The organism is Halomonas sp. LES1, from assembly GCF_031846005.1.
GTDB lineage: Bacteria > Pseudomonadota > Gammaproteobacteria > Pseudomonadales > Halomonadaceae > Halomonas.
The window spans coordinates 1-165,639 of record NZ_JAVRGC010000008.1; the positions used below are offsets into that span (position 1 = coordinate 1).

137 protein-coding genes, 1 tRNA gene and 2 pseudogenes are annotated in these 165,639 nt (G+C 64.2%); 61 read left to right on the forward strand and 79 right to left on the reverse strand.

Annotation, left to right across the window (positions count from 1 at the left end):
- The 6 genes from RM463_RS14935 to pgi all read right to left on the reverse strand — a co-directional run.
- A partial coding sequence (locus tag RM463_RS14935) for a VCBS domain-containing protein (RefSeq protein WP_311430434.1) occupies window positions 1-6,842 on the reverse strand: 6,842 nt, incomplete at its 3' end.
- 143 nt (window positions 6,843-6,985) lie between these two features.
- The gene (serB, locus tag RM463_RS14940) at window positions 6,986-8,206 is read right to left on the reverse strand and encodes a phosphoserine phosphatase SerB (protein ID WP_311430435.1); all 1,221 of its coding nucleotides are present in this window, start codon (window positions 8,204-8,206) and stop codon (window positions 6,986-6,988) included.
- A gap of 86 nt (window positions 8,207-8,292) precedes the next feature.
- Window positions 8,293-10,545 carry a DNA topoisomerase IV subunit A gene (gene parC / locus RM463_RS14945; RefSeq protein ID WP_311430436.1) on the reverse strand — a complete coding sequence of 751 codons (2,253 nt, stop codon included), beginning with the start codon at window positions 10,543-10,545 and terminating at the stop codon, window positions 8,293-8,295.
- A 372-nt stretch (window positions 10,546-10,917) separates the two neighbouring features.
- Entirely contained in the window at window positions 10,918-12,798 is a 1,881-nt protein-coding gene (gene parE, locus RM463_RS14950) for a DNA topoisomerase IV subunit B (RefSeq protein WP_132045294.1), read from the reverse strand.
- A gap of 21 nt (window positions 12,799-12,819) precedes the next feature.
- Window positions 12,820-13,440: a YqiA/YcfP family alpha/beta fold hydrolase gene (locus RM463_RS14955; protein WP_311430437.1), complete on the reverse strand. Its 621-nt coding sequence runs from the start codon at window positions 13,438-13,440 to the stop codon at window positions 12,820-12,822.
- 28 nt (window positions 13,441-13,468) lie between these two features.
- Window positions 13,469-15,127 (reverse strand): glucose-6-phosphate isomerase, encoded by a 1,659-nt coding sequence (pgi, locus tag RM463_RS14960; RefSeq protein ID WP_311430438.1) that lies wholly within the window; start codon window positions 15,125-15,127, stop codon window positions 13,469-13,471.
- Between the two features lie 83 nt (window positions 15,128-15,210).
- Here pgi and cmoA point away from each other — a divergent pair, with 83 nt between their 5' ends.
- Both cmoA and cmoB read left to right on the forward strand, forming a co-directional pair.
- Complete coding sequence (gene cmoA / locus RM463_RS14965; protein WP_311430439.1) at window positions 15,211-15,993, forward strand: carboxy-S-adenosyl-L-methionine synthase CmoA; 783 nt, start codon at window positions 15,211-15,213, stop codon at window positions 15,991-15,993.
- Between the two features lie 3 nt (window positions 15,994-15,996).
- Window positions 15,997-17,082: pseudogene (gene cmoB / locus RM463_RS14970) on the forward strand (tRNA 5-methoxyuridine(34)/uridine 5-oxyacetic acid(34) synthase CmoB).
- On the opposite strand, the gene RM463_RS14975 reads toward cmoB, so the two are convergent.
- The 3 genes from RM463_RS14975 to RM463_RS14985 are packed head-to-tail and all read right to left on the reverse strand — an operon-like array spanning window position 17,060 to window position 18,752.
- Entirely contained in the window at window positions 17,060-17,794 is a 735-nt protein-coding gene (locus RM463_RS14975; protein ID WP_311430440.1) for an RNA polymerase sigma factor, read from the reverse strand. The pseudogene cmoB and the gene RM463_RS14975 sit on opposite strands and share 23 nt — an antisense overlap.
- Window positions 17,791-18,321 carry a plastocyanin/azurin family copper-binding protein gene (locus RM463_RS14980; protein ID WP_311430441.1) on the reverse strand — a complete coding sequence of 177 codons (531 nt, stop codon included), beginning with the start codon at window positions 18,319-18,321 and terminating at the stop codon, window positions 17,791-17,793. Before RM463_RS14980 ends, RM463_RS14975 begins: the two co-directional genes overlap by 4 nt.
- Entirely contained in the window at window positions 18,318-18,752 is a 435-nt protein-coding gene (locus tag RM463_RS14985; RefSeq protein ID WP_311430442.1) for a hypothetical protein, read from the reverse strand. Before RM463_RS14985 ends, RM463_RS14980 begins: the two co-directional genes overlap by 4 nt.
- A gap of 236 nt (window positions 18,753-18,988) precedes the next feature.
- On the opposite strand from RM463_RS14985, the gene RM463_RS14990 reads away from it, so the two are divergent.
- Entirely contained in the window at window positions 18,989-19,237 is a 249-nt protein-coding gene (locus RM463_RS14990; protein WP_311430443.1) for a GlsB/YeaQ/YmgE family stress response membrane protein, read from the forward strand.
- A gap of 106 nt (window positions 19,238-19,343) precedes the next feature.
- On the opposite strand, the gene RM463_RS14995 is transcribed toward RM463_RS14990, so the two are convergent.
- The 8 genes from RM463_RS14995 to RM463_RS15030 all read right to left on the reverse strand — a co-directional run bounded on the left by RM463_RS14995 (window position 19,344) and on the right by RM463_RS15030 (window position 26,793).
- A complete protein-coding gene (locus RM463_RS14995; protein ID WP_195688325.1) occupies window positions 19,344-20,018 on the reverse strand; it encodes a zinc metallopeptidase in 675 nt (224 codons plus the stop codon).
- A gap of 71 nt (window positions 20,019-20,089) precedes the next feature.
- Window positions 20,090-21,220: a phosphatase domain-containing protein gene (locus RM463_RS15000; RefSeq protein WP_311430444.1), complete on the reverse strand. Its 1,131-nt coding sequence runs from the start codon at window positions 21,218-21,220 to the stop codon at window positions 20,090-20,092.
- A 66-nt stretch (window positions 21,221-21,286) separates the two neighbouring features.
- Window positions 21,287-22,741: a sulfate adenylyltransferase subunit CysN gene (gene cysN / locus RM463_RS15005; RefSeq protein ID WP_311430445.1), complete on the reverse strand. Its 1,455-nt coding sequence runs from the start codon at window positions 22,739-22,741 to the stop codon at window positions 21,287-21,289.
- Window positions 22,742-22,905: 164 nt separating this feature from the next.
- The gene (gene cysD, locus RM463_RS15010) at window positions 22,906-23,868 is read right to left on the reverse strand and encodes a sulfate adenylyltransferase subunit CysD (RefSeq protein WP_311430446.1); all 963 of its coding nucleotides are present in this window, start codon (window positions 23,866-23,868) and stop codon (window positions 22,906-22,908) included.
- Between the two features lie 119 nt (window positions 23,869-23,987).
- Window positions 23,988-24,734 carry a metallophosphoesterase gene (locus RM463_RS15015; RefSeq protein ID WP_311430447.1) on the reverse strand — a complete coding sequence of 249 codons (747 nt, stop codon included), beginning with the start codon at window positions 24,732-24,734 and terminating at the stop codon, window positions 23,988-23,990.
- Window positions 24,735-24,760: 26 nt separating this feature from the next.
- Window positions 24,761-25,210, reverse strand: coding sequence for a DUF1249 domain-containing protein (locus tag RM463_RS15020; protein ID WP_195688321.1), 450 nt, complete (start codon window positions 25,208-25,210; stop codon window positions 24,761-24,763).
- Window position 25,211: 1 nt separating this feature from the next.
- Entirely contained in the window at window positions 25,212-25,850 is a 639-nt protein-coding gene (locus RM463_RS15025; protein ID WP_311430448.1) for an NUDIX domain-containing protein, read from the reverse strand.
- A 295-nt stretch (window positions 25,851-26,145) separates the two neighbouring features.
- Window positions 26,146-26,793 (reverse strand): tetratricopeptide repeat protein, encoded by a 648-nt coding sequence (locus RM463_RS15030; RefSeq protein ID WP_311430449.1) that lies wholly within the window; start codon window positions 26,791-26,793, stop codon window positions 26,146-26,148.
- A 152-nt stretch (window positions 26,794-26,945) separates the two neighbouring features.
- Here RM463_RS15030 and greB point away from each other — a divergent pair, with 152 nt between their 5' ends.
- Window positions 26,946-27,485: a transcription elongation factor GreB gene (gene greB / locus RM463_RS15035; protein ID WP_311430450.1), complete on the forward strand. Its 540-nt coding sequence runs from the start codon at window positions 26,946-26,948 to the stop codon at window positions 27,483-27,485.
- On the opposite strand, the gene RM463_RS15040 is transcribed toward greB, so the two are convergent.
- A complete protein-coding gene (locus RM463_RS15040; RefSeq protein ID WP_311430451.1) occupies window positions 27,486-28,517 on the reverse strand; it encodes a class I SAM-dependent methyltransferase in 1,032 nt (343 codons plus the stop codon).
- Window positions 28,517-29,407 carry a methyltransferase domain-containing protein gene (locus tag RM463_RS15045; protein ID WP_311430452.1) on the reverse strand — a complete coding sequence of 297 codons (891 nt, stop codon included), beginning with the start codon at window positions 29,405-29,407 and terminating at the stop codon, window positions 28,517-28,519. Before RM463_RS15045 ends, RM463_RS15040 begins: the two co-directional genes overlap by 1 nt.
- A 444-nt stretch (window positions 29,408-29,851) precedes the next feature.
- Between RM463_RS15045 and RM463_RS15050 the strand changes: the two genes are divergently transcribed.
- The 3 genes from RM463_RS15050 to RM463_RS15060 all read left to right on the forward strand — a co-directional run bounded on the left by RM463_RS15050 (window position 29,852) and on the right by RM463_RS15060 (window position 33,350).
- Window positions 29,852-29,928: transfer RNA gene (locus RM463_RS15050), tRNA-Arg, on the forward strand.
- Between the two features lie 707 nt (window positions 29,929-30,635).
- Window positions 30,636-31,790, forward strand: a complete 1,155-nt coding sequence (locus tag RM463_RS15055; protein WP_311430453.1) for a DcaP family trimeric outer membrane transporter — start codon at window positions 30,636-30,638, stop codon at window positions 31,788-31,790.
- 387 nt (window positions 31,791-32,177) lie between these two features.
- A complete protein-coding gene (locus RM463_RS15060) occupies window positions 32,178-33,350 on the forward strand; it encodes a hypothetical protein (protein ID WP_311430454.1) in 1,173 nt (390 codons plus the stop codon).
- A gap of 204 nt (window positions 33,351-33,554) precedes the next feature.
- Here the strand turns inward: RM463_RS15060 and RM463_RS15065 are convergent, their stop codons facing one another.
- From RM463_RS15065 to RM463_RS15100, 8 genes are all read right to left on the reverse strand, one after another.
- Complete coding sequence (locus tag RM463_RS15065; protein WP_311430455.1) at window positions 33,555-34,598, reverse strand: hypothetical protein; 1,044 nt, start codon at window positions 34,596-34,598, stop codon at window positions 33,555-33,557.
- Between the two features lie 105 nt (window positions 34,599-34,703).
- Window positions 34,704-35,804 (reverse strand): porin, encoded by a 1,101-nt coding sequence (locus RM463_RS15070; protein ID WP_311430456.1) that lies wholly within the window; start codon window positions 35,802-35,804, stop codon window positions 34,704-34,706.
- A gap of 403 nt (window positions 35,805-36,207) precedes the next feature.
- Window positions 36,208-37,473, reverse strand: coding sequence for a ProQ/FINO family protein (locus tag RM463_RS15075; protein WP_311430457.1), 1,266 nt, complete (start codon window positions 37,471-37,473; stop codon window positions 36,208-36,210).
- 78 nt (window positions 37,474-37,551) lie between these two features.
- Window positions 37,552-38,097, reverse strand: coding sequence for a dihydrofolate reductase (locus RM463_RS15080; RefSeq protein ID WP_311430458.1), 546 nt, complete (start codon window positions 38,095-38,097; stop codon window positions 37,552-37,554).
- A 32-nt stretch (window positions 38,098-38,129) separates the two neighbouring features.
- The gene (locus RM463_RS15085; RefSeq protein WP_409229354.1) at window positions 38,130-38,903 is read right to left on the reverse strand and encodes a thymidylate synthase; all 774 of its coding nucleotides are present in this window, start codon (window positions 38,901-38,903) and stop codon (window positions 38,130-38,132) included.
- Window positions 38,904-39,120: 217 nt separating this feature from the next.
- Window positions 39,121-39,912, reverse strand: a complete 792-nt coding sequence (lgt, locus tag RM463_RS15090) for a prolipoprotein diacylglyceryl transferase (protein WP_195688312.1) — start codon at window positions 39,910-39,912, stop codon at window positions 39,121-39,123.
- Window positions 39,913-40,014: 102 nt separating this feature from the next.
- Entirely contained in the window at window positions 40,015-40,812 is a 798-nt protein-coding gene (locus RM463_RS15095; RefSeq protein WP_311430460.1) for a sulfite exporter TauE/SafE family protein, read from the reverse strand.
- Entirely contained in the window at window positions 40,809-41,816 is a 1,008-nt protein-coding gene (locus RM463_RS15100; RefSeq protein WP_311430461.1) for a response regulator, read from the reverse strand. Before RM463_RS15100 ends, RM463_RS15095 begins: the two co-directional genes overlap by 4 nt.
- 104 nt (window positions 41,817-41,920) lie before the next feature.
- Here RM463_RS15100 and RM463_RS15105 point away from each other — a divergent pair, with 104 nt between their 5' ends.
- A complete protein-coding gene (locus RM463_RS15105) occupies window positions 41,921-42,685 on the forward strand; it encodes an NRDE family protein (RefSeq protein ID WP_311430462.1) in 765 nt (254 codons plus the stop codon).
- A 160-nt stretch (window positions 42,686-42,845) separates the two neighbouring features.
- On the opposite strand, the gene ptsP is transcribed toward RM463_RS15105, so the two are convergent.
- Both ptsP and RM463_RS15115 read right to left on the reverse strand, forming a co-directional pair.
- A complete protein-coding gene (ptsP, locus tag RM463_RS15110) occupies window positions 42,846-45,104 on the reverse strand; it encodes a phosphoenolpyruvate--protein phosphotransferase (RefSeq protein ID WP_195688308.1) in 2,259 nt (752 codons plus the stop codon).
- A gap of 87 nt (window positions 45,105-45,191) precedes the next feature.
- Entirely contained in the window at window positions 45,192-45,683 is a 492-nt protein-coding gene (locus RM463_RS15115) for an RNA pyrophosphohydrolase (protein ID WP_299235954.1), read from the reverse strand.
- A 154-nt stretch (window positions 45,684-45,837) separates the two neighbouring features.
- Between RM463_RS15115 and RM463_RS15120 the strand changes: the two genes are divergently transcribed.
- Window positions 45,838-46,491: an HAD family phosphatase gene (locus RM463_RS15120; RefSeq protein ID WP_299235952.1), complete on the forward strand. Its 654-nt coding sequence runs from the start codon at window positions 45,838-45,840 to the stop codon at window positions 46,489-46,491.
- Between the two features lie 176 nt (window positions 46,492-46,667).
- Here RM463_RS15120 and RM463_RS15125 read toward each other — a convergent pair whose 3' ends face one another.
- Complete coding sequence (locus RM463_RS15125; RefSeq protein ID WP_195687722.1) at window positions 46,668-47,642, reverse strand: malate dehydrogenase; 975 nt, start codon at window positions 47,640-47,642, stop codon at window positions 46,668-46,670.
- A 231-nt stretch (window positions 47,643-47,873) separates the two neighbouring features.
- Between RM463_RS15125 and RM463_RS15130 the strand changes: the two genes are divergently transcribed.
- Window positions 47,874-49,004 (forward strand): efflux RND transporter periplasmic adaptor subunit, encoded by a 1,131-nt coding sequence (locus tag RM463_RS15130; RefSeq protein ID WP_311430463.1) that lies wholly within the window; start codon window positions 47,874-47,876, stop codon window positions 49,002-49,004.
- Window position 49,005: 1 nt separating this feature from the next.
- Window positions 49,006-52,083 carry an efflux RND transporter permease subunit gene (locus RM463_RS15135; RefSeq protein ID WP_311430464.1) on the forward strand — a complete coding sequence of 1,026 codons (3,078 nt, stop codon included), beginning with the start codon at window positions 49,006-49,008 and terminating at the stop codon, window positions 52,081-52,083.
- A gap of 9 nt (window positions 52,084-52,092) precedes the next feature.
- On the opposite strand, the gene rsd is transcribed toward RM463_RS15135, so the two are convergent.
- Window positions 52,093-52,593 carry a sigma D regulator gene (rsd, locus tag RM463_RS15140; RefSeq protein WP_311430465.1) on the reverse strand — a complete coding sequence of 167 codons (501 nt, stop codon included), beginning with the start codon at window positions 52,591-52,593 and terminating at the stop codon, window positions 52,093-52,095.
- A 228-nt stretch (window positions 52,594-52,821) separates the two neighbouring features.
- On the opposite strand from rsd, the gene RM463_RS15145 reads away from it, so the two are divergent.
- The 5 genes from RM463_RS15145 to RM463_RS15165 all read left to right on the forward strand — a co-directional run bounded on the left by RM463_RS15145 (window position 52,822) and on the right by RM463_RS15165 (window position 57,361).
- On the forward strand, window positions 52,822-53,964 hold the full coding sequence (locus RM463_RS15145) for an ABC transporter substrate-binding protein (protein WP_311430466.1): 1,143 nt from the start codon (window positions 52,822-52,824) through the stop codon (window positions 53,962-53,964).
- Between the two features lie 12 nt (window positions 53,965-53,976).
- Window positions 53,977-54,897 carry a branched-chain amino acid ABC transporter permease gene (locus RM463_RS15150; protein ID WP_132041816.1) on the forward strand — a complete coding sequence of 307 codons (921 nt, stop codon included), beginning with the start codon at window positions 53,977-53,979 and terminating at the stop codon, window positions 54,895-54,897.
- Window positions 54,898-54,970: 73 nt separating this feature from the next.
- Window positions 54,971-55,939: a branched-chain amino acid ABC transporter permease gene (locus RM463_RS15155; RefSeq protein ID WP_311430467.1), complete on the forward strand. Its 969-nt coding sequence runs from the start codon at window positions 54,971-54,973 to the stop codon at window positions 55,937-55,939.
- On the forward strand, window positions 55,932-56,675 hold the full coding sequence (locus RM463_RS15160) for an ABC transporter ATP-binding protein (RefSeq protein ID WP_311430468.1): 744 nt from the start codon (window positions 55,932-55,934) through the stop codon (window positions 56,673-56,675). The genes RM463_RS15155 and RM463_RS15160 overlap by 8 nt, the downstream gene beginning before the upstream one ends.
- 5 nt (window positions 56,676-56,680) lie before the next feature.
- Entirely contained in the window at window positions 56,681-57,361 is a 681-nt protein-coding gene (locus tag RM463_RS15165; protein WP_311430469.1) for an ABC transporter ATP-binding protein, read from the forward strand.
- 227 nt (window positions 57,362-57,588) lie between these two features.
- On the opposite strand, the gene RM463_RS15170 is transcribed toward RM463_RS15165, so the two are convergent.
- The 4 genes from RM463_RS15170 to RM463_RS15185 all read right to left on the reverse strand — a co-directional run bounded on the left by RM463_RS15170 (window position 57,589) and on the right by RM463_RS15185 (window position 63,145).
- Entirely contained in the window at window positions 57,589-58,449 is an 861-nt protein-coding gene (locus RM463_RS15170) for an alpha/beta hydrolase (RefSeq protein ID WP_311430470.1), read from the reverse strand.
- Between the two features lie 31 nt (window positions 58,450-58,480).
- Window positions 58,481-58,993 (reverse strand): disulfide bond formation protein B, encoded by a 513-nt coding sequence (locus RM463_RS15175; protein ID WP_311430471.1) that lies wholly within the window; start codon window positions 58,991-58,993, stop codon window positions 58,481-58,483.
- Window positions 58,990-60,600, reverse strand: coding sequence for a glutamate--cysteine ligase (gene gshA / locus RM463_RS15180; protein ID WP_311430472.1), 1,611 nt, complete (start codon window positions 60,598-60,600; stop codon window positions 58,990-58,992). The genes RM463_RS15175 and gshA overlap by 4 nt, the downstream gene beginning before the upstream one ends.
- 175 nt (window positions 60,601-60,775) lie before the next feature.
- Window positions 60,776-63,145, reverse strand: a complete 2,370-nt coding sequence (locus RM463_RS15185; RefSeq protein ID WP_311430473.1) for a Tex family protein — start codon at window positions 63,143-63,145, stop codon at window positions 60,776-60,778.
- Between the two features lie 316 nt (window positions 63,146-63,461).
- Between RM463_RS15185 and RM463_RS15190 the strand changes: the two genes are divergently transcribed.
- Complete coding sequence (locus RM463_RS15190; protein WP_311430474.1) at window positions 63,462-65,171, forward strand: AMP-binding protein; 1,710 nt, start codon at window positions 63,462-63,464, stop codon at window positions 65,169-65,171.
- Window positions 65,172-65,389: 218 nt separating this feature from the next.
- Here the strand turns inward: RM463_RS15190 and RM463_RS15195 are convergent, their stop codons facing one another.
- The 4 genes from RM463_RS15195 to RM463_RS15210 form a co-directional block, all read right to left on the reverse strand.
- Window positions 65,390-66,943 carry a phosphoenolpyruvate carboxykinase gene (locus RM463_RS15195; protein WP_311430475.1) on the reverse strand — a complete coding sequence of 518 codons (1,554 nt, stop codon included), beginning with the start codon at window positions 66,941-66,943 and terminating at the stop codon, window positions 65,390-65,392.
- A gap of 328 nt (window positions 66,944-67,271) precedes the next feature.
- Entirely contained in the window at window positions 67,272-68,147 is an 876-nt protein-coding gene (hslO, locus tag RM463_RS15200) for an Hsp33 family molecular chaperone HslO (RefSeq protein ID WP_311430476.1), read from the reverse strand.
- 251 nt (window positions 68,148-68,398) lie between these two features.
- Window positions 68,399-69,406 carry a glutathione S-transferase family protein gene (locus tag RM463_RS15205; protein WP_311430477.1) on the reverse strand — a complete coding sequence of 336 codons (1,008 nt, stop codon included), beginning with the start codon at window positions 69,404-69,406 and terminating at the stop codon, window positions 68,399-68,401.
- A 134-nt stretch (window positions 69,407-69,540) separates the two neighbouring features.
- Window positions 69,541-70,452, reverse strand: a complete 912-nt coding sequence (locus tag RM463_RS15210; protein WP_311430478.1) for a LysR family transcriptional regulator — start codon at window positions 70,450-70,452, stop codon at window positions 69,541-69,543.
- Between the two features lie 100 nt (window positions 70,453-70,552).
- Between RM463_RS15210 and RM463_RS15215 the strand changes: the two genes are divergently transcribed.
- The 3 genes from RM463_RS15215 to RM463_RS15225 all read left to right on the forward strand — a co-directional run bounded on the left by RM463_RS15215 (window position 70,553) and on the right by RM463_RS15225 (window position 75,379).
- On the forward strand, window positions 70,553-71,422 hold the full coding sequence (locus tag RM463_RS15215) for a pirin family protein (protein ID WP_311430479.1): 870 nt from the start codon (window positions 70,553-70,555) through the stop codon (window positions 71,420-71,422).
- Between the two features lie 227 nt (window positions 71,423-71,649).
- On the forward strand, window positions 71,650-73,449 hold the full coding sequence (locus RM463_RS15220) for a peptidoglycan DD-metalloendopeptidase family protein (RefSeq protein WP_311430480.1): 1,800 nt from the start codon (window positions 71,650-71,652) through the stop codon (window positions 73,447-73,449).
- A gap of 82 nt (window positions 73,450-73,531) precedes the next feature.
- Window positions 73,532-75,379: an ABC transporter ATP-binding protein gene (locus RM463_RS15225; protein ID WP_311430481.1), complete on the forward strand. Its 1,848-nt coding sequence runs from the start codon at window positions 73,532-73,534 to the stop codon at window positions 75,377-75,379.
- A gap of 134 nt (window positions 75,380-75,513) precedes the next feature.
- Here the strand turns inward: RM463_RS15225 and RM463_RS15230 are convergent, their stop codons facing one another.
- Complete coding sequence (locus RM463_RS15230; RefSeq protein ID WP_311430482.1) at window positions 75,514-77,127, reverse strand: L,D-transpeptidase family protein; 1,614 nt, start codon at window positions 77,125-77,127, stop codon at window positions 75,514-75,516.
- Window positions 77,128-77,212: 85 nt separating this feature from the next.
- Here RM463_RS15230 and RM463_RS15235 point away from each other — a divergent pair, with 85 nt between their 5' ends.
- The 3 genes from RM463_RS15235 to RM463_RS15245 all read left to right on the forward strand — a co-directional run bounded on the left by RM463_RS15235 (window position 77,213) and on the right by RM463_RS15245 (window position 80,887).
- The gene (locus RM463_RS15235; protein ID WP_409229048.1) at window positions 77,213-77,944 is read left to right on the forward strand and encodes a murein L,D-transpeptidase catalytic domain family protein; all 732 of its coding nucleotides are present in this window, start codon (window positions 77,213-77,215) and stop codon (window positions 77,942-77,944) included.
- Between the two features lie 453 nt (window positions 77,945-78,397).
- Entirely contained in the window at window positions 78,398-79,768 is a 1,371-nt protein-coding gene (locus RM463_RS15240; RefSeq protein WP_311430483.1) for a sigma-54 dependent transcriptional regulator, read from the forward strand.
- 21 nt (window positions 79,769-79,789) lie between these two features.
- A complete protein-coding gene (locus RM463_RS15245) occupies window positions 79,790-80,887 on the forward strand; it encodes a transporter (protein ID WP_311430484.1) in 1,098 nt (365 codons plus the stop codon).
- Window positions 80,888-81,037: 150 nt separating this feature from the next.
- On the opposite strand, the gene RM463_RS15250 is transcribed toward RM463_RS15245, so the two are convergent.
- The 4 genes from RM463_RS15250 to RM463_RS15265 all read right to left on the reverse strand — a co-directional run bounded on the left by RM463_RS15250 (window position 81,038) and on the right by RM463_RS15265 (window position 84,129).
- Window positions 81,038-81,751, reverse strand: a complete 714-nt coding sequence (locus RM463_RS15250; RefSeq protein WP_311430485.1) for a hypothetical protein — start codon at window positions 81,749-81,751, stop codon at window positions 81,038-81,040.
- Between the two features lie 15 nt (window positions 81,752-81,766).
- On the reverse strand, window positions 81,767-82,471 hold the full coding sequence (locus tag RM463_RS15255) for a C39 family peptidase (RefSeq protein ID WP_311430486.1): 705 nt from the start codon (window positions 82,469-82,471) through the stop codon (window positions 81,767-81,769).
- Window positions 82,472-82,519: 48 nt separating this feature from the next.
- Window positions 82,520-82,996, reverse strand: coding sequence for a hypothetical protein (locus RM463_RS15260; protein WP_311430487.1), 477 nt, complete (start codon window positions 82,994-82,996; stop codon window positions 82,520-82,522).
- 110 nt (window positions 82,997-83,106) lie between these two features.
- Window positions 83,107-84,129, reverse strand: a complete 1,023-nt coding sequence (locus RM463_RS15265) for a hypothetical protein (protein ID WP_195687748.1) — start codon at window positions 84,127-84,129, stop codon at window positions 83,107-83,109.
- Between the two features lie 866 nt (window positions 84,130-84,995).
- Between RM463_RS15265 and RM463_RS15270 the strand changes: the two genes are divergently transcribed.
- Together RM463_RS15270 and RM463_RS15275 are read left to right on the forward strand one after the other, a co-directional pair.
- The gene (locus RM463_RS15270; RefSeq protein ID WP_311430488.1) at window positions 84,996-86,024 is read left to right on the forward strand and encodes a patatin-like phospholipase family protein; all 1,029 of its coding nucleotides are present in this window, start codon (window positions 84,996-84,998) and stop codon (window positions 86,022-86,024) included.
- A 230-nt stretch (window positions 86,025-86,254) separates the two neighbouring features.
- Window positions 86,255-87,649 carry a PhoH family protein gene (locus RM463_RS15275; RefSeq protein ID WP_311430489.1) on the forward strand — a complete coding sequence of 465 codons (1,395 nt, stop codon included), beginning with the start codon at window positions 86,255-86,257 and terminating at the stop codon, window positions 87,647-87,649.
- A gap of 172 nt (window positions 87,650-87,821) precedes the next feature.
- Here the strand turns inward: RM463_RS15275 and RM463_RS15280 are convergent, their stop codons facing one another.
- From RM463_RS15280 to RM463_RS15295, 4 genes are all read right to left on the reverse strand, one after another.
- Window positions 87,822-88,043, reverse strand: coding sequence for a hypothetical protein (locus RM463_RS15280; RefSeq protein ID WP_195687751.1), 222 nt, complete (start codon window positions 88,041-88,043; stop codon window positions 87,822-87,824).
- 83 nt (window positions 88,044-88,126) lie between these two features.
- Window positions 88,127-89,464, reverse strand: coding sequence for a diguanylate cyclase (locus RM463_RS15285; RefSeq protein WP_311430490.1), 1,338 nt, complete (start codon window positions 89,462-89,464; stop codon window positions 88,127-88,129).
- A 287-nt stretch (window positions 89,465-89,751) separates the two neighbouring features.
- A complete protein-coding gene (locus tag RM463_RS15290) occupies window positions 89,752-90,420 on the reverse strand; it encodes an alpha/beta fold hydrolase (RefSeq protein ID WP_311430491.1) in 669 nt (222 codons plus the stop codon).
- 150 nt (window positions 90,421-90,570) lie between these two features.
- Window positions 90,571-90,777, reverse strand: coding sequence for a cold-shock protein (locus tag RM463_RS15295; RefSeq protein ID WP_023005734.1), 207 nt, complete (start codon window positions 90,775-90,777; stop codon window positions 90,571-90,573).
- A gap of 355 nt (window positions 90,778-91,132) precedes the next feature.
- On the opposite strand from RM463_RS15295, the gene RM463_RS15300 reads away from it, so the two are divergent.
- Window positions 91,133-91,702 (forward strand): gamma-glutamylcyclotransferase, encoded by a 570-nt coding sequence (locus RM463_RS15300; protein WP_311430492.1) that lies wholly within the window; start codon window positions 91,133-91,135, stop codon window positions 91,700-91,702.
- Window positions 91,703-91,759: 57 nt separating this feature from the next.
- On the forward strand, window positions 91,760-93,415 hold the full coding sequence (locus RM463_RS15305) for an FMN-binding glutamate synthase family protein (RefSeq protein WP_311430493.1): 1,656 nt from the start codon (window positions 91,760-91,762) through the stop codon (window positions 93,413-93,415).
- Window positions 93,416-93,511: 96 nt separating this feature from the next.
- Here the strand turns inward: RM463_RS15305 and RM463_RS15310 are convergent, their stop codons facing one another.
- From RM463_RS15310 to RM463_RS15320, 3 genes are all read right to left on the reverse strand, one after another.
- A complete protein-coding gene (locus tag RM463_RS15310) occupies window positions 93,512-93,676 on the reverse strand; it encodes a hypothetical protein (RefSeq protein ID WP_311430494.1) in 165 nt (54 codons plus the stop codon).
- Between the two features lie 294 nt (window positions 93,677-93,970).
- A complete protein-coding gene (locus tag RM463_RS15315) occupies window positions 93,971-94,870 on the reverse strand; it encodes a cation diffusion facilitator family transporter (protein ID WP_311430495.1) in 900 nt (299 codons plus the stop codon).
- Window positions 94,871-94,964: 94 nt separating this feature from the next.
- On the reverse strand, window positions 94,965-95,531 hold the full coding sequence (locus RM463_RS15320; protein ID WP_311430496.1) for an NnrU family protein: 567 nt from the start codon (window positions 95,529-95,531) through the stop codon (window positions 94,965-94,967).
- 135 nt (window positions 95,532-95,666) lie between these two features.
- Here RM463_RS15320 and RM463_RS15325 point away from each other — a divergent pair, with 135 nt between their 5' ends.
- Window positions 95,667-97,598 (forward strand): alkaline phosphatase D family protein, encoded by a 1,932-nt coding sequence (locus tag RM463_RS15325; RefSeq protein ID WP_409229040.1) that lies wholly within the window; start codon window positions 95,667-95,669, stop codon window positions 97,596-97,598.
- Here the strand turns inward: RM463_RS15325 and RM463_RS15330 are convergent.
- Together RM463_RS15330 and RM463_RS15335 are read right to left on the reverse strand one after the other, a co-directional pair.
- Window positions 97,583-98,056, reverse strand: coding sequence for a phosphatidylglycerophosphatase A (locus RM463_RS15330; RefSeq protein ID WP_311430498.1), 474 nt, complete (start codon window positions 98,054-98,056; stop codon window positions 97,583-97,585). The genes RM463_RS15325 and RM463_RS15330 overlap by 16 nt on opposite strands.
- Entirely contained in the window at window positions 98,056-98,847 is a 792-nt protein-coding gene (locus tag RM463_RS15335) for a tellurite resistance TerB family protein (protein ID WP_311430499.1), read from the reverse strand. The genes RM463_RS15330 and RM463_RS15335 overlap by 1 nt, the downstream gene beginning before the upstream one ends.
- 119 nt (window positions 98,848-98,966) lie before the next feature.
- Between RM463_RS15335 and RM463_RS15340 the strand changes: the two genes are divergently transcribed.
- From RM463_RS15340 to RM463_RS15375, 8 genes are all read left to right on the forward strand, one after another.
- Complete coding sequence (locus RM463_RS15340) at window positions 98,967-100,274, forward strand: threonine ammonia-lyase (RefSeq protein ID WP_311430500.1); 1,308 nt, start codon at window positions 98,967-98,969, stop codon at window positions 100,272-100,274.
- A 56-nt stretch (window positions 100,275-100,330) separates the two neighbouring features.
- Window positions 100,331-101,635: a cation:proton antiporter gene (locus RM463_RS15345; protein WP_311430501.1), complete on the forward strand. Its 1,305-nt coding sequence runs from the start codon at window positions 100,331-100,333 to the stop codon at window positions 101,633-101,635.
- Window positions 101,636-101,737: 102 nt separating this feature from the next.
- The gene (locus tag RM463_RS15350; RefSeq protein ID WP_311430502.1) at window positions 101,738-103,471 is read left to right on the forward strand and encodes an NADP-dependent isocitrate dehydrogenase; all 1,734 of its coding nucleotides are present in this window, start codon (window positions 101,738-101,740) and stop codon (window positions 103,469-103,471) included.
- Between the two features lie 139 nt (window positions 103,472-103,610).
- Window positions 103,611-103,853, forward strand: a complete 243-nt coding sequence (locus tag RM463_RS15355) for a hypothetical protein (RefSeq protein WP_195687766.1) — start codon at window positions 103,611-103,613, stop codon at window positions 103,851-103,853.
- Between the two features lie 58 nt (window positions 103,854-103,911).
- Window positions 103,912-104,220 (forward strand): monooxygenase, encoded by a 309-nt coding sequence (locus tag RM463_RS15360; protein ID WP_311430503.1) that lies wholly within the window; start codon window positions 103,912-103,914, stop codon window positions 104,218-104,220.
- Between the two features lie 324 nt (window positions 104,221-104,544).
- Window positions 104,545-105,660 (forward strand): glycine cleavage system aminomethyltransferase GcvT, encoded by a 1,116-nt coding sequence (gcvT, locus tag RM463_RS15365; RefSeq protein ID WP_311430504.1) that lies wholly within the window; start codon window positions 104,545-104,547, stop codon window positions 105,658-105,660.
- Window positions 105,661-105,832: 172 nt separating this feature from the next.
- A complete protein-coding gene (sstT, locus tag RM463_RS15370) occupies window positions 105,833-107,056 on the forward strand; it encodes a serine/threonine transporter SstT (protein WP_311430505.1) in 1,224 nt (407 codons plus the stop codon).
- A gap of 64 nt (window positions 107,057-107,120) precedes the next feature.
- On the forward strand, window positions 107,121-108,500 hold the full coding sequence (locus RM463_RS15375; RefSeq protein ID WP_311430506.1) for an L-serine ammonia-lyase: 1,380 nt from the start codon (window positions 107,121-107,123) through the stop codon (window positions 108,498-108,500).
- An 81-nt stretch (window positions 108,501-108,581) separates the two neighbouring features.
- Here RM463_RS15375 and RM463_RS15380 read toward each other — a convergent pair whose 3' ends face one another.
- Genes RM463_RS15380 through RM463_RS15390 form a run of 3 tightly spaced genes read right to left on the reverse strand, consistent with a single transcriptional unit; the run spans window position 108,582 to window position 111,582 of the window.
- Window positions 108,582-109,895: an amidohydrolase gene (locus RM463_RS15380; RefSeq protein WP_311430507.1), complete on the reverse strand. Its 1,314-nt coding sequence runs from the start codon at window positions 109,893-109,895 to the stop codon at window positions 108,582-108,584.
- A gap of 21 nt (window positions 109,896-109,916) precedes the next feature.
- Window positions 109,917-111,377, reverse strand: a complete 1,461-nt coding sequence (locus RM463_RS15385) for a sodium:solute symporter family protein (RefSeq protein WP_311430508.1) — start codon at window positions 111,375-111,377, stop codon at window positions 109,917-109,919.
- On the reverse strand, window positions 111,370-111,582 hold the full coding sequence (locus tag RM463_RS15390; RefSeq protein ID WP_132041861.1) for a DUF3311 domain-containing protein: 213 nt from the start codon (window positions 111,580-111,582) through the stop codon (window positions 111,370-111,372). Before RM463_RS15390 ends, RM463_RS15385 begins: the two co-directional genes overlap by 8 nt.
- A gap of 154 nt (window positions 111,583-111,736) precedes the next feature.
- Between RM463_RS15390 and RM463_RS15395 the strand changes: the two genes are divergently transcribed.
- The 13 genes from RM463_RS15395 to RM463_RS15455 all read left to right on the forward strand — a co-directional run bounded on the left by RM463_RS15395 (window position 111,737) and on the right by RM463_RS15455 (window position 123,835).
- Window positions 111,737-112,660, forward strand: coding sequence for a LysR family transcriptional regulator (locus RM463_RS15395; protein ID WP_311430509.1), 924 nt, complete (start codon window positions 111,737-111,739; stop codon window positions 112,658-112,660).
- Window positions 112,661-112,845: 185 nt separating this feature from the next.
- Window positions 112,846-113,595 (forward strand): GntR family transcriptional regulator, encoded by a 750-nt coding sequence (locus RM463_RS15400; RefSeq protein ID WP_311430510.1) that lies wholly within the window; start codon window positions 112,846-112,848, stop codon window positions 113,593-113,595.
- A 24-nt stretch (window positions 113,596-113,619) separates the two neighbouring features.
- Window positions 113,620-114,576, forward strand: a complete 957-nt coding sequence (locus RM463_RS15405; protein ID WP_311430511.1) for a tripartite tricarboxylate transporter substrate binding protein — start codon at window positions 113,620-113,622, stop codon at window positions 114,574-114,576.
- 70 nt (window positions 114,577-114,646) lie between these two features.
- Window positions 114,647-115,129: a tripartite tricarboxylate transporter TctB family protein gene (locus RM463_RS15410; RefSeq protein WP_311430512.1), complete on the forward strand. Its 483-nt coding sequence runs from the start codon at window positions 114,647-114,649 to the stop codon at window positions 115,127-115,129.
- A 13-nt stretch (window positions 115,130-115,142) separates the two neighbouring features.
- Window positions 115,143-116,642 (forward strand): tripartite tricarboxylate transporter permease, encoded by a 1,500-nt coding sequence (locus tag RM463_RS15415; protein ID WP_311430513.1) that lies wholly within the window; start codon window positions 115,143-115,145, stop codon window positions 116,640-116,642.
- Window positions 116,643-116,659: 17 nt separating this feature from the next.
- Window positions 116,660-117,943, forward strand: a complete 1,284-nt coding sequence (locus RM463_RS15420) for a hypothetical protein (RefSeq protein ID WP_311430514.1) — start codon at window positions 116,660-116,662, stop codon at window positions 117,941-117,943.
- A gap of 471 nt (window positions 117,944-118,414) precedes the next feature.
- On the forward strand, window positions 118,415-118,654 hold the full coding sequence (locus RM463_RS15425; protein ID WP_311430515.1) for a hypothetical protein: 240 nt from the start codon (window positions 118,415-118,417) through the stop codon (window positions 118,652-118,654).
- A gap of 30 nt (window positions 118,655-118,684) precedes the next feature.
- Window positions 118,685-119,401 carry an AzlC family ABC transporter permease gene (locus RM463_RS15430; protein ID WP_195687774.1) on the forward strand — a complete coding sequence of 239 codons (717 nt, stop codon included), beginning with the start codon at window positions 118,685-118,687 and terminating at the stop codon, window positions 119,399-119,401.
- A complete protein-coding gene (locus tag RM463_RS15435; protein WP_195687775.1) occupies window positions 119,391-119,714 on the forward strand; it encodes an AzlD family protein in 324 nt (107 codons plus the stop codon). Before RM463_RS15430 ends, RM463_RS15435 begins: the two co-directional genes overlap by 11 nt.
- A gap of 199 nt (window positions 119,715-119,913) precedes the next feature.
- Window positions 119,914-120,990, forward strand: a complete 1,077-nt coding sequence (locus tag RM463_RS15440; protein WP_311430516.1) for an extracellular solute-binding protein — start codon at window positions 119,914-119,916, stop codon at window positions 120,988-120,990.
- 5 nt (window positions 120,991-120,995) lie between these two features.
- Window positions 120,996-122,096: an ABC transporter ATP-binding protein gene (locus tag RM463_RS15445; RefSeq protein WP_311430517.1), complete on the forward strand. Its 1,101-nt coding sequence runs from the start codon at window positions 120,996-120,998 to the stop codon at window positions 122,094-122,096.
- Complete coding sequence (locus tag RM463_RS15450) at window positions 122,096-122,953, forward strand: ABC transporter permease (RefSeq protein WP_311430518.1); 858 nt, start codon at window positions 122,096-122,098, stop codon at window positions 122,951-122,953. Before RM463_RS15445 ends, RM463_RS15450 begins: the two co-directional genes overlap by 1 nt.
- A gap of 21 nt (window positions 122,954-122,974) precedes the next feature.
- On the forward strand, window positions 122,975-123,835 hold the full coding sequence (locus RM463_RS15455; protein ID WP_311430519.1) for an ABC transporter permease: 861 nt from the start codon (window positions 122,975-122,977) through the stop codon (window positions 123,833-123,835).
- Between the two features lie 278 nt (window positions 123,836-124,113).
- Here the strand turns inward: RM463_RS15455 and RM463_RS15460 are convergent.
- Window positions 124,114-124,903: pseudogene (locus tag RM463_RS15460) on the reverse strand (ZIP family metal transporter).
- A gap of 399 nt (window positions 124,904-125,302) precedes the next feature.
- On the opposite strand from RM463_RS15460, the gene RM463_RS15465 reads away from it, so the two are divergent.
- Window positions 125,303-125,518 (forward strand): hypothetical protein, encoded by a 216-nt coding sequence (locus tag RM463_RS15465; protein WP_195687781.1) that lies wholly within the window; start codon window positions 125,303-125,305, stop codon window positions 125,516-125,518.
- A gap of 214 nt (window positions 125,519-125,732) precedes the next feature.
- Here the strand turns inward: RM463_RS15465 and RM463_RS15470 are convergent, their stop codons facing one another.
- From RM463_RS15470 to RM463_RS15485, 4 genes are all read right to left on the reverse strand, one after another.
- Complete coding sequence (locus RM463_RS15470; protein ID WP_311430521.1) at window positions 125,733-126,770, reverse strand: Ldh family oxidoreductase; 1,038 nt, start codon at window positions 126,768-126,770, stop codon at window positions 125,733-125,735.
- A gap of 31 nt (window positions 126,771-126,801) precedes the next feature.
- Complete coding sequence (locus tag RM463_RS15475; protein ID WP_311430522.1) at window positions 126,802-128,130, reverse strand: TRAP transporter large permease subunit; 1,329 nt, start codon at window positions 128,128-128,130, stop codon at window positions 126,802-126,804.
- Window positions 128,127-128,642, reverse strand: a complete 516-nt coding sequence (locus tag RM463_RS15480; RefSeq protein ID WP_311430523.1) for a TRAP transporter small permease subunit — start codon at window positions 128,640-128,642, stop codon at window positions 128,127-128,129. Before RM463_RS15480 ends, RM463_RS15475 begins: the two co-directional genes overlap by 4 nt.
- A gap of 118 nt (window positions 128,643-128,760) precedes the next feature.
- The gene (locus RM463_RS15485; RefSeq protein ID WP_311430524.1) at window positions 128,761-129,825 is read right to left on the reverse strand and encodes a C4-dicarboxylate ABC transporter substrate-binding protein; all 1,065 of its coding nucleotides are present in this window, start codon (window positions 129,823-129,825) and stop codon (window positions 128,761-128,763) included.
- 222 nt (window positions 129,826-130,047) lie between these two features.
- Here RM463_RS15485 and RM463_RS15490 point away from each other — a divergent pair, with 222 nt between their 5' ends.
- Both RM463_RS15490 and RM463_RS15495 read left to right on the forward strand, forming a co-directional pair.
- A complete protein-coding gene (locus RM463_RS15490) occupies window positions 130,048-130,650 on the forward strand; it encodes an XRE family transcriptional regulator (protein WP_311430525.1) in 603 nt (200 codons plus the stop codon).
- Between the two features lie 257 nt (window positions 130,651-130,907).
- Entirely contained in the window at window positions 130,908-131,681 is a 774-nt protein-coding gene (locus RM463_RS15495; RefSeq protein ID WP_311430526.1) for a glutaredoxin, read from the forward strand.
- 71 nt (window positions 131,682-131,752) lie between these two features.
- On the opposite strand, the gene RM463_RS15500 is transcribed toward RM463_RS15495, so the two are convergent.
- The gene (locus RM463_RS15500; protein WP_311430527.1) at window positions 131,753-132,808 is read right to left on the reverse strand and encodes a GTP-binding protein; all 1,056 of its coding nucleotides are present in this window, start codon (window positions 132,806-132,808) and stop codon (window positions 131,753-131,755) included.
- 176 nt (window positions 132,809-132,984) lie between these two features.
- Window positions 132,985-133,668 (reverse strand): GntR family transcriptional regulator, encoded by a 684-nt coding sequence (locus RM463_RS15505; protein WP_311430528.1) that lies wholly within the window; start codon window positions 133,666-133,668, stop codon window positions 132,985-132,987.
- An 88-nt stretch (window positions 133,669-133,756) separates the two neighbouring features.
- Between RM463_RS15505 and RM463_RS15510 the strand changes: the two genes are divergently transcribed.
- The 4 genes from RM463_RS15510 to RM463_RS15525 all read left to right on the forward strand — a co-directional run bounded on the left by RM463_RS15510 (window position 133,757) and on the right by RM463_RS15525 (window position 138,909).
- Window positions 133,757-135,817, forward strand: coding sequence for a TonB-dependent siderophore receptor (locus RM463_RS15510; RefSeq protein WP_311430529.1), 2,061 nt, complete (start codon window positions 133,757-133,759; stop codon window positions 135,815-135,817).
- Between the two features lie 94 nt (window positions 135,818-135,911).
- Entirely contained in the window at window positions 135,912-137,087 is a 1,176-nt protein-coding gene (locus RM463_RS15515; RefSeq protein WP_311430530.1) for an ABC transporter substrate-binding protein, read from the forward strand.
- The gene (locus RM463_RS15520) at window positions 137,084-138,148 is read left to right on the forward strand and encodes an iron ABC transporter permease (protein WP_311430531.1); all 1,065 of its coding nucleotides are present in this window, start codon (window positions 137,084-137,086) and stop codon (window positions 138,146-138,148) included. Before RM463_RS15515 ends, RM463_RS15520 begins: the two co-directional genes overlap by 4 nt.
- Entirely contained in the window at window positions 138,148-138,909 is a 762-nt protein-coding gene (locus RM463_RS15525; protein WP_311430532.1) for an ABC transporter ATP-binding protein, read from the forward strand. Before RM463_RS15520 ends, RM463_RS15525 begins: the two co-directional genes overlap by 1 nt.
- Window positions 138,910-139,056: 147 nt before the next feature.
- Here RM463_RS15525 and RM463_RS15530 read toward each other — a convergent pair whose 3' ends face one another.
- A complete protein-coding gene (locus tag RM463_RS15530) occupies window positions 139,057-140,247 on the reverse strand; it encodes an RtcB family protein (RefSeq protein WP_311430533.1) in 1,191 nt (396 codons plus the stop codon).
- A 294-nt stretch (window positions 140,248-140,541) separates the two neighbouring features.
- On the opposite strand from RM463_RS15530, the gene RM463_RS15535 reads away from it, so the two are divergent.
- The gene (locus RM463_RS15535; RefSeq protein WP_311430534.1) at window positions 140,542-141,294 is read left to right on the forward strand and encodes a hypothetical protein; all 753 of its coding nucleotides are present in this window, start codon (window positions 140,542-140,544) and stop codon (window positions 141,292-141,294) included.
- Between the two features lie 36 nt (window positions 141,295-141,330).
- Here the strand turns inward: RM463_RS15535 and RM463_RS15540 are convergent, their stop codons facing one another.
- The 7 genes from RM463_RS15540 to RM463_RS15570 all read right to left on the reverse strand — a co-directional run bounded on the left by RM463_RS15540 (window position 141,331) and on the right by RM463_RS15570 (window position 147,313).
- Window positions 141,331-142,122 carry an ABC transporter permease gene (locus RM463_RS15540; protein ID WP_311430535.1) on the reverse strand — a complete coding sequence of 264 codons (792 nt, stop codon included), beginning with the start codon at window positions 142,120-142,122 and terminating at the stop codon, window positions 141,331-141,333.
- Window positions 142,122-142,826 carry an ABC transporter permease gene (locus RM463_RS15545; protein WP_311430536.1) on the reverse strand — a complete coding sequence of 235 codons (705 nt, stop codon included), beginning with the start codon at window positions 142,824-142,826 and terminating at the stop codon, window positions 142,122-142,124. Before RM463_RS15545 ends, RM463_RS15540 begins: the two co-directional genes overlap by 1 nt.
- A 22-nt stretch (window positions 142,827-142,848) precedes the next feature.
- The gene (locus RM463_RS15550) at window positions 142,849-143,619 is read right to left on the reverse strand and encodes an ATP-binding cassette domain-containing protein (RefSeq protein ID WP_311430537.1); all 771 of its coding nucleotides are present in this window, start codon (window positions 143,617-143,619) and stop codon (window positions 142,849-142,851) included.
- Window positions 143,620-143,679: 60 nt separating this feature from the next.
- On the reverse strand, window positions 143,680-144,429 hold the full coding sequence (locus tag RM463_RS15555; protein ID WP_195689121.1) for a transporter substrate-binding domain-containing protein: 750 nt from the start codon (window positions 144,427-144,429) through the stop codon (window positions 143,680-143,682).
- A gap of 103 nt (window positions 144,430-144,532) precedes the next feature.
- Window positions 144,533-145,933, reverse strand: coding sequence for an NAD(P)/FAD-dependent oxidoreductase (locus RM463_RS15560; protein WP_311430538.1), 1,401 nt, complete (start codon window positions 145,931-145,933; stop codon window positions 144,533-144,535).
- Window positions 145,930-146,217: a (2Fe-2S)-binding protein gene (locus tag RM463_RS15565; RefSeq protein WP_195689119.1), complete on the reverse strand. Its 288-nt coding sequence runs from the start codon at window positions 146,215-146,217 to the stop codon at window positions 145,930-145,932. Before RM463_RS15565 ends, RM463_RS15560 begins: the two co-directional genes overlap by 4 nt.
- Window positions 146,198-147,313: an FAD-dependent oxidoreductase gene (locus RM463_RS15570; RefSeq protein WP_311430539.1), complete on the reverse strand. Its 1,116-nt coding sequence runs from the start codon at window positions 147,311-147,313 to the stop codon at window positions 146,198-146,200. Before RM463_RS15570 ends, RM463_RS15565 begins: the two co-directional genes overlap by 20 nt.
- Window positions 147,314-147,405: 92 nt before the next feature.
- Between RM463_RS15570 and RM463_RS15575 the strand changes: the two genes are divergently transcribed.
- The 4 genes from RM463_RS15575 to RM463_RS15590 all read left to right on the forward strand — a co-directional run bounded on the left by RM463_RS15575 (window position 147,406) and on the right by RM463_RS15590 (window position 151,064).
- Window positions 147,406-148,329, forward strand: coding sequence for a LysR family transcriptional regulator (locus RM463_RS15575; RefSeq protein ID WP_311430540.1), 924 nt, complete (start codon window positions 147,406-147,408; stop codon window positions 148,327-148,329).
- A gap of 226 nt (window positions 148,330-148,555) precedes the next feature.
- Window positions 148,556-148,996 carry a translesion error-prone DNA polymerase V autoproteolytic subunit gene (locus RM463_RS15580; RefSeq protein WP_311430541.1) on the forward strand — a complete coding sequence of 147 codons (441 nt, stop codon included), beginning with the start codon at window positions 148,556-148,558 and terminating at the stop codon, window positions 148,994-148,996.
- Between the two features lie 2 nt (window positions 148,997-148,998).
- Window positions 148,999-150,321, forward strand: a complete 1,323-nt coding sequence (locus RM463_RS15585; RefSeq protein ID WP_311430542.1) for a Y-family DNA polymerase — start codon at window positions 148,999-149,001, stop codon at window positions 150,319-150,321.
- A gap of 191 nt (window positions 150,322-150,512) precedes the next feature.
- The gene (locus RM463_RS15590) at window positions 150,513-151,064 is read left to right on the forward strand and encodes a PRC-barrel domain-containing protein (protein WP_311430543.1); all 552 of its coding nucleotides are present in this window, start codon (window positions 150,513-150,515) and stop codon (window positions 151,062-151,064) included.
- Between the two features lie 109 nt (window positions 151,065-151,173).
- On the opposite strand, the gene RM463_RS15595 is transcribed toward RM463_RS15590, so the two are convergent.
- The 8 genes from RM463_RS15595 to RM463_RS15630 form a co-directional block, all read right to left on the reverse strand.
- The gene (locus RM463_RS15595) at window positions 151,174-152,202 is read right to left on the reverse strand and encodes a methionine synthase (RefSeq protein ID WP_311430544.1); all 1,029 of its coding nucleotides are present in this window, start codon (window positions 152,200-152,202) and stop codon (window positions 151,174-151,176) included.
- Window positions 152,203-152,227: 25 nt separating this feature from the next.
- On the reverse strand, window positions 152,228-153,211 hold the full coding sequence (locus tag RM463_RS15600; RefSeq protein ID WP_311430545.1) for a DUF1852 domain-containing protein: 984 nt from the start codon (window positions 153,209-153,211) through the stop codon (window positions 152,228-152,230).
- A gap of 229 nt (window positions 153,212-153,440) precedes the next feature.
- Window positions 153,441-153,572 carry a hypothetical protein gene (locus RM463_RS15605; RefSeq protein WP_311430546.1) on the reverse strand — a complete coding sequence of 44 codons (132 nt, stop codon included), beginning with the start codon at window positions 153,570-153,572 and terminating at the stop codon, window positions 153,441-153,443.
- Window positions 153,573-153,632: 60 nt separating this feature from the next.
- Window positions 153,633-154,661, reverse strand: a complete 1,029-nt coding sequence (mgrA, locus tag RM463_RS15610) for an L-glyceraldehyde 3-phosphate reductase (protein ID WP_311430547.1) — start codon at window positions 154,659-154,661, stop codon at window positions 153,633-153,635.
- A gap of 253 nt (window positions 154,662-154,914) precedes the next feature.
- Window positions 154,915-156,099, reverse strand: a complete 1,185-nt coding sequence (locus RM463_RS15615) for an HlyD family type I secretion periplasmic adaptor subunit (protein WP_311430548.1) — start codon at window positions 156,097-156,099, stop codon at window positions 154,915-154,917.
- Window position 156,100: 1 nt separating this feature from the next.
- Window positions 156,101-158,239 carry a type I secretion system permease/ATPase gene (locus tag RM463_RS15620; RefSeq protein ID WP_311430549.1) on the reverse strand — a complete coding sequence of 713 codons (2,139 nt, stop codon included), beginning with the start codon at window positions 158,237-158,239 and terminating at the stop codon, window positions 156,101-156,103.
- Window positions 158,240-158,242: 3 nt separating this feature from the next.
- A complete protein-coding gene (locus RM463_RS15625) occupies window positions 158,243-159,466 on the reverse strand; it encodes a TolC family protein (RefSeq protein ID WP_311430550.1) in 1,224 nt (407 codons plus the stop codon).
- 89 nt (window positions 159,467-159,555) lie between these two features.
- Window positions 159,556-165,618: an Ig-like domain-containing protein gene (locus RM463_RS15630; RefSeq protein ID WP_311430551.1), complete on the reverse strand. Its 6,063-nt coding sequence runs from the start codon at window positions 165,616-165,618 to the stop codon at window positions 159,556-159,558.
- Window positions 165,619-165,639: the final 21 nt, after the last annotated feature.

Consider the following 165,639-nt stretch of genomic DNA (forward strand, 5'->3'; position numbering starts at 1 on the left):
GTTGCCGTATTACCGGGCGCATTGGTGCTGGTAATCGCGGTCACGTTCGCCCCGTCGGCACCGACGGTATCGTTGGTGACAACATTGCCGCTTACCGAGTTGGGTACGGCATCTTCGGTGATGCTATTGGCGTCATCTACGGCACTGGGCGCGTCGTCAACCACTTTGATGGTCACGTTGCCACTTTGGCTATTGCTATCACCGTTTCGATCGGTCACCGTGATGGCAATGTTGTCCCGGGTATCGGCACCGGCAACTTGCGGCGCACGCTCCAAGGTGTAGTTATAGTCAATGGTGATGGTGCCATCGACGGCTTGCTGGTAGCCGTTGAGCACCAATTCACCGTATTGGGTGTCAATCGTCTGGCTCTGAGTCGCCAGCGCTTCAACCTGCGCCTTGCTCAGTGAGAGCGTGCGCGCCTCGCCGTTCACGTTGATGTACGCCAGCGTCACACCGCCGTCGGCCGCCAGGCCATCCAGCGCCGTGAGGGTAAAGCTGGAGTCGACCTGGGTGTCGGTTGCGCTCGGGTTCGAGCCATCGGCCAAGCCACTTTCGAAGACGACGTGATCCGTGTTGTCGCCATCCGGCGTGGTCGCGGCATCATTGACTGGCACCGTGACCGTCACACCATCATTAGCCCCGTTGATGGTCAGATCCAGGATCGCGTCCGCGGTATCCCCATCGCCATCGGTCAGGGTGTAGGTGAACGTCTCGCTCAGGTTTTCGCCAGCCAGCAGGCCCTGTACGTTCAGATTGGTGTTGTCCAACACATAGTCGTAACTGCCATCAGACTTGATGGTCAGGGTGCCGTACTCGCCGTCAATCACCAGATCGCCATCGGCATTGGTGCTGGGCGTATTGCCGCTAACGTTGTTGCTGGCAATGGCGGTGACGGTAGCGCCATCGGCACCCACGGTATCCGCGGCATCGTTGGCGGAGGCATTCGGACCGCCAATCACGTTGCCGCTAGCCGCCACGGTGCTGTCTTCGGTGATGCTGTTCGCATCATCCTCTGCTACCGGAGCGGTGTCGGTGATCAGAATATCCAGCGCATCGCTGGACGTGACATCTGAATTATCGGTCACCGTGATCGTGAAGCTGTCACTCACGCTGTTATCACCGCCGCGGTGATCTTTGGCCGTGCCGGACTGCTGGTACTCGTAGGTGATCTCGCCCGTGTTGGCGTTATAGCCGATCAGGGTCAACGCGCCCTCTGTACCGTTCACGGTAACAGGGGTGGTCGGTGACAACCCGGCCAGATCCGTCGGTGTCAGGGTTTTGCTACCTACCTGTACGCTCTTGAGACCATCCGGTGCTGACACCGTGAAGCTGCCGGTAACCGGGCTGGTCGCGTCCTCGGCAATGCTGTGATCACCGGCCGCTGCGCCGTTGTTGTCGGCGATGGTCACGCTTGGATCACCATCGGTGTTGCCGTTGATAGTAATCGTAATCGTCGCGGTGGACTGATCTCCGTCTCCGTCGGTCAGGGTGTAGCTGAAGGTATCAGCCAACGTGTCGTTATCTTTCAGGGCGTTGACCGCCGGGTTGCTGTTATCCAACTGATAGGTGTAGCCGCCGTTGGCCTGCAGGATCAGCGTGCCGTACTGGCCGCTGATGGCCGTGGCCAGGTTTCCATCGGCGATCGGGCCTGCAACGCTACCGGCCTGAGCCCCGGTCACGACCGCGCCGTCAGCACCTTGGGTATCCGCTGCATCACCGGCGGCCACGCCACCGATCAACACGTTGCCACTCACCGGATTCGGTGTCGCATCTTCTGTGATGCTGTGGGTGTCGTCCTGCGCCACCGGTACGTCGTCCACAATACTGATGGTCACGGTGTTGGTGACCGTGTTGCCATCGGCATCCTGGGTGGTGTACTCGAAGCTGTCGGTAATGGCATCACCCGAGGTGGTGTCCGTCAGCGTGTAGGTGTAGTTGCCATCTTTGTCGATGCTGAACTCACCGTATCCGGTGCTGACATTGGTCTGAGGCACCGCTTCCACACCGGCCGGCAAGGTCACCGTGCCGGTGGCAATTTGGCTGCTATCACCATCGGTGGAACCACCGCTCAAGCCGCTTTCGTTCACACTTTCCGTGATCGGCGTTTCAGCCAGGCTGACATCCGCCACATTGATGGTCAGCGTGGCAGTGGTTTCGTCGCCGTCACCGTCGCGTACGGTATAGGTGAACACGTCCTGCTCGTCACCGGTAATCGCATCGGCGGTGGAGACGTACTCGTAGCTGCCATCGGCGTTGAGGGTCAGGTAGCCGTACTGGCCATCAATGCGACCCGCCACGCCACCGCTGGATGCGGTGCCGGTATTGCCGGCGGCCACGCCGATCACAGCACCATCCGTATCCCAGCCATCGGCTCCGGCAGTGTCGTTGCTCAGCACGCCATCGGTGGCCGTTACGGTCAGGGTTGCGCCTTCACTGACACTACCGGTATCGACGAACGCCTGCGGCGCGTCGTCTTCCACCTGCACCGTCAGGGTGCCATTGGTAGTCGCGCTGCCCGCGTCGGTCACGCTCAGCGGAATTTTTAGCGTGAGCGGATCATCTTCGGCACCGCTGTGGGTCTGCTCGTCGGTTAAGGTGTAGGTGTAATCGAGAGCGCCTGCCGTCGGCACGCCCCCTACCGAGCTACTGGCGGTAAAGTCGGTCAGTTCCAGAGTGCCGCCATCCACCGCAACCGTTTGCGGTGTTGTCGCCAACGCATTCAGCTGCGCCAGGGTGAAGCTCTGGCCACCCACGGTGATGCTCTGCAAGCCATCCGGGGCGGTAATCGTGATGGTACCGTTAGTCGCTTCACTGTCACTGCTGGCATCGGTGCCATCCGTCAGGCCACTTTCCTTCACGGTAATATCGCCATACACACCGGCGGTGGTGTCGTTGGCCGCGATGCTTGGCGCGCCATCGGTGGTGCCATCGATGGTGATGGTCAGGATGGTGGTGCTCCAGTCGCCATCCGCATCCTTGATGGTGTAGCTGAAGGTTTCGGTCAGCGTCTCACCGTCTTTCAGGGCATTGACCGTAGCGTTATCGTTATCCAGGGTGTAGCTGTAGCTGCCAGCGGCGTTCAGCACCAGGGTGCCGTAATCACCGGTCACACCGGTACCACCGACATTGCCGCTCTGCTCACCCGTGGCGCTGCCTTTGGCCACACCGGTTACAACAGTAGCCGCCGTGGCGTTATCGGCACCCACCACGTCTTTGCCACTGCCCGCGTCGGTGATCACGTTGCCTTCCAGCACAGCGCCGTCTTCGGTCACGGTGCCGGTGTCGGCGTTCGCTACCGGAACATCGTCGAGAATGTTAACCACAAGCTCGCCGCTGTTACTGGCCTCTTTTACATCGGTAACAACGAGATCGATCCTGTCCAGGCCATTATCGGCTTCTGCTGTAGCCGTGTTGTTATAAGGGCTGGACAGCTCATAGTCATAGTGCACCGTGCCTTTTACCGGTACCCCGCCCACAACGGCATCAGCGGTAAACCCGGTCAGGGTCAGCTTACCCAGAGGCGTGATGATGGTAATGTGAGTTGTGGCATCTGCAGGCTGGAGCGCTTCCAGCTGACTCACCAGGATTTTGGTGCCGCCAATGCTGATGCTGGCCAGTCCGTCGGGCGCTGTCAGCGTCAGGGTCCCGTCGGTTTTATGGCTGTTGCTGTTGTCTGCCAGACCGGCCTCACTGACCGTGGCCTGACCAATGGCAGATACACCACTACTGTCGTCGCCGTTGCCATCTACCGGGGCAATGGTCGGTGCGCCATCGGTGTTACCATTAATGGTGATGGTAATAGTGGCGGTACTCCAGTCGCCATCGGCATCCTTGAAGGTGTAACTGAAGATATCGCTGAGGCTTTCACCGTCTTTCAGAGCATTTACTCTGGCATCATCATTATTCAGCACATAGGTGTAAACACCATCGGTGCCCAGCACCAGACTGCCGTAAGAGCCGGCTACTGAGCTGCCCAGGTTACCGATGATCTCGGTATTGACCACACCTGCGGTAACGCCTGCCAGAGTGGCACCGTCCGCTCCCGGAGTATCGGTCACATCGCCTGCCGATACGCCAGTACCTCCCAATACGTTACCGGTAGTGGTTGACGCCCCATCTTCAGTGACGCTGTTGGTGTCGTCACGGGCAACCGGCGCATCGTCAACGATCTTGATGGTCAGATTGTCGCTGTTGGTATCGCCGTCACGGTCGGTGGCGGCGATAGTGAAGCTGTCGTTGGCCGCCTCCACATCCAGGCTAGGGGCCGTGATCAGGGTGTAGTCATAGTCGATGGTCAGGGTGCCATCGGCGCCCTGGCTGACGCCATTGAGCACCAGCTCGCCGTATTCAGTGGTGATGTTCTGACTGGTGGTGCCCAGCGCGTCCACCTGCGCCTTGCTCAGGCTCAGGGTAGCCGGCTGGCCGTTCACATCGATGTAGCTGATGGTTACTGCCCCCGTCTCGGCCAGGCCGTCCAGGGCGGTCAGGGTGAACTGGCTGCTCACCTGGGTGTCCGCCGCGCTGGGCGCAGAGCCGTCCGCCAGCCCGCTTTCAAACACCACCTGATCGGTGCTGTCAGCATCAGGGATGCTGGCCGTGGTGTCATTCGGCACGTCCACGGTCACGCCATCGTTGCTGCCGTTGATGGTGAGGGTCAGGTTGGCGCTGCGGACGTCGGTGTCACCGTCGGTGAGGGCGTAGTTAAACACCTCGTCGAGGCTCTCACCGGCAATCAGCCCCTGTACCTCCAGGTTGCTGTTGTCCAGCACATAGCTATAGCTGCCATCGGCCTCGAGGGTCAGGGTGCCGTACTGGCCCTCGATCACCAGGGTGCCATTGCTTTCGGTGGCGGTGTTGCCGGCCACATTGCTGCTGCTCACCCCGGTCACGGTGGCGCCATCGGCCCCGGTGGTGTCGGCCTGAGTCGGATCGGCATCCTGCGTGCCGGTGCCATCGGTACCGGCAATCACGTTGCCCGCCACCGACACCGCATCCTCGGTGATGCCGTTGGCATCATCCCGGGCTTGCGGCGCGTCATCGACAATCTTGATGGTCAGATCGTCGCTGTGACTGTCGCCGTTACGATCGCTGGCGGTGATGCTGAAGCTGTCGTTGGTGGCATCGCCAGCCACACCCGGCGCACAGGTCAGGGTGTAGTCATAGTCGATGGTCAGGGTGCCATCGGCGCCCTGGCTGACGCCATTGAGTACCAGTTCACCGTACTGGGTGGTGAGGGTCTGATTGGTACCAGACAGTCCTTCCACCTGCGCCTTGCTCAGGCTCAGGGTCTGGGGATCACCGTTCACATCGGTATAGCCGATGGTCACCGCCCCATTCTCGGCCAGGCCGTCCGGCGCTTTCAGGGTGAACTGACTGCTGACCTGAGTATCCAGTGCGTTGGGCGCAGAGCCGTCCGCCAGCCCGCTTTCAAACACCACCTGATCGGTGCGGTCTCCATCGGGGCTGGTGGCCGTGGTGTCGCTCGGCACGGTCACGGTGACGCCGTCGTTGCTGCCACCAATGGTGATGGTCAGGTTGGCACTGGCTTCATCACCGTCGCCGTCGGTCAGGGTGTAGTTGAACACCTCATCGAGGGATTCACCGGGGGTCAGCCCCTGCACATCCAGATTGCTGTTATCCAGCGCATAACTATAACTACCATCGGCCTCGATGGTCAGGGTGCCGTACTGGCCTTCTATCTCCAGCACACCATTAGTATTCGTGGCAGTGTTGCTGGCCATATTAGTGCTGGTAATGCCGGTGACGGTGGCACCATCGGCACCGGCGACATCATTAGTGACAACATTGCCGGCCACCGACGACACATCTTCGGCAATGCCGTTGGCATCATCTTTGGCCACCGGCGTATCATCCACGATCTTGATGCTCAGATCGCCACTCTTGCTGTCGCCATCGCGGTCAGTGACGGTGACGGTGAAGGTGTCGCTGGCATTATCGCCATTAACATCCGGCGCACTGGTCAGGGTGTAGGCATAGTCGATGGTGATAGTGCCATCGGCGCCCTGGCTGACGCCATTGAGCACCAGCTCACCGTACTGGGTGGTGAGGGTCTGGCTGCTGGAGCCCAGCCCCTCCACTTGAGCCTTGCCCAGGCTTAGAGTCTCGGGATCACCGTTCACATCGGTATAGGTGATGGCCACCGCACCGGTCTTGGCCAGGCCATCTATTGCGGTCAGGGTAAACTGGCCGTTCGCCTGAGTGTCGGAGGCATTTGGAGCCGAGCCACCCGTCAGCCCACTCTCGAATACGACTTGATCGGTAACGTTGCTATCCGGCGTGGTAGCTTCGGTGTTGCTCGGTGCCACCACGGAAACGCCATGGTCATCACCATCAAAGGTCCGGCCAGGACTCCCTCCCTCGGGGGTATCCAAGAGATGGCTTCGCTCATACCCATAGTCAAAGGCCAGCGGCTTGAGCGGCAGCTCGATACGCTCCACACGAACGAAGCTAAACCCTGCATCATTAGATAGAGAGACAGCGGAGCTGTGGGTATTCTGTATCTCCACTAACGGCTGTGGAGTCAGCGGCGAAGCGTCATGCTCTGCGGTATCGCTGTGGTCCCCCTGGTCGTCGACTGCCTCGGCATCAACTCGAGAGGCGTCGCTTAGACTCGCCAGCAGCTCGCTCAGCGCTACCTGGGTGCCCCCCGGCACCAGAAGGTTGACGCCGTTCTGCTCCGCCAGCTCCAGGGTGGTACCGACGGCTGTTACGATGACGTCCCCAACCTCAACGGCATCGCCTTCCTGAAGTGCACGAAGCTTGCCATCAACATCACGCACCCACGCCTCACCGGAAAGTGCTACGACCGTCATCGTCTGCATAACGCTATCTACCCTGATTATTTCTTAATATCTCGCGTTATACATTGTATCCAGTCGGTACACCACCGCCATCAGGACCAACCACCAACGCACGTTTGAATTATTGATATAGAACAGCGTTCTACATGCATACCATTTAGCGGCTACTCCTCCAGATCGCCCTGGCGGTAACCGATCAGATAGAGCACGGCATCGAGGCCCAGGGTCGAGAGCGAGTGCCGTGCCTGGGCACGCACCAGCGGCTTGGCGCGAAAGGCGATGCCGAGCCCTGCGGCGGCCAGCATCTTGAGATCGTTGGCGCCATCGCCCACGGCGATGGTCTGCTCCATGGCCAGCCCCTCACGGGCGGCGATATCGCGCAGCAGCTCCGCCTTGCGATCGGCGTCGAGGATCGGCTCACGCACCTCGCCGGTCACCTTGCCATTGTCGATCAGAAGCTCGTTGGCATGGACCTCGTCGAAGCCGAGCCGCCGCTGCAGATGACGGGCAAAGTAGGTGAAGCCGCCAGAGAGAATGGCCGTGCGATAGCCCAGGCGCTTGAGCTGGGTCATCAGGCGCTCGACGCCATCCATCAGTGGCAGCTCCTCGGCGATCTCGGCCAGCACCGCCTCGTCGAGCCCCTTGAGCTTGGCCATGCGCTCGCGAAAACTCTGCTGGAAGTCGAGCTCGCCGCGCATGGCACGCTCGGTGACCTCGGCGACCTCGTCATAGACCCCGTGACGGCACGCCAGCTCGTCGATCACCTCGGCCTGGATCAGGGTGGAGTCCATGTCGAAGCACACCAGCCGACGATGGCGACGCCAGATGGAGTCTTCCTGGATGGCGATATCCACACCATGCATGGCGCCCAGCGCCAGTGCCTTCTCGCGCAGCGCATCGAGGTCGACCTCATCGCCGCGCAGCCAGCACTCCACGCAGGCGCCCTGAATGCTGTCGTGTTCCTGGGGCACGCCGCCATCCAGCGGCTCTCGGCCGGAGAGGCGATGGATCAGCTCCACCGTCAGGCCATGCTCGGCGGTCAGCGCGCCCACCTCGGCCAGGATGCCGGCGGGCAGATGCGGCGCCAGCAGGGTCAGGATCAGCCGTGGCCGGCTGGCCTGACTGCTCCAGCGCTGGTAATCCTCGGCGCTGACCTGGATCGCCTGGACGTCGAGGCCCAGCTCGTCACCCGCCGCCGACAGCGCGGCCTCGAGGTCGCTGTCGCGGTCCAGGCCCACCAGGGCCTCCAGCGACAGCATGCCGAAAGTCACGCTCTGGTTGATATCCAGCAGCCGCGCGCCACTTGCCGCCAGTGCCTTGCCCAGTCCGGCCAGCTGGCCCGGCCGTGCCACGCCGGTGGCGCGGATCAAGATTCGTCTTGTCATGTTAACCCCAGTCTTAAGCCGTAGGAGCCCGATTCATCGGGCGAACCACGGCCAATCGCCGAATACATTCGGCTCCTACCGCCCTATCATTCGGCGACTTCCAAGCGATCGACCTTCTGCAACCCACGAGGCAGCTTGCTGCCGCGCCGGCCGCGCTCGCCAAGATAATAGGCCAGATCGTTGGCCTTGAGCGTCAGATGACGCTTGCCGGCATGCACCACCAGGCTGGCATCGGCCGGCAATACCACCAGGTCGCGGACGAACTCCTCGCGCCGCGCCGCCCGCGGTCCGGGGATATCGATCATCTTGTTGCCCTTGCCCCTGGCCATTTCGGGAAGCTCGCTCAGGGGGAAGAGCAGCAGGCGCCCCTCGTTGGAGACCGCCGCGACCAAAGCCCCCTCCCCCTCGGGCACCGCCACCGGGGGCAGCACATTGCAGCCCTTGGGTACGGCGAGCACCGACTTGCCTGACTTGTTCTTGCCCACCAGCTCCTCGAGACGAGCGACGAAGCCGTAGCCCCCGTCGGAGGCGAGCAGATAGCGGGTCGCCGATGGCGCCAGCATCACCCCGGCGATATGGGCGCCGGCCACCACATTGACCCGACTGGTCACCGGTTCGCCCTGGCCTCGTGCGCTGGGCAGGTTGTGTGCCTGCAGGGTGTAGGCGCGCCCGGTATCGTCGAGCAGCACCAGCGGCTGGTTGGTCTTGCCACGGGCGGCGAGATGGAAGCGGTCGCCGGCCTTGAAGGAGAGCCCCGAAGGGTCGATCTCGTGACCCTTGGCGCTGCGAATCCAGCCCTTCTCGGAGAGCACCACGGTCACCGGGTCGGCCCCCACCAGCTCGACCTCGGAGAGCGCTCGGGCCTCTTCGCGCTCGACGATGGGCGAGCGGCGCTCGTCACCGTGGGCCTCGGCGGCTGCACGCAGTTCCTCTTCGATCAGGTCAGTCAGCTTGGCCTCGTTGCCCAGCAGCTCCTGCAGATGGGCACGCTCGGCCTCGAGCTCCGACTGCTCGCCGCGGATCTTCATCTCCTCGAGCTTGGCCAGGTGGCGCAGGCGCAGCTCCAGGATCGCCTCGGCCTGACGGTCGCTGAGGCCGAAGGCCTCAATCAGGGCGGGCTTTGGCTCATCCTCCTCGCGGATGATGCGGATCACCTCGTCGATATTGAGGTAGGCGATCAGCAGGCCTTCAAGCAGGTGCAGGCGGTCCTCGACCTTGCCCAGACGGTGCTCCAGGCGCCGGCGCACCGTGGAGCGCCGGAAGCGCAGCCATTCGCCGAGCATGTCGGGCAGCGGCATCACCCGTGGCCGGCCGTCCAGGCCGATCACGTTCATATTGATGCGGATGTTCTTCTCGAGGTCGGTGGTGGCGAACAGGTGCGCCATCAGCGACTCGATATCGACACGATTGGAGCGCGGCTCGATCACCAGCCGGGTCGGCTCCTCGTGGGTCGACTCGTCACGCAGGTCGGCCACCATGGGCAGCTTCTTGGCCTGCATCTGGGCGGCGATCTGCTCGAGTACCTTGGAGCCGCTGACCTGGTAGGGCAGCGCGGTGATCACCACACTCCCCTCCTCCCGCACATAGCGGGCGCGCAGTTTCACCGAGCCGCGGCCGTTCTCGTAGACCTTGCGCAGGTCGGCACGCGAGGTGATGATCTCCGCCGCGGTGGGGAAGTCCGGCGCCGGCAGGTGCTGGATCAGATCCGTGGTGGTCGCCTCGGGATGACGCAGCAGGTGACAGGTGGCCTCGACCACCTCGTTCACATTGTGCGGGGGAATATCCGTCGCCATGCCGACGGCGATGCCGGTGCCGCCATTGAGCAGCACATGAGGCAGCCGCGCCGGCAGCACCACGGGTTCGTTCATGGTGCCGTCGAAGTTGGGGGTCCAGTCCACGGTGCCCTGGCCCAGCTCGGCAAGCAGCACCTCGGCGAACTTCGACAGCCGCGCCTCGGTATAGCGCATGGCCGCGAACGACTTGGGGTCATCGGGGCTGCCCCAGTTGCCCTGGCCATCCACCAGCGGGTAGCGATAGCTGAATGGCTGGGCCATCAGGACCATGGCCTCGTAGCAGGCGCTGTCGCCGTGAGGGTGGAACTTGCCCAGCACATCGCCGACGGTACGCGCCGACTTCTTGTACTTGGCGCTGGCGTTGAGGGCCAGCTCGCGCATGGCGTAGATGATGCGGCGCTGCACCGGCTTCATGCCGTCGCCGATATGCGGCAGCGCCCGGTCGAGAATGACGTACATCGAGTAGTCGAGGTACGCCTTCTCGGTATATTCGCGCAACGAAAGGCGCTCGACGTCGCCCTCCGCCACCTGGATATCCATGGTCATAGCACGTTGACCTTATTCGCGATCGTGGAATCGTTTGGGGATCGTCCCACTGAAAACTCATTGGAGTCCGAGGCTTACAATCGCGGCTTATCCGGTGACAGCCCTAGGCGGAGGCGCTGTGAACCCATCCCTGGGCGCTACCGATGCCATCCCTGGCATAGGACCTCCGCCGCGGGCTGCCCCCGGCGCCGCTCGCCTCGGCATTTCTTCCAGCTTCAAGCTTATGGCTTACAGCTCCCGGCGAAGCCGGGTCAGACCTCTTAAAAGCTCCATCGCCGGATAAATCCGGCTCCTACAAGGCGTAGGCGGTTGCCATAATCATCGTAGGAGCGCGATTTATCGCGCGATTGGTGACATTCATAGCGCTGGTAGCTACACCTCTATGTCAGCGAGATTGCCGTAGTCCTCGAGCCAGCTCTTGCGATCGGCGGCCCGCTTCTTGGCCAGCAGCATGTCCATCATCTCCATGGTGCCGTCGTCGGCCTCGCGGGTGAGCTGGACCAGGCGACGTGTCTCGGTGGCCATGGTGGTCTCACGCAGCTGCAGCGGGCTCATCTCGCCCAGGCCCTTGAAGCGCTGGACGTTCACGGTGCCGCGCTTGCCCTCCAGCTTGCGCAGGATCGCCGCCTTCTCGCTCTCGTCCAGGGCGTAGAAGACCTCCTTGCCCAGGTCGATACGGTAGAGCGGCGGCATGGCCACAAACACGTGGCCGGCGTCGACCAGTGCCGGGAAGTGACGCACGAACAGCGCGCACAGCAAGGTGGCGATATGCAGGCCATCGGAGTCGGCGTCGGCAAGAATGCAGATCTTGTTGTAGCGCAGCTTGGAGAGGTTGTCGCTGCCGGGGTCCATGCCCACGGCCACGGCGATATCGTGGACCTCCTGGGAGCCGTAAATCTCGTGGGACTCCACCTCCCAGGTGTTGAGTATCTTGCCGCGCAGCGGCAGGATCGCCTGGGTCTCGCGATCGCGCGCCTGCTTGGCGCTGCCGCCGGCGGAGTCCCCCTCCACCAGAAACAGCTCGCTGGCGGCCGGGTCCTGACCGGAGCAGTCGGCCAGCTTGCCGGGCAGCGCCGGCCCCGAGGTGACCTTCTTGCGCGCCACCTTCTTCGAGCTCTTCTGGCGGCGCTGGGCGGCGCTGATCACAAGCTCCGCCAGGGCCTCGGCCTGGTCGACATGCTGGTTGAGCCACAGCGAGAAGGCATCCTTGACCACGCCGGAAACGAAGCCCGCCACGGTGCGCGAGGAGAGCCTCTCCTTGGTCTGACCGGCGAACTGCGGGTCGAGCATCTTCACCGAGAGCACATAGCTGACCCGCTCCCAGAGGTCCTCGGCGCTGAGCTTCACCCCCCGCGGCAGCAGGCTTCGGTATTCGCAGAACTCGCGCAGCGCCTCGAGCAGGCCGGCGCGCAGCCCGTTGACGTGGGTGCCGCCCTGGGGCGTGGGGATCAGGTTGACGTAGCTCTCCAGTAGCGGCTCGCCCCCTTCGGGAAGCCACTGGATCGCCCAGTCCACGCCCTGCTCGTCATCGGCAAAGTGGCCGATAAAGGGCGAATCGGGGAGCACCTCATAACCATCGGTCGCCTGGGCCAGGTAGTCGCGCAGGCCATCGGCGTACTGCCACTCGCTCTCGGTGCCATCGGGCTCCACCAGGGTGACCTTGAGCCCCGGGCAGAGCACCGCCTTGGCACGCAGCAGGTGCTTGAGCCGCCCGATGGCCAGGCGTGGGCTATCGAAGTAGCTGGTCTCGGGCCAGAAACGCAGCACCGTGCCGGTATTGCGCTTGCCCACGCTGCCGATCACCGCAAGGCCGGAGACCGGCTCGCCGTGTTCGAAGGCGATGGCGTGACGGCTGCCATCGCGCAACACCTCCACCTCCAGGCGCCGGGAGAGGGCGTTGACCACCGATACCCCGACCCCATGCAGGCCGCCGGAGAACTGGTAGCTGGCGTTGGAGAACTTGCCCCCGGCATGCAGCCGGGTCAGGATCAACTCCACCCCGGAGACGCCGTGCTCGGGGTGAATATCGATGGGCATGCCGCGGCCGTCGTCGGAGACCTCGATGCCACCATCCTCGAACAGGCGCACGGCGACGCGGCTGGCGTGGCCGGCCAGCGCCTCATCGACGCTGTTGTCGACCACCTCCTGGATCAGGTGATTGGGGCGGCTGGTATCGGTGTACATGCCCGGGCGCTTGCGCACCGGCTCCAGGCCGGAAAGCACCTCGATCGAGCTGGCACTGTATTGCGTCATGAGTCGTCCGGTTCCTTAGTGTTAGCTGGCCTGCCACTCCCGCGGCAGGGCGTGACCGCCATGCGCCAGCACCGCCGGCAGGTGTCGAGCGAGTACCGTGAAGGCGTGGTCGGCCCCGGGGTGCAGCAGCATTGTTGCGCCACGATAGAGCGCGCAGGCATGGGCGGGGTCGAGCACCTCATCGGCGGTTCCCAGCAGCAGCAGATAGCGTTCGGGGCTCACCGCCTCGGGCGTCAGCGCCGCCAGCTCGGCCAGGTGCCGCTCGCCGATCGTGAACCGCTCGCCGGTATGGTCGTTGACGAACTGCTCGCCCACCCACTCAGCCACCAGATCCGCCGGGCGCACCGCCGGGTTGATCAGCACACCGGCAAGCGCGAAACGCTCGGCCAGGCAGGTTGCCAGAAAGCCCCCCATGGAGCTGCCCGCCACCAGCGGGCGCTCGCCCAGTTCGGACAGATGCGACTCCGCCAATGCCAGGGCCTCACTCGGCTGATGTGGCAGCTGGGGCGTGATGCAGGGCACTCCCACGGCCTCGCAGGCGCGCCGCATCAACACGCCCTTGGGCGAGGCGGCCCCGCTGTTGAAGCCGTGCAGATAGAGCACCCCGGTCGCAGGCGCTGGCTGCCTCGAGCCGCTCAGCATACCGCAACACCTGTATAGGTAGCCAGCTTCATAAGGACTCCTCTGCCGCCCAGGCTGCCTCGATCAGGGCTCGCGTGGAGGCATCCATGGTCGCCAGCCCCTGGTGGCTCTCGAGGATGCGCTGGGTCTCGCCGGCGATCTTCTTGCCCAGTTCGACCCCCCACTGGTCGAAGGGGTTGATCCCCCAGATCGTGGCCTGAACGAATACCTTGTGCTCATACAGGGCGATCAGTGCCCCCAGAGTGGAAGGCGTCAGCTCATCGAGCAGCAGGGTGCTGGAGGGCTGATTGCCGCGGTAGCGCTTGTGGCCGGGGCGCGGGCCGTCATCGTCGATGGCATCATCCCCTAGCATCAGCACCCGGGACTGGGCAAAGCAGTTGGCCAGGGTCAGACGGTGCTGCCCCTTGAGGTGAGCACGGGTCGCGGCATCCTCGACCCCGTCGTAGCGCCGTAGCGGCGCGATGAAATCGCACTCCACCGCCTGGGTGCCCTGGTGAAGCAGCTGATAGAAGGCGTGCTGGGCATTGGGGCCGAGCTGGCCCCACAGCACCGGGCAGGTGGCATAGCCGACCTCGCGCCCTTCATGGGTCACCGACTTGCCGTTGGACTCCATCTCCAGCTGCTCGAGATAGGCGGCGAAGTACTCCAGCCGGCCATCGTAGGGCAGGATGGAGTGGGCGCGAATATCCAGGAAGTTGACGTTCCAGATCCCCGCCAGGGCCAGCAGCACCGGCAGGTTGTCCGCCATCGGGGTCTCGCGGAAGTGGCGGTCCATGGCGTGGGCGCCGGCCAGCAGCGCCCGGAAGTGCGGCATGCCGGTCACCAGGGCGATGGGCAGGCCGATGGCGCCCCAGAGCGAATAGCGCCCCCCTACCCACTCCCAGAACTCCAGCTGATGCGCCGGGGCGATGCCCCACTCGTTCATCTTCTCGGTGCTGGCAGAGACGCCGATAAAGTGCTGACGCATGATCAGCGCGGCATCCACGCCATCGCTCTCCATCAGGCGAGCCATCAGCCAGTCTCGCGCGGTATTGGCATTGGAGAGCGTGTCGATGGTGGTGAAGGACTTCGATGACAGCACGAACAGCGTGGTCTCGGGATTCAGTCGCAGCAGGTAGTCGGCCAGCTGAGAGCCATCCATGGTCGAGGCGAAGTGCACCTCGATGGTGTGCACGTCTTCGGGGCGATAGTCGGTCAGGGCATGGGTCACCATCAGCGGGCCGAGGTCCGAGCCACCGACCCCCAGATTGACCACATCCCGGATCGGCTTGCCGGTGGCGCCTCGCCACTGACCGGCATGAAACAGCTCTACCATCTCCGTCATGCGCTCCAGGGTACGGTGGACCGCGGGTACCAGGTCCTCCCCCTCCACCACCAGCGAAGCCTCGGCGGGCAGCCGCAGCGCCGTATGCAGAGCCGGGCGATCCTCGCTGACGTTGACTCGCTCGCCGGCGAGCAGGCGCTCGATCGCCCCGGGCACCCCGGCCTGCTCGGCCAGTGCCAGCAGATGCGTCAGGGTCTCCCTGGACCAGCGCTGCTTGGAGAGGTCCAGGGTGAGGCCCGCGGCATGGCGGGTAAAGCAGGCCTGACGATCCGGCTCCGCGGCAAACAGCTCACGCAGGTGGCGTTGGCTCACTTCAGCGGCATGCGCCTCGAGCTCACGCCAGGCGGCGCTCTCGTTGATCATCCTTCTCCTCCTTGAAAGCGACGGGTGCGAGGGCGAGGCGGCACGCGTAGAATGGCGCTCGTTTCCGTCTATCTGGCCCGATCATGAGTGACGCATCTTACCGTGACGCGATCTTTTCGACACCCCTCGACCGGGTGGCCCGCTTCTCATTCGACGAGCGAGTCGTCGCCTGCTTTCCCGACATGATTCGCCGCTCGGTGCCGGGCTACGGACAGATACTCGGCATGCTGGGGCTGATCGCCCAGCGCCACCTGCGCCACGGCGCCCGGGTCTATGACCTGGGCAGCTCGCTGGGTGCCGGGGGCCTGGCCCTGGCCGGCCAGCTCGCCCCGGACGCCTTCCGCTACACCGGCGTCGACCTCTCGCCGGCCATGGTCTCCCGCGCCCGGGAGACGCTGGCCGCCGAGTGTCCCGACCACGCCATGGAGGTGCTCGAGGGCGATATCCGTCAGCTGGAGTATCAGCCGGCGGGCATGATCGTGCTCAACTTCACATTGCAGTTCCTGCCTCCGCAGGACCGCGAGGCCGTGGTGGCACGACTGTTTGCCGCCCTGGAGCCCGGCGGTGTGCTGGTGCTCTCGGAGAAGATCCGCGCCGAGGACGAGCAGGAGAACGCCTGGCTGGTAGAGCGCTACCACGACTTCAAGCGCGCCAACGGCTACAGCGATCTGGAGATCAGCCAGAAGCGCACGGCGCTGGAGAACGTGCTGGTACCCGACACCCTGGCCGGGCACCATGCTCGTCTCGACCAGGCCGGCTTCTCGCGTACCCACACCTGGTTCCAGCTGCTCAACTTTGCCTCCCTGATCGCCTTTAAACATGAGGCTTCCAGGGGGGGCGCCACGCCGACGCCAGACGAGGTCTGAACCATGCCGATCGCCGCCGAGCATCGCGAGCTCTATCAGGCCTTTATCGACCAGGGGCTCGACATTTGGCTTGCGCGCCTGCCCGAACAGCTCGCCCGCGGCCTCGACCGCAAGCGATTCGGTGATTTGCCCGCCTGGGAGAAGGCGGTGGCCAAGCTGCCGGCGCTGCCCGACGAGCGCCATGTACAGCTGAATGCCGATACGATCAGCGTCGACCTCGCGCTCGACGAGAGTCGTCGTCGCCAGTGCGAGAACCTGCTGAGAAAGCTCGCCCCCTGGCGCAAGGGTCCCTTCTCACTGGGCGGGATTCATATCGACAGCGAGTGGCGCTCCGACTGGAAGTGGCAGCGCGTCGCTCCACACCTGGCATCGCTGGCGGGTCGGCGCATCCTCGATGTGGGCGGCGGCAGCGGCTACCACGGCTGGCGAATGGCCGGCGCGGGGGCCGCCTTCGTGCTGGTGATCGACCCCTCGCCGCGTTTCTTCTGGCAGTTCCGGGCGGTACGCCACTTCGTCGGCGATGCCGATGGCCTGCGCACCCACTTCCTGCCGGTAGGCATCGAGGAGGTGCCCGAGAATCTCGGCTTCTTCGATACGGTGTTTTCCATGGGCGTGCTCTACCACCGCCCCTCCCCGCTGGAGCATCTGCAGCAGCTCAAGGAGGCGCTCCGGCCCGGTGGCGAGCTGGTGCTGGAGACGCTGGTGGTCGAGGGGGATGCCACCACGGTGCTGCTCCCGGGCGAGCGCTACGCCGCCATGCCCAATGTCTACTTCCTGCCCTCCTCCGCCGCCCTCTGCCACTGGCTCGAGCGCTGCGGCTTCGAGAACATGCGCGTGGTGGACGAGGCGGTGACCACCACCGACGAGCAGCGCGCCACCGACTGGATGACCTTCCAGTCGCTGACGGACTTTCTCGATCCCGACGACCCCACCCGGACCCGCGAGGGCTACCCGGCACCGCGCCGTGCGGTAATCATCGCCAACCGAGCGCGCTGACGCTTCTCGCTCCATCCCGACGATCCGAACCGCACCCGCGAGGGCTACCCGGCACCGCACCGTGCGGCGATCATCGCCAATCGGGCGGGGTGATCTGCCCCGCCGCCACAAGCCGCTCGACGACACGCTCCGCCATGCCGGCACAGCGCGCGCCATCGAAGGGAAAGACCTCGCCGAAGCCTCCCTTCATCTTCGCCTCCAGGCGGGCACGCAGCTTGCGACGCGCCCGAAACAGCCGCGTCTTGATGGTCGCGGGGTTGATGCCCAGGTCCCGAGCGATGGCGAAGACCCCCATGCCCTCGACCTCGTGCATCAAGAAAGGCAGCCGGAACTCCGGCGCCAGCTCGTCGAGGGCTTCCTCCAACAGGGCTCGAAACTCCCGGCGACCAAGCCCCGCCTCGAGGGCGTCGGGACCGATACCGGGAAAGGCCACCACGGTGTCATCGGTATCGCCTTCATCCACGGTGTCGTACTCCTCCAGCGGACGCCGGCGACGCCACTGCATCCTGGCCTGGTTGATCACGATGCGGGTCAGCCAGGTGGAGAAGCGCGCCGTGCCACGAAAGGTATCGAGCCGCGTGAAGGCCGCCACATAGGCCTCCTGCACCGCCTCCTCCGCGGCGGCATCGCTGTCCAGCAGGCCACGCGCGACACGAAACAGCCGCGGATTGAAGCGTCGCACCAGCTCGCGCACCGCCGCCTCGTCGCCACGCCGTGCCCGGGCAACCAGTTCGCTCTCTGCCTCACCGACTAGCGCCGGCACCAACCGCTCGGGCGACTCAAGACCGCGCAGACGATGTGTCATGCAGCCTCCTCCGGCATCACCTGGCCGTGTACAAGAATCCGCTCCACCGACGGCAGCGCCGCCAGTGCCGCGGCGGCGTGATCCGTCTCGACGACCGCCCCCTGCCATCCCGGCGTCTCCGGGGTGCCCACCACGATGCGCCCCACCATGCCCGCCCGCTCATGGGGCAGGCAGTAGTAGTCATAGACCCCCGGGGCATCCAGCACCACCTCGAAGGTGTCACCCGGCAGCAGAAACCCGCTATGAAACGGGACGGCCGCATCGGGAATGCGCTGCGTTCGCTCGAAGTTCGCCGGGTGATAGCTCGTGGCCGTATGGCTGTTGCCGGGGTCTCGATTGACGAAGCGCACGCGCGTCGATGGCGCCACCGCGATTCCCAGTGGCGCAAACCACACCCGCTCGCCGCGCGCCGTGCCGAGCATGGCGATCTCGACCTCGTGTGCCGGCTGGGCGATGGCCAGGGGCAGCGCGGCCAGAGCGGCAATGCCGCCGCTCATGGACAGGAACCGGCGCCGAGTCAGGCTCATGGGGTCAGCCTCGCCTTCGCCTCGCTGTCGTGGAACAAAACGACATGGGCATGGGGCTCATCCACGCCGGGGTGACCGGCGTTATAGTAGATATCCACCGACTCGACAGGATGCAGGCCCACCGCCATATCATTGAAGGCCGCCCCCTCCTTCAGCGCGGCCAGCGGCGTCATGTAGACGGTGGCCGACAGCTGCCCCTCGCGATCATAGGCCAGGAAGGGACCGGCCGGCAGGGTGTCGGGGTCGACGAAGAGCGTACCGAGCCCGGGGATAAACTCCGGCAGCGGCAGCGCATCACTCACCTTTACATAGGGTGATGCAGGCGGCACCTGACGCAGCGCTTCTTCATCATGGGCCACTGCCTGTGAGCAGAGGCCACCCAGCAGCCCGGCCACTCCCAGCCCGATTGTCAGTGTCTTGATGGTATTCATGGTGGTGCCTCCCTCCAGCGGGTTGATGATGCGCGCCAGCGGCGCATCTACCCGTTGGTTGCAGCAGCCCCGCAAAGGGTTTCCACCCCATCACATGAAACCGAGTCGTGGCCTGCTCAGAGAACGAGATTATCGTGCCGAGTGACGAGGAGGGGGGGAAGCCACCGGGACCTTGGAGTCGGATAGGGAGGTATGCCAGACTGAAAATCCCCCTACCAGCAAGCAAGGAGAGCAAGATGGGTGTTCTAGCATGGATTCTGTTCGGCCTGATCGCTGGTGTGCTGGCCAAGTGGATCATGCCCGGCAAGGACCCCGGTAGCATCATCGTCACCATCCTGATCGGCATCGGCGGCGCCTTCGTGGGCGGCTGGCTGGGCTCGATGGTCGGCATGGGCTCCATGGGCGACTTCAGCCTGGGGAGCTTTGTCACCGCCATCCTGGGTGCCCTGGTACTGCTCGGCGCCTACCGCATGATCAGCAAGTGATGCAGCGGCCGGCCCGGCCGGCAGACAACACGAGAGCCGCTCATTGGAGCGGCTCTCGTGTTGTTGGGTGGCCTCGCCCGCCTGCCGTTCATCCCGGGCCCGGCCTTCAGCGCCTGAGGATTACCAACCAGCGCCCCAGGTTGAGAATGCTCGACAGCGACGCCGCCACATAGGTGAAGGCGCAGGCGGTCAGCACATGGCGGGCACCGGCCATGTCGCCGGGCGGGATATACTGCTTGAGCAGTGGCAGGGCACGCTGGAAGCTGGCATCGAACTCCACCGGCAGGGTCACCAGGTGTACCAGCGCGGCGGTGCCGAAGCTGATCACCGCCGCGGCCACCACGATGGCAAGCCCACCGGGCAGACGGGTCAGCACGAACAGGAAGGGCGCGGCCATCATCAGCAGCGCGCCGAGCTTCTCGGCCCTCTGGGCCACCGCGACCAGGCGCGAGCGCGCCAGCAGCGGCGCATAGCCCTGGTGGTGCTGGATGGCATGCCCCACCTCGTGGGCCGCCACGGTGACGGCGGTGAGGGAGCGCCCCCGGTACACCTCGGGGGAGAGCCGCACGCAGCGCGCCTCGGGGTCGTAGTGATCGCCCCGCTCGGTCGCCTCCACTCGAACGCCCTCGATGCCGAGGCGGCGCAGCAGATGCTCGGCCAGCTCCGCCCCGCTGCCGGGATAGTCATCGCGCCCCCGTGCATGACGCTTGAGCACCCACTGGGCCCAGACATTGGGCAGCAGGAAGAGAGCCAACAGCAGAACGATCACCAAGACGATCATCACGGGCACCCGAGCAAACTGGCGATAGAGACCTTCAGGGTATCAGGAGACGCGACTCGCCAGGAGGCTGATCACGCCGGATCGTCTTTACAATCGGCGATATCCCGTCGCACGGCCTCCATGCCATGGGAGGAGATATAGCCATTGGCATACGCATGCTCCGCCATCAGGTTGCTGTCGGGGGCCAGCACCAGCTTGCAGGGAGTATGGCGAATCTGGTCGCGAAGCCGCTGGATGGCGCGCTCACGGCCCGGCTTGTTGTCTACCCGGCGAATGTAGATCGCCTTGATACGGTCGGGGTACGCCTCGACGACCTGGGTATAGATCTCGGGGTCATGCTGGCCACTGTCACCGACCAGGATGCAGGGCATCTCATCGAACAGTGCCAGCATGCGCGCGATCAGGTCGCGCTTGTGATCCTCGGCACGCCTCGGCCAGGGGTGGCGCAGGGAGATGCCCCACTCGCGCATGAACAGGATCGGCCCCACGGGAATATGGTTGAGCTGGAAGAAGGTCTCCAGCACCTCGTAGATTGCCCAGGGGCCGCGGGATACATAGATGATCGGGCGCTGGGCATCTCCCTCTGCGCCACGATGCAGCGCCTGGTAGAGCGAGGCGGCACCGGGAAAGGCGGTGCGCCGGTGGGGCTTTTCGACGAACAGTCGATACAGCATGCGCAGCTTGTCGGCGACGCCCGTGTACATGACCGTGTCATCGATATCGCTGATGACCATCAGATCCGTTTCGGGCAGCGCCACGAAGACATCGACACTCGCCTGGACGGGAGGCTCACTGTCTGCCTTGACCACGAGACCCGCCCGGTGCCAGGCGACCTCCTCGGGGAGTGGATGAGTGATGGGCAGCTGGGCATCGAAATAGCCATCCCTGTCCGTGGTAACGGTGACGCTATTGTCGCCGAGCCGTATCTCCACACGGGCATCGGCGTACCCGCGGCGAGCGATCCGCCGCACGACATCGGCGGTGTCGCGCAGCATGCCGCGGCGCGGGATCAACCGCCCGAGGCGTGCCTGACGGAACACCCGGCCCATCAGAAAGACCTGCGTGCGGGAGCCGTACCCTCGATATGGCTGGACCATCATGCCGCCACGGCCATGATCGCGCTTCATGGGGCTGGCGACGGTACGCACCAGCCGCTTGATGAAGTCCAGCACGTGGCGAACGGTCGCGATAGGGGATTTCATGATGCGCAGCCTCTCCTTGTGCCATCCCGACTGGCTGCGCCGCATACACTCCTCCGCTCCCTCGGATTATGGCTCTCGGCGGAGCAGCTCGCGCAGGTCCCTGGCCTCCCAGTGGGGGAAATAGCGGCGTACCAGGGCATTGAGTTCCAGCTCGAAACCGGCCCAGTCGATATCGCCATCGGCGGGGGTGGCATCCTCGCCTGCATGGATATGGCGAATCATCCCGGCCCCCACGGTGACATTGGTCAGCCGGTCGATGACGATAAAGCTGCCGGTACCGGGGCTGTGAGCATAGTCATCCACCGGCACCTCTCCCGTCAATGTCACCCGGCAGCGGGCGATGGCGTTGAGCTCGAGGCGCTCGGCCGGGTGGCGCTCCAGGGTATTGACGTCCACCTGATGATCGATGGCACTCACCTGCCCCGCCACCGAGCGGCCGGCCAGACGAATATCGACCTGGCGGCCAGGCTCGAGGGGCTGCTCGTGCATCCAGACGATATCCGCCTCGAAGACATTCGTGAGCGCCACCTCGGCATCCTCGGCGACGATCCAGTCACCCCGGGAAATATCCAGCTCATCGGCGAGGGTCACGGTGATCGCCTGGCCGGGGAAGGCCTCCTCCAGATCGCCGTCCCAGGTCACGATGCGCTCGACCGTTGAGCTCACCCCCGAGGGCAGCACCTTGATCGCCTGACCGGGGCGCAGCAGACCGGCCTCCAGGGTGCCGGCATAGCCGCGAAAATCGAGATTGGGGCGGTTGACGATCTGCACCGGCAGGCGCAGGTCGGAGAGATTGCGATCGCGGCTGACCTCTACCGTCTCGAGCAGCTCCAGCAAGGTCGGCCCCGGCTCTCCCTCCACCCTGTACCAGGGCATGGCGGCGCTGGGATTGACCACGTTATCGCCCTTGAGCGCCGAAATCGGCACGAAGCGGATATCCGGGGCATTGAGCTTCTCGGCGATCGTCTGATACTCGGCGACGATCTCCTCGAAGCGCTCGCGGGAGTAGTCCACCAGGTCGAGCTTGTTGACCGCCACCACCAGATGCTGGATGCCCAGCAGGTCGGCGATAAAGCTGTGCCGCCGGGTCTGGGTCTGCACCCCGTGACGCGCATCGATCAGGATGATCGCCAGGCTCGCGTTGGAGGCCCCGGTGGCCATGTTTCGCGTGTACTGCTCGTGGCCCGGGGTGTCGGCGATGATGAACTTGCGACGATCGGTTGAGAAGAAGCGGTAGGCCACATCGATGGTGATGCCCTGCTCGCGCTCCGACTGCAGGCCATCGACCAGCAGCGCCAGATCCACCTCCTCACCGGTGGTACCGCTCTTCTTTGAGGCCTGGGTAATCGCCGCCAGCTGGTCGTCGAAGATCATCTTGGAGTCGTGCAGCAGTCGACCGATCAGGGTCGACTTGCCGTCGTCAACGCTGCCACAGGTGATGAAGCGCAGCAGGTCCTTGTTCTCATGCTCATTCAGATACTGCTCGATATTATCTGCTATGAGGGAAGATTGATGGGCCATGTCGATACCCCGGAAAAATGTATAAAGGCGCTGAGCGAAACGTCAGCGAGCGATGGCCAGACAAGGCGAACAGCGGCGAAAGAGCGGAGTTTACGGTAGTAAATGAGCATCTTGAGCCGATGTTCAACGCCGTATGGCCGAGCGCAGCGAGGTTTCGCCAGCGGCTAGAAATACCCTTCGCGCTTCTTCCTCTCCATGGAGCCGGCCTGGTCGTGGTCGATGGCACGGCCGCTGCGTTCGCTGGTGCGGGTCAGCAGCATCTCCTGGATGATCTCGGGCAGTGTCGCCGCCTTCGACTCCACCGCCCCGGTGAGCGGATAGCAGCCCAGGGTGCGAAAGCGCACCCACTTCTCCTCGGGGACCTCGCCCTGGGCCAGCGGCAGGCGCTCGTCATCGACCATGATCTGCATGCCGTCACGCTCCACGACCGGGCGTGGCGCGGCGAAGTAGAGCGGCACGATGGGGATGCTCTCCAGGTAGATGTATTGCCAGATATCCAGCTCGGTCCAGTTCGAGAGCGGGAAGGCGCGGATCGACTCGCCCTTGTTGACCCGGGCGTTGTAGAGGTTCCACAGCTCGGGGCGCTGATTCTTGGGGTCCCAGCGGTGGAAGCGGTCGCGGAAGGAGAACACTCGCTCCTTGGCGCGGCTCGCCTCCTCGTCCCGGCGTGCGCCACCGAAGGCGGCATCGAAGCCGTAGTGGTCCAGGGCCTGCTTGAGGGCCTGGGTCTTCATCACATCGGTATAGCCGCTGGAGCCGTGATCGAAGGGGTTGATGCCGGCGGCACGCCCCTCCTCGTTGGTGTGCACCAGCAGCTCCATGCCCGCCTGTTCGGCCATGCGATCGCGAAAGGCGATCATCTCGCGGAACTTCCAGGTGGTGTCGACATGCAGCAGCGGAAAGGGCGGCGGCCCGGGGTAGAAGGCCTTGCGGGCCAGATGCAGCATCACCGCCGAATCCTTGCCGATGGAGTAGAGCATCACCGGGTTGGCGAACTCGGCCACTACCTCGCGGATGATATGGATCGACTCCGCCTCGAGCTGCTTGAGGTGGGTGAGCCGCCGTGGATCGGGCACGGCAGTCGCCGCGGGCGCCTCCGTGCGCTTGGGGGCATGAAGCAGGGTCATGGCCGGTTACCTCGCATGACATGGCAAAGAAGACAGGGACGCTGTCGATTGTCGATGTCTAGCAGGGTAACGCCGGGCCAGTAATAACCCAAAAGAATCAATATCTATCTTTTTATAACTTATATCGAGATATCGACCCGTTCGACCCGCGTCGTCAACACCTCCTCCTCCAGGTCGATGACGCGATACCCGGGGCGCGCGACCGGGTCGACGGCAAAGTGCTCGCTGCCCGGTAGAAAGGGGTCGATGGTGGAGGGGCAGCCGTAGACCGTGACCTCGCCCTCCTCCAGCGCATGGCGCCCGACGAAGGCCTGGTGAATATGACCACACAGAATCGCCTGGACGTGCGAATGGGGAGCCAGGGTCTGCCAGAACGTCTCCCTGCGCCGCAGGCCGATGGCATCCAGCCAGGCGGACCCTACCAACAGGGGCGGATGATGCATGGCGATCAGTACCGGCCGCGATGTCTCCGCGACGAGGCGACGCTCCAGCGCCTGCAGGGCCGCCGCATCGAGTTCACCGTGGGGCTGGCCGGGCAGATGGGTATCGAGCAGCAGGAGTCGCCAGTGGCCGAGGGTCAGCTCATCGTTCAGTGGCCGAGTCTCGGCCATAGGGGCGAGCACATCGTGATTGCCGGGCAGCCACTCCCAGGGCGCATCGAGGGTGTCCAGCGTGCGCCGTGCCAGCGCATAAGAGGCGGCGCTATCATCGTTGCTGATGTCACCGGTGACCAGCACCAGGTCCGGACGTTCCTGGTTGACGGCCGCCACCACCGCCTCCAGCTGGCGCAGCGGCACCCCGCGCCGGCCGCGGGCCTTTGGGTCGGCGCATAGATGAAAGTCGCTGATCTGAACCAGGCGGGGCATGGCAGGCTCCGGGGGATGTCAGCCGCTTAGCGCAGCTCTGGCACGTCAAGGGAGTGGCCGTGGGCCAGGCCGTGCTCGAGCCACTCGCCGAGGAAGCGGTTGAGCTGCAGTTTCTCGTCCGGCTGGTGCATCTGGGCATTGGGGTAGCGATAGCGGCCGTGGAAGTGGCGCTGGCGCTGGAAGTCGGTGACCTCGGCCATGCGCGCATCATGATAGAGATGCACACGCATGCGAGGCGTCTCGAGGTAGTCGTCGAGGATGCCGCGCTGAGTGACCCGCACGATGCTGGTATAGGGCGCGCGCTCCTGCAGCTTGAGGCACAGCTGGCCGACACGGTGGCCATGGCTCACCAGCTCCACCTCACGGCTCTCACCGGGCGCAAGCTCACCCATCAGGCGCAGCAGCCTCAGGTAGTTGGCGCTGCACTCGCCTTGCAGGCTCTTCAGATCGGTCACATAGGCGCTTCTCGTCGGCACGCTACCTCCTCGCTCGCAATGAGGCCCGTTCGCCGGCCAGCCAGTGGAAGGCGATCAGGCACATGGCATTGTCGAGTCGTCCAGTCTGCAGGAGTTCCCAGGCCCGCGCAAACGACAGCACATGCACGCGAATGTCCTCGTGCTCCTCGTCCAGGCCGTGCACCCCGCCGAGGCCGCGGCTGTCGACCAGGCCACACAGCAGGGTAACCCGCTCGTTGCAGGCGCCGGGGCTGGGATAGTAGGTGTGCAGCTCGATCAGCTCGCCCACTTCGCACCCCGCCTCCTCCTGGCTTTCACGGCGCGCGACATCGGCAACGCTCTCGCCCCGCTCCACCAGGCCCGCGACGACCTCGAGCTTCCAGGGAGACTCGGGATCATCGATGGCCCCGGCACGGAACTGCTCCACCAGCACCACGGCATCGCGCTCGGGGTCGTAGAGCAGCACCCCCACGGCGTCGTGGCGCTGGTGCACCTCGCGCACCATGGGCTCGCTCCAGCCACCCTGGAACAGGCGGTGGCGCAGATGCAGGGCTTCCAGACGGAAGAAGCCCTGATGGAGGCAACGGCGCTCGACAAGCTCCACATCGGCACGGGTGAAGGGTGCGGCAGCCAGATCCGGGATCTCGCGCGGGTCACGCATGGCGCTCTCCGGTCACAGGAAAGGCCCCATTATCGTGATCGACACCGGGGATGCCAACCTTGAACGTCATACCCCATAGGACTATCGCAGACAGCAACATCGCTCAAGGCTATTCCGGCGACAGGACGTCGAGGGGGCGCTACAAGTACTTCCTTGTAGGCTACCTCGGCCATCCTTGGTCCTCGGACCCCCTCTCCGGTCTGTCCCCGGCGCCTTTCGCTATTACCCTGTCGGTAACTGCGATAGCGCTGACCATAACCGCAAGTTAACTCAGATAGCTTGTGGGCCCTGCACCTCAGAGACTGGTCAGCAGCTCGCGGGCCTTGTCGCGCAGCGCCTCGTCGGAGGCCGTGCGAGACGGCCGAGCCTGCCCTTCCACGGCGCGCCGGGCATGCTCGCGGGCCTCGTCCAGGCGCCCTTCCTCCTTGAGGAAGGCGGCATAGTAGAAATTGACATCGATACCGTCGGGGCGAATCGCCAGGGCCTGCTGGAACATGCGCTCGGCGGTCTCGCTGTCGCCGAAGCCTACCAGGCCACCCGGCACGCGATCGTAGAGCGCACCCAGGGTGACGTAGGCGGAGCCATTGTGCCCCTGGGGGTCGAGCTCGACCGCCCGCTCCAGGGCCGCGCGAGCGCTCTTGGCGCTGGAGAGCGCTCCAAGGCCGCTACGCTCCCGCGCCCAGGAGGCCTCGATGATGCCCTGCCACACCAGCGGCACCGCCGCATCCGGTTGCTCCTCCACCAGCCGCTCGGCCTGGCCGGCCAGGGCCTTGAGGCCATCGGCGCGCTCCCCTTCGGGCTGCTCGGTCACCACCCGCTCCCAGTGGTTCTTCATGCCCTCCACCCGCGCCTCCCAGGCGTGGGCGGCCGCCAGGGGAAGCACCGCCAGGCTCAGGCTGACGCCCAGCCCCATGGCGCTTGCAAGCAGTCGACGTCGTATCATCTCGGCTCTCCTTCGGGTGTTGGTATTGTGACCCCACCCCGAATGTAACGAACGTTTGAATCATTCGCCAGTCGCGTCCATCTTGGCCTTCGCCACTCGCTTGGCGTATGTTCCCGCCAGATACCGACAGGCCATGAATCACGAGGTACCCCATGAAAGGCCGTAACATGACCCGCTGGCGCGACCCGGCCAAGGATCCGCGCCAGGAGCCCAAGAGCGACCTGATCACCGCCGAGGGCGCCGAGCGGCTGCGCGGCATCCTCGACCATCTCTCGCGGGTCAAACGCCCCGCCCTCTCCGCCAAGGTGGGCGAGGCGGCGGCCCTGGGCGACCGCTCGGAGAACGCCGACTATACGTACAACAAGAAGGAGCTGAACCGGGTCATCGCACGCATTCGCTACCTGACCAAGCGGCTCGACGAACTGACGGTGGTGGACCGGCTGCCGGCGGATACCGGCAAGGTCTACTTCGGCGCCTTCGTCACCCTGGAGGATGAAGAAGGCGAGGAGATGCGCATCCGCATCGTCGGCCACGACGAGATCGCCCCCGACAAGCACTGGATCAGCGTCGACTCGCCGCTGGCCAGGGCGCTGCTCGGCAAGCCCCTGGACGAGGAGGTCACGGTGGCCGCCCCCGGTGGCGAGACCACCTATATCATCACCGAGATCGACTACCGCGACCCACAGGACTGATCAGCGCTTGATGGCGCGATAGACCCGATAACGGCGATCGTCGGCGAGGATCTCGAAGCTGCCGAAGGCGCGCTCGAGCCGATCCGGATAGGGCAGGAAGGCGTTGGCCACGATGATCAAGGCACCGCCGGGGCGCAGGTGCGCCGGCGCCTCGCCGATCAGCCGCGCCGCGGGGCCATAATCGATGGCCCGCTCCTGATGAAACGGCGGGTTGCTGATGATGGCATCGAACTGACGCCCCGCCAGCGCCGAGTAGACGTCACTCTCCAGCACCTCGCCGGCCAGCTCGTTGGTCGCCAGGCTGCGCCGGGTCGCCTCCACCGAGAAGGCGTTGACATCCACGGCGCTGGCCCGCGCTCCCCGGCGTGCCAGCCAGGTGGCGAGGATACCGTCACCGCAGCCCATATCCAGAAGCTCGCGGCCCTCGAACGGCAGGGTGCCGGGCAGGGTCTCCAGCAGCAGCCGGGTGCCATCGTCGAGCTTGCCATGGCCGAATACACCCGGGTGGCTGGCCAGGGTCAACGGCTCGCCCTCCAGACCGGCATCGAAGGTGGTCCAGGCCGCCGCCGGATCGATTTCCACGCGGCCGAGACGGCTCTCGAACAGCGAGCAGCGCCGCGCGCTGTCGAGCTTGCGGCAGCCCAACCCGAGGGCGGCCAGCACCTTGAGTACCCGTTTGATGCCGCCCTGGTTCTCGCCCACCAGCTGTAGCGGCGTGCCCTCGGGCAGAGTCGCGCACAACCACAGCAGCCACCACTCGCCCAGGGCATGACTCTTGGGCCAGAACAGCACCACCCCGGCCGGGCCAAGCTCGTCATCAACAAGCTCGGGCGCAAAGGGCGAATGAGCGTCGCCGCCGGCGGCCTGCCACGCCTCGCGCAGGCTCAGATCCGCACTGATCGCCACGCCCTGCCCCGCCTCCAGCCAGGCGTCCCGTGGCGGCGCCACCCACCACCAACCGCGATAGTCGGCGGCCTGGCGCTCCAGCAGCTGGCAGACCGGATTCTCGGCGCGTGGTGTCTCGGCATGCATCACAGGGGCTCCTGGTCTTGTAAAGAGGTTGATGAAGAGGTTGGTGAAGAGACTGATGAAGAGGCGGGTGAAACCGGGGTCTCGCGATGCACCAGGGTATAGAGCAGATAGCGGCCCAGCCGCCAGTGGGGATCGACCCGGCAGTAGCGCCACTCGAGCTCGAGCAGCCGCTCGCGATCGTCGTCAGTCTGCGGTGGGCTGCGCAGATAGTCGTGGAAGACCCGAATGCCCGCCACCTCGCGCACCTCCAGGCCCAGCTCGGCGCTCCAGGCCATGATCTGGGCGTGTGTCAGCGGCGAGATCGGCGTCAGTCGACGACGCAGCCCCTTGCCCTCCAGGCGGTCATCCAGGGCCTTCTGCAGGTTACCCTTGACCACATTGGATAAGCGCAGGGCATCGCGATTGAAGACCATCAACGAGAGCTGCCCGCCGGGGGCCAGCAGGCCGGCCAGGGTGGCCAGTGCCGCCCGCGGATCGCCCAGCCATTCGAGCACCGCATGACAGGCGATCAGCGACCAGGGCCCGGGGGCCTGCTCGGGAAGCGCCTGCAGCGGCGCCGGAAGAAAGGTGACCTCGTGCTCGGCTGATGTTTCCAGGAGCGCCTCGCGTGCACGCTCGAGCATCTCGGCGGAGGGCTCGGCCAGGGTGACCAGATGGCCCCGCTCGGCGAACCAGCCGGCCAGCTGCCCCAGGCCGCCGCCCACGTCGAGCAGCGGTTGGCCGCTCAGATCGAGCATCTCCGGCAGCAGGCGGTCGAGCAGCGCCAGGCGCAGCTCTCCCCGCACGCCGCCATAGAGGCTCGCGGCAAACTTGTCGGCCAGGCCGTCGAAGTGTCGATCACCATGGATGGAGAGCGGAGACGATGGAGGCGGAGACGAGGGGACAGTCATGGGGCGACCTTGTACGAAGATGCCGGCATTCTACCCGCAAGCCGCCTCCGGCTCATATCCATAACACCTCGAATCGCTGCAATCCGAGACGGCATCTATCGACGATGCACCTTGCTGCCGGTTCCCCTCGGCGGCGCATTTCTCTATAATGCGCCGCGTGTTGCCCCCTTAGCTCAGCTGGATAGAGCGTCCCCCTCCTATGTTAAAGCGAAGGGTTCGGGGCATTGACTGGATGACCTGTAAAAACAGTAGGTTAGAAGGGAAATCTACGGATTTCCGGGAGCGCTAGGACTAACCTAGCCTTCAAAATAGTCCAGAATTGGCCATTTTTGGCCTGATTTTAGTCCAACCTGAGCTGCCCGTTCCGGACAGCCATTTTGGACTAGCCCTACGCAAAATCTGAGGCGTCTGGTAAGGTGTCGACCCTCAGATTTCGTCAGACACGTCCCTGTAGCTCAGCTGGATAGAGCAGCCGCCTCCTAAGCGGCAGGTCGCAGGTTCAAATCCTGCCAGGGACGCCATCTCGCAGACATAAGAAAGACGACCCAGTGGTCGCTTTTCCTCCGCTTATCGTCTAACAGGCACTAGAAGGCGTGTGCATTGCTCATCGATGGATGATCACGGCGACTCATTGAAGTATGTAGTGTGATCTTTGTTACCGAACCCAACTTTGACTATAGCCAGATTTTTAGTCCTAAATCCCCCTAAAAACCACCTACAAACGGACGCATTCCCGCTCTTTTGCATTTGCCAAAACCAGAGATAGAGTGAGAAAACTCCATATATAACAATAGGTTACTCTATTTATCTACCTAGCACATGTTGATAGAGCGTCCCCCTCCTAAGGGGAAGGTCTCAGGTTCGAATCCTGAAGGGGGCGCCACTTCCTGCCTGCTTCCTGTAGCGCCTGACTGTTCTGGTCACTCCCCGACTTTTTATTAGCTGCCCAGCGGCTTGACCCATAGGGCACGGCTGACCTTCTCGAACTGCTCCACTCGATCAAGAGACCCGTCGGGCCGCTGTGGTCGATGTCGGGATAGCCGCCGGCAAAGTTCCTACAACTTTAGTCGCCTTAAACCCCTATGGCGTTGTTATCAACGCTGCGTCTCGCTAACTTCGTCCTGACGTTTACGTCAGCTGCATGGCCAATTCGCCATATTGGCGTGCACCGCAGGAACAACACTATAAAGCCGGCCCTCACGGCCAAGTGATTCAAGGAACAATGCACGTGACCCAACACAATAAAGTGAAGCAGGCCTCGATCTTTACCGCCTCTGCCCTGGCACTGGCCGTGGCGAGCGCCTCCCACGCAGTGGATTTTGAAGTCGGCGATACCAAGGCCAGCGTCTACGGCTATGCCAAGCTGGATATCATCTATGACGTGGATACCGACCTCGGCAACTCCATTGGCCACAAGAACATCGCTCTGGATGGTGATGAGAGCCAGGATGGCCACTTCAATATGCACGCCTACCAGAGCCGCATCGGCTTCCAGACCTCAACACCGGTCTCGGGCAGCGACCTGGTCACCCGCATCGAAGGCGACTTCTACGGCAGCGGTGGCGGCTCCTTCCGCCTGCGTCATGCCTACGGCTCCTGGGACGGCATCCTGACCGGCCAGACCTGGACCAACTTCTATGGTTTCGTGGCCGGCACGCCGTCCATCGACTTTACCGGCCCGCCCGGAGTGGGCAACCAGGCGCGTCAGCCGCAGCTGCGCTATACCGCCGGCAACTTCTCGGCCTCCATCGAGGATCCGGATACTTTAGGTGGTTCAGAAAAGACCGAAAATAATGTTGTCCAGACCTCAGATGATGCCGCCAAGAGCGAGCTGCCCGATGTAATCGCCCGCTATACCGATGCCTCCGGCCCCTTCAAGTACTCTGCCTCCGCGGTACTGCGCCAGCTCGAGTATGATGCGGCAGAAGATGCTGGTGCCACAGTAAGCGATGACTCCGCCTTTGGCTGGGGTATCGCCCTGGAAGCCGCCATGAATGTATCCGAGGCCGTCACCCTGCGCGCCGGCGTAACCCACGGCGACGGCATCGGCGGCTATATGAACGTCAGCCCGCAGACGTCTCCGGCCTACCTGGCTGACAACGGAGACCTCGAAACCCTGGAGAGCACCGGGGGTACCATCGGCGCCAGCATCAAGGCAGGCCCGGGCGCCATCAACGCCTCCTATAACGTCGCCACCGTCGACCTCGACGATGAGGGCATCGATGGCACCGACACCCATGAAACCGCTTACCTGAACTATATCTGGTCGCCGGCCGAACGTATCCAATATGGCATCGAAGCCGCCTGGGCGAGCCGTGAGACCAAGGGTGGCGATGACGGTGACGCCACTCGTATCCAGGGCATGGTGATGTACAGCTTCTAACAAGCTGACCGATGGCGGGTCCGGCCCCGCCATGCTGGCAATAACACCCGACAATACAAGCAGAACGCTTCGATCCTTTCGCCCCGGCCACTGGCCGGGGCTTTTTGGTTTATCCGGCCCCTTCCCGCCGTAAGGATGATCCAGAGCAGGACATTAATTCTTTCTTAACCCGCTGTTTAAACGGAATTAACTGCTTATACCGGCAGAATCGTCAGATCCTTCTTCCCCTTGACTCATATCAAGCTTTTTCCGCTCCTTGCCAGTGGGCCCGGCGCGCCGGGGTGGTTAGCATGACAACCATCGGCGGCAAGCGGAATCATCAAGGAAACCCGCCCGCGTCGCCGAGCCATTTCCGCCCACCGGGCGTCCCGCAAGAAGGAAAAGTCAATGACAGGTCCTATCGGCCTCAAACACGCCACGCTGCTCACCGGCGGCACCCTGGCGCTGGCCATCGCCTCGGCCTCCCACGCTGTCGACTTCGAGGTGGGTGACACCACCGCCAGCGTCTACGGCTACGCCAAGCTGGACATGATCTACGACGTCGACAACAAGCTCGGCGATCTGGCCGCACGGCCGCGCATCCTGATCGACGGCCAGGAGGGCAGCGACGGCCATACCACCATGCACGCCTACCAGAGCCGCCTGGGCTTCAAGACCGCTACCCCCATGGGTGGCAGCAAGCTGACCACCATGGTCGAGGTGGACTGGTTCGATAACGCTCCGGAGGGTGGCGATCTGCGCCTGCGCCACGCCTTCGGCAGCTGGAATGGCATCACGGCAGGCAAGACCTGGACCAACTTCGGCAGCCTGCTGGGCAAGACCCCGACCATCGACCTGGCGCCCCAGCCGGGTCAGAGCAAGGTGGGTCGCAAGGCGCAGCTGCGCTACTCCTGGGCCAACTGGCATATCGCCCTGGAGAATCCAGATCCGGAAGACTACCGGGACGGGGTTGCAGCCAACTTCAATCCCAAGCGTGGGGTCTACATCGAACATAAAGATGCCAAGACCGGCCTGCCCGATCTAACCCTGCGCTATCAGAACCAGGCCGCCGGCCTGCACTACTCCGCCGCCGCCATGGTCCGTCAGCTTGAGGTCGATGGTGCAGGCATGGATGACACCGCCGCCGGCTATGGCCTCAACCTGGCGGCCCGCTATCCGGCAAGCGACACCCTGACCCTGCGCGGCGCGCTGACCTGGGGCGACGGCATCGGCGAATATATGCAGAACAACCCTTCGGCGCCGGGCTACTGGAATGGGAGCAATATCGAGACCATCGAGGCCTGGGGTGCCAACATCAGCATGAGCCTGACCGCTGGCCCGGGTGCCATCAACCTGGGATACGGTATCTCCCAGGCGGACCTGGATGATGCCCGCGACGCCGGCATCGCCGGGGTGGAGGGCGCCAACGAGCAGTTCACGGCAGTGCATCTGAACTATATCTGGTCGCCGATCCAACGCGTCAGCTACGGTATCGAGGCGGCCTACCATACCCGCGAGGTGGTCGACGGCCGCGACGGCGACGCGCTGCGCCTGCAGGGCATGGTCAAGTACAGTTTCTAGACCCGCCGATAACGGTACGCTGGCGGCACATGTTAAACAGGCGTCACGACGGAGCCCTGAGGGTGGAATTCAAATCGCCGATATAACGAGCTACAGGTGGGGGAGCATAGGTTAGGTTAGACAGCAACATCCCCGGCCAGTCTGGCCGGGGATGTTGCGTGCACTCACTCGGGAAACAAAGATGAGCGGCAGCTTATGCCGGTCTCAGCGACGATCCAGCTGTCGCACCTCGAGCTCATAGTTGTTGACGCCACTCATCGCCGAGCCGAACTTCTGCCCTTTAACGCGAATAGTGTAGCGACCCGGCTGCAGTTCGGTGCGCAGATCGATGTCGCCATCGAAGCCCTCGCCGGCGTCGCTTGCCACCACGCGGCCCTGCTCATCCACCACCTCGGCCTCGATGCGGTAGGTGCCCTCGTTACCGGGGAAGGTAGAAGTGGCGATAGCCACGGTGCCCGCTTCCAGCACCTCGAAGCTCAGCACCTCGCCGCGGGCGCGGATCTTGACGTCGGTGACGACCCGCTCAAAGCCCTTGGCCGGCTCGGCCGCCGCGGTGGCGCCAGTCGCTGCCTGGCTGTCGGCCGACGCGGCCCCCGGCGTGGTAGGTGCAGAAGACTCAACTGCCGAAGGCTGAGCATCCGTGCGAGCGGGCTGCGACGCCTCGACAGACCCGCTAGCCGCGGGTACAGCAATCGGCGCCACCACATCCGAACGGCGCACGAAGGCGTTGCGGCCTCCTTCACGACTGGTGCCGGTAAAGGCGATCCCCTCGCCAGCCGAGACACCCTCCTCGACGCCCACGCCCGCGACACTCACCGAGAAGCTGTTACCGTCACGGCGCACCGTGCCGAACTTGTTGCCCTGCACCTGCAACACATAGTCGCCGGGCTCCAGGCGCTTCTCGAAGCTCAGCCCGCCATTCTGGCCAAGCGCCTCACTGCGGGCCAGGACGTTACCTTGCTTGTCCAACAGCAGCGCCTCGATGCGGTACTCCTCGGACTCCCCGGCCGGCACCCGGCTTTCGAAACGATAAGTGCCGGCTTCCTTGACGGTGAAGTCGTGCTCCTGCACGCCGCCGTAAAAGAAGCTGCGGCTGCGGGCGTCGTTATCGGCCTGCAGAAAGCCGGTCAGGTCGAGCTGCTTGCCGGATTCGCGGAAGCGCTCCTGCATCTCGCTGGCCAGTGCCTGGGAGCCGGCCAGGGCGAGCCCCAGGCTTAGCAGGCCGGCGGTCACGATAGGCTTGTTCATGGAACCTCGCTTGGTCATGCCGGTAATAAAAAAAGCCGACCCCGGAGGATCGGCTTTCGATGTCGAAACCCATCGGGGCAGGGTCAGGCCCTGCGACCGAATGGATTAGAACAGGTAGACGGCACCAACGGCAACGCCGTCGCTAGCATCTTTCTCACGATCGTACCAGGCACCCTCGACAAAGGTGTACATGGCATCGGAAATGTTGTAAGTGGCCCCAATAACGACTTCGTTAAAGGTCTCGCTGGTTTCGAGATCGCCTGAAATGGCATCGCCAAGCGTGTTGCGGAAGGTATCACCGCCTACATCGATGTACTGGTAAGCACCGTAGATGTCGCCCATGCCGTAGCCATAGCGTGCACCCAGAGCATAGAAGTTGGCGTCTTCGCTGAGATCGTTGTCAGACTCAAAGCGCTCAACCTTGGCAGCAAGTCGCAAGGTATCAATGGTGTACTGGGCAGTAATACCATACTGGTCGCCAGCCTCAACATCTACAGTACCGATAGAGACATCGTTGTTATCGAGGTTGTCGTAGGCAGCCGCGATGGAGAAGGCACCGGCGGTATACTTCAGGCCACCGAAGGCAGAGGCGTTGCTGGAACCGGAAACGTTCTCGGTCTCGGCATCACCCTCGTACTGAGTGCCAACAGCAAACTGGAAACCGCTGAGGGAAGGTGACAGATACTGAAGCTTGTTACCTTCACGGTTTTCAATGCCGACAATGCGAACTGCATCCAGATCACGCGAGAAGCTGGAGTCAGAGACATCGAAGAACTCGTTGTTGGTGATCGGATCCTGGATCCAGTCGTCGATCAGCGGGTCCCAGGAACCCAGGCGCACATCACCGAAGCTGCCTTTCAGACCCATATAGGCCTGGTCGCCGGTGTTAAGGCCGCCGGCGGTCTTGGCTTCATCAACGTCGTGCTCGAACTCGGCCTTGAAGTAACCGGTCAGGCCACGGCTGATCACATGCTCACCGGAGAAACCAATAGTTGAGCCGTTATCAAACAGCTCATCTGCACTCTCCGCACCCACAATCTCGCCAGCGTCATTGCGCTGAGCCACCTCAACAGACTTATAAGCAACCTGCAGGTTGCCGTACAGGTCCAGCTTAGTGCCGTCCTGGTTGTAGATGGTGGCGGCCTGGGCGCCGGTGGCAACCATGGCGCCGGCAATAGCAGTCGCTAACAGTGTCTTCTTCATCATGATGATGTTCCTTTGACTAGCAGTCTGTTTCGATCGTTTGTTGCCGACCGCTCTCGGGCGATTCGGCAGGCCCGGCCGGTCTGCGCCGGCTCGTCTCGGCTGACCTTCTTCGCGAAGGGTGCCGGTGCGAGCCTCACTTCGGCAAAGCCTTAGTTATATTCCAATGCTCGCAGGAGCAACCTTATACCGGGTCATGAGGGAACGCAAGAAGAAAAAAACACTGTTTTCCTATTTTCTGCCCTCACAACACGGAACTTTCCTGCAACTACGTAAACACGCGCCTCACGGCGGTTGCTGCATAATGCCTTGCCGATATGACGAACACAAGTCAACGCCTGCCAGCGCGACATGCCGTTGGCATCTAGAGATACATGAACAACAAAATCAGAGACTTAAGAAGGCTTCAGCGACCATTATGTTTGGCTAACAGGGCCGAGAGTTTCTCTTCCATGGTGGCCGGCGCTGCCGCGGAGCCCGACTCGTGAGACGCCGAATCGGGAACATCGGCACGCCCTTTCGGTGTGCCACCCTGTTCTGGGCCCTTGCTCCCAGCCTTTGGCCTACCCTTCGCCTGAATGGCCCCCTTGGCTGACTTGCCAGGGCCCTGATGCTGCCGATTCTGGTGGTTGCGCCCTTTTCCGCTCCGCTTGTCGCCCTGCAGATGGTCGAGCTTGCGGTGAGCGTAATTGGCGGCCTGGGCATCTACCTTGCCGGCGGGCTGACCGTCGAGATCGATGCGTTCGGCGCCTTCGCGCATCGCCTTGAGATAACGCGGCAGATTGACGTAGCAGGCCAGGGCGCGACGCACCAGCTTTTCGGGCCAGGGCTCACGACTGGCCAGTACCTCGTGGATACCGACCATCAAGGGGCGGGTATGCCCCTTGAAGAAGGCGGCGGGATAGCGCACATACCACTCGCCGAGCAGGGCCTGGGGAGATGGCGGCTCGCTTGCCTCCTGAGGGCTGGAAGCCTCGGAGGGTGATGAGACTTCTTCGTTTCGCTCGATAACTCGGGCTCCGACGGGCCTGGCAGCGTCAGCCACACCCGCCTCGCAGGAACCGGCTGTATCCGCGGCTCGACTCATCGGTGATTGCAGTGTTTCCGATACGGCCGCCTGGTAAGAGCCGGATTTATCCGGCGATTGCGAAGATTGCGGTGTTTCTGATACGTCCGCCTGATAGGAGCCAGACTTATCCGTGGCCCTGCTCACCGGAGATGAAGGAGTGGAGGAGTCGGCTGACGCCGGGCGGTGGCCGATCAATGCGGAGAGGCCCTGGGAGCGGCGCCCGGGGCGAAAGCCACCCTCGGCGGGCTGGCCACTGGTAAGGCGTTCATGGAGATGGCGGTTATGGGCCTCCAGCTCGCTGTTCTGCTCGTCGAGCTCGCGGCACTCCTCTTCCAGCTCACGGCACTGCTCCTCAAGCTTGCGACGGCCTTCCTCCAGCGTGCCCTTCGCCTCCTCCAGTTCACGATGCGCTTCGGCGAGTTCACGGTGGGCGGCTTGTGCCTCTGCCAGGCGACGCTCCAGTTCGCCGAGCCGCTGGGCCAGCTCGCCCTGCACACTTTCGGCGTGGCGGCGCGCCCCGCGCTCATGGGCCAGGCGCTCCAGCAGCGATCGGGTGCGCCCATCCAGGGCGTCCAGCAGCGAATGTACGCGTTGCTCGGCCAAACCGTTCTCCTCCCACAGCTCTGTGATACAGGCAGTGCCATCAAGTCTGTGCCAGATGCGCGCCCATGACAAATGTCGTCAGGCGCCGACGTTTTCCCGGCGCTGCTCTTCGCGACGGCGGTACTCCACGAAGTCGTAGGCGGGCTGGCCCTCGGCGGGGCTGCCGGCCACCCGTTGGACCTCCACCCACTCGGCGGGGTCGATCTCGGGGAAGCGGGCGTCGCCCTCCACCTCGACATTCACCTCGGTGAGGTATAGGCGGCTGGCGTGGGGCAGCGCCTGGGCATAGATCTCGGCGCCCCCCATCACCATGATCTCCTCCACCCCGTCGATGGTCGCCTGCTGGTCGGCCAGGGTCAGCGCCGAGGCGATATCGTGGCAGACCCGGATACCGTCATGCTGAAAGCTCTGGTCGCGGGTCACCACGATATTCAGGCGTCCGGGCAGCGGCCGGCCGATGGAGTCGAAGGTCTTGCGTCCCATCACCAGCGGCTTGGCCTGGGTCATGCGCTTGAAGAACTTGAGGTCCTCGGGCAGGTACCAGGGTAGCGCGTTGTCGACCCCGATCACCCGGTTGCGATCCATGGCGGCGATCATGGCGATGGGCACCAGGGTGTCATCCATAAGAAGCTCATTGCTCACTGGCTCGGCCTGACTCATACGGCGACCTCCGCCTTGATATGCGGGTGAGGGTCGTAGCCCTCGATGGCGATATGCTCGATGCCAAAATCGAAGAGATCATTGACGCCTGGGTCGAGCACCAGACGGGGCGCCGGGCGCGGCGTACGCGACAGCTGCTCCTCGGCCTGCTCCAGATGATTGAGATAGAGGTGAGCGTCGCCCAGGGTGTGGATAAACTCCCCGGGCGCCAGCCCCGCCACCTGGGCGATCATCTGGGTCAGCAGCGCATAGCTGGCGATATTGAAGGGCACGCCCAGGAAGATATCGGCGCTACGCTGGTAGAGCTGGCAGGAGAGCCGCCCCTCGGCCACGTAGAACTGGAACAGGCAGTGGCAAGGGGGCAGCTGCATCTCGTCGACCTGGGCGGGGTTCCAGGCGGAGACGATCAGGCGCCGCGAACGGGGATTGACCCGCAACTGCTCGAGCAGACCCGCGATCTGGTCGACGTGGCCACCACGAGGATCGGGCCAGCTGCGCCATTGATAGCCATAGATCGGCCCCAGGTCGCCGTTGGCATCGGCCCACTCGTCCCAGATGCGAACGCCATGCTCCTTGAGGTAGCCGATATTGGTGTCGCCGGCCAGGAACCACAGCAGCTCGTGAAAGATCGAGCGGGTGTGGAGCTTCTTGGTGGTCAGCAGCGGAAAGCCGCGGGCCAGGTCGAAGCGCATCTGGTGGCCGAAGAGCGAGCGGGTCCCTACCCCGGTGCGATCGTCGCGCTCCACACCATGGTCGAGCACCTGACGCATCAGGTCGAGATAGGGCTGCTCAAGAGCGGGCTGTTCGAAGGCGGGCTGAGTATCGTCGGTCACGGTATCGTCGGGGCGGGTGGCTGGAAGGCAGATTCTACACGTCCAGGGGTGACGATGGCAGGCCCCGCATCGCACGATAAATCGCGCTCCTACGAGATCGGTGGCCCCACATCTCGGCGATGGGAGGCCGGATATCACGCGATAAATCGCACTCCTACGCTACCTTGGCATCCACCGGTTGGCGGCGCGACCAGGCGATCAGTGCCACTCCCGCGGCGATCATCGGCAGCGTCAGCAGCATGCCCATGGTGAACCAGCCGAAGGCCAGGTAGCCGATATGGGCATCCGGCAGGCGGTAGAACTCCACCAGGAAGCGGAAGGCGCCATAGAGCACCAGGAAGAGCCCCGAGGCCAGGCCGCGGCGGCGCGGTGTGGCGGTGACGAGCCACAGCACGATAAACAGGACCGCCCCTTCGAGGGCCGCTTCATAAAGCGACGAAGGGTGGCGCGGCTCGGGCCCGAGGCCAGGGAACGGCATGCCCCAAGGCATCTCGGTCACCCTGCCAGGAAGCTCGCGATTGATGAAGTTGCCGATGCGCCCTGCCCCCAGACCGATGGGCACCAGCGGGGCCACGAAATCGGTAAGGGTGAAGAACGCCAGCCGCTTCTTCCTGGCAAACCACCACATGGCCACCAACACACCGAGCAGGCCGCCATGGAAACTCATGCCGCCATCCCACACCCGCACGATCCACAATGGATCGGCCAGCCACTGGTCGAGGCCGTAGAAGAGCGCATAGCCCAGTCGGCCGCCCAGCACGACCCCCAGGGCGGCGTAGAAGATCAGGTCTCCGATATCGTCCTGGTTCAGGCCGATTCGCGCGGCGCGGTGGCGCCCCAGGAGCCAGGCGGCGACAAAGCCCACCACATACATCAGGCCATACCAGTGCACCTGGAAGGGGCCAAGGGAGATCGCCACGGGATCGATATCAGGGTAGGAAAGCATGGAAATCCTTAAACGCTGGAAGCCGTAAGCCAAGATATAAACACCAAGCCTAGCGGCAAGAGGTTTTCTTAGAGCTTATAGCTTTTAACTTACAGCTTAAAGCTATAACACGAAGGTCAGGCCGACCGAGGCCAGCAGGGCAGCGAAGGCCAGGCGCAGTACACGAGCGGGCAAACGGTGGGCCAGCCGCACACCGAGGCGGGCGCAGGGCACGCTGGCGAGCACGATGCCCAGCAACGCCGGCCACATCACGAAGCCGGTAGCACCGGCGGGAAGCAGGGCATTGCCCCAGCCGAGCACCGCAAAGGTAGCCGCACCAAACAGGGCAATCGGAATGCCGCAGGCGGCCGAGGTGCCCACGGCCTGGGTCAGCGGTGCACCACAGCGCGTCAGCCAGGGCACGCAGAGGGTGCCGCCGCCGATGCCGAACAGCGCCGAGATACCACCGATCACCCCACCGGCGGCGGCCATGATCGCCCGTCCCGGTGCTGCGCTGCCGGGGCGGGGGCCGCGCGAGAGGGCCATGCGCACCGCCATCACCAGCACGAATACCCCGAACAGGGTGCCCAGGCTCCCCGCGGAGAGGCCATCGGCGACGAACACGCCGGCAATGGCTCCCAGCAACAGCCCGGGCAGCAGGGCCAGAAACCACTGCTGGTGGATGCTGCCGCGATGGTAGTGGCTCCAGGCCGAGGAGGCGCCGGTCACCACGATGGTGGCAAGCGAGGTGCCCACCGCCAGGTGCATGGTGACCTCCGGGGCCACCCCCTGAACACCGAACGCCACGACCAGGGCCGGCACGATGATCAGCCCTCCCCCGACCCCGAACAGCCCGGCCAGGGTCCCGGCGACGGCGCCCAGCGCCAGGTAGCCGACGAAGACCAGCAATAATGTGCTCATGCCTCTGGCTCCGCGAGGTGCTCGGGCAGCCAGCGGGTGACCCGCTCGACCAGCTCCTGGGGGCGATAGGGCTTGGCCAGAACGTCATCCAGTCCCGCCTCGATGAAACGCCGGCGATCATCGTCGCTAACGTTGGCGGTCAGCGCGACCAGCACGCTGCCACTTGCCACGTGTCCGGCTCGCTCCTGCTCGCGCCAGCGGCGGCTCGTCTCCATGCCGTCCATGCCCTCCATAAAGATATCCATCAGCACCAGGTCGAAGTGTTCCTGCGCCTGACACGCCAGGGCCTCGCTCCCCGAGGTGACCGCGGTGACCCTGAGCCCTTCGCGCTCCAGCACCTGCTGAGCCAGCATCAGGTTGACCGGGCCGTCGTCGACGATCAACACCCGCCCCTGGCGAGCGGTCGGCCGCGTCGAGGACGAACCGCCCTCCCCGACCAAACCTTCGAGCAGCTCATTCATTCCGGCAAGACGCTCGCGTAGCTCATCGACCATGGAGGCATCGGCATCAGGGTTTGATGCATGCTCGCTGGCGAGTTCGTCGAGCCGCAGGCGCAGACGCCGCAGCTCGCGCCCCATCAGGCTCAGATAGTCGGATTTCAGCCGCGACGACTCGCGAGTTCGCTCACGCCCCGCCATCAGCCGGGAAAGCCTCTGCTTGCGGTGGGCGAGATCATCCTGGAGATCACGTACCTGGCGGCGAAGCCGTGCCTCCGTCGCCGTGGGCTCGGCAACGGTGTCCGGCTTTACGGCGTGTGCATCTGGCCGCTTGGCTAGCGGTTCGTCCGGGGCTTTCAGCTGACCCCGAGCCCAACGACACGGCTGCAGCACCACCAGTAGCAGATTGAAGCTCGACCCCAGCAGCAGGGCCATCAGCCAGGCCGAGGCTCCACCACCGGCATACAGCAGAAGGAGTATACCGACGACCAGCAGGGCCAGCTGGAGCAGTAGCGCCGCCATGATAAGGGGTGAAGGGCGCCAAGCGCCGCGTGCCTCGTCTCGCATGCGTCCTGTTTGCCGTTATCGGGGTGGGAGCTGAGTGTACGCCGGCCCGTGGCCGCTGTCATCGCGGGGTTCCCCGCCCGGTGCCGAGCCGCTAAGCTGGCCGCATGTGCCTGATTGCCTTCGACCATCGCCCGGGCGACGCCTGGCCACTGCGCCTGGTCGCCAACCGCGATGAATTCCACGCCCGCCCCGCCGCCCCGCTGGCCGTCTGGGACGACGCCCCCGATATTGTCGGCGGACGCGACCTGGAAGCCGGCGGCACCTGGCTGGCGGTTCACCGCCGAGGGCGCTTCGCCGCGGTCACCAATGTACGCGACCCGCGCCTGAGAGTGCCCGACGGTGCGCCGAGTCGCGGCGGCCTGGTCCATGACGCCTTGACCCAGCCCGAGCTCGGCGACTGGCTGGCACACCTGGAGCGTGGCGAGGCGCTGCGCTATGCCGGCTTCAATCTGCTGGCCGGCGATGGCAAACGATTGTGGCACCTGCACCGCGGCCTCGAAGGGGCCTGGCTGCGCGAGGTCCCGTCCGGCCTCCACGGACTCTCCAATGCCGCCCTTAACACCCCCTGGCCGAAGTTGATCGAGGCCCGCCGGGGGCTCGGCCACGCCCTTCGGCATGGGCGCTGGCCCGATGATGCCCTGGCGGCGATGGCCGACTCGCGCCCCGCCGATGACCACGCCCTGCCGGATACCGGCGTGGGGCTCGAACTGGAGCGCACCCTCTCCTCGCCCTTTATCATCGGCGACACCTATGGCACCCGCGCCACGACCTGGCTGAACTGGCACGCCAGCGGCCGCATGGAGATCGGTGAGAAACGCTTCGGGCCAGGGGGCAAAGCCCAGGGCGAGACCTTTTTGATCGCGCGATAAATCGCGCTCCTACGAGGCCGGGGGCATACCAACTTGCAGGAGCCCGAATTATCGGGCGATCGGTGGGCCATCACGTGATACATCGCGCGCCTACCAGACAGGAGGCCATACCACGAGGCCGGAGGCATACCACCCTGTAGGAGCCCGACTTATCGGGCGATCAATCCCGCGGCGGCATCAGGTGGGCGAGCTCCCATTCGCCAATGCGTTGATTGAGATGGCGGCGCACCTCGTCGGGGCTATCGAGGCGCAGGGTCTGGTCGACCAGCTCCCGAGCATCTTTGAGCGGTACCCGACGGATGGCGGCGCGTACCCGCGGCAGGCTGGGGGCGTTCATGGAGAGCGCGCCGAAGCCCATGCCCATCAGCAGGATCGCGCCTGCAGGGTCACCGGCCAGTTCACCGCACACCGAGACCGGCATCTCGAGCCGGCGCGACTCGCTGGCCAGCAGGGCCATGGCGGAGAGCACCGCAGGATGGCAGGCGTCATAGAGGTCGGCGACCCGCGGGTTGTTGCGATCCACCGCCAGCAGGTACTGGGTCAGGTCGTTGCTGCCGACCGAGAAGAAATCGGCCCGCGCGGCCAGGGCATCGAGCTGGTAGAGCGTGGCCGGCACCTCGATCATCACCCCCACCCTGGGTTGCGGCACCACCACACCCTCCTCGCTCAACTCGACGATGGCGCGCTTGATCAAACGCTGGGCGGTGTCGACCTCGTCGACGTTGGTGATCATGGGCAGCAGTATCTGCAGGTTGTCGAGCCCCTGGGAGGCACGCAACATGGCGCGCAGCTGGACCATCAGCACCTCGGGGTGATCGAGGGTGACGCGGATTCCCCGCCAGCCGAGGAAGGGGTTGGCCTCCTCGATGGGAAAGTAGGGCAAGTCCTTGTCGCCACCGATATCCAGGGTGCGCATGACCACCGGCAGGGGGGCAAAGCTCTCGAGCTGGTCACGATAGAGGCGGGTCTGCTCCTGCTCGCCGGGGAAGCGTTCGGTGACCATGAAGGGCACCTCGGTGCGGTAGAGCCCCACCCCGCTGATACGCGGCTTGAGCGAGGCCACCGCGTCCACCGCCAGGCCGGTGTTGACCATCAACGGCATGGCGTGGCCATCCGGGGTGCAGCTGGGCAGGTGCTGCTCGTGCTCGAGCACCTCGGCCAGCGCCGCCTCCTCGCTGATCATGCCCTCGTAGTGGGTCAGCAGGTCGGCACCGGGACGCATGTATAACCGCCCACGGTGGCCATCGAGGATCAGCTGCTCGCCGGAGAGCCTCGGCAGCGGCAGGTCGACCATGCCCAGCACCGTGGGAATGCCCATGGCACGCGCCAGAATCGCCACATGCGAGGTGCTCGAACCGCGCACCGAGACCAGGCCGACCAGCTTGTCGCGCGGCACCTCACCGAGCAGCGCCGCGCTCAGCTCGTCACCCACCAGGATGGTGCGCTCGGGGTAGATCCGGGGAGTCTGGGGGGTCTCCTCCTGCAGGTGGGCCAGCACCCGACGCCCCAGGTCGCGCACATCCGCCGAACGCTCGCGCAGATAGTCATCATCGACGCGTTCCAGGTACTGCACATGGCGTTTGACCACATCGGCCAGGGCGCCCGGGGCCCACTGTCCCTCGCGGATGCGCTTCTCCACCTCCTGGGAGAGCGCCGTCTCGCTGAGCATCTGCTGGTAGACCTCGAACAGCGCCAGCTCCTGGGCCGAGATGCGGCTGGCCAGGCGGGCGCCGGCGGCGCGAATCTCCTCGCGCACGCGATCTATCGCCTCATTGAGGCGGGCGATCTCGTATTCGGCGTCGGTCGGGATCAGGTCGGGCACGCTGTCGAGGTCGGCGGGGGCGGCGATCACCACCGCCTCGCCGATCGCCATGCCCGGCGAGGCGGCCACGCCCTTGAACTGCACCTGCCCCTGCAGGCCAGGCCGGGTCAGGTTGCCGGTGACCAGGGCATGGGCCAGCACGCCACCCAGCTGGGCGGCCATGGTCACCAGAAACGCCTCGTCCTCCTCGCCGTAGCGGCGTTTCTCGGCCTGCTGTACCACCAGCACGCCGAGCATGCGGCGCTGGTGGATGATGGGCACGCCGAGGAAACTGGAGTAGCGCTCCTCGCCGGTGGATTCAAAGTAGCGAAATTGTGGATGCGCCTGGGCATCCTCGAGATTGAGCGGCTCCTCCCGCATGGCCACCAGCCCCACCAGGCCCTCGCCGACGGGCAGGCTCACCTGCCCCACCGCCTGGCTGCGCAGGCCGATGGTCTCCATCAGCACCAGGCGATCTATCTCTTCATCGAAGAGATAGAAGGAGCAGACATCGGTCTGCATCGCCTTGCGAATGCGCCGCACCATGGTAGAGAGCGCCGCCTCCAGGCTGCGGGCCCCGTTGACTTCCTGGATGATGCGGCGCAAGACCTCGAGCATGTCGAGTGGGTATCCCTGTTGTTGGTTAGCGCTGTCGTATCGCGCTGTTATCGTGTGTTGCGGTCGGGGCTCAGCCCTCCAGGTGGACTAACCATGGCCCAGCGCCAGGCGCTGGGCCCGCGGCGAAAGCTCCTTCAGGGCACGGCGGTACACCTCTCGCTTGAAGGGCACCACCTGGGCCAGCGGGTGCCAGTAGCTGACCCAGCGCCAGCCGTCGAACTCCGGCTTCTCGGAGAGATCCATGCAGATCTGGCTCTCCTGACAGCGGATCCGAAGCAGGAACCACTTCTGTTTCTGGCCGATACACACCGGCCTGGAATGCGTGCGAATCATGCGTCGCGGCAGGCGATAACGTAGCCAACCCCGGGTGCAGGCAAGAATCTCGACGTCTTCGGCCGTCAGGCCGATCTCCTCGTGGAGCTCTCGAAATAGCGCCTGTTTGGGTGTCTCGTCAGACTTGATGCCTCCCTGGGGGAACTGCCACGCATTCTGCCCTACACGACGCGCCCAAAGCAGCTGCCCCTGGTCGTTGGCGATGATGATGCCAACGTTGGGGCGAAAGCCGTCAGCGTCGATCACGGACTTCACCTTGTTGAAACCAGTATTGCAGCCATTCTTCCACAAGGCCGTGAAGCGCATCAATACGCCTTCCGCCGCAAGATGCAGCGAAACACGGCATCTGCCATAATCGCCGGCTTTCCACCCATCCCGTCAGCAACCCTGGAGAGTCTCTGTGAGTCTGGCCATCTTCGACCTGGACAACACTCTGCTGTCGATCGACAGCGATCATGCCTGGGGCGAGTTCCTGCTCGAGCAGGGCGCCGTCGACCCAGTGGCCTACCGCGAGGCCAACGACCGCTTCATGGCCGATTACGAGGCCGGCACCCTGGATATCCAGGCGTTTCTCGAGGTGGCGCTCAGGCCCCTGGCCGAGAACAGCCCGGAGCAGCTCGCCGCCTGGCATCAGCAGTTCATGGCCAGCAAGATCGAGCCAAACATCCTGCCCAAGGGGGAGGAGCTGCTGGCCCGCCACCGCTCCAAGGGCGACACCCTGCTGATCATCACCGCCACCAACCGCTTTATCACCGGCCCCATCGCCGAGCGCCTGGGGGTCGATGACCTGATCGCGGTGGACCCCGAGATCCTCGACGGGCACTACACCGGCAAGGTGAGGGGCACGCCCAGCTACCGCGAGGGCAAGGTAAAGCGTCTGGATGAGTGGCTGAGCGACAAGGACCTGACCCTCGACGAGGCCTGGTTCTACAGCGACTCTCACAATGACCTGCCGCTGCTGGAGATCGTCGAGTACCCGGTGGCCGTCGACCCCGACGACACCCTGCGTGAAGCCGCCGAGGCCCGTGGCTGGCGGATCATCAGCCTGCGCTGATCCGGCTGCGCCGGACCAGACGTAGGAGCCGGATTTATCCGGCGATTGAAACTATCGCGCTCCTACGGGGAGATGTCAGAAAAACACGAAGCCCCGCCAGGCTAATAGCCTGGCGGGGCTTCTCGCGCGATAAGTCGCGCTCCTACGGCTTACCGCGAAAGGCGTATGGCTGGGGTTCAGCCCAGCAGGTGCTCCACGGCGGCACGCTCTTCACGCAGCTCCTGCTCGGTGGCATTCATCCGCTCGCGGCTGAACTCACCGATCTCCAGGCCCTGCACGATCTCGTACTGACCGTTCTTGCACACCACCGGGTAGGAGTACATGATGCCCGGCTCGACACCGTAGCTGCCGTCGGCGGGGATACCCATGCTGACGATGCCGTCGCTGCCCAGCGCCCAGTCACGCATATGGTCGATGGCAGCGGAGGCCGCGGAGGCCGCGGAGGATGCGCCACGGGCCTTGATGATGGCGGCGCCGCGCTGCTGCACGGTGGGGATGAAGTCGTTCTCGTACCACTCCTGATCGACCAGCTCCAGGGCCGCCTTGCCGTCCACCTTGCAGTGGGCCAGGTCCGGGTACTGGGTGGCGCTGTGGTTGCCCCACACGATCATCGACTCCACGTCGGTGACATGCTTGCCGACCTTCTGGGCCAGCTGGGTCTTGGCGCGGTTGTGGTCCAGGCGCATCATCGCGGTGAACTGGCCCGGGTTCAGGTCCGGCGCGTTGCAGGAGGCGATCAGCGCGTTGGTGTTGGCCGGGTTGCCCACCACCAGCACCCGCACATCACGGCTGGCGTTGTCGTTCAGCGCCTTGCCCTGCACGGAGAAGATCGCGGCGTTGGCTTCCAGCAGGTCCTTGCGCTCCATGCCCGGACCGCGCGGACGTGCACCCACCAGCAAGGCGAAATCGGCGTCCTTGAAGGCGACATTGGGGTCGTCGGTCGCGACGATCTCCTGCACCAGCGGGAAGGCGCAGTCGTTGAGCTCCATGACCACGCCGTTCAGGGCGTCCATGGCCGGGGTGATCTCGAGCAGCTGCAGGATGACCGGCTGGTCCTTGCCCAGCATGTCGCCGGAGGCGATGCGGAAGGCCAGGGAGTAGCTGATCTGGCCGGCGGCGCCGGTAATGGCAATGCGAACGGGTTCTTTCATGGTGGCTCCTTGGGTTGTCAACGCGCGGGTTGTCGCCGTGAGGACGAGCCGGACGGGCAACGAGCCCGCTCTGGCCTGAAAACAAACCGCCAAGATGGTATGCCTGCAGTGCACAAAACTCAATGCAACAAAGGTGAGGAGTGTGCAAGCAGGGTGCGGCAAACCAGTACATGAGAACCCACCGCGAGAATAGTATGCTGGCGGCTTCATGCTCGTTGATGGACCACCCGCATGCCCCGCGACCGCCTTCCCCCGCTACCCGCCCTGCTCGCCATCGGACTGGTCATCATGCTGCTCGCCTGGCTGCTGCTGGGCGAGCTTCAGGGCTTTCGCGATACCGCGCCGGAGACTCCATCGGCCGCCGAGGCCGACATCGCGCCGCCACGGGTGGAGGTAGCACTCCGTGAGGCCGAGACCCATGCCCCCACCCTGGTGCTGCAGGGCGAGCTGGAGGCGCACCACACGCTGGAGCTGCGCGCGCGCCACACCGGGCGCGTGGCAGCCCTGCCGGTGGCGGAGGGCAGTTCGGTCGAGACGGGAGAGCTGCTGCTCGAACAGGCCCAGGAGGAGCTGCCCGCGCGCCTGACCCAGGCCGAGGATGCCTTGACGCTGGCTCAGGCCGAACTGGCCGGTGCCGACTCCCTGCGCCAGCGTGAGTTGATCTCGCGTACCGACTACCTGCGCCTGAAGGCCAATGTCAGCGGTGCCGCCGCGGAGCTGGCCGCCCTGCGGCGCCAGCGCGACGATACCCGTCTCACGGCCCCCTTCTCCGGCACCCTCGACCGTCTCGAGGTGGAGCCCGGCGAACTGCTGCAGACGGGAGAGAGCTGGGGGCGACTGGTGGACGACTCGCGGCTCACCGCGGTGGCCTGGGCGCCGCAACGGGACGCCCTGGCCCTCGAGGCGGGACAGTCGGCCGAGCTGCGGCTGCTGGATGGCTCGCGGTTGAGTGGTGAGGTGAGCATGGTGGCCCGCCGCGCCGAGGAGGCGACACGCAGCTTCCGGGTTGAGGTCAGCGTCGACAACCCCGAGGGCCGTCGCCTGGCCGGTGCCAGCGCCACCCTGGCGATCACCCTGCCCGAGCGCCGCGTGCATCGCCTCTCGCCGGCCCTGCTGGCACTCAACCCCGATGGCGAGCTGGCCATCAAACATCTCGACGCCGATAACCGGGTGGTGCAGACCCCGGTAACGCTGGTGGACGCCGATCTCGAGAGTGCCCGGGTGGCCGGGCTGCCCGACAGCGTGCGGCTGATCACCCTGGGGGCCGGCCTGGTGGAGGTCGGCGAGCGTGTCACCCCGGTCACGTCCGATGCCCCAGAGGGTAACGGCGAAAAACCCGCCAGCGGCACAAGGAATCGCTAAGATGCGCCAGCTGATCGCGGCCGCTCAGGCGCGCGCCCGCACGACCCTGATGCTGCTGACCGCACTGCTGCTGGCGGGCCTGGCCGCCTGGCAGGCGATCCCCAAGGAGGCCAACCCCGACGTCGCCATTCCCATCATCTATGTCGCCATGAGCCTGGAGGGGGTCAGCCCCGAGGATGGCGAACGGCTGCTGGTGCGCCCCATGGAGCAGGAGCTGCGCAGCATCGAGGGGCTGCGCAAGATGACCTCCCAGTCCAGCGAGGGGCACGCCTCCGTGACCCTGGAGTTCGACGCCGGTTTCGATGCCGACCAGGCCCTCACCGATGTGCGGGAAAAGGTCGATATCGCCAAGGCGGAGCTGCCCTCCGAGGCGGAGGAGCCCCGCGTCATGGAGGTCAATGTCAGCCAGTTTCCGGTGCTCTCCATCGGCCTCTCGGGGTCGGTGGACGAGACCCGGCGCGTGGCCATCGCCCGCCGGATCCAGGAGGAGATCGAGGGCATCGCCGAGGTGCTCGAGGTGGATATCGGCGGCGACCGCGAGGAGTTGCTGGAGATCGTGGTCGATCCCCTGGTGCTGGAGAGCTATGGCATCGACTTTGCCACGCTCTTCAACCTGGTCAGCCGCAACAACCGCCTGGTCGCCGCCGGTAGCCTGGATACCGGCGCCGGCCGCCTGGGCATCAAGGTGCCCGGGGTGATCGAGACCCTGGAGGATGTGATGGCCATGCCGGTGAAGGTCGATGGTGACCGGGTGGTGACCTTCGGCGACGTGGCGATCATCCGTCCCACCTTCAAGGATCCCGAGGGCCATGCCCGCATCGATGGTCAGCCGGCGCTGGTGCTCGAGATCTCCAAGCGCGCCGGCGCCAATATCATCGCCACCGTGGAGCAGGTGCAGGCGCTGTTCGCCCAGGCCGAGGGGGTGATCCCCGAGGGCCTCGAGATCACCACCATCACCGACCAGTCCGAGTTCGTCGAGGACATGCTCTCGGAGCTGCTCAACAATGTGGTCACCGCCGTGGTGCTGGTGCTGATCGTGATCCTGGCCGCCATGGGGGCGCGCAGCGCCATGCTGGTCGGCCTGACGATTCCAGGTGCCTTCCTCAGCGGTATCCTGATGATCTGGGCGGTGGGCTACACCCTCAATATCGTGGTGCTGTTCGCGCTGATCCTGGTGGCCGGCATGCTGGTCGACGGTGCCATCGTGGTCAGTGAGCTGGCGGACCGGCACTTGCACCAGGGCATGTCGCCCCGCAAGGCCTGGCTGGAGGCGGCGAGCCGCATGAGCTGGCCGGTGATCGCCTCCACCGCCACCACCCTGGCGGTCTTTATGCCGCTGCTGTTCTGGCCGGGTCTGGTCGGCGAGTTCATGAAATATCTGCCGGCCACGGTGATTCTCTGTCTGCTCGCCTCCCTGGCCATGGCCCTGGTGTTTCTGCCGACGCTGGGCGGCGTGTTCGGCGCCCGCCAGGCCTCGTCTCGTGACGCACCGCTGAAGGCCACCGCCGGCGGTCGCCTCTATCGCCGCGCCCTGTCGCGGCTGCTGGCCCACCCGGCACTGACCCTGTTGTTCACGCTGCTGCTGATGGCGCTGATCTATACCGCCTATGCGCGCTTCAACCATGGTGTGGAGTTCTTTCCCAGCGTGGAGCCCGACTCCGCCCAGGTGGTGGTGCGCACCCGGGGCGACTTCTCCATAGAGGAGAAGGACGCCATGGTGCGGCGAGTGGAGGCCCGCCTGGCCGGCATGAGCGAGGTCGAGGCGCTCTATGCCCGCTCCTTCGCCAACCCCGGCACGCAGCTCGGCGCCGATGTCATCGGCGTGCTGCAGTTCCAGCTGATCGACTGGCACCGCCGCCGCCCACTGACCGAGATCTTCGCCGAGATGCGTGAGCGCACCACCGATCTTCCCGGCCTGGTACTGGAGTTCCGCGAACAGCAGATGGGCCCCGGCGAGGGCAAGCCGATCGTGCTGGAGATTGGCGGCCAGACGCCGGAGCTGGCCGACCAGGCGGTGGAACGTCTGCGCCAGCTGATGAACGAGCTGGGGGGCTTTCGCGATATCGAGGATAACCGCAGCCTGCCCGGAGTGGAGTGGCGGATCATCGTCGACCGCGAGGCGGCGGCCCGCTTCGGCACCGATGTCAGCAGCGTGGGCAGCGCGGTGCAGCTGCTGACCAACGGGGTTCAGGTCGCCAGCTACCGCCCCGAGGGGGTCGACGACGAGGTTGATATCCGGATTCGCCTGCCGGAAGGCGACCGTACCCTCGACCAGCTCGGCCGACTGAGCCTGAACACCTCCCGGGGCCAGGTGCCGCTGTCGCACTTCGTCTCGGTGGAGCCGGCGCCCAAGGTCGGTACCCTGCACCGCATCGATGGGCGTCGCGCCATCACCCTCGAGGCCGATGTGGCCCCCGACGCCAGCGCCGACGGGCGCCTGGGCGCCCTGCTCGAGGCCGCCGGCGAGCCGCCCGAGGGGGTGCAGGTGAATATCGCCGGGGAGCAGGAGGATCAGCAGGAGGCCAGCCGCTTCCTGGCCGGCGCCTTCATGGTCGCCATCGGGCTGATGGCGCTGATCCTGGTGACCCAGTTCAACAGCTTCTATCAGGCGGGGCTGGTGCTCTCGGCGATCATCTTCTCCACCGCGGGGGTGCTGCTGGGACTGCTGGCCAACGCCCAGCCCTTCGGCATCGTGATGGTGGGGATGGGCATCATTGCCCTGGCGGGGATCGTGGTGAACAACAATATCGTGCTGATCGACACCTACAACCAGCTGCGCGACGAGGGGCTGGCGCCCTTCGATGCCGCCCTGGAGGCGGGAAGCCTGCGCCTGCGGCCGGTGCTGCTGACCGCGGTGACCACGGTGCTGGGCCTTCTGCCCATGGTACTGGGGATCAACGTCGACCTGTTCGCCCCCAGCCTGGGGATCGGCGCCCCCTCCACCCAGTGGTGGACCCAGCTCTCCAGCGCCATCGCCGGCGGGCTGACCTTCGCCACCGGGCTGACGCTGCTGCTGACGCCGTGCATGCTGGTGCTTGGGGGGCGCTTCGAGCACCGGACTAAAACTATCACGCGATAAATCGGGCTTCTACGTGCGGGAGGCGGCTTCCGCCCGGGCCGCATCGGGCGCATGGCGGGCGTGAATCCGGCCGATCAGCTCATCCTCCAGGGCGAAGCGTTCGGTCAAGCCATGGGCCAGGCGTTCCAGCCAGGCGGGCAGGCGGCCGAGATGCTGGCGGACACGCCCCGGGCTTGCGTACTCCGCATCGAAGTCGAGCACCAGCCCGGTTGACATCTCCAGGCGCTCCAGCAGGCGGTCGGCCAGTTGCAGCGCCGAGTCATCCTCGAAGGCGCGGGCCTCCTCGCGCAGCTGGGGATAGATCTCGAAATGTCCGGCGCTGATATAGTCCATCAGCAGCTCGCTGAAGGCGTCGATGCGCTCCTTGCTGACCGCCTCGAGCTCGGCATCACACCTCTCCTTGAGCTCGACGAAGTCGACCAGCAGCTCGCAGCGCTGATCCAGCCAGCGATCGATCAACCTGTGTACACCACCCCAGCGCTCCAGAGCGCTCTTGCAGTCTTCCAGCATGGGGGCCTCCGTTCGTTGGGTCGAGCAAGGTACCGAGGGCGTCCAGCGCCCGGCCGGGTCAGCAACAGAGTCGCGCTACCGGGGTGGGCTGTCAATCCTGTCGGAATAAACGCTCAGACCCTTCATCGTCAAGAGGACCATTGCAACCATATTCCACTGCCTGGCGATCCTGTTTCCTTGGTAGGCTATGTCGATGCCAACAACACCACGCCACTCCTGAGGTTCTTCATGAAACAGCTCGCTCGCCTGGGTCTCGGCCTGCTGCTCTCCACCGGTCTTGCCACCGCCCACGCCGAAGAGGTCAAGATCGGCATGATCACCACCCTTTCCGGGGGCGGCTCACATCTGGGCGTCGATGTGCGTGACGCCTTCCTGCTGGCCATCGAGCAGTCCGGTCGCGACGATATCGAGGTGCTGGTACAGGACGATGCCCGCAAGCCCGACCTGGCGCGCAACCTGGCCAACGAGTTCATGCAGCGCGACGAGGTGGATCTGATGACCGGCATCATCTGGTCCAACCTGGCCATGGCCGTGGTGCCCTCCGTGGTGCGCCAGGGGACCTTCTACCTGTCGCCCAATGCCGGCCCCTCGGCCCTCGCCGGTCGAATGTGCCACGCAAACTACTTCAACGTCGCCTATCAGAACGACAACCTGCACGGCGCCATGGGGGCCTGGATGAAGGAGCAGGGCTATGAGCGACCGCTGATCATGGCCCCCAACTATCCGGCTGGCACCGACGCCCTGGCCGGCTTCAAGCACCTCTACGAAGGTGAGGTCGCCGACGAGCTCTACACCCAGATGGGCCAGACCGACTACGCCGCCGAGATCGCCCAGATCCGCGCCAGCGATGCCGACAGCCTGTTCTTCTTCCTGCCCGGCGGCATGGGTATCTCCTTCATGAAGCAGTGGCAGAACGCCGGGGTGGAGCTGCCGGTATTCGGCGCCGCCTTCTCCTTCGACGAGACCCTCATCAAGGCGGTGGGCGAGGCCGCCATCGGCGCCAGGAACACCTCGCTGTGGGCCTACGACCTGGACAATGACACCAGCCGCGCCTTCGTCGAGAGCTTCCAGCAAGCCTACGACCGCATGCCGACCCTGTATGCCGCCCAGGGCTTCGATACCGCCAACCTGATCCTCTCCGCCCTGGGCAAGGCCCACCCCGACGACCAGGATGCCTTCCGCGAGGCGCTGCGCGAGGCGGACTTCGACTCGGTTCGCGGCGAGCTCCGCTTCGGCCCCAACCAGCACCCCATCCAGGATATCTACGTGCGTGAGGTGGTCGCCGGCGAGGATGGCGAGCCGACCAATCGCCTGCTCGGCATCGCCGTCGAGGATATCCAGGATATCTACTACCCCGACTGCAAGATGTGACGGGGCCCTGACGTGTCGGCGACCCTGTTTCTCGAACAACTGATCAACGGCCTGCAGCTGGGCACCATGCTGTTTTTGATGGCCAGCGGCCTGACCCTGGTGTTCGGGGTCATGGGGCTGATCAACCTGGCCCACGGCTCCTTCTACATGGTGGGGGCCTACCTGACCGCCGCGGTCACCGCCGCCAGCGGCTCCTTTATGCTCGGCCTGGGGGCGGGGCTGCTCGGGGCCGCCGCGGTGGGGGCCCTGGTGGAGCTGATCGTGATCCGCCGCCTCTACCACCGCTCGCATCTCGATCAGGTACTCGCCACCTTCGCCCTGATCCTGATCTTCTCCGAGGGCACTCGCTGGCTGTTCGGCGCCTCGCCGCTGTGGCTGAGCACGCCGGAGTGGCTGTCGGGCTATGTCACCCTCCCCGGCGACGCCCGCTATCCGCTCTACCGGCTGGTGATCATCGGCGTGGGCATCACGGTTGCCGTGGGGCTCTATCTGCTGATCTCGCGGACCCGGCTGGGCATGCGCGTGCGTGCCGGGGAGAGCGACCGCGAGATGATCGGCGCCCTGGGCATCGATATCTCGCGCCTTTACACCGCGGTCTTCGCCCTCGGGGCGGGGCTCGCCGGCCTGGCCGGGGCCATGGTCGGCGCGCTGCAGTCGGTGCAGGTGGGCATGGGCGAGCCGGTGCTGATCCTCGCCTTCGTGGTGATCGTGATCGGTGGCATCGGCTCCATCAAGGGCGCACTGCTGGGGGCCCTGCTGGTCGGGGTGGTGGATACCCTGGGCCGGGTCTTCCTGCCACTATTCTTCCGTGGTTTCCTGCCCCCCTCCGAGGCCACCGATGTGGGTGCCGCCCTGGCCTCGATGCTGATCTATATCCTTATGGCCGTCATCCTGGCCTTCAAGCCCAAGGGACTCTTCACCGTCAATGACTGACCCGACACCTTCCGGCACCGCTCTCGAGGACCCGCGGCCCCCCTCGCCCCGCCGCCTCGGCCGACGAGGCGTGGTGCAACTCCTTATGCTCGCCCTGCTGCTGGTACTGCCGGTGGCCGCCGATCTGCTGGGGCACCCCTACTATGTGAGCCTCGCGTCACGCCTGACGCTGATCGCTATGGCCGCCGTGGGCCTCAACCTGGCACTGGGTTATGGCGGCATGATCAGCTTCGGTCACGCCGCCTACTTCGGCCTCGGCGGCTATATCGCCGGCATCGGTGCCTATCATGCCTTCGATGCCAGCGCCTTCATGGGCCTGCTGCCCGGCAGCGACAACCTGCTGGTGCTGTGGCCGCTGGCGATGCTCGCCTGTGGCCTGCTGGCGCTGCTGATCGGTGCCGTCTCGCTGCGCACCACCGGGGTCTACTTCATCATGATCACCCTGGCCTTCGCCCAGATGGTCTACTACTTCGCCAACTCCTGGCCCACCTACGGGGGTCAGGATGGCCTGCCCATCTATCTGCGCAACCAGCTGCCGGGGCTCGATACCCAGGATCCGCTGGCCTTCTTCCTGATCTGCTTCACCGGCCTGGTGCTGGCGATGGCACTCACCTCGCGGCTGATGGGCTCGCGCTTCGGTGCGGCGCTGACCATGGCACGGCTCAACGAGACCCGCCTGGCCACCGCCGGCATCTCCCCCTACCCCATTCGCCTGCTGGCCTTCGTGGTCTCGGCGATGATCACCGGCCTGGCCGGAGCGCTGTATGCCGATCTCAACGGCTTCGTCAGCCCCAGCATGCTCAGCTGGCACATGTCCGGAGAGCTGATGGTGATCGTCATCCTCGGCGGGGTCGGCCGCCTCTACGGCCCCCTGGCCGGGGCCGTGCTGTTTATCGGCATGGAGACCCTGCTCGGAGGACTGACCGAGTACTGGCAGCTGTTTCTCGGCCTGGTGCTGCTCGGCGTGGTGCTGTTCGCCCGTCACGGCGTGATGGGCTGGCTGGCCGGGAGAGAGAACCCTGGGAGAGAGCCCCATGAGTGACGCGGTGCTGGCTCTCGAGGGGCTGCACAAGCGCTTCGGCGCCCTGACGGCCACCGATGATGTCTCGCTCACCCTGCGTCGCGGCGAGATCCACGCCCTGATCGGCCCCAATGGGGCCGGCAAGTCGACGCTGATCGCCCAGATCGCCGGCAACCTGCGCCCCGACGCCGGGCGCGTGCTGCTCGACGGCGAGGAGGTCACCGAGCTGAGCGTCGCCGCCCGCGCCCGACGCGGGCTGGGCCGCAGCTTCCAGGTCTCGTCGCTGGCCGAACCGTTGACGGTGATCCGTAACGTGATGATCGGCGTACAGGCGGTGAGTGGCCATAGCTTCCGGTTCTGGACGCCGGTTCACCGCGACCGCCGCCTACTGGAGCCCGCCATGGCGGCCCTCGCCCGCATGGGGCTGGAGCATCGCGCCTGGACGCCGGTGGCGGCACTCTCCCACGGCGAGCGCCGCGCCCTGGAGGTCGCCTGCGCCCTGGCCCTCGAGCCCCAGGCCCTGCTGCTGGACGAGCCCATGGCCGGCCTTGGCCCCGAGGGCTCGGCCCGGCTCACCGAGCTGCTCGAGTCGCTGAAGCAGGAGGTGCCCATCCTCTTGATCGAGCATGATATGCAGGCGGTATTCCGACTCGCCGAGCGCCTCTCGGTGCTGGTCGCGGGCCGGGTCATCGCCCATGGCGATGTCGACACCATCCGTCGCGACCCGCGGGTCCGCGACGCCTATCTGGGAGAGTGACTCTCATGCTCAAGATGGAGGCCATCGAGACGCGCTACGGCCCCGCCCAGGCCCTGTTCGGCGTGGACCTGGAGGTTGAGGCCGGCCAGATGGTGGCGCTGATGGGGCGCAACGGCATGGGCAAGACCACCACCATCCGCTCGCTGTTCGGCCTGACGCCGGCCCACGCCGGGCGCATCCGGTTCGAGGGGCATGATCTGCGCCGGCTACCGCCCCAGCGGATCGCTCGCCTGGGGCTGGGGCTGGTGCCGGAGGGGCGACGCTGCTTTCCCAACCTGACGGTGCGCGAAAACCTGCTGGTGGCGGCGCGCCCCGGTGAGTGGACCCTGACGAGGGTCGAAGGGCTCTTCCCGCGCCTGGGCGAACGCGACCGCCAGTCCGCCGCGACCCTCTCCGGCGGCGAGCAGCAGATGCTGGCCATTGGCCGAGCGCTGATGACCAATCCACGCCTGCTGGTGCTCGACGAGGCCACCGAGGGGCTCGCCCCGGTGATTCGTCAGGAGATCTGGCACGCCATCCGCCGCCTAAAGGCTCAGGGCCAGGCGATCCTGATCGTCGACAAGACGCTGTCGGAGCTGCTGCCGATGGCCGATCACTGCGTGCTGCTGGAGAAGGGGCGCAGCGCCTGGAGCGGGCCGCCCGAGGCACTCACCGAGTCGCTGCGCGACCGCTATCTGGGGGTATAAGGCGCCTTGTAGAAACCCGATTTATCGGTGGTCCGACATTTCGGCGATTGACCTTTGGGACATCGCGCGATAAATCGCGCTCCTACAAAAACTGCGGTCGTCTACTGCCATCGGCTATCGCGCGATAAATCGCGCTCCTACAAAAAACGCGGTCGTCTCCTGCCACCGGCTATCGCGCGATAGCGCACTTGCAGGAGCCCGGTTTATCGGGCGAAAAGTCCTGCCGTTCAAGCGTGGAATCTCTTGATCGTCGCGGCCAGGCATCCGCCATCGAGATAGTGCTCGAGGATAGAGAAGTGGTCGTCGCCGGGTAGCACGGCGTGTTCCACACCGATGCCCTGCCCCTCCAGGTGGGTGGCATACGCTTCCATCTGGCGGGCGAACTCGGAGGACTCCTCACCACCCGCGACGAGGCTGACTCGTGTGGATACCCGGCAGGGCAGGAAGGAGGGGCTGAATTCCGCCACGTCGCGCCCGTCCAGCTGTAGCTTCGGCTGCAACCACGACCAGGGGAAAGGCCCGAGATCATAGAGCCCGCTGATGCAGAGTGCCCCGCGCAGCGGGCTATCCGGCAGGCCGTACTCCCCTGGCCAGTCGGTGGCCAGCAGCACGGCACTGAGATGGCCACCGGCGGAGTGGCCGGAAACGCTGACCTCGGCGGGGTCACAGTCCAGTTCATCCGCATGACGCCAGGCCCACACAAGCGCGGCCCGTGCCTGGCGCACCAGCTCGCCGAAGCGCACCGTCGGGCAGAGAGCGTAGTTGACCACGCCGACCGTGATGCCGGAAGCCACCAGGTCATCGACGATAAAGCCGAACTCATGGCTGTCGAGCGAGCGCCAGTAGCCACCGTGAAAGAAGAGATGCAGCGGCGCCCTCTCGCCCTGCTCGAGGCCCTCGGCATGGTAGATATCCAGCCGTTCGGCCAGGCTCGGCCCGTAGGGCACATCGAGGGAGACTCGATGGCGACCCCGCGCAGCCTCGCTGCGCGCCCGCCAGTCGGCCACCAGCGCCGCCCCGTCGCGCCCGCGCATGGGGTCATAGGCGGCGTCGATGGCTTCCTGGGTGGCGAAGTCCCGGTAGAGCATGACGGTTCTCGTTGAAGGTTATGGCTGAGGATTATCGCTCGCGGAAGGCCGTGAGCAGCAGGCCGAGTGGCGCCAGCGTCAGCACGACAAAGCCCACCAGCGTCCAGCCTGGCAGGGAGACCCCCAGCAGCAGGAAGTCGATATCGGCACACTCGCCGGAGCCCGAGAGCACCCTGTTGACCACCTGCTGCAGCGGCAGGATATCCAGCATGTAGTCGAGGCCCGGGCCGCAGCTGGGCACCTCATCGGCGGGCAGCGACTGCAGCCACAGATGCCGCCAGGCCACACCGATGCCGGTGCCGACCGCCCCCAGGCTCGGCAGGCCATAGAGCACCGCCCCGAGGCGACCGCCGGGGTTGTGGATGGCCGCCACGGCGAACACCAGTCCTGCGACGATGACCGCCACCCGCTGGAAGATGCACAGGGGACAGGGCTCGAGACCGACAAGATGCTCGAGGCTCAGCGCCACCGCCATCATCAGCACACAGAAGGCTAGGCCGGCGAGACTCCAGTGGCGCACCTCGAGCCGTGAAAGCGCACTCATCGACCGGCCCCATCAGCCACCCGCGACTCCCGGGCATGCTCGAAGTAGTCACACAGGAAGTCGCCGAAGGAGACCTCATCGACGCTCTCGATCTCTGCCTGCTGACGATGGGAGGTCTCCACCAGCTCGGCCATGATCCTCTCGCGGCCAGACTCCATGGGCTCACTCCCCAGGCGCTTGGCCTGATCCCGGGCGATGGCCAGCATGGCATCGGAGAGCTCTTCACCCCCCTCCTCCAGGCGCGCCAACAGCTGGCCGGAGGGAGTCAGCGCTGGATCCGCCAGCCGGGGGGCCATGGCGGCCACGGCATCCGCATGGGGCGTACCCTCCTCCAGCCGATCGAGCAGCCCGGCGACCAGGTGCATCTCGTCGAGGATCTCGCCCCCCCAGTCGGCTACGCTGCGCTGGGCACCCGCATGGTTCAGCCGCAGCGCGGGATCGCGCCCGCGCTCCACCACCAGCTGGCGGTTATCGTCGAGTGTGTCGCACTCGGCATCGGGGATCCAGGGGCTCTCGGAGAGCAGGCACCACATCACGAAGGTATCGATGAAGTGGATCTGGACTTCGTCAATCCCCAGGGTGAGCAGCGGATTGAGGTCGAGACAGCGGACCTCGATATACTCCACACCGCGGGCCTCCAGGGCCTGGCTCGGGGTCTCGTCTTGGCGAGCCACCCGCTTGGGGCGAATATCGCTGTAGTACTCGTTCTCGATCTGCAGGATATTGGCGTTGAGCTGGCGCCACTCGCCGTCTTCCTTGACCCCCAGCGCCTCGTAGGCCGGCCACGGCGTGGAGATGGCATGGCGCAGGGTGTTGACGTAGTTGGAGAGGGAGTTGAAGCAGATCTTGAGCTGCTGCTGCACCTTGTTCTGATAGCCCAGGTCCGACATGCGCAGGCTGGTGGCGTAGCGCGAGACCAGCGTCTCCTGGGCGTGGGCCTCGAGCTTGTCGGGCACCCTGCCCTCGGGCAGGAAGCTGCGGTCGATGGCCGGCGAGGCGCCGAACAGGTAGAGCAGCAGCCAGCTGTGGCGCCGAAAGTTGCGGATCAGGCCGAAGTAGCGCTGGGAGCGGTAGTCGTTGAGCGGGATGTCGCCGACGCCGTCGATATCACGCAGCAGTGTCCAGAGATCGTCAGGCAGCGAGACGTTGTAGTGTACCCCGGCGATCGCCTGCATGATGCGCCCGTAGCGCACATCGAGTCCGCGGCGATAGACCTTCTTCATGGTGCCCCCATTGGAGGTACCGTAATCGGCGATGGGGATGCTGTCATTGCCCTCGAGTCGCGCCGGCATGCTGGCCGGCCAGATCAGCTCATCGCCCAGGTAACGATAGCTGAAGCGGTGCAGGTCGCCGAGAAACGCCATGGCATCGACGGGCCGAGACATGACCGGCGTGATGTACTCCAGCAGCGCCTCGGAGTAATCCGTGGTGATATGCGGATGGGTCAGCTTGGAGCCCAGCGCCTTGGGGTGCTGCGACTGGGCGACGTGCCCCTCGCGGTCCACGCGCAGCCCCTCCTTCTCGAGGCCACGGCGCAGCCGGCTGAACTCACCCTGGCGGGCGTGACCCTCCAGGCGGGAAACGAGACTGGTGAGTGTATCGGACAAGGTAACACCCCTTGTGTTGGAAAGACGCGGTGAAAGGCGCCGAGGCGGCACGCCACGCGGATAGTGAGACGGGCGCCCATGCGGCGCCCGTCGATGTGCTGATTATGGTACCTGAAGGCTGCCATGCAAAGTTAGCCGGCTTCAGAGTCAGGCGTGGTTAACGCCGACCACCGGATCACTGTTTCTGCTTCGCCTTGAGCAGCGCGGCCCCCAGGGCCCCCATCTGCCCCTTGTCGTCGTCCCGGGGGGCTCCTCCCTTGCCGCGCCCACCCTTGCGGGGCGGCTTGTGGCCACCAGGCCTGACATCCTGTCGGGCCCGCTCACCGCCGCGGCGGTCGGCGCCCTGGTCGTCCGGCTGATCGTCGAGGCGCATGGAGAGGCCGATGCGCGCGCGCTCCAGATCGACGTTCATCACCTTGACCCTGACGATATCGCCGGCCTTGACCACCGTGCGGGGGTCCTCGACAAACTTGTCGGAGAGCGCCGAGATATGCACCAGGCCATCCTGGTGGACACCGATATCCACGAAGGCACCGAAGTGGGTCACGTTGGTGACGCTGCCCTCGAGCACCATGCCGGGCTCCAGGTCCTTGAGGGTCTCGACCCCCTCACGGAACTCGGCGGCCTTGAACTCGGGCCGCGGGTCACGGCCCGGCTTGTCGAGCTCGACGAGAATATCGGTGACCGTGGGCACCCCGAAGCGATCGTCGGCGAAGTCGGCGGGTTTTACCGCCTTGAGGGTCGCGCTGTCACCGATCAGGCTGCCGAGCTCGCGGCCACTTCTTTCGGCGATGCGCTCGACCAGCGGATAGGCCTCCGGGTGCACGGCGCTGGCATCCAGCGGGTTGTCGCCATTCATGATGCGCAGGAAGCCGGCGCACTGCTCGAAGGTCTTGGGGCCCAGGCGGCTGACATCGAGCAGCTGCTTGCGGCTGGCGAAGGGGCCCTCGGCATTGCGCCACGCGACGATGGCCTCGGCCAGTGCCGGCGAGAGGCCCGCCACCCGGGAGAGCAGCGCACTGGAGGCGGTGTTGAGATCGACCCCGATGGCGTTGACGCAGTCCTCGATTACCGCCTCCAGGCTGCGCGACAGCTGCACCTGAGAGACATCATGCTGGTACTGTCCCACCCCGATGGACTTGGGCTCGATCTTGACCAGCTCGGCCAGGGGATCCTGCAGGCGCCGGGCGATGGAGACCGCACCGCGGATGGTGACATCCAGGTCGGGCAGCTCCCGGGCGGCATACTCCGAGGCCGAGTAGACCGAGGCACCGGCCTCGCTGACCATCACCTTGGCGAGTGGGCGCCTGCCCGCCAGCTGCTTGACCAGATCACCGGCCAGGCGGTCGGTCTCGCGGCTGGCCGTACCGTTGCCCACGGCAATCAGTGCGACATCATGCCGCTCCACCAGCTGGGCCAGCTCGGCCAGCGAGGCGTCCCAGGCATTACGGGGCGCATGGGGATAGATGGTGGTGTGGGCCAGGAACTGACCGGTGGCATCCACCACCGCCACCTTGCAGCCGGTGCGCAGGCCGGGGTCGATGGCCAGGGTGGCCTTCTGGCCCGCCGGAGCCGCCAGCAACAGGTCCTTGAGGTTGGCCGCGAAGACCTCGATGGCCTCGAGCTCGGCCCGCTCTCTCAGCCGGCCCAGCAGCTCGGTCTCGAGATGGGTATAGAGCTTGACTCGCCAGGTCCAGCGCACCACGTCACGCAGCCACTTGTCGGCGGCACGCCCCTCATCATGGAGGGAAAAGTGTTTGGCAATGGCCACCTGGGCCGGATGGATCGGCGCCTCCTCCTCACCCGGCAGACGAATCGCCAATGTCAGCACGCCCTCGTTGCGGCCGCGGAACATGGCCAGGGCCCGGTGCGACGGCACCTTGGCCAACCGCTCATCATGCTCGAAGTAGTCGGAAAATTTGGCGCCCTCACGCTCCTTTCCCGGGATCACTCGGGCACTGAGCTCGCCTTCGCTCCACAGCCGCTCACGCAGTCGGCCGACCAGTTCGGCATCCTCGGCGAAGCGCTCCATCAGGATCTGGCGGGCGCCGTCCAGTGCTGCCTTGGTGTCCTCTACCGCGGGTATATCGCCCTCCGCGGGACGCAGATAGCCGGCCGCCTCGGCCTCGGGGTCGAGGGTCGGGTCGCCCAGCAGGGCGTCGGCCAGTGGCTCGAGCCCCGCCTCCCGGGCGATCTGGGCCTTGGTACGGCGTTTCTTCTTGTAGGGCAGGTAGAGGTCTTCGAGGCGCTGCTTGGTATCGGCGGCCTCGATCAACCCGGCCAGCTCGTCGGTCAGCTTGCCCTGCTCGTCGATGGTCGCCAGCACCGTGGCCCGGCGCTCCTCCAGCTCGCGCAGATAGCCCAGGCGCTCGTGGAGGTGACGCAGCTGGGTATCGTCGAGACCGCCGGTGACCTCCTTGCGATAGCGGGCAATGAAGGGCACGGTCGCCCCGCCATCGAGCAGCTCCAGCGTGGCGGAGACCTGCTGTGGACGAATGGATAACTCTTCGGCGAGGCGCGCGGTAATGCGTTTGGTGGCGTCCATGTAACCCCTTCACTGATGCTCGATAATCAATCGCGACAAGGTATCACAAACGCCGAAGCGAGCCACGCGCGGGTCGCCCAACGACTTTAGTCCTAGCGTTCGCTTGGTTCTTGGACAGCCGGCATCGAATCCGGCTAGATTCTTGAGACGTCTTAGGAAAGCACCGACTCACCGAGGGGGAGTTACCCCTTCGACGCATCATTATCGATGCACCAGGTCGATGCACCAAAACAACGACAAACACCATCGTCCACACCCACACCACGACAACGCAACCATCACTACAGCTCAACCATCACAATAAAGGAGCCGTGTCATGCCGACCGCCGACAGCGCATCCAACCTTGCCAGCTTTCTTGCCGCCCGCGACTTCCTGATCGAGCACCGAGAGGACTACACCACCGCCTGCAGAGACTTCCGCTGGCCCCGCTTCACCGAATTCAACTGGGCGCTGGACTACTTCGATGTCATGGCCCGCGACAACGACGACCCGGCGCTGTGGATCGTCGAGGAGGATGGCCGCGAGGCACGCCTGAGCTTCGCCGAGCTGGCCAGCCGCTCCAACCAGGTCGCCAACTGGCTGCGTTCGCTTGGAGTGAGGCGCGGCGAGCGAGCGCTGCTGATGCTGGGCAACGAGGTACCGCTATGGGAGGTGATGCTGGCCGCCATCAAGCTGGGCGCCGTGATCATTCCCGCCACTCCCATGCTGACCGCCGAGGATCTCGACGATCGTATCGCCCGCGGCGAGGTCAGGCATCTGGTCATCGGTACGGAGCACCTCGAGAAGTTCGAGGGTCAACATCCGGACCTGACGCGTATCGCGGTGGGAGGCGCCGCCTCGGGCTGGCATGATTTCGCCGACTCACACCAGAGCAGCGACGCCTTCACGCCCGACGGCCCGACGCCGGCCGACGACCCCATGCTGCTCTACTTCACCTCCGGCACCACCTCGCAGCCCAAGCTGGTGACCCATACGCACCAGTCCTATCCGGTAGGACACCTCTCGACCCTCTACTGGATCGGCCTGCAGCCGGGGGATCGCCATCTCAATATCAGCTCCCCCGGCTGGGCCAAGCACGCCTGGAGCTGCTTCTTCGCGCCCTGGAGCGCCGGCGCCTGCGTCTTCCTGTACAACTACAGCCGCTTCGATGCCCCCGCCCTGCTCGATGTACTGGTGCGCTACGAGATCACCACCCTCTGCGCCCCGCCCACCGTCTGGCGCCTGCTGATCCAGCAGGATCTGGCGGCCCACCGGGTCGCCCTGCGCGAGGCGGTCGCCGCCGGCGAGCCGCTCAACCCCGAGGTCATCGAGCAGGTGCGTCGGGCCTGGGGACTGACCATCCGCGATGGCTTCGGCCAGACCGAGACCACCGCCCAGATCGGCAACTCCCCCGGCCAGCCCCTCAAGTCCGGCTCCATGGGCCGCCCGCTGCCCGGTTACCGGGTAGCGATGCTCGACGCCGAGGGCAAGCCGGCCGGCGAAGGGGAGGTCGCCCTGGCGCTGGGCGAGGATCGCCCCGCCGGCCTGATGGTGGGCTATGCCAACGACCCGGAGCGCACCGCCGCCGCCATGCAGGGGGGCTACTATCGCACCGGCGATGTCGCCAGCATCGATGAGCAGGGCTATATCACCTACGTGGGCCGGGCCGACGATGTCTTCAAGGCCTCCGACTACCGCATCAGTCCCTTCGAGCTGGAGAGCGTGCTGATCGAGCATCCGGCGGTGGGGGAAGCGGCCATCGTGCCGAGTCCGGACCCGGTGCGCACCTCGGTACCCAAGGCCTATATCATTCCCGCCGCCGGCCATGAGCCCAGCGCCGAGCTGGCCCGGGATATCTTCGCCTTCACCCGCGAGCGCCTGGCACCCTACAAGCGCATCCGGCGGCTGGAATTCGCCGACCTGCCCAAGACGATCTCGGGCAAGATCCGTCGCGTGGAGCTGCGTCAGGCCGAAGCCGACAAGGCCAGCGACCAGCGCGGTGAAATGGAGTTTCTGGAGGGAGACTTCCCGGATTTGAAGGGCTAGCGGAAGGAGTGAGCCCGCCGTAGGAGCCGGATTTATCCGTGGTCCGACACATCGGCGATAGAAGCCATCGCGCAATAAATTGCGCTCCTACGAGATGGGTGCTATGGCCCGATATATCGGCAATGGGCGCCCACCCATATGAAAAACCCGGCACCGCCTTGGCGGTGCCGGGTTTTCTTGATCGTGACATCGGGCCGGATCAGGCCCTGGCAATGCGATCAGGTCAGGCTGGGGCCAGCCTTGACGATCTCGTCGCTGACGCCCTCGAACTTCTTGAAGTTGTCGACGAACTTGGCGGCCAGCTCCTGGCGCTGACGGTCGTAGGCATCCTTGTCTTCCCAGGTGTCGCGCGGGTTGAGCAGGCTGGAGTCGACACCCGGTACCGCGGTGGGCACATCGAGATTGAGGCCGTCGAGATGCTGGGTCTCGACCTCGCGCAGAATACCGGTCTGGATGGCGCTGATGATGGCGCGGGTCGTCGGGATCGAGAAGCGCGCACCGCCCTCGCCATAGGCACCCCCGGTCCAGCCGGTGTTGACCAGATAGACCTGGGCATCCTTCTCGGCCACACGCTTGATCAGCAGATCGGCATACTCGCGCGCCGGACGCGGGAAGAAGGGTGCGCCGAAGCAGGTAGAGAAGGTGGCGGACAGCCCCTCGGAGGAGCCCATCTCGGTGGAGCCTACCTTGGCGGTGTAGCCGGAGAGAAAGTGATAGGCCGCGGCCTCCTTGGAGAGCACCGAGACCGGGGGCAGCACGCCGGACATGTCGCAGGTCAGGAAGACGATGGCATTGGGCTCGCCGGCGCGGTTCTCGGGTACCCGCTTCTCGACGTGCTCCAGCGGATAGGCGGCACGCGAGTTCTGGGTCAGGCTGTCGTCGGCGTAGTCGGGCTCGCGACGGTCGTTGAGGACCACATTCTCCAGCACGGTACCGAACTTGATGGCGTTCCAGATCACCGGCTCGTTCTTCTCGGAGAGGTCGATGCACTTGGCGTAGCAGCCACCCTCGAGGTTGAAGACGGTGCCCGGCCCCCAGGCGTGCTCGTCATCCCCGATCAGGTAGCGCGCCTGATCGGCGGAGAGCGTGGTCTTGCCGGTGCCGGAGAGGCCGAAGAACAGGCAGGTCTCGCCATCCTCGCCGACGTTGGCGGAGCAGTGCATCGGCAGCACGTCGAAGCCCGGCAGCAGGAAGTTCTGCACGGAGAACATCGCCTTCTTCATCTCGCCGGCATAACGCATGCCGGCGATCAGCACCTTCTTCTCGGCGAAGTTGATGATCACGCAGCCATCGGAGTTGGTACCATCACGAGCCGAATCACACTCGAAGCCAGCGGCATTGAGGATGGTCCACTCCTCCTTGGCGGAGGGGTTGTAGGCCTCGGGGCGAACGAACATGGTGCGGCCAAACAGGTTCTGCCAGGCGGTCTCGGTCTGCACTCGAGCCGGCAGGTAGTAGTCCGGATCACTGCCTACATGCAGCTCGGAGACATAGTGCTCCTTGCCGGTCAGGTACGCCTCGACGCGCTCCCAGAGCGCGGTAAACTTCTCGGCATCGAAGGGACGATTGACACTGCCCCAGTCGATCTTCGCGCTGGTGGTCGGCTCGTCAACGATATAGCGATCCTTGGGCGAGCGACCTGTACGAACGCCGGTGCTCACCACCAGGGCACCATTGGCGGCCAGCCGGCCTTCGCCGCTGGACACCGACCGTTCGATCAGTTCGGCGCTGCTGAGGTTGACGTGAGCGTGAGAAGCTTGAGGTGTGGTCATGTCGTTTCCTGGGCCGTCGGCCGATTCTCTCGTGTGCCTGGCGTCGGCGGTGACGCGAAGAGCAAGGGGGCTGTGACGATCACGCCGTGCGGTTACCCGTCTACTGGTCTTGATCGCCTCTGAAAGGCGGCGCCATTATGGCAAAAAGCATCTCGGCGGGGAACGCCCTTTTTAGGCGAAATTCATGTAGTTTTTCTACAACATGAAGAAATTTCGCTACACGCCGACACTGCATCGCAGCATCGGCATGCCAGGCGCAGCTCGGAGACTTCCAGGTTCGAGCCGCTGCCGGCGTATCCTTGTCGCGAGCAGCGGGCTCATCGGGTGGCTAGTGCACCACCGGGGGCGGCTCGTCGCCTTCGGTCAGCAGCGCCTCGACCTCCTCGATGGAGAAGGCGTAACGGGTATGACAGAAGTGACACTGGGTCTCGATGCCGCCCTGCTCCGCCAGTACCTCGCGCAGCTCCTGGGCGCCCAGGCCCACCAGGGCATCGGCGATACGCTCCCGGGAACAGGTGCAGCCGAAGCGCAGCGCCTTGGGGTCGAATACCCGCACCGTCTCCTCGTGATAGAGACGCTGAAGAATCTCCTCGGGGGCGAGGTGCAACAGCTCTTCATCCTTGACGGTTGCGGCCAGGTGCACGGTACGCTCCCAAGCGTCGACATCCTGGTTCTGCGACTCGTCTGGCATGCGCTGCAGCAGCAGGCCACCGGCACCCCGCTCATCGGCGGCCAGCCACAGCCGAGTGGGCAGCTGCTCTGACTGGGCGAAGTAGTCGGCCAGGCAGTCGGCCAGGCTATCGCGATCCAGGGCGACGATGCCCTGGTAACGGTGCCCTTCGCGGGGGTCCAGGGTGATCATGATCTGCCCCTCTCCCACCAACTCGCGGAACCCGGACTGCTCGTCGACGGCCGTCGCGTCCTCGGCCATGCGGGCAATGGCGCGAAGCTCCCCACCCGGGTTGGACTCGGCCATCAGCAGTGCCAGGGCGCCGTTGCCGCGCACCTCGATGCTCAGGGTACCGTCGAGCTTGACGGTATCGGTCAGCAGGGCCACCGCGGCAAGCAGCTCGCCGAGCAGGCGATTCACTGCGGCGGGGTAGTCGTGGCGGTCGAGAACTTCGGCGTAGGCCTGCTCGATAGTCACGAGCTCGCCGCGCACATTGGTGTTGTCGAACAGGAAGCGCTGGATCTGGTCGGTCATGGGTCTCGTATCGGGTCGGGAAGTTGGGGGCATTCTAGCAAAAAGGCTCGCCGCTTTTCCGACGAGGAGCAAAGCTATCGGAGATAGTTTGTAGCTCGGGGCTTATCTGGCGATAAGCCTTCGAGGAGGCGCTGTGAATACCTCCCTGTACGCTACCGATGCCATCCCTGGCATAGGACCTCCACTTCGGCTTGTCCCCAGCGCCCCTTAATTCCGGTAACTGCGATAGTCCTGCGGCGCATGCCTTCTCCTCAAGAGTGCTTGGTCCGCACACCCTGCCCCGGCAGACGCTCGCGGTCGTGGGGGCGTTCCAGGTCCAGAACGGGGCCATGGGGCACGATTCGGGTGGGGTTGATGGTCTTGTGACTGTAGTAGTAGTGGCGCTTGATATGATCGAAGTTCACCGTCTCCTTCACTCCCGGCCACTGGTAGATCTCGCGCAGGTAGTTGGAGAGATTGGGGTAGTCCTCGATGCGCCGCAGGTTGCACTTGAAGTGTCCATGATAGACGGCATCGAAGCGCACCAGGGTGGTGAACAGGCGAATATCGGCCTCGGTAAGCCACTCTCCGGCCAGATAGCGGTGCTCTGCCAGGCGTGCCTCCATGCGATCCAGCGCTTCGAAGAGAGCCACCACGTGCTTCTCGTAGACCCGCTGATCGGTGGCGAAGCCCGACTTGTAGACGCCGTTGTTGATATGGTCATAGACATCGGCATTGATCGCATCGATGGTCTCGCGCAGATCGGCCGGGTAGAAGTCCAGGCGATTGCCGGTGATCTCATCGAAGGCCGCGTTGAGCATGCGCAGCAGCTCGGCCGACTCGTTGTTGACGATTCGCCCTGCCTGCTTGTCCCACAGTGCCGGCACCGTGACCCGGCCGGTGTAGTGGGGGTCGGTCAGCGTGTAGAGCTCACGGTGATAGGCCACGCCGTTGATCGGGTCGCCACTCGACCCCTCATCCTGATGATAGGTCCAGCCCTGATCGAGCATCAGCGGGCTGACGTGGGAGAGGCCGACAAGATCCTCGAGACCTTTCAGCTTGCGCATGATCATTACCCGATGAGCCCAAGGGCAGGCCAGCGAGACATAGAGGTGGTAGCGCCCCGCCTCGGCAGGCAGTCCCGGCTGCCCATCGGGGCCGTTCTCACCGTCACGGGTGACCCAGTCGCGAAGCTGCGCGGATTCCCGTACGAATTCGCCGCCATGCTTGTCGGTGTCGTACCACTGGTCGTGCCATTTGCCGTCGATTAACAGCCCCATGGAAGTCCTCCTCGATAAGACGGTAGATGCCGTCGGTTGGTGATTTCATCTCCAGCATAGTATCAATCCGTCGATTATCCATCGCATATCATGGGAGCTTTAATTCGATAAAATCGAAAGTTATCTCGACTGAGTCACCCTGCACTTATGCCACCCTGCACTTCTGTCGCCATGACCTCTGTCGCCAGGGCCTCGGCCAGCACCCGGGTCGCCGGTCCGGCACGGTCGCGGTCACGATGGATCAGCTGCACTGGGGTCTCGCGGATGCCGCCGGCGGTAAGCGGAAGCGGGACAAGACGCCCGGCATCGAGTGCCTGACGGATCCGTGTCTCGGGCAGCCAGGCGAAGCCGAGACCGCGCTCCACCATGTCGATGGAGGTCTCCAGATGGCTCAGGGTCCAGCGCTGCTCGGCCTTGAGCCACCCCTCATCCATGGCCTGGCGTAGTGCCGAGTCACGCACCACCAGCTGGCGGTGCTGCACCAGGTCGCGCAGATCCAGCGGCCGCTCCAGCCGATGCAGCGGATGGTCTGGATGGGCAACTGCCACGAAGCGTACGCTGGCCAGTGGCTCGCCCAGGAACCCCTGAGCGGCAACCCCCGAGATCACCAGGTCGGCACTGCCGTCGTAAAGCATCTCGATGCCGCCGTTGAGCACCGTCTCATGAAGCTGCACGCGCACATGGGGGTAGGTCTCGGAGAAGGTTGCCAGGGCGCTGGCCAGGGCGTCGGGGGGAAACACCTGGTCCACCGCCAGCACCACCTCGGCCTCGAGCCCTTCGGCAAGGCTGCCCGCCACCTCCTCCAGGGCTTCGGCACTCTCGATCAGCTGTCGCGCTCGCCGCAACAGCATCGCGCCGGCCTCGGTCAAGCGCACCCGGCGCCCGGCCGGCTCGAGGACCTGGACCCCCAGCTGCTCCTCAAGCTTGTGGACCGCATGATTGAGGGTGGAGGGACTCTTGTGGATGGCGTCGGCGGCACGCGCGAAACCGCCATGATCGACGACTGCCGCCAACATTTGCCACTGGGTCAGGGTGACACGTGACATTTCGATCTCCTCGAATCAATAAGGCGAAAACATGCACTTAATTTTCGATAAAAACGACCTAGAATGCCAGCCATGACACTCACTGCCACGAGGGCATGACATGAATTCTCCGGTAGTTCGCCAGGTTCAACAGCTGCAGTCGAGCCAACCCAGCCAGGACGGCAATGCCGTCAAGATTCGTCGCATCCACGACTTCGGTGGCGGCCTGGATCCGTTCCTGATGCTTGACGAGCTGGGTTCCGAGCGAGCCGACGACTATATCGGCGGCTTTCCCCCTCACCCTCACCGCGGCATGCAGACCCTGACCTATGTGATCCACGGTGGTCTGACTCACGAAGACCACCTCGGCCACACCAGCACCATCCACGCCGGCGATGCCCAGTGGATGCATACCGGTCGCGGTATTATCCACTCCGAGATGCCGCTCACCGACCAGCAGGGGCTGCACGCTTTCCAGCTGTGGATCAACCTGGCCGCCAGCGAAAAGATGAGCGCGCCCACCTACCGCGACGTGCGCAGCCACGAAATGCCACGCCTGAGCAATCCGGGTGACGCCCAGGGCGGCAGCGAGCTGGTGGCCCTAGGGGGGCACTGGCAGCGCAGCGACGGTGGATCCATCACGGGGCCCCTGGACGCCCTGGCCGGGCAATCGAACGTGGCGCATGTCCGCCTGGATGCGAACAGCGAGCTGATACTCGACATCGAGACGCCAACCCTGCTGGTTTATGTATTCGCAGGCGAGCTTGAGGTCGGTGAGACCCGGGTACCGGCGGGCCAGCTAGCGCAACTGGGGGACGGCAACCGCCTGGAACTGACCAGTACAGAGGGCGCCGAGGCACTGCTGCTGGCGGGCACCCCCCATAACGAACCTATCGCTCACTATGGCCCTTTCGTGATGAATCATCAGCACGAACTTGACCGGGCGGTGCAGGATTATCGCGATGGTACCCTTGTCGACGGTACGACCTGAGTACCGTCCGAAAACGGCCGGCCGGGGTTGCAATCCCCCGCCGGCTTGGTTCCAATAGGTAGTTAACAAACAGCGTTCACTTCCTCTTTTCTTCCTCGTGACACTGATAAAAGGTCACTCGGGGCAGCACTGCTGTGTATGCATACAGCCTAGGCAACACCCCGGTCATGCGCTATCGTTCGTAGGACTTTTTTCGCCTTACCTCTCTTTTCACCGGCTATTTACCCATGCTGCGAGTCCTACATTCGCTGCCCCGCGCGCACAAGCTATTGCTGTTACCGGTCGCCACCATGGTCACCGTGCTGGGCACACAGAAGATCCTCACCACCTACCAGGATCTCCAACGCGACTCTCGGTCGCTGGAGACCGTCGTCATTCCCCTCGACGCCGATGCCAACTCCCGACTGCCCTCGCTGAACCTTCAGCGCGGCCCCGTCGGGGACGCCATCGAGATGGCCAACCAGGCGCTGGATGCCACACGACAGCGTGTGCCCATTACCCAGCTGAAGGTCAGCGAGGTGGTTGACCTGGAGCTGGTCGACAAGGCCAATGCCGGCAGCACCGATACGGCACCGCCCCTGTTGGCTCGTCTCAGCGACGGCACGACGCCGCCAGGCGAGCGTCCACCGTTGATGGCCAGCACCCCGGCCAGAAGCTCCTTGAACGAACAGGCAATAATGGCGGCTACGGAGATCACGGCTCCTGACGCCAAGACGCTGGATCGCGGCGCCGTGCATATCGCCACGCTTGTCGGCACCATCGGCAGCGGCATGCTCGATCACGACGGCAGCCTGGTGGCGGATGCCACCTCCTACGAGGATATTCCCGAAAGTGAGCTGACCCTGCTCGACGATGGAGCGGTGCTGCTCGAGCGTGAAATCGCCGCTCGCGAGCCCTATGTCCCGGAGTGGGAAACCTACACCGTGGAGCCCGGCGATGCCTTCACGCGCATGGCCCAGCAACATCTGGGATTGGGCTACAGCGAGGCCCTGGCACTGCTCGAGCAGCTACCCGACCGTGACATGCTCGAGCGCTGGCGGGTCGGCAGCCGGCTCGACTACAAGCTGGACGAGGATGGCAAGCTGATCTCGCTGCGCATGATGCGCGATGCCCGCAGCGGCTTTGTGGCAGAGCGGGACGGGGGAGCCTTCGAGGTCGCCAGCATCGAACACACCGGCGAGGCCGCCCAGCGGCTGTTTGCCGGTACCGTCAGCGGCAGCTTTACCCGTTCGGCTCAGGCCACCGGCCTCTCGAGCGCCGAGGTCTCGCGACTGGTCCATGTCCTCGGCAAGAAACTCGACTTCCGCCGCGACACCCGTCGCGGCGACCGCTTTCAGGTGCTGGTCGAATCCGACGTGATCAATGGGGAAAGCTTCGACCCACGCGTCCTGGCGGTTCAGTATGAGGGGGAGCGCACCAACCTGACGCTGGTTCGCAATAGCGCTGACAACAACTTCTACACCCCGGAAGGGGAAAGCCTCGACCCCGCCTTCAGCCGCTACCCCTTCGAAGGGCGTTACCGGCTGAGCTCCAACTTCAATCCGCGTCGCAAGCATCCGGTGACCGGGCGCATCAGCCCGCACAAGGGCACCGACTTCGCCATGCCGATCGGCACACCGGTCACCGCCCCCTCCGACGGCGTGGTCGAGTCGGTGCGCAGCCACTTCGCGGCCGGCCGTTACATCGTGATCCGCCACGACAATGGCTATCGCACTCGCTACCTGCACCTCTCCAGGCCGCTGGTCCGTAGCGGCGAACGCGTGACCATGGGGCAGCGTATCGCCCTCTCAGGCAACAGCGGCCGCAGCACCGGACCTCACCTGCATTACGAGGTACTGGTCAACGACAATCAGGTCGATGCCATGCAGGTCAAGCTGCCGGAGAACCGAAGCCTCTCGGGCGACCGCCTGGTGGCCTTCCAGCGTGAAGCCGAACCGCTGCTTGCCGCCCTGCAGTCCGGGGAGATCGACCCGGTCGTCGCCAGCACCGGCGAGCGTGATGCCAAGAAGGAGTCCAACGAGGGCTGACCGCGCCTGCTCTGCCCCCGCTGCTCCACAGCGCCCCGCCCTCGTGCGGGGCGCCTTACGTTTCCGCCTTACGGAGAGCCCCGTGTCATCGCGCTCAACCCGCCCCGCTCCGCCTCCTGAAAACCGCCTGGCGGCCTTTCTGGGCGTTTTTCGCTATAGCCGTCGCGCGCTCGTCCTGGTGTGGCAGACCTCCCGGGGCCTCACCGTGGGCCTGGCGATTGCCACCCTGGTGGCCGGCGTGCTGCCGGCGGTGGCGGCCTGGCTCGGTCAGCTGATCGTCGATGCCGTGGTGGCCGCCATGGAGCAGCATGCCGAGACGGGCAGCGTGGCGTGGTGGCCGGTGCTGCGCTACGTGCTCGCCGAAGGCGGGGTGATCGCCGCCATCGCCCTGGCGCAACGAGCGCTCTCCGCTCAGCAGTCACTGCTGCGAGCCCTTCTCGGTCAGAAGGTCAACGTGATGATCCTCGAGAAGGCCGGCACCCTTAGCCTGGCCCAGTTCGAGGACTCTGAGTTCTATGACAAGCTCACCCGAGCCCGTCGTGAGGCCTCGACCCGCCCCCTGGGGCTGGTCAACAAGACCTTCGCCCTGGCCCAGAACGGCATTTCGCTGGTCAGCTTCGGCGTCCTGCTGGTGCAGTTTTCCCCCTGGGCATTGCTGGTGCTGGTGATCGGGGCACTGCCGGTGTTTATCTCCGAGGCCAAGTTCTCCGGCGATGCCTTCCGGCTGTTCCGCTGGCGCTCGCCCCAGACCCGCATGCAGATGTACCTGGAGACCGTGTTGGCCCGCGAGGACAGCATCAAGGAGGTGAAGCTGTTCGGCCTGGAGCCACTGCTGCTGGAGCGCTACCGGAAGATCTTCGACACCCTCTACGCCGAGGACCGTCGCCTCACCCTGCGCCGAGAGAGCTGGGGCTTCGCGCTCGGCCTGCTCGGTACCCTGGCCTTCTACGGCGCCTACGCCTGGGTCGTAGTGGAGACCATCACCGGCTCGCTGAGCCTGGGCCAGATGACCATGTACCTGATGGTCTTCAAGCAGGGACAGGCGGCGCTCTCGGCAAGCCTGACCTCGATCAGCGGCATGTACGAGGACAACCTCTACCTCTCCAACCTCTACGAGTACCTGGAGCAGCCGGTGGCCCCGGAGGCGGGCAGCCTGACCACGGGCTCCCGCCCTGGCGACGGCATTCGCTTCGAGAGCGTGAGCTTTACCTACCCCGGCGCCGAAAAGCCCGCCCTTTCAGGCATTTCGCTGCATCTTCGTCCCAACCAGAGCCTGGCGCTGGTGGGCGCGAATGGCTCGGGCAAGACTACCTTGATCAAGCTGCTGACCCGCCTCTATGAGCCGAGCGCGGGGCGAATTCTGCTCGATGGCAACGACCTGCGCGAATGGGACGTCCAGACGCTACGCCGACGCATCGGGGTCATCTTCCAGGACTTCGTGCGCTACCAGATGAAGGTCGGCGAGAACCTGGGGGCCGGCGATGTGGCCGCCTTCGAGGACGAGACGCGCTGGCAGGAAGCCGCTCGTCGCGGGCTGGCCGACGATTTCATCACCACCATGCCAGATGGCTACCACACCCAGCTGGGACGCTGGTTCAAGGGGGGCCAGGAACTCTCCGGCGGCCAGTGGCAGAAGATCGCCCTGGCGCGGGCCTATATGCGCCAAAGTGCCGATATCCTGGTACTCGACGAGCCCACCGCGGCCATGGACGCCGCCGCCGAAGCGGCCGTATACGCCGACTTTCGCGATCATAGCCAGGGCAAGATGACCATCCTCATCTCCCACCGCTTCTCCACGGTGCGCGCCGCCGACCAGATTCTGGTCATCGACGGCGGCGAGATCCTCGAACAGGGCGACCACGCCAGTCTGATGGCCGCCAACGGCCGCTATGCCAGACTCTTCAGGCTCCAGGCCAAGGGTTACGAATAGTCCTATCGCGCGATAAATTGCGCCCCTAAGAGAACGGGTGCCATCGCCCGCCGTAGGAGCCCGATTTATCGGGCGATCCAGCGATCGGCTGATAGACGATCGGCGGTGGCGCAGCTGGCCATCACCGATGACACCTACAAGGATGCCAGCGGGCGGTCCAGTGCACGCAGCAGGGCGTCGTCACGCGCGTAGATATCGGGCCGGAAGACCATCCGCCCGCCCGCGTCCGGATGCACCGTCCAGTAGTGCAGGATGATCGGTACCGGCTCGGCCAGTGGCACATTGCGGGTACGGCTACTCGCCAGCAGGGCGCGAAGGTCGCGATCGCTACCGGTATCGTCGAACAGCAGCTGAGCGAGCTGCAGCACCCCCTGCACTCGGATACACCCCGAACTGAAGGCACGCCGCTGGCGGGCGAACAGCCCCTTGGCAGGAGTATCGTGCAGATAGACGAGATGGTCGTTGGGAAATCGGACCACCACCTGACCCAGTGCATTGCCCGGTCCCGCGGCCTGACGAATCATCACGCTACCCGGGTTCGACCAGTCGACCTGGCTCGGGCTGAGTCGCCGTCCCGATGGCGTCAGTACCTGCATATTGCGCCGAGCCAGGTAGCTCGGGTCTCGACGCACGCTGGGAATCACGTCCTCGCGCAGGATGGTCGGGGGCACCGTCCAGGTCGGGTTGACGGTCAGATGGGTGATCTCAGAACGCAACGAGGGCGTCCGTCGGTAGGGCTGGCCCACCACGATACGTGACCGCCAGACATCCCCATTGGGACGAAAGTAGCTGACACGATAGCCGGCGATATCCACCAGCACGAACGCATTAGGCAGGCCGTGCATCAGCCAACGCGCACGCTCGAGGTTGAGACGGATCTGGTCGATGCGCCTGCCTACCGGCACATTCAGGGCCTCCCGGGTACGCGGGCCAACGACACCATCCGTTTCCAGCAGGTGACGGTCCTGGAAACGCCTTACCGCCGCCTCCAGCGCGGCATCGAAGCGCTGCGGATCCGGCGCTTCCAGCTTTGCCGCGGGCAGGATCGAGGTGTCTGCCGCCATGACCTCCAGCTCACCGATCTGGGCCAGGCGATCGCGCAGGATCGCCACAGCCGGATGAGTCATGCCACGCCTCAGGGCTGGCCCGCCCTCGGGCAGCATGGGCCAGCCCCCCAGGCGCTGGATGTTCCGATACCGGGTCAGTCCCTGGCGTAGCCGCTCATAGGGGGCATAGGCCGGGCGCACCGAATCGAACAGTGCCGCGACCCGCCCAGCCGCCACCGCCTGAGAGATCCTCTCCAGAGGCGGAAGCCGCTCGTTGATGGGCACCTCCCACTGCAGGTCGATGCTATGCGGGTCCACCTTGCCATGATGGAGGTGACGCAGCGCCGTATACAGGGCGCGGGTCGCCCGGATATCGAAGCGCGCCTGGGCAAGCTCATCGCTGGCCAGAACCTGGCGATACTCTGCCAGCAGGCGGTCGGCGCCATAGTCAGCAGGATCCAGGCCATCACGGGCCACCCCCTGCAAGGCCTCGACCAGCCCCTTCACCTGCTCCTCTCGCGTCCAGGCCGGCTGGAACGCGCGCGCCGTATAGAAGGCTTCCAGGCTTCCACCCCGCGGCACCAGGGCCTGCTCCACCGCGGTCATCCTGCGCTCCTGCGGCGTCGACGGCTCCCCCATCACCATGCCGGACAGCAGCATGATGATCAGCGTCATCGCAGCTATCGCGACAGGTCGCGGCATGTTCACCTCCCAGTATCATTAATAGCTAATTTGATGAACCTGGCTCGCCCTTACATCATAGCGAGAAACCAATAGAGTCGAAGTGATGATGCGATCAACCCTTGCCGCCTGGCTGCTCTTTGCAAGCAGCCTGATAGCCAGCGCCTGCACCTTTGCTGGCACGCCCATCGCCCAGGCTCATACCCCCGGAATGATGAATGTCGACCCCCTGACTCGAACCCTGACTCGCCTGGCACCGAATGCCAACCGCGAGGTGCTCTCGCTGGCCGCCAACGCCCTGTCGTGCGCCGATCCCGATGCCGAGCGTCTGGCGGTGATCGATTACTCCCTGCCCTCCAGCGAGCCCCGCCTGTGGGTCTTCGACCTGCGTCGCAAGAAACTGCTCTTCGAAGAGTTCGTCTCACATGGTCGCGGCTCCGGTGATGCGCTGGCATCGCGTTTCTCGAACACTCCGGAGAGCCACCAGTCGAGTCTCGGGCTGTTTCGCACCATGAACACCTACTACGGACGCAACGGCTATTCGCTACGCCTCGAGGGTCTCGAGCCCGGCGTCAATCACCTGGCCTTCGATCGCGCCATCGTGTTGCATGGCGCCGACTATGTCAGCGAGTCCTTTATCGAACAGACCGGGCGCCTGGGCCGCAGCCTGGGATGCCCAGCCGTTCGTCAGGAAATCACCTACCCACTGATCGACAGCCTCAAGGAAGAGCAGTACCTGTTTGCTTACTATCCCGACCCGGAGTGGCTGGCGAGCTCCACCTACCTCGACTGCAACCGCGATCGAGTGAGACAGCTGGCCATGCAGTCACACGATTAGCATTAGCCGTTGCGGCTAACGGAAATTGAAAGAAGCAGTAGCAACGAGCATTGGCTAAGCTCTATGGAGCTTGTCAGCCATGGTTGATGCTTGGGGTATGAGTTGAGGCTAATCCAACCAGGGCCTGCGACTAACCGGAGGCAAGGCCGGCAAGAAATCGACCGGACGCTGGCATCTCCTGCCGCGCTGACAAACACACAAAGCAACCTTTTAGTCCTTAACCTTTACAAAAATCAATCTACCAACAACACTTTCTCTATTCTACGATTCCAACATCATCGGGCCTAACCACTGCCAGACCCTGACGCCAAATAGCGACATTTTGAGAGTGAGAAGCGCTTAGCCTTGGTAATGCTAAGCAATATAGGAACAAGCCCCCCATGGCCGGTGATACTGGTCGCCTAGGCGATCAGTATCAAATAATAAATAACAAGCAACATCTAAAGGGTGATGATGGATAAATCTCGCCATGTTCTAATGATAGGTGACCAGCGCCTGACGGCCAGCGCGGCGCTATCACTGAAGCAATATTCATGGCAATTTCAACGTACCAGCTGCCTGGTAGAAGCCAAACGGCTCCTTCTTACATCTCCCCCGCCACTCGGAATTGTGGTAATGGAGCCATCCTACACCATGCCTTCCCTCGAACTGGAGAGGCTGCTCAGCCTGGTACCATGCACCCTATGGGTAGCCCTCCTAGGCGCTGATGATTTGCAGGAGTACCAAGCTCGTGCATTTATCGCCAGGCACTGCCATGCCTACCTTATCCTGCCCTTGAACCCCGATAAAGCCAACCATGTGTTGGAGAGCTCCCTCACCATTTCAGAGGTACTGGCAACACACTCCGGGGCCTGCGACTTCTCTGCTGCACCTGGCTGTAAAGGGGAAATGATCGGCAGGTCTCATGCTATCCATAAACTGCTCAAGGATATAGAAAAAATTGCCCTGGTGGACGCACCGGTGTTGATCACTGGTGAATCTGGTACTGGAAAGGAGTTGACGGCAAGACTGATTCATGAGCACTCACCCAGGCATGGAGGGCCCTTCAACGCCATTAACTGCGGCGCTCTGCCTGCTGGCCTAATCCAGTCTGAACTCTTCGGACATGAGAAAGGGGCTTTCACAGGTGCAGGCAAGTGCAAGGTGGGGATCATCGAGTCGGCATCGGGAGGCACCCTGTTCCTCGACGAGATCGGCGATCTACCGATGGAGCTTCAGGTAAACCTGCTGCGATTCCTGGAAGACCACCGTATCCAGCGGCTGGGCAGCCTGCATGAGATAGCGGTGGATGTCAGGATACTCGCCGCGACCCATGTCGATCTTGAACAAGCCATACGATCAGGTGACTTTCGCGAGGACCTCTATCATCGCATCAATGTCCTGCAGGCCAGGATGCCGCCGTTACGCGAACGGCCAGAGGATATTGAGGCCCTGGCAACTCACTACTTCCAGAAGTTTCGGACCGAGTCACCATACCGAGTACGTGGCTTCAATCATGACAGTCTCGTCACCATGCGCCAGCATCACTGGCCGGGCAATGTACGAGAGCTTGTCAACCGGATCCGTCGCGCCATGGTGATGTGTGAGGAGCGCCTTATCACGCCCGATGACCTTGGCCTGGAAAGGCGAAAGAATGTCATTAGAACACGCCCCTCCCTGGAGGATATTCGGAACTGTGCCGAACGCGAGGCCATTGCTGCCGCACTGGCTCGTAACAGGAACCATGCTCTCCACGCTGCACAGGATCTTGGCATCTCTCGAGCCACCCTGTACCGCCTGATAGACAAGCACTGCGTTCCTCGACCGCTCGATAGCCGAGCCTAACCCACCACAGGAAATGCACTCATGATCCCATATCAGCGTGTACTTATCGGCGTCACAGCCCCCCTCCTGTTCATCAGTGCGTCCCCCCTGCTGGCCCAGGAGGCTGTTCAGCCTGTCGGCCAGCAACCGCCGGAGCCTGAACCGCAGTTCAATGTGCAGTCCATAGCGGAGTATGGCGGTGTACTCACCCCACGTGGGCGTCTGATACTCGAGCCCGAGTTCCAGTACTCCCACGAAAGCATCAATCGAATGACCTTCGAAGGGGTCAGTGTGCTCAGCACACTGCTGATCGGAGTATTCACGGCTCAGGACGTCGATCGCGACAACTATACCGCTTCGCTGACCGGCCGCCTGGGCGTTACCGATCGGCTGGAGCTCGAGATGAAGGTGCCCTATGTCTACCGGGACGAGAACGAGAGGGTCAATGTTCCCATCGAGGATGGCGAGGATGATGTCTTCAGCCTCGACCGAGAACTCTCCGGCGACGGCCTGGGCGATATCGAACTAGCCGCCCACTATCAGCTGAACCGTGGGCAGAATGGCATGCCCTTCTTTATCGGTAACCTTCGATACAAGACCACCACCGGTAACGGTCCCTTCGATATTGACCGCAACAGCGAAGGTAATCCGTTGGAGCTCTCAACCGGCACAGGCTTTCACTCGATCGAACCAAGCATCACCATGCTGCTGCCCTCGGCACCGGCGGTCTACTTCGCCAACCTGGGCTATGTCTTTCATCTGGAAGACAACGTAAACCAGAACTTATCCGGTGAGAATGATGCAGGCCCACTCAATGTCGTTGTCGGCGACGTCGACCCGGGCGATGCCGTTCGTCTCAGCTTCGGCATGGCGTACTCGATAAACCCACGCACCTCCTTTACCCTGGGGTACAAGAACGACTTTATCGGCAAGACCAAGACCGACTATGTCAATATCGACACTGGTACCACCACCTCGGTACAGTCACAGACATTGAACGTCGGCTCCCTCCTGCTGGGCTGGAATTACTCGCTCAACCCCGATGTCAATATCAATGTCGGGCTCGAGCTTGGCATCACCGAGGATGCCCCGGACACCACCTTGACGTTTCGCATGCCCATCGGCATGGATGTATTCTAGGCTGGCGCGCGTAGCACGACGCCAAGAAACCAGAGACCAGAGACACGTAACAGGTATAAAAGAGTGAGACTGCCATTTACAGGCAGCCTCACTCTTTATGTTTTATGGCTATGGCGATGACCGATGCGAGAGCGGTGGAAAAAATCGATGTCAGCGCAGAATACCGGAGAATGAATCGAGGATCGCGGCCCGTTTTCTGGCCGCATCCAGGGCACCTATGTTGTTGAGTCGAACACTGATATCGATTCTCTGCTGGATGTGCCGGTTCGATGCGTTGCTGACCACGCCGCTGACGATGGCCTCCCTGGTGATATTGTGCAAGGCTGAGGTAAAACCCTTGGTATCGTTCAAGGCAATACCCGAAAAGTCGGCGAGCCCCGTCAGGTCCACACTACCCGGCGTCACATCGGTTACCGAGAGCGTGCCGTTACCAACCTGGGCCGCCACCCCACCAGGGTCACGCAGGGTCTGTGATACGATACTGGGGCCTGCCTGAGTGAAATTGACCACAGAGACCAGCTCGACCCTGTCGTCGATCATTGTCTGCAGCCGGGCGCCGAAGTCCGCGTCGAGCGCCCCGATTTTGAAGCCGGCGCGCATCTGGCCCATCTCCTCATCCGCGATCACGGTGCCGCGGTAAAAACCGTCCTGGGCGCCACGAGATCGCGATACTTCGGCATAGAGCCTGTCCACGTCGTGAAGCGAGGCAGTCCCGTAGTACTGATGGGTGGGCGTTTCAGGAGCCTCTGCCAGCACCTCAGTAGAAAGCGTTGCGGCCTGAGAGCCAGCCGCCAGGAACAGCGCAGTCGCACAACCCCACCTAAGCCGGCTTGCCGTACCTTGTCGAAAAGCCCGAGAGTTCATCGTGTCATCTCCTCATCACCGACCCAGTTCGTTGTAGGCGGGCAGGGTCAGCAGGCTGGCACCGACGCTCGAACGGTTCACACCTCTGGAGAGCGGGGATTCGGGGCGAACGGCCCAGTCCTGATCATGGTTGAAATGCTGGCGGGCCACTTCAATCTCGGCGCGAGCACCGAGGACAGTACCGCTCCACAGCTGCTCGAACTGCTCGCGAGGCACCACCAGAGTGCCGGCGGCGGGGTCTCCCACCAGAATATTGTCGGCATCGATTCCCTTGACGACGACGAAGTGCTTGTAGCCACCGGTGTTTACCATCGTGATGGCAGGAACACCGATGCGAATGAAGTCATCCAGCGCGATCCGGAATCCGTCGGCATTGAGTCCACTACCATCCAGATAGCGCTTCATATCGAGCATGGAAAATCCGTATCGCTGAATCTTCTCGGCATCACCAGCGCGAATCATGCTCTCGAAGACCTCGGCCTCGGTGGTGTCACGCTGATAGTGGTAGGTCAGCAGCGTCGCCACGGCGGCCGAACCACAGCTGAAGTCATACTCTTGCTTGACCACCCTGTCCCAGCCTTTCTCCTGCAGGCTCTTGGCCTCGACCTGAAAGTTGCCAAATCGATTGGCGATGGTGACTTGTCCGGCGATAACGTCCATGCTGCTCACGGCGAGCATCAGCGATGCCATGCCACAGCAAATATTCCGAAACACGTTCATGGCGAATCATCTCTTGGTGGACGTATCATGTGGCGAATGCCCGACGCGTCAATTAGCGATAAACACGCTGATCCCCACCGCGTTATTGATAGAATTTCCGCTGCCAGTCACGGCGCTGAAGATGCCGGTACCGCTATAGCTACCCAGTGCCTCTCGCGCGAAGGTGATATTTCCCGACACCATGTTGCCCCCTATATCGAAGGAGGTATCATTCACCGACGCCTTCATCTTCTGAACGCTCTTGACCGTGTTGACGTTGACAATTTTCTGTCCTTCTCGAGCCCTGGCTTGTTCCATCGTCGCAAGATCCATATGCTCCATGGCTGCAAAGCCCGCTGTGCCCTCTACCGACCTCTCACTTCCTCCCGCAGCGAACACGTAAACTTCCTGGTACATGTTGATGCCTGTCTCCGCCTGGCTGTTCGACGCGCCTACCGCAAGCAGCGCTGCCAGGATAAAGGGCACCGTCGCCGTGTGGCGATGACGCCTCATGCCGGGGCATGAACCAACCGTTTTACTTTTCATGGCGTGACCTCCCAAACTCCATCCCTAGGGACGTTTCATCAAGGAGCCAGTGGAGATTCCTCCACCGGCTCCCGACTCTTGCGTCGTTGCAGCGCGTCATGCGCTCCGGATCAGTTGCCGATGCTCACGTTGCTGTGAGCCGCCACGCTGGTACCGGACAGCTGAGAGTTGTAGAGGCCGGTGGACACGTTCATGTTGTTGATACCGCCAAACACTCCGCCTCCCACGGAGACGTTGGCCGCGCCTGTGCGCAGGATGGCTGCACCGCCGTTACCGCCGTTACCGCCGGCACCGCCGCCACCTGCATAAGCGTAGGCATCACCTGTGGCAGCACTGCCGCCACCGCCACCGCCACCGTAGCCGTTGCCGCCATCGCCAGCCACCGCGCTGGCCCAGCCGGTACCGCTGCCGTCGCCACCTGCACCGGAACCAGTGCCGGTACCGCTACCGCTACCGGTGCCGGTGCCGCTGCCTGCACCTCCAGTGCCGGCCGTGGCCCCGGAAGAGGCGCCGGCCGTGGAGTTGGCATTCTGGGAGCCACCTGCACCGCCGGGAGCGAGGAAGCCGCCTGAGCCACCATCGCCGTTCTGGTCGTTATCGGCATTGGAGGCGGAGAGCGCACCACTGCCAGCATCGGCACTACCGCCGGCGCCCAAGCCGAGGCCGGAACCTGTCCCGGTGCCAGTACCTGTACCAGTACCATCACCGCCTGCCCCGGCACCAAGGCCCAGAGATCCGGCGTCACCACCTTGAGCGCCATTTCCATTTCCACCATTACCGCCGACACCCAGACCGACGTTGAGGGAGAATGCCGCACCACCGGCACCACCGCTAGCACCGGTAGCACCAGCACCACCATTGATATTAATGCGGGCTCCAGTGACAGTTGACGTCATATCCTGGCGAGAGATCACACTGGTGGAGGTGTTGTAGGACTCACTCATGGCCCAGGCGTCGCCGCCACGGCCGGTAGAGCCGCCCATGCCGCCCATGCCGGTACCACTGCCATAGCCACCTGAACCTGCGCCGCCGGTGCCACCCGCGCCACCGGAACCGCCGCCACCCAGCAGGCCGCCGTCGTTGTCGTCGCCGCCATCGGCACTACCGCCAGTACCAGCACCACCAGCGCCCAAGCCGAACCCTGCTCCGCCAGTGGAACCACCACTAGAACCACCAACAGCGGTAGCGGTGGAGGTTACATCCTGATCGGCTCCATCAGAGAAGGTTGCGGTTGGGTTGGCATGTGCCGTAGAGATGGCCATTACCAAGGCCAGCAGAGGCGTACCCGCGAGTACAAGATGCTTTTTCATGATCATGTCTCCATTTGTTATTGCTGCTGCAGCCTACGAACCTGCGTCACCGGTTTGACCCGCTTATTTCCCGGCCCCTTGAATGACGCTCGCGTTCGCAGTCGGTAAATACCAAGCAACCCTCATGCCACCAAGGCGGCCAGGGCATGTAACACATGACAACACAAAGAAACTTTTCTCCGCTCTCTTAGGAAAACCGGCATTACGCAGCCAGAGGCCTTAACAGAAAATGTCCAATTGCTGAGACAGTGGGAGACTACATTGGCCTATATACAGGCCAAACTCCGCCCCAATTAAGGTTTCGAGAGACTCTGAAAAGTGCCGCATTAATAAGACTATTAGGGCGTATCGCTAACTTTTTAATAGGTCGAAATCGTCAGAAGATATAGTCAGCAAGATGCCTTGCCTTACATCACCCACCTATTCCTTACATTGGACGTACTCTCACGGCCTGTTTGTGTTCTTGGCTTCGACACAGAAAAAGCCAATGAAAATGGACAGGAACAGCACCGATGCTCTTTTGTCTCATGATGAAAATGCCACAAGCTCTCGGTCACCCGGGCTCGCGCCACCAGTCCGGGCTCCAGCTTCTCACGCAGGCCATGCAGTAGCCGTCTGTTCCCCGCCGGTCGCTACCGCTATGCTGCGGCGATACATTGCCGCATTACCGATATCCGACAAGGAGAAGCATGAAAGAGACCAAACGCATCGACCTGGCACTACAGGGTGGCGGTGCCCATGGCGCCTTCACCTGGGGCGTCATGGACCGCCTGCTGGAAGACCCCCGCATCGAGATCGAGGGAATCAGCGGGACCAGCGCTGGGGCCATGAACGGTGTGGTCATGGCCGATGCCCTGACCCGCGGCGACCGCGATACCGCCCGCCAGGCACTGCATGACTTCTGGCAGGCAGTCAGCCGAGCCGGCATGGCCAGCCCAATCCGCCGCGGCCCCCTGGACATACTGACCGACAACTGGAGCCTGGATCACTCCCCGGGGTATGTGACCATGGATCTGATGAGCCGGCTGCTCTCGCCCTATCAGCTCAATCCCTTCGACCTCAACCCTCTGCGGGATATCGTCGCCGAGCGCGTCGATTTCGAGCGGGTACGTCGCTGCCAGGATCTTCATCTCTTCGTCACCGCAACCAATGTGCGAACCGGCAAGCAGCGCATCTTCAAGCGCGAGGAGATGAGTCTCGATGCCGTGATGGCCTCGGCCTGCCTGCCCACGGTATTCAAGGCCGTAGAGATCGACGGTGAGGCCTACTGGGATGGGGGCTACATGGGCAATCCCTCGCTGATGCCACTGATGGAAAACTGCAAGTCCCGGGATATCGTCATCGTGCAGATCAACCCGATCTATCGCGAGGCACTTCCCACCAGCGCCGCGGCGATAATGAACCGTCTCAATGAGATCACCTTCAACGCCTCACTGATCAAGGAGGTGCGAATGATCGCCATGCTCCAGCGCCTGCTGGGCGACCAGGAGGTAGATATCGGCTGCTATGCCGACACCCTCTTTCATCGCATCATCGGCGACGAGGTGCTGGACGAGCTCTCCATCTCGAGCAAGATGAATGCGGAATGGCCCTTCCTCTGCCATCTGCGTGACGCGGGACGCAATACTGCCGAGGCGTGGTTAGCGGAGCACTTTCCAGCCCTCGGGCACCACTCCACTCTCGACGTGGAGCAGGTCTATCAGACAGAGGAGTCGTAATCTGCGTTGACACTCCGCAAGCCCCCCACCTTGCCAGCACCGGAATGGCCCACCATGCTCAGCAATGCGGGGGCACCACTCGCCCCGCCACAGTCCAGGCCAGAGGAGGGATATCTCAGCGCTACTGACACCGTCAGGCCGCTGTCACCTTCCGGACATCGAGCGCTGACAGTGTCGACATCGGGGTGTCACATGACGCCCGTCTAGCGACATTCAGGAGAGCTGCGCCGATGGTACGCATCGACAAGAAGGCCACCCGGCTGTACGTGCTGGACACCAACGTGCTGCTGCACGACCCCGCCGCCATCTACCAATTCGATGAGCATGAAGTCGTCATCCCCATGACCGTGCTCGAAGAGCTCGACAAGCACAAGAACGGCATTCGCGAGATCGCCCGCTCGGCCCGCCAGGTCAGTCGCACCCTGTCAGACCTCACCGCCAATGCCGGTCTCGACCAGATCCGCGAAGGCATCCCCATACCGCGCCTCAATGGCCCCGAGGGCCGGCTGCGCCTGCTTTGCTATACCGACCTGACTACACTCGAAACCCTGGAAGACAGCCCCGACAACCGCATCCTCGCCGAAACCTGCCGACTACATGGCGAGCGCAGTGACGCCTCGGTAATCCTGATCACCAAGGACATCAACCTGCGCGTCAAGGCCGCTGCCCTCGGCGTGCCGGTGGAGGACTACCTAACCGATCGCGTCTTCACCGACAGCGATGCCATGCTGGAAGGGGTCAAGGTCTACCCCAATACCGGCAGTGAACTATGGAACGACCTCGCCCTTGATGTCACGGTGGAGCGCGACCACCAGCACCTCACCTACCATCTGAACGGCGAGATCCCCGTCGCCTGGCACCCCGGGATGCTGGTCGCCGACGACGAGGCCGGCTTCGAGGCCGTGGTGCGCGAACTAGGCGACAGGCACGCCCGCCTGAAGCTGCTGACCAACTATCGACACGGCGCCAGCGTCTGGGGAGTGCACGCCAGTGATTGCCGCCAGAACTTCGCCTTCAACCTGCTGATGGACGATGACATCGATCTCGTCACCATTGCCGGAAGCGCCGGCACCGGCAAGACCTTCATGACCCTGGCCGCGGCCTTTCAACAGACCCTGGACAGCAAGCGGTTCGAGCGCATGGTCTTCACCCGAGCGCCTATCTCCATGAGCGAGGATATCGGCTTCCTGCCGGGCACCGAGGAGGAGAAGATGTCGCCCTGGATGGGGGCCTTCCATGACAACATGGATAACCTGCTGCGCAATGAAGATGGCGAGTCCAGCTGGGACAACGGAGCCACCCGCCAGCTGCTTGGCGCACGTGTCCAAATCCGGGTTCCCGGCTTCATGCGCGGGCGAACCCTCAACGACACCTTCCTGATCATCGACGAGGCACAGAACTTTACTCCCAAGCAGCTCAAGTCGCTGGTCACTCGAGCCGGGCGCAACACCAAGATTGTCTGCCTGGGCAACGTGGGACAGATCGATACGCCTTATCTCACCGCCAATACCTGTGGCATGGCGGCGCTGGTGCAGCGCTTCCGCGACTGGCCCCATGCGGGCCACGTGACCCTCAAGAGCGTGGAGCGCTCTCGCCTGGCGCTGGCCGGGGAGGAGCTGCTTTAACCCGGCTATGCCGGAAGCTGCAACTGGTAAGTAGGCGCCTTCCCTCCTCCGCGAACTGAAGTTCGCGGAGGAGGGGTACAAGCGCGGGGAGACCTAACCTTCGTGCAGCAGGCGGTGCCCCCGCTCTGGAGCTGGGTGGCCAAGGAGGGTGTGCTGCCTTCAGGAGCGATGTTCAGCGGTTGCGATTGACCGCCGCCTCGATCAACGCCTCGCTCTGGCTCCCAGGTCCTTGCCTGAGCACCGTCTGGGCCTCATGCCACAGACAGATCATCTTGCCGCATGAGGCACAATGCACCTTGTCATCCGGGTTCTTCACCTGGGAGACGCGCATCAGATGGCTACCACAGCTCGGGCAGGGCACCGGCAGGCGTAGGTCTTCGGATAGTCCGGACATGCTGAAGGTCTCCTTCTGGTTGGGGATGGTGTGCTGCCATCGTGACGAGGTGAGGGGCGGATTGCCACCCCACCTTCACTTTCTCACTGTGTTTCGGGAGCCTGTATAAGTGTCTCGGGTCCACAGATCCGGTTTCGGCCAGCCCGCTTGGCGCGATAAAGCGCGCGATCCGCCTGGGCGAGTCCCGACTCCAGCGAGGTATCGCCACCGAACGCCGCAAGCCCCAGGCTGACGGTGAAGCGGACCGTCTCGTTGCCCGTCTCCAGCGTAATGGCGGCGACCGCCTCCCGCACGCGCTCCAGCATGCTCCACGCCTCTTCAGGTTGGCTGTCCACCAGCACCACGGCAAACTCCTCTCCGCCGATACGCGCAAAGAGATCATAGGGGCGCAGCGATTCACGACAGGTCGTAGCAAACGCCTGCAACGCCAGATCTCCCAGAGCATGGCCATAGGTGTCGTTCAGGTTCTTGAAATGGTCGATATCGAGCATGGCCAGCGACAGAGTCTCGCCGTGGCGAGCGGCACGTGCCAACGCTGCGTCACCCTGCTCGAAAAAGGCACGCCGGTTGAGGGCCCCGGTCAACATATCGGTAGCCACCAGCTGCTGCACACGGTGCTCCACCTGCTTGCGCTCATCGATATCGATAAGCAGCCCATCCCATATCACATCGCCACCTCCACGCGCCAGGGGCGTAGCGCGAGCCTCAACCCAGCGAACCCCTTGAGGAAGCGTGAGGCGGAACTCCAGCTGCCAGGGCGTAAACGATACCGTAGACTGAGCCAGGCAAGTCTCCAGGCGCTGTCGATCATCCACGGGTAAACAGCCAAGCAGGGTTTCAGGGTCTTCCTGGCACTGCTCCGGCGTCAAGCCGAACAGTGAGCGCAGCACAGCGCTGACATAGAGGAACTCGAGCCGGGCATCGCTATCCTGCCGGAGCCGAAACAGAACTCCCGGCACCCTGGAGACGGTGCCATCCAGGCGCTCCAGCAGCTGGCGCTCGTAGAGAGCCCGCTGTCGCATGCCGGTGACGTCATATTGGATGACCAACAGCCGCAGGGGACCGTGATCACGCTTCAGCGGCTGAATAATGGTGGTCTGGTGACGCAGGGAGCCATCCGCACGGCGACACAGCAACACGCCCTGCCAAGGCATCAGAGTCGTCACGCTCTGCTCGATGGCCTGGGAAATATCACCATGCAGCGGGTCGATATCGAGCGTCACGGCACGCCTGCCGAGCAGTTGGCCGGGCGGAAAGCCGGCATGGCGCTCGAAGTCGGGGTTGACCCGGCATACCACCCCCTGCTCGTCGAGCAGCATGACACTGCCCGGGTAATACTCCAGAAGCAGCGCATCCAGGTCAGGCTCCCTGACCGATCGACCACGCCACCACCGCAACCACCTCTCCCCGATTGCTGCCATCTCCTCTCCCCGCGTTATTCCCTGCACAAAAGTCGGGCCTTTCCATGCCCTTCTACCAGCCTAGCCCAGTTTCACCCCGGGCATGTACCGCGCGTACCGGTGGCGGCAAGAAAGGCGCCCGACTCGCCGGGCGCCGGTATGATTCAGGTCCTCGCGCTTGAGGGGGGCCAGGCACCGTCCAGTGTCTCGGAGAGCCTGCGGGCATGGAATCGTGACGATTACCCTGCCTGCAGGCGTCCGAACTGTCGAGACGACCTTTGACGACACTTGTCGTGAGAGAGTGGCTCTCAGCTCACCAGCTGCTTGCTTAGCCAGTGACCGATATCCGTCACCTGCTGAGGGCAGACGGCATGCGCCATGGGGTACTGGCGATAGTGGGCGGGATAGCCCTGGGACTTGACCTTCTCGAAGCCGGCACGCCCCAGCGCCTCGGGCACCACCGGGTCGAAGCTGCCGTGATGCACCTCGATGGGCAGCTCGCGATTGGCCTCGGCCAGGGAGATGTTCTCGGCAGTTGCGAAGTAGGTGGAGAGCGCCAGTAGCCCCCCCAGAGGCTGCTCGAAGGAGAGCGCCGCCTGATAGGCTACCGCGCCTCCCTGGGAGAAACCGGCCAGAATGATGCGCCGACTCGCGATACCGAGATCGACCTGTTCTCGCACCAGCCCCTGAATGCGCTCGGCCGAACGTATCAGCTGCGCCTCGTCGACACGACGGTCGAGGCTCATCTCCTTGATGTCATACCAGGCCGGCATCACCATGCCACCATTGATGGTCACCGGCAGGCGCGGTGCGTGGGGCAGGATAAAGCGCACTCCGGCGTCGGCGGGCAGCGATAGCGCCGGCACCAGCGGCTCGAAGTCGCGCCCATCGGCGCCCAGGCCGTGAAGAATAAAGACGCAGGCGTCGGCAGGCTTGCCGCCCTTGGGGTCGATGATCAGCTCACCGGGCTCGCTCATGGTCAGGGGTCTCCAGCGGAAAAAGGCTCACCCTAGCGCAATGTGCCCGGGCTGGCCATGGCGGGGCCATTGCCCCAGACAGCAGAAAGGCCCGCCGAGGCGAGCCTTTCATCACACTGCAGGCATCTCTGCCCGGGCAGTCACATCAGATCAGTCGATGACCTTGATGTTGGAGGCCTGAAGGCCTTTCTTGCCCTGAGTGACCTCGAAGGAGACCTTCTGGCCGTCCTGCAGGGTCTTGAAGCCGTCGGCCTGGATCTCGGAGAAGTGTGCGAACAGGTCGTCGCCGCTGTCGTCCGGAGAGATGAAGCCGTAGCCCTTGGTGTCGTTGAACCACTTGACGGTACCGGTAGCCATTATCGAATTCCTTTAATAGCACTTTGATTTTGCCGGGTAATACCCGAGTTGCAGTGGGTAAAACAAGAAACGTTCCCGGGAAAATCGAGTCGCGCTAGAGCGTTCGATGCCTACCTGGGGTGTTACGACTTGCTAACCAACTGCCCCCAGCATGCCCCCTTGCCGCGCGAAGGTCAAACACTATTTGCGTCACTGGCGGCGATGCTCCGAGGCTCTCTTGCGCCTGCCCGGTGCGCTGTCGCTTACCGGGCTTGGGTGGACCACCAGTGCCACGCGGCTGACCATCGCGTCGGTCTGCGAAGAATCTGATATTTTCATGCAAGCACGACAAAATGAACGATTCTCAAGGAGCATAATGAGTCACGACACCACCCGGCTGAACCGCGAGAGAAACCACTTCGCCGGCCACGAGGCCATCTGGCTGTTCGGCTACGGCTCGCTGATCTGGAAGGCCGACTTCCCCTACCTGGAGCGCCGCCCGGCACATATCCATGGCTGGGTGCGACGCTTCTGGCAGGGTTCTCACGACCACCGCGGCACCCAGGCCGCCCCGGGCCGTGTCGCCACCCTGGTGCGCGAACCAGGGGCGATCTGCCATGGCATGGCCTACCGCATCACCCCCGAGGTGCTCGCGCCGCTCGATGTGCGTGAGAAGAACGGCTACCTGCGCGAGGTAACCACGCTGTGTTTCGATGACGGGCTCGGCGGCAGCACCCAGGGGCTGGTCTATCTGGCCGGCGCCGACAACGCCGCCTATCTCGGCGAGGCACCGCTGGACGCCATCGCCGCACAGATCGCCGCCTCCCACGGCCCCAGTGGCCCCAATCGCGACTATCTGGTCAACCTGGCCGCGGCACTGCGCGAGCTCGAGGTCGAGGATGAGCACGTCTTCGCCCTGGCCGCACGCCTGCCTCCGGCCGATTGACATTACCTTACCCGCCCCATGCAATGGGGCGGTCTCTTAGTCGCAAAGGAGTGCATCATGTCTCACCTGTCCCGCCTCGCGTCCCCCCCTCTGCGCTTCGGCGCCTACGCGCTCAGCCTGCTGGGCCTGGCTGCCAGCCTGGTGGGCCTGAGTGTTGCCGGTGGCGCCTGGGGCTGGGGGGTGCTCTGCTTCGGCCTGCTCGCCGCCCTGGGCACCTATGACCTGTGCCAGCGCCGCCATACGGTTAGCCGCAACTACCCGATCCTGGCCCACCTGCGCTACAACCTGGAGTCGTTCGGTCCGGAGATCCGCCAGTACTTCATCCAGAGCGACACCGAGGAAGTGCCCTTCTCCCGCGAGCAGCGTCGGCTGATCTACCAGCGTGCCAAGAATATCAGCGACAAGCGCCCCTTCGGCTCGCTGCATCATATGCGCCATCCCGGCTACGAATGGATAAGCCCCTCTCTGGCGCCAACCCATATCGCACCCACCAGCCTGCGTATCACCGTAGGGGCCGAACGCACCAGACCTTACTCGGCCAGCGTGTTCAATATCTCGGCGATGAGCTTCGGCGCGCTCTCCGCCAACGCCATCAGCGCTCTCAACGATGGCGCCTGCGAAGGCGGCTTCTATCACGACACCGGCGAAGGGGCCATCTCGCCCTATCATCGTCGCGGCGGCGACCTGGTATGGGAGATCGGTTCGGGCTACTTCGGGTGTCGCGACTCGGCCGGTGACTTCGACCCCGAGCGCTTCCGCGAGAACGCTCGGGATAACGCCGTCAGGATGATCGAGATCAAGCTTTCCCAGGGGGCGAAGCCGGGCCACGGCGGCATCCTGCCCGGCGCCAAGGTCACCGGGGAGATCGCCAGCACCCGCGGCGTCCCCCCGGGGCGCGACGTCATCTCCCCGGCGGCTCATACGGCCTTCACGACCCCTCGCGAGCTGATCGATTTCATCGTGCGGTTGCGTGAACTGGCCGGCGACAAGCCGGTGGGCATCAAGCTCGCCATCGGTCACCCCTGGGAGTGGTTCGCCATCGTCAAGGCGATGCTCGAGACCGGCGAGCACCCCGACTTCGTGGTGGTCGACGGCGGTGAAGGCGGCACCGGCGCCGCCCCCCTGGAGTTCATCAACCGCCTGGGGATGCCGCTGGACGAGGCCCTGCTGCTGGTCCACAACACCCTGGTGGGGGCCGGTCTGCGCGACCGTGTGAACCTGGCCGCGGCCGGCAAGCTGGTCAACGCCTTCGATATCGCACGCGCCATGGCGCTGGGAGCCGACTGGTGCAACGCTGCCCGGGGCTTCATGTTTGCCCTGGGCTGCATCCAGGCCCGCAGCTGCCACACCGACCGCTGCCCCAGCGGCGTGGCCACCCAGGATACCCTGCGCGGCAGCCGCCTGGACGTGCCGACCAAGGCGCACCGGGTGGCAAGCTTCCATGCCAATACCGTTGCCGCCCTGGCCGAGATGCTCGGCGCCGCGGGGCTTCGCCACGCCTCCGAGCTGGGCCCGGAGCATATCTCCCACCGCCTCACACGCCACGAGGTGAAGAGCTTCGCCGAGCTCCACGACTTCCTGACTCCAGGTGAGCTGCTGGTGGGCGGTGCCGAGCGCCACCCGGTGTTCCGCGACTACTGGGAGAGTGCCTGCGCCGATAGCTTCGCCCCGCCCGAGGCGCTGGCGAGACTGCGCGACAGCAAGCTCTACTAGCTCATTCCACCACCCGACAAGAGGGCCCGACACCTGATGCGCCGGGTCCTCTTCTGCATGCCTGCGTTGGTTGCCGGGCGGCTCCCCGACGACGGCTCAGTCGCGCTCGACCTCGAGCACCTCTCCATCGAGGGTATTGACCTTCAGCTCACGACCATCGGCCTCATAGTCTTCGATCTCGATGCGACCATCGTGGTCGGCCTGGAACTCACCGAACTCGACCAGGCCCTCGGCCACGGCCAGTACCATGGCATCGCGCACCTCGGCCTCACTGAGCCCCCAGGCACCGCTGTCACGCCACTTGCGCTCCTCCTTGAGGCTCTCCCGCTGGTCAGGTCAAAGCTCACCTCGGCTGCCACGCCTCATCGAGCCAGCCTTCCACATTGAAGCTCGAGTTCGACGCAGAGAGCAGCGAGCTGGTCGGCATGGAGAGGGTCAGGATCGATGCCATGCGCCGCCGGGAGGAGGCGCCATGAAGGTACTGCCGGTGAAGGACGACCGCGCCCTGAGTGAGGCACTCGGCAGCGCGCTGCGAGAACACTCCTGAACCGCTGCTCACTCCCGCGTATCGGCGCAGTCGTGGCGATCCTCGAGCTGGATGGTGGCGTGATAGATGCCGTAGCGCTCCATCAGCAGGGTCCTGATCTCGATCAGAACCGCCTGGCGGTCCTCCCCGCCGTCCACCGCCGCATGTAGCGAAGCCAGGTGGCGCGCCGGGGTCAGGGACCATAGATGCACATGGTGAACATCATGCACCGCCGGCAGTGCCGCGGGAATTTCCCGGCGCAGCTGCTCGCCGGTAGGCTCCTGCGGCGCCCCCTCGAGCAGGATATGCCCCGACTCCCGGGTCAGCTTCCAGGCACTCTTCAGGATCAACGCCGCGACCAGCAGCGACAGCAGCGGGTCGATGGGCGTCCAGCCGGTGGCGAGTATCACCAGCGCGGCGATGATAGCCGCTACCGAGCCGAGCAGGTCACCCAGCACATGCAGGGCCGCACCACGGATATTGAGATTGTCGCGATCACCGCCGTGAAGGATAGCGAACACCAGCAGGTTGACCACCAGCCCCAGGGTGGCAATGACCAGCATAGGGACTCCCATGACCGCCACCGGTGACATGAAGCGACGCACCGCCTCGATGCCAATCCACACCACGATGGCGATCAGCGTCAGGCCATTGACGAAGGCGGCCAGGGTCTGCACCCGGTGGTAGCCATAGCTGCGCCGGCTGTCCGCCGGTCGGCGACTGATCCAGGCGGCGAACCAGGCCAACCCCAGGGCCGCGGCATCGGTAAGCATATGGCCGGCATCGGCCAGCAGCGCCAGCGAACCTGACAGGATGCCGCCCACCACCTCGGCAAGCATGAAACCGGCGGTGAGCAGGATGCCCCAGAACAGCCGGCGCTGGCTGTCGTGGCTGTTCGAGTCGTGTTGATGAGAATGATCGTGAGCCATGACCTCTCCGCGAGTGTCGGCATGGGTCAACCCAGCGGGGCGAGCGGTATCTCGCCCGAGCCGCCCGGGGATGGAGTCGATGACGCCAAGGCAGTCACATCACCGACACACCGATCAGCCATGTATGCAGATAAAAGGCAAACACGAGATAGGCCACCAGGCCGACCACCACGGCCGTGACGGTACCGGCCGCACTCGGGGCTGGCACCTCTGCACGTGGGCGGCGGCGAGCCGATCGAAAATCGAAGATTGCCCATACCAGGAAGGCGCCGAACAGCACGATATCGCCCAGCCGCCCGTTGGCCAGCAGATGGGCAAAGGCCCAAAGCTTCACCGCCAGGATCATCGGATGACCGAGCCTCGCCTTGAGGTGATTACGCGGCACATACGCCGCCACCAGCAGCACGAAGGCGGGTATCATGAACAGCGACACCACATGGCGCAGCGCCACCGGCGGCTGCCAGATCCACACCGGATCCAGGCGCGTCTGCCCATAGCCCCAGATCACCATGGCCAGACCGAGAATCGAAACTACCGAGTAGGCCGCCTTCCAGGGCAGCTCACCCATTCGCCGTATCTGGGCACCTCGCCAGTCATCGGCCAGAATGCGCACCGAGTGCGCCCCGAGAAAGATCAACAGGCCGAGCAGCAGCACGGTCATGGTCGTAACCTCCATCAATGAAAAGGGGTCGGCGTGGAACAAAGCCGCTGCCAGCGTAGTCGTTTGCCTTGGCTGGGGCCAGGGAGGTCGATCGCCGGGGCTCACCGAATAGACTGACATCAGCAAAGGATGGCCATGCCACAAGATACGACTCCCCTGCCCGATGTGCTCGCCGGCCCCCTGTTGCGCCGCCTGGCTCCCGACCGCCTGGTACTGTGGCTGGCCACCAGTCGCCCCCTGTCGCTATCGCTCGAGCTGGCTCCCACGAATGAGCCACCTCGCCGGCTAGCCATTGACGAAGAGCATTGCCGACGAGTGCCGGTGGGGCGCCACGCCTGGCTGTATCTGATCGACCTGCCGCTGGAGGACCCGCTGCCTCGGGATGCCCTGATCGCCTACGACCTTTACCTGCACGATGGTGATCAGGAGCGCGGCATCGCCGGCTGGGGGCCACACCTGCTCGACGCCGATGGCGAACTGCCCACCTTCGTGCTGGCCAGTCGCCACCACCGGCTGCTGCATGGCTCCTGTCGCAAGCCCCACCATGACGGCGGCGACGGTCTGGTGCGCGCCGAGGCGTGGCTGGCCGAGCGCCGCGCAGCCCCCGAGGAGCGCCCCGCCTGGCTGCTGATGACCGGCGACCAGGTCTACGCCGACGATGTCGCCGGTCCCATGCTGGTGGCGATTCATGCACTTATCCATCGCCTGGAGCTGTTCGACGAGCCGCTGGAGGGTGCCGTGGTGGCCGATAGCCGGGCGTTGCATGGCGACGCCGCACACTATTACGACCGCGAGTCGCTGTTGCCTGATGTCGAGAGTTCGGAGAATCTGCGAGAGCGCTTCTTCGGCGGCGTGCGCAAGCCGATATTCACCTCGGCCAATGCCCACAACCATCTGGCCACCTTCGCCGAGATGGTCGCCATGTATCTGCTGGTGTGGTCGCCGACGCCCTGGGAGCTGATCGAAGTGGGACCGCCAACGCTCGACGCCGAGCATACGTCGCTGTTCCGCGAACAACAGGCGGTGATCGAGCGCTTCGTGGCGGGGTTGCCGGCCTGTGCGCGCCTGCTCGCTCGGCTGCCCACCCTGATGATCTTCGACGATCACGATATCACCGACGACTGGAACCTCACCGCCGACTGGGAGCACACCGCCTACGGCCACCCCTTCTCGCGGCGCATCATCGGCAACGCCCTGCTGGGCTACCTGTTGTGCCAGGGCTGGGGCAACGACCCCGAACGCCTGGCCGAACCGCTGAACGAATGCACGCATGTGCTCGAGGCCGCCAGGGGGAATGGCGGCTGGCTCGACGGCGAGGCCCTGGATGCCATGATCCAGCGCCTGCTGCGCTTCGAAGGCTGGGAGTATCAGGTGCCGGGGGAGCCACCTCTGGTGGTGCTCGATACCCGAACCCGGCGCTGGCGCAGCGAGCGCAGTCCCAAGCGTCCCTCGGGGCTGATGGACTGGGAGGCGCTCAGCGACTTCCAGCAGGCACTGCTCGGCCACCCCTCGACGATCATCGTCTCACCGGCGCCGATGTTCGGCGTCAAGCTGATCGAGGTGATCCAGAAACTCTTTAGCCTGGCCGGCAGGCCGCTGGTGGTCGATGCCGAGAACTGGATGGCTCACCGCGGCGCCGCCAAGGTGCTGCTCAATATCTTCCGCCACTCGCGCACCCCGGGGAACTACGTCATCCTCTCCGGCGACGTGCATTACTCCTTCGCCTACGACATCCGAATCCGCCAGCGCAGCCATGGACCACGGCTCTGGCAGATCACCTCCAGCGGCATCAAGAACGCCTTTCCCGACACCCTGCTCGACTGGTTCGACCGCCTGAACCGCTGGCTCTATGCGCCCTGGTCACCGCTCAACTGGCTCACCAAGCGCCGACGCCTGGCCATCACGCCCCGCGACCCGGATCGTGCTCGCGCCGGCGAGCGGCTCTGGAACGGCAGCGGGATCGGCCTGGTCGACTTCGATGAACAAGGCCGCCCCCGCGATATCCGCCAGCTGGACGCCCGCGGCTTCGAGGTGCGCTTTCCACCGGAATCTCACCAAGAGGCCTGACGCCGCCGCCAGAGCATCAGGCCACCGGCCATCACCAGCCAGGTCATGGCGGCGGCGATCACGTCGTCGAGCACGATGCCGACGCCGCCGGGCATGGCCTCGACCAGGCTCACCGGCGGCGGCTTGGTGGCGTCGAACAGGCGATAGACCACGAAGGCGGAGGCCAGCGCCAGAGGCTGACGCGCCGCCGCCTGACCCACTACCGCCACCGGGAAGGCGACGATCTCGTCGAGCACGATGCGCCCATCATCCTTGTCGCCCAGCGCCTGCTCGGCCAGGTGACATACCGGCACCGCGGCCAGCAGCAGCGTCAGCGTGACCGCGACCTGTATCCGCCAAGTGCGTCCCAGCAGCCACCAGGCCAGCGGCAGGCCGAGCAGCGAGCCCAGCGTGCCCGAGGCCCAGGGCGAGAGCCCCAGGCCGAGGCCGGTGGCAAGGGTCATCAGGGGGTCGACCATCAACCGGCCTCCCGGGCCTGGTGTTCAAGCTCCGTGGTCACCTCCCCCGGCAGTGACAGGGCTCGGCCGAGCTGGTCGAGCCAGGCGCGCTCCATGGCGTTCTGCTCGTCGACCACCGCCACGCTGATCAGGTACATCTCGCGGGCCGCCTGGGGCGAATCGACCTGCGCCGCCAGCGCCTCGGCGTCCAGCGGCGCCTGAAGCTGACGCTCCACCCAGGCATGCAGCTCCTGATCGGCCCCCAGGGCATCGATCTGGCCGGCGATCAGCTCGCGCTCCTGATCATCGATATGACCGTCAGCGCGGGCGGCCATGATCATCGCCTGCAGCAGCTCCAGGCTGCGACGCTCGCGCGCCTCGCCCCCCAGCTGCTCCACCGGCTCACCCTCGGCGGGCGCAGCACCGCCCTGCCCGCTCGATGAGGAGGCGCCGTCGCGCGAGTTCTGCCACGCCTTCCAGGCCAGCACGCCCACGCCGGCGATGGCGCCATACTTGAGCGCCTTGCCGCCCAGCTTGCGGCCCCGCTTGGAGCCCACCAGCAGTCCCAGGGCGCCGCCGCCCAGCAGGCTCTTGACATCGAAGCCCGAGCCACCGCCCTGGCTGCCGCTGCCCTGGCTATCTCCACCCTCTCTATTTGCACCCTGATTACCGCCGCCCTGTCCACCGCCAAACTGGCGGGAGAGGCCATCGAGCATGCCCTTGATATCCAGGCCCTGACCGCCCTCGTTGGACCGGCTGCCGGAACCGCCGGCCTGCTTCATCAGCTGCTCGAGTATCTTGCTGGCATTCATCGCGCTCTCCTCCTGGCTGAACACTCCCCCATGGGGCTTGGGTCGACTCTATCCCAGGCACCGGCCTTGAAACATCCGTTTCGCTATTCATTTCGACATCCACCACCCGAGACCGCATCATGAAAACCGGAAAGGAAACAGGAGCCACCCTCGCCATGAGCGTCACTCTCGATGATATTCGCACCGCCGCCGAGCGCATCCGAGGCAGCGTGGAGCGTACCCCCTGCTTGCTCTCGCATACCCTGTCCCGCATCGCCGGCTGCGAACTCTACATCAAGTTCGAGAACCACCAGTTCACCGCCGCCTTCAAGGAGCGCGGAGCACTCAATCACCTGCTGACGCTTGGCGAGCAGGAGCGACAGCGCGGCGTCATCGCCATGTCCGCCGGCAACCACGCCCAGGCGGTGGCCTATCACGCGGCACGCCTTGGCATCCGTGCCACCATCGTCATGCCTCGCCACACCCCCAACCTCAAGGTGCACAACACCCGCAAGCTGGGGGCGGAAGTTCACCTCGAGGGCGAAGGGGTGGCCGAGGCCGGCGAGGTCGCCCACCGCCTGGCCGCCGAACGTGACCTGGTCTTCGTGCACCCCTACGACGACGAACGCATCATCGCCGGCCAGGGCACCATCGCCCTGGAGATGCTCGAGGACGCCCCGGACCTCGACACCCTGGTGATTCCCATCGGCGGCGGCGGGCTGATCAGTGGCAATGCCATCGCCGCCACCGAGCTCAAGCCCGGCATCGAGATCGTGGGCGTGCAGACCCGGCGCTTCCCCGCCATGCAGCAGGCGCTGGCCAACGAGGAGATCCAGTGTGGCCTGGCCACCCTGGCCGAGGGCATTGCGGTCAAGCAGCCCGGCAGGCTGACCCTGCCCATCGTGCGCGAGCGGGTGCGCGATATCGTGCTGGTGGACGAACCGGAGATCGAGCGCGCCATCCTGCTGCTGCTGGAGATCGAGAAGAGCGTGGCCGAGGGCGCCGGCGCCGCCGGCCTGGCCGCCGTGCTCTCCGACCCCGAGCGCTATCGCGGACGCAAGGTGGGCCTGGTGCTGTGCGGCGGCAATATCGACATGCTGGCGCTCTCCTCGGTGATTCAGCGTGGCCTGGTGCGCACGGGACGAATCGTGCGCGTGCGAGTGGCGATCCCCGACGTCCCCGGCGCCCTGGCCGAGCTGACCCGACAGCTTGCCGAACAGCACGCCAACGTCATCCATATTGCCCACCACCGCACCTTTACCGACCTCTCGCTGCGCGCCACCGAGGTGGAGGCCACCCTGGAGACCCTGGGCAGCGACCACACCCACGAGGTGATCGAGGCGCTGCGCCGCGACGGCTACGACCCGGTACTGCCGGCCAACGAGGTCCACCCGGACGAGCGCTGGGCCGGCAGCGAGCGCCTTGAGACTGCAAGCGGTGCCGGCTAGCCTGACTCGGCTGTCACACCGTTTCGATCACGCTCAGCGACACCGGGAGACCTCCTATGGAACTGACGAGTACGCTCAAGGTACTGGGCGAGTACAACCTGATGGTCGTGGTGGTGGGCCTGGGCGTACTGGCGCTGGCGACGCTGCTCCAGCGTTTCCGCGATGTTCCCTTCTCCTTTCCGATCATCCCTCTGGCCCTGGGCTATCTCGCCTTCGCCCTGCCCCTTGGCCTGACCCCACCGGATCCCGAGCGGCACGGCCGCCTGGCGCTACACCTGACCGAGGTCGGGGTGATCATCTCGTTGATGGGCGTGGGGTTGAAGATCGATCGCCTGCCGAGCCTGCGCACCTGGGGCTCTACCTGGCGCCTGCTGGGCATCTGCATGCCGCTGTCGATCTTGGGCGTGGCCCTGCTGGGCAGGGGGATGCTGGGCCTGGCCCCCGCCGCCGCCGTGCTGCTTGGCGCCGTACTTGCCCCCACCGACCCGGTGCTGGCCTCGGACGTGCAGGTCGACGAGCCAGGAGAAGCGCCGGGTGAGGATATCGATCCTCGCCAGAGCGAGGATGAGCTGCGCTTCACGCTGACCTCCGAGGCCGGCCTGAACGACGCCCTCGCCTTCCCCTTCACCTATCTCGCCCTGCTGATGCTTGCCGAGGGGGTGACGCCATCCGGCTGGCTGACGCAGTGGCTGCTCGTCGATGTGCTCTACAAGATCGTCGTGGGAGCCGGAGCGGGAGCCGCCATCGGCTGGTTGCTCGCCGCCATTCTGCTGCGGCTGCCGATCGAGACCGAACAGCAGAGGATGAAGGCCGGAACCGGAGCGCTGGCGGGTACGCTGCTGCTCTACGGCCTGACCGAGGCCGTCGGTGGTTACGGCTTCCTGGCGGTCTTCATCGGGGCGCTGACCATCAAGCATCGCGAAAGGACGCACCAGACCCACAGGTCGCTGCACACCTTCGCCGAGCAGTCGGAGCAGCTGCTGATGACCGGCATCCTGATCGCTCTGGGCGGTGCCATCGCCGGCGGGGTACTGGCTCCACTCACCTGGGAGGCCGCGCTGCTCGGCGTGCTGTTGATCTTCGTGATACGCCCGCTGGCCGGCCTTGTGGCGACATTGGGTAGCCGAAGGCTACCCTTCCTTGACCGCCTGATCGCCAGTTTCTTCGGCATTCGCGGTATCGGCTGTCTCTACTATCTCGCCTATGCGCTGAACAACGGCGACTTTCAAGACACCGAGCTGCTGTGGGCGACCTGCGCCTTTGTGGTGACACTCTCGATCTGTGTGCATGGCGTGATGGCCACCCCCGTCATGGCACTTCGCGAGCGGCGTCACCAGCGTGAACGCACAAGGTGCGGCTGATGCCAGTAGGCCTCAACCCTGCCTCTCCCCTTGGAGGCATGGCACCATCGGACCTTCCGGCGTACCCTATACACCCTTCTGTACGTAAAATGAGACGAGGCGATGAGCAGCAAGATCAAAGTCGAGGCCCCCCTGGTCATTCTCCACGGTGACGAGATGGCTCAGGTAGCCTTCGAGAAGATTCTCGACACCTTCGTGACCTCCCGGCTAGAGATCCCCCTCGTCGAGATCGACCTCTCCGCCGAGAACCGCCTGGTGACCAATGGCCAGGTGGTGATCGATGCCGTGGAGGCGCTCAAGCATTATGGTGTGGGCATCAAGAATGCCGGCATGACGGTCAACCGCGCGCAGCTCGGCGAGCTGCTTGCCAAGCACCCGGACATCGACAGCAGCCGACTGCATCCGCTGGCCACCAAATCCCCCAACGGCGCCATCCGCAAGGGCATCGGCGGCAATATCACCCGCGAGGACATCCAGTTCCGCAACCTGCTGGTCAAGCGCCCCGAGTGGGTCGGCCGCGATATCGTGGTCGACACCATGGACACCGGCGGCATCAAGGACAGCTTCAACGAGCTCTCCCGCGACACCGGCGTGGTCAGGCTGATGTTCGTGGGCTCCAGCGGTAACCCGGTGGAGCTCCACCGTCGCGAAGTGCAGAAGGGTGACCCCTGGCTGCTGGCAACCAATGACCTGGAGAAGGTCAAGGCCTGGGCACACCGCTTCTTCCAGCGCGCCATCGACGAGAAGCGCGATATCTATCTTGGCCTCAAGGACACCGTCATCGCCGGCTATGATGGCGTGATGCGTGCCGCCATCGAGACCATCTTCGAAGAGCACTACCGCGAGCAGGCCGAAGTCCTGGGTCTCAGCTACTTCTATGAGCTGATCGACGCCCAGGCCGCACGCCTGGTTGCCAACCCGCCCGAGCGGGCCATCTGGGGCGTGCCCGACAACAACACCGGGCGCAAGCTCTACAAGCTGGTCGAGCAGCTCAAGCAGTTCGGCATTCCCGACCGCAAGGCCCAGGTCTCCATCTCGCGCATGAGCGCCGGTGGCGGCGACCAGTACGGCAGCTTCAACGCCCCCGCCGACGAGGACGGCATCCTCAAGGTGATCGTCGACGGCGAGGAGAAGCATGCCCGCCACATCAAGAAGGGCGACCCGATCCTGTTGATGTCCAACGACCATGTGGCGATCAGGGATTGGGTACTGCAGGTATTCCGTGATGCCTCGCGCAAGAACAAGGAGGTCTACTTCGGCCTCAAGCGCGAGTACATGGAGTACGACGAGGTGTTCAGCACCGTGATCACCGACGTGCGCCGCAAGCTGGCCGAAAACGACACCGCGCCGCCCTCGTTCATGATCATGCGGCCCTCCAGCCAGCTGACCAAGATGATCACCGATCCGCCCCGCAACGCCCTCTACCCGGCGCAGAACCTGGACGGCGACATCTTCTCGGATATCTCCGCCGCCCTGGGCGGCAGCCTGGCCACCGCCAGCTCGATCATCGAGAGCAAGGACGGCACCATGCTGTTCGAGGCGCCCCATGGCACGGCCCACGATCTCTACCTCAAGTACCTGGAGAGCGATGGCAAGGAGGCTCACTTCAACTCCTCCGCCCTGCTGTTCGCCGTGGCCAACGCCCTGGAGACCCTAGGCGAGCGTGAAGCGAACGCCGCACTGGTGGAGTACGCCCAGCGCCTCAAGGAGGCGCTGATCGACACCGTCGATGCCGGCTTCATCACCGGCGACCTCAAGGGCAAGACCAGCGACCCGGCAAACGAGACCCTGGTCGATATGCAGGGCTTCCTCGACGCCGTGGCCAGCCGGCTCTGATCGCCCGACATCGCCGCTCGACATCGCGTTTGACCCATACGGGGCCTGCCTCTGTGCAGGCCCCGTTGCGTTTTGCCACTCGCCACTGGCGTCAAAAATGCCGATACTGACTGCCATCCCACCTGCCGGAGACAGCCCCATGAGCGAGCACGAACGCACCATCATGGCCTTCGACGACCAGGGCCGAGAGGTGATGATCGACATCCAGGTCAGCGTCAAGGAACTCGGCGAGCTGACCCACGCCGGCCCGATCAGCGGCCCACCCAGCCTGCGCACCCGCGAAGGCCACCCGGTCAACTACCTGGGAGGCGGCGAGTTCTCGGTGACACTGCCCGGTGAGGAGGAAGCGATCTTTCGCACCGACGACTCCGAGTTCGTCTGACCCACGTCACGACGCCACCAGCCAGCCCCCTCAATCCCCAACCGAAAGGAGGCCACAGATGGCCGTAATTCTGCAGGTACACTTCCCTTTCGACGGTCCCTTCGGCAAGGCAATGGTCAAGGCCATGACGCCACTGGCCAGATCCATCAACGATGAACCCGGCCTGATCTGGAAGATCTGGACGGAGGACGAACAGGCCGGACGCGCCGGCGGCATCTACCTCTTCGCCACCCGCAAGGAGGCCGAGGCCTATCGACAGATGCATACCGCTCGCCTGGAAGGCATGGGCGTGACCGACATCGAGGCGCAGATCCTCGAGGCCAACGAGGCACTATCCGCCATCAACGACGGCCCCATAGAGAGCTGAGCGCCGGCGGTAGGGAAGCAGCCCGGCATCGGGCTGTTTCCAATAGGAAAACCAGACTCTTGCCAAGGCCCCTGCACGTATCGTCTCCCCTCATCACCCCTCCTACGGTACCGGGCGCCCGGCTCAGGCCAGTCTCGCCCCCTCTGCCTGACCTCTGTCGAGGCAAGCCACGCCGATGTGCCCTTCGCTCCCCTCCGGGCCGGGATTCTTTTCACCGCCCATTGTTTCCAATAGGAAACATCGTCTACTCTAGGCGCTATGCTACCCGGTTGCCGCTATCCTTGAGGCACCCCGCTTCGTTATTTCCTGTTATCGGAGGCCCCCATGAGCGAGCTGAAACGCACCCCTCTCCATGATCTGCATGTCGAGCTCGGCGCCAAGCTGGTCCCCTTCGCCGGCTACGAGATGCCGGTTCAGTATCCACTGGGCGTGAAGAAGGAGCATGAGCACACGCGTACCGCCTGCGGGCTGTTCGATGTCTCGCACATGGGCCAGCTGCTGCTGCGTGGCCCCTCCCCCGCCGAGGCGCTGGAGACCCTGGTCCCCTCGGATATCGTCGGCCTGCCCGAGGGCATGCAGCGCTATGCGATGTTCACCAACGACGCCGGCGGTATCCTCGACGACCTGATGGTGGCCAACACCGGCGACGAGCTCTATCTGGTGGTCAATGCCGCCTGCCGCGACCAGGATATCGCCCACCTGCGCGACAACCTGCCCGCGGAGCACGAGATCGAGGAGCTGGATCGCGGCCTGATCGCCATCCAGGGGCCGCAGACCGCCGAGGTGATGAAGCGTCTCTGCCCCGCCGCCACCGAGCTGGTCTTCATGCAGCATGGCCACTTCGAGATCGACGGCATTCCGGTCTGGATCAGCCGCAGCGGCTACACCGGTGAAGACGGTTTCGAGATCTCGATGCCCGCCGACCAGACCGACGCCCTGACTCGCCGCCTGCTGGCCGAGCCGGAGGTGGAGGCGATCGGCCTCGGCGCCCGCGACTCCCTGCGTCTGGAGGCCGGCCTGTGTCTCTACGGCCACGATATCGACACCACCACCCTGCCGGTTGAGGCCGGCCTGACCTGGGCCATCGCCAAGCCGCGCCGCAACGACGGCGAGCGCCCCGGCGGTTTCCCGGGTGCCGAGGCGATCCTCCACCAGGTCGAGGCCAAGGACCACACCCGCAAGCGGGTCGGCCTGCTCGGCGAGGGGCGTGCTCCGGTGCGTGAAGGCGCCCCGCTGGTCGACGTCGACGGCAACACCATCGGCACCGTGACCTCCGGTGGTTTCGGCCCCAGCGTCGGCAAGCCGGTCGCCATGGGATACCTGCCCATCGCCCATGCCGAGGTAGGCACCACCGTCTACGCCGAGGTGCGTGGCAAGCGCCTGCCCATGACCGTCAGCAAGACCCCGTTTATCACCCCGGGCTACTACCGCGGCAAGTAACGGTCACAGCAACTGACATACGCGGCGCTTGTACGGCAGACAACGCCCTGGGCCGCGACAGAAGTACCGCCTCCTGCCCTGGCGCCACCGCGCCGGGGCAGGCTGCCATCCCAGGGCCGCTGATCCGGCCCCGGGGCAATCCAGCACGCCTCCAACCACCGAGAGACCCTCGATGACTTCCACCCTGAACGCCCTCTTCGGCCCCCTGATGCGCCTGGGCCTGATCACCCAGATTGCCATCGGTATCGTCTGCGGCATCCTGCTCGCCTCCCTCTCTCCGGGGCTCGCGCTCTCGTTTTCACTGCTCGGCGAGCTGTTCGTCTCGGCCCTCAAGGCCGTGGCCCCGATCCTGGTCTTCGTGCTGGTGGCGGCCGCCATCGCCGGTCATCACAAGGGACAGCCCACCCATATTCGCGGCGTGCTGCTGCTCTATGTGATCGGCACCCTGGTGGCGGCGCTGGTCGCCGTGGTGGCAAGCTTCACCTTCCCCACCACCCTGACGCTCGATATGCCCGAGGTCAGCGGCAACCCGCCGGGCGGCATCATCGAGATCCTGCGCAACCTGCTGCTCAACGCCGTTGCCAACCCGATCAGCGCACTGATGGAGGCCAACTTCATCGCCATCCTGGCCTGGGCCATCGGCCTCGGCCTGATGCTGCGCCACGCCAGCGACAGCACCCGTAACACCCTCAACGACCTCTCCGATGCGGTCTCGGGCATCGTGCGCGTAGTCATTCGTTTCGCCCCCCTGGGCATCTTCGGCCTGGTCGCCAACACCCTGGCCGAGGCGGGACTGGGCGCCCTGCTCGAGTATGGGCAGCTGCTGGGCGTCATCGTCGGCTGCATGCTGTTCGTGGCACTGGTGACCAACCCGCTGATCGTCTTCTGGCAGACCCGTCGCAACCCCTACCCGCTGGTCTTCGCCTGCCTGCGCGGCAGCGCCATCACCGCCTTCTTCACGCGCAGCTCGGCGGCGAACATCCCGGTCAACATGGCGCTCTGCGAACGTCTCGACCTGGACCCCGACACCTACGCCATCTCCATCCCGCTGGGCGCTACCGTCAATATGGCCGGCGCGGCGATCACCATCTCGGTGATCACCCTGGCCGCGGCCAATACCCTGGGGATCAGCGTCGACTTCCCCACTGCCCTGCTGCTGTGCGTGGTCTCGGCACTGGCCGCCTGTGGCGTCTCGGGCGTCGCCGGCGGCTCGCTGCTGCTGATTCCCATGGCCGCCAGCCTGTTCGGCATCTCCACCGATGTGGCCATGCAGGTCGTCGCCATCGGCTTCGTGATCAGCGTGGTGCAGGACTCCACCGAAACCGCGCTGAACTCCTCCACCGACGTGCTGTTTACCGCGGCCGCCTGTCGAGCCGCGGAGAACCGCCAGAACTGACCCGTGTCACTCGAACAGCCGTCACATATCAAGCGGTCACTCAGACAACAAAAGGTGAATGACTATGTCCATCAGCGTCTTTGACCTGTTCAAGATCGGCGTGGGGCCCTCGAGCTCACACACCGTGGGCCCGATGCGGGCCGCCTACGACTTCGTCGGCGAGCTCAACGAGCGTGATCTGCTGACCCGTGTGGCCCGCGTGGAGGTCCAGCTCTTCGGCTCGCTCTCCGCCACCGGCATCGGCCACGGCACCGATCACGCGGTGATCATGGGCCTGATGGGCGAGCGTCCCGACAGCATCGATCCCGACATCATCGCGCCGGCCATCGAGGAGCTGAAGGAGTCGGAGGCACTGCTCCTGGATGACCGCCACAGCGTCTCCTTTCGCTGGATCCGTGACATGCAGCTGCTCGAGGAGAGCCTGCCCCATCACCCCAACGCCATGCGCCTGATCGCCCACGGCCACGGCGATGAGCTCTACCGCAACACCTACTACTCGGTGGGCGGCGGCTTCGTCGTCGACGAGGCCCAGTCCGCCGAAGGGGAGCTGGATACCGACCGGACCGAGCTGCCCTTCGACTTCCAGACCGGCGACGAGCTGTTGCGCATGTGCCATGAGCACGGCCTGCGCATCAGCGAGCTGATGCTTGAGAACGAGAAGGCGTGGCGCAGCGAGGCGGAGATCCGTGAGGGCCTGCTGACCATCTGGACGGCGATGCAGGCGTGCATCGAGAAGGGCATGGAAGCCGAAGGCGTGCTGCCCGGCGGACTCAACGTCAAGCGGCGTGCCAGGAGCCTGCACCAGCGCATGCTGGCCAGCGAGGATGACCACTCGTTGATCGCCTCCACCATGTCCGCCATGGACTGGGTCAACCTCTATGCGCTAGCGGTCAACGAGGAGAATGCCGCCGGCGGCCGCATGGTCACCGCGCCCACCAACGGCGCGGCGGGCATTATTCCGGCGGTGCTCCAGTACTACATGCAGTTCCGCCAGGGCGCCTGCGAGCGCGACGTGGTGGACTTCCTGCTGGCGGCCGGCGCCGTGGGCATCCTGTGCAAGAAGAACGCCTCCATCTCCGGTGCCGAGGTGGGCTGTCAGGGCGAAGTGGGCTCGGCCTGCGCCATGGCCGCCGCCGGCCTCACCGAGGTGATGGGCGGCAGCGTCGACCAGGTGGAGAACGCCGCGGAGATCGGCCTGGAGCACAACCTGGGACTGACCTGCGATCCGGTGGGGGGGCTGGTGCAGGTGCCCTGCATCGAGCGCAACGCCATCGCCTCGGTGAAGGCGATCAACGCCGCCCAGATGGCGCTGCGCGGTGACGGCAAGCAGTTCATCTCCCTGGACAAGGTGATCCGCACCATGCGTGATACCGGTGCCGACATGCAGGAAAAGTACAAGGAGACCTCGAAGGGTGGCCTCGCCGTCAACGCCATCGAGTGTTGAGGCACTGAGGCAAGGCTCCTCCCGAAATGCAGCAGGCCGCCCTTAGGGCGGCCTGCTGCATTCTGCATCGGATAAACCGGATCAACGCGCCAGATAGGCCAGCGCTCCCGATGCCATGGCCGCCATGCCGGTACGCATCGTGACCTCATTGCCCGGGAAGTAGTAGGGTGAATGCGGCATCTCAAGGTTGCGCATCTTCTGCACCACCCCCTCCCCAGGGGTCTCGGCCCAGCGCTCGGCCGGCGTGGCGCCGATGAACCAGTAGACATAGGGGATATCCTCGCCGCCGAAGCCACCGGCCTCGGCATTGCCGAAGTAGGGGAAATCCTCGCTGCCATTGAGACGCGGCATCCCGTAGAGATTAGCCTCACCGAACTGCTCACCATGGGCACGACGCACCCGCTCCACCGTGTCGGCATCGTTGTGCAGGGCAATGGTCTCGTTGAGCACGCGGATCTCAGGCGGTTTCGGCGAGCGCCCCGCCTCGCACTCAGCCTGGATGATGCGCTCGATCGACTCCACTATCCGGGCGTGCAGCGTATTGTCGAAGCTGCGGATATTGATCTCCAGCTCCGCCGAGTGGGGGATGATGTTGGCCTGAGTACCGGCATGCAGCTTGCCGACGGTCACCACCGCGGTCTCCTCCGGGGGCACCTCGCGGGAAACGATCGTCTGCAGTCGCGTCACCACGTGCGCGGCGATCACCACCGGATCCACCGCCTGAGCCGGCATGGAGCCGTGGCCGCCGGCGCCGTGAATGGTGACGGCCAGGTTGGTACAGGCGGCCATGGCACTACCGGCAAGATGGCCCACGGTACCGGCGAGCGCCGGCATGTTGTGTTGGCCGAGAATCACGTCCGGACGGGCAAAGCGCTCGTAGAGACCATCGTCCAGCATCGCCTTGGCACCGCCAAAGATCTCCTCGGCGGGCTGGCAGATCAACATCAGGGTGCCGGACCACTCCGCCTTGAGCCCGGCCATCACCGCCGCGGCCCCGACAATGCAACTGCTATGCAGGTCATGACCGCAGGCATGCATCAGCGGCACCGTGCCGCTCTCGGTCTCTGCCGTGCGCGTGCTGGCATAGTCCAGGCCGGTGTCTTCCTTGATTGGAAGCGCATCCATGTCTCCGCGCAGCATCACCGTGGGACCCTCGCCGTTCTTCAGCAGCGCCACCACGCCGGTGCCGCCCACACCGCGGGTTACCTCATAGCCAAGGGACTCCAGCATATCGGCCAATTGCGCACTGGTCTCGTGCTCCTGGAAGGGCAGCTCAGGGTACTGGTGAAGCCGGCGATAGAGCGCCTGTACCTCATCGAACGCGGCGTCTACCTGCTCGCCAATGGCAGTCTTGAGGCTGGTGGTCTGGCTAGCGACAGTATCGGTATGAGTCATTATTGGAGTTTCCTTGTTCGCTTAATGGCTGACAGGGCTGGCCTGAAGAGTGTCATGGTCGGCACGCACGAAGCGCTGCCAGATGGCCACCACCGCAATATTCAACAACATGGCCCACACACCGGCATGCCAGCCGAAGGGCGAGCTCCATACAAAATCCATCAACAGATACCCCAGGCTACCGACCAGTGCACCGGCCATCACGCTTGCGCGACGCAACGACGGCATGAACAGCGCTCCGATCACCATCGGGAACAGCTGTACGATCAGGCCATAGGCGGTCAGCAGGATCATCACCAGCGAACCGGGATTGAGCAGCGCAAGCAGGTAAGCCACCAGCGACAACCCCAGCACGCTCCAGCGGGTAGCACTCACCGCACTCTTTTCGCTGGCGTTTTTCATCACCGTAGGGCCCATCACGTCACGCACCAACACAACGGCCGCGGTATGCGCCAGATTGGCACCGGTGGACATCGCCGCCGCCAGCGCGCCGGACAGCATCAGGCCGATCACCCAGGGCGAGAAGTTGGCAACATCCATCACCATGCGCAGCAGCACGGTATCGGAGCGCTCCAGGGGCGTATCGGCAAAGGCCAGAATGCCGGCGAAGCCGATAAACAGCAGCGGCACCAGCAGGTAGGCGTAGAGGGGGTAGAAGACGCTGACCTTACGCAGCGTCTTGCCGCTGTCGGCGGAGTAGAACTTCATGAACAGATGCGGCCACATGGCGCCGCCGAAGGCACTGACCAGCACCGCGGTGCTGAAGTAGCCCCAGCCCATGCCGCTGGCCCCGGGCATGGTCAGATATTCTGGCGCCTGCTGCTGAAGTTGGGCGAACATCTCCCCCACCCCGCCATAGAGCCGTTCGGGAATGGCCAGGCCAAGAAACCAGGCGATAACGATCATCATCACGCCCTGCAGGAGGTTGGTCCAACCGATACCACTCAGTCCGCTGGTAAAGACATAGGCCGCCACGACCAGGAAGGCCAGCAGGCCGCCCAGCCAAAAGGGCACCGCACCATCGGTGGCCGCCTGAAACAGCAGCCCCGCCCCGGCGATCTGGATGGTGAGATAGGGCACCAGAGCCACCACACCGATCCCCCCGGCCAGCATGCCCAGCGGCTTGCTGCGATAGTGATCGGCGATCATGTCGCCCTGAGTCAGGTAGCCGCGCTCACGCCCAAGCTTGGCCACCCGCGGCCCCAGCGCCCAGATGGTAATCGGTACCAGGGAAAGGTAGGCAAGGATATAGAACGCCGGCGCCCCATGCTGGTAGGACCAGCCGGGCGTGCCCAGGAAGGCGAAGGCGGAGAAGATCTCGGCGCCAAGGATGAAGAACAGGATTACCACACCGACATGGCGCCCGCCTGCCACATAGCCTTCGAGGCTCGAGCTCGCCTGGCCTCGGGCCCGCAGCCCCACGGCGAGTACCATGACGAGATAGAGCAGGGTAATGCCGATCACGATCATGGAATCACTCATGACGATCACCTCCATGGCGGATGGCAAAGGCTACCCACATGCCGATGAAGAGCAGCATCATCCACAGGGTGTACCAGAAGAACAGGAAGGGCAGGCCCAGCACGGTGGGTTCGATACGGTTGGCGATCAGGGCCCCCGGCCAGATCATGGCCAGGGTGCACAGCGCGAAGTGCAGCCCCGTCAGCAGGTGGTAGGTCTTGGTCATGGGTCGTCCGGCTCGCAGGGCGAGTCTTGTTATGGGTTGTCTGCTGACTATGGAACGCCCTCAACGATAGAAAAAATACAGCTTCTTGATGGCTGACATATCGAATCGGCATGACTAAAGTCACCACACCGTCCCGAACCCGAGCCTTCCCGCCATGGAGTTCCGCCAACTCAGCTACTTCGTCGCCGTCGCCGAGACTGGTTCCATCTCCGCTGCCAGCCGCCGTGTTCACGTCGCTCAGCCCGCCTTGACCCGTCAGATACGACTATTGGAGGAGGGGCTGGAGGCCACTCTTCTCGAGCGCCATGCCCGGGGCGTGCGGCTGACCGTGGCCGGCAAGGCGCTCTATGAAGAGGCCGTTGCACTGCTCGACAGACGCACTCAGATCAAGACCCGTCTGGCGGCACTGAGCAGCGGCCTGACCGGCAAGCTGAGCCTGGGGGTCACGGTGACCCATCTGTGGGTACCCGAGGTGGCCTCGTTGCTGAGGCACTATCGTGCCCGCTACCCCCAGGTCGGCTTCGAGGTCTTCCCACTGCTCTCGGGCCCACAGCTGAATCGCCTGCGCGAGGGCACCCTGGATGCGGGCATTCTCTATCTCGATGACGTCGAGCAGCATGGACTGGAGACTCACCGCTTACAGAACGACCACCTGGCCCTCGCGGTCCCAGCCGACTCCCACTGGTCAGTGACACCACCCGGGCGCCTGGCGGAGCTCGAGCAGGCCGACTTTATCTGGGGCTTTCGTAGTGTCTCGCCGGTCTATCACGACCGCGTGATGAGGCACTTCCAGCGCCTCGATTTCCACCCCCGAGTGGTCCAGCTCGGCGCCGACAACATCGCCATCCTCAGCATGGTGGCCGCCGGCCTGGGCATCTCCATCGTGCCTGCCGCCAGCATCTGCCACCCAATGCCTGGCATCCGCTTCCTGGAAATGAATGAGCTGACGAGCTGTGACATGCCGCTATGGCTGGCGTGGCGCAGTGGCAACGACTCACCGGCACTGCGCAACCTGGTGACCTTGGCGCAGGACGAGTTCACTTCCCGTCCCCAGCCTCCGTCACGAGTCCAATCTTGAGAAATGGAAATGCCCAGCGTTTTCGCAGCTTGCGGTAAAGCAAACATCTCCCCAACCGCGACCAATGTCTAACACTAGATACTTCAATATTGCCCATTGGGCGATTGACCCCACAGGGTGTGTCGCCTTACCTTAACGCAACTGGTACGGACGTCCTGACATAGGGATGTCATAAGGACTCAATCATGACTTACACGACCGTCGACAAAACCAGCCCCATGCCGCTCTACCTGCAGCTCGCCGAGATCCTGCAACAGCATATCGACAGTGGCGAGCTGCCACAGGGCGACCCTCTGCCTTCCGAGCGGGTGCTGCGCGAAACCTATGATGTCAGCCGCTCCACCGTGCGAGAGGCGGTGCTGCATCTCAAGCAGAAGGGTACCGTCGAAACGCGACGCGGCTCGGGCAACTTCGTGAAAGTGATCCCCACCGTGGATCGTGACCTGCTGGGAATTCACGATTTCGACGTGCAGATCGAACAAGGCGGTCATAGCAACCAGGTTCAGATCCTCCACTTCACGGAGGAACATCACTCGTCGCGTGTGTCGCAGCTGCTGCAGGTGGAGCCCGACGCACCGCTGATCAAGGTCACACGGCTGCGCCTGGCCGACGGCGAGCCGCTGTTCATCGAGAAGATCTACCTCTCAAGTGCCCGCTTTCCTCGCATGACGCGGGAGGACTTCAGTAACACCCAGGTGTTCACCAAGAAGATCATCCAGGACTACGGGATGGACATCGACGAGGTGGTCATCCAGCTCGAGCCTATCCTGCTCAATCGCAAGGAGATCGAGAACCTGGGGGTTAAGCGGCACCCCGCCGCCGGACTACTCAACGAACGAACCACCTACAACAAACGAGGAGAACCGATCGTTTTTTCCAAGTGGGTCTTCAGCAGCAACCGCTGCCGTCACATGTTGAAAATAAAAGCTAAATAATCCGCACAAGGTGTCCCGATGAAAATGAAACTACTCGTTAGCGCGCTTGCCGCCACCACCCTGCTTCCTACTACAGCCGCCCTGGCCGATGGCTACCCGGAAAAGCCAATCACCATGGTCGTGGCCTACTCTCCCGGCGGTGGCAATGACACCGTATCGCGCCTGATGGCCAAGCACATCGAGCCTTATCTGGGCACTCGCATGGTCGTGGAGAACCATCCCGGCGCAGGCGGTCAGGTCGGTTTCACGCGACTGGCCCGCGCCGATGCCGATGGCTACACCATTGGCCTGCTCAGCTCGCCCTCGCTGTTCATGATCGAGATGCTACGCGACGGCGTGGCCTACAGCCTGGATGACTTCCAGGCCGTGGCCAACATCCAGTCCGACCCGATCCTGCTGGCAGTGAACGCCTCCAGCGACTATGCCGACCTTGCCGCGCTGACCGACGACATCGCCGCTAACCCCGGTTATGTAAACGTTGGTGGCGACGGCCCGCAATCCAATGTGCACCTGCAGGCTGCAGCCTTCGAGTCGGTCCTCGAGTTAGACACCAACTTCATCAGCTACAGCGGTTCAGGCCCCACCGCCACGGCACTGCTTGGCGATGAGGTGGACGCCGCCCTGCTCAGCACCAGCTCAGCGCTACAGTTCATCGAAGCCGGACGTATTCGCCCGCTGGCGGTTTTCGACAACGCCCGTCACCCAGCGCTGCCTGATGTGCCGACCCTGGCCGAGGTGGCCGGTGCGGAGGTTCCCAGCGTAGGCACAGCCGTCCGTGGCGTGGCCGGACCTGCCGGCATTCCCCAGGAGCGACTGGCCCACCTGGAGTCGGCCTTCAAGCAGCTGCTGCAGGATGAAGAGTTCCAGGCTGCGGCCGCGAATCTAGGGATCGTCACTCACTACCTGGACAGCAACGACTTCACCGAGATGCTCGAAGCGTCCCGCGAGGCCACTGCCCAGTACATCGACTTCATGCAATAACCCTCCCCGGGTATCAGGCAGGCCGCCTCTTCAGCGGCCTGCCCTTCGCCCGTTTCCTGAGGACGCTCCCTTGACCAGCACCCGTAAAAATCTAGTCCTGTCCAGCGCCTTTCTCGTGCTGGGCCTGGCGATCACCTGGGAAACATTCGACTACGGTGCCAAGTCCGCGGTCTTCCTGCGTGGCCTTGCCGTGGCCTTGAGCCTTATGGCATTGAGCTATCTGGCCATCAACCTGTTGCGCCGGCAACACCACAACTCCGCCCAGCCGGACACCTCACCTCGACCGTCGTGGCTGGACAACCACGGCAATGCGCTCCTGATCTTCGGTATGGTCGGCGGCTATGTCGCGCTCATGCAGATAGTGGGCTTTCTGCTTTCGACAATGCTGTTTGGCTATCTCACCCAGCTGGCTATCGCCCGCCGCCACCGCCTGCTCCATGTGGTCTATGCGGTGCTGATGTCGGCCGCCATCTACCTGATCTTCTTCAAGCTCCTGGGGATCGCGGCGCCCGAAAGCCTCCTCTCCCTGGATCAAACGCTCAAGTTCCTGTAACGAGACTCCAGCCATGTTCGAAGCCATGTCGCTCGGCCTTGCCACCGCCTTTCAACCGGCGATGCTGCTCGCCGTTCTTGTCGGGGTCACGGCGGGCGTATTCATCGGGATGCTGCCCGGCCTGACCAGTACCATGGGGGTGGCACTGCTGATCCCCGTGACCTTCTCCTTTCCCCCTGCCGTGGGCCTTTCGCTACTCGGCGGCATTTATCTCGCCTCTACATTCAGTGGCTCAATCAGCGCCATCCTGCTGAACATACCCGGTACACCCTCGGCCGTGGCCACCTGCCAGGACGGCTTCCCCATGACCCGGCAGGGCAAGGCGGGGCGGGCCATCGGTCTGTCGGTGTATGCCTCCAGCCTGGGCGGTATCTTCAGTACTCTGGTGCTGCTGTTCATGGCCCCTGCCCTCTCCGAGCTGTCATTGATGCTGGGCGCGCCAGAATATTTCCTGTTGGCACTGTTCGGCGTCACCATCATCGCCTCCCTATCCGAGGGCGACATGCTCAAAAGCATGATGGGCGGCGTACTGGGGCTGATCATCAGCCTGGTGGGAATGCACCCTATGACCGGCGAAATGCGCCTTACCTTCGGCCTTCCGGCGCTCTACGACGGCATCCCGCTAGTGATCTCGCTAATCGGGCTCTACTCCATCCCCGAGGTGATCAGCATGCTCAATGCTGACGGCAAGGCCGAGCAGGAGACCCGCTCCAGCTTTACAGGCGCATTGTCATCGCTTCGCGACGTAGTGGCTCAGAAGGTCAACCTGATTCGCTCCTCCATTATCGGCACCATCGTCGGAATCGTGCCAGGCGCCGGTTCCAGCATCGCCAGCTTCATCGCCTACGACTCTGCCAAGCGCGCCTCGCGTCAACCGCAAATGTTTGGCAAGGGGTCCGAGGAAGGGCTGATTGCTGCAGAGTCGGCCAACAACGCCGTCACCGGCGGATCTCTGGTACCTCTACTAACCCTGGGCGTACCCGGAAACCCAGTGACTGCCGTGCTGATGGGCGGCCTGATCATTCATGGCCTGGCACCTGGCCCTGCGCTGTTCGAAAACACCCCCGACATCGCCTACGGCTTCATCTTCAGTCTGGTACTGAGCAACCTAATCTTCATCCCCATCGGGCTGCTGGTGGCCAAGTACTGCGTGAAGGTAATCCTTCTGCCCCGCGAAATTCTCGCCACGACGATCCTGGCGCTGGCGATTATCGGTGCATTCGCTCTTCGTGGTCAGGTCGGCGACGTATTGATGATGCTGGGCATTGGCATCGTCGGCTACTTGTTCACGGTGTTCTCCGTCTCTCGGGCACCCATGGTGCTGGGGCTGGTGTTGGGCGCCATGGCCGAATCGAACTTGTCCCGCGCGCTGATGCTGGTGCGTGGCGATACCGGCGAGCTGATTCTGCAGTTCCTCACCCGTCCGTTCTCCATCGGCCTGGTGCTGCTCTGCCTGCTCTCCATCTATCTGGGTTTCCGCAAAGGACAGGTGGCCAAGCCCACCGCTCAATGAAAGCTAAAGGAATACGCATGACACGCTCTTCTTCCGCCATCGCCGCAACCCCCTGCTCCATCGCCAAGTTGGGCCGCGATGGCATGCACTACTTCTTCGGGTACTACAACAAAAGTACCTGGAACGCCCAGGACACCCAGATCCTTGCCAATCGCGTGCCCTACATGGACCGCGACCTGACCCCCGGCCTCGAAGCGGAGGTGGGCTATTTCGACTCGGTGGGGGGTGATTTCCAACCTATCGGAACTACCAGCGCCTGGAACTGGCAGATGGGCTGTCAATTGCAATGGCTGGAGGGGCAAGGCAAGCGTCAGATCATATACAACGTTCGCCACGCCACACCCCAGGGTAAGTACCCGAGCTTCGGCGCAGTCATTCATGATCTGGACAGCGGCGAGTCGCGGACCCTGGCCGACCCGATCTACTCGGTAGCGCCGGACAGCTCCTATGCGATCACCGTCGATTACCGTCGCCTCTACATCACCCATGAGACGATCGGCTACGCCGAGGTCGAAGGCGACAAGCTGCCCGTGGAGCGATGCCCGGCTGACGACGGTGTCTGCCGCGTGGACCTGGATACCGGCGACATTCAGGTGCTGGTGAGCTACGACGCGCTGAAGAATTTCCACTACTGCGACTCCATGGCCAACGCCATTCACTGGGTCAGCCATATCGAGATCAATCCGGCCTCGAACCGTATCCTGTTCCTGCATCGCTGGACCGAACGCGTGGAAGACGAGACCTGCTTCCTCCACCGCTTGATCACCATCAACCCCGACGGCAGCGACATGCGACTGCTGGAGTGCTCCGACCACCCACTGCCGCAACTGGCTGAGGACTTCGATCCCAACGCCGTGGGCACCTACGACTACGAGAAGTCGGAGTATCAGATCTCCCACCCGCTATGGAAGAGCGATGACGAGATCATCGTCTGGGGACCGCATGACGGAGAGATCCACTACCACCTCTATCATGACGTCCCCAATGGGAAAGTCAGCGTAGTCGGCCGCGGCATCCTCACCGAGAATGGCCACATGAGCTACTCCCCGGTGAACCCGCGCTGGCTGTTGACCGATACCTACCCGGACGCTGAGACCAACATCCGTAAGCTGTTGATCTTCGATACTCAGGAGGAGCGAGCCATCGAGATAGGCGAGTTCTACACCTCGGATCTCAAGAAGGAGAACCGCTGCGACCTGCACCCTCGCTGGAATCATCAGGGCACTCAGGTCTGCATCGACTCCGTACATGGCAACGAACGCCAGATGTACATCATCGACGTCACCCCCGTGATCAACTAAACACCAGCCTCTCAGGCAGCATGACAGCCTGACCCACTGCCCCCGGAAGCCCCCGGGGGCAGTCCGTTCAAGCCCCCCGGCACTGCACAACCTGGTGACCTTGGCGCAAAACGAGTTCACCTCCCTTCCCCAATCACCGCCGCAAGCCCGCTCATGAGACAATGAAGGCACCCAGGCGCCTTCAAGGCAGCCATTGACAGCCTCAAGCCGCCGTCTTACTGTAAACCCAGCGCCGATTTGACTCCCAGCTTGCGGGCGCTCTACAAGTTCCGCTAAAGCGACGCCCAGAGCCCGCTTTAGCCCATGCAAAGCGGGTTTTCTGTTTCTGGCCCTCGGGCCACCGCCGATTTAAGCACCAACTTGCGGGCGGAATACAAATGCAGCTAAAGCGGCGCACGGCTCCACTCCCCTGGGTCGGCGCTTGCCGACCACGCTAACCACCGTCTAACAGGGGAATGGGAGACCATCATCATGACCTACCCGACACAGACTACCGCTGGACAACGCCCGAACACCGCGCGCGACTGCCTCGCAGCACTGGACCTGACCCAGGATGACCTCGTCCGTCCGGAGCTGCGCGACGATGTTATTCTCGCCAAGCGGTTGCGGCGTCTTGGAAACAGCGTCACTCGCCGGCAGGATCCGCTGGATGGCGGCCACCGCCCTTGGCGAACTGACCCTGCAGGAACATCACTCAACCCGTATGCTTGACCCGATCACATGGGAGTAGAGGAACCCGACATGGCACGCAAGGAGGCGACATTGCACCGGCTGGATCGCACGCTGGTGTGGGATGGATTCAAGGCGCTGCTGCCCATCTCGCTATTCGTCACCATCTTCGGCATCGCCTTCGGCGTGGCCGCGCCCCAGGCCGGCCTCGACGACGGCACCATCATGCTGATGAGCACCCTGGTGTTCGCCGGCGCCTCCCAGTTTGCCGTCCTGGAGCTATGGGAGCCGCAGATCCCGCTGTTCACCATGATGGTGACCGTCTTCGCCATCAATGCCCGGCACCTGCTGATGGGGGCCACCCTCTACCCCTGGCTCGAGCCGCTTCCGCCTGCCAAGCGCTACGGCATCATGCTGGTCGCCTCCGATGCCAACTGGGCCATGGCCACCCAGGAGTTCACCCGCGGTCGTCCTGGACTGGGCGTGCTGCTGGGCGGCGGTATCGCCCTGTGGTGCTTCTGGGTCCTCGGCACCTGGCTCGGCCTGAGTGTGGGGGGTGCCATACGCGACCCCGCCAGCCTGGGACTCGACATGGTGATGGGCTGCTTCCTGCTGGCCATGGTGGTGGGTGGCGAGAAGAACCTGCGCATGCTGCTGATCTGGGGGGTGGCCGCCGGCGCCTCGCTGCTCGCCTTCTACTATCTGCCGGACAATAGCCACGTGGTAGTGGGGGCCATCGCCGGTGGCCTGGCCGGTGTTATCTGGGGGAAGCGCGACCATGAACATTGAGACGGCCGGTCTGGGAACCCTGATCATCATCCTGGCCATGGCGGTGGTCACCCTGGCAACCCGCTGGGGCGGCGTATTCGTGATGTCCTTCGTGCCCATCGGCTACCGAGTCAGACAGTTTATCCACGCCATGTCGGGCTCGGTACTGGTGGCACTGCTCGCCCCGCTGGCGGTGAGCGGCGACAACGGCGCACGCCTGGCCCTGCTGACCACTGCCGCGATCATGCTGACGCTGAAGAAGCCGCTGCCGGCCATCGCCGGAGGCATCCTGGTGGCGGCGCTTTTCCGGCACCTGTGGCCCATGCTGGCGTAGGCCCATGCCCGCGTAGCTGTGTCATCCCGTTGCGAGCCGTAACGACCGGCATGCCTGCCCCCCTGCCTGGCTTGCCGGTTTCGCTCTGCCTGGTTTGGCTCCCGCCCGGTTTCACAAAGGTGACACTTATGGGCTATAACCTTCCTTGGGTCTATCACCTTCGACGAATGTTTGGCCCACCACCTTCAAGGGGACACTCATGACCAGGATGCGCACAACAACACTAACAGCGATCGCCATGGCCTCGACGCTGGGGCTATCGGCAGGCGCCGCCTCGGCCGAGGAGCTGAGGATCATCACCTGGGGCGGCTATGCCCCCGACGAGGTGGTGGCGGCCTTCGAGGAGCAGACCGGCATCGATGTGCAGATCACCCTCTCCAACAACGAGGACATGATCTCCAAGCTGCGTGCCACCGGCGGAGCGGGGTTCGATCTGGCCCAGCCCAGCCAGGACCGCATCGTCGGCGTGCAGCGTCAGTTCAATGTCTACAAGCCGGTGGATTACAGCCGCCTGGAGACCGCCAACATGCAGGCCTCGATGGTCGAGGCGACCCAACAGGCCACCGAGCTCGACGGCAACTACTACGGCGTGCCGGCGGTGTGGGGCACCAGCGGGCTGATCGTGCATGACAGCGTGAAGGATATCGTCACCGACTATACCGACCTGTGCCGCGAGGAGGTGGCCGGCCAGGTCAGCTACCGGCTGAAGCGCCCGACGCTCATGGGCTTCGCCTTCTCCATGGGACTCGACCCCTTCGCCGCCTATCACGACCAGGATGCCTACGCCGATATCCTCTCCCAGGTGGAAGAGAAGCTGATCGACTGCAAGGCCAATGTGAAGACCTACTGGACCGGTGGCGACCAGCTGCTGTCGCTGCTGCGTACCGGCGAGGTGAAGGCCGCGATGGCCTGGGATGCCGGTGGCTGGAAGCTGAATGTCGAAGATCCCGAGATCAACTTCGTGGCACCGGAGTCCGGCGCACTTGGCTGGATCGATACCTTCGCCATTCCGCGCCGCAGCGAGAACGAGGAAGCCGCCTATCGGTGGATCAACTTCGTGATGCAGCCGGAAATTGCCGCCAAGATCACCAACGCCTCGGGCAACTTCACCGTCTCCAGGGGCGCCGACGAGTTCGTCGATGCCGACCTGCGTGACGCCTACCGCGCCAGCTTCGACGATGGCGCCATCGACAACATCAGGTGGTATCCGCCGGTGCCGCCGGGCCTCGAGACAGTCGAAGGCCAGGTGCTGGATCGCGTTCAGGCCGCGAAGTAACCGGCATGGCAGTCGATATCGATCTGCACTGCCAGGACCTGGTTCGCCGTTTTGGATCGCACACCGCGGTGAACCAGGTATCGCTTGAGATCCCTGCGGGGAGCTTCTTCTCCATTCTGGGCCCCTCGGGCTGCGGCAAGACCACGCTGCTGCGCCTGCTGGCCGGTTTCGACCGGCCAGATTCGGGCGACATCATGATCCGCGGTCGGCGCATGAACGATGTCGCACCCAACCACCGCCCGGTCAATATGGTCTTCCAGCACCTGGCGCTGTTTCCCACCATGAGCGTGGGCGACAACATCGCCTACGGCCTCAAGCGCCGCAAGGTGCCTGCCGCCAAGAGGCGTCGACGCATCGCCGAGGTACTGGAGCAGGTCGGGCTTGCCGGCATGGAGGCACGCCTCCCCCAGCAACTGTCCGGTGGCCAGCGCCAGCGTGTCGCCCTGGCGCGCTGCCTGGTGCTGAAGCCTACCCTGCTGCTGCTCGATGAGCCCCTCGGCGCCCTGGACCTGAAGCTGCGCGACCAGATGAAGGTCGAGCTCAAGAACCTGCAGAAGGCCTTCGGCACCACCTTCGTGTATATCACCCATGACCAGTCCGAGGCCCTGGTGATGTCCGACCGGGTCGCGGTGATGCGTGACGGCCGCTTCGACCAGGTGGCCACGCCCGAAGCGCTCTATCGCGAGCCCGCCACCCCCTTCGTGGCGAGCTTCGTCGGCGACAACAACCGCCTCGGCGGCAAGCTGCTGGCGAAGGAGGGTGAACTGGCGCAGATCGCGCTGGCGGATGGCCGCGCCATCAGCGGGCGCCTGGCCGATACAGGCCATCACCAGGCACCAGAAATCGGCGACCGGGCCGAGCTGTTCATCCGCCCCGAGTCCCTGGTGCTGGGCGCTTCCGCGCCGGGGCACTGCACGCTGACGGCTCGGGTACGCACCACCCTGTTCGACGGCGCCAACAGCCGGGTGGAGGTCGAGGCGGCCGGCGAGCGCTGCTATGTGCGCCTGCCCCAGGATGGCAGCGTGCCGGTGCCCGAGGAGGGCTCCAGCGTGACGCTGGCATGGGACCCGCAGCTGGCGCGGGTGTTTGCGGCGGAGGCCAGCTGATGCGCTCGACCGGAAAGCTGTCGCTGTGGTTGCTGCTCACCCCCTTCGCGCTATGGATCGTGCTGCTGGTGCTGCTGCCCCATGTGCAGATGCTGCGGGTCTCGTTTCAGGTGCGGGAGAGCTGGGACACCCTGGCCTTCGGCGTGGAGCAGTACCGCAACTTCTTCACCGAGTCCTACTACTGGCGCACCTTCCTGCGCACCGGGGTGATGTCGCTGTTTACCACCCTGATCACCCTGCTGATCGCCTTCCCGGTGGCCTGGTATATCGCCCGGCTGGCACGTGGGCGGGCCAAGGGCTGGCTGTTTCTCGCCTGTCTGGTGCCGTTCTGGGCCAGTGAGCTGGTGCGCACCTACGGCTGGATGATCCTGCTGCGCGAGAGCGGGCTGTTCAGCGCCGCCCTGCAAGGCCTCGGCTGGGTCGATGGGCCGGTGGAAATGCTCTACAACGACGTCGCGGTGATCGTCGGACTGGTCTACAACGGCCTGCTGTTCATGGTGGTGCCACTGGTGACCACCCTGGAGGGCATGGACGACAACCTGGTTGAGGCCGGCTACGACCTCGGCGGCGGCCATGTCACGGTCATGCGGGAAATCGTCGTGCCCTGGGCCATGCCCGGCATCGTCTCCGGCTGCATCGTGGTGTTCATGCTGACTCTGGGCAGCTACCTCACGCCGATCCTGATGGGGGGCAAGGACAGCGCCTGGTTTACCGGCCAGATATTCACCCAGTTCATCACCCGCTTCAACTGGGAGCAGGGGGCGGCGCTGGGGGTGTTGCTGCTGGTGCTGTCGTCGCTGATCGTATGGCTCGGGCTCAGGCTGACCGGCCAGTCGCTGCGCAAGGTCATGGGCTAAACGAATGGTGAGGACAAGCGGATGATTCGTTCGGTACCCCGCTCGCGCTGGTTCAATGGCCTCTATCTGGCCTACCTCGTCGCCTTCTTCCTCTACCTGGCGCTGCCGCTGGTGGTAACCGCCGCCTTTGCCTTCAACGATGCCCCCTTCCCGTCGCTGCCCTGGAAGGGCGCCACGCTGGACTGGTTCATCGCCGATGGCAGTGACGGGCGTACCGGCTTCTTCCACGACAGCGGCCTGCTCGCGGCGCTGTGGGTCAGCGTCAGGATCGCCTTCTGGGTGACGCTGGTCAGCGTGGCGCTGGGGTGTGGCAATGCCGTGCTGTTCGAGCGGCTCGACTTCCGTGGCAAGGAGTTCCTCTATCTGCTGCTGTTGCTGCCGCTGGTGATTCCCGGGGTGATCCTCGGCGTGTCGATCCTGGTGTTCTACAGCGGCATGGCCAACGAGGTCTCCCGCGCCTGGGCGGTGGAGCTGGACCTGTTTCGTCCCGGCACCCCGCTGGTGGTGATGGGCCAGGTCAGCTTCATCACCACCCTGAGCACCCTGGTCATCGCCGCACGGCTGCGCAAGTTCGACTCCCAGCTCGAGGAGGCGGCCCTCAACCTCGGCGCCACCCCGCTGGTGGCCTGGTTCACCGTCACCCTGCCCTGGCTGCTGCCGGCCATCTTCGGCGCCGCCGCCATGGCCTTCCTGATGTCGTTCGAGAACTTCAATACCACGGTGATGCTCACCGGCAGCGACACCCCGCTGACCGTGGCACTGTTCAACCGCCTGCGCGAGGGCTCCACCCCGGTGCTCAATGCCGCCGCCCTGGTCCTCATGGTGGCCTCGGCCCTGCTGGCCGCCCTGGTCCTGCGGCGGGGCTCGGACAGCAGCGCCTGAGCCTTCTCAATTTAACGACACCAGGATTCAGGCCTTTGCCTGGCACTGCCACGAGCAGATCCCCGAAGGGCTACCAAGCGGCGGTCGCCGAGGGGCATATCAGCCGTTACTTTATTCGACCAGACGCCTTAGGCTCTGTCCGAAAACTGGCTGCGCTCGGCTATACAGCGTTAAAAATCGACTCAAAATACTCATTTACACTCCGTAAACTCTGTCTTTTCGCCGATTTTTGCCTTGTCTAACCTTCGCTCGCCGACTTTTCAGACAAAGCCTAACCTTCAACCCAAGGAGACATCCAGGAACAGCATGATCACCAGGCCTATCGAGAGCCCCATCGTGGCCTTCTGTTGATGGCCACTGCGGTGAGTCTCGGGGATGATCTCGTGGCTGATGACATAGAGCATGGCACCGGCAGCAAATGCGAGCCCCCAGGGGAGCAGCACCTGCGACAGGCTCACGACTCCGGCGCCTAGCACGCCACCCAAAGGTTCCACCAGGCCAGTCAGAGAAGCGACCGCCCAGGAACGTCGGCGTGAGTAGCCCTCTCCTAACAGCGCGACCGCCACAGCCAGCCCCTCCGGTACATTCTGCAGGCCGATACCGATGGCCAGGGGTAGCCCCCCTTCGAAGCCTCTTGCCCCGAACCCCACCCCCACGGCCAACCCCTCCGGCAGGTTATGAATCGTGATGGCGAAGATGAACAGCCAGATGCGCCGCAGTGATGCGGCTTCCGGCCCCTCACGACCTTGCTGAAAATGCTCGTGAGGAAGGAGCCTGTTCATCAGGGCAACGCCCCCCATCCCCACCAGAATCGCGACACAGGTGATAGCCGCAGGGATAAACCTGCCACCGTAAAGCAGCTCCGAGGCTTCCAGCGATGGAACGATCAGTGAGAAGAAGGAGGCTGCCAACATGACACCAGCGGCAAATCCCAGCGTCAGATCACGTACGGCCCGGTCCGGGGCCTTGCTGAACATGACAGGCAGGGCTCCGATGGCTGTCATTGAGCCGGCAATGAGGCTCCCTAGTCCCTAGAAAGCCGAGCGTGACAGGGTCAATATTGTCCATGAAACCTTTCCATTGATTCGGTGTTGTGTCGAGACTTCCCTCGAGCAGAGTACATTTTTTATTCTTTTAATTCATTAACTTAGAAAAACGCAATGGGCCTATCACCCATGCAGTGACACGCACACATCCAACAACGCATCCAGCAGTGTCCCTCTACCCGGCTGAGCATTGGAGCGTCACGCACGGATGCCACTCACCCCTGCAACGCCCGGGCCTCGTCGGCAAGTTGAGGCATCTGGTGAGTTGAAGCACCTGGCCTGTCGGTGGCAACCTGCTCGGGGTGCGCCTGCCTGCTCCGGGTGAAGCTGCCCGACCAGGCCCACCAGCAGCAAACGACGCCACTCCGCCCCGGTTCATGGACCAGGATGTGTCTGGGCTCAGGAAAGAGGAGGTAGCAATATGTCAGTGATCGACCAGTTGAACGACACCAAGACCCGGGCCTTTGCCCGGCACTGCTACGAGAAGGGCTCCGAAGAGCAGCTGCGCAAGGCCGCTGAAGGTCCCGCCGACCGGAAGGAGATGAAGCATTGGGATATCACGGAAGGTGAGTGGGAAGAGGCCGTGGCGGCCGCCCTGGCAGATAAGGAAATGAAGGACCATCCGCCTGGCGACTAGGTAGCCTCAGCCATCACCCGCCGGCGCGGGGAGACGCCAGCCCTTCTTGCCGCATCGCTGCCGCAGTGTCGGCAGCAATACGGCGAGAGCAGAAGGTCAGGTGGCTACAGAGCGCCACCAGCACGAAAGGATGGCCGGATAACTCCAATTGGGTGGTCTCTCGAACAGGGCCGTTGAGGCGGTGTCGATACACGCTTACGGCCCCTTCCGCCACTCAGTCGAGCAGTGACTCGATCTCCTTGACCAACGCGAGTGACACCTCGGCTCCATGCTCCAGGCTACGCGCACGTTCGCGATAACGACGCTGAGAAGGGAGGCGTGCCCCCTGCCCCAACATCGCCTCGAACAGGCGCCTCGAGCGCTCCATATGAGCGCTCGACGCCTCCCCCGTCAGGCGCGAAGGATCGATGGCAATGATCAGCTCGCCATGGTACGGCAAACCACGCCGCCCCTCATCATGCTCGCTGGACTCCACACTGAGCAGGTCACCAATCAGCGGGCCGGCCATCAGCTCGATCATGATCGCCAGAGCCGACCCCTTGTGCTCGCCGAAGGGGGTCATGGCGCCATGATCGAGCACCTCGGCGGGGTCGCTGCAGGGCACACCATGACGATCGACGCCCCACGCCTCGGGGATCGCCCTCCCCTCCCGCCGATACAGCTCGATATCCCCCCGTGCGATGGCACTGGTGGCAAAGTCGAAGATGAACGGCGCATCGCCGGGATAGGGCCAGCCGAAGGCAATGGGATTGGTGCCCAGCAGCGGCTGCTTGCCGCCATGCGGGGCCACATAGGCCTGCGTCGGGTTGCAGGCTACCCCCACCAGCCCTTGCTCGGTAAGCCTCTCGAGCTCGACCCACAGCGCCGTGGTATGCACGCAGTGGTTGATCGCCATCAAGGCGATCCCCGCATCACGCGCCTTGGCCACCAGATGCGGCAGGCCGAGCTCGAAGGCACAGGGTGAAAAGCCCCCCTTGACATCGACACGCACCACGCCGGGCGCCACGTCCTCCACCTCGGGGGCCGCATCGGCAACGGCGCCCCCCTGCCTGACGGTGTCGATGATACCCAGCAGGCGATAGAGGCCATGGGAGTGGCTCGCATCCAGCTGAGCGGCTACCAGGGTGCCAGCGAGGGCGCTGGCCTGCTCCTCGGAGAAGCCATGATGCGCCAGGACTCGATGGCACAGGGCCATCAGGGCATCACGGTCAAGGTGGACGGTCGCCTCTTGATGCGCTTCATGGTCCTTCATTGTTTGATACTCCCTGAAAGTTCAAGACTCGTTACCATGACGGACCACTCAGCTGCTCAGGCAACCACATCGCCAGGGACGGGAAGACGAGCACCAGTGCCAGCACTATCAGCTGCACCACGATAAACGGCACTACACCGGCGTACATGTGCCTTAGGGTCACCTCGGGTGGCGTGATGGCCCGGAGATAGAAGATCGACGGCGCCAGCGGCGGGGTCAGGTAGCTTGTCTGCATCACCACCAGGAATGCCACGCAGAACCAGATTTCGTCGAAACCCAGGGCACGCACGATGGGCATGGCCACCGGTATGACGATCAGCACCACCGAGATCATGTCCAGCACGAAACCGGCCAGGAAGGCGATCAGCAGGATCATGCCGATCACCATCCAGGGGCTCATGCCGGTATCCATCAACAGCGACTGCACGGTCGCCATCCCGCCGGCGGCGAAGAAGACACCGGCAAACATGTTGCCACCCAGCACGATCAACAGGATCATCGCCGAGATATTCAGTGTGCGCAGCGCGGAGTTCCACAGCACCCCCCAACTCAAGGTGCGGTAGGCCAGAGCCAGCACCACCGCGCCCAGTGCACCACAGGCCGCGGCTTCCGTAGGCGTCGCGACCCCCAGCAGAATGGTACCGAGCACCGTCATGATCAGTGCCAGGGTGGGCAGTAACGCCAACAGCGTGACACGCACCTTCTCGCCCCAGCTCGTGTCGTCGCCCTCTTCCAGGGGCATGCGTGGCGCCATTTCAGGCTTCAGATAGGCCACCAGCACAATGTAGAGCAGGAACAGGATGGCCATCAGGAAGCCCGGCACCATCAGGCCACTGAACAGCGACCCCACCGATACGCTGGCAACCGGCCCCAGCACGACCACCGTGATCGAAGGTGGGATGACGGTTCCCAGCGAGCCACTCGCGCAGATCGTCCCGGACATCAGGGATTTGCTGTAGTTGTGCTTGAGCATGACCGGAATGGCCAGCAGGCCGATCACCGCCTCGGTGGCACCCACCACGCCACTCGCCGCCGCGAACAGGGTACCCATGACGACCGCCCCGACCCCGAGGCCTCCGGGTAGTCGCCGTGTCCAGAAGTGAATCGCCGTAAACAGGCGCTCGGCGATACCCGAGCGCTCGAGCATCGCTCCCATAAAGATAAACAGGGGCACCGCCGCGAGAATCGAGTTCGAGGCGGTGTCCTCGATTTTGGTCAGTAGCTGATAGGCGGCAGCATCGCCGAACAGGAAGATGCCGAACAGCGTGGCGACCAGAATCATGGAAAAGGCGATCGGGAAACCGGTAATGATCAGTCCGATAAGTGCCGGAAACATGGCCAGCGACAGGAAATCACTCATGCGGAACCCTCCCCGACGGGCGGGTTGCCTCGCAGCGTAGTCACTGCCTTCAAGATTTCCGCGACGACCTGGAGCAGAAGCAGCAGAAAGCCGAGCCACCAGCTAAGGAATACCGGCCAGACCACCGGGTTCCAGGCCGAACGCCCCGAGCGCTCACCACTCTCGAGCGCGTCGATGACATACGCACCCAGCTCCCACACCAACCAGGCCAACACCGGGAGAAACAGCAAGTATCCCGCCAGGCGCACCGCGGCATTGGTTCGGTCAGCCCAGCGCTGACTCAACAGATCGACACTCACGTGCTGACCCTGTCGCAGGGCATTGGCCATGCCCAGCATGAAGATCGCTCCCATGACCATATAGCTGACCTCGAATGCCCAGAGTGTCGGCCTGCCAAGCACATAGCGGCTGAACACCTCGTACACCAGCGCCGCGATCAGGGGAAAGGTCAGCACCGCACCTAACCACCCTGCCCAGCGGGTCAGCCGCTCAATTGTATGGATCAGTTTCATTTCAGTTTTCCCAGATGGGATTATCGGTGGGGACGCCACACCCAGATGTGGACGTCAGGAAGGAGAGGCTGGCGGGCCTCTCTCCTCCTGATGCCACATCTAGTCGAGGCGCTAGCCGTTACTCGCGGCCCATCGCGCCGATAGGCAGACGGTACTGCTGCCAGTTCGACATGGAGTCCTTGAAGCTGCGCTGGGATTCCAGTACACGTGCGAACCACTCATTGTCCTCGGCGTGCTCATCTTCCCACTTGCGAGTTTCCTCGTAGATCGCATCGACGAAGGCGGGGTCCAGCTGGACGATTTCATTGGGGCCTTCGACCAGCTCCTGGTAGGCCTCCAGGTCGGCGTAGGAGCTGGCCAGCCAGGAATCGAACACACTGAGCTTGCCGGCCAGACGCAGCAGCTCCTGCTGCTCAGGCTCCAGTTCATCCCAGGTGTCCTGATTCACCTGACACTCCAGGAAGCCTCCCGACTGATGCACGCCGGGCAGCACCACATACTGCGCCACATCCTGGAAGCCGGTGGGCTTGTTCATCTCCGGGCTACCCCACTCGGCGGCATCGATCACACCGCGATCCAGGGCGTTGTAGATCTCACTGCCGGCCATGACCACGGTGGAAGCCCCCAGACGCGAGGCGATTTCGGCCCAGGCACCCGAAGTCCGCAGGCGCAGTCCCTGGAAGTCCTCCAGTGTCTGGACCTTCTTATTCGAGTGCAGGAAGAGCTCGGTACCCAGGATCGAGCACGGGAAGGCCACGACATCGAAGACCTCGCGCCGGAACTCCTCGTAAAGCTCGGCACCACCGCCCTCATACATCCACATCATGAACTCTTCCGGCGTCAGACCGCTGGAGTGGCCGGCAAGCAGCGCGGCTGTAGGGTCAGAGCCATAGTCATAATTGATGTAGTTGTGGCTTACATCGGCAACCCCCGCCTTGACGGTGTTGGTCACGCGAAGAGCGCCGCCCAGGGTCCCCCCCGGGAAAACCTCGATCTCGATGTCGCCGGCAGTCAGCTGGTTGACGTAATCGGCGAAAGTCTGAGCGTCACGCTCCAGCCAGGGCCCGCCGCCCCAGGGGGTAGCCATCTTCCACTCTTTATCGGCTGCGCTGACACCTGTGGTAGCAGCCGCCAGGGCAGTCGCCAGGGTGATGCCCGCAACCAGTCGATTCCTGTTGTTCATGTTTATCCCCTCAAGGTCTTCTTGTGCATGAGTCGGGCATCAAGAAAGAAAAAAGCCGCATCACACGAGGGCTGCGGCCACTACCATATGAAGCTGCTTGAATCTTCCGGGACCCTGATTCAGGATTGCATATACGCAATATCAAGTCAAAAACAGAAATACAACGTATATACTATTGATTATTAATATATATTTTTATAACCGTTGAAATGAGAGGGCGCCATGAGTGACACCTCGACAGTGCTTCCACGGCCCCTTGAACGGCGCCGTAAACCCGGCTCAATTGGCAAGAGCCTGAAGGCGCTTCGACTATCCAGGGAACTAACCATCGCCCAGGTGGCCTCTGCATCGGGGACCTCGGCAGCCAGCATCTCGCGCATCGAGAATGGCCGCCTCTCCCCGACCTACGACGTCATCGTTGGCCTGGCCGCGGCCCTGGAGGTAGAGGTCAGCGAGCTGTTCTACTATTCCGAACGCAGCTCTCCCAGCGGCTGGCGTACGCTGACTCGTGCGGGAGATGGCCCGGTGGTGGAAACCCCCAACTACCGTTTCGAACTGCTCTGCAGCGATATGCTCACCAAGGATTTCCTGGTGTTTGTCACGACGGTGCTGAACACCGACATCGCAGAGTTCGGCGAGCTACAGAAGCATGCCGGACAGGAGCAGATAGTCGTACAGGAGGGGGAAGTGGAGGTCTGGACCGAACACTATGAGCCAGTTCGGCTTCAGGTCGGCGACAGCCTGGCACTGGATAGCCAAATGGGTCATGCGGTGATCTCGAAAAGCCCGGAGCCAGCTCGGATCCTATGGATCAGCAGCGTTTGATCGAACGGTCATTGCATCAGGATGCGGCTTCATCCGTTACTCTTGAACCGACGCTTCAGACACTCCTGGTCGACTCAAGCCACTTGAGCAGAACCCTGACCGGCCCCACCCCACCACCGACATTGACCCTTGGGTGGAACAAGGGTCTAAGGTGACAGGTGCTGAGGTCATACGCCCTGGCGGGCATGGCGGCAGAACCTGCATGCCAGCGGCTAGGTGTATTGCTTTAATTCAGGCCTGATAAGGAGGTTGATGTTATGAACACCCCCTCTTCAACAGCGTCTACCCAGCATGAAACGGCGCATGTCTACCGCATGAAGATGGAGCAGCATCTCTGCCCGTTCGGTCTCAAGACCGTGGATCTGCTCAAGCGCAAGGGCTACACGGTAGACGACCATCCCCTTACCTCACGCCAGGCCGTCGAGGAGTTTCAAGAGCAGGCCGGGGTCGACACCACCCCTCAGGTCTATATCGGTGAAAAGCGAGTGGGGGGCTATGAAGAGGTTCGGGAATATCTGGGAATGAGTGTGCCCGGCGAGAAGGAGACGACCTATCGCCCGGTCATCGCCATCTTTGCGACCTCTCTGCTGATCGGCCTGGCGGTGAGCTGGGTGGCCGGTGGTACGCTCTTCTCGTCGCGCATGCCGGAATATGCGATTGCCACCGCCATGACCCTGCTGGGGCTTCAGAAGCTGCAGGATGTAGAGAGCTTCAGCACCATGTTTCTCAACTATGACCTGCTCGCCCAGCGCCATGTGCCCTACGGCTACCTCTACCCCTTCGCCGAGACCCTGGCCGGCCTGCTGATGCTGGCAGGCGCCCTGATCTGGCTTGCCGCGCCCCTGGCGCTGTTTATCGGCACGGTAGGTGCCATCTCGGTCTTCAAGGCCGTCTATATCGACAAGCGCGAGCTGAAGTGCGCCTGCGTCGGGGGCAACAGCAATGTTCCACTGGGGTTCGTTTCCCTGACCGAGAACCTGATCATGATGGCCATGGGGATCTGGATGCCGCTGAAGCTCCTCGTGTTGTGATCAGCCCTCCTGGCGACTGTGCCGGCAATGCTGGCGGCTGTCCCGGCAATGACAGGGGGGAGTCCCGGGCATCAGGCGGCGCTTACCAGGCAGGCCGCCAGCGCCGCCTCCAGCTGCCGCTCATCCGGCAGGCTGCCCGTCTCGCCGATGACCTCGAGGCGCGAGTCGCGGCGCCAGGCGCTGTCGGTGAGGGTCAGCACGCCGTCGGCGCGGTTATATAGCTTCCAGCCGGCATCGGTAGCAAAGACCCCCTTTACCCTGAGCGGCTGGGGCAGTTCGGCCAGTATATTTCCCAGTCGATCGAGATCGAAGGTGTCCTGAGGATGCCAGCGCCAGCCGAGGGTCGCATGTCCCAGGGCCCCGCCGGTTTCGCGCTGCGGCCTGCCCCGCTCGGGTAACGGGGCTTCGAACGCTCCCGGGGCCAGAACATCGCTCGCGGCCTCCCGCAGGCGACGATGAGCCTCGCTGTCGAGCGCTTCCCGCGTCACTGGCGCTCTTTCACCATCCACTTCACCCTCCTCGCCAGCCATCAGCTGCGCCAGGGGGAGCGCGCCACCGGGCGCGTCGAGGACCCAGCGCTTGGGTGGCCAGAACCCTTCCAGCCACTCGCCTGCGGCGACCCGCTGCGCCGGAGTGGCCAGGTCGGTCATGGTCAGCGCTACCCCGTCGGCCATGGCGATCTGATCGCGGAAGGTTTCGTGCTCGCGGGCGCGCGGATCATCCAGGCGGCGGGGGTCGAGCAGGGCCACAATGCTGCGCACATCCAGCACCTCGGCAAAGGCCTCTCCGCGCAGTACCTCCAGCAGCCCCGCTGGATGCCCCAGCCCCGATGGCTCCACGATCACCCGATCGGGACGGTGACGGTGAAGCAGGTTGACCAGCGTCGCCTGAAGCACGAAGGCCAGCTGGCAGCAGAGACAGCCACCGGGCAGCCCCTTTACCACCAGGTCATCGCGGGACTCGAACATCGCCTGATCGATTCCCACCTGCCCGAACTCATTGATCAGCACCGCCCAGCGCTCACCGGGCGGCTTCTGCTCGATCAGGCGGTGGATCAGGGTGCTCTTGCCGCTGCCCAGGAAGCCGGTGATCAGGTGAACGGGGATATTGGCCAGGGGTTCGGGCATGGGGGAATCCTTGGGGGTGAAAAATATTGTTATAAAATAACATAAGAACCAAGGACTGGGAGACCCAGCGCGATGCGAGGGCACCCTCTTCTACAGATAACGCTTCATGCTCTACAAATGACGCTTCATGCCTGTCTATGAAGGCCCCGAAGCACCAAAGTTGGCGCCATTCTGAATCAAGAAACCGTTGTGTCAGTGACTTGGTTGCCATCCTCTTCGCCTGCTCCACGCGGACGCTCTTGCCAGGCAGTAAGGTGCTGATGAATGACTCCCTGGAGCGCCATGGGGTCATCCGCCTCCAGGGCGGATAACATGTCACGGTGCTCTTTCAGGCTACGCTCCACCCCGGCGACCCGGGGCCAGCCCGGACCGGCCCCACGCAGCCCCTGCTCACGCAACCAGTTGACCTGCCGCGCCAGGGCCGCGTTGCCGGCCAGATCCGCCAGGGCGCGATGAAAGCCATGGTTGGCCAACGCCATGGCCTCACCGTCCTGCTCGCGGGCCGCCTTCTCAAAGCCCTCCATAGCCCGCCGCACCATGGCCACTCCCGCCGGCGTCTTGCGCGCCATCATCAAGGGCACCATGGCCTGTTCGATCACCAGGCGCGCCTCTGTCAACTCCTCACGCTCTCGCCGGTTCCAGTGACGGACCCGATATCCACGATTAGGCACATGCTCGATGCTGCCCATCTCCGCAAGCCTTTCCAGTGCCCCGCGCACCACGAAGCGACTCACGCCATATTGCTCGGCCAGGTTGTCCTGGCGCAGCCAGCTACCCGCCGGAAACCGTCCGCCGCTCATGCCTAGACGAAGTCGCTCCTGCAGCCAGGCTATCTCCTTGCCACTCGTGATCTTCAGCATGGCTTCCTCCAGCAAATTCTCTTGCAGATTGGCGCCAATTATATATCATCCGCATCGCTATTGATAATCATTACCAAAAGGATACGACATGCATTCCCGATTCCTGCCCGCGCCACTTACCCTGGCCATGTTGGCCATCACTTTTGGCGCCTCTACCGCCTGGGCCGAAGAGGACATCACGCTGGACACCCTGGTGGTATCCAGCGACTGGCTGGGCGCGACCCAGGCGGATCCGCGTACCACCCCGGGAGGACGCCAGTCCCTGGGTGAGGAGACGCTGGAGGCAGGCGAGGTGCGCAACCTCGAGGACGCTCTGGCACGGGTGCCGGGGGTGCATGTTCAGGACGAAACCGGCACCGGCATCCTGCCCAACATCGGCGTGCGGGGTCTATCTCCACGACGCAGCGAGCGGGTGCAGATACTCGTCGACGGCATACCGGCAGCCCTGGGGCCCTACAGTAATATCGGCGTGTCCCTGTTCCCCGTGACCCTGCCCACCCTGGAGAGGGTCGACGTGGTGAGGGGCGGCGCCGCGGTTCACTACGGCCCCAATAACGTCGGGGGTGTGCTCAACTTCGTCACCCGTGGCATCCCCTACGAGACAGAAACCCAGCTGCGCGAACGACTCACCGTGGATGAGGCGACCGGCCATGTGCTGACCGACAGCTACCTGCGAGCCGGCGGACAAGTGAGCGAGCAGCTGGGGCTTCAGGTGCAGGCCAACGTTGTGCGGGGCGAGGCGGGTCGCGAGCATAGCGACACCGAGGTCGACAACTTCATCATCGACGGCGAATATCTGATCGATGACGCCCACTCCCTGGACGGCCAGCTGCAGTACTACCAGGTCGACGCCGAGCTTCCCGGCGCCCTCTCGCCGGATGCCTTCGAGCGTGATCGCACCGACTCACAACGCCCCCACGATCGCTTCGAGGCCGACACCTGGCGCGGCCACCTGACCTGGCACTGGCAACCCAACGCAGACGTCGACTTCAGCTGGCGCCACTTCGGCCATCGCAGTGATCGCACCTTCTGGTTCGGTCAACATCTGGACAAGACGACCGACTTCCACTGGGCCGACCCCGCGGCACCCACCACCCACGTAGCCGACTCTCCCCGTGCCTTCCGGGTCTGGGCCAGTGAGCCGCGACTGGCACTACGCCGCGGCGACCATACCCTGATGCTCGGTGCCCGCTATCTGGAGGAGCGCGTCGACTTCGACGTCAACCGCCGCGAGCAGGCCAGCGGCACCACCCATGAGGTGCGCCGCTGGGACTTCGATACCCAGGCCATGGCAGCCTACGTCAGCGATACCTGGCGGCTCGGCGACAGCGGCTGGACCCTCACGCCGGGGCTGCGCTACGAGCAAGTCGAGATGGACTACGCGGATGCCCTGGGCGGCGATGAGGACGATAACCGCGCCGAAGAGTGGCTACCCGGCCTGACCGTCGGCTATGAGGCCAGCGATGCCTGGTACCTCTTCGCCAACAGCCAGCGCTCCCTCACCCCGGTGCAGCTGGCTCAAGTCACCAATCCCGGTGACGTTGCCAACGAGACCGCCTGGAACCACGAGCTGGGAGCACGCTACACCGCCGGAGACTGGCAGGCATCGAGCACCGGCTTTGTCATCGATTACCAGGACCAGGTCGTCAAGCAGCCCGACAACAGCCTCAAGAACCTGGGCCGCACCCGCTACCGGGGGGTGGAGACCCGCGTGGGCTGGGCGCCGGCGGGAGGGCCGCTCAGTCTGGAGGGGGCCTGGACCTGGCTGGATACCGAGCAGCGCGACGGTGAGTATGCCGGCCGGGAGGTGCCCAATGCACCGACACACCTGCTCAACCTGCATGCCGCCTGGACCCAGGGTGACTGGACCTGGAACCTGAATGGGCGCTATGTGGCCGAGAGCTTCTCGGATGCCGCCAATACCCGCGAGGAGACAGCCAACGGTAGCGCCGGCGAGCTGCCCGACTACTGGCAGGTGGACACCAGCCTGGCCTACCGGCTGCCGGTGGCCGCCGACGCCAGCCTGACCCTGGGCGTGCACAACCTCACCGACGATGACGCCTACTTCCGCGGTGTGGACGTGAGCCCCGTGGGGCGCGTGCCGCTTGCCGGTCGTGCCTACAGCCTGGGGCTGGACATGACCTTCTAGGTGCTCATCGCCCCCCGCCCCGCATCCGGCCAGCCGCATGCGGGGCGCTCACCCGTCAGATTCACCAGTCAGCTCACCCGCTATCGGAGATGCCATGCCCTCCTTCCCTCTCCAGCGTCACATACGGCGTCCACACCCGGCCTGGCTGTTCCTGGTGGTGGGGATGATATGGCTCCTGCTGTCGGACAGTTCCCAGTCGGACTCGCCAGATTCATCTGACAGGGTCACGGTCACCGACCTGGCCGGCCGTGAGGTCACCCTTCCCCATGGTGCAAAGCGGGTGATCCTCGGCGAGGGGCGGCTGCTCTATACGCTGGCCGCCCTGCGCCCGGAGGATCCCTTCGCGCCTCTGGTGGGCTGGCGAAACGAACTCAAGCGTTTCGACCGCGATGTCTGGGCTCGCTACCGGGCACGCTTCCCTCACGCGGAATCCCTGGCCACCTTCGGCAAGGCCGCCAACGGCGAGTTCAGCATCGAGCAGGCCCTGGCCCTCGAGCCCGACGCCATCGTCTTCGACCTGGCCGCCTGGCCTGTGCTACGCGATGGCCCGGCCCTGTCGGTACTGGAAGCCGCGGGCATTCCGGTAGTGTTCGTCGACTTCCTGACCCGACCGGGCCAGCACATGGCGCCGAGCGTGCGTCTTCTCGGCCGGCTATTCGCCGCCGAGGAGCGTGCCGAGGCCCTGCTGACACTGCGTCGGGAAAGCCTTGAGGCCGTGGCGGACCGGCTACCCGACACTCGCCCCAGGGTGCTGGTGGAGACAGCGGCCGGCCTCCACCCGGAGTGTTGCCGCAGTGTCGGCGACGACAACCTGGGGCGCGTCGTGCGCCTGGCCGGCGGCGACAACATTGCCGCCGAACAGATCCCCGGCGTATTCGGACGCCTGCACCCGGAGTGGGTACTGGCCGAGAACCCCGACGTCATCGTCATGACCGGCGGTGACTGGCAGGAGCTGAGCGAGGCCGCGATCCCCATGGGCTATGACGCCTCGGCGAGTGAAGCACGCGGGGCCATGCGGTCGCTGACCGAAGCTCGGCTGGGCTGGCCCGAGTTGTCCGCCGTGCGCGCGGGGCGCGTCCATGCGCTCTGGCATCAGTTCTACAACACGCCCTATCAGTTCGTGGCGGTACAACGCCTCGCCAAGTGGCTGCACCCCCAGGCCATGGCCGACCTCGAGCCCGAGGCACTGTGGCGCCACCTCCATGAGGAGTTCCTGCCACTGTCGGCAGAGGGGGCCGTCTGGGCGACGCTTGAGGAGACCTCGCCATGAGCCTCGACTCCGCCATCGCCATGGGCCGACCGGTGGCCGCCGATGGCTTCCAGCGCCGCGAAGTTCGCCACCGGGCCTGGCTGCTCGCCGGCACCGGCATGCTGCTGGCCGCCTTTCTCGCCGACCTACTGCTAGGACCGGGCGGGCACCCCCTGGGCCAGGTGCTCGAGGCCCTGCTGACCCCCGAGCAGGCAAGCCCGCTCGTCCGCATCACCGTGTGGCAACTTCGCTTGCCCACGGCCCTGCTGGCGGTACTGGCCGGCGCGGGGCTGGCCGTTGCCGGCGCCCAGATGCAGACCGTGCTCGACAACCCCCTGGCCGACCCCTTCACCCTGGGCCTGGCCTCTGCCGCGAGCTTCGGCGCCGCCCTGGCCGTGGTGGCCGGCATCAGCCTGCTGCCGCTGGCAGGGCACCTCGCCGCCGCCGGCAACGCCTTCGTCTTCAGCCTGGTGGCGGCCGGCATGATCCACTCGCTTAGTCGCCTGCGTGGCGTGGGGCTCGACACCCTGGTCCTGCTGGGCATCGCGACCATGTTCACCTTCAACGCCCTGCTCGGCTTGCTGCAGTACCTGGCCTCTCCGGACGCCCTGCAACAGCTGGTGTTCTGGTCACTGGGCAGCCTGTCTCGGCCCAGCGGCCTCAAGCTGGGCCTGATCGCCGCCGTTCTCGCGGGCACCCTGCTGCTGAGCCACCGGCTGGGCTGGCAGCTGGGCGCCCTGCGCCTGGGCAGCATCCAGGCGCAGGCGATGGGAGTGCCCGTGGCGCGGCTGCGCCTCGGTATGCTGGCCGCCATGGCGCTACTCACCGCGGTGGTGGTGGCAGCCGTCGGGACCATCGGGTTCGTCGGCCTCGTGGCACCGCACATGGCACGCCTGCTGGTAGGCGAACAGCAGCGTCATTTCCTGCCGCTCTCGGCACTCTGTGGCGCCACCCTGATGTGCATCGCCGACCTGCTCAGCAAGCTCGTCGTGCCGGGGCTGGTGCTGCCCATCGGCATCATCACCGCGCTGGCCGGGCTGCCCGCCTTCTTCCTGCTGATTTTGCGCCGGAGGCCCTCCTGATGCATGACGATGACCTGCTTGTTCACTCCGTGGGGCTCGACGGGCGTCTCGCCGTCGAGGGGCCTCTGGCGGCCCCCGCCGGCGCCGTGACGGTATTGCTGGGACCCAATGGGGCCGGCAAGTCGACCCTGCTCAGGGCCCTGGCCGGCATCGAACCGGCCAGGCTGGCGGCGAGCCTCGGCGGGAGGGAACTCGCCACCCTGTCGTCGGCCGAGCGTCGCGAAGCCTTCTACTACCTTCCACAGTTAGGCGGCAGCCAGGCGGCGCTGAGCGTGCACGAAGCGGTGCTTCTCTCGTACAAGACCCTGCACCCGGGGCGCGTTCGTCGCCAGGATCTCGCCCACGTAGAGGCGGCTCTCGACAGCATGGGGCTCATGGCGCTCGCGGGGCGACGGCTCGCCAGCCTGTCAGGAGGACAGTACCAGCGCGTTGCCATCGCTCAGGCCGTGGTGCGACGGCCCCGGGTGTTGATGCTCGATGAACCCACGAGTGCGCTGGACCTCCACCAGCAGCTCAGGGTGCTGGAGTGGGTGCGAGCGGAAGCGGATCGCGGCCGTAGCGTGCTGTTGGCGCTGCATGATCTCAATCTGGCCGCGCGGTTCGCCGATCACTGCTGGTTGCTGAAGGAGGGTCGCTGCCAGGCGGCGGGCCCAGCAACGGCCTGCTTGACGGCTGATCATCTCGAGCCGCTCTTCAAGGTCCGGCTCAGCGTCGACACGGGACCCGATGCAAGCCTTCGCATTCAGGCCCTGGGGCTGTGATGGTGCCAATGGGAGAGCGGGAGACACCCTTGGATTAGCCACCCAGGCGCCCCCGCTACCGGCAGAGCGGCGTTTCCATCATCGAGATGCTATCGAAGGGAAGTGGCAATGCCCGTCGACTGGCCAGCGGGGCGCGGCGGTGATGGCTCATCCCTTGATCACGGCCAGCGGCTCCAGCACGACCTCCACCTCGACCAGATCCGTCTGGTTACGCATCACCGCATCGATATCCTTGTACGAGCCAGGGGCCTCGTCCAGGTCCTTGCGCCCGCGCAGGGCGTGCAGCACGCCGCGCTGCTTGAGCTGCTTCACCTCCTCCTTGAAGTCCAGCCTTCTGCGGGCCTGGGCACGACTCATCACCCGCCCGGCGCCGTGGGAGCACGACGCGAAGGAGTCGGACTCGCCCTTGCCTCTCACCAGGAAGGAGCGGGTGCCCTGGGAGCCGGGAATCATCCCCCACTCCCCCGCCCTGGCCCGTGTCGCTCCCTTGCGGTGCACGATCACCCGCTCGCCGAAGTGCTCCTCCTCGGCCGCGAAGTTGTGCGGCTTGTTGATAAAGTGCGAGAACTCGATCCCGGGCAACACCTCGGCGAACGCCTGCTTTACCCGCTCCATCATCAGCCGCCGGTTGGCCAGCGCAAAGGCGATGCAGTAGTTCATCTCGTCGCGATACAGGGCGAAATCCGCGGAGGTTGCCGGCAGGTGGGCCAGACCCTGGGGCACCCGCTCCCCCTCGGCCTCGTTCAGGCGTTTCGCCTGCGCATGGTAGTGGTTGGCCACGGTATAGCCGAGGTTGCGCGAGCCCGAGTGGATCATGATCCAGATATGGCCATCCGAGCCCTTCTGCACCTCGATAAAGTGGTTACCGCCCCCCAAGGTCCCGATCTGATACAGCGCCCTGTCGTATTCGCTCTCCACGATCGGCAGGTGCCCCTCTCGCTTGGGCATCCAGGCCTCATCCTGGGGAGCTTCGTGGCGTGCAGCCCCGACGGGCACCGTCTCGCGGATCAGGCCCATGATCGCCTTCAGATCCACCGTCTCAATCGCGTCGAGACTCGTCCGCAGAGAGCACATGCCGCAGCCGATATCCACGCCGACGGCGTTGGGCACCAGGGCGTCGCGGGTGGCCAGCACACCGCCGATGGGCATGCCGTAGCCCTGGTGGCTATCGGGCATGATGGCGATGTGCCGGAACGCATAGGGCAGGTTGGCCAGGTCTCGCGCCTGCTCCAGCGCCCCCTCATCGAGCTGTCTGGCCTCAAGCCACAACTTGATCGGCAGGGCCTCCGTGGTGATGACGCTCTTTGCGCAGGACGCCTCAGCGCTGTTCTGTTTCATCAACCCCCTCCTTGCCAGGGTCAAAAACGGTCGGTGGCCACACGACGATTTGCCAGAACCTTACCGCCTTATTACAGTATAGAATAATCAGTTATTTTATAATCGCCAAAATAGAATAGCGAATAACCACGGTCATTCGTGCCGCGTCGCGCAGAGGATGGCACCGGAAAGCGTTGGACAGCGACAAGAGCCAGCACGGCCGAAGCGGCGGCCGCGGTGTGACAGCCTGAATCCAGGCACAGCCGCGACAGCCCCACCGATAGCCCCAGAAACCCCCACACACAGGTATCGCCATTGTTTACGGACCTCGTCAGTGACCTTGATAACGACTCACTGGAGCCAGACCTGTTACTGGACGTGCCTTATGTGCCCACCGATGAAGCGGTGATCGAAGAAATGCTCAGCCTGGCCAATGTCGGCCGGAAGGACATACTCTATGACCTGGGGTCGGGGGACGGTCGAATTGTGGTTGCCGCGGCCAAAACCCGCGATGCCCGCGGCATCGGTATCGATCTTGACCCCTTGCGGGTCGCCGATGCCATGGAGTATGCGGGCTGGACAGGCGTCGAGTATCTGGTCGATTTCATTGAAGAGAGCCTGTTCACGGCGGACATCAGTGAGGCCACCGTGGTCACGCTCTACCTTCTCGACTCGGTGAACGTGGAGCTGCGCCCGCGGCTGCTGAGCACGCTGCGCCCAGGAGCCCGCATCGTGTCACACGCCTTTGACATGGGCGACTGGCGAGCAGATGAACGACGCCGCATCAATGGTACCAACCTCTATCTATGGATTGTGCCGGCCCAGGTGGCGGGAACATGGGAGTGGACAGGAACGGACGACCGGCAGTACCGCGTTGAGCTCAAGCAGAAGTACCAGGATATCACCGGCAGTGCCTGGCTGGAGGGCCAGGCAGCCCGCCTAGAGTACACCGAGCTTCGCGGCAATCGGCTAACGTTGCTGCTGCGTGGACATGACACTGCCCCGCTCGAGCACTTCACCCTGTGCTTTGCAGAGGGCCGGCTGGAGTCCGCCACGCAAAAGTTTTGACGACCCTCTCGAGGATGCCGGAGCAGCCAATGTTAGTCACGATGCTCCCTTGATACCGCCTTTCCTCATCAGCCCCCGGGCATGGCGTGCACGTGTAGGAGCCCCCTGTGTGCTCAGGTGGGCCAGCAGACGCTTCTCCAGGTAGCGGAAGAAGTAGAGGATGGCGAAGGTCAGGCACAGATAGATGGCCGCCACGAACAGGAAGGCGTCGAAGGGGGCATAGAAACGCGCATAGACGAAACGCGCCGCCCCGGTGAGATCCATGATGGTGACCACGCTGGCGATGGCGCTGGCGTGGAGCATGAAGATCACCTCGTTGCCGTAGGCGGGCAGCGCGCGGCGGAAGGCGCTGGGCAGCACGATCCGGCGCAGCATAAGGCGTTGGGTCATGCCATAGGCGCGTGCCGCCTCGATCTCGCCGCGGGGGGTGGCCTTGATGGCGCCACGGAAAATCTCGGTGGTGTAGGCCGCGGTGTTGAGGGTGAAGGCGGCCAGCGCCGGCACGAAGGGCTTCTCGAGCAACACCCATAGCCAGGTATCCTGGATGCCCTCGACGAACACCACCCCGTAGTAGATCAGGTAAAGCTGTATCAGCAGGGGGGTGCCGCGGAACACGTAGCAGTAGAGAAAGATCGGCAGGCTGATCCAGCGCTGCCGTGAACCGCGGCCGATGGCCAGGGGAACGGCCAGCACCAGGCCGATCACCAGCGACAGGAACACCAGCTGCACGGTGGTCACCAGCCCCTCGCCGTAGTAGCCGAGGGTCTGCAGGGTGAAGATGCTGTTGTCGGCCAGCAGGGCCTCGAGTCGACTCATCAGGGCATCCATCACTTGACCTCCCCGAAGCCGACATCATAGCGCTTCTGCAGGCGGGCGAAGCCCCACTCGGAGACGCTGGCGATCAACAGGTAGATGGCACCCACGATGAGCATGAAGGTGAAGGGCTCGCGGGTCGCCTTGGAGGCCTCGGCGGCCACGCGCACCATGTCGGAGAGCCCGATCACCGAGACCAGGGCGGTGGTCTTGAGCAGTACCATCCAGTTGTTGGAGAGCCCGGGAATGGCGTGGCGCATCATCTGCGGGAAGCGGATGCGCCGGAACACCAGCCAGGGCCCCATGCCGTAGGCGCGGCCGGCCTCGATCTGGCCACTCTCCACCGCCAGGAAGGCGCCGCGGAAGGTTTCGCCCATGTAGGCGCCGAAGATCAGGCCGATGGTGATCACCCCCGCCACGAACTCGTTGACGTTGATGAAGATATCCCAGCCGAAGTGCGTATAGAGCTGGTCGGTGATCGCGTTGATGCCGATCTGGCCGCCGAAGAACAGCAGCATCATCAGCACCAGGTCGGGCACGCCGCGGATGATGGTGGTGTAGAGGGTGCCGATGGCGTGGGCCGCCCGGCTGCGCGACATCTTGGCGCTGGCGGTGATCAGGCCCAGCACGATAGCCAGGAGCAGCGACAGCACCGCCAGCTCGACGGTGATCAGCGCGCCCTCCAGCAGTCGCGGGCCATAGCCGTGAAGATTGATCATGGGACTTACCTCGTGGGCCGGCTCAGTGCTTGGGGGCCAGGAATTGTTTCAGGCGCTCCGAGCGCGGATTGCCGAATACCGCCTCGGGCGGACCGGACTCCTCGATCACCCCCTGATGCAGGTAGATCACCTCGCTGGAGACATCCCGAGCGAAGGCCATCTCGTGGGTCACCAGGATCATGGTGCGCCCCTCGTCGGCGAGGCCACGCATGACCTTGAGCACATCCCCCACCAGCTCGGGGTCCAGGGCCGAGGTGGGCTCGTCGAACAGCATCACCTCGGGGTCCATGGCCAGCGCCCTGGCGATGGCGCCGCGCTGTTGCTGGCCACCGGACATCTGGGCCGGATAGGCGTTGGCGCGCTCGCTCAGGCCCACCCGCTCGAGCAGGGCGTGGGCCTGCTCGATGGCCTCCTTCCTGGGCTTGCCGAGCACCTGCACCGGCGCCTCGATGATATTCTCGAGCAGGGTCATATGGGCCCAGAGGTTGAAGTTCTGGAACACCATGGAGAGCTTGGCGCGCATGTTCACCACCTGCTGCCAGTCGGCCGGCTCGCGGCCGTGCTTCGTCTCCTTGAAGCGGATCGCCTCGCCATGGACGATCAGCTCGCCCTCGTCGGGCTGTTCGAGCAGGTTCATGCAGCGCAGGAAGGTGCTCTTGCCGGAGCCCGAGGCGCCGATCAGGGTGATGACATCGCCCTTGCGGGCCTCGAGCGACAGGCCCTTGAGGACGTCGGTATCGCCGAAGCGCTTGGTGATATGGCGCACTTCCAGCGGGATTGAGCTAGCAGCCATGGAAAGGCTCCGGTAGGTGCAACACACGCCGGGGCCAAGCCCCGGCACGCTCCGTCAATTTCACTCGCCGAAGTACTTGGCCTGCAGCTGGTCGAAAGTGCCGCTGGCCTTGACCTCGGCCATGGCGGCATCGAACTGCTCTACCAGCTCCCGATCACGCTTGCGGAAGGCGGCACCGACGCCCGGGCCGTAGATCGACTCCGGCTCGGTGATCAGCTCGCCGCGGCGCTCGAATGCCTCCTCGCCCAGCAGGGCTTCCTGAGCCAGGGGGAAGGCGGTGAACACCAGATCCAGGCGCCCGGAGTGCATGTCGTTGATCACGCCGCCGGAATCGCTGTAGCGGCGAATATCGGCCTGGGGGTGGAACTGGGTGACGTAGCGGTCCTGAATGGTGCCCTGCTGCACGCCGACGGTGACATCGGCCAGGTCGCCGGCCACGTCGACCTCGGCCTCCGCCTGACCGACCCACACCGAGGGCACCTGGTAGTAGGGCTCGGAGAAGAGGACCTGGCGGGCACGGTCCTCGGTGATATTCATCGCCGAGGCGATGAAGTCATACTTGCGCGCCAGCAGCCCGGGAATGATGCCGTCCCACCCCTGCTTGACCCATTCGCACTCACGCTGCATCTCGACGCAGACGGCATCGATCAGCTCGACCTCGAAGCCGGTGATGGTGCCGTCAGGCTCCTGATACTGGTAGGGAATATAGGGAACATCCACGGCGATCCGCAGCGGCCCCTCATCCGCCATGGCAGGGGTCGCGGCAAGCGCCGCCGCAATCAGTAGACCGAAGGAGTTGGAAATACGCATGGCAATTCACCTCTTGTGCTTGTGTGATGAAGCGTGTGATGCAGTGATAGGCACCACCAGATATCCGGCGACGCCGCATCCCGTCACAACGACGGAAAGGAATTCAGGAGGAAGGCGGCGCGGGTGAGGCCGCCAGTTCCCCCAGGGTGATCGAGTGCAGTGGCGGGCGGACCCGGTAATAGCCCACGGCGTTCATGGAAGCGTCCTGGTGGCTGGCCAGCAGTCGGCTGACACTCTCACCGCACAGGCGCCCCTGACACGGCCCCATGCCGCAGCGCGTAAAGGCCTTGAGCTGGCCGGGACCGGCGGCCCCCTGCCCCATGGCGGCGTTGATCTCACCGAGCGACACGGATTCACAGCGACACACCAGGGTCTTCTCGGGCTGGGCGGCAAGCCAGCCTTCCGGCACCCGGAACAGCGCATCCAGCAGCTTGCGAGCGCCCAGGTCACGCGCCCGAGCGCGGCGTAGCGAAGCGCGCTCCTCGCCGACCCTCTCGCCCTGAGCCTCGAGAACCGACAGGCCCGTGAGATGCCCCTCGCGCTCGGCGTTGATCGCCCCACCGATACCGGCACCGTCGCCGGCCAGCCACAGGCCCGGGCCGGCGGCCAGCGAATCGGCATCGCGCTCGGGCACGAAGGCCTGCTGGCCCGCATGCCAGGCGAAGCCGAGCCCCAGCCCGCGCCCCAGCTGAGGCTCCGGCACCACACCGAAGTGAGTCAGCAGCAGCGGTGTCTCGACGCGCTGCCAGCGACCGGCCAGGCGATAGCTCACGGCCTCAAGATGCCCCTCGCCCTCGGCCTCCAGGGCGTCGAACCCCTGCTTGACCGTGACGCCGGCGCGGCGCAGCGCGCCCATCATCCTGAGCCCCTTGAGCAGATAGTGGCGAGCGTGCCAGGTGCCCAGCGGCTGGCGCAGCAACGCCGAATAACGCGAGCGCGGGGCGGCGTCCAGCACCAGCCTTGGCGGACAGCCGGCGCGCAGGTACTGCCAGGCCAGCAGATAGAGCAGGGGGCCGGTGCCGACCAGCACCGGTGGCGCCTCGGGTACCAGGGCACCCTGCTTGAGCAGGATCTGACCGGCCCCGGCCTGCATCACCCCCGGCAACTGCCAGCCCGGGAATGGCCAACCGCGCTCCATGGCGCCGCCGGCGACGACCAGCTGGCGTACCTGCCAGAGCTCGCCTTTGCCGCTCGCCAGCACGCCGAGGGTGGTGCCCTGCCCTTCACGCTGAGCCCACCACACCCGGCTGCCCGGCCGGTAATCGATTCGTGAATGTGCGAAGCGCGTCAGCAGGGCCTGGCCCCGCAGGTAGTCGGCGCCCATCACCGCCTCCCCCACCTGGGGAGCGGCGAGTTGACGGTAGATCTGGCCTCCGGGGCTCTGCGCCAGATCGAAGACCACCGGCCTCTCGCCGGCCTCGGCCAGACGGCTGGCGGCCGCCATGCCGGCCGGGCCGGCACCGATGATCGCCACCTCGGCGTGGCGCATCCGCGTCTCGCTCATAAGGCCCTCCACTGACGCTCGATCCGCATTCCCTCGGCCACCGGCACCAGGCAGCCCTGGCGATTGGGTTCACCATCGACGGTGATCAGGCACTCATGGCACACGCCCATCATGCACAGCGGCGCACGGTTGCTGCCGTCGACATGCCGGCGATAGCCCGCGGCGCCTTCGAGCCACAGCAACGCCGCGGCCACGCTGAAAGTGTTCGGCACACGATGGGAGTGGCCCTCCAGCCAGATCGTCACCTCTCCGGTGGAGGCCGCGCTATCCAGTTGCTTGAACATCGAAACGCGCTCCTGAAAAGTCGCCATAGGCCGCTTCCAGCCGGTCATTGTCGATGGCCGCGACGAGCTCCTCGGCATGGAAGGCCGCCAGGGTGATGCCGCTGTGACAGCTCAGGTTGTAGGCCCCGGGAAAGCGACGCGAGGCCTCGTAGACCGGGTTACCGTCCGGGGTCATCACGCGCAGCGCCCCCCAGGTGCGCACCAGTCGGGCCCGAGCCAGGTCGGGGTAGATCTGCACCGCGCGCTCCCCCAGCTGGTGAATGGTCTCGAGCGTCACCCCGGTGTCGTCGCCGACCTCCTCCAGCACGTCGCCGATCAGGTAACCACCGCTGGCGGTCTGACGAATCTGCGGGCTCGGCAGCCGTCCGCCCTGGGGCAGCCGCTCGGTCACCAGCACCTGGCCACGCACCGGGCGAACGCGGCCACTGAGCCCCAGGGCAGGCGCCAGCTGCCGCCCTCCCAGGCCGGCGGCCAGAATCAGCCTTTCCGATGTGAAGGTTCCCCCGGGGGTACGCACCGTGAAGCCGGCATCCGTGGCCTCGATCTCGCTGGCCGGGGTGGCGGGCCGGTAGTCGACACCCAGCGCCTGGCAGGCAGCATAGAGGGCACGCAGCAGGGAGAGCGGGTTGCAGTGGCCATCGTGGGGCGACCAGGTGCCACCGTGGACCCTCTCGCCAAGTCCCGGCAGATGCTCCAGCAACGCCTCCCGGTCGAGATAGGACCAGCGCACTGCTTCAAGTGTCGGCATGGAGGCGTACAGCGCCCGATACTCCGCCTGAAGGGCCTCGGCCTGTTCGGCATCGAAGCACAGGTCCACACCGCCGCGCCGCTCATACTCGAGGTCGATCCCGGTGCACGCGGTAAGCTCCTCGGCGAACTCGGGCCAGGTCTCGCTCGAGTGCAGCGAGAGTTCGGCATAGCGCGGCATGCCACTCCCCTTGCCCTGCACCCAGACCAGGCCGGCATTGCCACGGGAGGCACGCAGCGAGCCGTCATGCTCATCGAGCACAGTAACGCGCCGCCCACGACGGGCCAGCCCATAGGCCGCCGCCATGCCAACCACGCCTCCGCCGATGATGAGAAAATCCTGCGGCATTACCCATGCTCCGTCACTGCCATACCTCGACGATAGGCCAGCCATCCCATACGATCTAATACCAATACCAACCCACTCCATATGGAATTGTTATGGAAACGCCACGACTCAGCGACCGTCAGCTGCAAGCCTTCCAGCACGTGATGGAGTGCGGCAGCGTTTCCGGCGCGGCACGTCGCATGCTGATCGCCCAGCCCGGCGTCACTCGACTGGTGAAGCAGCTCGAGCATGATGTGGGCTTCACGCTGTTCGAGCGCCGCCGGGGCCGGCTGGTGGCAACTCCCGAAGCGCGCCTCTTTCATCGTGAGCTGCTCCGGGTATGGAGCGGGCTGGAAGGGTTGCGCGCCACCGCCCGGCGCATCAAGGAGCGCGAAACCGGAGGGCTGCGCATCAGCGCCATGCCGCTGCTCGGCATGGGGTTTCTGCCCGATGTGCTGGCGGACTTCACACCGCGCCATGGCGAGGCCCCGGTCGAGCTCGCCACCTTCCGCTCCGAGCAGGTGGTGGAGGATATCGTGACCCAGCGCGCCGACCTTGGCTTCGCCATGCTGGGTGGCGGCGACGAGCGTGTAGAGAGCGAGGCCTTCAGCCTCGGCAACGTCTGCCTGCTGCCCGCCGACCACCCACTGACGGCGCAGTCGAGCATCACCCTCGACGACCTGCATGACCAGCCATTGATCTGTTACGAGCCCCAGGACCCCAGCCGACGGGCCCTGGACCGGCTGCTCGAGGCCGCAGGCGTGCGCCCCCGCCGCCATCTGCAGGTATCGCTGGCCCTGCAGGCTGCCCGCCTGGTGACACAAGGCGCCGGCATCACGGTGATCGACCCGCTGAACGCCCGGGTATTCGCCGACGAGCGCCTGGCGATACGCCCCTTCGCCGCCGAGCTCGACGACACCTTCTATCTATTAACGCCCCGAGAGCAGCCCCTCTCCCGCCTCGCCCAGGACTTTATCAGCGTGTTTCGGGCACAGTTCGCACGCGCCATCGACCAGTCAGCAAAACCACAAAGTTGAAATAACCTTTTGTTATATAAGAAAAATCATTAGCTCCGCGCCAGACCCAATGGATCCCCTGTCTTGCGGAAGGCAGTGAGCCCGATGACGGAGCGGCTCGCGGCCCATCGGCTCGGGGGCGAGCCAGGCTGCCCGGCTCGATCGGTCGATCGACCGAACGGTCACAAGCATGGTATTGCCACCCCTCTATACTGTATAAAACAACAGCATCAAGAGGAGATACCCGATGACCATCGACACCCTGATTCCCGCCCACCCGACGCCACCCGGCCTGGCGCTGCCCCATCCCCTGGCGCTGACGCGGGCCGGCGTCTCCGGCTTTCCGAGCCCCGCCCAGGACTACGAGGGGCGTACCCTGGATCTCAATGAGCGGCTGGTGAAGCGCCCCTCGGCCAGCTTCTTCATGACCGTGACCGGCGACAGCATGGACCCGCTGGGCATCCACGACGGCGACCTGCTGCTGATAGATCGCTCCATCGAGCCGCGACCGGGGCACATCCTGGTGGCCCTGGTGGAGGGCGAGATCACGGTAAAGCGCTACCAGCTGCAGGGCCGCCAACCCTACCTCTGCTCCGCCAACCCGGCCTACCCGCCGATCCCGCTCGAGGACCTCGACTGCCAGGTGTGGGGCGTGGTGCGTTCGGTCATCCACGAATATCCGGTGTAGCCATGATCGGCCTGGTCGACTGCAACAACTTCTATGTCAGCTGCGAGCGAGTCTTCCAGCCCCGGCTGGAGGGGCTACCGGTGGGCGTGCTCTCGAACAACGATGGCTGCGTGATCGCCCGCTCCAGCGAGCTCAGGGCGCTGGGGGTGGCGATGGGCACCCCGGCCTTCGAGCTGAAGGGGCTGCTGCGCCAGGGGCGCATCCGGCTGCTCTCCTCCAACTACGAGCTGTATGGCGATATGTCCGCCCGCGTGCAGGCGGTGCTGGAGGAGTTCTCCGCCGGGGTGGAGCCCTACTCGATCGACGAGATGTTCGTGCGCTTCGACGGCTTCGAGCAGAAGCAGCTGCTGAGCCATTGCCGCGAGCTCCACTACAAGGTGCGACGCTTCACCGGCATCCCGGTGAGTGTCGGCGTGGCGCCGACCCAAACCCTGGCCAAGCTGGCCAATCGGGCGGCCAAGAAGGTGCCCGGCTACCGGGGCGTCTGCGTGCTCTCGGCGGGCAGCGTCGAAATGGCGGGTCTCCTGCAGCGAACCGAGTTGAGCGAGGTCTGGGGCGTGGGCCGCCGCCTGGTGGAGCGACTGGCATTGATGGATATCCGCACGGCCTGGGATCTGGCCCAGGCCGACCCCAAGGCGATTCGCCGGCGCTTCTCGGTAACCCTGGAGCGCACCGCCCTAGAGCTGCGCGGCGTGCCCTGTACCGAGATGAACGACACCGACGAGCCCCGACAGCGCATCATGACCTCGCGCTCCTTCGGCAGGCTGACCGACAACCGCGACGAGATCCACGAGGCGCTGCGCCAGTTCGGCCAGCGCGGTGCCGAGAAGCTGCGCACCCAGGATAGCCTGGCCCGGGCCGTCTACGTCTTCCTGAAGACCAACCGCCACCGGCAGGACCTGCCGCAGTATTCGCCCGGCGCCGTGGTCGAGCTGGCACGCCCCACCGATGACAGCCGCGAGATCCTGCACGCGGTCGGTCAGGCCTTCGCCGCCATCTACCGGCCGCACTACCGCTTCATGAAGGCCGGGGTGATGCTGATCGACCTGATCGACGCCAATCGGCAACAGATGTCGCTGCTGGAGTCGCCCCAGAGTGCCGCGGAGCGCGAGCGCAGCGAGAAGCTGATGGCGACCCTGGATGCCCTTAACCAGCGCATGGGTCGCGGCACCATCAAGCTCGGGATGCCCTCCCCCAGCGCCGCCTGGCACCTGCGCTGCGCCAACCGCTCACCCCGCTGGACGACGCGCTGGAAGGAGCTGCCGACGATCACCGCGCCTCGGGAGGCTCGATCGGTGGAGGGACACCCTCCACCAGGTGATTGACCCGGGTGCCCACCGGTCAGGATCCACCAGCCACACTCGCCGCCGACAGCTCCTCTCCGTAACACTCCGTTACCTGAAAAGTGGAACTCGTGCGGCACTCCCACGACAAACGTGTACGGCAACAAGACACGCCGACGAACCGGGTCCGCGTCGACGGGCCTGACATAAGGAAAGGAACAAGGAGTCATCACATGCTGTATGGAAAGCCTCTCCTGCGTCACGCCACTCTGAGCACCCTGGTCGCTGGCGGCCTGCTGCTATCCGCATCGGCCATGGCGGAGCCTCAGGGCCTCTATTCCAGCGATGAACTGCTCGACGCCGATGTCTACACCGCGGCCGATAGCCGGGAAATCGGTGAGGTCGAGGATGTCCTGCTGGATAACGACATGAGGGTGCGCGCCCTGGTGATCGATACCGGGGAACTACTCGATATCGACGACGACCATGAGTTCGTGATCGAGGCAGGCCGATTCAGCGTGGAAACTCATAACGGCGACGACATCGATGACATCGAATACCGTGTGATCGTCGACATGAGCGACGCCCAGATCAGCCAGCAGCCGACCTATGACAACGACTGGTGGCAAGACGCTCGCCTGGGCGCTCACGAGGCCTGGGAGCAGACCAAGGAGGGCGCAGCCAGCGCCTGGGACACCACTCAGGAAGGGGCCTCACGTGCCCTGGACAGCATCGGCAAGGCACTGGAGAACGTCGGCAAGAAGACCCAGGATGCCGCCGAGTGATCGACACATGCGGCTCCCGGACCTGACAGCATAAGGAGCTTCATGAGGACAAGGGCCCGGCCATTGGCCGGGCCCTTCTTATACAGGGTCCTGCAGAGAGGTCGTTAGCCTAGCCAGCGAGTTCCGCTGCGACGATTTCAGCCCCGGCACTCAACGCATTCAGCTTGGCTCTGGCCACCTGGCGAGACAGTGGCGCCATGCCGCAGTTGGTGCAGGGGTAGAGATTCTCGGCGTCGACAAACTGAAGCGCCTTGCGCAGGGTATCGGCTACCTCTTGCGGTGTTTCGATGGTATTGGTGGCGACGTCAATCGCCCCCACCATGACCTTCTTGCCACGGATCAGCTCGATAAGCTCCATGGGAACGCGGGAGTTCTGGCACTCCAGGGAGACGATATCGATACTGGATTTTTGCAGCCTGGGGAACACCTCCTCGTATTGCCGCCACTCGCTGCCGAGGGTGCTTTTCCAGTCGGTATTCGCCTTGATCCCATAGCCATAGCAGATGTGTACGGCCGTCTCGCACTTCAGGCCCTCGATCGCCTTCTCCAGCGTCGCGATACCCCAGTCATTCACCTCATCGAAGAAGACATTAAAGGCGGGCTCATCGAACTGGATGATATCGACACCCGCCGCCTCCAGTTCGCGTGCCTCCTGGTTCAGGATCTTGGCGAACTCCCACGCCAGTTTTTCACGACTCTGGTAGTGACCATCGTAGAGGGTGTCGATCATGGTCATGGGCCCAGGCAGCGCCCACTTGATGGGTTTCGTGGTTTGCTGGCGCAAGAACCTGGCGTCATCGACGAAAACGGGCTTCTGACGGGATACCTCACCGACGACCGACGGGACGCTGGCATCATAGCGGTCGCGAATTCTGACGGTTTCGCGCTTGTCGAAGTCAACGCCATTGAGATTCTCAATAAACGTCGTGACGAAGTGCTGACGCGACTGCTCGCCATCACTGACGATATCGATGCCCGCCTGTTGCTGCTCATGCAGTGCCAGGCGCAATGCGTCCTGCTTGCCTTCCGCCAACCCCTCACCCTGCAATTTCCAGGGTGACCACAGCACCTCCGGCTGTGCGAGCCAGGAGGGCTTGGGAAGACTACCGGCCGTCGATGTGGGTAACAGCTTTGCCATGATGGAAGACCTCGTGATGAATGGATCAAAGAGCGCAGTTGGCGGACCATTGCTCGAGTATATTTCGGTAGGGTTTGATGAAGTTCTCCTCAACAAACTTCCCCTGCTCAGCCGCTAGCCGGCTACGCTCCTCTCTGTCATAGACGATGCGAGTCAGTGAGTAGTCCTGCTGTTTCAAGCTTGGCTGGTAGGCCTTCCCCGCCGCAGAATTGGCATTGTAGATTTCCGGGCGATAGATCTTCTGGAACGTATCCATGGTGCTGATGGTACTGATAAGCTCAAGATTGGTGTAATCGCCAAGCAGGTCACCCTGAAAATAGAAGGCCAGGGGCGCAACGCTACCCGGAGGCATGAAGTAGCGGACCTTCATCCCCATCTTGCTGAAGTAATCATCGGTCAATGAATGCTCTTTCTGAGCATATTCAACACCCAGCACGGGGTGGTGGTTCTCGGTGCGGTGATATGTCTTGTTACTCGAAACACTGATACAGATGACAGGAGGCTTCTTGAAATACGTCTTGTACGTATTCGAGTTGACAAACGCCTTAAAAAGGCTGCCATGCAGAACGCCAAAGTCACTCGGAACACTGAACTCCTTCTGATCCCTGTTGTGCTCCTTTAGCACTACACTGAAGTCATAATCCCGCACGTAGGAGGAGAAATTGTTTCCGGCGACGCCTTCAATTCGTTCACCGTACTTTTTATCGACAACGGTTGTCTTCAAGATTTCAATAAGCGGAAGCGCGCTATCACCGGAGGCGGCATCGACGGTCATCTCAACAGAGATGATATCAAGCTCCACGGCATAGCGATCACCCTCCGGGTTATCCCAATCGGCCAGGGCATTGAAGCGATTGTCGATCATCCTCAGGGTATTGCGAAGATTCTCCTTACGCTGCTCACCTCTTGCCAAGTTGGCAAAGTTGGTCGTGATACGGGTATTGTCCGATGGCCGATAGTTCTCATCGAATCGAATACGCTTGACGCTGAATGCAAAATCCTTATCCATTTAGACTTGCCATCCTGCTTCCTGAGACATGAACCCAAGGCATCTCTCTATTGATAAATATTCGAGATGACTCCCTGGATCGTCGCCATTCGAGCTCGTCAGGTCCGATATAGCGGGCCGCGGTGGCGGTCACTGCCCAGCGGGAACGCCACTGACGAAACCATGAGTGAGATTATCGAAACCATCGCCTCATGAATCAAGATGAAGAAACTCATGACGAACATCAATATCATTCATGTCCGAGTGTGTAGGCCGGCGCATCACCGCGGCGATCGGCCGACACAAGGGCCTCGGGGTCGCCAAGGCCGGCGGCCAGACTGGCCTGTTCGGCCCAGATGCCGGCCACGCGACCGGCATCCATGCTCAGGGGGTCTTGGGGGATTTGCTCAGCGGGTGCTCAGGGGTTTGCTATAAGAGGTAATCACCCTTGCGAGGAGGCCGCCCACAGGTTGATGCCGCCATCGACCGCATGTCGATCGATCTCAGCGAGCTCCGCATCGCTGAAGTCCGGGGTCTCGAGGGCCCCCAGGCTTTCAAGCAGCTGCTCCGGGCGGCTCGCGCCGATCAGCGCCGAGGTCACGCGACCGCGGCGCAGCACCCAGGCGATGGCCATCTGCGCCAGGCTCTGGCCGCGGCGTTCGGCGATCGCGTCAAGCGCCTGCACCCGGGCCAGATTCTCGGGCGAGAGGTGCCCCTCTTTCAGGCTCTGGCCCAAGGCGGCACGGCTATCCTCGGGCACGCCTTGCAGGTACTTGCCGGTCAACAACCCCTGAGCCAGCGGCGAAAAGACGATCGAGCCGACGCCCAGCTCATCGAGGGTCTCCAGCAGGCCATCGGTCTCGATCCAGCGGTTGAGCATCGAGTAGCTCGGCTGGTGGATCAAGCAGGGTGTGCCCAGCGAGCGCAGAATCTCGACCGCCTCCCGGGTGCGCTGGGCACTGTAGGAAGAGATGCCGACGTAGAGCGCCTTGCCCTGCCGCACCGCCTGGTCGAGCGCCATCATGGTCTCCTCCAGAGGCGTCTCGGGGTCAAAGCGGTGGGAGTAGAAGATATCCACGTAGTCCACGCCGAGCCGCTCGAGGCTGCGATCCAGGCTGGAGAGCAGGTACTTGCGGCTGCCCCACTCACCGTAGGGCCCCGGATGCATCCAGTAACCCGCCTTGGTGGAGATCACCAGCTCGTCACGATGGCCGGCGAAATCACTGTTGAGGACACGGCCGAACAGCGACTCGGCGCTGCCCGGCGGCGGCCCGTAGTTATTGGCCAGATCGAAGTGGGTAATGCCGTGATCGAAGGCGGTGCGGCAGATGGCCCGAGCATTCTCGGGGCTCGCGTTCTCGCCGAAGTTCTGCCACAGCCCCAGCGAGATGGCCGGCAGCTTCAGGCCGCTGCGCCCGCAGCGGTGATAGGGCATGCGCTCGTAGCGGTGTGCCGAGGGCGTATAGCTCATGGGTCCCACTCCTCGAAGGTCGCGTGTCTCCCTGACCGCCGGCAGAGCCGAGCCTGCGGCGGCCGCGTAACGCTCAGTATGGGGGCTCACCGGGCGGCTGGCGATGCTGGGTGCTACTGTTTCCCCAGCTGGTGCAGCCCTCCATGCTCTTTCCCGCACCACGCATGGAGATCCAGGCCCATAGCCGGCGTAGGCCCTGCCGGCACCGTCAACAACACGCCATTACCGAACGATGTCAGGCACATTACGAACTTCAATACAGCCTGGCCTTGATGATCGGCTTGAGCAGATAGCTCAGCAGTGATCGTTCCCCCGTCTGGATATCGACCTCGGCCACCATGCCGGGCCGAATGGCGAGACGCTCGCCGTGGCGCTCCAGGTGGGCTTCCTCGGTGTGCACCAGCACCTCGTAGTAGGACACCTTGCCACGCGGCGTTTCCTCTTCGATGGTATCCTCGCTGATCTGCTCCACCGTGCCTTCCAGGTCGCCGTAGATGGTGTAGTCGTAGGCCGTGATCTTGACGCTGGCCGGCATGCCCGGCGCCACGAAGGCCACGTCTTCGGGTCGAATACGCGCCTCGATCAACAGCTGGTCTTCCAGCGGCGTGATTTCGAGGATCGGCTCGCCAGGCTGGATGACACCGCCGGTAGTGGTGACCATGATATCGTTCACCCGCCCATGCACGGGCGACACAATCTCTGTACGCTCAAGCTGGTCGCGACGCTGCAACAGGGTCTGCTCCAGCGTCGACAGCTCCGCCTGCTTGGTGGAAAGCTCGGCATAGGCGTCCTGGACATAGGTATTGCGCATCTCGGCCAGCTTGCCGGCCAGCGAGGCCACCGTCTGCTGCAGCTTCAGCACCTCCATCTCGCTGACGGAGCGTCGCTCGACCAGCGGTTCCAGCAGCCTCAACTGGCGCCTGGCGATGGCCATCTCGTCCTCGATGGAGGCCTCCGCCTGCAGCAGACGATTGCGCCGGGCCTCGAACAACGCGCGTTCGGAGCGCGCCAGCTCGCCCTGTTCATCGATATCGTCGGGAAAACGGATGCTCTCCTGCTCCAGCACCTCCGCTTCCAGGCGCGCGATGGAAGCCCTGAGCACCTCGACCTGACTCATCGTTTCCAGGTAGGCACTGCGAAAGCGCGTATCGTCCAGCCGCAGCAGGGGCTGCCTTGCGGCGACCCGCTCGCCCCGCTGCACCAGCAGGCGCTCGAGAATGCCGCCCTCCAGGCTCTGTATCGTCTGCATGCGTGACAAGGGCACCACCTTGCCGTCGCCGCGAGTGACCTCGTCGATGGTGGCCCAGGACGCCCAGGCGATAAAGCTCGCGATGGTGGCGACGCAGGCCCACAGGATGGCGTGGGTCCCCTGAGGCAGCGAGCCTCCCCCCTGTAGGTGCTCCAGCACCCGTCGCTGTCGTGATGTCGTGCTAGCCATGTCACTGCCCTCCTGCGGCGCGGGCGGCCGTGGTCCTGACCCGATTGCCCGAGACCACCTTGTCGACGGGGCCATCCATGACCCGTCGGCCATCCTTGAGCACCACCGCCCGGCGTACCAACGACAACAGCGACTTCTTGTGGGTGGAAATCACCACCGTCCGCCCCTCCAGCCAGCGCGAAAGGAAGGCGATGACCTGCTGCTCGTTGGACTGGTCGTAGGCAGCCGTAGGCTCATCCATCAGCACGATGCGCGGATCCTGCAGGATCAGCCGGGCCAGGCCGACCGCCTGGCGCTGTCCACCGGACAGGCTGGCATTGCCTTGAAGCGGCATATCCAGCCCCAGGGCGTGTCGCCGGACGAAGCGACCGAGGCCGACATGGTCGAGCGCCTCCATCAGTTCCTCGTCGTGATAGGCGCCGCCATCCAGCATCAGGTTGTCGCGCAGGGTGCCGTGGAACAGCGCGATGTCCTGGGGCACATAGCCGATGGCCCGGCGACGATCCCCTGGCTCGATCTGGCTCAGGTTCACCTCGTCGAGCTGGACCGACCCGCTCGCCGGATCGATCAACCCCGCCAGCAGCCGCAGCAGGGTCGACTTGCCCGCGCCGTTGCCCCCCAGCAGAGCGATGCGCTCGCCCGCGGCGATCGACAGCGAGTCTAGCGCCAGGGCCGGCGGCGCGTCCTGTTGATAGGCGAGTCCGACCTCGCGCAGTTCGTAACGCCCCTGGACCCGCTCCTTGCGCACAAACTGGCGTCCAGCGGGGCGTTCTGTTGGGGCGTCCATCAGGCTATCCAGGCCCTCCATGGCGACCTTGACGTGCTGCCAACGCGCCAGGATGCCGGCCACCTGCGCCATCGGCGCCACCACCCGTGAGGTCAGGATGGTACAGGCGATCAGGCCACCGACGGTCAGCTCGCCGGCGGCGATGACGTAGACACCGGCGATGACCACACCGACATACACCAGTTGCTGGACCATGGAAGCGCCGTAGGTCAGCTTGGATGACAGCCGCCGATGGCGGGCGGAGGCGTCGGCGAGCTCCCCCGACAGGCTGTCCCACAGCCGTAAGTGGCGGCCCTCGGCACGGCTGGCCTTGACCGATTCCAGATGGTCGATGGTCTCGAGCAGTACCCCCTGGCGCACCGCCCCTTCACGCAGGTTCTGGCGCGACAGCCGCGCCAGCTTGCGCTGGGCCAGCAGGCCGGGCAGCACCATCATCACGATGCCTGCCACCGGTACCCACACCATGTCGCCACCGATAAAGTAGATGACACCGAGAAACAGCACGACGAAGGGCAGGTCACTGATCGCACCGATGGTGGAAGACGTCAGGAACTCGCGAACGCTCTCGAACTCTCGAATCTGGCTGGAGAAGGCCCCCACCGATCCTGGCTTGGCCGCCAGGCGCAGGCTCATCACCTGTGAAAAGAGCCGCGACGACAGCTGTTGATCGAGCTGCTTGCCGGTATTGTCGAGCAGGCTCGCCCGCAGTACCCGCAGGCCAAATTCGAGCAGGATCGCCAGGCCGACACCGCTGGCCAGGATCCACAGGGTGGAGAACGCCTCATTGGGCACCACCCGGTCATACACCTGCATGGCAAACAGCGCCGTACCGATGGCCAGCAGGTTGGCCATCAAGGCCGCCACGCCGACCTCCACCCAGGTTCCCCAGCAGCGGCTCAGGGGGCCTTTCAGCCAGTGCTCCTGGGGCTCCTCGGCGAAGCCTCCGGCCCGATCATCCGGCTGAAGGTCCGGCCTGGCAACGATCGTCACGCCGGTGTGCCTGGCGCAAAGCTCTCGGGGGCTCCAGGACTCGGTGCCACCACCGCTTTCACTCAGCAGTACCTTGATCGCGCCCTCTTCACGGGCCACCACCGTTACCCAGCGCTCGTCGTCCAGCTCTATCAGCACCGGCAGCAGGTCATCGGCCAGCCTGTCCAGCGGAACATCGAGGCAGCGTGCCTTCATCTGTACCCGCCTCAGCGCGCGCGGCACCTCGGACACGGGTAGCTGCCCCTGCTCCAGCGGCAGGCCGTCGCCGAGTTCGGCGGTGGTGCAATGCCGGTCCCACTGCTCGCACAGCACGACCAGCCCCTCTCGTAATGCGTCTCCAGTCACGCCTTGTGACGACTCCATCGCTCAGCCTCCCTGCGCGATATCCTGTTCCTCGAACCTCGGCACGACGGCGGCCAGCGTTCCCAACTGCGAAGCGGCCCGGTACTGCAGGCGCAGTTGCTGGATTTCCACGTCGATACGCTGTCTGGCCGCTTCGAACCGCTCGCTCTCGATACTGAGCAGATCGGCGATATCCCTGAGGCCGACGCTGAACTGGTCTTCGTAGGTCGCCAGGACCTCGCCGGCCCGATCGATCTGTTCCTCGAGCCCTTCCAGGCGCCACTGGGTCACCTGGTACTGCTCCTTCAGGCCGGCGATGGTGCGCTGAAGATCACGCTGGGTGGCCCGCCGCGAGAATTGCGAGGACTCCACCCGCTGGGCGGCAGCGTCGGTCCTTCGCCAGTTGGACAGCCCCTGAATGGGCTCCATGCGCACACGCAGGGCGATCACCTGGTCCTCCTCCATCACTCCGCCGACCTCACGCCTGAGCAGCGAACCCTCGAGGTTGAGCTGCGGCATCAAGGCCGCCCCGGACTCTTCCAGCTCAGCCTTCGCCACAGACACGTCGGCCTCGCTCTGTTCGAGCACCGGGGCGTCCTCGATCGCACGGTCCACCTGCGCCGGCGCGGCCAGGCTTGCCAGATAATCCTCCGGGTCGGGCATCTGGGTGGCCAGGATGTCCCGTTGCAGCAGCACCCGCAGCTCCTGCCGGGCCTCACGCAGTCCACCCCGCTCCATCGCCAGTTGCTCGCGGGCGCGGGCGATGTCCAGGCGGCTGCGCTCGCTTTCGCTGCGATCACTGTAGCCACCAAGATCACGCTGGTCGGTCATCGCCGCCAACGCCTCGAGCCGGCCCAGGTAGCCCTCCACCTCGACGACACGGCGTTGAGCCGCCACCACGTCGAGGTAAAGCTCGATGATATCCAGCGCCACTTCGTCGCTGGTCACCTTGAGCGAAGCCAACCGATGCCGATATTCGGCCGACGCAGACGCCACCTGTGACGCAATGCGCCCCCAGTCATACAGCACCTGGGTCGCCGTGACGTCGTAGCCGAACTCTCCCATCAGCGAGTTCTCGGGGCCCGCCGACACCTCCACCGAGGGCCAGTAGCTATCGCGCGCGATATCCACCTCAGTAGCGGCCACGCGGACATCGGATTCCGCGGCCCCGACCTGGGGGTTGACGGCGAGCCCCTGGACCACCGCCTCCGACAGACTCAGCGCCTGGGCCTGAAGGACGCAGACCATCAGCGCCCCGCCAGCGAGCCACGAACGGCGCCTTGCCCTGCGTGATCGACCTGGCCTTGCTTTCACTGCACCAGGCGCTACCCCCACCCTCAATTGACCTCCACATTGACGGTGTCTTCCACCAGCAGCGTGGTGCTGCCCAGGCTGTACTCGACATAGGTAGTATCGCCGCTGGTCTGCTCGTTGCCCGTGGCCACGGCGCCGGTAGCGCTGAGCGTATCGCCGTCATCGCCTTCCACCGTCAGCAGGTTGTCGTCATCGGTCAGGGCGATGGTTTCACTCTCATCGAGGGTCAGGCGGGATGCCCCGTCGTCGTCCCCCAGATCGATGCGTTCGATATTGCCAACCGTTCCGACTCCAGGGTCGGTCAGGTCGAGGTCGATGCCGCCATCGAGCAGCAGCACATCCTCACCGGCACCGCCGTCGATGGCATTGAAGTTCGTCCCGGAAAGACGAATCTCGTCGTTGCCGGCTCCACCATCGAAGGTATCGCTGCCCTGACCATCGATCAGCAGATCGTTGCCATCGCCACCGTTGAGGACGTCGTCGCCTGCTCCGCCTCTCAGCAGATCATTGCCGCCCCCCGCGTCGATGGTGTCGTTACCGGCGTAGCCATAGAAGCGTTCGTTGCCGAGGCCACCATCCAGGTCGTTATTGCCTCCATCGCCTTCTTCGATGTAGGTGCTGCCGCCGAAGAGCTGATCCAGGACTTCGGTCTGCGCCAGGTTGACGACCAGTTCGCTGTCCTGAAGTCCTTCGGTATCGGTAGCGCTGATCCGAAGCGCGTTCAGCACGCTGGCCTGCAGGTTAGTGCCAAGATCGAGCAGACCACCGTCGCCATCAGTAAACTTCACGCTGCCCAGCAGTTCATTGACCGCCAGATTGTCGATGGGACCACCATCCAGTGCGGTGATCGTCAGCGAGGCCCGTGGCGCCACGAGCCCGAGGACGCCGCTGGAGCTCTCGGTCGAGATGCTCAGACCGAGCTCGTCGGCCATGGCCTGGGACGCCGTCAGTTCGACCGAGTCGGTCAGATTGATATCGAGCAAGGGGCGGAAGTCGATCGTGACCGACTCGAGATTGTTCTCGGCATCGGCTGCCACCAACGCCTGACTATTGAGGTCGATGATGCCCAGCGCCGAGACATCCAACAGCCCCAGCAAGCCGCTGTCGGCCTGCACGATCGGCGCGGTATTGTCCGGATCGGGGTCACTCGGGACCATCGGCGTATCCAGCGTTCCGGTCTCATCGACCACCACACTGGTGGACGCATTGTCGCCGTCCCCATCGGTCAGGGTCGCGCCGATCTCGGTGAACGACTTGAAGCCGCCGACCGCCGTCTCTCCCGCCTGAACGGTGGTGTCCACCGAGAGATGGCCGCCCTCGAGAAGTTGCTGAATGATCTGCCAGTCGGACGCCGTATCGGCTCCTAGATCAATCCCTTTGAGCAGGATGACCTGGTCCGTGGCGCTATCAGCGTAGCCACCCAGGTAGCCGCCGCTGGAGCTGACCTCGAGGCGGGTATCGCCATCCGCGGTGCGCACGAAGTGCAGGAAGCTGGTCAGGTTGCCGGGATCGGTACCGATCCTGACCTCGTTTTGCAAAAGGCCCTGAAGGTCCAGAATATCGCCATCGCCGAGGGAGAAGTCGGTGATGGTATCGACGACAGGGCTACCGGCGGCCCCAGCGTCTCCGGCTTCAAAGCGGAACACATCGCGGCCCGTCCCACCGGTCAGGGTATCGGCTCCGGCGCCGCCGATCAGCAGGTCATCGCCGTCTCCTCCCGACAGGATATCGTCGCCGGCGCCCCCCCGCAGGATGTCATTGCCGGCGCCGGCGCTCAGGGTATCGTTGCCGCCGTAGCCATAGAGGCGATCGCTGTTGGCGGTGCCGGTGATATTACCCGCATCGGGATCGGCCGCCCCGTCGCCATCTTCTACAAGGTAGCCAGGCGCGTCGCCGCCATTGAGCAAACTGACATCGGCCAAGTTCGTCAAGGACACCGGCTCACTAGAGTTTCCAGCAGCATCTTCGACCGAAACCTTCACCGTTGGCGTTAAATTAAGGCCAATTAGAGACTTATCAAAATAGATCGAACCGAGGAACTCGTTCCACTGCTGAGTACTAAGCTCATCACCATTGGCTTCCATGGTGATGACAGCCTCTCCATCAAAAAGCCCCAGCAGACCTTGCCCTGTCTTATTGTCATTATTCACCGTCAACCCAAACGCACGGGCCATTTCCTCCGAATATTGGAACCCGGAAACCCCTAGATTTAAGGAAGAATTAAAGGATATCGTGACTTTGTTTATGTCATTGTCAGCATCCAGGACGCCGTAACTCTGGTCTCCACCAAAGCTTAATAAGGTAAGCGCCTCGACCCCGACAAGCCCGAGTAGACTCCCGTCATCTCCCAGCCAAGCCTGTGGAGCCTCATTGGCAGAAAAGTCGCGACCATCAGCAGCATCTTGCGTAAAGCGGTAGGTCCCGTCGGCAAGATTGACGTCAAATGTCTCACCTTTCACAGTGGTGACCGTCAACTGGCTGGACGTATCGTCGTATTGGTAGCCGGCAATCAGGTCGGACTGACCCTGCTGCTCCACGCTACCGCTATCCTGGGCGTAGCTAAAGGTCACCCCATCGATCACGATGGAGCTGACCACACCGCCATCGGCGCCAAAGTCATCGACCAGCGTGCCTTTCACCGGCTGTGTCATCGCGCCGGTATCGATGATGACAGGAGCCGCGGCGTCGGGCACGGCGTCGGTGAGCTGGATCTCCAGGCTGCCCTCGGCGCTGTTGCCGGCGTCGTCCACGGTCGAGACCTGGAAGCCAAGGTCCAGCACATCCGCACCGAGCGACGGGTGATCCAGCGCCGCCAACTGGGTAAAGGTGTAGGCCCCCGTTGCCCCGTCGATAACCAGCGTCGCGACGTCACTGCCTGCCGCCGTCGCCGTCATGATGTAGCTCTGTTGCTGGGCATCGTAGCTGCCCGCCCAGGTGACATCGCTGCCACCGGCGGTAAGCCCCTCTGGTGGGATGACCGAGATCTGCGCCAGATCCCCCCAGTCATTGCCGGCCACGGCCAGGTTGCCCGAAACCGTGGCACCCACCGCTTCGTTCAGCGCCTCGCTGCTGTCGGCGATCAATGCCCCCGTGGTGTCCAGGGTCGAGGTATCGGTCACGGTCCCGCTATTACCGGCGGCATCCTCAAGCGTCATGGTGACCGTCAATTCGCCATCGGCAAGCGCGCTGAGGTCGAGACCCGTGACGCTCACCGTGCCATCGACAGCCACGGTAATAGCGCTGGGGTCGACGGTGATATCGGCGGTATCACTATCTTCGTCACTGATCACGATGCTGGACAGGGTGCTGTCAGCATCGATCTGCCCGCGAAGGGAAATATCCGTCGCTTCCGCATCGCCGATCAGCTCATCATCGAAGGCGATCGCGTTGTTCGGACCGCCAGGCGCGGTCGTATCCACGTTGAAGTCGAGAGCAGCAGACGGCTCGGAGCTATTGCCGGCGGCGTCGGCAATCACCGCATCGACGCTGTAGCTGCCGTCTGCCAGCGCATCGCTCGGGATCACGATGTTCGCGCTGCCGGCGTTGACATCGTCCGCCGTGACCGTGTGGGTCACGTTGTCGGCGTTATCGATCTGCAGGGTGATGGTGTCCCCGGCCTGGGTGCCGTCCGTCAGCTCGATGCGGGCCTCTACCCCATCGGCCAGTTCACTGGCGTTGATGGCGCCGTCCGCGGCTTCGGTGATCGTAAGCATCGGGGCTGCCGTGCCGTCATCGCCACCAGGGCTGGTGGTGTCGACGATCAGTTCAAAGGCCGTGCTCGGATCGGAAGTATTACCGGCAGCATCAGTGGCAGTAGCGGTAAAGCGGTAGTCACCTTCGCCCAGTGGGTCCGTCGGTGTAAAGCTCCAGTTGCCGCTGCCGTCGGCGTCGACGGAGCCCAGTACGGTGTCTCCGTCGAGGATGGTCACCGTGCTATTCGCCTCGGCGGTGCCGGTCAGTGCCGGGGTGGTGTCGTCGGTGCTGTCACCGCTGGTCAGCTCCCCGGTGATATCTCCCACCTCATCTGTCACCGACGTGATCACCGGTGCCATCGGCGCGATGGTATCCACGCTCAGCTCGAAGGCATTGCTCGGCTCCGAGGTATTGCCGGCGGGATCCGTCGCGGTGACCGTCAGGCTATGGCTGCCTTCGCCCAGTGGGTCCGTCGGTGTAAAGCTCCAGTTGCCGCTGCCGTCGGCGTCGACGGAGCCCAGTACGGTGCCACCGTCCCGGATGGTCACCGTGCTATTCGCCTCGGCGGTGCCGGTCAGCGCCGGGGTGGCGTCATCGGTGCTGTCACCGCTGGTCAGCTCCCCGGTGATATCTCCCACCTCATCTGTCACCGACGTGAGCACCGGTGCCATCGGCGCGATGGTATCCACGCTCAGCTCGAAGGCATTGCTCGGCTCCGAGGTATTGCCGGCGGGATCCGTCGCGGTGACCGTCAGGCTATGGCTGCCTTCGTCCAGTGGGTCCGCCGGGGTGAAACTCCAGTTGCCGCTGCCGTCGGCGTCGACGGAGCCCAGTACGGTGTCTCCGTCGAGGATGGTCACCGTGCTATTCGCCTCGGCGGTGCCGGTCAGCGCCGGGGTGGCGTCATCGGTGCTGTCACCGCTGGTCAGCTCCCCGGTGATATCTCCCACCTCATCTGTCACCGACGTGATCACCGGTGCCATCGGCGCGATGGTATCCACGCTCAGCTCGAAGGCATTGCTCGGCTCCGAGGTATTGCCGGCGGGATCCGTCGCGGTGACCGTCAGGCTATGGCTGCCTTCGTCCAGTGGGTCCGCCGGTGTAAAGCTCCAGTTGCCGCTGCCGTCGGCGTCGACGGAGCCCAGTACGGTGTCTCCGTCGAGGATGGTCACCGTGCTATTCGCCTCGGCGGTGCCGGTCAGCGCCGGGGTGGTGTCATCGGTGCTGTCACCGCTGGTCAGCTCCCCGGTGTTATCTCCCACCTCATCTGTCACCGACGTGATCACCGGTGCCATCGGCGCGATGGTATCCACGCTCAGCTCGAAGGCATTGCTCGGCTCCGAGGTATTGCCGGCGGGATCCGTCGCGGTGACCGTCAGGCTATGGCTGCCTTCGCCCAGTGGGTCCGTCGGTGTAAAGCTCCAGTTGCCGCTGCCGTCGGCGTCGACGGAGCCCAGTACGGTGTCTCCGTCGAGGATGGTCACCGTGCTATTCGCCTCGGCGGTGCCGGTCAGCGCCGGGGTGGTGTCATCGGTGCTGTCACCGCTGGTCAGCTCCCCGGTGATATCTCCCACCTCATCTGTCACCGACGTGATCACCGGTGCCATCGGCGCGATGGTATCCACGATCAGCTCGAAGGCGTCGCTCGGCTCCGAGGTATTGCCAGCGGCATCGGTGGCAGTAGCGGTAAAGCTGTGGCTTCCTTCGCCGAGGTCTGAGACCGGGGTGTAGCTCCAATGGCCGCTGTCATCCGCAACGGCGGTGCCCAGCACGCTGTCTCCGTCCCGGATGGTCACCGTGTTTCCCGCCACTGCGGTACCGGACAGCGCCGGGGTGGTGTCGTCGGTGCTATCGCCGCTGGCAAGCGTATCGGTCACCTCGCCCACGTCGTCCGAGGCGGTCGTGATGCTCGGTACCTCAGGCGCGGCAGTGTCCACGCGGAATTCGACTTCAGGAGACACCTCAGAGCTATTACCCGCGGCATCAGAAATTACCGCCGTAACGCTGTAATCGCCGTCTGTCAGCGCATCGCTCGGGATCACCATCGGGGCGCTGTCGTTGGTGACGTCGTCCGCTGTGACCGTATAGGAAACCTCGGAGGTCACGTTATCGGCATCGGTGATACGCAGCGTAATGGTGTCACCGGCCTCGGTGCCGGGGGTCAGGCCAACCTCGGCCTGCACGCCATCGGCCAGTTCACTGGCGTTGATGCCATCCGCGGCCTCGGCAATCGTCAGAGTCGGGGCGTCTGTACCGGCGTCACCACCGGGGCTGGTCGCATCCACGTTGAAGGCGATGCTGTTGGACACCGCGGAGCTATTGCCCGCGGCATCAGAAATCACCGCCTCGACGCTGTAGTCGCCGTCTGCCAGCGTATCGCTCGGAATCACCACCGTGGCGCTGTCGTTGGCGAT

What these genes read in the sequence shown, in the direction of transcription:
- serB (WP_311430435.1), bottom strand. Translation starts at nt 8,206, where the DNA reads ATGACAAGACGAATCTTGATCCGCGCCACCGGCGTGGCACGGCCGGGC.
- parC (WP_311430436.1), bottom strand. Translation starts at nt 10,545, where the DNA reads ATGACCATGGATATCCAGGTGGCGGAGGGCGACGTCGAGCGCCTTTCG.
- parE (WP_132045294.1), bottom strand. Translation starts at nt 12,798, where the DNA reads ATGACGCAATACAGTGCCAGCTCGATCGAGGTGCTTTCCGGCCTGGAG.
- RM463_RS14955 (WP_311430437.1), bottom strand. Translation starts at nt 13,440, where the DNA reads ATGCTGAGCGGCTCGAGGCAGCCAGCGCCTGCGACCGGGGTGCTCTAT.
- pgi (WP_311430438.1), bottom strand. Translation starts at nt 15,127, where the DNA reads ATGATCAACGAGAGCGCCGCCTGGCGTGAGCTCGAGGCGCATGCCGCT.
- cmoA (WP_311430439.1), top strand. Translation starts at nt 15,211, where the DNA reads ATGAGTGACGCATCTTACCGTGACGCGATCTTTTCGACACCCCTCGAC.
- RM463_RS14975 (WP_311430440.1), bottom strand. Translation starts at nt 17,794, where the DNA reads ATGACACATCGTCTGCGCGGTCTTGAGTCGCCCGAGCGGTTGGTGCCG.
- RM463_RS14980 (WP_311430441.1), bottom strand. Translation starts at nt 18,321, where the DNA reads ATGAGCCTGACTCGGCGCCGGTTCCTGTCCATGAGCGGCGGCATTGCC.
- RM463_RS14985 (WP_311430442.1), bottom strand. Translation starts at nt 18,752, where the DNA reads ATGAATACCATCAAGACACTGACAATCGGGCTGGGAGTGGCCGGGCTG.
- RM463_RS14990 (WP_311430443.1), top strand. Translation starts at nt 18,989, where the DNA reads ATGGGTGTTCTAGCATGGATTCTGTTCGGCCTGATCGCTGGTGTGCTG.
- RM463_RS14995 (WP_195688325.1), bottom strand. Translation starts at nt 20,018, where the DNA reads ATGATCGTCTTGGTGATCGTTCTGCTGTTGGCTCTCTTCCTGCTGCCC.
- RM463_RS15000 (WP_311430444.1), bottom strand. Translation starts at nt 21,220, where the DNA reads ATGAAATCCCCTATCGCGACCGTTCGCCACGTGCTGGACTTCATCAAG.
- cysN (WP_311430445.1), bottom strand. Translation starts at nt 22,741, where the DNA reads ATGGCCCATCAATCTTCCCTCATAGCAGATAATATCGAGCAGTATCTG.
- cysD (WP_311430446.1), bottom strand. Translation starts at nt 23,868, where the DNA reads ATGACCCTGCTTCATGCCCCCAAGCGCACGGAGGCGCCCGCGGCGACT.
- RM463_RS15015 (WP_311430447.1), bottom strand. Translation starts at nt 24,734, where the DNA reads ATGCCCCGCCTGGTTCAGATCAGCGACTTTCATCTATGCGCCGACCCA.
- RM463_RS15025 (WP_311430448.1), bottom strand. Translation starts at nt 25,850, where the DNA reads ATGCGTGACCCGCGCGAGATCCCGGATCTGGCTGCCGCACCCTTCACC.
- RM463_RS15030 (WP_311430449.1), bottom strand. Translation starts at nt 26,793, where the DNA reads ATGATACGACGTCGACTGCTTGCAAGCGCCATGGGGCTGGGCGTCAGC.
- greB (WP_311430450.1), top strand. Translation starts at nt 26,946, where the DNA reads ATGAAAGGCCGTAACATGACCCGCTGGCGCGACCCGGCCAAGGATCCG.
- RM463_RS15040 (WP_311430451.1), bottom strand. Translation starts at nt 28,517, where the DNA reads ATGCATGCCGAGACACCACGCGCCGAGAATCCGGTCTGCCAGCTGCTG.
- RM463_RS15045 (WP_311430452.1), bottom strand. Translation starts at nt 29,407, where the DNA reads ATGACTGTCCCCTCGTCTCCGCCTCCATCGTCTCCGCTCTCCATCCAT.
- RM463_RS15060 (WP_311430454.1), top strand. Translation starts at nt 32,178, where the DNA reads ATGACAGGTCCTATCGGCCTCAAACACGCCACGCTGCTCACCGGCGGC.
- RM463_RS15065 (WP_311430455.1), bottom strand. Translation starts at nt 34,598, where the DNA reads ATGAACAAGCCTATCGTGACCGCCGGCCTGCTAAGCCTGGGGCTCGCC.
- RM463_RS15070 (WP_311430456.1), bottom strand. Translation starts at nt 35,804, where the DNA reads ATGATGAAGAAGACACTGTTAGCGACTGCTATTGCCGGCGCCATGGTT.
- RM463_RS15080 (WP_311430458.1), bottom strand. Translation starts at nt 38,097, where the DNA reads ATGGATGACACCCTGGTGCCCATCGCCATGATCGCCGCCATGGATCGC.
- RM463_RS15085 (WP_409229354.1), bottom strand. Translation starts at nt 38,903, where the DNA reads ATGCGTCAGGTGCTCGACCATGGTGTGGAGCGCGACGATCGCACCGGG.
- lgt (WP_195688312.1), bottom strand. Translation starts at nt 39,912, where the DNA reads ATGCTTTCCTACCCTGATATCGATCCCGTGGCGATCTCCCTTGGCCCC.
- RM463_RS15095 (WP_311430460.1), bottom strand. Translation starts at nt 40,812, where the DNA reads ATGAGCACATTATTGCTGGTCTTCGTCGGCTACCTGGCGCTGGGCGCC.
- RM463_RS15100 (WP_311430461.1), bottom strand. Translation starts at nt 41,816, where the DNA reads ATGCGAGACGAGGCACGCGGCGCTTGGCGCCCTTCACCCCTTATCATG.
- RM463_RS15105 (WP_311430462.1), top strand. Translation starts at nt 41,921, where the DNA reads ATGTGCCTGATTGCCTTCGACCATCGCCCGGGCGACGCCTGGCCACTG.
- ptsP (WP_195688308.1), bottom strand. Translation starts at nt 45,104, where the DNA reads ATGCTCGAGGTCTTGCGCCGCATCATCCAGGAAGTCAACGGGGCCCGC.
- RM463_RS15125 (WP_195687722.1), bottom strand. Translation starts at nt 47,642, where the DNA reads ATGAAAGAACCCGTTCGCATTGCCATTACCGGCGCCGCCGGCCAGATC.
- RM463_RS15130 (WP_311430463.1), top strand. Translation starts at nt 47,874, where the DNA reads ATGCCCCGCGACCGCCTTCCCCCGCTACCCGCCCTGCTCGCCATCGGA.
- RM463_RS15135 (WP_311430464.1), top strand. Translation starts at nt 49,006, where the DNA reads ATGCGCCAGCTGATCGCGGCCGCTCAGGCGCGCGCCCGCACGACCCTG.
- rsd (WP_311430465.1), bottom strand. Translation starts at nt 52,593, where the DNA reads ATGCTGGAAGACTGCAAGAGCGCTCTGGAGCGCTGGGGTGGTGTACAC.
- RM463_RS15145 (WP_311430466.1), top strand. Translation starts at nt 52,822, where the DNA reads ATGAAACAGCTCGCTCGCCTGGGTCTCGGCCTGCTGCTCTCCACCGGT.
- RM463_RS15160 (WP_311430468.1), top strand. Translation starts at nt 55,932, where the DNA reads ATGAGTGACGCGGTGCTGGCTCTCGAGGGGCTGCACAAGCGCTTCGGC.
- RM463_RS15165 (WP_311430469.1), top strand. Translation starts at nt 56,681, where the DNA reads ATGCTCAAGATGGAGGCCATCGAGACGCGCTACGGCCCCGCCCAGGCC.
- RM463_RS15170 (WP_311430470.1), bottom strand. Translation starts at nt 58,449, where the DNA reads ATGCTCTACCGGGACTTCGCCACCCAGGAAGCCATCGACGCCGCCTAT.
- RM463_RS15175 (WP_311430471.1), bottom strand. Translation starts at nt 58,993, where the DNA reads ATGAGTGCGCTTTCACGGCTCGAGGTGCGCCACTGGAGTCTCGCCGGC.
- RM463_RS15185 (WP_311430473.1), bottom strand. Translation starts at nt 63,145, where the DNA reads ATGGACGCCACCAAACGCATTACCGCGCGCCTCGCCGAAGAGTTATCC.
- RM463_RS15190 (WP_311430474.1), top strand. Translation starts at nt 63,462, where the DNA reads ATGCCGACCGCCGACAGCGCATCCAACCTTGCCAGCTTTCTTGCCGCC.
- RM463_RS15195 (WP_311430475.1), bottom strand. Translation starts at nt 66,943, where the DNA reads ATGACCACACCTCAAGCTTCTCACGCTCACGTCAACCTCAGCAGCGCC.
- hslO (WP_311430476.1), bottom strand. Translation starts at nt 68,147, where the DNA reads ATGACCGACCAGATCCAGCGCTTCCTGTTCGACAACACCAATGTGCGC.
- RM463_RS15205 (WP_311430477.1), bottom strand. Translation starts at nt 69,406, where the DNA reads ATGGGGCTGTTAATCGACGGCAAATGGCACGACCAGTGGTACGACACC.
- RM463_RS15210 (WP_311430478.1), bottom strand. Translation starts at nt 70,452, where the DNA reads ATGTCACGTGTCACCCTGACCCAGTGGCAAATGTTGGCGGCAGTCGTC.
- RM463_RS15215 (WP_311430479.1), top strand. Translation starts at nt 70,553, where the DNA reads ATGAATTCTCCGGTAGTTCGCCAGGTTCAACAGCTGCAGTCGAGCCAA.
- RM463_RS15220 (WP_311430480.1), top strand. Translation starts at nt 71,650, where the DNA reads ATGCTGCGAGTCCTACATTCGCTGCCCCGCGCGCACAAGCTATTGCTG.
- RM463_RS15230 (WP_311430482.1), bottom strand. Translation starts at nt 77,127, where the DNA reads ATGCCGCGACCTGTCGCGATAGCTGCGATGACGCTGATCATCATGCTG.
- RM463_RS15235 (WP_409229048.1), top strand. Translation starts at nt 77,213, where the DNA reads ATGATGCGATCAACCCTTGCCGCCTGGCTGCTCTTTGCAAGCAGCCTG.
- RM463_RS15240 (WP_311430483.1), top strand. Translation starts at nt 78,398, where the DNA reads ATGGATAAATCTCGCCATGTTCTAATGATAGGTGACCAGCGCCTGACG.
- RM463_RS15245 (WP_311430484.1), top strand. Translation starts at nt 79,790, where the DNA reads ATGATCCCATATCAGCGTGTACTTATCGGCGTCACAGCCCCCCTCCTG.
- RM463_RS15250 (WP_311430485.1), bottom strand. Translation starts at nt 81,751, where the DNA reads ATGAACTCTCGGGCTTTTCGACAAGGTACGGCAAGCCGGCTTAGGTGG.
- RM463_RS15255 (WP_311430486.1), bottom strand. Translation starts at nt 82,471, where the DNA reads ATGAACGTGTTTCGGAATATTTGCTGTGGCATGGCATCGCTGATGCTC.
- RM463_RS15260 (WP_311430487.1), bottom strand. Translation starts at nt 82,996, where the DNA reads ATGAAAAGTAAAACGGTTGGTTCATGCCCCGGCATGAGGCGTCATCGC.
- RM463_RS15270 (WP_311430488.1), top strand. Translation starts at nt 84,996, where the DNA reads ATGAAAGAGACCAAACGCATCGACCTGGCACTACAGGGTGGCGGTGCC.
- RM463_RS15275 (WP_311430489.1), top strand. Translation starts at nt 86,255, where the DNA reads ATGGTACGCATCGACAAGAAGGCCACCCGGCTGTACGTGCTGGACACC.
- RM463_RS15280 (WP_195687751.1), bottom strand. Translation starts at nt 88,043, where the DNA reads ATGTCCGGACTATCCGAAGACCTACGCCTGCCGGTGCCCTGCCCGAGC.
- RM463_RS15285 (WP_311430490.1), bottom strand. Translation starts at nt 89,464, where the DNA reads ATGGCAGCAATCGGGGAGAGGTGGTTGCGGTGGTGGCGTGGTCGATCG.
- RM463_RS15290 (WP_311430491.1), bottom strand. Translation starts at nt 90,420, where the DNA reads ATGAGCGAGCCCGGTGAGCTGATCATCGACCCCAAGGGCGGCAAGCCT.
- RM463_RS15295 (WP_023005734.1), bottom strand. Translation starts at nt 90,777, where the DNA reads ATGGCTACCGGTACCGTCAAGTGGTTCAACGACACCAAGGGCTACGGC.
- RM463_RS15300 (WP_311430492.1), top strand. Translation starts at nt 91,133, where the DNA reads ATGAGTCACGACACCACCCGGCTGAACCGCGAGAGAAACCACTTCGCC.
- RM463_RS15305 (WP_311430493.1), top strand. Translation starts at nt 91,760, where the DNA reads ATGTCTCACCTGTCCCGCCTCGCGTCCCCCCCTCTGCGCTTCGGCGCC.
- RM463_RS15315 (WP_311430495.1), bottom strand. Translation starts at nt 94,870, where the DNA reads ATGGCTCACGATCATTCTCATCAACACGACTCGAACAGCCACGACAGC.
- RM463_RS15320 (WP_311430496.1), bottom strand. Translation starts at nt 95,531, where the DNA reads ATGACCGTGCTGCTGCTCGGCCTGTTGATCTTTCTCGGGGCGCACTCG.
- RM463_RS15325 (WP_409229040.1), top strand. Translation starts at nt 95,667, where the DNA reads ATGCCACAAGATACGACTCCCCTGCCCGATGTGCTCGCCGGCCCCCTG.
- RM463_RS15330 (WP_311430498.1), bottom strand. Translation starts at nt 98,056, where the DNA reads ATGGTCGACCCCCTGATGACCCTTGCCACCGGCCTCGGCCTGGGGCTC.
- RM463_RS15335 (WP_311430499.1), bottom strand. Translation starts at nt 98,847, where the DNA reads ATGAATGCCAGCAAGATACTCGAGCAGCTGATGAAGCAGGCCGGCGGT.
- RM463_RS15340 (WP_311430500.1), top strand. Translation starts at nt 98,967, where the DNA reads ATGAAAACCGGAAAGGAAACAGGAGCCACCCTCGCCATGAGCGTCACT.
- RM463_RS15345 (WP_311430501.1), top strand. Translation starts at nt 100,331, where the DNA reads ATGGAACTGACGAGTACGCTCAAGGTACTGGGCGAGTACAACCTGATG.
- RM463_RS15350 (WP_311430502.1), top strand. Translation starts at nt 101,738, where the DNA reads ATGAGCAGCAAGATCAAAGTCGAGGCCCCCCTGGTCATTCTCCACGGT.
- RM463_RS15355 (WP_195687766.1), top strand. Translation starts at nt 103,611, where the DNA reads ATGAGCGAGCACGAACGCACCATCATGGCCTTCGACGACCAGGGCCGA.
- RM463_RS15360 (WP_311430503.1), top strand. Translation starts at nt 103,912, where the DNA reads ATGGCCGTAATTCTGCAGGTACACTTCCCTTTCGACGGTCCCTTCGGC.
- gcvT (WP_311430504.1), top strand. Translation starts at nt 104,545, where the DNA reads ATGAGCGAGCTGAAACGCACCCCTCTCCATGATCTGCATGTCGAGCTC.
- sstT (WP_311430505.1), top strand. Translation starts at nt 105,833, where the DNA reads ATGACTTCCACCCTGAACGCCCTCTTCGGCCCCCTGATGCGCCTGGGC.
- RM463_RS15375 (WP_311430506.1), top strand. Translation starts at nt 107,121, where the DNA reads ATGTCCATCAGCGTCTTTGACCTGTTCAAGATCGGCGTGGGGCCCTCG.
- RM463_RS15380 (WP_311430507.1), bottom strand. Translation starts at nt 109,895, where the DNA reads ATGACTCATACCGATACTGTCGCTAGCCAGACCACCAGCCTCAAGACT.
- RM463_RS15385 (WP_311430508.1), bottom strand. Translation starts at nt 111,377, where the DNA reads ATGAGTGATTCCATGATCGTGATCGGCATTACCCTGCTCTATCTCGTC.
- RM463_RS15390 (WP_132041861.1), bottom strand. Translation starts at nt 111,582, where the DNA reads ATGACCAAGACCTACCACCTGCTGACGGGGCTGCACTTCGCGCTGTGC.
- RM463_RS15395 (WP_311430509.1), top strand. Translation starts at nt 111,737, where the DNA reads ATGGAGTTCCGCCAACTCAGCTACTTCGTCGCCGTCGCCGAGACTGGT.
- RM463_RS15400 (WP_311430510.1), top strand. Translation starts at nt 112,846, where the DNA reads ATGACTTACACGACCGTCGACAAAACCAGCCCCATGCCGCTCTACCTG.
- RM463_RS15405 (WP_311430511.1), top strand. Translation starts at nt 113,620, where the DNA reads ATGAAACTACTCGTTAGCGCGCTTGCCGCCACCACCCTGCTTCCTACT.
- RM463_RS15415 (WP_311430513.1), top strand. Translation starts at nt 115,143, where the DNA reads ATGTTCGAAGCCATGTCGCTCGGCCTTGCCACCGCCTTTCAACCGGCG.
- RM463_RS15420 (WP_311430514.1), top strand. Translation starts at nt 116,660, where the DNA reads ATGACACGCTCTTCTTCCGCCATCGCCGCAACCCCCTGCTCCATCGCC.
- RM463_RS15425 (WP_311430515.1), top strand. Translation starts at nt 118,415, where the DNA reads ATGACCTACCCGACACAGACTACCGCTGGACAACGCCCGAACACCGCG.
- RM463_RS15430 (WP_195687774.1), top strand. Translation starts at nt 118,685, where the DNA reads ATGGCACGCAAGGAGGCGACATTGCACCGGCTGGATCGCACGCTGGTG.
- RM463_RS15435 (WP_195687775.1), top strand. Translation starts at nt 119,391, where the DNA reads ATGAACATTGAGACGGCCGGTCTGGGAACCCTGATCATCATCCTGGCC.
- RM463_RS15440 (WP_311430516.1), top strand. Translation starts at nt 119,914, where the DNA reads ATGACCAGGATGCGCACAACAACACTAACAGCGATCGCCATGGCCTCG.
- RM463_RS15445 (WP_311430517.1), top strand. Translation starts at nt 120,996, where the DNA reads ATGGCAGTCGATATCGATCTGCACTGCCAGGACCTGGTTCGCCGTTTT.
- RM463_RS15450 (WP_311430518.1), top strand. Translation starts at nt 122,096, where the DNA reads ATGCGCTCGACCGGAAAGCTGTCGCTGTGGTTGCTGCTCACCCCCTTC.
- RM463_RS15455 (WP_311430519.1), top strand. Translation starts at nt 122,975, where the DNA reads ATGATTCGTTCGGTACCCCGCTCGCGCTGGTTCAATGGCCTCTATCTG.
- RM463_RS15465 (WP_195687781.1), top strand. Translation starts at nt 125,303, where the DNA reads ATGTCAGTGATCGACCAGTTGAACGACACCAAGACCCGGGCCTTTGCC.
- RM463_RS15470 (WP_311430521.1), bottom strand. Translation starts at nt 126,770, where the DNA reads ATGAAGGACCATGAAGCGCATCAAGAGGCGACCGTCCACCTTGACCGT.
- RM463_RS15475 (WP_311430522.1), bottom strand. Translation starts at nt 128,130, where the DNA reads ATGAGTGATTTCCTGTCGCTGGCCATGTTTCCGGCACTTATCGGACTG.
- RM463_RS15480 (WP_311430523.1), bottom strand. Translation starts at nt 128,642, where the DNA reads ATGAAACTGATCCATACAATTGAGCGGCTGACCCGCTGGGCAGGGTGG.
- RM463_RS15485 (WP_311430524.1), bottom strand. Translation starts at nt 129,825, where the DNA reads ATGAACAACAGGAATCGACTGGTTGCGGGCATCACCCTGGCGACTGCC.
- RM463_RS15490 (WP_311430525.1), top strand. Translation starts at nt 130,048, where the DNA reads ATGAGTGACACCTCGACAGTGCTTCCACGGCCCCTTGAACGGCGCCGT.
- RM463_RS15495 (WP_311430526.1), top strand. Translation starts at nt 130,908, where the DNA reads ATGAACACCCCCTCTTCAACAGCGTCTACCCAGCATGAAACGGCGCAT.
- RM463_RS15500 (WP_311430527.1), bottom strand. Translation starts at nt 132,808, where the DNA reads ATGCCCGAACCCCTGGCCAATATCCCCGTTCACCTGATCACCGGCTTC.
- RM463_RS15505 (WP_311430528.1), bottom strand. Translation starts at nt 133,668, where the DNA reads ATGCTGAAGATCACGAGTGGCAAGGAGATAGCCTGGCTGCAGGAGCGA.
- RM463_RS15510 (WP_311430529.1), top strand. Translation starts at nt 133,757, where the DNA reads ATGCATTCCCGATTCCTGCCCGCGCCACTTACCCTGGCCATGTTGGCC.
- RM463_RS15515 (WP_311430530.1), top strand. Translation starts at nt 135,912, where the DNA reads ATGCCCTCCTTCCCTCTCCAGCGTCACATACGGCGTCCACACCCGGCC.
- RM463_RS15520 (WP_311430531.1), top strand. Translation starts at nt 137,084, where the DNA reads ATGAGCCTCGACTCCGCCATCGCCATGGGCCGACCGGTGGCCGCCGAT.
- RM463_RS15525 (WP_311430532.1), top strand. Translation starts at nt 138,148, where the DNA reads ATGCATGACGATGACCTGCTTGTTCACTCCGTGGGGCTCGACGGGCGT.
- RM463_RS15530 (WP_311430533.1), bottom strand. Translation starts at nt 140,247, where the DNA reads ATGAAACAGAACAGCGCTGAGGCGTCCTGCGCAAAGAGCGTCATCACC.
- RM463_RS15540 (WP_311430535.1), bottom strand. Translation starts at nt 142,122, where the DNA reads ATGGATGCCCTGATGAGTCGACTCGAGGCCCTGCTGGCCGACAACAGC.
- RM463_RS15545 (WP_311430536.1), bottom strand. Translation starts at nt 142,826, where the DNA reads ATGATCAATCTTCACGGCTATGGCCCGCGACTGCTGGAGGGCGCGCTG.
- RM463_RS15550 (WP_311430537.1), bottom strand. Translation starts at nt 143,619, where the DNA reads ATGGCTGCTAGCTCAATCCCGCTGGAAGTGCGCCATATCACCAAGCGC.
- RM463_RS15555 (WP_195689121.1), bottom strand. Translation starts at nt 144,429, where the DNA reads ATGCGTATTTCCAACTCCTTCGGTCTACTGATTGCGGCGGCGCTTGCC.
- RM463_RS15560 (WP_311430538.1), bottom strand. Translation starts at nt 145,933, where the DNA reads ATGAGCGAGACGCGGATGCGCCACGCCGAGGTGGCGATCATCGGTGCC.
- RM463_RS15565 (WP_195689119.1), bottom strand. Translation starts at nt 146,217, where the DNA reads ATGTTCAAGCAACTGGATAGCGCGGCCTCCACCGGAGAGGTGACGATC.
- RM463_RS15570 (WP_311430539.1), bottom strand. Translation starts at nt 147,313, where the DNA reads ATGCCGCAGGATTTTCTCATCATCGGCGGAGGCGTGGTTGGCATGGCG.
- RM463_RS15575 (WP_311430540.1), top strand. Translation starts at nt 147,406, where the DNA reads ATGGAAACGCCACGACTCAGCGACCGTCAGCTGCAAGCCTTCCAGCAC.
- RM463_RS15580 (WP_311430541.1), top strand. Translation starts at nt 148,556, where the DNA reads ATGACCATCGACACCCTGATTCCCGCCCACCCGACGCCACCCGGCCTG.
- RM463_RS15585 (WP_311430542.1), top strand. Translation starts at nt 148,999, where the DNA reads ATGATCGGCCTGGTCGACTGCAACAACTTCTATGTCAGCTGCGAGCGA.
- RM463_RS15590 (WP_311430543.1), top strand. Translation starts at nt 150,513, where the DNA reads ATGCTGTATGGAAAGCCTCTCCTGCGTCACGCCACTCTGAGCACCCTG.
- RM463_RS15595 (WP_311430544.1), bottom strand. Translation starts at nt 152,202, where the DNA reads ATGGCAAAGCTGTTACCCACATCGACGGCCGGTAGTCTTCCCAAGCCC.
- RM463_RS15600 (WP_311430545.1), bottom strand. Translation starts at nt 153,211, where the DNA reads ATGGATAAGGATTTTGCATTCAGCGTCAAGCGTATTCGATTCGATGAG.
- RM463_RS15605 (WP_311430546.1), bottom strand. Translation starts at nt 153,572, where the DNA reads ATGGATGCCGGTCGCGTGGCCGGCATCTGGGCCGAACAGGCCAGTCTG.
- mgrA (WP_311430547.1), bottom strand. Translation starts at nt 154,661, where the DNA reads ATGAGCTATACGCCCTCGGCACACCGCTACGAGCGCATGCCCTATCAC.
- RM463_RS15615 (WP_311430548.1), bottom strand. Translation starts at nt 156,099, where the DNA reads ATGGCTAGCACGACATCACGACAGCGACGGGTGCTGGAGCACCTACAG.
- RM463_RS15620 (WP_311430549.1), bottom strand. Translation starts at nt 158,239, where the DNA reads ATGGAGTCGTCACAAGGCGTGACTGGAGACGCATTACGAGAGGGGCTG.
- RM463_RS15625 (WP_311430550.1), bottom strand. Translation starts at nt 159,466, where the DNA reads ATGGTCTGCGTCCTTCAGGCCCAGGCGCTGAGTCTGTCGGAGGCGGTG.